Below are 230686 nucleotides of genomic sequence, written 5' to 3'. Positions count from 1 at the left end.
ACGGCTGGAGATGCCAGCCGTGGCGATGACCGACCACGGCAACATGTTCGGGGCCTACGAGTTCTACCAGCAGTCCAAGGGGTCGGGCGTCAAGCCCATCATCGGCATCGAGGCCTATGTCGCACCCGAGTCGCGCTTCCACAAGAAGCGGGTCTTCTGGGGCCGTTCCAACACCTCCGACGACGCCTCCGCCGAGGGCGGCAAGGACATCTCGGGCGGTGGCCGCTACCTGCACATGACGATGCTCGCCCAGAACGAGCAGGGGCTGCGCAACCTGTTCCGGATGTCCTCCCTGGCCTCCGCCGAGGGCTACTACATGAAGCCCCGGATGGACCTGGAGCTGATGGCCCAGTACAACGAGGGCATCATCGTCTCCACCGGCTGCCCCTCCGGCGGTGTGCAGACCCGCCTGCGGCTGGGGCAGGAGAAGGAGGCGATCGAGTACGCCGCCGGTCTCCAGGACATCTTCGGCAGGGAGAACGTCTTCCTGGAGCTGATGGACCACGGTGTGCCCATCGAGAAGGAGGTCCGCGACGGTCTGCTCAGGGTGGGTCGTGAGCTGAACATCCCGCCGCTGGTCACCAACGACTCCCACTACGTCTACGAGTCCCAGGCCTCGGCGCACGACGCCCTGCTGGCTGTGGGCGTGGGCAAGAACCTGGACGACCCCACCCGGTTCCGGTTCAACGGCTCGGGCTACTACCTCAAGACCGCGGACGAGATGCGCGGGCTGCTCAACTTCGACGAGTGGGCCCAGGGCTGCAAGAACACCCTGCTCATCGCGGAGCGGATCGACGCCAACGCCTACGACAACGTCTTCGCCCACCGTGACCTGATGCCGGAGTTCCCCATCCCGGAGGGGGAGACCCAGGCCTCCTGGTTGGCCAAGGAGGTCGAGCGGCTCCTTCCGACCCGCTACCCGAACGGTGTGGGCGACGACGTCCGCCGGAGGGTGGAGTTCGAGCTCGGCATCATCAACGAGATGGGCTTTCCCGCCTACTTCCTCGTGGTCTCCGACATCTGCCAGTACGCGCGCAAGGTGGGCATCGCGCTGGGCCCGGGGCGTGGCTCGGCGGCGGGTTCGATGATCGCCTACGTCCTGGGCATCACCGACCTGGACCCGCTGGAGCACGGTCTGCTCTTCGAGCGGTTCCTCAACCCCGAACGCGTGACCATGCCCGATGTCGACCTCGACTTCGACGAGCGTAGGCGCGGCGAGATGATCGACTACGTCACCCGCCTGTACGGCGAGGAGCGGGTGGCGCAGATCCTCACCTTCGGCACCATCAAGGCCAAGGCCGCCGTGAAGGACTCCACCCGCATCCTGGGCATGCCCTACTCGGTGGGCGACCAGATCACCAAGGCCTTCCCCGCGGCGGTCGGCGGTAAGGAGATCCCGCTCGACGCGGTGTTCAACACCGAGAACGAGCGTTACACGGAGACCGCGGAGCTGCGCAACCTGGTCGACAACGACCCCCAGGTCTCCAAGGTCATGGAGACCGCTCGCGGTATCGAGGGCCTGACGCGTGGCACCGGTGTGCACGCGGCCGGTGTCATCTTGTCGAAGGAGCCCCTGCTCGACGTCATCCCGCTGCACAAGCGAGACACCGACGGCGCCATCATCACCGGCTTTCCCTACCCTCAGTGCGAGGACATGGGTCTGCTCAAGATGGACTTCCTGGGCCTGCGCAACCTGACGATCATGGACGACGCGGTCAAGAGCATCAAGGAGTCCGAGGGGGTCGACATCGACCTCATCAAACTTCCGCTGGACGACAGGAAGACCTACCAGCTCCTCTCCCGCGGTGACACCCTGGGCGTGTTCCAGCTGGACGGCGGCGCGATGCGCAACCTGCTCAAGCGGATGGAGCCGAAGAAGTTCGGTGACATCGCGGCCGTCCTGTCGCTGTACCGGCCCGGTCCGATGGCGGCCAACGCGCACAACGACTACGCCGACCGTTCGAACGGCCGCCAGGAGATCACACCGATCCACCCCGAGCTCAAGGACGCTCTGGAACCGATCCTGGGGGAGACCTTCCACCTGCTCGTGTACCAGGAGCAGATCATGGCCATCGCCCAGCAGTTGGCCGGGTACACGCTGGGCGGCGCAGACCTGATGCGGCGCGCCATGGGTAAGAAGAAGAAGGAAGCCCTGGAGGAGGAGGAGGCCAAGTTCTTCCCCGGGGCGATGGAGCGCGGCTTCTCCCGGGAGGCCGTCCAGGCCCTGTGGGACGTCATGCTCCCGTTCGCGGGCTACGCGTTCAACAAGTCGCACGCCGCCGGGTACGCCCTGGTCTCCTACTGGACCGCCTACCTCAAGGCCAACTACCCGGCCGCGTACATGGCCGCGCTGCTGACCTCGGTCAGCGACGACAAGGACAAGATGGCGGTCTACCTGGCCGAGTGCCGGACCCAGGGCATCAAGGTGCTGCCGCCGGACGTCAACGAGTCGGGTCTGCGCTTCACCCCGGTGGGCAGGGACATCCGTTTCGGTATGGGCGCGGTGCGCAACGTGGGCGCCAACGTCGTGAACTCGATCGTCAAGACCCGTACGGAGAAGGGCAAGTACTCCTCCTTCACCGACTTCCTCGCCAAGATCGAACTCGCCGCCTGCAACAAGCGCGTGGTCGAGTCGCTGATCAAGGCGGGCGGGTTCGACTCGCTCGGCCACCCCCGCCGCGAGCTCTACCGCCACCACGAGACCGCGGTCGAGGGCATGATCAGCTCCAAGAAACAGGAGGCCCACGGCCAGTTCGACCTGTTCGGTGGCGGGGACGACGACGGCGACTCCACCCCCATCGGCCTCAACATCCAGTGGGGTGAGGAGGAGTGGGACCGCAAGACCAAGCTGGCCTTCGAACGGGAGATGCTGGGACTGTACGTGTCCAGTCACCCGCTCGCGGGTGCCGAGCGGGTCCTGGCCCGGTCCCGGGACACCTCGATCGCGCAGATCGTCGCGGGTGAGATGGCCCGTGAACGCGGTGAGGTGCGGATTGCCGGGCTGATCTCCAAGGTCGACAAGCGCACCAACAAGGCGGGCAACCAGTGGGCGATCGCCACGGTCGAGGACCTGGACGCCAGCATGGAGGTCCTGTTCTTCCCCAAGACCTACCCGCTGTACGTGGAAGCCCTGCTGGAGGACACGGCGGTCACGGTCAAGGGGCGGCTCAACGACCGGGACGGCACCTGGTCGATGTTCGCCTCGGAGATGTCGATCCTGGACATCTCGCACGTCACCGAGGGTGAGCCGCCGGTGCTGCTGACGGTCGCGGAGGAGCGCCTGAACCCGGAGTTCATCGACGACCTGCGCCAGGTGTTGGACACCCACAAGGGCGAAACCCCCGTGCGCATCCGGGTGGACAACCCGGTGCGCTCCCGGATCTACGCGGTGGACCGCTACTCGGTGCGGATCTCACCGGAGTTCAACGGTGAGATGAAGAGCCTGTTGGGGGCGTACGCGGTCGACTACTGACCCGGTGGGGCCGTCGTCGGCCTGCCCCGGCCCCCGTGTGCGGTGATGCACACGGGGGCCTTTTCTGTGTTTGAACTCTTGCTCGGCGATAGTTAAAGATATATCTTTGATCTATCTAGACAGTGAATGACTGTCGCAGAATGTCTACAGAGAAGAGAACAACCATGACTGCCATGGCACTTCCCGGCCCCTGGTCCTGGGGCGGGCGGCGCACCGGGCGCCCTCGGCTGCCCTGGGCCCGGCGGCCCACCGACGCCCCCCGGACGCACCTCGGGCACGGTGACCCCCACGGCTCCCGGCGGGACGGGTTCGGACACCCTCCGCCCCCGCAGGGGCCATCGGGACCCCCGCGCCCGCCGGGGCCGCCGTGGGAGGGGGTCGCCGGCCCCTTCGGCCCCGGTGGACCGATGGGCCCCGGTGGCCCCTTCGGGCCCGGCGGCCCGTTCGGGCACGGGGGCGGACCCGGCGGCGGCCGGGGCGGGCGGCGCCGCGGCGGCCCCAGGGCCAAACGCGGCGACGTGCGCACCGGAATCCTCATGCTCCTGGCGGAGGAGGAACGCAGCGGCTACGAGATCATCCGTGAGGGTCGCGAACGCAGCGGAGGGAGCTGGCGTCCCAGCCCCGGCTCCGTCTACCCCATGCTCCAGCAGTTGGAGGACGAGGGCCTGGTCGAACAGGCCGAGGGGCAGGGCCGCCGACGCCCCTACAAGCTCACCGAGGAGGGCGTGGCCCACCTCGAGGAGCGGGGCGCCGAACTCACCCCGCCGTGGGCGGCGGGCGCCGACGCCTACGCGGACACCCGGTCCCACTACGAGGAGGTCGGCAACCTGGCCTACCAGCTCGCGGCCGCGGCCTCCCAGGTCGCCCAGGCCGGCACCGCCGATCAGCTCGAACGTGCCAAACGGCTCCTGTCCGAGACCCGGCGCGGCCTCTACCTGATCCTGGCCGAGGAGGACGTTCCCGTCGGCCCGGCGGACGCCGAGGAGCCCGGTGGAGGGCGGCCCGATGCGGCCGGGGGCGCCCGACGGGGCTGAACCCCGGCCGGTACACAACGGCACCGGGGCCCGGGAGGCGCGCACACCCGTCCCGGGCCCCGGTACCGTCGCCCCTACTCCCCGGTGACGCCGTCGGCGAGCTCCCGCAGGACGTCCAGGTGCCCGTTGTGGCGGGCGGTCTCCTCGATCATGTGCATGAGCACCCAGCGCAGGGTCGTCCGCCCCCTGCGGTCCGGTACCCGGCGGGAGGAGTTGCCCAGCTCCAGGCGGGAGGTGATCTCCCGGGAGCGCTCGCACTGCGCGGCGTACTCGGCGAGGAGCTCGTCCAGGGGGCGCTGCGCCCCGGCCCTGAACTCCCCGTCGGGGTCCTGGGCCGAATAGGGCGCCGTGTCGGGTTGGTTGAGCATCACCACCTCGAACCAGAACGCCTCCACCCAGCGCAGATGGGACACGATCCCGCCGATGGTGGACATCGGTGACGCCGGCAGCGGAGCAGCGGCGGAGAGCCCGTCGGCCAGACCGGCGCATTTGCTGTGTACCGTGGCCCGGTGCCAGTCCAGCCAGGCGAGGAGCATCGTGCGCTCGTCGGCTGCCATGGGAGGATCGACACGCTCGGGCAGGGTCAGGGGACTGCTCTTGTCGCTCATGGCGGTATTGTCCTTCGGGTCATGTCCGGTATCCACTGTTTTTCGGCAGGTCCGGGCGGCGACGGCGAGGAGCGGGTGATGGCGGAACAGAGCGGTACGGGAGCGTCGGGGCCCGGGCGCGGACTGGCTGTGGGAGCGGTCTTCCTCGGGGTCTCGGTCCTCCTGGGAGCACTCCTGGGCCCGCTGTGGTGGTGGCTCGCGCCCCGCCCCGAGGTGGTGGTCCTGGACGGGGGCGGTGTCTTCACCGGTGCTTCCGAGGACGTCTTCGCCGGTGAGGGCTACTTCGTCCTGATCACCGCGGCGGCCGGGCTCGCCACCGGCTACGGCGCCTACATGGCCCAGTTCTCCCTGGCCCGAAAGCGCTTCCAGGACCTGCGCCTGACCGTTCTGATCACGGGTTTCCTCGGCTCCGCCGCGGCGTCCCTGCTGGTCTGGCGGATCGGGACTGCCCTGGACGCCCCCGCCCGTGAGGCGGTCCTGGCGGCCGACCCCGGGGACACGGTCACCGCGGCCCTCCAACTCCAGGCCACGGCCTTCCTGGTGGTGTGGCCCTTCGTGTACGTCCTCCAGTACGGGCTCCTGGACGCCCTCAGCCTGCTGCGCAGCGACCAGCCCGGCGTCCCCGAACCCGTCCGCTCCCAGGACGAGGACGGGATCGGTGGGACCGGGGGGCGGACCGGTGCCGACGTCGCCGGACCCGACCGCGGGCCGGACGCCTCCGGCCCGCGCACACAGGACCCGCACCCGCAGGGCCCGCCCGGGACGACGTCGGCCCCATCCGCCGGGGCCGAGGAGCCGCCGGTCGCAGCGGAGGGGGACGCCCCCGGCCCCGAGGGGCAACGGGGTTGAGACCGGCCCTCACAGGGACTGGACGGAGCCCTCGTACATCCCGTCGAGCAGGTCGCGGTACCTCTCCTCCACCGCTCTCCGACGCATCTTCAGGCTCGGCGTGATCTCCCCCTGCTCCACCGTCAGCTCACTCGGCAGGATGGCGAAGTCCTTGATGGTCTCGTGCCGGGGCAGGTCCTCGTTGAGTTCGTCGATGGCCTCCTGCACCATCGCCCGGACCTTGGGGTCCCTGGTCAGGCCCGGGTACTTCAGCGTGCCCAGACCGTTGGCCTCGGCCCAGGTCCCGATCGCCTCGGGATCCAGGGTGACCAGGGCCACGCAGTAGGGGCGGCGGTCGCCGTGCACGACCAGGTTGCCGACGTAGGGGCACAGCGACTTGAACCGGCTCTCGATGCTCTGGGGCGCCACGTACTTGCCGCCGGCGGTCTTGATCAGTTCCTTCTTCCGGTCGGTGATGCGCAGCCGGCCGTTCTCCAGCACCCCGATGTCACCGGTGGCGAACCAGCCCTCCTCGTCGAGCACGGCCTCGGTGGCCCCGGACAGGTTGTGGTAGCCGCGCATGACGCTGCCGCCGCGCAGCAGGACCTCGCCGTCCTCGGCGATCCTGACCTCGGTTCCCGGCAGGGGCATGCCCACGGTGCCGAAGCGCACCTGGCCGGGCCGGTTGAGGAAGGCGCCGGCGGAGGTCTCGGTCAGTCCGTAGCCCTCCAGGATGGTGATCCCGGCACCGTAGAAGAACCGGCCGATCTCCGGGGCCAGGGGCGCACTGCCGGACACGAAGAACTTCAGGCGCTCTCCGAAGCGGGCGCGCAGCTTGGCGAACACCAACCGGTCGGCGATCCGGTGCTGGGCGGCCAGCAGCCCGGTGGGCTCCTTGCCGTCCTCCCTCAGCCGGGCCACGCGGTCGCCCACGCCGACGGCCCACCGGAAGATCCGGTACTTGGTCGGGCCGCCCTCCTTGGCCTGCATGACCACCCTGTTGAACACCTTCTCGAAGATGCGCGGGGCGGCCGCCATGAAGGTCGGCCGTACGACGGCCAGGTTGTCCACGATCCTGTCGACCCGGCCGTCCACGGCGGTCTTGTAGCCGATGCGCAACTGGCTGACCTGCATGACCTTGCCGAAGCTATGGGCCAGGGGCAGCCACAGGTACTGCACGTCGTCCGGGGTCAGCATCTCCCAGCCCCGGGCGCGTATCTCCTCGTCCATGATCCTGAGCGCCTCGGCCTCGTACAGCCAGTTGGAGTGGTCCAGACGTACCCCCTTGGGACGGCCGGTGGTCCCGGAGGTGTAGATCAGTGTGGCCAGGTGGTCCGGTTTGACCGAGGCGACCAGTTCGCCGAACAGCTCCGGCTTCTCCGCGTGCAGCTCGGCGCCCCTGGCCTCCAGTTCGGCCAGGCTCATGACCCAGTCGTCGTCGCCCCCGGCGTCGCCCTCGAAGGCGATGACCCGGGAGAGACCGGGCATGGCACCGCGCTGCCCCATCAGTTTGGCGACCTGCTCGTCGTTCTCGGCGAAGGCCACCATGCTGCCGGAGTCGGAGACGATGTAGGCGCAGTCGGGCGGGGGCGAGGAGGGGTAGATGGTGGTGGACGCCCCTCCCGCGCACAGGATCGCCAGGTCGGCCAGGATCCACTCGACACGCGTGTCAGCGGCGATCGCACAGCGGGCCTGTGAGGTCACACCCAGCGAGTGCAGGCCCAGGGCCATGTCGCGCACGCGGTCACGGGTCTGGGTCCAGGTGAGGGTCTCCCACTTCTCGCCGGATCCGGTGGGCGAGGGGACCGGGTAGCTGAACGCCTCCCGGTCGCCGGATTCGGCGACGCGGGAAGCGAACATGTCGGGGACGGACCGAAAGGGGGATGGGGTGTTGTCCATGTCACAAAACTACCCCTGGGTAGGAAGGGCGGCAATACTCGGTGGCCGCGTCCGCGGAGGTCCGCCGCCCCTGTGTCCCAGGGGATTCCGTCAAGGGAGCGGAGGCACCGACAGGCATCCGGACCGGCCCGGTGCGCCGGTCAGGCCGCGCCGATCGGGGCGGTGACCGCCTCGGTCAGCGCGATCAGGTCCTTGGGGGTCAGCTCCATCTGTAGCCCCCGGCGTCCGGCGGAGACGTAGACCGCGCGCAGCCCGGTGACGGAGGAGTCGATCACCGTACGCAGCCGCTTGCGCTGCCCCAGCGGGCTGATCCCGCCGCGTACGTACCCGGTGATCTTCTCGGCCCGGGCCGGTTCGGCCATGGTCGCCCGCCTGCCGCCGACCGCCGCGGCCAAAGCCTTGAGGTCGAGCGACGTACTGACCGGGACGACGCCCACCGTGAACACGCCGTCCACCTCGGCCACCAGCGTCTTGAACACCTGTTCGCGGGGCACACCGATCGCGTCGGCGGCGTCAGCCCCGTAGGAGTGGCCGTCACCGCCCGGCACCTCGTAGGGGTGCAGGGTGTAGGTGGTCTTGGTCCTGCCGGCGGCCACGGTCGCGGGCGTGGCTTTTCCACTCATGGGGTACCTGGGCCTTCCACTTCTCGGTACGTCGAACCCTTCGGGCAGGTTACCGCTCTAGTTGAAGGAGACGCCGTTGTTGAGGAAGGGACCCGCGGGGAGATTGGGGAGAGTGGGGGTGGCCACGATGCGGTTCTCCCTGCGCAGGAAGCGGGCGGCCACGGCCAGCCGGGTCGCCGCGTCCTCGGCCTCCAGCAGACGCTGCTTCTCCGCCTGGTCCAGCACGATCGAGGCCGACACCGCGTGGGACAGGGCGATCGCGTCGCGGGGCAGCTCACGTGAGGTCTCGGGGGCCATCCCGATGGAGGAGAGCCGCTGGCAGTACACCTCGTACATGTCCCGCACCTGCTCCGCGTGTTCCTCGGCGTCGGGGCCCAGCAGTTCGGGCAGCAGCGCCACCGAGGCGGTGGAGTAGTCGTCGGGGGAGGAGGCGTCGACCTCGGACAGGCCGGTGACGGTGAACCGGGTTCCGCCCTCGATCACCAGGTCGTAGCGGCCGTCCTCGTAGGTGCGCACGTCCCGTACCACGGCCGTGCATCCGGTCGCGCTGACCAGGGGGAGCGCGGGATGGGTGCTGGAACCGGCGGTGCTGGGCACCCCGGTGTCCGCGCCGCCCGCACCCTGCCCGGACTCGCTGGCGACCTCGTGCCCCAGTTCGATCCACACGACGCCGAACCGGGCCGGGCCGTGCTCACGGCCGCCCGGCTCGCCCCCGGCCAGGGTGGGGCCGAGCAGTTCCGAGACCAGCCGACGGTACCTCTGCTCGAAGACGTGGAGAGGGATCGTCATACCGGGGAACAACACGGTGTTCAGCGGGAAGATCGGCATTGCCTCTGGCATGGTCCCAGTATGGCCCCTCAGGACGGGCGCGCGCGGATCCGGGCGCGCGGTGCGGCGAGTCCGGTTTCGCGAGCCCGGGCGGGCGCACACCGACGGGCGGCTCGTCCGGGCCCTCGGGGCCGGTCCGGGCCGCCCGCGAACGCTGTGTGTGGAACCGGCGGGTGGCGGGTCAGGAGACCGTGGGGCCGGCGGTGCCGGGCGCGCCCTGGCTGCCGTGGTCCTCGCTGGGCATGTCGCGGGCGACGAAGGTCTCCACGTCGAACAGGTTGCCGTTGGCCCGGTCGACCACGTTGAGAAGGGTCGACATCTTGGCGACCTCCTCGACCTGCTCCTGGATGAACCACTGGAGGAACTGTTCGCCGGTGTAGTCGTCCTCGTCACGGGCGACCCTGGCCAGGCGCTGGAACTGGTCGCTCACCTCGCGCTCCTGCCGCAGAGCCAGGGCGACCAGGTCCCGGGCGACGGCGAAATCGGTCTCGATCTCGTCCACGCCGGGAAGGGCGAACGTCACGTCGCTGTCGAGGAGGTACCGAACGATCATCATCGCGTGGTCCCGCTCCTCCAGGGACTGCTCGTAGAAGACCCTGGCCAGCTGGGGCAGGTCCTGGTCGTCGAACCAGGCCGCGATCGCCACGTACTGGTGCGAGGCCGTGAACTCGTGCCGCACCTGGTCAACCAGGAGGCGGTGGAACTTGGAAAGGCTGCTATCGCTGGTCTTGTTCGAAGTCATGCCGCCACGATAACTCATTCAAAGTCATTTTGCGAAACGCCCGAAAAGGGACTGAGAATGGTTAGGCAAGCCTTTCTTGTGCTTGATTAGGTTAGGTGTTCCAAACTTAGGTGAAGCTTATTTGATTTGTTTGCGGGGGAGTGCGTGCGGATGTCTCCGAAGCAGGGATTCGCGCCGGTCGTGCGGGTGTGGTGTCCATCATCCGGACGCCGTCACCCACGGGTCGGGCGAAGCCCCCTAGACTGGGGACGTGATCAGTCGAATCGACCTCCGAGGCTCCCAGGGCGACCCGCGCGAAGCGCTTCCGCGCGCCGAAATCGATGTGGCGGACGCCACCGAACGCGTCCGACCCCTCTGCGAGGACGTGCGCCATCGCGGAACCGAGGCCCTGATCGAACTCACCGAGCGCTTCGACGGCGTGCGACTCACCGACATCCGGGTCCCCGGCGCCGCCCTCGAGACCGCACTCGCCGAACTGGACCCCGCCGTGCGCGCGGCGCTGGAGGAGTCCATCCACCGCGCCCGCAAGGTCCACCACGAACAGCGGCGCCGGACCCACACCACCCAGGTCGTGCCCGGCGGCACCGTCACCGAGAAGTGGATCCCGGTCAACCGCGTCGGCCTCTACGTGCCGGGCGGCCGCGCCGTCTACCCGTCCAGCGTCATCATGAACGTCGTCCCCGCCCAGGAGGCGGGCGTGTCCTCCCTGGCGGTCACCTCACCGCCCCAGAAGGAGTTCGGCGGCCTGCCCCACCCGACGATCCTCGCCGCCTGCGCGCTCCTCGGCGTCGAAGAGGTGTACGCGGTCGGCGGCGCCCAGGCCGTGGCGATGTTCGCCCACGGCACGGCTGACTGCGAACGCGTGGACATGGTCACCGGCCCCGGCAACATCTGGGTCGCGGCCGCCAAGCGACTGCTCAAGGGCGTCATCGGCATCGACGCGGAGGCCGGCCCCACCGAGATCGCGATCCTCGCCGACTCCACCGCCAACCCCGACTACGTCGCGGCCGACCTCATCAGCCAGGCCGAACACGACGTCGTCGCGGCCTCGGTCCTGGTCACCCCGGACGAGGCACTCGCCGAAGCGGTCACCGAACGACTCGCCGTGCGCGTCGCCGCCACCAAGCACAGCGACCGCGTCCGCGAGGCCCTGTCCGGCCCGCAGTCCGGCATCGTCCTGGTCGACGACCTCGAACAGGGCCTGGCCGTGGTCGACGCCTACGCGGCCGAACACCTGGAGATCATGACCGCCGACGCCCCGGCGTGGGCCGCGCGCGTGCGCAACGCCGGAGCGGTCTTCGTCGGCGACCACTCGCCGGTCTCCCTCGGCGACTACGCCGCGGGCTCCAACCACGTGCTGCCCACCGGCGGCTGCGCCTGCCACACCGGCGGCCTGAGCGTGCAGACCTTCCTGCGCGGGGTGCACATCGTCGAGTACGACCGTGACGCGCTGGCCGACGTCGCCCACCACGTCATCACCCTGGCCGAGGCCGAGGACCTGCCCGCACACGGCGAGGCCGTCGCCGCCCGCACCGGCCGTGCCGGGGGAGGGGCCACACCTTAGCCAGGGAGCGCCGTCCGGGCACCGAGGGCCCCGCCCCTCCAGACACCCGGACACCGGCCGAAGCGAAGCGGAGGCCACAGATCAACACAGCCGAAGGCCGCCCGGCGGAGCGGACCGGCCACGGGGCACACCGTGACCACGGCGGTCACGGAAGCCCCGTGCGTCCGCGCCGCCACAACCCACCATGAGTGTGAAACCAGTGAGCTTCACCCTGAACGACCTGCCCCTGCGCGACGACCTGCGCGGGCGCTCGCCCTACGGCGCACCCCAGCTGGACGTGCCGGTGGTCCTCAACACCAACGAGAACCCGCACGCGCCCTCCCCGCGTCTGGCCAAGGCCCTGGCCGAGGCCGTCGCCGACACCGCCCTGGGGCTCAACCGCTACCCGGACCGCGACGCGGTCAGCCTGCGCGAGGGCCTGGCCGCCTACCTCGGCCACGACCTGACCGCGGCCAACATCTGGGCGGCCAACGGATCCAACGAGATCCTCCAGCAACTCCTCCAGGCCTTCGGCGGCCCGGGCCGCACAGCGATGGGTTTCGAACCCTCCTACTCCATGCACCCGATCATCGCCCGGGGCACCGGGACGGGCTGGGTGTCGGTGCCCCGCGACGCCGATTTCCGCATCGACGTGGAGGCCGCACTCAGGGCCGTCGCCGAGCACCGGCCCAGCGTCATCTTCCTGACCTCGCCCAACAACCCGACCGGTACCGCCCTGGAGATCGCTGACATCGAGCGCATCGCCCGGGCGGCCCCCGGCGTGGTGGTGGTCGACGAGGCCTATGCCGAGTTCCGCCGCGAGGGCACCCCCAGCGCCCTGACCGTGCTCGCCGACCACCCGCGGACCATCGTCTCGCGCACCATGTCGAAGGCCTTCGCCATGGCCGGCGCCCGGGTGGGCTACCTGGCCGCACACCCCGCCGTGGTCGACGCCCTCCAACTGGTCCGGCTGCCCTACCACCTGTCCGCCGTCACCCAGGCGGTCGCCACCACGGCCCTGGACCACGCCGACGAACTCCTCGGAGCCGTGGCCGACCTGCGCGCCGAACGCGACTCCCTCGTCGGATGGCTGCGCGCACAGGGTTTCTCCGTCGCCGACTCCGACGCCAACTTCGTCATGTTCGGTGAGTTCGAGGACCGCACCCGGGTCTGGCAGAGCATGCTGGACCAGCAGGTCCTCATCCGCGAGGCCGGCCCGCCCGGCTGGCTGCGCGTCACCGTCGGCACCCCCGACGAGATGGCCGCCTTCCGTACGGCCCTGCTGACGGCCACCGGCCGGTAACCACCACAGCCCACAACCGCACTACCGAGGATCTGGCACCATGAGCCGCACCGGGCGCGTCGAACGCGCAACCAAGGAAACCAAGGTCCTGGTCGAGGTCGACCTGGACGGCACCGGGGTCGCCGACGTCTCCACCGGCGTCGGCTTCTTCGACCACATGCTCGACCAGCTCGCCAAGCACGGCCTGTTCGACCTGACCGTGCGCACCAAGGGCGACCTGCACATCGACTCGCACCACACCATGGAGGACACCGCCCTCGCCCTGGGCGCCGCCTTCCGCGAGGCGCTCGGCGACCGGGCCGGCATCCGCCGCTTCGCCGACGCCAAGGTGCCCCTGGACGAGGCCCTCGCCGAGGTCACCGTCGACGTCTCCGGCCGCCCCTACCTGGTGCACACCGAACCCGAGGGCATGGCCCCGGTCATCGGCCGCGACTACGACACCACCATGACCCGGCACATCTTCGAGTCCTTCGTGGCCCAGGCCCGCGTGGCCCTGCACGTCCGCGTGCCCTACGGCCGCAACGCCCACCACATCGTCGAGGCGCAGTTCAAGGCCTTCGCGCGCGCCCTGCGCCTGGCCACCGAGGACGACCCGCGGGTCACCGGCGTGCCGTCCACCAAGGGCGTCCTGTAGATGGACACCGACCTCTGGGGTCTCGCCCTGCTCGTGCTCGCGGGGTTCCTCGCCGGGGGCGTGTACGCGATGTGGGGCGTCAACCGTGTCCTCGCTCTCGCCCTGGCCGGCTGCGTGGCGCTCGCCGCCGCCTCCGGTGTCCTCCGGCTCGGCTACCTCTAACGGAAGGGACGGACCTGATGCCGTCACGAGTGGTCGTCTTCGACTACGGGTCGGGCAACCTCCGCTCGGCCCAACGCGCCATGGAACGCACCGGCGCCGACGTCACCGTCACCTCGGACCCGCACGCCGCACTGGACGCCGACGGGCTCGTCGTCCCGGGCGTGGGTGCCTTCAGCGCCTGCATGGCCAGCCTCAGGGCCGCGGGCGGCGACCGGATCATCGGCCGCCGTGTGGCCGGGGGGCGCCCCGTCCTGGGGATCTGCGTGGGTATGCAGGTCCTCTTCGAACGCGGGATCGAGCAGGCCGACGTGCAGGCCGAGGACCGCGCCACCGAGGGCTGCGGCGAGTGGCCCGGCACGGTCGAGCGCCTGCACGCGCCGGTCGTGCCGCACATGGGCTGGAACACCGTGGCCCCGCCCGAGGGCTCTCGCCTGTTCTCGGGCGTCGACCCCGAGGAGCGCTTCTACTTCGTGCACTCCTACGCGGTCCGCCACTGGGATTTCACCTCCGGCAGCGAGCGCATCCGCTCGCCCCGGGTGACCTGGTCCGAGCACGGTGAGCCGTTCGTGGCCGCCGTGGAGAACGGGCCGCTCAGCGCCACCCAGTTCCACCCGGAGAAGTCCGGGGACGCCGGGGCGCGCGTCCTGGCCAACTGGGTCGCCACCCTGTAGCCACACCCATCCTGTACCGAACCGAGCACGAGAAGGCTTTATGACCGGCGAGCCCACCCCGTCGACCCCCGCACTCGAACTGCTGCCCGCCGTGGACGTGGCGGGCGGGCAGGCCGTCCAGCTCGTCCAGGGCAAGGCCGGGTCCGGCGGACAGTACGGAGACCCCTACGAGGCAGCCGCGGCCTGGCAGAGCGCCGGGGCCGAGTGGATCCACCTGGTGGACCTGGACGCTGCCTTCGGCCGGGGTCACAACCGCGACCTGCTGCGCGACATCGTCGGCCGCCTCGACGTGAGGGTCGAGATGTCCGGCGGCATCCGCGACGACGAGTCTCTGGCCGCGGCCCTGTCCACCGGGTGCACGCGCGTCAACATCGGCACCGCTGCCCTGGAGAACCCGGAGTGGTGCGCGAAGATCATCGCCGAGCACGGCGACCGGATCGCGATCGGCCTCGACGTGCGGGGCACCACCCTGGCCGCCCGGGGCTGGACCCGGGACGGCGGCGACCTCCTCCAGACCCTCGCCCGCCTGGAGGCCGAGGGCTGCGCACGCTACGTGGTCACCGACGTCAACAAGGACGGCACCCTCAAGGGCCCCAACCTGGACCTGCTGCGCACCGTGTGCGAGCGCACCGACAAGCCGGTGGTCGCCAGCGGCGGCGTGTCCAGCCTCGCCGACCTGGAGGCCATCGCAGGACTGGTCCCGCTGGGCGTGGAGGGGGCCATCATGGGCACCGCCCTGTACGAGGGCGCCTTCACCCTGGAGGACGCCCTCGCCACGGTGGGGGGAGCGGCCCGGTGAGCCTGTCCATCCGCGTCATCCCCTGCCTGGACGTCGACGCCGGACGCGTCGTCAAGGGCGTCAACTTCGAGAACCTGCGCGACGCGGGCGACCCCGTCGAGCTGGCGGGCACCTACGACGGCGGCGGAGCCGACGAGCTCACCTTCCTCGACGTCACCGCCTCCAGCGGCAACCGCGAGACCACCTACGACGTGGTGCGCCGCACCGCCGACCAGGTGTTCATCCCGCTGACCGTCGGGGGAGGGGTCCGCACCACCGACGACGTGGACCGGCTTCTGCGCGCGGGCGCCGACAAGGTCGGGGTGAACACCGCCGCGATCGCCCGCCCCGAACTGATCGGTGAGATCGCCGAGCGGTTCGGCCGCCAGGTCCTGGTGCTCTCCGCCGACGTGCGCCGCGTGCGGGAGGGCGGCGAGCCCACCCCGAGCGGCTTCGAGGTGACCACTCACGGCGGGCGCCGGGGCACCGGTACCGACGCGCTGGAGTGGTGCGCCCGCGCCGCGGAGCTGGGCGCCGGGGAGATCCTGCTCAACTCCATGGACGCCGACGGCACCAAGGCCGGGTTCGACCTGGAGCTCATCAGGGCCGTGCGGTCGCGGGTCGACGTGCCGCTGATCGCCTCGGGCGGCGCGGGCGCGGTGGAGCACTTCGTCCCCGCGGTCGAGGCGGGCGCCGACGCGGTGCTGGCCGCGACGGTCTTCCACTTCGGCGAGTTCACCATCGCCGACGTGAAGAGGAGCCTCAGGCAGGCGGGGTACCCGGTGCGCTAGCGGCACCCGTCTCCCGACGCGTCGGCCCCGGACCGGTCCCGGTCCGGGGCCGACGCTTAACCAGGAAGAACACAGAGCGTTGCCATGGAGTGGCTTTGCGTTAACGCAATCGTGATCCGTGTGAGCATGGTGCCGTCTTGCAAGCCCTACAGGGGAGCCAGTAGCCATGCATGCCATCTCACCAGCGGATTCGCCCGACGGATCGCCTCCCTCGCCACGGCCGGAGCCATCGCCCTGTGCGGCGTGGCCCTCACGGCCCCGGCCGCCTCCGCGGACGACTTCGAGCGCACCCCGGCGGCGACCATCGAGCGGATCGAGGCACGGACCTGGCCGGTCTACCCGGTCGACAGCCCCGGCCCGAGCGTCGACGTCGAGTCCGCGCAGCACTTCATGAGCCACCTCGGATACTTGACTTCCTCCTCCTCGTGAACGGGGAGGATTCCGACCAGACCCGCCGAGCCCGGTCGGTGCTGGTGCCTTACGGCCCCAGCCGGTTCCTGCTTCGTCGACATGGTCACCCAGAGGTCTCCGCAGGCTGGCACGGCTCACCCGTCGGGGCTGGTCCATCCGCGCTGTTTGGTGTTCTGGGCCGCGTTTCCACCGCCTGACGGCTTGGCGGCGCTGGTCCAGGGCGGTGTTCCACACCGCACGGCACACATCGCCGAACTCCACACACTGCTCCGCCTGCTGCTCGGTGAGCGCGAGCCGGTACCGGAATCCTGTCAGCACAGTGAGAACACCTCCCCTCCGCAGCCTGCGGCAAGGACAGTGGCGCGAGCCTGCGACATTCCAGGGGAGGGCGGCTGACCCCGACCCGAAGGACGGGGGTTGTTCCACCAACACACCGGATCAAGATCCGGAACATGCACTTCCCGGCCCGGAGTGACGCCTACCGGCTCGGCGACCGCGGCCACGCGGTCCTCGGCATCAAGGCGGTGCTCAACGAGAAGTTCAACGCCGACCTCGACACGGGCAGCGCGCTGTACGACCAGGCCACGGTCGACGCGGTGAAGATGGCCCAGAAGGAGCTCGGGATCGGGGCGGACGGCGCGTTCGGCCGCCTGACCTACAAGGGGTCCGTCACCTACGAGGCCGGCGAGGCGCGCTCCGGAGCCGCCCAGGCCCCCGCGGAGCAGGCCCCGGCCGAGAACACGCAGGACACCGGGGAACCGGAGGCGGTCAGTGGCTGCTAGCCGGTGCGCCGCTCCGACCCCGGGGGCCCGGGACGCCGACCGCGGCGCCCCGGGCCCGTGCGCGTGCACACCCCGGCTCCCCGACGAAGTTCGGGTTGTACGGAACAAGATCTCGGATTGCGGTGTGCGATAGCCCTCTGACCTGCGAAAACGCCATCTTACCACCATGCGCTGTGCGACGAATAACGCTAACGCAAAACCCCGGGCAGGATCGGGCCACGTGTGGGTGTCGGGCGCCGAGGGGGCCCAGCGGCGACCTGTGACGGGCTCCTCTGAGGCTGCGGGCGACGGTTCCTGCTGTAACGCCACCAGATCCCGGAGGGGCCGCCCCGCGCAGGCGATGACAGTCAAGGCGAACTAGGCGGAGCAGACCACCTTCCTCCAGAGTTGTCGGGCTGAACCGCTACTACGACAACTTCCGTCTTCTCTTCAATCATGTTGTCGTCGATCTCCCTTAGGCGTCCGACGACTTCCGCGCCACCTTCGACGGCATGCGGTTCCCGGAGAACACGAAGCGCTAGGCCAGCAAGGAACCCCGGGGCCCCAGTTGCGGGGGCCCCGGGGTTTTCGTGTGCCCGCAGACCCCCGAATAGATACCCCCAGGGGTAAACGAAGGGGGTTGCGAGTCACCGCACGCCGCCAGAATTAGGAGCACCCAACCAAGGGAGCTTCGCAATGGCCCGATACGAACTCAGCGACAACGAGAAAAGTGTCCGCGCTTCCATCGCAGCGAACGAAAGGTGGGCACGGACCGCCGACCGTACCGCCAACGGAGAACGCGGACAGGCCGGGCTACAAGCCCGATTCGAGAAGCAGGTAGACCCCGACGGAACTCTCGACCCCGAGATCCGCGCCCGGATGGCGGAGAACGCCAAAGCCGCGCACTTCAAACGCATGCAGCTCGCGTCCGCGAAGGCCCGCAGCCGGAACAAGCGGATTCGCGACGGCGAGGAAGCCGAGTAGACCGCACCTGCTCACCCGAATTGCCCAACCCTCACATGCACAGGAGGACGCGAGGAACACGACGTGCCGAACATGAAAAAGCCCGACCCCAGCACCACCCGGGGTCGGGCCACACACCAGACCACACCAAGATCTGTTACCCCCGATTATACCAGGCAGGATGACACCGGTGCCTCGTTCGTGGCGCTCGCTTCTGCCTTTGCCCCGTCCGCTGGCCGGAGTCTGTGGGCGATGACGTACCGCTGTCCCCGGTGCGCTGGTTCGCATATCGGAAGGTCCGCGACCCATGAGGGATTGGCCGGACCTCGGCGTGCCCGGTGCGGCCGGAAGGTCGTCATCATCTTGGCGCGAACCTATCCGGCTGGGGCTGATCTCCCGTGAGGATTCACCGCTCTAAGCACACGGAAAACTTCATGATCCTGCCGAACGCGGTTATCCGGGATGAGCGTCTCAGCTACACGGCGCGGGGCGTTCTTGCTGAACTCCTTTCCCGACCGGATGGTTGGGACACGAACGCCGACGACATGTGGCGGAATGCCCGTAAGAACCGTGGGGAGTCTGCGGAGGGCCGACGTGCATTCCGGTCCGCGTTCGCGGAGTTGGAGGAGTGCGGATACCTGCTGCGCACTCGTGAGCGTGGACAGGACGGGCGAATGGTGACGTCTTTGGCTGTCTATGACACTCCCGATCACCGAGATGCCGGAACCGGCATGTCGGACCGAGGTGCCGAAAGTGGCACGTCGGTACCACCTGCGAAAACGGAAGTTTTGCCAGGTCACACCGACGTACCGCCTACCGGCATGTCGGTAAGCGGTACGTCTCTAAGAAGTACAGAAGAAGAAGTACTAGAAGAAACTCCTCTTCCTCCCGAGTTGGTCACCATCCTCACGCGCGCAGGCGCGAGAGCCGAGGAGATGAAGACCATCATCGACCACATTCACAAACACCACCCGCACAAGGTGGCCACTCACCGTTATCTCGCCGGGTGGGATGCCGCCCAGCTCGCCGAACTCATCCGAACTGTCCGCGCCCAGACCACCAAGGCGGACGTGGCCGCACGACTCGCCGAACTCAAGCAGGGGCCCAAGTGCACCCACTGGGTGTCGGGCGGAGCATCACCCCACCCGGCCAGCGGCAAGCCGATATGCCCGCAGTGCCGAGCGGAAACGGAAGGAGCCGAAGCCGCATGAACTCGAACGCTGACCTCGCCGCCCACCTGCGGGAACGCGCCAACGTCCACCCTGACGGATCGTTTTGGAGGCGCGCCTGTTTGTGCGCGGCAACCGCCCTGGACACGACACGGACCGCCTCGGCCGCCCACGCGGCCCTTGACAGCCACCCGCTCCCCGGAGCACTCCGAGCAGCCGCCCACGCGCTCGTCGACGGCAATGACCACCACACACCGGGGGACCACGGGTGAGCCGCCGCAATCCCCGCCGCCACGACCACCACCGCCGCACCCCCGGCGGGCACCCACGCGGCCTACAGCTCGGCTTCGACGAGGTGCCTTGCTGGTGCTGCGAGCGGCCGGTGCACATCAACCGGGCCGTACCCATCCATCACGGGGACGTCTGCCCCCGGTGCCTCGGTCGTGACCCGTGGCTGTGCGACCTCATCGAACCCGACCACTGTCGACCCACTCAGGGCGACACAGAAGCGACAGAACACCCAGACCCGCACTGAACCCCACAGAACACCCACAAAGCTGTCAGAGCGCCACAGAAGCCACCGGAAGAGGCATCCATGACCCAGCGACCCACCCCCGGCGACTACGTAACCGCCCGCGTCGACCGCGCCACCGATGCCGAACTCAAAACCCTGATTCTCGCGATCGAAGCGATGACCCAACGGCTGCCCGACGACACCCCGAAGTGGGTAAAGGAATTCTGGGCAGACCTCGCAACATCCGGGCGAGGAGTTCTCACCGGCCGGGTATTCGCATGGTCGGAGATCCTCGCCGACCCCGCCGTCCCCCCGGACTGGGTAACCGCCATAGCCGCCCTCGACCTCGAATAGGTACAATGGGAGAACGGTGCGCGCCGGACACACTTCCACCCGCACCCCACTCCGAAGCTCGGAGCGCGGGAATGCCCGCCAGCGGCCAATGGGTCGCCGCGACGCTCGGACTCTCTTTTTCGTGCCCTATAAAAGGAGTTCGCCATGTCACGGCGCGATGAAATCACCCAGAGAATGCACGAAATCACTGCCCGCACCGGGGAAATCGGTTCCTACAAGAACCCCACCCGCGCCCAAGGGCGCGAGGCTGACGCCCTTCTCGCCGAGTTCGCCGACCTCGCCCAGGAGCGCCGCGAACTCGATCTGGAAAGAGTTCGCTCACTGAACGCGAAGGGCTCCTCCGAATCGGGGGTCAGCCACTACGACCCCGACCACGCCAGCTCCCGACGCACCCGCACGCCCGGCGACACCCTGCGTGACCAGGCCCGCCGTGAACTCGAACGGTCTCACGACAGCGGGCACATGCCCGACCACGCCGCGACCACCGTCGACCGCCTCATCGCCCGCGATGGGTCCGCGCACTCCCAGACGCACACCGCGCGTTGGCTGCTCGCCACCGGTAGCGACTCCTATGCGCGGGCCTTCGCGAAGAAGTGCGCCGACCCGCTGCACGGACACCTGCTGTGGGAAGCAGACGAGGCCGAAGCGTGGCGTACCGCCGAACTGTTCCGGACCGAGCAGCGCGCCATGTCGCTGACCGACTCGGCTGGTGGCCACCTGATCCCAGCCCACTTGGACCCAGCCATCACCCTGACCTCGGACGGGTCCATCAACCCGCTCAGGGCGATCAGCCGGAACGTCACCGTCGCCGGGGACACGTGGAACGGCGTCACCTCGGCTGGCGTCACCGCCGAATGGAAGGCCGAAGCAGCCGAAGCCGCTGACGCATCTCCGACGCTCACGCAGCCGTCCATTCCCGTGCACCTCGGCGACGCCTTCGTGCCGTTCTCATTCGAGGTCGGCATGGACGCGCCCGGGTTCATGGACGAACTCGGGAAACTACTCGCCGACGGACTCGACCAACTGCACGCAACCGCATTCACCACCGGCACCGGCACCGGACAGCCCACGGGCATCATCACCGCGCTCGTCGGCACTGCGAGCGAACTGAGCCCAGAAACCGCCGAGACGTTCGCGTCCGACGACGTGTACGCGGTGCAGAACGCGCTACCGCCGCGATTCTCTGCCAATGCGCAATGGTGCGCCGAGATCAGCACGATCAACAGCGCAGCGCAGTTCGAGACCGGCAACGGGGCTCGCCTGTTCCCCGAGATCAATGACGGGCGGCTGTTGCGCAAGCCACTCGATGAGTTGTCGAACATGGATGCCGTCGCGAACATCGACACGGGGGCGACCGCCGACAACCGGATTCTGCTCTACGGCGACTTCTCGAACTACGTGATCGTGACCCGTATCGGTTCGACAATGGAGCTGATCCCGAACCTGGTGGGTGCCAATCAGCGCCCAACGGGGCAGCGGGGGGCGCTACTGTGGGCACGCACCGGAGCTGACTCCGTGAATGACAACGCATTCCGGATGCTGAACGTCGCCACCACGGCATAAGACCGAGACGGGCGGGTCAAACCTATATCCTCGATGGGGGCAAGGTCGGAGATTCCTTGGGTCCTCGCCGACCTGCCCGCCCGTCTTCGGAACCCCCCGGATACCTCGCGGTGTCCGGGGGTTTTCCACGTGTGGGGAACCCAAGACAGAGGCGGGCGTATTCAGAGTGTGGATGGGGCTGCACACAACTGGGCTCCCTTGCACAAACACCCGGCCCCTTCCATAAACCCAGGGTCCTTCACACAACCCGGCCCCCTCTCAACGGCGGGCCCTCGAAAGTGTCGGGGCCTGTTCGTACCGAGGGGCTGAGCGAGGGAAGGGCGGGCACAAAGGCACCGGGCCAACCACCCCCACCACCCGCACCCCCAACGCCGTGCCAGCACCACCAGCACATGAACACAGGTCAACTGCCCTGAAGTTCTGGTGCTGCGCTACACCACCGACCCGACAGCCAACGGGCTGACAAACAGGCAGGCACACCCCACCCCCCCCACCAGCCCATGCCCTACCCCAACCACCCACACCCCCCACCAGGTGCACAGCCACCACACACCCCACCACCGCACACCCAAGGCACCGCACACCCGCCGCCCCCGCCACCCCTACCCCCACCAGGCACCCACCCCTACCCCTCCACCCCCCCTGCCCCTACCCCCTCACCCCATGCCACCCCCACACCCCCACCCCACCCACCACCCAAGGCACACCATGACCAGCCACCGACCCCGCACCTCCACCGCACGAGACGGAACCACCTACCGACAAGCAGTCGCCCAACTAAAACGCGAAGGCACAAACATCTGTTGGCTTTGCGCACAACCAATCGACATGCAACTAACCGAAGACAACCCTCAGCACCCAATGGCCTGGACCGCCGACCACCAAACCCCACTCAGCCAAGGCGGACCACCCACCATCGACAACCTCCGCGAAGCACACCGCACCTGCAACAGCCGCCGAGGAAACCGCGCACCACAACACCCGCCGAACAACAGCCGACGTTGGTGAATGGTCAACGACCACCGACCACCACCCGGCGGACAACACACCTCAACCCCGGCGGACTCCAAACACAAACCCGACCGGACCACAAACACAAACCTCACACACAAAAACCAAAACCCCACCACCCCGAAGGGGAGGGGGGCTGGTAACGATCGAGAAAAACGCGGAACCACCGACCCCGCCGACCCTGGGCCGTTTCCCTCCCTCGTTCATTGACACCCACTTGGTACATGACTTAATACAAATCACCCCCGGTTGATCCCCGGAGGTAGGCAGGCCCGAGTCTCCCGGCTTGGGCCTGTCGCTGGTGATGGCTGAGGTCATGACAAACCCCCGACCAGTGGTGGCCGGGGGTCTCCCTAGAGCAAGGGGGGTCTAGGAACAGAGATCAGGTCAGACGGAGCCGTTGCACCAACCGGCCGACTCGCCGCAGCCGCAACCGCACTTGCCGATGACGTTGGTGGTGTTGTCCTCGGACTCGTCCTTCTCGTGCGTACCGGTGTACGCCGTTTCGAGCTTCATGATTCTCCTTCGGGGGGTGAAAGGTCAGTGCTACGTTCCCTCTCGGACGGAACCCCCCAGGGAGGACCACGCGCATGAGGATGACTCAGGACCACGGACACCATGCCCTCGGGGTACTGCGGGCCGACCTGGCAGGGCCCTGGCGCCTCGGGCTCCTGGACGCCACCGTCTCCGCCGTCGCCACCCGCGACGGCGTCCGGTACTGGCTGCGGGTCGCCCCCGTCCCCCAACCCCCGGTGTGGGTGCGCCCCAACGCCATCGACGAATCCCAAGCCCTTGCCGACCAGGTACCGATGCCGCGTGTGGTCGACACCGCCGAGTGGACGGAATCCGACCCCGAAGACGGGCAGGTCACCGTCCGCGCCTACCTGTTCGAGCACGTTGACCAGCAAGCCATCTCGCCGACCCCCACACTCGCCACCGACCCCGGGGTGGATGAGGAATGGTGGGCGGACCTCCGTGCCACCCACGACACCATCAGGGCCACGTCGGCTGCTGGGCGTTCCCGCTCGCCCAAGCACGTTGCCCGGTGGGTGCACAAGGTCGCGCCCGCCCTGGACACGTCCGGGATCGTCTGGGAATCCGCTCATGGTGACTGGCACTGGGCGAACCTCCTTGCACCGCGGCTGGTCGTGTTGGACTGGGAAGGGTTCGGGTTGGCGCCTGCCGGGTTCGACGCCGCTTGCCTGCTCACCTACTCGCTGACGCATCCCCCGACCGCAGACCGGGTCCGAGTCGACTTCGCCGACGAGTTGGCCGGTGACAGTGGGCTGCTGGCCCAGGTGTACGCGGCTTCATGGATCTCCTCGGCGATTGAGGAGGGGTTCCATCCGGAGTTGCGGGAGCCGTTGAAGCGCCACATCGAAGCTCTTCTGTCTTAGGTGTCTTTGCGGGGGCCGGGCGGGTTCATCCGGTAGGAGGCGCCCGGGGTGCGTTTGGGGAGTGGGCCGGTCGCGAACGTCTTGCGCACGGAGGGGGGTCGGCGTGGGGCGGTTTGGGCGAGCAGCCGCCGCCAGGCGTCCGCCGCCGGGTCGTTGGTGTTCACGCGCTCTGTGGGGAGGGCACGAGCCCGGCGCGCTCCCTGACGAGTCGGTTGACGCACTCGGCCGGTTCGGTGACGGGCACCCGAACGCGGGACTCCGTCACGCCGAGGAACGTGAACTGGTCGTCTTCGACACGGACGGCCGCCTGCCCCAGGTAGGGGTCGCAGCACAGGGTGGGGGTGAGGTTGCCCCGGTGCATGGTGGTGGCGAGCTTGCTGCCCAGTTGGCGGGAGCTGAGGACCGTTTGGAGGTCGCGGAGGTAGGTCACGCGAGGGTCGATGTCTTCCATGTATCCGAGGGTCCGGTCTCCCGCCGGTTTCCCATAGTGTTCTGCACGATTCCCAGCCTCTCCCGGGGCCGCTGCCGGTAGCGTTCCCGTATGCCCCCCAACGTGTTCGCGAACGAACTCACCCGATCCCGGGAAGCCTGCCAACTCACACAATCCCAACTCGCCGCGACATCCGGCATGTCGTTGTCGTCGTTGAACCGGTGGGAGAGGGGCGGCAGTCTCCCGAAACGGGAGAACGCCGAACGGCTCGACCGGCTGTTGAACGCGGACGGGCGTCTCCTCGCGCGGTTCAACGAGGCGAAAGACGGGTTCACCCTTCCGCCATGGGCGCGCGATCTGTCGACGATCGAAGCCGAAGCCCGGACGGTGGACGTCGTGGCCCCGGTGCTGGTTCCCGGGTATCTCCAATCGGAGTCCTATGCCCGGGAGGTGTTCCGGGCGTCGCGCCCGTGGGCGCCGGACGCTGACGTGGACCGCCTGGTACGGCTGAGGTGCCAACGGTTGGAGCAGCTCCCCGAGCTGCGGATGACGGCGGTGTTCCCGGTGTCGGCGCTGGATGCGTTCTCGGCGCAGGTGCGGACGGAGCAGGTGGAGACGTTACGGGGGTGGGCGGGTTCGGGCCGGGTGAGTGTGCACCTGGTTCCCAAGGGGCCGGTGTTGGTTGTTCCTGTCGCCCCGGTGATGGTGTTCCGGTTCGCGTCGGGGGAACTCGCGGTGTCCAGTGACCATGCGACCGGTACGGTATTGGCAGATGCGTCGATGCATCCTCGGTTGACGTCGATGGTGTCCACCGCGTTGGCGTCGGCGCTGCCCGCTGCTCTGTCCCTGGAAGCCCTGGAAGGTCCCCGATGAGCCCCGAATGGCGTACAAGCTCCCACAGCCCCAATGGGAGTGACTGCGTGGCGTGCCGGGGTGTGGCGGGGCGTGCTGAGGTGCGGGACTCGAAACACCCCGAGAGGGCGACGCTCGCCGTGCCCGCTGGCCAGTGGGTGGCGCTACTCGCTGGGGTACGGCAGGCCGGGTAGCTCCACGCACACGGGGCGCGCCCTCCCCGAGCAGCAAAACCCCCGAGCATGTGCCCGGGGGTTCGTCATGTGTGCCTACCGGCCGGTGGCCTGGTCGATGGCGTCGCGGATGTTGTTCCGCTCCCGTTCGGACGCTTCCAGGTAGGTTCGGGCGAACTCGGCGAGGTAGTCCAGGTGGGATGCGAGGTCGCCGGGCACGTCCACACGGGTGACCGCGCCGTTGGCGGTGGTGACAGTGTTCACGGGCAGGTCGTGCCCGGTGCTCATCACCATGAGCATGCGGTGTCCGGTATCGGTGGTGGTCATGTTGTCCCCCTGTGGTGCGGGTTGGCGAGGGTGGTCAGAGTTGCAGGTTGCGGAGTTCGTTCCATGCCCGTCGCTGTCGCGACTCTGAGGCATACGTGGCAACCATGCTTAGGTCGGACCAGCCGAGGAGTTCGGCGACGGTTTCGGCGGAAGCCCCGGCGTCCAAAAGTTGGGTGGCGCGTGTGCGGCGCCAGCGGTGGGTGTGTACGCGCACACCTTCCAGCCCCGCCTGGTGGGCGCGTTTTTTGAGCATCTTCGCTACCCCGGGGCCGCTGATAGCGCCTGTGCGTCCGATCCACAGTGCGGGGTTGGCCGCTTTGGGGTGACTGGCCCGTGCCCTCAGATAACGGTCGACTGCGCCGACGGTGGCAGCGGACACGGGTACCAGGTGCGGCTTGCCGCCTTTGAGCCGGAACCGCACCAGAGGCGGGTTGGTGTCCAGGCTGACGTCCGTGGCGGGGTTTTCGAGGTTGTGGCCCGCGTCCGGGGTATACCGCATGCCCACGAGCCCGCTGATGCGTACACCGGTATCAGCGAACACGCGGATGATCGCGGTGTCTCTCCGGTCGTCGAAGGTAGAGCCTCGGCATGCCCGCAGGAACGCAGCCACCTGGTCGCCGGTGAAGGTGGGGCGGGCGACAGGTTTGGGTTTGGGGCAGCGGACCCCGGTGGCCGAGTTGGCATCCCGAGGCAGGATGCGTTCCTCATCGGAGCACAGCCACCCAAAGAACGGTCGCAGGTTGCCGAGATGGAATCGGGCAGTGGCGGCGCTGGTGTTGTCAGCAGTGTCGAGTACGAAGTCTTGGAGCTGGTGCCGGGTGATCTGCTCGACTTCCTTGGGGAGTCCGTTGGTGTCCAACCAGGCGACCAGGGCACGCAGCGATCTCAGGTAGTTGTCCGTGGTGGCGTCTGAGAGTCCGCGTGCGCGTAGCTGCCTGCGGTAGGAGGTCTCTAGGGCGGTGAGGGTGGTCATGTTGCCTCTGTCCTGTGCCTGATCCGGTGTCGGTAACGTCGCACTTCATGCGTTGTGCGATGGGCTGACAGCAGGTAAAACCTGTGTTTTTGCAGGTCAGAGGATCGATGTGAGTTTTGGGCTAGTTTGAGTTGTACGGAATAGCACGGATGCGCCCCGCGCTGAAACAATCCGGTGGAAGCTGTCGGTACCGCTGGATAGGTTGGCCGACGCGCGCTCCGTGTCCTTCGGTATGCCCGGAGCCGGCCGGAGCGCGGCTCGACCGGGCCGGAGCGACCGGCCGCGGAACGGAAGCGGGGGCGTATGGCGCAGGGCACCACGACGGCGGACCAGGGAACCCGAGGGGAGGCCCCGCCCTCCGGAAACGGAACCGAGGACACCGCCGACCGACCCGCGACCCCCCAGCACAGGGGCGTCTTCACCAGGGGCGTGCGCGTCCTGGTGGTCGCCGCCCGCACCGAACCGTGGATCTTCCTCGCGGCCGTCGCCGGAGCCATGCTGCACGCCGCCGTCACCGTCGGCTCCGCCTCCGTGCTCGGCTACCTCACCGACCACACCATCCTTCCGGCCTTCGCCTCCGGCGAGACCACCGCGGCCGCCCTGCTCGCCGCGGCGGCCCTGCTGATGGCGGTCGGACTCGGCAAGGCCGTGGGCCTGGCCGTCAGACGCCTCCTCGCCGGACTCATGCAGTTCCGCATGCAGGCCCGCTACCGTCGCTCCGTCGCCCGCAAGTACCTCGAACTGCCCCTGTCCTGGCACCACCGGCACCCCACCGGCCAACTGCTCTCCAACGCCAACGCCGACGTCGAAGCCGCCTGGCAGCCCCTCGCCCCGCTGCCCATGGTCGTCGGCAGCGTGTTCATGCTGATCATCGCCTCCGTCGCCATGATCGTCACCGACCCGGTCCTCGCCCTGGTCGCCTTCGTCGTCTTCCCCGTCCTGGCCGCCGCCAACGTCTCCTTCCAACGCCGGGTCTCCCCGATGGCCTCCCGCGCCCAGGCCCTGCGGGCCGAGGTCAGCGGGGTCGCCCACGAATCCTTCGACGGCGCCCTCGTCGTCAAGACCCTGGGACGGGAGGACACCGAGACCGAACGCTTCACCCAGGCCGCCCACCGCCTGCGCGACGCCCTCATCCAGGTCGGCCGCATGCGCTCCCTGTTCGACCCCTTCATGGAGGCCCTGCCCAACCTCGGCGTCCTCGCCGTCCTCCTCCTGGGCATGTGGCGCCTGTCCACCGGAGCCGTCGAACCCGGCGAACTCGTCCAGATCGCCTTCCTCTTCACCCTCCTGACCATGCCCATCCGCTCCTTCGGATGGCTCCTGGGCGACCTGCCCCGCAGCGTCGTCGGCTGGGACCGCGTCCAGTCCGTCCTCCGCTCCGGCGGAACCATGGAGTACGGCGACCGGACCCTCGAACCCTCCCCCCGCGGCCTCGCCCTCAGCGCGCACGGCGTCATCTTCTCCTACGCCGACGCCTACGACGCCGACGCCGACGGCGGCGGCCGCGACCTGATGGACGACACCACCACCGGAGCCCGCACCACCGTCCTCAACGGCGTCGACCTCGACATCGCCCCCGGACGCACCGTCGCCCTCGTCGGCCCCACCGGTGCGGGCAAGTCCACCCTCACCACCGTCCTGATGCGGCTGGTCGACCCCGACACCGGCACCGTCTCCTACGACGGCGTGGACCTGCGCGACCTCGCCCGCGACCAGGTACCCGAGCACGCGGCGCTCGTACCCCAGACGACCTTCGTCTTCGAGGACTCCGTCCGGGACAACATCACCCTCGGCAGGGCCGGGACCGACGACGACCAGGTGTGGGCCGCCCTGCGCCTGGCCCGGGCCGACGGCTTCATCGCCGAACTCGACGGCGGGCTCGACGCCCGGCTGGGCGAGAAGGGCACCACCCTCTCCGGCGGCCAGCGCCAGCGCCTGGCCCTGGCCCGCGCCATCGTCCGCCGCCCCAGACTCCTGATCATGGACGACGCCACCTCGGCCGTCGACCCGCAGATCGAGGCCCAGATCCTCGCCGGGCTCAGCGAGCGCGACGAGGCCGCCACCGTGGTCGTGGTCGCCTACCGCCGCGCCACCATCGAACTGGCGGACGAGGTCCTCTACATGGAGGGCGGGCGCGTCCTGGCCCGCGGCACCCACACCGAACTCCTGGCCTCCTCGCCCGGCTACACCAAGCTCGTCACCGCCTACGAACGCGCCTCGGCCGAGAGCGAGGCCGAGCGCGCCCCGATCCCCGAGGAGCCAGGGCCCGCGGAACCGCACCGCCCCACCGGAGGACACGCCACCGACGCCACCGAGGAGACCAGCCGATGAGCGCACCAACTCAGGCCCGTACCGACGACAGGTCGGAACGGGTGGCCGGTCGGAGCCCCGAACGGGACCCCCTGCTCTCCCTGCACCGCAACGAGGACTCCGCGCTCGACACGATCAAGCGCGGCCTCCAGCTGTCCCCCGAGTTCGCCAGGGGCCTCTGGCTCACCCTGGCCTTCGCCGCCGTCGCCACAGCGGGCAAGGTCATCGTCCCCATCGCGGTCCAACAGATCATCGACAACGGACTCACCGGGAGCAGCGGCCCCGACCTGGGCTTCGTCACCCGCATGGTGACGGTCTGCGCCGGCCTCCTGGTGATCACCATGGTCTGCTCGTACCTGATGAACCTGCGGCTCTACCGGGCCACCGAGTCCGGGCTGGCGACCCTGCGCCGCAAGGCCTTCCGGCACGTGCACGACCTGTCCGTGCTCACCCAGAACAGCGAGCGCAAGGGCGCCCTGGTCTCCCGCGTCACCGGCGACGTCGACCAGATCAGCACCTTCATGCAGTGGGGCGGCCTGCTCCTGATCGTCAGCACCGGCCAGCTCCTGGTCGCCACCATCCTCATGGCGGTCTACTCCTGGCAGCTCACCCTCGTGGTCTGGCTCTGCTTCCTGCCGCTGCTCTTCGGCGTCCGCTGGTTGCAGAAGCTCCTCTCCAGGGCCTACCTGAAGGTCCGCGAGCGCACCGGTGAAATGCTCGGCGCCATCGGCGAGACCGTCATGGGCGCCTCAGTCATCCGCGCCCACGGAACCGAGGAGCGGACCGCCGACCGGATCGACACCACCGTCCTGGCCACCCGCGGGGCCCAGGTCCGCGCCCAGCGCCTGTCCATGGCCGTCTCACCCTTCGCCGAGATCGTCGCCGCGGTCGGCAACACCGCGGTCGTCCTGGTGGGCGTGTGGCTGGGTATCGGCGGCGACCTCACAGCGGGCCAGCTCATCGCCTTCCTGTTCCTGATGACCCTCTTCATCCAACCGATGATGATGGCCACCGAGATCTTCAACGAGGCACAGAACGCCATCGCGGGCTGGCGACGGGTCCTCGGCGTCCTGGACACCGTCCCCGACATCGCCGACCCCGGAGAGGCCGGGCGGGTACTGCCGCGCGGACCGGTCCGGGTCGGGTTCGACGGCGTCACCTACTCCTACCCGGAGGGCCCCGTCGTCCTGGACGGCGTGGACGTCGAGATCACCCCGGGTACCAGGGTCGCCGTCGTCGGCGAGACCGGATCGGGCAAGACCACCTTCGTCAAGCTCCTCACCCGGCTGATGGACCCCGCGTCCGGAACCGTCCGCCTGGACGGAGTCGACCTCCGGGAGGTCGCCTTCTCCTCACTGCGCAGCCGCGTCGTCATGGTCCCCCAGGAGGGGTTCCTCTTCGACAGCTCCCTGGGTGACAACATCCGCTTCGCCCGCCCGGAGAGCACCGACGCCGAACTGGAGGCGGCCGTCACCGAGCTCGGCCTGTCCGACTGGCTGGGCAGCCTGGCCCACGGCCTCGACACCCCGGTCGGCCAGCGGGGGGAGTCCCTCTCCGCGGGGGAGCGGCAGCTCGTCGCCCTCGTCCGCGCCTACACCGCCGACCCGGACCTGCTCGTCCTGGACGAGGCCACCTCGGCCGTCGACCCGCACACCGAGGTCCGTATCCAGCGGGCCCTGGACCGGCTGACCCGCGGCCGAACCTCGGTCGCGATCGCGCACCGCCTGTCCACCGCCGAAGCCGCCGACCGGGTCCTGGTCTTCGACGACGGCAGGATCGTGCAGAGCGGTTCGCACAGCGAACTCGTGGCCCGGCCCGGCGTGTACGCGAACCTGTACGCCTCCTGGGTGCGCTCCTCCGCCTGACCCGCGGCCCGACCGACCACGGGGCGTCCCTGCCCGCCCGTACCCCAGGGGGCGCCCCCGCCCGCCCACCTGCGCCCCTACCGCCCTGAACGGGACCACCAGTGGGCCGCCAGCAGCTCCGCCACCAGCGGTTCGGTCAGCAGGCTCACGTCGGGGTCGCCGTCACCCGGGTAACGCACCGTCAGCGCCGCCCCCGGTACCCGCTCCCGGCCCGGGGTGGGGCCCACCGCCACGAACGCGCCGCGGAGTTGGCCCAGGTGCTCGGCGAAGCGCTGGTCGTAGGAGGAGCCGGCGAACAGCAGCGCCCGGTAGTCCGTCACCGCGGCCAGGTGCCGGCCCGTGTGCGACCATTCACCGGTCTCGGCGGCGTGCGCGGACCGGATCGGCCCCCGGCGCAGCACCTGGACCCCCTGCTCGGCCGAGGCGATGCGTTCGGCCGGTGCGACCAGGTGCACCCCGTCCGGGGAGTCCAGCACCTCCGCGGCTTCGGGCACCCATTCGGGTGCGCTCTCCAACAGCACCCGGGAGGCGTTGGCGGCCCGCCGGAGCAGCCCGGGGAAGTTGGCGCTGCCCCCCACCGAGGGCGCCCCCAACCGGTGCCCCAGCAACAGCAGCAGCGCCAGGGCGTGCTGGTAGGCGCGGCACCCCAGGCCGCCGCGCTCCGTGCCTGCACGCAGGGGCACCAGTAGATCCGCGTGCCGTGCCACCACCGCGTCCTGGTCGGGGGCGAGCACGATCACCGGGCAGCGCCCCACGTAGCGGTCCAGGACCGCGTGCAGTTCCCGCTGGCCCTCACCCAGGCTCACCGCCACCACGAGCGTTTCCGGCCCAGCCGGCGGCTCCTCGGTGGAGGTGGAGAAGTCGGTGTGGGCCGCGATCCCCCCGCGCCGCAGCCGGGCCGCCGCCACACCGCAGGCGTGCCGTGCCGCACCCAGACCGAGGAAGCGCACCGAGGCGGGTTCGTCCTCCAGCAGCGCTGGCAGTGCGGCGTAGGGGTCCCAGCGCGGAAAGCGCTGGGCGAGCTCGGTCAACGCGGCGGGTTTCCCCGTCAGGTCGGCGGCCAGGTACTCGGCGGTCAATTCAAGCTCCCGGGCTGGCAGAACCGTTGGAACGGCGATGTCAGGGACGCACGAACTCTAGTCCGCCCCGACGGGCGCCGACGGCAACCAGTACCCGGTGAACACCGCTCGGGCGGCGGCCATAACCTGGAGGGCATGAGCGTCACCAACCTCGACCCGGACATCGCCGCACGTCTGAAGCGCAACGCGGACGGCCTCGTCCCCGCCGTCGTGCAGCAGCACGACACCGGCCAGGTCCTCATGCTGGCCTGGATGGACGACGAGGCACTGCACCGCACCCTCACCACGCGTGACGCCACCTACTGGTCCCGCAGCCGGGGCGAGTACTGGGTCAAGGGCGCCACCTCCGGGCACACCCAGCGTGTGGTTTCCGTCGCACTGGACTGCGACGGCGACACGCTCCTGGTCGGCGTCGACCAGACCGGTGCTGCCTGTCACACCGGCGACCACACGTGTTTCGATGCCGGGCGGCTGCTGTGACCTCCACACGGCCCTCCGGCGCGCGCCGTGAGTACGGCCTCAGCATGCTCGCCATGGCTGCGGGCGCCGGACTCATGCTGGCCTCGTCCGGCCGGGTGTGGGTGACCGGGACGCTCACCTCACCCGGCCCGGTCGCGCCGGTCCCGGTCGAACTCACCGGCGGAGACCTCACCGGGGCCCTCAGCGGCCTCGGCTGGGCCGGGCTCGCGGGGATCGTGGGCCTGTACGCCGCCCGCTCCTGGGCACGCCGCGTCGTGGGCGCGCTCGTGGCGGCCTGCGGTGTGTTCGCGTCTACCGCCCTGTGGTCGGCCACCCGCCCGGACACCCTGGCCGGTGCCGTCACCGAGTTCGCCACCGACACGGCCGGAACCGGGGAGATGACGGGTGCCCCCGACATCCTCCCCCTGGGCCCGGCCATGGGCGCGGTCGGTGCCGTTCTGTTGGCCCTGAGCGGCATGGCCGCGGTCATACGTGCCCCTGCCTGGCCCGGCATGGGAAACCGGTACGATCGGGACGCCGCACCGCGTCCGTACCAGGCGCACACACCTGCCGACCTGTGGAAATCGCTGGATGCCGGTGACGACCCCACACTTACCGCCCCGGGTGGCGGAACGCCCGCCGGAACCGAACCGGCGGTCCGTGCCGAACCCGGTGACGACACCGAACCCGCACCGCCGGCCGACCGGCGGGCCGAACCGAAGGAGAACCACTGATGGCCGACGAGCACCACGAAGAACACGACGACCACGGCAACACCGTCTCCGCCTGGTTCCTCACCGTCAGCTGGATCGTGGCGTGGACCGTGGCGGCCGTCGCCATCATGATCGGTGGAAACCTCGTGACGTGGACCGTCATCGGTCTGGTCGCCAGCGTCGCGCTCGCCGTCGTCGCCGGTGTGATGAAGAAGGCCGGTCTGGGCCGTAAGGAGCCGCGCCCGGTGCCCCCCACCCGCGAGGAGTGGGAGGCGGGCCGCAAGGCCACGACCGCGGGCGGTCAGTAGCCGACCGCGCCGCCCCTGAGCATCCGCGGCTCATCACGGGCAGGTGGCGCGGAACAGACGAGAATCCCGCGGGGCAGGTACGTTCACCTCACCGAGCCGTCCACCACGCCGTGGCCACGGTCCGTCGGAAACCGGTGTTCCGTGCCTGCCCCTGTCGGACCCGTGCGCGGCCGGGACCGGTCGCGCCGCCCCCGTCCTCCTCCGGAAAGACACACTCATGAGTTACGGTCCCCCGCCCCCGGGCAACCACGGAGGCCCGCCGCCCGGTGGGGGCCACGGCCGGCCCGACGCGCTCCACGGTGCGCCCGCCGACGGCCACGGTCAGCCCACCGGCGGCTACGGCCCTCCGAACGGGGGATACGGTCAGCACGCCCCGCACCACGGCTGGCCCGCCGGTCCGTACGGGCCGCCCGGCGCCTTCGGTATGCAGCCGCCCATGGGCGAGCCCCCCAAGAACTACCTGGTGTTCAACATCCTGGGGATCCTCGGCTGCATGAGCGTCGTCGGCATCATCGGCCTGATCTTCTCCCTCCAGGTCAACAACAGGTGGCAGACGGGCGACTACGCGGGCGCCGAGTCCGCGGCCGGCACCGCCAGGATCCTCGGCGTCATCGGCCTGGTCGGCTTCGTGATCATCGCCGCGATCTGCGTCGTCTACCTGCTCATGTTCCTCGGCATGGGCATCATGATGCTCACCGCGTAGGACCCCCCGGCACCGGACCCGCGCACGGTTCCTCCACCGAGCCGCAGGCCCGCCGCACCAGCGGGCAGGGCCTTCCGGCTCCACCCCCGCACGAGGCGGAACCGGACCCGTTTCCCGGCCCTCGCGTACGCCGCCGCCCCCGAAGGTAGGCTCGGCACCGTGCAGCACGACAAGACCCCCACCCCCGCAGAGGCGGGCACGCCCGCGGCACCCACCCTGGCCGACCGGATCGGGGCGGTCGGCGCGCGAATGCACCCGGTCACCTGGCCGCTCTCCCTCGGCGCCCTGGGACTGGCCGCGGCGGTCCTCCTCCACCTCGTGGACCCCAACGAGCCGGGAAACTACCCCACCTGCCCCTGGCTGCTGCTCACCGGCACCTTCTGCCCCGGCTGCGGCACCATGCGGGCCGTCGCCCTCCTCACCCGCCTGGACGTCCCCGGGGCCCTCGGTATGAACCCGCTGCTGCTCCTGCTGCTGCCCTACCTGGCCTACTCCTACCTCGCCTGGCTGATCGGAACGCTGCGTCCGCGCACACGGCCGGGCAACCCCACCCCCACCTGGTTCCTCTGGGCGGTCCTGGGCGCCTTCGTCGTCTTCTGGATCGCCCGTAACCTGCCCTGGTTCGCCTTCCTCGCCCCCGGAACCCCGCTCCTTCCGCAGTGGTGACGGGTTCACCGGCGTGGTGACACGGGGTCGGCGGCCCCCCGGTGCCCGAGGGTGGATACGATGACCAGCACACGGTGTGACAGCTGAGCGACCCGAGTCCGCTCAGCCCACTGCGTCCGAACCCGGACCATCCACCGTCAACCGAACCCATGGACGAGGGAGCTAGAACTGGTGAGCGTGCTCGACGAGATCCTCGACGGAGTACGCGCTGACCTGGCGCAGCGGCAGGCGGCCCTCCCGCTGGACCGTCTCAAGGCCCAAGCCGAGTCGGTGCCCGTCCCCAAGGACGCCGAAGCCGCCCTGCGCCGCCCCGGCGTCCACGTGATCGCCGAGGTCAAGCGGGCCAGCCCCTCCAAGGGGCCGCTCGCCTCCATCACCGACCCCGCGGCCCTGGCCCGTGACTACGAGGCCGGCGGCGCCACCCTGATCAGCGTGCTCACCGAGCAGCGCCGGTTCAACGGCAGCCTCGAGGACCTGCGCACGGTCCACGAGGCCGTCGACACCCCGCTGCTGCGCAAGGACTTCGTCGTCAGCTCCTACCAGCTGTGGGAAGCCCGCGTCTTCGGCGCCTCCGCGATCCTGCTCATCGTCGCGGCCCTGTCCCAGGAGGCCCTGGTCTCCCTGGTCGAACGGGCCCGCTCGCTGGACCTGACCCCGCTGGTCGAGGTGCACGACGAGGAGGAGGTCGCCCGCGCCCTCGACGCCGGGGCCACCGTCATCGGCGTCAACGCGCGCAACCTCAAGACCCTCGAAGTCGACCGGGACACCTTCGCCCGGCTCGCCCCCCTCATCCCGGCGGACCGCGTCAGAATCGCGGAGTCCGGTATCCGCGGCCCGCACGACCTGCTGGCCTACGCCGGAGCCGGAGCCGGAGCCGTCCTGGTCGGTGAGAGCCTCGTCCGCGGACGCAACCCGCGCGAGGCCGTAGCCGACCTGGTGACCGCCGGTGCACACCCCGCACTGCGCGACCGGAACTGACGGGGAACCACGATGGGAACGACGACGGCACCCGCGGAGCCCCGCGGCACGCACACGCTCCGCGGCCGATGGCTCTAGGGAGCCCGTAGGCGCACAGCCCGCGGGTTCCCCTCGCCGCGTTCACCCGAACCAACCGCGCCGCCGGAGCCAGGCGGCGCACATCCGGTCGGCGCGCGGCCCCACGGCGCGACGCCCCGGGGACCCCGCGGTCGACCTCCTCTTTCCCAGGAGAACTTCCCATGAGCCACGCCCAACCGGTGCCCGACGCCCACGGGCACTACGGCCGCTTCGGCGGCCGGTTCGCACCCGAAGCCCTCATCGCCGCCCTCGACGAGGTCGAGGCCGAGTGGGACAAGGCCAAGGACGACCCCGCCTTCCGCGCCGAGTTCGACGAGCTCCTCAAGGGCTACGCCGGCCGGCCCAGCCTCCTGACCGAGGCCCACAACCTCTCCGAGCACGCGGGCGGCGCGCGCATCCTCCTCAAGCGCGAGGACCTCAACCACACCGGTTCGCACAAGATCAACAACGTCCTGGGCCAGGCGCTGCTCGCCAAGCGCATGGGCAAGACCCGTGTCATCGCCGAGACCGGGGCCGGGCAGCACGGCGTGGCCACCGCCACCGCCTGCGCCCTGATGGGCCTGGACTGCGTCATCTACATGGGTGAGGAGGACACCCAGCGCCAGGCGCTCAACGTCGCCCGGATGCAGATGCTCGGCGCCGAGGTCGTCCCGGTCACCATCGGCAGCCGGACCCTCAAGGACGCCATCAACGAGACCTTCCGCGACTGGGTGGCCAACGTCGACCACACCCACTACCTGTTCGGGACCGCGGCCGGACCGCACCCCTTCCCCAAGCTCGTACGCGACCTGCACTTCACCGTGGGCGCGGAGGCCCGCGAACAGGTACTCGAACTCACCGGGAAGCTCCCCGACGCGGTCACGGCCTGCGTCGGCGGCGGCTCCAATGCCATCGCGATCTTCGCCGCCTTCATCCCCGACGAGAGCGTCGCCCTGTACGGCTTCGAGGCCGGGGGAGAGGGCGCCGACACCGGCCGCACCGCCGCCTCCATCACCGCCGGCAGCCACGGCGTCTTCCACGGGGCCCGGACCTTCGTCCTCCAGGACGAGTACGGCCAGACCCTGCCCAGCCACTCCATCTCCGCCGGACTCGACTACCCCGCGGTCGGCCCCGAACACGCCCACCTCGCCGACACCGGCCGGGCGACCTACGAGCCCGTCACCGACGCCGAGGCCATGGACGCCTTCCGGCTGCTCTGCCGCACCGAGGGCATCATCCCCGCCATCGAGAGCGCCCACGCGCTGGCCGGAGCCCTCAGGCTCGGCAAGCGGCTCGGGCCCGGGGCCGTCATCCTGGTGAACCTCTCCGGGCGCGGCGACAAGGACGTCAACACCGCGGCCGCCTACTTCGGCCTCATCGACTCGGAGGGACAGGCGTGATGGCCGCGACCACACTGCAGACCAAGCTGGCCCGGGCCCGTGAGGCCGACCGCGCCGCACTCGTCGGCTACCTGCCCGCGGGGTTCCCCGACGTGGAGTCCTCGATCAGGGTCATCGAGGCCATGGTCGAGGGCGGCTGCGACGTCATCGAGGTCGGGCTGCCCTACTCCGACCCCATGATGGACGGCCCCACCATCCAGCGCGCCGCAGACCGGGCGCTGGCCTCGGGCACCACCACCGATGACGTCTTCCGGGTCGTGGAGGCCACCGCCGCCACCGGAGCGGCCGCCCTCGTCATGTCCTACTGGAACCCGATCGAGCGGTACGGCGTCGAGCGCTTCGCCACCGAGCTGGCCAAGGCCGGCGGCGCCGGGGTCATCACCCCGGACCTCATCCCGGAGGAGGCCCAGGACTGGTACGCCGCCTCCGACCGGGCCGGCCTGGACCGGATCTTCCTCGTCGCGCCCTCCTCCACGGACCGGCGGCTGGAGCTCACCACCGGTGCGTGCAGCGGGTTCGTGTACGCGGCCTCGCTCATGGGCGTCACCGGCACCCGGGCCCAGGTCGCCGACACCGCGGAGACCCTGGTGCGCCGCACCCGCGAGGTCACCCGCGACTCGGGTCTGCCGATCTGCGTGGGCCTGGGGATCTCGACCGCCGCGCAGGCGGCCGAGGTCGCCGCCTACGCCGACGGTGTCATCGTGGGCGCCGGGTTCTGCCAGCGGATCCTGGACGCCCCGGACCTGGAGACCGGGCTCATCGCGGTCCGCTCCTTCGCCGAGGAACTGGCCGCGGGGGTCCGCTCCCGGTAACGCGGACCGGCCCCGGCCACAGGCCCCGGCCCCGTTCCCGGGGGCCGGGGCCTGTGCGCTCCGGGACCTTCGACACCCCGATCACCGGGCCCGGCGGTGGGCCGCCCTGGAAGGGCGACCCACCGCCCGTGTGTTCGCGGACAGGTGCAGGGGGACCGGTCAAGCACAAGGTTAAGAGCGTGAGAATCGGGTGAGATCCACCCCCGAAAACGGCCGAACCTGCTGCGGGGGAGGTGATTCGGTGGTGTGATGGCAAGGCCCCGACCCGTCGGGGCGCTGCCCGGCCCGTCCCGGGAACCCGGGCCCAGTGTCACAGGTGCACTACACACAGTAGGCTTTGTTTCGACACCCAGGGCGACGGCGCGTGCACCCGAAGCCATGTCCCCGGGCGACCGATCCCCTCTCCCGAAGGCTCTCAGATGACGGACACCTCCGACGACACACCCACCGGCGCCACCCCCGCCTCCCAGCCCCCCTCCCGCTGGGAGGGGGTCCAGCCCTGGCTCACCCTCGCCTGCAGGGTCGGACTCGCCGCCGTTCTCGTCACCGCCGCCGTCACCAAGTTCCCGCCCGCCCTCTCCGTCCAGGCCGTCGAGGCCTACGACCTCTTCCCCGAGGACCTCGCCCAACTCATCGGGTACACCCTCCCCCTCTTCGAACTCGCCCTCGCCCTGCTCCTCCTCGCCGGCCTGGCCACCCGGTACGTCGGCGCCGTCAGCACCCTCCTCATGATCGTCTTCATCGCCGGGATCGTCTCCGCGATGGCCCGCGGCCTGAACATCGACTGCGGCTGCTTCGGCGGCGGAGGCCAGGTCGACCCCGGGGAGACCAGCTACGGGCTCTCCATCGCACGGGACATCGCCTTCGGAGCCATGGGCGCCTTCATCGCCCTCTGGCCCCGGTCCCCCTTCGCCCTCGACCGCGTCCTCGGGCTCTTCCGGTGACACCGACCAGGACGACGGCCGACCACCTCCAGAAGTCAGGAACAGAGGAAAACCATGGGGAGTGAAGCGCGCAAGCGCTCCCGCGAGAAACTCAGGCAGCAGCGGGAGAAGGAGAAGAAGGCCGCCAAACGCAATCGGACCCTCATCGTCGTCGGCGCCGCCGCGGCCGTGGTCCTGCTCATCGTCGGTATCGGCTACGCGATCCTCAACGCCGACCGGAGCGACGGCTACGACGGCCCGCTCGCCGACCGGACCCTGCAGGAGGACGGCAGCGTGGTGATGGCCGACGAGGGCGTCTCCGCGCCCGTCGTGGAGGTCTACGCCGACTACCAGTGCCCCGCCTGCCGCCAGTTCGAACTCCTCAACGGCGACGTGCTCAAGGAACAGGCCGCCGAGGGCAACGCCATCGTCCACTACCGGCCGGTCAGCATCTTCGCCCAGCGGCCCGCCCCGATCAGCTCCAACTCGCTCCGCGGGGGCGCCGCCGCCCGCGCCGCGGCCGACCACGGCGTCTTCGTCGAGTTCAACGACAAGCTCTTCGAGCACCAGCCCACCGAAGGCAACGAGGGCTTCACGGTCGACGAACTCAAGGAGTGGTTCCGCGAGACCGGAGCCGACGAGGAACAGGCCGCCGAGTTCGACGCGCGCGTCGAGGCCGAGGCCGCCGTCGTCACCCGGTTCGTCGAGGAGTTCCTGCCCGAACTCACCGCCGACGCCACCGAACAGATCGGCGAGGAGACCCTCGGCACCATGGTCCTGTCCGACCTCATCAACTGGGGCGAGGGCAACGGGCACGACCCCGGGTTCCTGGACGGGACCTACACGGGCGAGATCATCGAGGCCACCGGAAACGCCTACACTCGCTACAGCGGAGACAACATGTTCCGCGGTACCCCTTCCGTCTACATCAATGGCGAGTTGCTCGACAACAACAGCGCCATGACCACCAGGGGCCTGACCGAGGCCATCGCCTCCGCGGACGAGGGCGAGGTCGACACCCAGCCCATGGGTGAAGGCGACGGGGGTGACCCCGAGTAGATCCCCTGAACAGACCCCCCGCACGCGGGGCGAACCCGAGAGCAGAGCAGTGACATTGTCGTCGACAGCTTCCGAGGGCGCGGCCGGGCTCGGCCGCGCCCTCGCGGCCATTCCCAGCCCCCAGGTCAACTCGATCCCCGTCGGACCGCTGGAGATCCACTTCTACGCCCTGTGCATCCTCGCCGGGGTCGTCGTCGCGGTCTTCTGGAGCGAGCGCCGCTGGAAGGCGATGGGGGGTGAGCCCGGAACCATCATGGACATGGCCGTGTGGGCCGTGATCCTGGGTCTGGTCGGCGGCCGCCTCTACCACGTCATCAGTGACGCGCAACTGTACTTCGGCGAGGGCAAGGAACCCATCCAGGCCCTCTACATCTGGAACGGCGGCCTGGGCATCTGGGGCGCCGTCCCCCTGGGCGCCGTCGGCGTGTGGCTGGTCGCCCGCAAGCGCGGACTGTCGATGTCCAAGCTCTCCTTCGCGATCGCGCCCACCATCCCCCTCGCCCAGGCCATCGGCCGCTGGGGCAACTACTTCAACCAGGAACTGTTCGGCCGCCCCACCGACCTGCCGTGGGCCGTGGAGATCACCCCCACCCCCGAGGGCCACATGCGCGCGGGCATGGAGGTCGGTGTCACCACCTACCACCCGACCTTCCTGTACGAGTCCCTGTGGTGCCTGGGCCTGGCCGTCCTCCTGGCCTACCTCGGGCGCCGCTTCGAGAACTCCCTGCAGGGCGGCCGCCTCTTCGCCCTCTACGTCATGGGCTACTGCGTCGGCCGGTTCTGGATCGAGTACCTGCGCGTCGACCCGGCCAACGACTTCTTCGGCCTGCGCCTGAACAACTGGACCTCCATCGCCGTCTTCCTCGGCGCCCTCGCCTACTTCGTCTGGGCCGGCCGCCGACTCGACTCCTTCTCCACCGCCGTCGTCCCCCACGGACACGACGCCGGAACCCAGGTGTTCGGAGACACAACTGACGGCGGCGGCAGCGACGAAGGCACCGTGTACAGCGCGGTCGACACCGACGACTCGGTGTTCGACCAGGCCACAGGCTCCTCCGAGGAAGTCGGCACGGAATACCACCCGAGCCCTGAGCGATCTAGTAGCGAGGGCTCGACGGAGGACGGTGCCGACGGTACCGGAGACGACTCCCGGTCGAAGCCCGAGTAGCGCGGGGACACCGAACCGTGGCGCACCGGCCCGTGGCCGACGGCGCCGTACGGCGTTCCCCGCACCTGTCGAGCAGACCACGGGTTGACGATTGAGAAAGACCGTGAGCAGAGCCGAGTCCGGTTACGGCCGCAGACGCCGGCGCGGCGGATCCCGCCGCGCCGAGAGCGTCCACACCGAGGAGCACGTCGACGACCGCGGCCCCGAGGACGGGTACGGAGACCAGTACGACCCGGAGGAGGACTTCTCCGCCGACTACGGTCACACCCACACCCGGACCGGGGACGGTCACGACGACTACGACGACATCTCCGGCGCCGGGTACGAAGAGGCCCGGGACGAGGAGGAGGGCAGGGCCCAGGAGGCCGGCCGTACCGCGGGCCGTCAGGGGCGGCGCAGGGACAGGAAGGGCGTGGGACGTGTCTCCGCCTTCTCCGCGTCCGCGATCAAGAGGGTGTCGGTCCTGGGGGACCGGCCCAACCAGATCGTCTACACCCTGGCCGAACAGAGCAAGCGCAAGCGCGGCACCGCCGTGCTCGCCGTGCTGCTGGGCGCCTTCAGCATCGCCCTGGTCGCCCTCCTGGGACTGCTGATCCACCAGCTCCTCACCGGGTCCGGTAGCAGCGAGGCCGGGGGCGAGGAGACCATCACGGCCCCGCCCGAGGGGCACAGCACCATCACACCCGAGCTGTACCTGTTCGAGCCCGACGACCCCGAGGTGTTCGGTCCGATCGCCGAACGCCCCGAGGACGTCGAACCCATGACGGAGGAGTCCGTCTTCGGGCCGGTCGAGGAACTCGACATGGCCGGTATGCAACTCGAACTGCGTGAATCCGAGGTCAGCGACTCCTGCACCTCCCTGGTGTGGGGCGAGGAACTCGGGCAGAGCCTCCTGGACGCCAACTGCCTCAACGCGGCCTCCGGTGTCTACACCGACGCCGACGAGGACTACATCGCCCAGGTGACCCTGTTCGACCTCTCCGACAGCGAGGGCGCCACCGACGTGGCGGCCTCCCTGGACCCGACCAACCCCGAGTCCGAGCCCGGCTTCCTGCTGGCCCGGGACATGGAGGGCGTCGACGGACTGCAGGAGGGCTACAGCCAGGCCACCACCCAGGTCATGGGTCACTACCTGGCGGTTTACTGGGTCGCGAGCACCGATGGTTCCCCGCCCGGGGACGACAGCGGTATCGCCACCGCGAGCGTGGTGTCCCAGAGCGCGTTCGGTTTCGTCTACGACGAGGTGGTCGCGCACAAGCCCGCGGAGGAAGAGGAGTAACGGGGCTGTCCACCCCTGTCGGACGCCCCGATAGGATCTCGGACAGATCGGCCCGCCCGCCAGGGTCGTGAGAGGCGGGCGAGGTCCCCCTCGATTCCCGAGCGCAACCGGGCCGGTCACCTCGTGTGACCGGCCCGAATCCACGGAAAGGTCCTTTGGGTGTCCCCTTCTGAACCGTCGACGCCTGGCAGGCCGGGCCGCCGGAGGAAAAGCAGTGAGCCCGACCAACTCGTGCCCCAGGCCGGTGAGGGCCGGGCGGGTGGTCGCCGCCGGGGCGGAGGTCGGCGCAAGAAGGAGCCCAAGCGCTTCGGCCGGATGCTGCCCCTCCTGGTCGGCGCCCTCGTCGTGGCGCTGATCGCCCTGGGCACGGTCCTGTACTTCCAGCTCTCCGGAGAGGACGCCGAGGAACAGGTGGCCCAGGAGACCAGGCCCGCCCTGTACCGGGTCCAGGACTCCGGGGACACCAGCAACGTGAACGAGGTCCTCGCCTCCCGCGAGGCCGACAGCCGCCCCCTGAACGAGGGCGAGCTGTTCGAGCGCCACAACGCCGAGATCTCCGGCCAGAGCATCGACTTCACCCTGCGCGACTCGGACCTGACCGAGGACTGCTCCGCCGCGGTCTGGGGGGCTCTGGCCCGGCAGGCCCTGGCCGACGCGGACTGCAGTCAGGCGGGTCGCGCCACCTACCTCTCGGACGGCTACTTCGGTGTGGTGGGTGTGTTCAACCTGGCCGACATCGAGGGCAGCCGGGCCGTGGCCGACGCCCTGAACCTGCCCGAGGCCGAGGAGGGCGCCGAGGAGGAGGAAGCCGCGGAGCCCGTCGAGGACCCCGGATTCGTTCTGCCGCCCTCCGGCGAGTCCCCCTTCGACCGCCTCGGTGCGGGTTACAGCTCCGCCGACGCGATCGTCACCGGCCACTACCTCGTCGTGGTCTGGGTCCAGCCCACCGACTCGGAGTCGGTCGAGGAGCGTGTCAGCCTGGCCACCCCCCTGGTGACCCTGGCGAACTTCCGTGACCCCTTCTTCCGCCGGATCGGAGAGCTCGGCGGCGGTTCACAGACCGACGAAGGCACCGACGGGACCGACACCGAGGGAACCACCGGCACCGACGGGACCGGCACGGAGGGAACCACCGGTACCGACGGGACCGGCACCGAGGGAACGGCCGGGGACCCGCCGGGCGAGGCGCCCGGGACGGAAGGCGAGCAGAGCGTCCCCGGAGAGTAGGACACCGCACACGGACCGAACGGCGCAGCCACAGGTACGCACCCGGGGCCGGGGGAGAGACGAGTCTCCTCCGGCCCCGCGCTCGTCCCCGCCCCCGGCCCCACGGTCTCAGCGGTGCTCCTGGAGCTCCTCCACCCGCGCCATCAGCTCCGAGGCCAGAGCCCGGAGCTCGGAGAACCGGTGCTCGGGCAGGTCCAGCAGACTGTGCCCGGCCAACCAGGCCGGTGCCGAAGCCACCGCGTGCCGCGCCGTGCGCTTGTTCGTCGGCCGCCCGCGCCAGGCCGCCGCCTCCACCAGTCCCGTCCGCAACGTCGTCGTCAGCGTTCCGTGCGCCCGCCCCTGCACGTGGGCCAGCAGCCGGCCGGTGCTCCCGCCCGGCTCCGGGTTGCGCGTCAACCGGATCGCGGTCAGGTCCGGTGCCCCCAGCCCCCGCAGGAAGCGCACCCGCGTCCCCGGCTCCACCATGGCGCGCAGCTCCCGCTGGCCCGTCTCGTCCCGCACCCACCGCGAGGAGGAGGGAACCAGCACGTAGGTCTCGTCGGTGGTCGACGCCAAAGCCGCCCGGGCCGCCAGCCGCTCCCACCCGCCTGTGAGGTTGACCACGGAGCAGGCTCCGACGGCCGTGGGGGAGTCCATCCACGTCGACAGGCGCACCCGGACCTCCTTCGAGACCTCCCGCGGCCACTCACCGACCAGGGCGGGGGCACCGTCCGCCCCGGGGCCCCGGTCCTCGGCGACCCGGTCCAGTACCGCGCTGGCCCGCTCCGCGTCCAGGGCGCCCCGCGCCTCCTTGGCGTTCACCCCCTGGCTGTACACCCGGGCGGCGTCGCCGCCGGGGGAGGGCAGGGTCCTGGCGAGCGGCCGCAGCACGTACAGGTCACTGGCGGCGCCGATCGACTCCGCCCCCAGGTACCGGTTGAAGTCCGGCCACACCGCCTCGACGAGCAGCCCCGACCGGACCAGCCGGGTCTGGGTCGCGGCCGCCAGCTTCGGGGTGGTCTCACTGGCCCCGTAGGCCACCAGCACCCGCCCCCGCCGGGGGTCGGTCAACCCCTCGACGCCGCGCCGCACGAACAGCTCCACCCCGTCCGGGGTGTAGGGCGGGTCCGTGAACACCAGGTCGGCGCCCTCGCGCAGTGTCGCGGGCAGCCCGAGCCGGAGATCGGCGCTGTGCGTGCGCACCGGCAGTCCCAGCCTCTGGGCCACCGCGTCGATGTGGGCCAGCACCCGCTCGTCCAGGTCCACGACCTCCACCCGCGCCTCCGGCTGCACCAGGGCCAGCGCCAGGGAGGTCAGGTCGTGGTCGCCCACACACAACAGGGTGCGCTGGCGAAGGTCGAACCGGGTGGCCAGGAACAGGGCCCGGCGCAGGGCGGTCTCGGCGGTCGCGGACACGTGGTCCAGGTCCAGGTCCGAGGCGGGTCCCTCGGCGACCGCTCGCGCCAGCTCCGCGGCGGCCCGCGGGTGCTCGGAGAGCAGGTGGGTCACCGGGTCGGCGAGCACCGGGGTGTGCGCGCCGGTGTAGTGGTCGGGGCGCACCAGGCGGCACCGCTCGCCCCCGGGTTCGCGTACCAGCTCCCCGGCGGCCTCCAACGCCTTGAGCAGTGACGAGACCACGGCGTAGGCGACACCGCTGGCCCGCACCAGGTCGTTGGCGCTCCACCAGCGGCCGTCGGAGAGCAGCGCCAGCACGAACCTGGGCCGCGGCGCGTCGGCCCCGTACCCGCGGAGGAAATCCTCCGCCGAGCCGGGGAGGGGCGGGTGTTCGTCGGGGCGAGGTGCCGAGGGGGTGCCCGGAACCGGGGTACCGGGGGTACGGGATGCTTCGTCAGGGGAGGGGGCTCCGGTGTCGTCCGGGCCGCGGGAAGTCGGGTGTCCTGCCATTCCGCGATCCTCCCATGCCGCGGGTCGATGCCGGTGTCGCAGGTCAGAGCGGTTGATTCGGGATGAGGGGGATATCACGCCCGGTGTCCCTTCCTCCCCCCTTGGGTGCGGCGTTAACACCGGGGTAATGTGGGATCGCGGCGCGCCGAATCCCTGTGCCTGTGATGAAGAACCGGCCATCGGTTGGTCTTTTATCCACTTTGGGAGGTTTAGCGAGGTTTCTCCGTGGAAAAACCGGCTAGGCCAGCCCTCATCGGATACATGAATCCGAGAGGGACACGTGTCACCTTCCACGGAACGGGCACACAGCGACCGAAGGCGCACCGCGGCGCCACCTGGTCTAGACCTACGATTCGCATCGGGGCTGGACCAGCATGTATAAGAGAACCTGCCCGCAGCGGGCAGCCCGCCCACCACCGGCGACACGAAGACGTGAACGCGACACGGTGACCGGACGAGCACCCGCACAGCCGGGAACCCCGCCCCCCAGGGCGGACACAACCACATCACGCACGCAGCAGGGCCAATGTCGTCCCGGATGCGCTTTTCACGAAGCCGACCAAAGACGACAGGAGGGTAGATGCCTGCTGGACAGGTGCGGCGTTCGTCCGTCCGAACGAACGCAGAAGCCACGCCCCAGGGCCTGTACGACCCCACTTTCGAGCACGACGCCTGCGGTGTGGGCTTCGTCGCCGACCTCACTGGACGTCGTAGTCACGACATCGTGCAGAAGGCGCTGACCGTACTGCGCAACCTGGACCACCGCGGCGCCTCCGGCGCCGACCCCGACGACGGTGACGGTGCGGGCATCCTCACCCAGGTCCCGCACGAGCTCTACACCGAGGTCTGCGACTTCCCGCTCCCCGACGCCGGCGCCTATGCCACCGGCATCGGCTTCCTGCCCTCGGACGCCGCCGAGCGCACCGCCGCGGTCGAGAAGATCAACGCCATCGTCGAGGACGAGGGCCTGACCCTCCTCGGCTGGCGCGAGGTCCCCTTCGAGCCCCAGTACAGCGGCCCCGCCGCCCGCGAGGTCATGCCCTACTTCGGGCAGATCTTCATCACCGGCCGCCAGGGCACCGCCACCGAAGGCCTCACCGGAATCGACCTCGAGCGCCACGCCTACTGCGTCCGCAAGCGCGCCGAGCACGAGACCGACGTCTACTTCCCGAGCCTGTCCCCGCGCACCATCGCCTACAAGGGCATGCTCACCACCCCGCAGCTCGAACCGTTCTTCCCGGACCTGTCCGACCGCCGCTACGCCTCCGGCCTGGCCCTGGTCCACTCCCGGTTCTCCACCAACACCTTCCCCTCCTGGCCCCTGGCCCACCCGTTCCGCTTCGTGGCGCACAACGGCGAGATCAACACGGTCAAGGGCAACCGGAACATGATGCGGTCCCGCGAGGCCAAACTCGCCACCGACCTCATCCCCGGCGACCTCGACCGCATCTTCCCCATCGTCGACCCCGACGACTCCGACACCGCGTCCTTCGACGACGCCCTGGAGCTCCTGCACCTGGGGGGCCGCTCCCTGCCGCACGCGGTCCTGATGATGATCCCGGAGCCCTGGGAGAACCACACCGAGATGGACCCGGCCGTCCGGGCCTTCTACGAGTACCACTCCACCCTCATGGAGCCCTGGGACGGCCCCGCCTCGGTGTCCTTCACCGACGGCACCCTCGTCGGCTCCGTCCTGGACCGCAACGGCCTGCGCCCCGGGCGCTACTGGGTCACCGAGGACGGCCTCGTCGTCCTCGCCTCCGAGGCCGGCGTCCTCGACATCGACCCCGCCACCGTCGTCCGCAAGGGACGCCTGCAGCCCGGCCGCATCTTCGTCGTCGACACCGCCCAGGGGCGGATCATCGAGGACGAGGAGCTCAAGGCCGACCTCGCCGCCGAACACCCCTACCAGGAGTGGATCGACTCCGGCGTCCTGCGCCTGAACGACCTCCCCGACGCCGAACCCGCGCCGGTCACCGAACTCAACCTCGCCCAGCAGGCCTTCGGCTACACCGAGGAAGAACTCCGCGTCATCCTCACCCCGATGGCCCGCACCGGCGCCGAACCCATCGGCTCCATGGGCACCGACACCCCGGTCGCGGCGCTCTCGGACCGCTCACGCCAGCTCTTCGACTACTTCTCGCAGAACTTCGCGCAGGTCACCAACCCGCCGCTGGACGCCATCCGCGAGGAGATGGTCACCAGCCTGTCCACCCTCCTGGGCGCCGAACACAACATCCTCGACGCCGCACCCGGGGACACCCAGCGCCTCGTCCTGCCCACCCCGGTCGTCGACCAGGCCCAACTCGCCGCCATCGTCGCCGCGGGGCGGACCAACCCGGCGCTCAAGACCTACACCGTCGACGGCACCTACCCCGTCAACGGAGGCGGCGACGCCCTGTCCGCCCGCCTGGACGAGATCAACACCGAGGTCACCCGGGCCATCGCCGACGGCGCCCACATCCTCGTCCTCAGTGACCGCCGCACCGACGCCGACCGCGCTCCCGTCCCGTCGCTGCTGCTCACCGGGTCCGTCCACCACCACCTCGTACGCGAGAAGACCCGCACCGAGGTCGGCCTGCTCATCGAGGCCGGCGACGTACGCGAAGCCCACCACGTGGCCCTCCTCCTCGGCTACGGCGCCTCCGCGGTCAACCCGTACCTGGCCCTGGAAACCGTCCGCGACCTCGTCGAGCGCGGCGTCATCGGCGGCATCGAAGCCGACCAGGCCGTCGCCAACATCGTCAAGGCGTTCGGCAAGAGCGTCCTGAAGATCATGTCCAAGATCGGCGTGTCCACGGTCAGCTCCTACACCGGCGCCCAGATCTTCGAAGCCCTGGGCCTGGGCCAGGACGTCATCGACCGCTGCTTCACCGGCACCACCTCCCGCCTGGGCGGCGTCGGCTTCGACGTCCTCGCCGAAGAGGTGGCCATCCGCCACCGCCGTGCCCACACCGCCAACCCCAGCGCCCACCGGCGCCTGGAAGTCGGCGGCGAGTACCAGTGGCGCCGCGAGGGCGAACCCCACCTGTTCAACCCCGAGACGGTCTTCAAGCTCCAGCACTCCACCCGGAGCCGCAAGTACGAGATCTTCAAGGAGTACACGCACAAGGTCGACGACCAGGCCGAGAAGCTCATGACCCTGCGCGGTCTCTTCCAGCTCAAGGAGGGCGTGCGCGAACCGGTCCCGATCGACGAGGTCGAGCCCGTCTCCGCCATCGTCAAGCGCTTCTCCACCGGCGCCATGTCCTACGGCTCCATCTCCGCCGAGGCCCACGAGACCCTCGCCATCGCGATGAACCGCCTCGGCGGCAAGTCCAACACCGGCGAGGGCGGCGAGGACCCCGCCCGCTTCACCCCCGACGCCAACGGCGACCTGCGCCGCAGCGCCATCAAGCAGGTCGCCTCCGGCCGCTTCGGCGTCACCTCGCACTACCTCAGCAACGCCGACGACATCCAGATCAAGATGGCCCAGGGCGCCAAGCCGGGCGAAGGCGGTCAGCTGCCCGGCCACAAGGTCTACCCGTGGGTGGCCAACACCCGCCACTCCACCCCCGGCGTCGGGCTCATCTCCCCGCCGCCCCACCACGACATCTACTCCATCGAGGACCTCGCCCAACTCATCCACGACCTCAAGAACGCGAACCCGTCCGCACGGGTCCACGTCAAGCTGGTCTCCGAGGCGGGCGTGGGCACCGTCGCCACCGGCGTGTCCAAGGCACACGCCGACGTCGTCCTCATCTCCGGCCACGACGGAGGCACCGGCGCCTCACCGCTCAACTCCCTCAAGCACGCGGGCACCCCCTGGGAACTCGGCCTCGCCGAAACCCAGCAGACCCTGCTGCTCAACGGGCTGCGCGACCGCATCGTCGTCCAGGCCGACGGTCAGATGAAGACCGGCCGCGACGTCGTCGTCGCCGCACTGCTCGGTGCCGAGGAGTACGGCTTCGCCACCGCACCCCTCGTCGTCTCCGGCTGCGTCATGATGCGCGTCTGCCACCTCGACACCTGCCCCGTCGGCGTCGCCACCCAGAACCCCGAACTGCGCGAGCGGTTCTCCGGCAAGGCCGAGTACGTGGTGAACTTCTTCGAGTTCATCGCCCAGGAGGTCCGCGAGTACCTCGCCCAGCTCGGCTTCCGCAGCCTCGACGAGGCCATCGGCGCCGTCGACCTGCTCGACACCAACGACGCCGTCGACCACTGGAAGGCCCAGGGCCTGGACCTGTCGCCGATCCTGCACGAGGTCGAGCCCATCGCCGGCGACCACCGGTCCCGGCAGCGCGGACAGGACCACGGCCTCGAAAAGGCCCTGGACAACACCCTCATCCAGCTCAGCGAGGGTGCCCTCGACTTCGGCCAGCCGGTCAGGCTCGAACTCCCCGTCCGCAACGTCAACCGCACCGTCGGCACCATGCTCGGCCACGAGGTCACCAAGCGCTACGGCGCCACCGGCCTCCCCGACGACACCATCGACGTGTCCTTCACCGGATCCGCGGGACAGTCCTTCGGCGCCTTCGTGCCCAAGGGCATCACCCTGCGCCTGTCCGGCGACGCCAACGACTACGTCGGCAAGGGCCTGTCCGGCGGTCGCGTCATCGTCCACCCCGCCACCAGCTCCACACTGGTCGCCGAGGACCACATCATCGCCGGCAACGTCATCGGCTACGGTGCCACCTCCGGCGAGATCCTCCTCCGCGGCATCGTCGGCGAACGCTTCTGCGTCCGCAACTCCGGCGCCCTCGCCGTCGTCGAGGGCATCGGCGACCACGGCTGCGAGTACATGACCGGTGGCCGCGCCGTCATCCTCGGCCGCACCGGGCGCAACTTCGCGGCGGGCATGTCCGGCGGCATCGCCTACGTCCTCGACCTGGACAGCGAACGCGTCAACGGCGAGATGGTCGAGATCGAGGCGCTCACCGGCGAGGACCGCGAGTTCCTCACCGGCGTCCTCACCCGCCACCAAGCCGAAACCGGCTCCACCGTCGCCGAACGCCTCCTGGCCGAGGGCGACAAGGGACTCGACCGCATCGCCAAGGTCATGCCGCGCGACTTCAAGCGCGTCCTGCTCGCCCAGGCCGAGGCCGAACGCGAGGGCCGCGACGTCGACGAGGCCGTGATGGCCTCCGCGCAGTCCTGAAGTCAGTACACGAGAGGAGGAAGAACCATGGCTGACCCCAAGGGTTTCCTGAAGATCACCGAGCGCGAGCTCCCCAAGCACCGCCCCGTCGACGTACGCATCCAGGACTGGCGCGAGGTCCACGAGGACTTCGACCGGGGAACCGTCACCAAGCAGGCCTCACGCTGCATGGACTGCGGTATCCCCTTCTGCCACAACGGCTGCCCCCTCGGCAACCTCATCCCCGAGTGGAACAACCTCGTCTACACCCACGACTGGGCCGAGGCGATCGAACGGCTGCACGCCACCAACAACTTCCCCGAGTTCACCGGACGCCTCTGCCCCGCCCCGTGCGAGTCGGCGTGCGTCCTGGGCATCAACCAGCCCGCCGTCACCATCAAGAACGTCGAGGTCTCCATCATCGACCGCGCGTGGGAGGAAGGCTGGGTCAAGCCCCTGCCCCCCACCCACCGCACCGGCAAGAAGGTCGCCGTCGTCGGCTCCGGACCCGCGGGGCTCGCCGCCGCACAGCAGCTCACCCGCGCCGGACACGACGTCACCGTCTTCGAGCGCGCCGACCGCGTCGGAGGCCTCCTCCGCTACGGCATCCCCGAGTTCAAGATGGAGAAGCGGCACATCGACCGCCGCCTCGCCCAGATGACCGCCGAAGGCACCACCTTCCGCACCAGCGTCAACGTCGGCGTCGACATCACCGTCGACCAGCTCAAGGCCGACAACGACGCCGTCGTCCTCACCGGCGGCGCCACCCAGTGGCGCGACCTGCCCGCCAAGGGCCGCGAACTCAAGGGCATCTACCAGGCCATGGAGTACCTGCCCCTGGCCAACAGGGTCCAGGAGGGCGACCTGGACCGCGCACCCATCCACGCCGAGGGCAAGCACGTCGTCGTCATCGGCGGCGGCGACACCGGCGCCGACTGCGTCGGTACCGCCCACCGGCAGGGCGCCGCCTCGGTCACCCAGCTCGAGATCATGCCCAAGCCCCCCACCACGCGCCCCGACCACCAGCCCTGGCCCACCATGCCGATGCTGTACAAGGTCACCAGCGCACACGAGGAGGGCGGCAAGCGGATCTACTCCGTCAACACCGTCGAGTTCCTCGGCGACGACCAGGGCAACGTCCGCGCCCTCAAGCTCGTCGAGGTCAAGCGCGGCCAGAACGGCTTCGAACCCGTCGAGGGCACCGAACGCGAGATCCCCGCCGACCTCGTCACCCTCGCCATGGGCTTCGTCGGCCCCGAGAAGGCGGGCATGATCGACCAGCTCGGCGTCGAACTCGACGGCCGCGGCAACGTCGTCCGCGACAACGACTACCGCACCACCGTCGACGGCGTCTTCTGCGCCGGCGACATGGGCCGCGGCCAGTCACTCATCGTCTGGGCCATCGCCGAGGGCCGTTCCGCGGCCGCCGGCGTCGACCGCTACCTCGGCGCCGACACCACCCTGCCGGTCGCCATTCCGCCCACCGAGCGCCCGCTCGTGTAGGCGGGACACGGGCCGAGGCGTCAGCGCAGGCCCAAGCCGAACACCGTCGGGGCGGGGCGTTCGGCGTCCGGAGGGTTCTGCAAGACGAGTCAAGCCGCCAGCGAGGAACGAGCCAGGCGCGGACGAGGATGAAGAATCCCTCCGCCTAAAGACGCCGGACACGGGCCGAAGCGCCAGCGGAGGCCCAAAGCAAACACCGTCGGGCGCGGGGGACGACCCCGCGCCCGACACGCGTTCCGGGCGACCCTCCCCACCCCCACCACAGCGGGCCCCGCGCCCGACGCGACGTTGCCCACCCGTGACCCCGCCGTGTCGGCGGACCGATCTCCAACCGGCAGGATCGACACCAGACACGGGCCGTGGAACGGCAGCGGCCCGCACCGACCACCCCCCGCCCCTGGGCCCTCCCACCCCCACCCCGGGACAGGCGAATGATCTACCGCATCATCGGCGACACCGCCATGATCATCCACGCGGCCTTCATCCTCTACGTGGCCATCGGCGGCCTTCTCGCCTGGAGATGGCCACGCACCTTCCGGATCCACCTCGGCTGCGCGCTCTACGGCCTCAGTATCAGCGTCGTCGGCTGGATCTGCCCCCTCACCCATGTCGAGAACTGGGGGAGGGAACGCGCCGGACAGGCCGGACTCTCCAACGAGGGTTTCATCGACCACTACCTCACCGGCGTCATCTACCCAGCCGACCACCTCGTGACAGTCCAGCTCGGCGTCGGCGCGGTCGTCGTCCTCTCCTGGGCAGGACTGGCCCTGCTCACCCTCCGCCGACGCCGCGCCAAGCACCCCGACCCCGCCTGAGACACCACACCCGGCACGGCCGGGCCCTCCCCGGGCCCGACACCGCCCCTCGCCCCGCGCGACCTATCCTGGGGGTATGGGCTACCAGGTGCTCGGGGAGACCGCGATGCTCCTGCACTTCGCGTTCCTCGTCTACGTCACGCTCGGCGGCTTCCTCGCCTGGCGATGGCCCCGAGCCCTGTGGCCCCACGCCGCCACCGCCCTCTACGCCCTCGGCATCACCCTCATCGGCTGGCAGTGCCCCCTCACCCATCTGGAGAACTGGGGGAGGGAACGCGCCGGACAGGCCGGGCTCCCCGATGAGGGCTTCATCGAGCACTACCTCACCGGCGTCATCTATCCGACCGAACACCTCCTCACCGCCCAACTCCTCGTCGCCCTCAGCGTCACCCTCTCCTGGGCCGGGGCCCTCCTCCACCTCCGACGCAGGCACCAACGCAACTGCCCCGAGAACCGCGCGTAAAGATCGCGAATGGATCACGGCCGCACTGTTCACCCCACCCACCCACACCCGTACCGTCGAAGCATGACCGTTGTGACCTGGGACTCCTACCGCGCAGCCGAACACTTCACCATGCGCAGCGCCCGGCTCCTCGACCGGCACCGCTTCGCCTACCTCTTCCAGAGCGGACCGGCCCAACCCGTCCACACCACACTCACCGCCTACCGCAACCTCGACGGCGGATACGGCAACGGGATCGACCCCGACCTCCGCGGTCACGCCAGCCAACCCGCATCCACCGAGGTCGCCCTGCGCTACCTCGACGAACTCGGCGCCCTTCCCGAGCACCTCGGCAACGGCATCTGCCGGTACCTCACCACCGCCAGCAACGACGACGGCGGACTCCCCGCCGTGCTGCCCAACGTCCGCTACACCCAGGCCGCGCCCTGGTACCAGCACACCGACGACTTCAGCAGCCGGCTCGACACCACCGCCATGATCACCGGGCTCCTCCACAAGAGGAACATCACCCACCCCTGGCGCGACCACGCCACCGCCTACTGCTGGAAACGGATCGACGCGCTCCACTGGACCAACGCACACGAAGCCGTCAGCATCTGCAGCTTCCTCCAACACGTCCCCGACCGCGCCCGCGCCGTCTCCGCCATGAACCACCTGGCCCACAGGATCCGCGCGGTCATCGACGTACACCCCCGCGCCACCGGCCACGTCCACACACCACTCGACCTCGCCTGCCACCCCCACCACATCGCCCGACCGCTCTTCACCGACAACGAGATCGAACGCAACCTCGACGCCTTCGAGGAACAACAACGCCCCGACGGGGGCTGGGACGCCACCTGGGACCACTGGGACACCGCGGCCACCATCGAACGCGAAGGCATGCGCACCATCCAGCGCCTGCGCATCCTCCGCGCCTACGGCCGGCTCCAACCCGACCTGCCCCGGCCCCGCCGCTCCGTGTAACCGCCCGCAGAACCGACGACCACCGACCCGACACGGCCCTAACCCAACGCCAGGAACCGCACCCCGGCAGCCTCCAACGCACCCCGGTCCACCGCGGAGGCCGACCGGCCCGTCACCGCGCGTACCGCCGCCAACGAGGCACCACCGGCCCCCGCCGTCGGCAGCACCCGCGCGAACACCGCCGGATCCACCCCGCCGAACAACACCTCGTGCACCAGCCCCAGCCCTGCCGACGAGGTCCACGGCTCCCGCCCCAGCGCGTCCGCCAGATCCAACCCGTGCACGACCAACTCCACCACCCGGGTCACCAGGTAGTCCGTCAACAGCATCGGATCACCGTGCCGCGTCACCACCACCCGTTCCACCGGCTCGCGGCCCACACGCGACTCCAGCGCCCCCCACAGCCCCCGCAGCACCCTCCCCGGCTCCGCGGCGTCCGCGCGCCGCGCCGCACCCTCCAACGCATCGCCCACCCGGGCCGCGTTCACCTCCGGCGAGAACCGCACGTCCGGCGCGTAATACCCCGCCGCCGACACCAACCCGCGCGACACACCCGGAGCCTCCCCCTCCAACGCCACCGTCACCTGGTGCAACGCACCCACCGTGTGCACCGCCAACGCCGCCACGTCCCAGGGCTCACACCGGGTCGGCAGGACGGCCTGCACCTCCGACAACCCCGCCAGCACCGCCTCCAACGCCGCCACCTCGTCCGCCAGGGCCGACACCACGACACCGCGCTCGAACACAGGACACACCCTCCACCCGAAGAACGCCCACAGGCTAACGATCGCCCCACCACACCGGAACCCCGGCCCGGCCCCGCACCGCCCGACGCCTCCGAAACCACCCCCCGAACCGTCACCCGCGGTGACCAGGTTCGCTCCCACTCCACCTCGCATACGTCCAATCGCAACCTGGTTTAGACCACTCCATCCCCCAGACGCTCTAAAGTGATACTCGTGACACGTCGAGCAAAAATCGTAGCGACCCTCGGACCAGCCACCTCGAGCCCGGAAATCCTCCGGCGCCTCGTCGAGGCAGGCCTTGACGTCGCCCGACTCAACCTCAGCCACGGAACCCACGACGACCACAGCGCCAGCCTGACCAACCTCAGGAAGGCCACGGAGGACACCAACCGGGCGGTCGGCGTCCTCGCCGACCTCCAAGGACCCAAGATCCGCGTCGGGACCTTCCCCGACGGCCCCGTCGAACTCGCCGCAGGCGACGAGTTCACCATCACCACCGAAGACGTCCCCGGAGACAGCACCCGCGTCTCCACCACCTACAAGGGACTCCCCGGAGACGTCCGCCCCGGCGACCGCGTCCTCATCGACGACGGCCGCGTCGTGCTGGAATGCACCAAGACCACCAGCACCGAGGTACACACCCGCGCCATCTTCGGCGGCACCGTCTCCAACCACAAGGGACTCAACCTCCCCGGCGTCTCCGTCAGCGTCCCCGCCCTCACCGAAAAGGACGAGGACGACCTGCGCTGGGCCCTGCGACACCGCGTCGACATGGTCGCCCTCTCCTTCGTCCGCAGCCCGGCCGACGCAGAGGAATGCCACCGCATCATGGACGAGGAGGGCATCACCGTCCCCCTCATCGCCAAGATCGAGAAACCCCAGGCCGTGGAACGCCTCCAGGACATCATCGAGGTCTTCGACGGAGTCATGGTCGCCCGCGGCGACCTCGGCGTCGAACTCCCCCTCGAGAACGTCCCCATGGTGCAGAAGCGCGCCGTCGAACGCTGCCGCGACAAGGCCAAACCGGTCATCGTCGCCACGCAGATGCTCGAATCCATGATCAGCGCGCCCCGGCCCACCCGCGCCGAAGCCTCCGACGTCGCCAACGCCGTCCTCGACGGCGCCGACGCCGTCATGCTCTCCGGCGAGACCAGCGTCGGCCAGTACCCCATCGAGACCGTCGAGACCATGGCGCGCATCGTCAGCGCCGCCGAGCAGGAGTCCCTGCGCGCCTCGCACATCCTCAACCGGGTACCCGAGACCACCGGCGGAGCCATCGCCCGCGCCGCCGCCGAGATCGGAGCCACCGTCGGCGCCAAGGCACTGGTCGCCTTCACCATGTCCGGTGAGACCGCCCGGCGCCTGGCCCGCTACCGCTCACCCATCCCGCTCCTGGCCTTCACCACCGAGGACATCACCCGGGGCAGGCTCTCCCTGACCTGGGGAACCGAGAGCAACCTGGTCCCGTGGGTCGACAACACCGACGACATGGTCCGCCAGGTGGAGAGCGAACTCCTCCGACTCGGCGACTACCACAAGGGCGACAAGGTCGTCATCGTCGCGGGAAGCCCGCCCGGAACCACCGGTTCCACCAACTCCCTGCGCGTCCACCGACTCGGCGACGCCGTCGCGCTCGGCACCAACTGACGCGTGACCCGGCGCCCTGACCGGCGCCGCTGACGGGCCGCATCAGGTCCGGCCCGGGGGAAGGCGTATGAGCCGCGCCGACCTCTCCGGGCCGACCGGTGCGGCCGGAGTCGTTCGGGCACCGAACCCCCACTCGCGGCAGCACCGGCACCCGCGGTCTCACTCCTGGTGGGAGGAGACCCCGCCCTCGAAGGTCACCCGGTCCAACGGCATGTCCCACGGCAACAGGTTCCACGGGCTCCTCGGGTCCTCGTCCAGCAGCCCCAGGGCCACCCACACCCGGTCCGCGTCGGGGCCCTCGCCCACCACCTGGTCGCCCTCCACACCCTTGTCCGGCCACAGCAGGTAACCGGCGTGGAAGGCCGTCGACAACTGCCCCCAGGACGAGTAACGGCGCTGCAGATCCGACGCCACCCGCCTGAGCAGCGTCTGCGTCTCTACCGGGCTCAGCCAGTCCAGGGTCGCCCCACCGCACACCAACCGGATGGCGTGCACGGACTTCCACCACTGGTACGCACCGATGATCACGGTCTCGTCGCCCTCGGACACACCCGTCACCGCCCGCAGCCGGGCCACCTGCTCCGCCGACAGCTCCACCGTCTCACCGGTGTCCCGGCCGCCCTGCTCCGAAGGCAACCGCGACCGGGCCGTCCCCGCCCGCAGGTCCACCGCCAGGTCCAGGCTCGGCCCGCCGTGCAACCCCTCCAGCAGGCTGTCCACCGCCGCCAGCAAGGACTCCCGGTCCACCACGGACCACTGGTGCTCCAGCATCCGCCGGTACCGGCGCCGCAGGCTCGGACGGGCCACCACGTCCCACGGCTCGGCCAACGCCACCCGGAACGGGGCCGCCACCGCGGCGGCCCACCGCTCGGTGCTCAACGGGGCCTCGGGGTCCTTGGTCCTGATCGTGGGCGCCTCACGCGATCCCACCACCAACTCGGCGAAGGACCCCGTGGCCAGGGCCAGCAACGGCAGGAACGACCACCCGGGAAGATCCAACGCGACGAGCACGACCGCGAGCAGGGCCAACGGGGTCAACAGCCACGGCTGACGCCGACGGGAACCCCAGGCCACCACGACCCAGGCCCCGATCACCAGCGCGCCGATCACCCCGGCCACCGCGGTCAACAACCCTCGCCCCTCTCCTCGCCGAGCCCGTTCCGTCAGGGCTTCGTGCCATCAAGGATCAGGGACGCGGAGCCTCCCGGGCGACCGAACTCACGGGTTGTACTCAGGTTGTGGCCGTGATGTGACCGGTTCAGCCTGCTTGCGCCTACATAAAGTGACAAAAGACCCATTTGGGGTCGAAAAGGTCGGGTAGTTACAGAGGTTCTGGCCAGCCTGCCCAGACCGACCAGAACCCCGCCCACCAGCCCTAGTCCAGAGCCTCCACCACCACCTCGGTGGCCTCCGCGATCAACGCGTCGTCGTACTCGGCCCCCTCCTCGTTACGACCCGACAACACGGCCATGACGATCGGCTCGCCCTCCTCCGGCCACACCACGGCGATGTCGTTCCGCATCCCGTACCCGCCACCGGTCTTGTCACCCACGACCCAGCCCTCGGGCACACCCGCCCGGATCAGAGCGTCCCCCGTCACGTTCCGCACCATCAGATCCACCAACACCTCACGACGCTCCTCCGGCAACACGTCCCCCAACGTGAACGCCTCCAGACTCCCCACCAGGGCCTCCGGAGTACTCGTGTCCCTCTCATCGCCCGGACCCACCTCGTTCAACTCGGGCTCCGAGCGCACCGGGTTGGTCACCTCGTCGCCCGTCAGCTCCGCCAAGGCCTCACCGAAACCCTCCGGACCCCCGACCTCAGCCAACAACAGGTTCGCCGCCGTGTTGTCGCTGTACCGCACCGCCGCATCACTCAGCTCCAACAACGACATCCCCGAATCCACGTTCTCCTCCGTCACCGGGGCGTACTCCAGCAGATCCTCCTCCCCGTACGTCACCACCCGCTCCATCTCCTCCAACGAGTTCTCCGACAGCACCACCCCCGCCAGCAGGGCCTTGAACGTCGACATGTAGGCGAACCGCTCGTCCGCCCTGAACGCGACCTCGTCCCCCGAACCCGTGTCCAACGCATAGACCCCCAGCCGGGCGTCGAACTCCTCCTCCAAAGCCCCGAACTCCGCCGCGAAATCCACCCCGGCGGGCGACTCCGACGGCACACCCGCCGAAGACGCACCCCCACCGGCCTCCGCCGCACCACACCCCACCAACGGCACCAACGCCACCGACGCCACGAACCCGCGCCACACCGAACTACGCACAACAACCCCCACGGAACAAAGAGAGAACGAACCACAACCGGCCCGCCCCCCGCAGTCTCACCACCCACGACCCATGCTGTCCAAGACAGAAACAGCCACACCCATGCACTACTGACATAACCTCAGCCCATGGACCTCGTAGGAGCCTGCACAGCCTTCGTCCACGTCAGCGACAGAGGCAGCTTCACCCACGGAGCCGCAGCAGCCCGCATCCCCCAACCCGTCGCCAGCCGCCGCATCGCCGCCCTCGAAAAACACCTCGGCGCACCCCTCTTCGACCGCACCACCCGACGCCCCACCCTCACCCAGTTCGGCCACGCCGTCCTGCCCACCGCACGACGCCTCGTCCACCTCGCCCACACCCTCGAACACGACGCCGCCACCGCCCGCCTCACCCCCCTCCGCATCGCCGTCCCCACCACCTGCACCACCCACGACCTCGCCCACCTCACCGCACAGGCCCGCCGACACGACCTCCACCTCGACCCCCACCCCGCACACCCCGCCCAACGCACCGAACTCCTCCACACCAACCAGGTCCGCACCGCCATCACCGCAGTCCCACCCGACCAGGCCCACTGGACCGTCCCCCTCGGCCTCGCCACCCACCAACCACCCCACCTCAACACCCACTACCTCGAAACCCTCCGCCCCCACCGAGGCGACACCACCCCACCCCGCCGCGTCTGGATCCAACCCGAAGACGACACACCCCACATCCGCGACCCCCTCACCCACACCGGCGACACCGTCGGCCTCCACCCCACCCAGATCACCCACGCCACCACCCTCACCAACGCCACCGCCGAAGTCCTCACCACCCACGACCTCCTCCTCTGCTCACCCCGCCAAGCAGAAGACCTCAACCTCCACTGGCGCCCCCTCGGCGAAACCCACCCCACCCGCACCTACACCGCCACCGGAGAAAAAGCCGAAACCCTCCGCACCCGCCTCCACCCCCACATCGCCCACTGCCTCGGAGCACCCACCCCGTGATCACCCAACGACTCCAGACCGAACTCGACCAGGCCAAACTCCACGCCTCCCTGCTCGTCCGCGACCTCAACACCGGACACGAGATCGGCATCCAACCCGACACCGAGTACGCCACCTCCTCCCTCGTCAAAGTCCCCCTCGCCCTCGCCACCCTCCAACGCCTCCACCACGGCGAACTCGACGGCGCCACCCCCATCCGCATCGAACCCGGCGGCCCCACCACCGGCCCCCTCGGCCTCAGCCGGTTCCGCCACCCCACCACCGTCGCCATCGACGACCTCCTCTACCTCGCCATGTGCGTCAGCGACAACGTCGCCGCCGACGCCCTCTTCGACCTCACCCCGCCCGCCCACGTCACCCGCACCCTCCACGAACACCACATCCACGGCATCACCGTCCGACACCGGGTCCGCGACCTCAACGAAACACCCGCCGAACGCCTCGCCCCCGACGAGACCCACCTCGCCCACACCCTCGCCATCCAGGCCCAAACCGCCGGACGCGGCCACCGCATCCCCCAACTCGACGTCACCCTCGCCAACTCGGGCTCCGCCCGAGCCCACGTCGACCTCCTCCAGGCCCTCTGGAAACCCACCACCATCCACCCCGACGTCGCCGCCCGCCTACGAGCCCTCATGGCCGACAACGTCGTCCGTCACCGCCTCGCCCCCGAATTCAGCACCGACGCCAGCACCTGGTCCTCCAAAACCGGAAGCGTCCTCAACCACCGCCACGAGATCGGCGTCGTCGAACACAGGAACGGCGAGGCCTACGCCATCGCCGCCCTCACCGCATCCCACGTCCCCGCCCGCCAACAACCCGCCACCGAAGCCCTCATCGGCCGAGCCGCCCGCATCCTCAGAGACCACCTCCGCGCCAACTGACCCGCCACGCCACCCGCGACCCCGGAAACCACCCCGCGATGACCAGGAACACCCACCGCGAGAACCAGAACCTCCGCCTCCTACGCGCCCGCGACACCATGGACCGCGACTACGCACACCCCCTCGACGTCCCCGCCCTCGCCCGCATCGCCCACCTGTCCCCCTCCCACTTCAACCGCCGCTTCCGCGACACCTTCGGAGAGACGCCCCACCGGTACCTCAGACGCCGCCGCATCGAACGCGCCTGCGCCCTCCTCCGCGACACCGACACCCCCGTCACCGAGATCGCCCACCGCGTCGGCTTCGACAGCCTCGGCACCTTCAGCCGCACCTTCACCGCCGTCATCGGCCGCCCGCCCACCCGCTTCCGGGCCGAGAGCACGCCCCTCAGAGCCCCGGTGTGCTTCGTCAAGAGCTGGACCGGACACAGCGGTTTCGGATAAGCACACCGGCCGCCCCCGGCCCTAGCGTTGGACCATGTTCACGCAGATCAGCATCCACGCCGTCAACGTCCTCGACCAGGACCAGGCCCTCGACTTCTACGTCGGCAAACTCGGCTTCGAGATCACCAACGACGTCGACCTCGGCTTCATGCGCTGGCTCACCGTCGCCCTACCGACCGACCCGGACCGCCACATCCTCCTCGAAGTCCCCGGCCCGCCCTCACTCAGCGCGGAGACCGCCGCACAGGTCCGCGACCTCGTCACCAGGGGAGCACTCGGCGCCGCCGCCATCCTCAACACCGACGACTGCCGCAGGACCTACGAGACCCTCCGTTCCCGCGGGGTCGAGTTCACCCAGGAGCCCGTCGAACAGCCCTACGGCGTCGACTGCGCCCTACGTGACCCCTTCGGCAACCACATCCGCATCACCCAGCCCGCCCCGATGCGGGACATCACCGGTGAGGACCTGAACCGCTGGAAGGGCACCTCCCGCACCGACCAGTAGTCCGCGGGCGGGTCCCGGGTGGCCTGCGGTCTGAGGCCACCCGGTCACGGGGACAGGGTCAGTACTTGGGTCCCACGAACGAGTCCATCCGAGCCACCGCCTCCTTGCGGGAGATGGACACGACGTGCTTGTCCTGATGGGTTCCCTTCCCCTTGCTGGTGTGGACCTTCCAGGGGATGTCCAGCTGGTCCAGCGCTTCGGTGCACAGCCCGATGACGTCGGTGGAAACGTTGGTGAAGTGGTAGCGCGGGTACTCGTAGTACCGCTCGCAACCGTCCGGGTGCTTCCTCTTGACCCGGTTGAGGACCCGGCTTCCGTCGGAGTGAATGAGTCCGCGAACGAAATTCTTCGGATGCTCTTCGACGATGACCTGCTGCCAGGGCTCCAGCGCGATGGTCCGATCGTGCTTCCTACCCGGCCCGTGCTGGGGGAACAGACAGGGCCAGTGCTTCCAGTTGCTGTGCACCTCAGTGCAACCGGTGGAGGGAACCCTGGACACCTTGTGGTCGGGGCGGATCGCTGCCATGGCTCCCGCGCAGAGCTCGATGAGCCCGGGCCAGGTGTCCGAACACATCACCCGCAGACGCCAGACCCTCTTCGCAGGATCTCCCGCCGGGGTGAGGCTCCCGTCGCCGAAGTAGAGGCCCAGCAGGTAGCTGTAGGCGTCCAACGGCTTGGGCGTGCCCGGTATGGGTTCACAACGAGGACAGAGGTCGGTACCCAGGTACTTGTCCACGAGTGAGCGGTCACGCATCCAACTCTGGAGCGTGGACCGGTTGATCCCCATCCGGCGGCCTACCTCGGTGTAGGAAACTCCGGAGTCGATGAGAGAAGTGGCTTCACGCCTGACATGCGGTGAGTACATAGAGTGCATGATTGCTCACGCTTCGGACGTTTTCGGAGGAGAGGGACCCTGAACAGCAAAAAGCCACCCAGAAGGGTGGCTGTCGTACCCTGGGTGGGATTCGAACCCACACTGGCATCGCTTTTGAGGCGATGTGCTCTACCTGTTGGCATACCAGGGCATTTTTACTTTATTCGGGCATACTAGCCGCCTAGCAGACGGTGTGCTCCGGCGGCGGTCCGCCAACAGTGCAGTCACGATTGACCGGCATTGCCGGGGCCGACGCACAGCATACTAGCGGATCTCGGTAACCTCGTATACGTGACGAGGACGCAGAGCCGTGTGGTGATCGCGGAAGACGAGGCCCTGATCCGCCTGGATCTCAAGGAGATGCTCGAGGAGGACGGCTACGCCGTCGTCGGGGAGGCCGGCGACGGGGAGGCCGCTATCCGGCTTGCCCAGGAGCTGAGGCCGGACCTGGTGATCACCGACATCAAGATGCCGGTGCTCGACGGCCTTTCCGCCGCCGAACGCATCGCCGGGGACCGCATCGCCCCGGTCGTGATCCTGACGGCCTTCTCCCAGCGGGAGCTGGTCGAACGGGCTCGCGAGGCGGGGGCGATGGCCTACCTGGTCAAGCCCTTCAGCAAGTCGGACCTGGTTCCGGCGATCGAGATGGCCACCTCCCGCTACGCCGAACTGGCGGCGCTGGAGGCGGAGGTCAGCAGCCTCCAGGACCGGCTCGAGACGCGCAAGCTCGTCGAGCAGGCCAAGGGGCTGCTGCAGAGCCGCCACGGGATGAGTGAACCCGAGGCGTTCAGGTGGATCCAGAAGAACTCCATGGACCGTCGGTTGACCATGCGCAAGGTCGCCGAGACAGTCGTCGAGACGCTCGGGGGACAGCAGGCCTAACCAGCCGACCCCCGCAGTACTGAACAGGGGCCGCACCCGGTCGGGTGCGGCCCCTTCGTGCTTCCTCGGGGTCAAGGTTCGGCACAAACCTACAGATTGGCTGCTTGCAGCGGCGAAAGCTAGACGAACGTCCAGGGTCAACGCGGATCTCGTACCAGTTTGATCTCGGTTGCACACAATGGGGTGACGGTTGGATCACGTGGCTTAAGTGATGCTGAATGACCAGCCTAAATCGGGCTAAACTCACCGCACCGAACAGCTAAAGGACAGCGGTACCCGAATGCTCGCATTCGGAGTCCGCCAACCTCAGATGCGCAAGGAGCGCGCGTGCGCACACGCCTCGTGACCGTGTTGCTCGCCCTGATCACCGCATTCCTGGTGATTCCCGGGGCAGTGGCGACGGCAGACGAACAGGGCGGTGAGTCGCTGCACGGTCAGATCGGTCAGCCGGACGACCGGGACCAGGGTGTCGAAGGCATCCTGATCACGGTCTTCCAGGGTGACGACGAGATCGATGCGGTGGAGACCGGCCCTGATGGAAATTGGGAAGTGGGGTTGCCCGGACCGGGCGACTACCGCCTAGTGGTGGACCAGGAGTCCGTCCCCAGCGAGTTCGCCGTACGTGAGACGGCGCTTGTCGTCGACGGAGAGGCCGAGGTCGAGGTCGAGGCCGACAAGGACCGGCTCGTCCTCATCGTGCTGGAACACCCGGGTGAATCCGCCGAGCAGGACGAGGCGGCCCCCTCACCGGAAGAGGACGCGGCCGGGGGCGAGGAGGCGCCCGCCGACGACGAGTCCGTCGAGGTCGAGGGCGTCAGCGGCGGCTTCGGGGAGCGCTTCGTGCAGCTCACCGCGGCCGGTCTCCTGTTCGGCCTGGTCATCGCGATCTCCGCGATCGGCCTCTCACTGATCTTCGGTACGACGCAGGTCATCAACTTCTCGCACGGTGACATGGTCACCTTCGGTGCGATGATGGCCCTGTTGTTCAGTACCGGCGCCGCGGGGCTGGGCAACTCCCTGCTGGCGATCTTCGCCGGTCTGGGAGTCGCGGTCCTGTTGGGGGCGTTCGCCGAGGACAGGCTCAACCGGACCACGCTGGTCGTCCTCCAGTGGTCCTCGGTCTTCGGCGGTATCGCGCTGGCGACGCTGGTGGGCGTGCTCGGTGACGACCTGGGCTGGCAGGTGCCGCTGTGGGCGGCCGCCGGCATCGCGGTGGTCATGGGTGCCGTCCTGGGCGGTTCGATGGAGCGTTACCTGTGGCGTCCGCTGCGCAGGCGCAACGTCGCGCTGATCCAGATGTTCATCGTCTCGATCGGTCTGGCCCTGGTGGTGCGGCACGTGCTGCTGGTGCTCTTCGGGGCGAACCGGGAGCGTTACGCCGGTTACCAGGTGCAGGAGCTGGTGGACTTCGGTCCGATCTCGATGCCGCCGCGCGACCTGGTGATCATGGCCATCTCGGTCGTGGTCCTGGTGCTGGTGGCGTGTCTGCTGCAGTTCACCCGGATCGGCAAGGCGATGCGTGCGGTCTCGGACAACCGCGACCTGGCGGAGTCCTCGGGTATCGACGTGGACCGGGTGACGCTGTACGTGTGGTTCCTGGGCGGTGGCCTGGCGTCGCTGGGCGGTGTGCTCTTCGGTCTGAACCAGGTCGTGGACTACGAGATGGGCTTCCGTCTGCTGCTGCTCATGTTCGCCGCGGTGATCCTGGGCGGTCTGGGAACGGCCTACGGCGCGATGGTCGGCGGTATCACCGTCGGTCTGGTGGCGATGCTGTCCACCCTGTGGTTCCCCACACAGCTCATGCAGGCGTGGGCTCTGGCCCTGATGATCCTCATGCTGCTGATCAGGCCCCAGGGTCTGCTCGGTCGGCGCGAGCGGGTCGGCTAGGAGAGGTAGACAATGGATATTTTCTTGATCCTCGCCGAGTCCGCCCGATCCGCGGTGGGTCCGGTGGCCGCGATCTACGCGTTGGCCGCGATCGGCCTGAACATGCACTTCGGTTACACGGGGTTGCTGAACTTCGGCCAGGTCGGGTTCATGCTGGTGGGCGCCTACGGCGTGGGTATCAGTGTCGCGGTGTTCGAGTTGCCGCTGCTGGTCGGGTTCCTGGTGGGTCTGGCCTGTGCCGTGGTGTTGGCGCTGTTGTTGGGTATCCCGACGCTGCGGTTGCGGGCGGACTATCTGGCGATCACGACGATCGCGGCGGCCGAGGTGTTGCGCCTGGTGTACCGGGCGGGGTTCGCGGAGCCGTTGACCAAGGGTGTGTACGGCCTGCAGAACCTGTCCGGTGAGTTCCGTACCTGGAACGTGTTCTTCGATCCGGGTGAGCGGTACGGGTTCGGTGCGTTCTCGTTCAGCGGCAACCACATGTGGTTGATGGCGGTGACGTGGGGTCTGGTGGCGCTGACGGCGTTGCTGACCTGGTTGCTGATCCACAGCCCTTGGGGTCGTGTCGTCCGGGGTATCCGGGAGGACGAGGAGGCTGTGCGCAGCCTCGGTAAGAACGCGTTCGCCTACAAGATGCAGGCCCTGGTCCTGGGTGGTCTGATCGGTGCGCTGGCGGGTTCCATGATGGCGGTGCACCAGGGTGCGATCCAGCCGGACCAGTTCAAGCCTCAGGTGACGTTCTTCCTGTGGGTGATCCTGTTGTTGGGCGGGGCTGGGCGCGTGCTCGGGCCGATCGTGGGTTCGATGGCGTTCTGGTTCCTGATGAGCTTCACGGACGGCTTCCTGCGGGGGCTGGGCCGTGAGGGGTACCTGCCGTTCCTGTCGGGCCCGGACTACGGTGCGATCCAGTTGGCGTTCGTCGGCGTGATGCTGGTGCTGTTGATCGTCTTCCGGCCGCAGGGTCTGATCGGTGACCGCAAGGAGATGTTGGTCAATGTCAAGTGACGAGATGGACGCCTCCGGGGCGGGTGCCGTGGTCGATCGGATGGCCGGGGCGGTTCCGGAGCCGGGTTCGGCGAAGTCGGATCCGATCCTGGTGGCTGACGGTGTGCGGCGTTCGTTCGGCGGTCTGACCGCTGTGGACGTGGGGCACCTCGAGGTGCAGCGGGGGACGATCACGGCGCTGATCGGTCCGAACGGTGCGGGTAAGTCGACGCTGTTCAACCTGTTGACCGGTTTCGACCGGGTGGACGGCGGCCGGTGGTCGTTCGAGGGGCGGTCGGTCAACGGCCGTCCGGGCCACCGGGTGGCCCGGGCCGGGATGGTGCGGACCTTCCAGCTGACCAAGGCGCTGACCCGGATGACGGTGCTCGACAACATGTTGTTGGGCGCTCAGGGCCAGGTGGGCGAGCGGATGGCCGGGGCGTTCCTCCGGCCGGTGTGGGGCCGTCAGGAGAAGGCGAACACGGTCCGGGCGATGGAGCTGCTGGAGCGGTTCAAGCTGGTCGACAAGCGTCAGGACATGGCGGGTTCGTTGTCGGGTGGTCAGCGCAAGCTGTTGGAGATGGCTCGTGCGCTGATGACCGATCCGAGCATGATCATGCTGGACGAGCCGATGGCGGGTGTGAACCCGGCGTTGGTGCAGTCGTTGCTGCACCACATCACGTCGTTGCGTGACGAGGGCAAGACGGTGCTGTTCGTCGAGCACGACATGGACGTGATCATGGGGATCAGCGACTGGATCGTGGTGTTGGCGCAGGGGCAGGTGATCGCGGAGGGTTCTCCTTCGGACATCCGGTCCAACCAGCAGGTGATCGATGCCTACCTGGGTGTCCAGGAGGTCGGGGACGAGGTCCGTGGGAGTGGCGATGAGTGAGGAGAGCGGGGGGCCGCGTCCGGGCCCGGAGGAGGTTCCGGAGGCCGAGGTCTTCCAGGAGCACCGTGAGGAGTTCCTGGAGCACGCGGTGGCCGAGACCGCCGAGGTGGGGGGTCCGGAGGACTACCTGCTGTTGGCCAAGGACATCGTGGCCGGTTACGTGCCGGGGGTGAACATCCTGAACGGGTGCACCCTGACTCTCACCGAGGGTGAGGTCGTGGCGATCATCGGGCCCAACGGTGCGGGGAAGTCGACTCTGATCAAGACGATCTTCGGGTTGATTCCGGTGCGCGGGGGCGGTCTGACGCTGCGGGGTTCGAGTATCTCGGGGCTGGCGGCGCACTCGTTGGTGGAGCGGGGCGTGGGTTACGTTCCGCAGACGCGGAACGTGTTCCCGTCGTTGACGATCGAGGAGAACCTCCAGATGGGGGCTTTCCTGCGGCCGCGGACGTTCGCTGAGCGGTTCGCCGTGGTCTCGGAGCTGTTCCCGTTGTTGGGGAAGCGCCGTAGGGCGAAGGCCGGTTCGCTGTCGGGCGGTGAGCGTCAGATGGTGGCCATGGGCCGGGCTCTGATGATGGATCCGTCGGTGCTGCTTCTGGACGAGCCCACGGCGGGGCTGTCGCCGATCTACCAGGAGGAGGTCTTCCAGCGGGTGAAGGAGGTCAACTCCACGGGTGTTTCGGTGGTCATGGTGGAGCAGAACGCGCGTCGTTGTCTGCAGATCTGTGATCGCGGTTACGTGTTGGACCAGGGCCGGAACGCGTACACGGGTACGGGTGCGGACCTGCTGAACGATCCCAACGTGATCGAGTTGTACCTGGGGACGCTCGCGAAGGGTTGATCCGGGTGTGTGTCGGGGGCGGGGCCCGTGGGGCCTCGCCCCCTTCGTCGTGTTCTGGTCCCGGGCCGGGGGGTCAGCCGGTGGTGTACTCGACGTAGTCGAGGATTTCGTAGCCGTCGGGGCCGAAGTGGAAGATCTCGAAGGTGGCGGAGGTGGGGTCGCCGTTGTCGTCGAAGTCGATGTTGCCGCTGGTGCCCTGGTAGTCGATGCTCTGGTTCTGGTCGAGGAGGTCGCGGCACTCCTCGAAGGTGGAGCATTCGGTGCCTTCGGGGCGGCTGATCTCGGGCAGGTGTTCGACGTAGTCGGCGGGGGTGGTGGATCCGGCGGATTCCGCGGCGAGGGCGACGGCGGTGACGCAGTCGAAGACCTGCGGGGCGAACTGGAAGACCTCGAGTTCGGGGTCGAACTGGCGCAGGCCGTCGTTGAACTCGGGGTTGTCGGCGCTGGGGGCGACTCCGGTGGTGCCGTTGATGGCGTCGGAGGAGGCGGCGCCGAGGGTGGTGCCGAGTTCGGGGTCGTTGAGGCCGTCGGTGAGGTAGAACTGGCTTTCGAGTCCGCTTTCGAGGAGGGCGGCCATGAGTTGGGTGCCCTCCTGGAAGGAGATGAGGGTGACGGCGTCGGGGTTGACGGTGGCGACGGAGCTGATGACGGCGCCGAAGTTGGTGGCGTCGGGGTCGTAGGTCTCGGTGATGGTGACGTTGGCGCCCATGGCGGTGAGTTCGGCCTGGACGGCGTTGAGGTAGCCGGTTCCGTAGTCGTCGGCACGGGCGATGACGGCGATGTCGTTGTGGCCGTCGCCGATGATCTGTCGGGCGAGGACGGGGCCGGCGAGCAGGTCGCTGGGTGCGGTGCGGAAGTAGTAGCCGCCGTCGTCGATGTTGCTCAGTTCGGGTGAGGTGTTGGTCCCGGAGCACTGGACGGTTCGGCTGCTGGTGATGGTGTCGTAGCTGGCCTGGGTCATGGCGGAGGCGGCGGCGCCGATGACGGCGTTGACGCCGGAGGAGACGAGGGTGTTGGCGGCCTCGTTGGCCCGGGCGCTGTCGCCGGCCTCGTCGGCTTCGCGGGGCGGGGGGACCTCGGTGCCGAGGATGCCGCCGGCGGCGTTGATCTCGGAGATCGCGTATTCGACCGCTGCTATCTGGGGCGGGGCGAGGAAGGCGAGGGAGCCGCTCTGGGGGTAGAGGAGGCCGTAGGTGAAGGTGTTGTCGTCGGGGTCGGTGCCGTTGCCCTCTCCGCAGGCGGTGAGGGTGAGTGTGAGTGTGAGGGCGGCCGCGGTCAGGGTCAGGGCCTTGTGGGTTGGCATGGTTGTGGCGGGTCCGTTCGGGAGGTGCCCGGTGCAGGGGGCGGTGGACGGGTGTCGGGGGAGGGGGTGCACGGGTGGCGGCCGGGGCCGGTTCGGGGCCGTGGTGTGTTGTTCGGTGTGTATATGACGAGGCACGGCGCGCGGGGTGCGGCCGTGCCGGGGCGGTGGGCCCGCCGTGGTGTGGTGCGCACAGAGCCGGGGGTGCGGGGCGTGTGCCCCGCACCCCCGGACGGTGTGTGCGGTGTGTGCCGCTGACGGTGTCTCCTACCGGGGAACGTGGTGTTCTCTGGTGGTGACGGTGTTACTCGTTGACGGAGTACTCCTCGAAGCCGAGGGTTTCGTGGCCCTCCTCGCCGAAGTGGAAGACCTGGAAGGTGGCGGAGGTGGGGTCGCCGTTGTCGTCGAAGTCGATGTTTCCGCTGGTGCCCTGGAAGTCGATGGCCTCGTCCTGCTCCAGGAGGTCGCGGCACTCCTCGAAGCTGGAGCACTCGGTGCCTTCGGGGCGGCTGATCTCGGGCAGGTGCTCGACGTAGTCGGAGGCTTCGACGGAGCCGGCGGACTCGGCCGCCAGGGCGATGGCGGTGACGCAGTCGAAGACCTGCGGGGAGAACTGGAAGACCTCGAGCTCGGGGTCGAACTCGCGCAGGCCCTCGTTGAACTCGGGGTTGTCCGCGCCGGGGGCGACTCCGGTGACGCCGTTGATGACGTCGGGGTCGTCCTCGTTGACGGTTTTGCCGAGTTCGGGGTCGTTGAGGCCGTCGGTGATGTAGAGCTGGTCGCCCTCGACACCGGCTTCGATGAGTTCGGCGATGACCTGGGCGCCCTCCTGGAAGGAGATGAGGGCGATCGCGTCGGGGTCCTCGCTGGTGACGGAGTTGATCACCGAGTCGAAGTTGGTGGAGTCGGGGTCGTAGGTCTCGGTGGTGGTGACGCTGGCACCGAGGGCTTCGACCTCGGCCTCGACGGCGCCGAGGTAGCCGTCGCCGTAGTCGTCGGCTCGGGCGATGATGGCGATGTCGACGTGGCCGTCCTCCTCGACCATCTGTCGGGCGAGGACGGGGCCGGAGAGGAGGTCGCTGGGTGCGGTGCGGAAGTAGTAGCCGCCGTCGTCGATGTTGGTCAGGTCGGGTGCGGTGTTGGACCCGGAGCACTGGACGGTCTCGGCGGAGGTGATGGTGTCGTAGCTCGCCTGGGTCATGCCGGAGGCGGCGGCGCCGATGACGGCGTTGACGCCGGAGGAGACGAGGCTGTTGGCGGCCTCGTTGGCCTGGGCGCTGTCGCCGGCCTCGTCGCCTTCGGTGATGGCGGGGACCTCGGTGCCGAGGATGCCGCCGGCGGCGTTGATCTCGTCGATCGCGTACTTGGCCGCGCTGATCTGGGGCGGGCCGAGGAAGGCGAGGGCGCCGGTCTGCGGGTAGAGGATGCCGAAGTTGAACTCCTCGGCTGCCCCGTTGTCGCCGCCGTCGCCGCCGTTGTCGCCACCGCCGTTGCCACACGCGGTCAGTCCCATTACGAGGGCCGCGGTTGCGGCAGTGAGTCCTAGGACCTTCTTGCTTGCCATGATCGTGGTCACTCCGTTCAACCGGCGTTGCACGCTGTGCGGTGCAGCCGTGTCGTTGGTGCTGGTGCTTCCCTGATGCCCGTGATGTGTGGCATGACTTAATCAGGAGCGTTAGCGGAGCTTAATCACGGAAGTTCCGTTCCGGGAAGTGGTAGAGGGGCGTTGGTGCCAACTCGCCTCTGTGCTGTTATGAAGCTGTGGTCATGGCGAGGCTTTTCGGCCGGTTGTTTGGACGAATGAGTGCTGCTAGTGCACGGTCGGCAGCAATCTGTCGCAGGAGGCGGGCACAGCGGGGCCCGGCCGTCGAGCTCCCGGGCGTGCTGGTGGGCTTCGGTGCTGGTCGGCCGGGCTGAGCGTAGCTGTGGTGCGTTTGGTGTTGTAGTGGCGCTTGTGTTTCGCGGCGCGGTCCGGGGTCAGCTCTGGGGCGCGTCGCGCAGCATGCAGGTGAGCCTGGAGGTGCACACCTTCCTGCCGTTGTCGTCGGTGATGGTGATGTCCCAGGTGGCGAGGGTGCGGCCCAGGTGGACGGGTGTGGCGACCCCGGTGACGTGGCCTTCGGTGGCGGACCGGTGGTGGGTCGCGTTGATCTCGATGCCCACGGCGATGCGGCCGAACTGTTGGGCGTGGACGGTGGAGCCGATGGAGCCCAGGGACTCGGCGAGAACGCAGGAGGCGCCGCCGTGGAGGAGTCCGAAGGGTTGGCGGTTGCCTTCGACCGGCATGCGGCCCACGACGCGTTCGGGGGAGGCCTCGGTGATCTCGATGCCCATGTGCTTGCCCAGTCCGCCGACGAGTGCTCCGGAGTCGAGGAGTTCGCGCAGCGTGTCGGCGTCTGTGGTCATGATGTGCCTTCCGATCCGGTCAGGTGGGCCCGTATCCGGTCGAACCGGGCAGGGCAGGGCGGTGTTCCCGTGGTGGTGGCCGCGGGCTGTCCGTAGCGCATCCTAGGATTCGTTCTGTGGTGACCAAGCGAGAGACCCCCGAACAGACATCCCAGGCCGGCGGCGGGCGCCCCCGCCTACTCCTCCTGGACGGCCATTCGATGGCCTTCCGCGCGTTCTTCGCGCTGCCGGTGGAGAAGTTCGGTACCAGTACCGGGCAGTCCACCAACGCCGTCTACGGCTTCGCGTCGATGCTGGTGAAGTTGTTGCGTGAGGAGGAGCCGACGCATGTGGCGGTGGCGTGGGACCTGTCGGGCCCCACGTTCCGGCACGAGGAGTACGACGAGTACAAGGGGGGCCGTTCGGAGACCCCGCCCGAGTTCCCCTCGCAGGTGCCGCTGACCCAGGACCTGATGCGGTTGATCGGGGTCACGAATCTCTCGGCGCCCGGTTTCGAGGCCGATGACGTGATCGCCACGCTCGCGCACCAGGGCGGTCAGGCGGGTATGGAGGTGTTGATCGCCTCCGGTGACCGGGACGCCTTCCAGTTGGTGACCGAGGACTGCACGGTGCTCTACCCCGGTAAGAGCCTGTCGGACCTGCGCCGGATGGACCCGGCCGCGGTCCAGGACAAGTACGGCGTCACCCCGGAGCGGTACCGCGATCTGGCGGCGTTGGTGGGGGAGAAGGCCGACAACCTTCCGGGGGTGCCGGGTGTGGGCCCCAAGACCGCGGCCAAGTGGATCACGAAGTTCGGGTCGTTGGACGAGCTGGTGGCCCGGGCGGACGAGGTTCCGGGCAAGGCCGGGCAGAGTTTCCGCGACCACCTGGACGACGTGCTGCGCAACCAGCGGCTGAACCGGTTGGCCACCGACGTGGAACTGGACGCCGCTGTGGCCGAGCTGGGGTTGGGTGAGGCGGACCGGGCGGGTATCGACGCGCTCTTCGACAACCTGGAGTTCGCCTCCAACCTGCGTGAGCGCCTGTACGCGGCGATCCGCGCGGGCGAGGGCGGCGCGGCGGAGGAGTCGGCGGGCGGGGCCGCCGAGGGCTTCGCGGTGGAGGTGACGGTCGCCCGAACGGGTCAGGTTGCCGCCTGGCTCACCGAGCACGCCGCCGCCGAGGGGCTCACGGAGGAGGCCCCGGCCGGGGTGGCCGTCGACGGCACCTGGGGCCGGGGCACCGGGCGGGTGGACGCGCTGGCGGTCACCGTGCCGGGCGGAAACGCCCTGTTCGTCGACCCCGTCCTGTTGGACGCGGCCGACACCGAGGCGCTGGCGGCCTTCCTGGCCGACCCGGAACGGCCCAAGGCGGTGCACGAGTACAAGGGTGTGCTGTTGGCTCTGGGCGCGCACGGTTGGACGCTGGGCGGGGTGGTCAGCGACACCGCTCTGGCGGCGTACCTGGTGCAGCCGGGGCAGCGAAGGTTCGACCTGGCGGACCTGTGCCGCAAGTACCTGGGGCGGGAGCTGGAGGAGGACACCGACGGCGCCCAGATGGCCCTGGACCTGGGCGGGGAGGGTGAGAGCGGGCGCGGCCGCGGGCTGGCGGTGCGGGCCGCGGCCACCCGGGACCTGGCCGGGGTGCTGGCCGCCGAGCTGGACAAGCGGGGCGGTACCCATCTGCTGCACGGGGTGGAACTGCCGTTGGTGGACGTGCTGGCCAGGATGGAGCGGGCCGGGATCGCCGCGGACCGCGGGTACCTGGAGGGTCTGCAGGGGGAGTTCGCCGCTGCTGCGCGCGGTGCGGTGGAGCGTGCGCACGAGGTCGTGGGGCGGGAGTTCAACCTGGGCTCGCCCAAGCAGCTGCAGCAGGTGCTGTTCGAGGATCTTCAGCTGCCGAGGACGAAGAAGATCAAGACGGGGTACACGACCGACGCGGACGCGTTGGCGTGGCTGGCCACGCAGACCGACAACGAGCTGCCGGGTGTGCTGTTGCACCACCGGGACCAGACGAAGCTGCGCACCACGGTCGAGGGTCTGATCAAGACGGTCGCGGACGACGAACGCATCCACACCACGTTCAACCAGACGGTGGCGGCGACGGGGCGGCTCAGTTCCACCGAGCCGAACCTGCAGAACATCCCGGTGCGTACGGACGTGGGGCGGCGGATCCGGCGGGCTTTCGTGGTGGGTGAGGGCTTCGAGGAGCTGTTGACGGCGGACTACAGCCAGATCGAGCTGCGCATCATGGCCCACCTGTCGGGGGAGCAGGCGCTGATCGACGCGTTCAACAGCGGGTACGACTTCCACGCGCAGATGGCGGCCCAGGTGTTCGGCGTCGCGGTGGACGAGGTCGACGGTGAGGCGCGCTCCCGGATCAAGGCGATGAGCTACGGGTTGGCGTACGGGTTGAGCGCCTACGGGCTGTCCCAGCAGCTGGGGGTGGCCCCGGACGAGGCGAAGAAGCTGATGGAGGACTACTTCGCGAGTTTCGGCGGGGTGCGTGACTACCTGAACGCGGTCGTGGACGAGGCCCGGAAGGTGGGGTACACGGAGACGATCCTGGGGCGGCGCCGGTACCTGCCGGACCTGACGAGTGACAACCGTCAGCGTCGGGAGATGGCGGAGCGGATGGCGCTCAACGCTCCGATCCAGGGGTCGGCGGCTGACATCATCAAGGTGGCGATGCTCCAGGTGGACGCGGCGCTCACCGAGGGCGGGTACGGCTCCCGGGTACTGCTGCAGGTGCACGACGAGCTCGTGGTGGAGGTCGCGCCGGGTGAGCGCGAGGCGGTGGAAAACCTCGTGACGCACGAGATGGGCTCGGCCTATGCTCTGCGTGTTCCGCTGGGCGTCTCGGTCGGCAGCGGACAGAACTGGCACGACGCCGCGCACTAGGCGACGGCGACGAAAACGGAGGTGGGAACGGTGACGGGGCAGGAAGAGACCGCGGGTGGTTTGGCCGTGGGGCCCGTGACCGTTCCCGCTGACGCGTTGACGTGGCGGTTCTCACGGTCCTCGGGGCCGGGCGGGCAGCACGTCAACACCTCGGACACCCGGGTGTCGCTGTCGTTGGACGTGGCCTCCTGCAGGGCTTTGGGGGCGACGCGGCGTGCGCGTGCCCTGGAGCGTCTGGCGGGTCGCCTGGTGGGCGGGGTGTTGACGGTGTCGGTGCAGACGCACCGTTCCCAGGTCCGCAACCGGGTGGAGGCGCGTGAGCGCCTGGCCCGGGTGTTGGCGGAGGCGATCGAGCCCCCGCCGCCGGAGCGCCGCAGGACGAGGCCGAGCCGGTCGGCGAAGCGGCGCCGCTTGGAGGCCAAGCGTCGTCGGAGTGACGTCAAGAAGACCCGTGCGCGCCCTCCGACGGACTGACGCGGGGCCTTCCGGGGGCTGTCGGGTGGCGGTCGGGCCGCCTCCGGCCGACTTTTTTCCGGACGTCCCCGACCGGCCCCGCCGGGGAGGGGTGTGCGGGGCGGTAGGCCCTGTCGGACATGGGCGGGGACCTAGTTGATCTTCCCTGGCATGCTCGGGTAAATTGCGGCCATTACGGCCTTCGTCGGGTTGGCGGCCCTGGGTTCCGATTGACCAGGACGCCCTTGTCTCATATTCTGACGTTAGCGTTGTGGGTTCGTGCGGGCGTCTGCTGTCTCCGTGTAGGAGGCAGGAGGGTTGCACCGCTTCGGTCTCCACTCTGGACCCGGCGGCTGGCGGTCACGGACGGCTCGTTCCGTTATGTGACTCTCGCTTCTTACTTCTGGACGGCGGATCGACGGGCTCGAACCTGCGGCGTGCCCATTTCCTGAACCTGTCCGTATCCGGAGTCCACCCACAAATGACGAGCAGCACCGAGGCCACCTCGACACCCCAGGTAGCGGTCAACGACATCGGGTCCGAGGAAGCCTTCCTCGCGGCGATCGACGAGACCATCAAGTACTTCAACGACGGTGACATTGTCGAGGGCACCATCGTGAAGGTCGATCGAGACGAGGTCTTGCTCGACATCGGCTACAAGACCGAGGGTGTGATCCCCTCCCGGGAACTGTCGATCAAGCACGACGTCGACCCCGGTGAGGTCGTTGCTGTCGGCGACCAGGTCGAAGCCCTCGTTCTCCAGAAGGAGGACAAGGAAGGCCGTCTGATCCTGTCCAAGAAGCGCGCTCAGTACGAGCGTGCCTGGGGCACGATCGAGAAGATCAAGGAAGAGGACGGCGTCGTCACCGGCACCGTCATCGAGGTCGTCAAGGGCGGCCTCATCCTCGACATCGGCCTGCGCGGCTTCCTGCCCGCATCGCTGGTCGAGATGCGCCGTGTGCGCGACCTGCAGCCCTACGTCGGCCGCGAGCTCGAAGCGAAGATCATCGAGCTGGACAAGAACCGCAACAACGTGGTCCTGTCCCGTCGCGCCTGGCTGGAGCAGACCCAGTCCGAGGTTCGCCAGACGTTCCTCAACACCCTCCAGAAGGGTCAGATCCGCAAGGGCGTCGTCTCCTCGATCGTCAACTTCGGTGCCTTCGTGGACCTGGGCGGCGTCGACGGCCTGGTGCACGTCTCCGAGCTCTCCTGGAAGCACATCGACCACCCGAGCGAGGTTGTCGAGGTCGGCCAGGAGGTCACCGTCGAGGTTCTCGACGTGGACATGGAGCGCGAGCGCGTCTCCCTGTCGCTCAAGGCGACCCAGGAAGACCCGTGGCAGCAGTTCGCCCGGACCCACCAGATCGGCCAGGTCGTTCCCGGCAAGGTCACCAAGCTGGTTCCGTTCGGTGCGTTCGTGCGTGTCGAGGAGGGCATCGAGGGCCTGGTCCACATCTCCGAGCTGGCCGAGCGCCACGTCGAGGTGCCCGAGCAGGTCGTCCAGGTCGGCACCGAGATCTTCGTCAAGATCATCGACATCGACCTCGACCGCCGTCGTATCAGCCTCTCGCTGAAGCAGGCCAACGAGAGCGTCTCGCCCGACCAGGTGGACTTCGACCCCACCCTGTACGGCATGGCCGCGGACTACGACGAGCAGGGCAACTACAAGTACCCCGAGGGCTTCGACCCCGAGAGCGGCGAGTGGCTCGAGGGCTTCGAGGCTCAGCGGGACGAGTGGGAGCGCAGCTACGCCGAGGCGCAGGCTCGTTTCGAGGCTCACCGCAAGCAGGTCGAGGAGGCGCTGGCGGCCGAGGCCGACGCCGCCAACGCGCCTGCTCCGGAGGAGGAAGAGGACGACCAGACCGGTGGCGGTCAGAGCACCGGCGGTTCGTCGGCCAGCTCCGAGTCCACCAGCGGTGCGCTCGCCTCTGACGAGGCGCTGGCCGCTCTCCGCGAGAAGCTCGCGGGCGGCGAGGCCTAAGGCCTCCTCGCCGGGCTCCGGCCCGCGTGACGGTTGTTCGAGGGGCCGTTCCCACCACCGGTGGGGGCGGCCCCTCGCCGTGTCCGGGGCTCGCCGGGGCGGGTGTCCGCCGGACATGCCCTAGGGTGCTGCTGAGTCCCCTGAGGGCGGGGACCCGTCGAGGAGGCGAAGTGTTCGACATCCACCCGGCTGTTCCGGGCGACGCCGGTGAGCTCCTCACCCTGCAGCGCGCCGCCTACGTGGACGAGGCCCAGGCGTACGGGGACCCGTTCATCCTCCCGCTCACCGAGGGGTTGCCCCGGATCGAGAGGCTCCTGGCCGACGAGGACACCCTGGTGCTCAAGGCCCTGGCGGGGCACCGCCTGGTCGGGGCGGTGCGGGCGGGGACCACCGACACCACCGGGGTGGTGGGTCGCCTCGTGGTCGCCCCCGACCTGCGCGGCCGCGGGATCGCGCGGGCGCTGCTGAGCCGGGTGGAGGAGGACCTGCGGGCGCACAGGCCGGACCTGAGGGCGCTGACCCTGTTCACCGGGGCGCAGAGCGCGCAGAACCAGCGCCTGTACCGGGCGCTGGGCTACGCCGAGACGCATCGGGAACGGATGGCCGACCACCTGGTGCTCGTGCACATGCGTAAGGAGTTGGACGAGGTGAGCGTGGGGTCGGCGTGACGGTGGGCTTGTCCGGCCTCTAGGGTTTGGCCATGCTGAAAGTGGGACTCACCGGTGGGATCGGTTCGGGTAAGAGCGCGGTGTCGTCCGCGCTGTCCGACTACGGCGCGGTGGTGATCGACGCCGACGCCATCGCTCGGGAGGTCGTCGAACCGGGGACCCCGGGGCTGGCGGAGGTGGTCGCCGAGTTCGGTGAGGGGGTGCTCACCCCCGAGGGGCGGTTGGACCGGCCCAAGCTGGGTGAGGTCGTCTTCGCTGACGAGAACAGGCTGGCCAGGCTCAACGAGATCGTCCACCCCCGGGTGGCGGAGCGCAGCGGTCAGCTGATGGAGCAGGCCCTGGCCTCCGACGCAAGGGTCGTGGTCTACGACGTGCCCCTGTTGGTGGAGAACGGCCTGGAGTCGTTGTACGACGTGGTGGTCGTGGTGGACACCCCGGACCGGACGCGGATCGAGCGGGTCTCCCGGGACCGGGGGATGCCGCGCGACCAGGTGCGGTCCCGGATCGCCGCCCAGGCCGACCGGGAGACCCGGTTGGCCGCCGCCGACTTCGTGGTGGACAACTCCGGGACCCGTGAGGAGCTCCGGGAACGGGTCGCCGAGCTGTGGCGCCGGCTCCTGGAACGCGCCGGTTAGCCGGTGGTGGCGCCGTGGGTGGCGGGTGTCATTGCCAGAGCGCGGCGACCAGCACGTTCACGGTCGCCAGCCCGCCTGCGGTGTGGAACATGGGCTTGACCCTGCCCCCGCGGTGCTGGGCGCGCGCGGCGAGGACGGCCGTGACGAGCACGGTGGCTCCGATGCCGAGCTTCACGGCGATCTTGGCGTAGTTGACCTCGAGGTCCGACGCGTGGTGGGTGGCGGTCAGCGCGATGCCGGTGGCGACCTGGACGATCGCCCCACCGAGCATGAGGCCGGTGGCGAAGCCGCTCTGCTGGCGCATCTGCACGAAGAACGTGCCGACGATCGCGGCCATACCGAACAGGTGGGCGGTCAGGAGGCACAACCGGATGACGTCGAGCATGGCTACGGGTTCCGTTCGGTTGGTGGCGGGGCCGGGAACGGCGGCTGGTGCGTTCCGCGTGCTGTGGGCACGGCGGGGGGCGGCGTGTTTTCCGCCGTCGACCTTCAGGCAGGCTGAAGCATAGCAGTGGTCCCTTTCCCGCGAGGGCCGCCAGGGTTTCCGTCGGTGGAGAATGGCGACATGGTGGATGAGGAAGCGCGACCGGGTGTCCCCGTGATCAGCACGTCGGTGCTGCTGCTCACGCTGGCCAGGAAGATCGAGTCGGAGCTGGGCGAGGCCCTCTCGGGGCTCGGGCTGACCGTGGGCCGGCTCGGGCTGCTCGGGCACATCGCGGGTGTCCCGGGTGTCTCGTTCAGCGACCTGGCCCGGATGTCGGGCATCACGGTCCAGAGCGTGCACACCGCGGTGAAGGCGCTCAAAACCGCTGGGCTGGTACAGGACGACACGGCGCGTGCCGGAGCCGCCTCCACCATCACGCTCACCGACGAGGGTCACCGGACACTGCGGGAGGCGATGGGGGCGGTCGGTACCGTCGACGAACTGCTGTTCGGCGCGGATGCCGACCCGGTCCAACGACGGATCGGCGAGGCCGTCCGGGAGGCCTTCACCACCACGCGGTAGCGGACCCGCGGTGGACCGTCCCCCGGGCCACCGCTCACGGGTGGTCCGGTGCGCTCGGCGGAGAGGGGGCGGTCCTTCGGTGCGTCCGGCCCGGGGTTCCGGCGGCCTCACACGGTGGGAGCCGGGTTCTCCGATGGGCGGCGGACCGCACCCCGTCCGCCGGGTACGGGCCTTCGGGCGCTCCGGGATGTCGTGGATGGTCTGTAGCGTTGGGTGGAGGGGCACACGTGGGGGCGGGCCCGACGTTCGATGGGAGAAGAGGGCAAGTGCGACCGGTCAGCGACATCAAACGCAGTGAGGCACCCTTCGAGGTCATCTCGGAGATGACGCCGGCGGGGGACCAGCCGAAAGCGATCGCGGAGATCTCCAGGCGGGTGCGGGAGGGCGACGAGCACACCGTGCTGCTGGGCGCCACCGGTACCGGTAAGACGGCGACGGTGGCGTGGACGGTGGAGCAGCTGCAGCGGCCCACCCTGGTCATGCAGCCCAACAAGACCCTGGCCGCGCAGTTCGCCAACGAGCTGCGGCAGATGCTGCCGAACAACGCGGTCGAGTACTTCGTCTCCTACTACGACTACTACCAGCCCGAGGCGTACGTCCCGCAGAGTGACACCTACATCGAGAAGGACTCGTCGATCAACGACGAGGTGGAGCGGTTGCGGCACTCGGCGACCAACTCGCTGCTGACCCGGCGGGACACGATCGTGGTGGCGTCCGTGTCGTGCATCTACGGCCTGGGCACCCCCCAGGAGTACGTGGACCGGATGGCCCAGCTGGCCGTCGGCATGGAGGTGGACCGGGACGAGCTGCTGCGCCGCCTGGTGGAGATGCAGTACACGCGCAACGACATGGCGTTCACCCGTGGGACGTTCCGGGTGCGGGGGGACACGGTCGAGATCATCCCGGTGTACGAGGAGCTGGCGATCCGCATCGAGATGTTCGGTGACGAGATCGAGCGGCTGCTGACGCTGCACCCGCTGACCGGGGAGGTGCTGGGGGAGAGCCAGGAGATGTTCATCTTCCCCGCCTCGCACTACGTGGCCGGCGAGGAGCGGACCGAGCGGGCGATCGGCACGATCGAGGCGGAGCTGGGTGAGCGCCTGGCCGAGCTGGAGGGCCAGGGCAAGCTGTTGGAGGCGCAGCGGCTGCGAATGCGCACCACCCACGACCTGGAGATGATGCGCCAGCTCGGGACGTGTTCGGGGATCGAGAACTACTCGCGGCACTTCGACGGCCGTGACCCGGGCAGCGCGCCCAACACCCTGCTGGACTACTTCCCCGAGGACTTCCTGCTGGTCCTGGACGAGTCGCACGTGACGGTGCCGCAGATCGGTGCGATGTACGAGGGCGACGCGGCGCGCAAGCGAACCCTGGTGGACCACGGCTTCCGGCTGCCGTCGGCGATGGACAACCGGCCGCTGAAGTGGGAGGAGTTCACGGAGCGGATCGGGCAGTCGGTCTACCTGTCGGCGACGCCGGGCAAGTACGAGCTCCGGCAGAGCGGCGGGGACGTGGTGGAGCAGGTCATCCGGCCGACCGGGCTGGTCGACCCGGAGGTGCTGGTCAAGCAGACCGAGGGGCAGATCGACGACCTGGTGCACGAGATCCGGGAGCGGGCCGAACGCTCCGAGCGGGTCCTGGTCACCACGCTGACGAAGAAGATGGCGGAGGACCTCACCGACTACTTCGCTGAGCTGGGGATCCGGGTGCGGTACCTGCACAGCGAGGTGGACACCCTGCGCCGGGTGGAGTTGCTGCGTGAACTGCGCGTGGGCGAGTTCGACGTGCTGGTGGGCATCAACCTGCTGCGTGAGGGGCTGGACCTGCCGGAGGTGTCGCTGGTGGCGATCCTGGACGCGGACAAGGAGGGTTTCCTGCGTTCGGAGACCTCGCTGATCCAGACGATCGGGCGGGCGGCGCGTAACGTGGCCGGCCAGGTGCACATGTACGCGGACAACGTCACCGACTCGATGAGCGCCGCGATCGAGGAGACCAACAGGCGCCGGGACAAGCAGTTGGCGTACAACGCCGAGCACGGGATCGACCCGACGCCGCTGCGCAAGCAGATCGCGGACATCCTGGACACCCTTAACCGGGAGGACGTGGACACCGAGGAGCTCATGTCGACGGGGTACCGCCAGGGCGGCGGTAGGTCCGCGAAGGCGCCGGTACCCGCGCTGGGTGATCGCGCGGACGTGTCGGGCATGCCGCGGGCCGAGCTGGCCGGACTCATCGAGCAGTTGAGTGAGCAGATGCACCAGGCCGCGACCGACCTGCAGTTCGAGCTGGCGGCCCGGCTGCGGGACGAGATCGGTGAGTTGAAGCGGGAGCTGCGGGGGATGGACGCCGCCGGGGTGAAGTGACGCCAGGGCCTGTCGGTGCGGGATTCCGGGTGTGGGAGGCCCTCGTGGCCCACTCTCGGACGGTATCGGAACAGGAACGATCAAAGAACGTTTGTGTCGCGTAGTTACCTTCGCGTGACATACTCTTGTGCTCTGCGTAAGACGTATGTCGCTTTTGCCTTTTTTGAGGTGTGGGGGAGTCCATGGTCGGTCGGCTGCTGGGTGCTGCCGGGGGAGCGGTGCTGGTCGGGTTCCTGGGGGCCGGGTGCGGATTCGGCCCGGACCGCGACGAACCGGTGGAGGTCGTGCACACCCCTGGCCCGGATCAGGGGCGGGATGAGCGGGATCCCGAGGTCAGCGTCACCAACGACGAGGTCATAGTGATAGTGGAGGACGGCGCGGACGTCCACGACGAGTGCGCGAACCGGGAGGTCGTGGTCTCCGCCGACGACGCCACGGTGGTCCTGGACGGGGAGTGCGGGCTGGTGCGCGCCACCGGGCGCGGCTCCGTCGTCGAGGTGGGCGCCGCGGAGAAGATCGTCCTCGTGGGCGTGGACAACCAGGTCTCCTTCGCCTCCGGCGACCCCGAGGTGGTCAACCAGGGCCGCAACACCACCGTCAGCGAGGGCGGCACCGCCCTGCGCTGAACCGGTGTGCCGGGCGCCCGCGGTACGGACCGCGTCGGCGGATCTGCCGCCCCGCCACCTGAGAGCGGCCTCCGATCCGTTACCGTGGTGCGCGTCCATCCGCTTCCGCACGGATTGTGCGGAAGGGACGGGCCACGTTGCCTGGGTCCTCCTTTTGCCGCTTCCGTTCACCTGTACCGCTGTGAGGCGGTACGGTCGATTTCGCCGCCACACCGTGCGTTCGGAGACGGCACCAGACCGTGAGGGGCACACCGCGACGCAACCGCGTCCGCCGGTCGGCCCGGTCCGGGTGGGACCGAGGGCGTGCGCTTGACGAAGGACCCGCTAGGGGAGGGGTGGATGAGCGGTTATGTCGCGCGGGTGCGACACGACGAGTCGCCCGGAGGCGACGTCGGACTCGACCCGTTGGTGCGTTCCGCCGCCCAGCGTTGGGCGGAGTCGGACCCCCTGCTGCCCGAACCCGTGGGGTTCGCCCCCAACTCCTACCCGCTCCTGACCGTCAGCGACGAGGACGGCCGTACCGTCGCGGCGGGCAGTATGCACTACACCTGGTACCAGCCGGGCGAGGTCGGTCGGATCTGGGGCGTGCCCGACCAGCACTGGCTCACCCCCATCGTCGGCGGCCCCGAGCCCGCCCGCGCCCTGGACTCGCTGCTGACCAGTTGGCGCGACCAGCTGGAGGACCTGCCCACCGGTACCGGTTCGGAGTCGGCGGCACTGGTGAGCTGGCCCGCACGGGACGTCGAGGGCATCATTCCGTTGCAGCGCCACGGGCTGCAGCCCTACACCGTGCTCGCCGCCCGGCAGCGCCGCCGCGGGGTGCCGCCGTCGCTGCCGCCGCGCGACGTGGCGATCCGGCTGGCCGACATCGGTGACCTGACCCAGGTGGTGGGGCTGCTGATGGAGGAGCACCGCTACGAACAGCACTTCGGCGGTGTGTTCCTGCAGCCCGACACCGCCGAGCAGACCCGCAAGGTCGCCGCTCGGGCGCTCAACCGTTCGCGCTCGTGGATCTGGCTGGCCGAGCGCCGGGGCCGGGCCGTGGGCCTGCTGTGGGTGTCGCCGCCCGAACGCTCCCGCTGGGCGAAGTCCCTGGTCAGGGCGCGCCCGATCGCGCACATCGGTTATGGCGTGGTGTCGGCGGCCGAGCGCGGCCACGGGATCGGTACCGCCCTGGTCAGCCAGGCGCACCAGGCCCTGGACAGCCACGGGGTGGGGGTGTCCGTGCTCAACTACGCGGCGATGAACCCGCTCTCCGGGCCGTTCTGGCACCGTATGGGCTATCGGCCGGTCTGGACGACCTGGGAGGTCCGTCCCGCCCTGGCGCTGCGCTGACGTCCGTCTGAGCCCCGCTGAAGGGTCCTGTGCGCGGGTCGCCGGCGTCCGACGACGGCGACTGGTGGCGGCTCACCCGGTGACCGGGGTCACCCCGGGCTCCGTTAGCCTGGGCGCGCAGACGCGACGGGGCGTGGAGAGGTGGAGCCGATGACTGCGGACGACCGTGGGCCCGAGGGCGCCGAGCAGGTGGAGATCGTGGAGGTGGGGCCGCGGGACGGCCTCCAGAACGAGGCCACCGTGCTGTCGGTCGGGGAACGGGTCGAGCTGATCGGGCGTGCGGTGGCCGCCGGGGTGCGCAGGATCGAGGCGGTCAGTTTCGTCAACCCCAGGCGGGTGCCGCAGATGACGGGGGCCGAGGACGTCATGTCCGAGGTCCGGGGTGAGCCCGGGGTGTCCTTCATCGGGTTGGCTCTCAACCGGCGCGGCCTGGACCGGGCGTTGGCAGCCGGGGTGTCCGAGGTCAACGTGGCGGTGCCGGCCACCGACGGGTTCTGCACCCGGAACCAGGGCTGCACGGTCGACGAGATGCTGGACTCGGTGGCCGAGATGGACCGGGAACTGGCCGGGACCGGCGTTCCGCTGAGCGTCACCGTCTCCACGGCCTTCGGGTGCCCGTTCGACGGTGAGGTCGCGCCGGAGCGGGTCGTGGAGGTCGTGCGCCGGATCGCGGACACGGGCGCGGTGGAGGTCGCGCTGGCCGACACGATCGGGGTCGGGGTGCCCGCTCAGGTGCGGGACCTGTTGCGCCGCACGGCGGAGGTGGCGGGCGGGCGGACCCTGCGCTGTCACTTCCACAACACCCGTAACACCGGTTACGCGAACGCGCTCGCCGCCGTGGAGGAGGGGGTCCGGGTACTGGACTCCAGCCTGGGCGGTTTCGGCGGCTGCCCCTTCGCCCCGGCCGCCACCGGCAACATCGCCACCGAGGACCTGTTGTACATGTTGCACCGCAGCGGGCTGCGTACCGGGGTGAGCCTGGCCGACGCCGCCGCCCTGGGCGACTGGATGGGTGAGCGCCTGGGCAAGCAGCCGCCCGCCTACCTGGGCCGGGCGGGGGCCTTCCCCGCCTGAGCGCGGGCGGGCTCCGAGGGGGTCGGTCGTCCTCTCGGCGGGAGGCACAGGGGGCTGTCGTTCATCACACCCGGGTCCTCGTCGCCGGTGTCCGGCGGCGTCGGAGGATGCTGTTGCCTTCGCCACGCGGACCCGGTGCCGCGGGGCCCGGATCGGCCCGGTAGCAGGGCTTTGCGGCAACCGTGCAGGTGGGGGCCGGGAACAGCGGGCCGGGAAAAGGCGTTCCCGGGTGTGGGCGAACGGGGGGCCTGTTATCCTGGTGCCCCGTGGAGTCCGACGTACCGGAACGGCACAGCCGCCGCCGGAACCGGACCGCCGCACGGCCGCTCAGCTCGCCCGAGCCCGCCGTAGCCACTCAAACCACGGGAGCAACACTTTGGCATCCGCCGCGAGTACCAAGCACCTTTTCGTTACTGGCGGCGTCGCCTCCAGTCTTGGTAAGGGCCTGACCGCCTCCAGCCTGGGCCGACTCCTGAAGTCGCGGGGCCTGCGGGTCACCATGCAGAAGCTGGACCCCTACCTCAACGTGGACCCGGGGACGATGAACCCCTTCCAGCACGGCGAGGTCTTCGTGACCGACGACGGTGCCGAGACCGACCTGGACGTGGGCCACTACGAGCGCTTCCTCGACGTCGAGCTGTCCGCCTCGGCCAACGTCACCACCGGGCAGATCTACTCCAGTGTGATCGCCAAGGAGCGCCAGGGCGCCTACCTCGGTGACACCGTGCAGGTCATCCCGCACATCACCAACGAGATCAAGTCGCGCATCTACGCGATGGACTCCCCCGACGTCGACATCGTCATCACCGAGATCGGCGGTACGGTCGGCGACATCGAGTCGCAGCCCTTCCTCGAGGCGGTCCGTCAGATCCGGCACGAGATCGGCCGGGAGAACTGCTTCTTCCTGCACGTCTCCCTCATCCCGTTCCTCGGCCCGGCCGGGGAGATGAAGACCAAGCCGACCCAGCACTCGGTCGCCGCCCTGCGCAGCATCGGTATCCAGCCCGACGCCATCGTGTGCCGTTCGGACCGCCCCATCACGCAGAGCCTGAAGGCCAAGATCAGTCTCATGTGCGATGTCGACGAGGCGGGCGTGGTCTCCACCCCCGACGCCCCCTCCATCTACGACATCCCCAAGGTCCTGCACCGCGAGGGCCTGGACGCCTACGTCGTCCGCCGTCTGGGCATGCCCTTCCGGGACGTGGACTGGACCGAGTGGGACGAGCTGCTGCGTCGCGTGCACCAGCCCGACCACGAGGTCACCATCGCCATGGTCGGTAAGTACATCGACCTGCCCGACGCCTACCTGTCGGTCAGCGAGGCCCTGCGCGCGGGCGGTTTCGCCACCGACACCCGGGTGAACATCCGCTGGGTGGCCAGTGACAACTGCGCCAGCCCCTCGGGTGCGGCCTCCGAGCTCGACGGCGCCGACGGCATCCTCATTCCGGGCGGCTTCGGCGTGCGCGGTATCGAGGGCAAGCTCGGCGCGATCCGCTACGCCCGCGAGAACGGGGTGCCGCTGCTGGGCATCTGCCTGGGCCTGCAGGGTCTGGTCATCGAGTACGCGCGCAACGTGCTCGGTCTGGAGGGCGCCAACAGCACCGAGTTCGACGACAAGGCCGTCGACCCGGTCATCGCGACCATGGCCGACCAGGCCGACGTGGTCTCCGGCGACCGTGACATGGGCGGCACCATGCGACTGGGCATGTACCCGGCGTCCCTGGGCGAGGGCACCCTGGTGCGGGACCTGTACGACGGCGCCGCGCAGGTGTCCGAGCGCCACCGGCACCGGTTCGAGGTCAACAACGCCTACCGGCCCAAGCTGGAGGAGGCGGGTCTGGTGTTCTCCGGCCTCTCCCCTGATGGCAAGCTGGTGGAGTACGTGGAACTGCCCCGGGAAGCGCACCCGTTCTTCGTTGCGACGCAGGCGCACCCGGAGCTGCGCTCCCGTCCGACCAACGCGAACCCGCTCTTCCGCGGTCTGATCTCCGCCTCGCTGGAGCACAGGCTCTCCTGACGGGGACGGGACCGGGCGGGCGGGGCCCGAGCCTGAGAGGGGCCGCATGGCCAACCACACCCGCCCGGTCACCGCCGAAACGACGGGGGCGTACGCGAAGGTCGCGGACGCCCCCGCGTCGTGGCCGGTGGAGCGCACCGAGGAGCGGTTCGCGGGCGCCAAGTGCGGAATGCGCACGGACTGGGTCCAGATGCCCGGGGCCAACGGTGAGGGCCGGAGTCTGGCCGCCCGCGACTACATGGACCATCCCGGGGCGGCGGCGGTCGTGGCCCTGGACTCGGCCGGGCGCGTGTTGCTGCAGCGCCAGTACCGGCACCCCACCCAGCACACCCTGTGGGAGCTGCCCGCCGGGCTCATCGACGGTGCGGGCGAGGGGCCCCTGGCCACCGCCCGGCGCGAACTGCTGGAGGAGTCCACGCTGCGCGCCGAGACCTGGCACGAACTGCCCGACTTCTTCCCCAGCCCCGGTTTCTCCGACGAGCGCATCCACATCTTCCTCGCCCGGGACCTGACCGAGGTACCCGAGGAGGAGGTCGGCTTCGTGCGCGAACACGAGGAGACCGACCTCGCCGCCGAGTGGCTGCCGCTGGCGGAGGCCGTACGCGCGGTCCTGGAGGGGCGCCTGCACAACGGGGCGACGATCATCGGGATCCTGGCCGCGCACACGGCGGCCCAGGACGGGTTCACCTCCCTGCCCGTGGCTGCGGATGCCTGACCCGATGGAGCGGACCGGACCCGGGGCGGTCCCGCTGCGGCGTGTACGGGCCGCGTTCCTGGACCATCTGGGCGCCGAGCGGGCCCTGGCCGACAACACCCTGCTGGCCTACCGTCGTGACCTTTGCCGCTATGTCGGCTACCTGGAGGACCAGGGGCTCACCGAGCTGGCACAGGTCTGTCCGGGGCACGTCGGGGCGTACCTGGGGGCGCTGCGCGAGGGCGACGAGGAGCACGCCCCGTTGGGTGCGGCCTCGGCCGGCCGGGCCCTGGCGGCGGTGCGCGGGCTGCACCGGTTCGCGGTGCGGGAGGGGTGGGCGGCCGTCGACCCGGCCGTGGACGTGACGCCTCCGGTGCCGCCGATGCGGTTGCCCAAGGCGGCTCCCCTGGAGGTGGTGGAGCGGTTGTTGGAGGCGTCGGGCCCGGCGGACGCTCCGGCCTCGGCCGCGCGGGCCGATCTGTTGGCCCAGCGTGACCGCGCCCTGTTGGAGGTGCTCTACGGCACCGGGGCGCGTGTCTCGGAGGCGGTGGGGCTGGACGTGGACGACGTCGCGGAGGCGGTGGACGCGGCGGACACCGGCGGCGCGGTCGGGTTGGTGCGGTTCCGCGGCAAGGGCGGGAAGGAACGCCTGGTCCCGCTGGGCTCCTACGCGCGGCGGGCCCTGGGCGGGTACCTGACCCTGGTGCGGCCGACCCTGGTCGCCTCGGGCCGGGGCGGCCCCGCCCTGTTCGTGAACGCGCGCGGTGGTCGGCTGACCCGTCAGGGCGGGTGGGCGCTGCTTTCGGCGGCGGCCGAACGGGCGGGGGTCGAGGGCGTCTCCCCGCACACCCTGCGGCACTCCTTCGCCACCCACCTGTTGGACGGCGGCGCCGACATCCGGGTCGTGCAGGAGCTGCTGGGGCACAGTTCGGTCACCACGACCCAGGTCTACACGCTGGTGACGGTCGAGCGGTTGCGCGAGGTGTACGCCTCCAGCCACCCCAGGGCGCGATGGGCCGGGGGCGGCTCGCGGTGACGGCAGGGCCCTGGTGGCAGGGGAAGCGGTGGAGCGTTCGGGGTGAGTCCGACGTGCGCCGTGTGTACCCTTCTCCTACGAGAAGGGAGGGTACGTGCGAGCGGTTCCTCCCGGTTGCGCAGGCGGGGGAATCCTCGTCTGATCATGTTGAAGTGCGCCGTGTCGTCGTTCTAGAGTCGCCGCACAGAGGTACGTTGCTGTCGACATATTGAGTTTCCGACGGCGGCCAGTCGTGGGAGGCGTCAGCAGTCCCATCGGGCCGTGGCCGGTCCGTGGGGGAGGTCAAGGGTTGTGAACTGGTCGGAGTACGACGAGGCGGCGAACACCGCACCCGTCGGTGAGGGGGACCTCGCCGATCCGGTGAGCAACCCCTGGGGGACGACACGCAACACGGGGGCGGATCTGCACACCAAGAGACCCGAGCGGACATATCCGGAGCCAGCACCGCTCGACGAACACGGCCCGGCACGGATTGTAGCACTCTGTAATCAGAAGGGTGGGGTCGGTAAGACCACCACCACCATCAACCTCGGTGCGGCCATCGCCGAGTACGGCAGACGGGTGCTGCTGGTCGACTTCGACCCGCAGGGCGCGCTGTCGGTGGGTCTGGGGCGGCTGGACCCGCGCGAGCTGGACCTGACCGTCTACAACCTGCTCATGCAGCGCGACGTGACGGTCGAGGACGTCCTGCTCAAGACGGACATCGACGGACTGGACCTCATCCCGAGCAACATCGACCTGTCCGCGGCCGAGGTGCAGCTGGTCGGGGAGGTGGCACGTGAGCAGATGCTGGGGCGCGCGCTGCGTCCGGTCATCAACGACTACGACGTCATCCTCATCGACTGCCAGCCGTCGCTGGGCCTGCTCACCGTCAACGCGCTGACCGCGGCGGACGGGGTCATCGTGCCGTTGGAGTGCGAGTTCTTCGCACTGCGCGGTGTCGCCCTGCTGATGGACACCATCCAGAAGGTGCAGGAGCGGCTCAACGAGGACCTGGTGATCGACGGTTTCCTCGGCACCATGTACGACCCGCGCACCCTGCACGCCCGCGAGGTGTTGTCCACGATCGTGGACGGGTTCGGGGACAAGGTCTACGGCACGGTGATCAACCGCACCGTGCGTTTTCCGGACGCCACTGTGGCGGGTGAACCGATCACCAGGTTCGACTCGTCCTCGGCCGGGGCCAACGCCTACCGGTCCCTGGCCAAGGAGGTGCTGGCGAGGTGGCCTCTCAGCGGTCACGGCGCGTGACGCTACCCGGGGCGGACGAGCTGTTCTTCCGCCCCTCCGGCTCCGAGGAGGAGCTGGTCGAGACCGAACGCCAGTACCAGGTACCGGAACAGGACCGACAGGGGGCGGCCGAGACTCCGTCGGAGTGGCCCGCGCGCAAGCCGAACGGTCGCGGCAGGACCAAGGTGCGCCGCGCGCCGAAGCCGAGCGGGCGCCAGCGCCACGACGAGAAGATCACCGTCTACGTTTCGGGGCCCGAACTGCTGGCCCTGGAACAGACCAGGCTCTCGCTCCGCGCGGAGCACGGGCTGTCGGCCGACCGCGGCCGCCTCGTACGCGAGGCCGTCGCCGTGCTGCTCGCCGACTTCGAGGAGCACGGTTCGAGCAGCATGCTGGTGCGTCGGCTGAGTGAGGAATGAGTACCCCGGTCCGACCGCTGGGGGAGCGGACACGGACCGGGGCGGTAGACAGAGGGTGTCACCGGCTGGTCCGAGCCGGTGACACCCTTGTGTCATGAGCAAGAAGACGCGGGCCGGTCATGATGACTGACCGGGAGGGGCCGCCCCCGCAGGAGGAGGGCGCCGACGAGGCCGACGAGAACGCCTTCCAGGTGCACCTGGACAACTTCGAGGGGCCCTTCGACCTGCTCCTCGGGCTGATCTCCAAGCACAAGCTGGACATCACCGAGGTGGCGCTGTCGAAGGTCACCGACGAGTTCATCGCGCACATCCGCGCGTTCGGCGATGACTGGGACCTGGACCAGGCCAGTAACTTCCTGCTGGTCGCGGCCACCCTGCTCGACCTCAAGGCCGCCCGTCTGCTGCCGCGGGGCGAGATCGAGGACGAGGGCGACCTGGCCCTGCTGGAGGCACGGGACCTGCTGTTCGCCCGACTGCTCCAGTACCGGGCGTACAAGGAGGTCGCCTCCTTCATGCGGGAGCGGTTGGCCACCCAGGGCCGCCGGTACGCGAGGGCGGTGCCGTTGGAGGAGCGGTTCGCCGGGATGCGCCCGGACGTGCTGTTCAAGCTCGGGCCCCAGGAGTTCGCGGCCCTGGCCGGCATGGTGTTCACCCCGAAGGAACCGCCGAGCGTCTCGGTCACCCACATCCACCTCACCAAGACCTCCGTGAAGGAGCAGGGTGAGCTGATGGTGGCCGAGTTGCGCGAACACGGCCGACTGACGTTCGCGCAGCTGACGGTCGAGTGCACCGGTACCTTCGAGGTCGTCGCCAGGTTCCTGGCCCTGCTGGAGCTGTACCGGGCCTCGAACGTGGGCTTCGACCAGCCCGAACCGCTGGGCGAACTGACCGTCACCTGGACCGGTGGCGACGGGGACGTCGAGCTGGAGTCCGACTACGACGAGGCGGCACCGACCGCCGACACGACGCCGGGGGAGCAGCCATGACCGCAGAGCAGACCGCGGACGTGGGCGGGGCTCCCGCGCCGCCGACCCTGCGCCGTGACCTGGAGGCCGTGCTGATGGTGGTCGACCAGCCGGTGTCCGAGTACGACCTGGCCCGCGCCATGGACGTACCGGTGGAAACCGTCACCCGGACCCTGGAGGAGATCTCCCGGGAATACACCGAGCAGGGCCGTGGTTTCGACCTACGGGCGGTGGCCGACGGGTGGCGTGTGTACACGCGGCCCGAGTGCGCCGACATCGTCGAGCACTTCCTACGGGAAGGGCAGGAGGTGCGGCTCACCCAGGCCGCACTCGAGACGATGGCCGTCGTCGCCTACCGCCAACCGGTCTCACGTGGCAGGGTCTCCGCCGTACGCGGGGTCAACTGCGACGGGGTTATGCGTACCCTCGTACTGAGGGGCCTGATCGAAGAGGCCGGACACGACTCCGAGTCCGGTGCTCTGCTGTATCGGACCACTTCCTATTTCCTGGAACGGCTGGGCCTGCGCGGCCTTGACGAGCTGCCTGATCTGGCGCCGTTCCTCCCCGACGACATCGAAGGTCTTGACGACACCGGTGAGCACACCTAACAACGAACGTTCCCGTGGTGAGCGGGACGACGCACCGCGCGGTGAGCGCGGCGACTACAACAACCGCGGAGGCCGAGGCCACCGCGACGACCGAGGCAGGGACGACCGGCGCCCCCACGGGCGCGGTGACGGTCCCCGCCGTGACGACCGGGGCCGGGGCGGCTACCAGGGGCGTGACGACCGGAGCCGTGGTGGTTACCAGGGCCAGGGGCGTGACGACCGCCGTGGTGGTGGCCGTTTCGACCGCGACGACCGCGACCGGCGTCCGCAGGCCCGTGACGACCGTGGCGGCCGTTCCTTCGAGCGCCGTGACGACCGTGACCGCCGTCCGCAGGGCCGGGACGACCGTGGCCGTGGCGGCTACCAGGGCCAGGGCCGTGACGACAGCCGTGGCGGGTACCGGGGCGACCGTGACCGCAGGGACGACCGTGGCCGTGGCGGCTACCAGGGCCGGGACGACCGTGGCGGTCGCTCCTTCGAGCGCCGTGACGACAGCCGTGGCGGTTACCGCGACGACCGTCCCCGCCGTGACGACCGCGACCGCCGCCCGCAGGGCCGTGACGACAACCGCGGCGGTGGCTACCAGAGCGGGGACGGCCGTCCGCGCCGTGACGCCCAGGGCCGTCGTATGCAGGGCCGTGACGACAACCGCGGTGGCGGCTACCAGAGCCGTGGCGGCCGCCCCCAGGATCGGAACGACCGGCCGCGCCGCGACCAGCGTCACGACCAGCGCCCCGAGCGTCGCGACCAGACGCCCACCGCCGGAGGCAAGAGCGAGAACCAGCTCTCCAAGGCGGCCCGCGAGCGGCTCAGTGCCCTGCGCGCCGACTACGACCCGCGCGACGAAGACCGGCACACAGGTGAGCCCCGCGACACCTACACCGACGTGCCGGACGGCATCCGGCTCCAGAAGGCGCTGGCCGCGGCCGGTGTCGCCAGCCGCCGGGCCAGCGAGGAGATGATCGCGGCCGGCCGGGTGAGCGTGGACGGCCAGATCGTGCGGCGCTTCGGCGCCCGTGTCGACCCGGAGGTCTCCGAGATCCGTGTCGACGACATGCGTGTGGTCACCGCCCCGGACAAGCTGTACTTCGCGCTGAACAAGCCGCGCGGTGTGGTCAGCACCATGTGGGACCCGCAGGGACGCCCGACCCTGGCCGACTACGCCGGTCAGACCGAGGAGCGCATCTTCCACGTGGGCCGGCTGGACACCGAGACCGAGGGTCTCATCCTGCTGACCAACGACGGTGACCTCGCCAACCGGCTCACGCACCCGCGCTACAAGGTCGTCAAGACCTACGTCGCGAAGGTTCCGGGTCCAGTGCCGCACCGCGTGGTGCGCCGGATCCAGAAGGGCGTGGAGCTGGAGGACGGCCCGGTGAAGGTCGACTCCTTCCGCGTGGTCGACAACGACGAGGCCCAGGCCATGGTGGAGATCCGCCTGCACGAGGGGCGCAAGCACATCGTGCGTCGCCTCATGGAGGAGGTGGGCCACCCGGTCACGGACCTGGCGCGCACCCAGGTCGGCCCGATCGACCTCAACACCCTGCGGCTGGGCACGATGCGCGCGCTCAGCTCGCGTGAGATCGGCGAGCTGTACAAGGTGGCGGGCCTGTAACCACGCAGGGCTGTGGATACAGTTGACGGCGGTCGCACCCCGAACGGGGGAGCGGCCGCCGTTTCCTCTTCTCCGGGTGCGGCAGGGTTGACGACGACAAGGCGGGATCGAACGTGGCGGTACGGGCCATCCGCGGTGCGGTGCAGGTCGACGCGGACGAACGCGAGCAGGTGCTGGAGGCCACGGCCGAACTGGTTCGGGAGGTGATGCGGCGCAACGAACTCACCACGGACGACGTGATCAGTGTGGTGTTCACCGCCACCCCCGACCTGACCAGTGAGTTCCCCGCGCTGGCCGCGCGCAAGGTCGGTTTCGCCGACGTTCCGCTGATGTGCGCGACCGAGATCGCCGTCCCGCACGCCCTGCCGCGTGTGGTGCGGCTCATGGCGCACGTGGAAACCGACCGTGCGCGCGCCGACATCCAGCACGTCTACCTGCGCGGGGCGCAGGCGCTGCGCCTGGACATCGCCCAGTAGGTGCGGCGTTGCGGCAGGCGGCGGCTCCGGGGCCGCCGGGCCGTGGGGGCCGTAGTCTGGAAGACAGGCACACGGCAGGGTCGGGGGAGCAGTGAGTGGTAGCGGTGGCGCGGACGGCGCCGGAGTGAGGCGGACGGACCTGCGTCGGGTCACGGTGGTCGGCAGCGGTCTGATCGGGACGTCGATCGCTCTGGCCCTGCGTGCCCGTGGCGTAGACGTCACCCTCACCGACCCGGATCCGGCCTCCCTGCGGTTGGCCTGCGACCTCGGTGCCGGGCGCCCCCTGGACGGGGCCGCTGAGAGCTCTCCCGCGGACATCGCGGTGATCGCCGCGCCCCCCGCCGTCATCCCGGCGGTGCTGCGCGACGCCCAGGACCGGAAGCTGGCCCAGGTGTACACCGACGCGGCCAGTGTCAAGGCGAGCGTGGTAGCGGGTGCCGAGCGGCTCGGCTGCGACATGGCGACCTTCGTGGCCGGGCACCCCATGGGTGGCCGCGAGAAGCACGGCCCGGGAGCCGCCCGCGCCGACCTGTTCCTGGGCCGCTCCTGGGCGCTGTGCCCCACCGACGAGGCCGACGCCGGTTCCGTGGCCGCGGTGACCGAACTGGCCCGCCTGTGCGGGGCCGATCCGTTGGTGCTGGAGGCGCGCGCGCACGACCGCGCGGTGGCCCTGGTCTCACACGCCCCGCACGTGGCCTCCTCCGCGGTGGCCGCCCGGCTGCTGGCCGGGGACGGGGCCGCGCTCACCCTGGCCGGTCAGGGGGTGCGCGACGTCACCCGTATCGCCGGGGGGGACCCGGCCATGTGGACGGAGATCCTCACCCACAACGCGGGGCCGGTGGCCGAGGTGCTGCGCGAGACGGCTGCCGACCTGGCGGCCACCGCCGAGGCGTTGCGCACCTGGTCCGCCCGAACCCCCGCCGATCCGCCCGGCCGGGCTCCGGCCGGGACCGAAACCCCCTCCCGGGACGGCGCCGGTGGCGGGGACGACGACGGCCTGGAGCCGGTCCGCGACCTGTTGGCCCGGGGGCGTTCCGGCCACGGCCGCATCCCCGGCAAGCACGGTGCGGTCCGCCGCCCCGTGTACACGGTGATCCCGGTCGTCATCCCGGACGAGCCCGGCGCGCTGGGCCGCCTGTTCGCCGCGGCCGCCACGGCCGGCGTCAACATCGAGGACGTGCGGATCGAGCACTCCCCGGGTCTGCCGTTGGGCGTGGCCGAGCTGTACGTGCTCCCGGAGGCCGTGGACACTCTCGCCGCGGCCCTGTCGGCCGACGGCTGGTCGGTGCACCCGGGCGCCTGAGCGCGCCCCCCGGTGCGGTGCGGCCCGTCGCGCGGACGGGCGCGCGGCGCGACGGCCCCGCGCGCGAAGGTAGGCTGAGGCGTCGGCAGTGACGGTGTCATCCGTCCGTAGTGAGGGAGTCAGCAGTAGTGAGCGCGCAGGGCAAGGGAATCGTCATCGCCATCGACGGTCCCTCCGGGTCGGGCAAGTCGAGCACGGCCAAGGGTGTCGCCAAGGCGCGGGAACTGCGCTACCTCGACACCGGGGCCATGTACCGGGCCCTCACCTGGTGGATGCTGGACAACGGTGTGGACGTCGACGACGCCGCCGCGGTGGCCGCCAACGTCGAGCGCCCCGTCATCACCATGGGCACCGACCCCTCCGCCCCCACGGTGGCGGTGGACGGCCGTGACGTGGCCGCCGAGATCCGCGGCAAGGACGTCACCACCAACGTGAGCGCCGTTTCGGCGGTGCCCGAGGCGCGCGCTCTGCTGGTTCGGACCCAGCGCGAGATCATCGAGGCCGCCCGGAACGAGTCCGCGGGTATCGTCGTGGAAGGCCGTGACATCACGACCGTGGTCGCCCCCCAGGCCCCGGTCAAGCTGTTCCTGACCGCCAGCGCCGAGGCGCGCGCCCAGCGCCGCAGCAAGGAGGTCCGGACCGGGGACATCGCCGCGACCCAGGCCGACCTGGCCCGTCGCGACATGCTGGACTCCAGCCGGTCCCACTCGCCGCTGACGCAGACCGCCGACGCCACCGAGCTCGACACCACCGGCCTGAACCTGGACGAGGTCGTCGCTCTGGTCGTCAAGCTGGCCGACGAGGCCGGGAACGGGTAGGTCCTCCGCAGGGAGGGACCGGCCACACCCACCCCTTCGGGGGAACACACGAACATCCACGGGGGTTGCCCTCCGTGGCAGGACGCGGGCGCCCTCAGCGGCGCCCGTGGTGATTCACGTGGCGATCGCGTCGAATCCTTTCGCATCCCCGCGGTACGCATCCTGGGCGCGTGGGGACCCAGAACCGGGAGTACGAGTACATGAGTGAGTTCGACGTGGTCGACACGGGCCCCGAGGGCGAGGAGGCGGCTTTGCCCGTCGTCGCCGTCGTCGGTCGCCCCAACGTCGGTAAGTCCAGTCTGGTCAACCGGATCCTCGGCCGCCGCGAGGCCGTGGTCGAGGACGTGCCGGGGGTGACCCGTGACCGGGTGGCCTACGACGCCGAGTGGCAGAACCACCGCTTCACGCTGGTGGACACCGGTGGTTGGGAGACCAGCGTCAGCGGCCTGGCCGCGATGGTCGCCCGGCAGGCCGAGTACGCCGCGCAGACCGCCGACGTCATCCTGTTCGTGGTCGACGCGACCGTCGGCATCGCCGACGCCGACGCCGCCGTCACCCGGGTGCTGCGCTCCACCAAACGGCCCGTGGTACTGGCGGCCAACAAGGTCGACGGCGAGGGCCAGGAGGCCGACGCGCTCGACCTGTGGAACCTCGGCATGGGGCAGCCCTACCCGATCAGCGCCCTGCACGGTCGCGGCACCGGCGACATGCTGGACGCCATCGTGGACTCCTTCCCCGAGACGCCCGTGGGCGACGCGGAGGAGGACGAGGAGGACGGCCCGTCCCGGATCGCCCTGCTGGGCCGTCCGAACGTGGGCAAGTCCAGCCTGCTGAACCGGCTCGCCGGTGAGGACCGGGTGGTCGTGGACTCGGTCGCGGGCACCACCCGTGACGCCGTCGACGAGCTCATCGAGCTGGGCGGCAAGACCTGGAAGTTCATCGACACCGCCGGTATCCGCCGCCGGTTCCGCGCGCTCCAGGGCGCCGACTACTACGCGACCATGCGTACCGGCACCGCCCTGGAGCGGGCCGAGGTGGCTGTGGTGCTGATGGACGTCAGCGAGCCGCTCGCCGAGCAGGACATCCGGGTCGTGGAGCAGGTCGTCGAGTCCGGCCGCGGTCTGGTCCTGGCGTTCAACAAGTGGGACATCCTCGACGACGAGCGCCGGATCTACCTGGAGAAGGAGATCGACCGCCAGCTGGGGCGGGTCTCCTGGGCGCCGCGGGTGAACATCTCCGCGGCCACCGGCCGCCACATGGAGCGGCTCGTCCCGGCGATCGAGACCAGCCTTTCCGGTTGGAACCAGCGCATCTCGACGGGGCAGCTCAACAACTGGCTCAAGGAGCTGGTGGCGGCCACCCCGCCGCCGGTGCGCGGCGGCAAGCAGCCCAAGATCCTGTTCGCGACCCAGGCCGGTGCGCGTCCGCCGCACTTCATCCTGTTCACGACCGGGTTCCTCGAGGAGAACTACCGCCGCTTCATCGAGCGGCGCCTGCGTGAGGACTTCGGTTTCGAGGGGACCCCGGTGCACATCAGCATGCGTATCCGCGAGAAGAAGAACGCGGGCGTGGGCCGCGCCTCGAAGGGCAGTGTGCGTCCGGACCGCAAGCCGCGCGGCGGCGGTGGCCGCCGGAAGTAGGCACGGGTTCCGGAACCGAAGGGGCGTCCCGGGCGGGGCGCCCCTTCGGCGTGCGCAGGGTCCGCGGGTCGCGGGGCCCCGTCAGGGGTCGGAGGGCAGGCGGTGGACGTTGCTGCCGCGGATACTCCGGCCCGAGCCGTCGCCCCTGCGGGGATGGGGCAGACTTCCCACGGCTGCGGGGGCGCGTTCGGGAACCGGGATGGCCGGTGCGCCCGGCAGCGGTTTCCCGGCACTCTCCCGCATCCGCCAGACCACCAGGACACCGACGGCTCCGGCGGCCATCACCAGCCAGGCGGGCGAGTACAGGTTGCCGGTGGACTGCACCAGCGACTCGGCGACCAGCAGCAGGACCGGTGCCGCGTTGCCGATCGCGGCGGCCGTGACGGCCTTGCGGGTGGCCCGGTGCTCGGTTCGCGGGACCCGCTGGCCCCCTGGTTGGTTGTCGCTCACGTCTCTCCCTCGGTGTTCCCACCTGGTGCACATGGACAAGGACTCCGGGTGCTGAACCCGTGGGATGCGGCCGCGGCGTCCGGCGGTAGCGTGGCCGTATGCGAAAAGTGCTGGTCAGTGCCTGCCTGATGGGGCGCAGGGTCCGTTACGACGGCCAGGCGAAACCGGTGGGGGACGACACGGTCACCCGCTGGCGGGAGGAGGGGCGCCTCGTCGTGCACTGCCCCGAGATCGCCGGCGGTCTGCCGGTGCCCCGGCCGCCTGCGGAGATCGAACCGGGCGCCGACGCCGCCGACGTGCTCGCCGGTCGGGCCCGCATCCTCACCCCCGAGGGCGCGGACGTGACCGGTCCCTTCGTGTCCGGTGCGCGTTCGGCGCTGGCCACCGCCCGCTCCCAGGGGGTGGTGATGGCGCTGCTCAAGGAGTCCAGCCCCTCCTGCGGGCTGCACGAGGTGTACGACGGGACCTTCGAGGGGCGCAAGGTGCCGGGGGAGGGTGTGACCGCGCACCTGCTCCGTGAGCACGGGGTGGCCGTGTTCAACGAGAACGAGGTCGCGCAGGCCGCGGAGCGGATGAGGGTTCTGGAAGCGGGCTGAGCCGGGCGAAGGACACGCCCCGGGACGCCGCTGCGGCGTCCCGGGCACGGTTCGGGGCGTCAGTCCCTGACGACCGCGTAGCGCAGGCAGGCGAAGGGCCCCGCGAGTTTGGCCTCCAGCGGCTTCAACCGGACCCGCCCGTCGAGCAGGGGAGCGCCGCCGCCCAGGCTGACCGGTGCGACGGAGACCGACACCTCGTCCAGCAGTCCCAGCCGGGCCAGGTTCGCGGCGATCCGTCCGCCGCCGACCACCCAGATGTCGCGGCCGTCGGCGGCCCTGACCATGTCCGCGTGCAGGTCCTGCAGTTCCTGGTCGGTGTCGGCGCTGGTGAAGCGGAGGTCGCCCGCCACCCGGGGCAGGTTCCGGTGGGTGAGCACCCACGTGGGGACCTGGTACGGCCAGGGCTTGCCGCCCTCGTGCCTGTGGATCCACTCGTAGGTGGTCGCACCCATCACGATCGCGCCCGCGCCCCTGATGAACTCCTCGGTCCTGTCGAGTGCCTCGCCGTGTCCCTCGTCCTCCGGCTCGCTCTCCACGGTGAACAGCCACTCCAGTGAGTTGTCCTGGTCGGCGATGAAGCCGTCCAGGCTGGTGGCGGTCTCGTAGACGGTCCTGCTCATGTCGTGTCTCCCCGTTCGTTCGGTGTCCGGTGCCGGTTCGGTGCCCCGTGCCGTTCCTGCAACCACTCCAGCGGGTCGCCGTGGCCCACCTCGACCCCCGCCGCGCGCAGCATGTGGCGGACGCTCTGCCTGCGGTGCGCGGAGTAGGTGAGCACGTGCGCGACCACCCCGCCGAGCAGGAAGCTCTCCGGCGGGTCGCACAGGGCGTCGATGAGCCGGTCGCCCCAGGCGTTCCGCCGCCCGATGTCGTCGACGGCGGCGATCCAGCGCGCCCCCGCCGCCTCGTGCCTGGCCCGGATCGAGGCCGGGTCGTCGGGCCCCTGCCCGGGGAAGTCCTCGCCGCCGATGGAGGCCAGCCAGACCTCCCTGGACCGCACCAGCCGGTCCAGGGCGGCCGCGATCGACCCCTCCGGGCCGTCCCAGGCCAGAACGGTCCGGCCGGGTTCCCAGACCCTCCGGTAGTCCTGCTCCGGCAGGTCCGCGGCCAGGGCGATGAGCCGGTCCGTGTCGTCGACGTCGTGGTGGGTCTGGAGCGCGGTCAGGTCCATGCCGGGTCGTCCCCTCGGGTTCTCCTCCACCCACAGGTGGATCGGCGGGTGGAAGTGGACGCCGTTGGGTGCGGGCAGCCATCTGCCGCTGCCCGACGTGGTGGCGCTGGGCGGGTGACCGAAGGCGCGCGCGAAGGCCCGCGTGAACCCCTCCACCGAGCCGTATCCGGCCGTGAACGCCGCGTCGGTGACGCTGGTGCCCTGGCCGATCTGCCAGGCCGCGCGTTCCAGCAGGACCCGGCGGCGCAGCGCCACCGGGGACTCGCCGGTGTCCCGGGCGAAGAGGCGGCTGAAGTGGAAGGGCGAGGCGTGGGCCTGCCCCGCCATCTCGCTCAGTCGGGCGTTGTCCTCGTCCAGGACCGCGTCGAGCAGTTCACGCAGGCGGTCGCGCCCGGAGGAGGGCTCGGTGGTGGAGTCGGTCATGGGACCAGTATGTTCTCGGGCCCCTCGCCGCCGCTTGACCGTTCTTGCGCAGTGTCGGCGGCCTCCTGGCCGACCCGGGCCGCCCTGAGCGCGGGCGGGACCATCGCCGGGTTCAGGGTGATGCCGACCAGGCCGATGCCCGTCATCGACAGCAGAGCGACCGCCGGGACGTGGGCGGACAGGGCGACGCCGAGGAAGGCTCCGGCGGCGGTGCCGGTGACGACGCGGGCGAGCACCATCGCCCCGTAGGAGGGGGCGAGGCCGGTCGAGGCGGTGCCCGCCAGCGTCTTCGGTCCGGCGCCGGACTGGGCCGCGATCCGCATCCCGTAGAGCAGGGAGGTCACGTACCAGGCCAGGTCCTCGGGGGCGCGGTCGGCGGTGACGGACCCGTCGAGTTGGCCGTCCCTGAGGGTCAGCCGCAGTCCGGAGAGGCGCCGTTGCAGGTCCGCCTCGACGAGCCGGGCGATGTCCGGGTTGCGGGAGGCGACCGCCGTGATGGTGTTGACGGTGAAGCAGCCTGCTCCGTGCCCGTCCGCCCGGTTGGCGGTCTCGTCCTCGGTGATCGCGGTCAGCAGCGCGCGGACGCGTTCCAGCACGGTGGCCCCCGCGGTGTCCAGGAGGGTGGCCTGGCGCGCGGTCATGGTGGTGACGTAGTACGAGAGCGCCCGTCGGAACAGGTGCTCCTTGGAGTGGAAGGTGTTGTAGAGGCTGCTCCGGGTCAGCCCGGTCGCCCGGCACAGGTCAGCGGTGGACGTCCCGTCGAAGCCCTTGCTCCGGAACTCGCCTTAGGCGGCCCGGACCACACGCTCCTCGTCGAACTGGCGCGGTCTTCCCATGGGGTGACGGTAGCAAGGTCCGTACCGATCAAGACAGAACCCTGCGTTCGGCCCGGGAGCCCCCGGAGTACACCCCGCGACCACCGCCGGGGACCGGAGCCCGGCGGTCCCCGAGGGGCCCGCGGACCGTGTGCGAAAGGCCCGCCAGATGCGATAGAGTCGTCCCCGTTGGCGGGGCCGGAGGCGGCTTCCGCTCAGCGGCCGGGACGTAGCGCAGTTTGGTAGCGCACTTGACTGGGGGTCAAGGGGTCGTGGGTTCAAATCCCGCCGTCCCGACAGAGGAATAGCAGTTCAGTGAGGGGCTCGTCGTCAGACGGGCCCTTTTCTGCGTCTGCGGTGGGGTGCGGGTGGGGTTGAACCGGGGCCGGGTGGGCCGTCAGTCCACGTCGGGCAGGATTCCGTCCGTGCTGTTGTCGCGGTTGGGACGGGACACGCTTCCCGACGCCGTCCGGCGGGTGTCGGAGGAGGCTTTCAGCCGTCCGCTCGACGTGATCGTTCTTCGCTGACCGACGTGGATATCACCGCTCATCGGGAATGAGACAGCCCTGCGGGGCAATCACCTCACTCACGTGCTGGTCTTGCTGAAGGTTATGGAGACCATGACCGTTTCGTCCCCACCGTGACCCGCGCTCAGGAGCACCCGATGGTCCTCCTGCCGGTGGGCCCGCAGCACGATCGGAACCCCGGGGGCCAACAGTGTGTCGGCCTGGAGCAGTTCGACCCGGAACGGTGGACCGGTGTTCTCGGGGGCCTCCATCAGGCGCTCGGCCAGATCGACCAGAGCCGTCAGCAGGTAGGCGAGCGGAACAGCGGGAAACCCGGCGAAATGGCCCGCGCACTGTTCGGCCCGCAGGTTCACTTCCGCCTGTGCCTGCGTTCCGGACACCGACACATCGTCCAACCGCAAAGGCGAACGGTAGGGAGAGGAGGCCGTCTGTTGGGTTGAGGGGTCGGCCAGGTGCTCGAAGGTGCGCGCGAAGCTCTTCTCATCGAGGACCACGTAGTCGCAGTGCAGATCGAACAGGGCCGTGTGGTCGGAGTCGTAGAGGAAGGCGGCGGCCGAGGCCGAGCCCGGCCGGTTGATGCCCCCCAGAGCCGTCGTGTGCAGAAGCTGCTGCGGCGCTCCCGGCGCGGGCGGGGTCAGGCGACGCAGCCTGGCCCTGCGCGCCAGGTAGTAGCGACGGCCCGGGCCAGCTGTCGTGGCGGCCGCGCACAGCCCGATGATGGGCAGATGCCGAGCCGCCTCGATGATCGAGACCGGCTCTTCGGCCGCGGAAGGGAACTCCGGGGAGAACGATGCCGTGGCGCACCCAGGCGCCGGGGAGGAGATCCCGTTCAGCGTTCGGTACGGAGGGGAGACACAGATTCGTGAGGAAATGTCCATGGTATAACCCTTTCTGTCAATGAGAAGACGACAAAACGCGATGAACGGAGTTCTCCTGCCAATTCCAGAGGGGTGGTCGGTGGGTGTGGCGCATCGGGTTGGCCGTGGCAGGTCGGTGTGGCGTCATGCCGTCGTGGCGATATCGCATTTCACAGAAGCTGCTCATGGGAATGCGAAGGATGCGGTCGCTCAGCACGAACCAGAGCGGTGGGCGGTCGGCGCTGTTCAGCAGCGTCCACCGGCCCTTGCGGAATCCGAGTGTCCGCTCGCATGGGGGCTCTCCCAGGACCGTTCCCGTTTGCAGGGAGCGGCTGCGTAGGCCTCCGCCTTGGGTGGTCCGGGTGTGACCAGGGGCCGGTGTGCTCACTGATCCCGGGCGCGGCCTGCTCGATCTCCGATGTCCGGGAGGACCGGGCGGGTATCTGATCCGGGTCCGTCAGGAGCGATCAGGGTTCGAACCGGCGGCCGTCGGATCTGCAAGCTCGGGTTGGTCGGTCAGGAGTCGCTCTCGGAGTCATCAGCGGAGCGAGCCGCCGCGTACCAGTAGGCGGCGATCGCCTCCTCCATCCTTCGTGCAGCGATCACGGCCTCGTCCACGGGCTCACCTCGCGCAAGGCCCTCCTCGGCGGCCAGCAGGGCCTGAAGTTCGAGTTCGTCGGACTGGCCTCCCCCGTAGTACCAGGCGACCTCCTCGATCACCTCCAGAGACGACTCCTCGAGCAACCGGAGCATCTCGTCGCTGTCGGGGAAGTAGTTCACCATGTCCCAGTACAGGGCCAGTGCCGTTTGCGACTGGTTTCCCAACAGTGCGGCTCTTTCCCAGAACCCCGGAACCTCGTATGCGAGGTGGTCCGGGGGCCAGTTCCGGACATCCTCCTCAGTCATTCCTGACGCTTCGATCAAGCGGCGGAGTTTGGGGCGCGCACGATTGACCAAACGCACCATGTCACAGAGGAAGGCGACGTTTTGCTCGCTGGGAAACCGGGACATCACGGTGGCGAACCCGGTGATCTCAGCGGGATGGCACTTGTGGGTGACGCCCACCAGCCTGCGGAAGTTCTCCGTGGTGGCGCGGTTCTCCCTCAGCGACTCCAGGAACCGGTTGCCCACGGGATCGCTCCTGGCAAGCTTCTGGAGTTTGGCGACCGCCTCGCCGGCGAGCGGAGTCTGTGAGAGATCAGTGAACACAGTACCTCCATGCCTCTCCTCGGGAGCTTTCTCAGGCTACTTTCGCGTACTCGGCTTATATGGCGCTGACGTCCTCCTGATGTATTCCTTGCGTCGCTGGCAGCGGGGCGCTGGTGCCTGTTGCTTTTTGGTTCGAGGGTCGAATTGCTCCGGAAAAGTTTTCCTGACCAAGGAGTGCTTCCGTGGGGATGGACAGATTCCTGGAATATCCCACTGGGACGCCGTCGTGCGCGGACTCGGAGAGGATGCGGAGAGGGCCGTCCCTCTGTCTTCCCGCGACGGGGAGCGGGACGTTCTCCCGCGTGCACTGGTGCTGGGCTTCGCCGCACTGCTCCCATGGTGCGGTGAGGCGGAGAGGACACACGCATCAGTGCTCGCGTGTATCCGTCCGTCTCCACCGGGAGGAACCGTTCTGCCGGGGGCCCGGGGTACGACCCCCGGCACGTCGCCTGGAGAACCTCGCTCCGGCACGGCTGACGGCCCTGGCATCCTCGGGTACTGGCGTGCTGGGAGAGGCGGATCCGCTCGGAGCGGAGGGGCGAGCGGCAAGTATCTCGCGTTGGAACTCCGAACTCATCTCGCGGTCTCGTGTCACCGTGGTGGAGGCGCGTAATCACCTGCGTGAAGACGGAGCCCTGTGCGGTGCGGCTCCGTCACCTCCTCCTGGACACATGGGTGTCCGTGAGGAGGCCGGTGTGCGTACATCTCTTTCCCGAGGTATCCGTCGGTGTAAAGCTCGGCGCACGTTGTTGTTCATACGTGATTACCCCGCGTTTTGCCGGGTATGGCTCATCTGCCGGTAACAGGCACCGTGAATGTCCGATTGCGCCCATGCGACCGAGCAAGGAGCTGGAGGACCAACAAGCCTCTAGCTGGGGGTCCTGCTTCGATGGAGTAATTTTGGTCACGTTTTCCGTGCTCGGTGACATGCTTATACAAGGTCCGAACCGTAGTTCCTTGCTTGCCGGTCCGCGCCAACGGAGCCTTCTCTGCGCTCTCCTCGTCAATCGAGGGCAGACGGTTCCCAGCAGTGTGCTCTTCCAGGAACTCTGGCAGGATGTGCCGCCAGCCAGCGGACCGAATGCCCTGTACGCGCAAGTGTCACGCCTCAGGAGAACCATAGAGTTGTTCTCCGCGGGCAGTACGCCATCGGTGCGCGTTAACTCGCATTATCCTGGATATCGGCTGGAAGCACCGCAGGGGGCCGTAGACACGGACCGCTTCCGCTCTTTGTGCAACCAGGCCCAACGGGCTCGGAACCGGGATCTGGACAAGGCCGCGACCTGCTATCAGGAAGCCTTGCGGTGTTGGCGGGGGCGCGCCTTGCAGGACGTTCCCCCAGGGGTGATCCGCGACGCAGAGGCCCGTCGCCTCGAGCATGAGCGAACGCTGGCGTTGACCCGTCTGGTCGAGATCGACCTCGAACGCGGTCGGTACGCGGACCTCGTCCCCCTACTGGAGCAACTCGTCGAGGAGCGCCCCTTGGACGAGCGGCTCTGTACGCAACTCATGATCGCGCTGGACCGACTGGGTAGGGCACAGGACGCCCTGGACGCCTATCAGCGGATACGGGAGCGTATGGCCGCGGAATTGGGCATGGACCCGTCTCCAGTGCTCGAACGCGAGATGCGCAGGATCCTGGAACGCACCGAGTAGAGGGCGTCCGAAGGGTCAGATCGATGTCCTTGCCGGGTAGTGCGGCAGACACGACGAGGACCGCACACGAGCGTGGTTCCTCCCTGCCCCTTCGTTGCGCGATCGTTTGTGCGGATCCGTCGCACCGGTGATCGGGCCCGCTGCGCCGAAGAGGGTGTACTCGAGTTTCCGGGGGCGGGGGCCGGTGGGTCAAGATCCGTGGATACCGCGTGGAGCCGGACGAGATCGAGGGTCTCCTCTCCCCGCACCCACAGTTCGCCGACGCCGCGGTCGACCTGGTGGGAGAGAGCCGGGCAGAGGGCCGCAGCCGGTGAGTGCGCGAAGGGCTGGTAAGCGGAACCCCTGTCGGTGATCAGCAACAGGTCTCTGGGGGGCGGCTATCCGACCGACGTGCCCTCCAGCACCGAGGCCAGGACCTCCGAACCCCTTCTTCGGTCACCTGGGGAACCGGCCCTCAGGAATTTCACCGTGATCGTTTTCCTCTGCCGAAAAGGTGGTGGAAGGCATCGGCCGGAGCACGTATCAGCCCCATATCAGCCTGGGGTGACGCCTGTGTCATGCGGTGTGTGTACCAAGGAAAGGGTGAAAAGGCGTTGTACTTCACCGGTGGCTATTCCGGTGCCTGTGGGGGAGTCGGGTGCGTGCAGGAATTCCGTTTTCCCGCTGGCCCGGAAGCCGACCGCTGCCGCGATAGGGGTGTGGGCGTCCTTCTGCGCGGTTGCGGTGCCCTGCGAGACGCCGTAGCGGATGCGTGTGGACAGAGGTGAACAGTGAGCAGAGGAAAGGAGCGGACGGGAATGGATGAGTCGAGCATGGACGCTCTCCGGCACGAGAGGGGGAGCCTGACCGGCATGGCCGCGCTGGTGGTCTCGGGCAGTCGGGGGATCGGACTGTCGGTGGCGCACGCGCTCTCTGCCCGAGGAGCCGACGTGGCCATCACCGGTAGGAACGGGGACTCTCTTCGGGAGGCGTGCGAACGGATCCGGGAGAAAACGGGCGGCAGGGTAGTGGGGCTGCAGGCCCACAGCCGCAAGGAGCAGGACCGGGAGGCGGCGGTGGAGGAGACCCTGGACCGCTTCTCCCGTCTGGACATGCTGGTCTACAACACCGGCATCAACCCGGCCGGTCATGCGCCAGCAATGGAACTGGACCCGGACGTGGTCGGCCACATGTTCGAGACCAACGTCCTCGGGGCCCTGGGCTACCTGAAGCTGGCGCGGCAGCGCTGGATGGGAGAGAACGGCGGATCCGCCGTGGTCGTCTCCAGTGTGGCGGCGTCCGGGGCAGTCCGGCTCCCCGCCTACTCCGCGACCAAGGCCGCGCTCAACCGGTTGACGGGGGACCTGGCCGAGCAGCTCGCTCCCCGGATACGCGTGAACGCGGTCGCACCGGGGTTCATCAGGACGGAGTTCGCGGACTCGATCATCCGCATCCCCGTCGAACAGGTGGGGGAGAGCTACCCCATGCGGAGAATGGGGGAGCCGCGGGACGTGGCCGAGGCGGTGGCCTTCCTCCTGTCGCCCCAGGCGTCCTGGATCACCGGGGTCACGCTGCCGGTGGACGGAGGGATGTCCGTGCGTCCGATCCAGCACAACGTCGCCCACCCCGGCCTGGGGGAGCACATCCACTGACGCGCGGTGTCCAAGGAAGGCCGCAGACAGGCCAGGTTGCACCCCTTCCCTCCCGTGCCCGCCGCCTCATGCGTACCGCGGCCGGTCTGGCCCCGTCTGAACCGGCGGGACCGGGGCCGTCCTTTCGGCAGCGCTCGGCTCCCCGGCAGGGAAACAGCGGGCCGGTGCGGTCGGTCCCCTTCCGAGTCCTCGCCGACCGGTAGCTACCGGTCGGCCCGTTTCCGGTCCGGTCCCCCGCGCACGACGCGGGAGGCCACGAACGGGAAGAGCAGGACCGTGAGGGCGCCGGCGGTGACCATGACGGAGGCGATCGTGTCCTCGATGACCCCCGAGGACACCGCGACCTGGGTCACGGCCACGATGATGGGCAGACCCGTCGCGGCGTACAGGCCGAGTGCCACCTGGTCGCCCGTCCTCGTCAGCCCGGAATGCGTTGTGGTCCAGTGTTCACGGACGAACACCGGCAGTCCGCGCACCAGCAGGATCACGGCCACGAAACCGAACAGCAGGGGCCACCGGGCGGCGACGGCGGAAAGGTCGATGCCCATACCGCTGGTCACGAAGAACACCGGGATCAGCAGGCTGAATCCGACGATCTCGACCTTGTGCATGACCTCGGCCGCGTGCTCGGGCGCCGTGGCGCCGAGGGCGGCGTTCAGCAACAGGCCCGCCGCGAAAGCGCCCAGGGCGACGTCGAGTTCGAGCACGGCGGTCAGCAGCATCAGCGTGACCAGGACCAGCACGGTGACCCGCAGGGTGGTCTGCATGGTCGTGTTGGACGCGTCCGCGAAGGCCCGCCTCAGCAGGGGGAGACGGCTGAAGAAGCGTCCCGGGACCGCGACGACGGCCACCGCGGCCGCGGAGAACAGGAGCAGGATCGCCGCGGACTGCCAGGTGCCCCGGGTGGACAGCAGCAGCGACATCGCCACGATCGGCAGGAGTTCGCCGTAGGCGCCGTGGACCATGGCGGCCCGCCCCAGCGGCGTTCCCGTCGCACCGGAGTCCTTGAGGATGGGCAACAGGGTGCCCAGAGCCGTCGACGTCGAGGCGATCGCCAGTACGACCGCCACGTGCGTGTCCCCCCGCACCAGGAGCATCCCCGCCCCGAAGCCGAGCAGGGCGCACAACCCCCAGGTCAGGGCGGCGTTCCTGCCCTGCCTGCCGCGCATGTCGGTGGTGTCGACCTCGAAGCCGGCCAACAGGAACAGGAACCCCAGACCGAGTTCACGCAGGAACTGGACCGATTCGGTCTCCTCGGCCAGGCCCAGGGCGTGCGGGCCGATGATCGTGCCGAACACCAGCAGCCAGACCACGTCCGGTACCTTGCGGCGCGTGCCCAGCGCCAGTACCGGAGCGAGAACCGCGGCCAGGGCGATCCACCACATCGAGAGCAGGTTGTCCACGAGCATGTGTCCCTCGGCCATGCGGGAATGTTAACGAAGGCGGCGGTGACCTGCGCGTTGGCAGATCCGTCCTTGACCGAATACCTGCCTTGCCGGATCGGGTGCGGCCGTGGGGAAGACGTCCGTCCTGCGACGGTGTTCCGACCAGGGGAAGGCGACGGCGGGAGAGGCGATGTCGGACACCGTGGAGTTCGTCGAAGAGACCGGCGTGGTCGTCGTCGGCGCGGGGCAGGCCGGGCTCTCGGTCGCCTGGCACCTGCGGCGGCTGGGGCTTGGGCCCGGTACCGGTTTCCTCGTCCTGGACCGGGGACCCGACACCGGTGGGGCCTGGCAGTTCCGCTGGGAGTCGCTGCGCCTGGACGACGCGCACCGGGTCCACGACCTGCCCGGGATGCGGGAGCTGGGGTTGAGCTTCGCCACCGCCGACCCGGAGCGGGCCGCCCGGGACGTGGTGCGTGACTACTACGAACGCTACGAGCGGTGGTTCGGGCTGAACGTGGTACGGCCGGTCGAGGTCACCGCCGTACGCCGGGAGCGCGACGGTTTCCTCGTCACCACCGACAGGGGGGACGTCGCGGCGCGGGTCGTGGTCAACGCCAGCGGCACCTGGGCGCGGCCCTTCCGCCCCTACTTCGCCGGGGCCGCGGACTTCCGCGGTGTGCAGATCTCCACCCCGGAGTACCGTTCGGCCCGGGACTTCGCCGGAAAGCGGGTGCTGGTGGTGGGCGGAGGGACCTCCGGGGTCGGGTTCCTGCGCGAACTGGAGGGTGTGGCCGCGGGCACGGTCTGGGTCACCCGCCGACCGGTCGAGTTCGTCGACGACCCCCGGGGCGGAGTCAGAGCGGTACGCGCGGCGGACGAGGCGGCCAGGGCGGGACGGCCCCTGCCCAGCATCATCAGCGGCACCGGGCTGCCCGCCACGCCGGAGAACCTCGCGGCGCGGGACCGGGGGCTCCTGGTGGCCCGACCCGTGTTCAGCGCGATCGAACCCGACGGCGTCCGCTGGGCCGACGGTTCCTTCGAGCCGGTCGACGCCATCATCTGGGCCACCGGGTTCCGTGCCGAACTCACCCACCTGGCGCCGCTGCGGCTGCGCGAACCGGGCGGCGGCGTCCGCGTCGAGGACGGACGCTCGGCCCGCGAGCCGCGCCTGTTCCTCGCCGGGTTCGGTCCGCAGGCCAGCACCATCGGCGCCAACCGGGCAGGCCGGACCGTGGCCCGCCAGGTCGTCGCCGAACTGCGTTCCGCTCCGCCGGCCGGGGCCGGCTGACCCTTGGGGCCCCAGAGGGTCCAGGAGTAGAATGTCCGCTCAGTCACGTTGGCCGGAAACGGTCCCGAAAACATCGGGGCCCGGACACGGACCCCCCCTGAACCCCCGGTGCCACGGCCGGTCCGACGGCCCGCCGTCGTGCGGGAGAAGCACCTTTCGGGGAAGGAGCCCGTGATGAGTACCCAGACCACCACACAGGATCTGGACCGGGGCAGGGTGGAGGAGTTCGCCGGCCGGATGGTCGGTGTCCTGGAATCCGGCAGCACCGCCCTCATCTGCAGCCTGGGCCACCGGCTGGGCCTGTTCGACACGATGGCCGACCGCGGCGCGATGACCAGCCGGGAGATCAGCGACGCCGCCCACCTGAACGAGCGCTACGTGCGCGAGTGGCTGGGCGGGGCGACGACCTCCCGACTGGTCGAGTACGACCAGCACGCCGACACCTACTCCCTGCCCGCGGAGCACGCGGCCTGCCTGACCCGCGCGGCCGGGCCCGACAACATGGCCCGCCTGACGGCGATGCTGCCCATGCTGGCCCAGGTCGACGAGCGGGTGGAGGACGCCTTCCGCCACGGCGGCGGGGTGCCCTACAGCGCCTACGAGCGGTTCCACCAGGTCATGGCCGAGGAGAGCGGCGAGGTGGTGGACGCCTCCCTCATCGACACGACCCTGCCCCTGGTGGAGGGCATGCCCGAACGGCTCGCCCTGGGCATCGACGTGGCGGACGTCGGCTGCGGGCGCGGCCACGCCGTCAACGTGATGGGGCGCACCTACCCGCGGAGCCGGTTCGTCGGTTACGACTTCTCCGAGGAGGCCCTCGCGTTCGCTCGGGGAGAGGCCGACGCCATGGGGCTCTCCAACGTCCGGTTCGAGCTGCGCGACGTCGCCGAGATGGCCGCCGAGGGGGAGTTCGACCTGATGACGGCCTTCGACGCCATCCACGACCAGGCCCACCCCGCCCGGGTGCTCGCCGGGATCCACCGGGCCCTGCGGCCCGGCGGGAAGTTCCTGATGGTGGACATCAAGGCCTCCAGCCGTCTGCGGGAGAACCTGGACCTCCCCTGGGCGACCTTCGTCTACACGGTCTCCCTGATGCACTGCATGACGGTCTCCCTGGCCCTGGACGGCGACGGTCTGGGAACGGCGTGGGGTGAGCAGAAGGCCCGAGCCATGCTGGCCGAGGCCGGTTTCGGCGAGGTGGAGGTCAAGGAGATCGACACCGATCCGTTCAACAGCTACTACGTCTGTACCAGGACCTGACCCGGCCGGGCGCGGGTACGGTCCCCGCGCCGGGCCGGGCGGCGGACGACCCCGCGCGCGGGCGGGACAGGCCTGTGGACAACCGGCTGCGCTGCTCTTCCGGGACCTAGGATCGGGGGCGGAACCAGTTCCCAGAGCGTCGGAGGTAGCCGGTATGCGGGCCAACAAGCTTCCCACCGAGGAGATCAGGCGGGAGCCGGCGGCCTTCGCCGACCGGATCACCGCGGACGGCCGGTTCGGGCGCACCGCTGAACCGGGCCGCTACCGACTGGTCATCAGCCGGGCCTGTCCCTGGGCGCACCGGGTGGTGATGACCCGGCGGCTCATGGGCCTGGAGGGGGCCGTCTCGCTGGCGGTCACCGACCCGGTCCAGGAGATCATCGAGGATGACCCGCACTGGGTGTTCACAGAACGGACCGGCAGCCCGGACGGCAGGGACCCGGTACTGGGCATCCACGCCCTGCGCGAGGCCTACCTGGCCCGAGACCCCGGGTACGACGGCGGCGTGAGCGTACCCGGAATGGTCGACGTCCCCAGCGGACACCTGGTGTCCAACGACTACGACCAGCTCAGCGTGGACATGGCCACCGAGTGGGGGCCGCTGGCCCGGGAGGGCGCCCCGGACCTGTATCCGGTGGCTCTGCGCGAGGAGATCGACACCGTGAGCGCGCGGGTGTACCAGGACCTCAACAACGGCGTCTACCGTTCCGGTTTCGCCCCCGACCAGGACCGCTACGACAGGGCGGTCGCCGCCGTCTTCGCCCGGCTGGACGCCCTGGAGGAACGCCTCACCGACCGCCGCTACCTGGTGGGGGAGCACATCACCCTGGCCGACCTGCGGCTCTGGGCCACCCTGGTCCGGTTCGACGCGGTCTACCACGGTCACTTCAAGTGCAACCGCCGCAAGCTCGTCGAGTACCCGGCGCTGTGGGCCTACGCGAGAGACCTCTTCCAGACACCCGGTTTCGGCGACACCACCGAGTTCGAGCACATCAGAGTGCACTACTACCGGGTGCACACGGCGATCAACCCGACCGGGGTGGTCGCGGTCGGCCCCGACCCCCGCGGCTGGCTCACCGAGCACGGCCGGGAGTCGCTCGGCGGCAGCCCCTTCGGGGAGGGCAGCCCGCCCGGACCCGCCCCGGAGGACGAGCGCGTCCCGCCCCTGGCGGAGCAGGGCTGACCGTCGGAACGGGTGGTGGTTCACCGGTGACCGGGCAGGCCCGGCACACGTTCTGGAGGGCAGAGGCGGGCGGCGTGCTCGCGTAGCAGACGCACCGCCTCGGTGACGGCGGGGCGGCGGGAGGTCCCCTCGCGCCAGAGCGCGGAGACACCGCGTACCGGGGTGGGGTCCAGGGGCTTGACCACCACCGAGTCGGGGACGCTCCCCCGGCCCAGGCGGGGGACCAGGGCGATGCCCAGACCGACCTCGACCATGGCGATCTGGGTCTGGTACTCGGCCACGAAGTGGGCGATGTCCGGTTCGGGCAGGACCGGGCGCAGAGTCCGCATCAGCCAGTCGTGGCAGACCGTGCCGGGCGGTTGGCAGATCCAGCGGGCTGCGGCCACGTCCCGGCGGCTGAGCACCGCGAGCCCGGAGAGGGGGTGCGCGCGGGGGAGGAGGACGTCGCAGCGGTCCTCGCCGAGCACGGTGCGAACCACCCCGTCGGGGACGGTCATCGGTGCGATGTCCCAGTCGTGGACGACGGCGAGGTCCACCGTCCCCTGGGCGACCATGTGCGGGGTGGCGTGTGGGTCCTCCTCGACCACCCGCAGGTCCAGGTCGGGGTGCTCCCGGGTGAGTTCGGCGAGGGGGAGGGGGAGCAGGCCGCGGGCCGCGGTGGAGAAGGCGGCCACGGTCAGGCGCCCCGAGGGTCTGCCGCGCCGCTCCTCCAGAGCCACCTCGGCCGTCTCCATGATGGTGAGCATCCGGGCCGCTGTGCCCACGAGCATCTCGGCGGCGTCGGTGAGTACGACCCCGCGTCCCTGGCGCTCCAGGAGGGTGGTCCCGGTCTCGCGTTCGAGTTTGGTGACCTGCTGGGAGACGGCCGAGGGGGTGTAGCCGAGCGCCTTGGCCGCGGAACTGACCGAACCGTGGACGTGTACCGCGTGCAGGGCCCGCAGCCGGGAGAGGTCGAGCACGGGGGCTCCTTCCGAGGAGGCCCGCCCATCTTTAAGCAGGTCTGAAACCAACCTAGTAGAAGGTTTCGCTGGTGCTAAAGCCGGGGTGGAGCCATGATCGGTTCCATGCGTCCCTCCCATTCCCTTCTCGCCGTGTTGGTCGCGGCCGTGTGGGGGGTCAACTTCGTCGTCATCGAGGTCGGCCTCGACCACTTCCCACCGCTGCTGTTCTCCGCTCTGCGGTTCCTGGTGGCCGCCCTGCCCGCGGTCTTCCTCGTGCGCCGCCCCGGCGTCGCGTTCGGTTGGATCCTCCTGGTGGGGCTGGTGCTGGGCGTGGCCAAGTTCGGCCTGGTCTTCACCGGCATGCACCTGGGCATGCCTGCCGGGCTGACCTCGCTGGTCCTGCAGGTGCAGGCGGTGTTCACCGCCTTCTTCGCGGTGCTCTTCCTGCGGGAGAGGCTGCGTCCGGTCCGCTACCTGGGGATGGCCGTCGCCCTGTGCGGGATCGCGGTCGCCGCCCACGACCACGGCGGATCGGGGCCGTTGACCGCGTTCATACTGGTCGTGGCGGCCGCCGCGTTCTGGGGGCTGTCCAACGTGTTCACCCGCAGAGCCGCCCCGCCGGACGCCCTGAGCTGGATGGTCTGGGTCAGTGTGGTGCCGCCGCTGCCGCTGTTCGCCCTGTCCCTGCTGGTCGAGGGCCCCGAGGCGGGACTGGCCGCGATACGGGGGCTGGACCTGGCCGGGGCGGGTGCGATCGCCTTCGTCGCCTGGGCCGCCACGGTGTTCGGCTTCGGGGCCTGGGGCCACCTGCTCCGCCGGTACGAGGCCTCCGCCGTGGCGCCCTACTCGCTGCTGGTACCGGTCTTCGGCATGGCCTCGGCGTTCCTGTTCCTCGGTGAGCGGATCAGTGTGCTGAGCCTGGCGGCGGCGGTGCTCCTCGTGGGCGGTGTGGCACTGACCGCCCTGGGCGGTCGGGCCGGGAAGCCGGCGGAGGAGGGCACCGCCGCCGGGGGCGGGGCGGTCCCGGCCGGCGGACACTCCTCCCGGTAGTCCTGCGGGCGTCCCGGGGAGCGGGTGCGTCCCCGGGAGACCCGCCGAGGCCGCTCCCGACCTCCCGTCCGCGCCTACCGCGCCGGGTGCCGCGCGGCGACGAGGAGTTCCACGTTGCGGTCCTCCGGCTGACCGTAGTTGGCGGGGTCGGCGTACAGGTCGTTGACGGACAGCTCCCGGTAGAGCGAGGCCAGGCCGTCGGCGGAGTAGTCGCCGTGGTCGACCTGGTAGGGGCTGTCGGCCTCCAACAGGGTGGTGAACAGCGACACGGTGCCGTCCGCGTTGTCCACGATCTCGATGCTGCGGGCCATCTGCGGGTGGTCGATGTGCGAGGCGGTGTTGATCTCCCAGAAACCCCGCTCCGGGGCGCTGGAGGTGTGCGCCCGCACCTTGTTGTGGTGGGTGTGGCCGTTCACCCAGGCCAGCACGTTGGGATAGCGCTTGAGCATGGCCACCAGGATCTCGCCGACGTAGCGGATCTCCGTCGGGCGGCGCCGGTCCGGCAGCGGATTGTTCATGGTGTCGCTGGTGTGGTGGCTGAACAGCACGAACAGCTCGTCGGTCACCCGCTGGGTGCGCCGCCGCCCGAACAGGTCGTAGTAGACCGAGCTCGACGCGCGCAGGGTGCGCTCCAGCCACCGGTACTGGGTCCTGCCGATGGAACCGTTGGCCAGCCCAGCCAGGGTGGTCGTGTCCATGCTGACCCCCGTGACGCCCTCGGCGACCGGGAAGGTGTAGAAGCAGTCCACCCCGTCCGCGTTCTCCTCGGTGAAGCCGTGGCCGACCGGACCGGGGCCGGTGTTGGCCTCCGCGAGGTGAGCGCCGACGAAGCCGGCGGTGTCGAAGGGGGCGCGCCGCTCGTCGGGGGTGACGGTGGAGGTCAGTGCGGCGGTCGACACGGTGCCGGGCGCGGCGGGGCTCTCGACCTCGTCGGGTACCTCGCCGAGCCGGTCCTCCTCGGTCATGGCCTCGGCCGTCCGCTCGGTGACGTCGTCGTCGGCGAACATGAGCTTGCGGTCGCCGACGTAGAGCTCGTCCATGGTGCCCGCGGGCAGCGTGCCCGCCGGTGTGTTGTCGTGGTTGCCCACGGTGCAGTACCAGGGGACGTCCAGGCCGGGGCTGTGGAACTCGGCCCTGGCGGCGTCCAGGAACCCGGGCAGGTGGGGGAACCCGCCCTGGGCCTTGTACCGGTCCCGCAGTTCGCTCTCGGGCTGCCAGTACAGTTCCGACCCGCAGTTCTGCACCCCCTCGAACCGGGAGGGGTCGCCGGTGTCGGGGGTGAGGGGGCCGCCGTTGAGGACCGCCATGAGCCAGTCGAGTTCGATCCGCTCGTGGTTGTCGGTGTTGTCGCCTGTGGTCATCATGAAGTCGAAGGGTCGCCCGGTGACCGGCCCCGCACGGAGCGAGTTGACCCTGCGGACCAGCGCGGACGCGCCGATCGCGGCGAGTGGTTCCTGGGGCCGGTGGGCGCTGGAGCCGAGGATCGGGTGGGTGTACTCGAAGCGCACCGGGCTCTGCACGTCCAGGATGTGCAGGTCGGTGAACTGGACGAACGCCGCAAGCGGGGTGCGCCGCTCGTCGCGGCCCGACTGCGCGGCCACCAGGTCCTCGCGTACCTTCAGCGGCCAGCCCGGCCCGGCGGTGAGGAGTCGGTAGCCGTCGCCGACGGGGGAGGCGACCTCGGCGAAGGTGGTGCCCTCGGGGTTGGCGACCCGGTCCAGGGTCTGCCGGATGAGTCTGTCGTGGGTCGCGGCGGAGACGGGGAGGGCGGGGAGGCCGAGGGCGAAGCCCAGGCCTGCGCTGGCGGTGATGAATCCGCGCCGGTTGAGGGGTGGCATGGGGGGAGTCCTTTCGGCCCGGCCGGGGGCGGCCTGCGGGGGTGGGGCGCCGTCATTAAAGGCCGGGAGGAGGGCGCGGGGCAACGGGGGTTCGCCGCCCGGGGCGGACCCGGATCGGGCGGGCCCGGACACGGGGTGGGTACGATCACCGGTTCGCCTGTTTCCGGGATCGCGGGCCCGTGGTTCGGACGTTCCGCGGCGCTGTCCCGGCGTCCACCTGCGGGTCGGCTCCGGGCCCCGGGGAGTTCGCCGCGGCCCCGATGAACCGTCATAAAGGTGAGGGGTTCTCATGTTTGGCCGGATGCGGCCAATGAGCGGCCCTCGCCCTCCCGACAGTCGGTCCGGGACGCCCTGCTAGGTTCTCCGGCGGCAGGTCGGACATCGCACGGTGGGGAGCGGTCCCGTGACGGACGAGAAGAAGCCCGGACGGATGGGGGACGCCCTGGCCTGGACCGGTGCGGGACTGCTGGTCGGCGCCCTGCTGTGGATCGGCGCCGTCGCCGTGGCGGACGACGGCGGCCTGCCAGGGAGGGACGGGTGGTGGATCGTCTCCGCCCTGGCCGCGCTCCTCGCCCTCACACTCGTGCTGGGCCGGCGGAGCGGCGGTGCGGAGCGGTACCTGTTCTGGCTGTGGCCGGCGGCCGGGCTCGGGCTGTTGGCGGCCTGGCTCGCCTTCCCGGGGGACGCCTTCGAGGCCACCGCCCGCGACCCCCGGGCCTTCGAGCCCGCACCGGTCGCCGTGCACCTGTGGCTGGCGGCCTGTGCCGTCGCGCTGGGCTGCGGGCTCATGCTCATGGCCCGGCGAAGGCCCGGACCGGGACCGCTCCGCCGGGCCGTTCCCCTTGTCTGCGCGGGGGCGCTGGTCGTGGCCCTGGTCGCGGTTCTGACCGCCCGGTTCCTCGTTCCCCGGGTGCCGCACCACGTCGCCGACGGACTCGCCGAGCCCGCCCCGGTCCCGGCCGAGGTCTCGGAGGCGGGCTGGGAGTGGCGGCCGCCGGTGGGCACCGGGATCGAGGAGGTACACGCGGGGAGCCACGGGCCGCTGGTCCTCCTCGGGGACGGTGCCGTGGCCCTGGACGGTACGACCGGAGCCGAGCTCTGGTCCTACCGGCGCCCCCACGACCAGGTTCGGGACGTGTGGGCGCAGGACGGGCGCGTACACGTGCGACACCGGGTCGGTGAGGACACCGGGGGCGGCGAGGACCGGTTCGAGACGGTGGTGCTGGACGCCGGGACGGGCGGGATCGTCGAGGAGGGGGCGGACACCGAGGTGCCCTCGACCGGCTGGATGAACGAGCACGGCCGCGAACTGGTGGCTGACGCGTTGGACCTGCCCGAGGACTGCGTGGTCTCGCACACCGGGAACTACGGCCACCGTCTGGTGGGTGTGTTCGGCTGTCTGGAGGACGCGGACGCCGAGACGGTCCGGCGGTCCGTCGAGACCGGCAACCCCTTCCGCTGGGAGGGCGTTCGGACGCGGGCCGTCGTCGTGGCCGTCGACCCGCTGACGGAGGCCGAACTGTGGCGCACGGAGCTGTGGGAAGCGCCGCCCCCGGTCCCGGAGCCCCGGCTGGAGGAGGCCCCGACGGGAGCGGCCGGAACGCCGGTGGTCGTGCGGAACGGGCCCGAGGCGCGGACCGTGGTCCTGGACCCGGGCACCGGTGAGGAGCTCGCCGCGCTCCCCGGGGACCTTGCCGCCAGCGACGACCTCATCGGGGTGGCGCACGCCGACGCGGACGGAACGGTCCTCGCCGTGGACAGCGGCGACCTGGAGACGATGTTCCACCGGGTGGACGCCTCCGGGCGGATCATCGGGACGGCCGTGGTCGAGGAGGCCTTCCTCGTCCACACCGTCGGCTCCTCCCGGATCGCGGTGCTCGACGATGCCCTGGTGATCGTGCGGAAGACGGACGCGGAAGGCGTGGCCACGGCGGTGGTGGTCCGCCCCCTTCGGGGAGACCACCCGGTGGGAGGACGGGATCGTGCTCCGGGCCGAGTACCCGGGCGCCGCCGATGTGGTGGCGGTTCCGGGGGCGGTCGTCCTCGTCACGGAGGACGAGCGGTCCCCGCTGCTGCGCGGCCTGTACCCCTGACCTCACGTGGTGAGGGGCCAGCCCGGGCCCGGCACCGGGATGCCGCGACCCGGCGGAGCACTGTGGGAGGCGGTCGTGCGGGGCCGGCCGGTGAGAGCTGGCCTGGTTCGAGCGCCCCCGCGAATACGGTAGGGTTTCACCTGTTGGCGGGGCCGGAGACGGCTTCCGCTCAGCGGCCGGGACGTAGCGCAGTTTGGTAGCGCACTTGACTGGGGGTCAAGGGGTCGTGGGTTCAAATCCCGCCGTCCCGACAGAGGAAAAGCAGGTTATGGAGAGGTCCACCGTCCGGTGGGCCTCTTTCTGTTTGCGCCGTGTCCGCCGGGGTGATCACCGCGGTCGTCGCGGGCTCCGGGATCCTCGCCCTGTCGGTCGTGGTACCGCCCATCTCCAGCACCACCGCGCGCCGTGCACGCAGGTCGATTCCCCGTCTGGCGGCGGGCGCCGCCAACGCGGTCCGGTCGTTGCGCGCTCCGATCACTCAAGGTCGGCCAGGGCGTTGCCGACCTTGTGCCCGGAGCCCGATCTCCGGTGGGCCGCCACCGCCTCCGTCAGGCGATCGGCTCCTGCCAGCGGCCCGGATTCCTAGTCGGTGGAGAGCGCGGCCCGGTAGTACTCGACGAGTTCCTCGTCGGGGAGCGGGCCGGACTCGGGCGCGCGCCCGTCCAGTACCGCGGCGAGGTCGGTCAGACAGGTGTCCCAGCCGGCGGCCGTGTTCGCGGTCCACTCGGGGTCGTCGATGGTGTTGGAGAGCCGGAGCACACAGCCCCGGCCGTCCTCCTCCAGGGTCCAGCGCAGGTCCTCGCCCGACCAGTGGAAGGCCAGCAGCCGCGGCGGGTCGAACCCGGTGATGGGTACGACCTCCGGTTCCCCGCCGGGGAACGCCAGGGTGAGCGTGCCGCCCTCGCGGGCGTCGACCCGCGCGTCGGCCGGAAACCACCGGGAGAGCATGTCGTCTTCGGTCAGGGCGTTCCAGACCGCGGAGCGCGGGTGCGGGTAGCGGCGGGTGAAGAGCAGGGCGGGCGCCCCCTGCGGGTCGGTGCCGAGGCGGACTTCGGTGCTCATGGTCGCGGCCCTCCGGTGCGCGGATGGAGTCGGGGCGACTGCCCAGGTCACCCCCGGTCGCCCAGGTGTCCAGCATGCGGTCTCGGGCCGGTCCCGGTCCAGCATCCAGGCGGTGAACGGGCCGAGTGGCGGACCGTCCGGGCCGCGGTTCGGACCGAGTGCCGGAACCGGGGCCCGGGGCTGCTCCCCGCACGGCCGCTCAGTACCTCGCGACGCGCGGTTTCCACAGGGTGGCCCGTTCGACCACGTACACCTCCAGGTTGGCGACGCTCGCACCGCAGGCACCCTTGCGTTCCGTGGCGACCAGGGCGGAGGCGATCAGTTCGGCCCGGTGCCTGGCCTCGGCCTCGGTGTCGCCCACCGGGATCACCTGCCGCACGTGGTGGCACCGGGCCCGGCCCTCGGTGTGGACCAGGCCGACCACGTACGTGCGCCGCCAGCGCCGCAGGGCGGCCTGGCGCGGAATCATGTAGCGGTAACGGCAGCGCATCCGGCTGCCGTCGGCCAGCACGGCCTCGGCCTGGTAGGTGATCGACCACCAGTTCTCGGCCACCGGAACGATCGTCGCGCGCATGGCCCGTGCCCAGGCCTCCAGCGCCGACCGGTTCTGCGCCTCGATGGTGGCGGCGTCGCCCACGGCGCCCCCCGAACTGTTGAACGGGTCCCGGGCTCCCCCTGAAGCACCCGGGACTCTGACGGTTGGTAACTCTAGGTGTCGACGATGATTCGAGGGGTACGGAATGTGTCCCCGGAGGGATTCCCGGCCAGCTCAGGACAGTAAACCGATCCGTTCGGCCAGTGAGCCCGCCCGGTCCCGGTGGTGCCCCCCGCGTGACTCCAGTTCCTCCAGCACCATCCGGCGGGCGAAACCGTTGTACCGGACCGTCTCCGGTGCCGCCTCGTGTGCGGCCTCCAGTACACGCAGCGCCTCGTCCCGCTGGCCCGCCAGACGGTGGGCACGGGCCTGTTCGATCCGGTGCCGGGCCCGGCGCGGCCGTGAGGGGATCGTCTCCGCCGGGGCCCGCCCGGACTGGCGCACCGCCTCGTGGCCGCTGCGCAGCTCCACCGCCACGGTCACCGCGTGCGCGCCCATCACCGGGCGGGAGAAGGAGGTCATCGGGTGGTAGTAGGAGGCGGGCAGTCGTTCGGCCGCCCGGCGTGCGGTGTCCCAGTGCCGCCACGCCGAACCGGCCTCCCCGCGCCGTGCCGCCGTGTACCCCGCCTCGAACCGCAGGGCGCCCCAGACCGCGAGCACGTCCCTGCCGCCGTCCGGCAGGTGCCGGGCGAGATGGCGGCTGGCGTCCTCGGTGACCGCGTCCGCGGCCTCCCAGTCACCCGCGTCCCGGTGCGCCTGGGCCAGCAGCCAGGCGGCCACCCCCAGGGCGTGCGGGTCGTCCGACTCCTGGGCCGCGGCCATACCGCGTTCGGCCACCCGCCACAGCAGGCCCTGCGCGGGTTGGTAGGCGATGAAGAACTGCGCCAGCGAACACACCTGCGACAGCACCGACCGTGCGCGGGCCCGTGCCGACGCCCCCTCGGCCTGGTGCACCGCCCGCTGTGCGTCCTCCAACAATCCGGGAAGCAGTCGGCCGACCACCTCGCGGTGGTTGGGCGCCGAGTGCCTGGCCCGCCAGGCCCCGGCCAGTCGGGCGCGCAGGTGCTCCGGCGGGGGAGCGGGCCGGGGGTCGCCGACCGGAAGGGCGTTGACCGCCTCGCGCACCCTCGGCAGCAGGGCGTGCCCCGGGCCGGTGAACAGCTCCACCGGAACGGACTGCTCGCCGGTGAGCTCGGCGAGGTCGCGGATGCGCAGCGCCTCCACCAGGCGGAGCAGGATCGAGAGTTTGGGGGTGCCCAGACGCCCGGTCTCCACGGCCTTGACCCATGAGGCGGAGCGCCCCACCAGGCCGCCCAGCACCTCCCGGGTCATACCGCGTCTGGTGCGGTTCAGCTTGAGGCGTGTGCCGAACGGGATCTCGACCTCGTGCGGGTCCGGGGTGCCGTCCACGGGCATCGCATCGTCCTTCCCTGGGGTGCCGCGGAGTCCAGGCTACGAGGGCCCCTCCGGCCCCGTGGCGGAAACGGCCCGACCTCCTCCGACCGGGCCCCTTCCGTCCCGGCCCGGCTCCTTCGGACCCCCTGCGCGCCCCGGGGCGGGTCCGTCCGAGAGGTCACTCGGGTCCGCCGGGGAAGGCCGCTCGGCTTCGCTCGGGAGATCGCTCAGGACCCTGCGGGGGAGGAGGAACGCCGAAGCGAGTCCCCGGCACGGCCAGACCCGCCTGTGCGCGGATCGCCATCGCGCTGACGTGGTGGGCGACGATCTCGCGACCGGAACCCCAACGCAGCAGGGAGTACGGCAGGAGCAGGAAGGCCACCGCGGTGTAGAGCTCCGCTGCCTGTCCGCCCGTCAGCAGCCGCAGCACCGCCGAGACGCCGAAGACGAGCAGGAGCACCGGCAAGCGGGTGCGTGCGACGCCACTGCAGGGCGGGTGCCAGCGCGACGACGGCCGCCACCCCCGCGGGGGCGGCGGCCGTCCGGTGTCAGGCGCGGTACTCGGATGCTCGGTCCTCGGCCATCGCCACCATCTGTTCCTGGCGGGCGCGGACGGCGGGCCGCTCCGGGCGCGCCACCCGGCCCAGCTCCGCGCGGCGCCCGTGCCGGGTGGCCAGGGCCACCGCCGAGGAGCGGCGGACGCCCAGTTCCTCACCCTCCTCGGCCAGGGCCCGGCGGACCCTGCCGCGGTAGGCGTGCCGCGCCGCGAAGTAGACGGCCATCGCGATGACGAACACCGTCAGGGTCTTGATCAGGACTCCGGCCAGGTTCTCCAGCAGCGGCGAGTCGAAGAACCAGTGCACCCCCATCGCCAACAGCAGCAGCAACGCGGCCCCGGCGGCCCGGCGCGCGTCGGGCCGCCAGGCCACGGCGGCCAGCACACCGACCGCGGTGCCCGCCACCGCCGACATCGCCCAGTGCGACCCCAGCCCGGTGAGGCCGATCCGCAGGAAGAAGGTCTGGAGGACGGAGAGCATGCCGTCGGTGGCGCCCTGCATCGAGATCGCGTTCAACGCGTAGGTGAAGTTCTCCACCAGCTGGAAGCCCAGCCCCACCAGTGCACCGATCACGAAGCCGTCGATCGGGCCGCGGACCGCGCGCGGGGCCATGACCGCGATCAGGACGACCCCGGTCACCTTGAGCAGCTCCTCGTTGACGGGTGCGGTCAGCGCGGCGCCCCAGGTGGTCCCGAACTCCAGTCCGCCCGCCCTGGACCAGGCCGACATCAGGTTGGAGTTGGTGAAGAGCGCGAGGCCGATCGCCCCGGTCGCCCCCCAGAGCAGGGCCGCGAGCGAGGACGCCAGGCCCGGGGCCCGGACCGGCCGGATACGGCGAAGCACCCAGAACCCGAGCACGCCCACCGCCGTGAGCAGGAGCGCCGATACCACCGCCTCGACGGTGAAGACCCGGATCGCCCCGGCGAAGTTCAACAGGGTGAAACCGAAGCCGACCAGGCAGAGGACAGCGAGGATCACCGCCGCGGTCAGCCCGGGCAGGCGCTGGGCGCGGGGCCGGTCCTGCCGGGGGTCGGGGAGGCGCTCGCCCCCCTCCTGGCCCTGTCCGGAGTCGCGGGGGAAGGGCACCCGGCCGCTGTGGGTGGACGGAACGTCTGGTTCGGGGCGTGCGTGGCTCATGAGGTGCCTCCCGTGGACCGGCTGAACCGGATCGACTGGACCAGCTCCTCCGCCTCGGCCAGTTCCGCCTGACCGGCCTCGGTGCCGACGGTGCGCGCCTCGACCGCGAAGCCCCCGTTCGGTGAGGGGAAGACGGTCGCGGTGCCGGTGTGCTGCCCGAGGTGCAGGTCGCCCCGCAGGCCCTCGTTGCCGCTGTCCGAGGTGACCTTCTCCGGTTCGCCCAGGGCCGCCGAGGCGTCACTGACCCGCACGATGTCGCGCAGGCCCTCCCACAGTTCGGTGCCCGTGGCCTCCTGAGGCGGGGTGACCACGCTCATCTGCAGGTTCACCGGGCCCTTCGTGAACAGGTACTGCCGGCCCTGGGAGCTGGCGCCGGTGTCGAGCTGCCAGTCCTCGTCGAAGGTCACCGAAGCCTCGTACCCCTCTCCGGAGCCGAGCGTCATGCCGTGACCCGAGGGGAGGGCCTCGGTGGCGGGCAGGGCGGCGTTCACCATCGCCCAACCGAGGGTCAGGACCGCCACCACCGCCGCGGCGACGCCCAGCGGGACCCAGTTGCTCCGCGGCCCCCGTGGCCTGGCGTGGCGCAGTTGCGCGCTCTCCTCTGCCATCGTGCCCCCGTCTCTGCGTTCTCGGACCTGAGTGCTCACCACCAGCGAAACATCCCGGGGAGGGCTCGTTGACGAAACAGTGGGTACTTGGCACATGTTTGTGGTGATTTCACCGGAAGCGGGGGTGGTGAGACCGGCGCTTTGCCATCCGAACGCCCTCGTTCCGGTTCACCGGTCGAAGGGGAGGACGGCTTCGGCCGACCGAAGGCGGCCTGCCCCGAGAGGCCCCTTGGCGTGGTGGCCCGCCTGTGATGTGATGCCAATCCCAGCGTTACCGATACCGACGGAGGGCACGGGCGACCGATGCCGAAGCAGACCATCGACCCCCTCAACGCAGACCGCTCCTCACTGGTGCACCGGATCCGCTACGCGTTGCGCAACCCCGGCCGGATCGGACCGTACCTGCTTCGGTCCGCCCGTGACCTCCGCCTGCGCCTCACCCACCGGGACCACGTCTCCTACTACCGCGCGGTGATGGCCTCCGACGCGGCCCGCGACCCCAGGGCGGCGGTCGGCAGCCGCAACGAGGAGCGCTGGCTCGCGCTCGGACAGATGCAGTTCGACTACCTGCTCGGACACGGGCTGAAGCCGGAGCACCGGATGCTCGACATCGGCTGCGGCAACCTCCGGGCGGGATGGCGGTTCATCGACTACCTGGACACGGGCGGCTACTACGGCATCGACATCTCCCCGGACATCCTGATCGCGGGTAAGAAGGTCCTCTCCCAGCGCGGCCTCCAGCACAAGCTGCCCCACCTGACCCTCACCCACGACCTCACCTTCGACTTCCTGCCCGAAGGCTCCTTCGACGTGGTCCACGCGCACAGCGTCTTCTCGCACTCGCCGTTGGAGGTGATCGACGAGTGCCTCGCCCACGTGGGCCGGGTACTCGCCCCCGGAGGCTTCTTCGACTTCACCTTCGACCGCACAGAGGGAACCGAACACCACGTGCTGCGGGAGGACTTCTACTACCGCACCGAGACCCTCGTAGCGCTCGCTGAGAAGCACGGCCTCCGTGCGCGGTTCATGCAGGACTGGGAGGAACTCCCCCACGGCCAGTCGAAGATCAGGGTCACGGCACCGGAGTGAGCGGTCGGCGGGGAACGAGCCGCCGACACTTGCGTCACTCCCGGTCGAGAACACGACCGTTCCGTGTCACCAAACGGCCTGAATGGTTGCGGTTCAGTCGCAGGTCGGTCTTTGTTCGGACTCTTGTCACCGAAGCTGTCATCCGTGTGGGCGGCTCGCGGGTCTGAGGAGTGTGGTCCCGCCACCATCCCCAGTCACCACCCCGGGGCGGCAGCGGTCGGACGCTGCGCGCCCCACCGAAAGGCTGTCCATGTCCCTGACGGCGCGTGCCAAGCGCACCACCGAACGCCTGCTTCCCCCCTCCGTGAGAGCCCGGAGGGAGGAGCGGCGCCAGGCCGAAGCGGCCCTCAGGGCGCAGGAGAAACGCCTGGCGAAGATCGCCGCCCGCAGGCGCGCACTCCTGGCCGAGGACCCCCGGCTGCGGACCTTCACCGTGCCGGAGGAGCAGGACACCTCGTCGGAGGAGCAGGGGAGCGGTACCGCGGGCGCGGCCGGACGGCCCGGGGGCACCGAGATGCTGGGCCGGGTCGTGGAGCACTTCACCGCCGCAGGAGCCTCCGACCGCAACCTGGGCCTGGTCACCGAGGCACTCCGGTCCGCCGGGGTCGACTACTTCCTGGTACCGGGTCGCTCACCGCTGCGCCACGTCGTGGGCGTGCACCGTTCCGGCAAGAAGGCCTTCCTGGAGGCCATGCGCGAGCTGTACGCGCACAGCGCCGTCTACGCCGCCAAACCCGGCTCGCGGGGCCGGATCACGAACCACTCCGCCTACGTCGACGGTGCCCTGGCCGAGAACGTCAAGTCCGGCCTGGTCATCCGCTTCGCCGAACAGCTGCTCTCCGCCGGGGGCGACCTGTTCGCCGGGTTCGAGTACGGCTGCGACGTGGAGTTCTGGCGGGACGGGAGTTCCGTGCTGGAGAGCGAGCGCGCCGAGCGGGCCCTGGACCGGCTCAGGGTCAAGGTCCCCGCCGACGCCATGGCCGAAGCACTGCTCGCCCCGCGGCCCAACCGGATCGCCGACGTCCTGCCCGCCTCCGAGCGCGTCACCGCCGCCCTCACCGTCAGGGGCCGTGAGCTGCCCACCTACCGGCCCTTCTCCCACCGCCACGCGGAACAGGTCGACTTCCCCGTCGACGTGGTCTACACGTGGGTGGACGGCTCCGACCCGGAGCACGCCGACAAGCGCGCCCGCCACCGCGGCCAGCAGCCGGACCTGGCCTCGCACGCCGCCAACGCCTCCCGCTTCACCGACCACGAGGAACTGCGCTACTCGCTGCGCTCCCTCCAGATGTACGCGCCGTTCGTCCGGAACATCTACGTGGTGACCGACAACCAGGTCCCGCACTGGCTGGACACGGGCGAGCCCGGCCTCACGGTGGTCGACCACCGCGACATCTTCACCGACCCGGGCGTGCTGCCGGTCTTCAGCTCGCGTGCGATCGAGACCCAGCTCCACCACATCGAGGGCCTCTCCGAGCGCTACCTCTACCTCAACGACGACGTGTTCTTCGCCAACCCGGTCGGCGCCGAGCACTTCTTCCACGCCAACGGGATCGCACTGCTGCCGTTCTCCCCGCACCAGATCGGCGTGGGCCCGCCCGTCCCGGAGGAGGCGGCGCCCAACTGGGCCGGGAAGAACGCCCGCAGACTCTTCCTGGACTCCTTCGGGGCGAACATCGCCCAGAAGATCCGGCACGCCCCCTACCCGCAGATCCGCCAGGTGCACCGGGAACTGGAGGAGCGGTACCGGGAGGACGTGGAGCGCACCGCCGCCTCCCGCTTCCGGCACCCGGACGACATCGCCATGGCCACCACGCTGCACCAGTACTACGCCCTGCTCAACGGGTACGGGGTGCGCGGTGAGTACCGGACCAGGTACGTCGACATCGGCACCGACACGGCGGCGGAGAAGCTCGCCTCCCTGGTGCCGGGGGAGTACGACTTCCTCTGCCTCAACGACTTCGACACCCCGCCGGAGCAGCAGGAGGCGGTGAGCCGCATGGTCCGCGACTTCCTGGAGCGCCGTTTCCCGTTCCCGTCGCGGTTCGAGAAGCAGACGGAACCGGCCGGGAACCGGGGGTCGCGGGTCTCCGCCGCCGTCTGACCGGGGAACGCACTCGGGGCCCGTGCCCGCTCGGGCCCCGAGTGCGGGTGGGACGGCTCGCGGACGGTCAGCCCAGGCGCCGGATGTCGCCTCGGACGCGGTAGAAACCGCCGCCGCTGGACGTGAGGACCTCGCCCACGACGTAGCGGGCGCCCGGACGCCGGATGTCCTTGGGGAACTGCACCCTCAGGGACGGGTCGAAGCCCTCGGACACCACGCGCACGCGCAGCCGCCCGCCCTCGTCCACGCACTCCACGACGACCCCGTCGGCGACCTCGCCCGCGCGGACGGTCTCCAACTCGGTGGCGGGGGTGACCGCGTCCCAGGCCGGAGCCTTCACGCTCACCGGATCGGGGACACTGCCCCGCTCCGCGGAGACGATCGCGGACTCAGTGGCGTCGATGCAGGCCAGGGAACCGTCAGTGGTGACGATGTAGAGCCGGTCCTCGTGGAACTGCATCGAGTAGGCCGATCCGCACCCCGTCGCCAGCTTCCACAGGCGGCGTCCGTCCCGGGCGAAGCAGTAGACCGAGGAGTGGCTGTCACCGGCGAAGACGTACCGCCCGTCCGGTGAGGCCGCGCAGGAGAAGACCGCTCCGTCACAGCGGTACGTCGACCGGTGCTCTCCGCCCTTGCTGATGCGGTCGACGGAGTTGCGGGAGGTGGCGGCGAAGACCTCGTCGCCCTCCTGCCAGCCGAACAGCACCGCGCCGCTGGTCGGGACCGACCAGCGCTCGTCTCCGGTGTGCGCGTCGTACATGGTCACGCCCCGGGAGTGGCCGTGGTAGACACCGGCCTCGTCGTGGCGGACCATCCACGCGGAACTGCCCGCGCTGCGCCGTGACCACTGGAACTCGTCCTCGTGGTCGATCACGGTGACCCTGCCGGCGACGTCGGAGACCCCCAGGACACCGTCGTGGATGTCCAGCCAGTAGATGTCGACGTCCTCGGCGATCTCGTACGCCACGTGCGGGATCTTGGCACCCAGGTCGTAGACCTTGCCGTCGTCGCAGCCCGCGTAGATCCAGAAGTCGTCGGCCACGATGCACTTGACGCCGTCCGGCAGACCGTAACGGGCGGTGACGGTGCCCTCGTGCGACAGGGTGTACACGTTCCCCTGCTCGTTTCCGACCCAGCAGCGCTCGCCGTCGACGAAGATGCCGAAGGCGGGGCTGCCCGAACGGAACCGCCACAGCACCGGTGCCTGGCGGGCGGTCGAGCGCTGGCTGACGATCGTCCGCCTGGTCACGGCACGCCGTTGGCGGGCCCCGGCCACCGCGGGGGCGTACCCCTTGCGCATCTTCTCGGCGATCTTCTTCGCCGCCGTCGCCTCGGCCCTGGCGACCGTGGCGTGGCTCGCGGTGCGCGACTGGCCGCTCTCCCCGATACGCCCGTACCGGATGGTGACGTCGGTGCCGTCGATCCTGACCTCGTAGAACTTGTGTGCGCCGCCGCCCTCCTCCGACAGTTCCAGGTAGGTGTGGGGGCTGGTTGTGCTGGGGGCCATGGAGCTTACCCTTCGGTGATCGTGTGTCTGGCGCACGCCGGGGAAACGGACGCCGGACAGGGGAGACGGGGGACGTCACCGGCCCGGAGGCCGTGTCGACTGGTTCCGAAACTATCGATGGGCACCGACAGTCGGGTGCTCCGGAGCCCCGCCCAGCCGCCGCGGTGCCCGCGTCCCCACCCCGGTCACAGGCTCGTGGACATCGGCCCGCCGTTCCACCGCACCGCGTCCGACAGGGCCCGCGCCGGGTCCAACGGCTCCCCGACGAGGTCGGCCCGGGCACGGTGGAGGTTCATGACGATCCGCTCGGCGTCCGCCCAGCCGCCGAACTCGCCCAGGTCGGCGGTGAGCGCGCACTCCAGGGGCGGGCGCCCCTCGCGCACGGCCCCCTCCGCTGCCTCGAGGACGAACCGGTAGTACCGCTCGTGCGCGGCCAGGACCTCGTCCAGTTCGGCACCGGTGAGAAGCGGTCCGTGACCGGGCACCACGTGCTCGGGGCCGAAGGAGCGCACCCACTCCAGGGAGCGCAGCGCCCCGTCGACCGACCCCGTCAGCACCAGCGGGGTCAGCCCGTGGAAGAGCAGGTCGCCGGTGAACAGCACACGTTCCTCGGGCAGCCAGGCGACCACGTCGCCGGGGGTGTGCGCGGTGTAGCCGGGATGGCGCAGGTCGACGCGGCGCCCGCCCAGGTGGAGCGTGAGTGCGCGGTCGAGGGTGATGGAGGGGAGCCTGCGGGTGACGTCGCCCCACTCGGGGACGGGTTCCCAGACCGCAGGCGGGTTCTCGAGGAGGGGGTCCTCGCTGAGCGCCCCGCGCATGGCGGTGTGGCCGATCAGCGCGGTGGAGCCGGGGAGCAGGCTGTTGCCGTAGGTGTGGTCGCCGTGCTGATGGGTGTTGACCGCCCACCTGAGGGGCGCCCCGGCCGTGGCGGCGGCGAGCGCGTCCAGGAAACGCCGGGTACGGGTCGCGGTGGCGCAGGTGTCCACCACGAGCAGCCCGTCGTCCCCTGCGACGGCGCCCGCGTTGTTGACCCACCAGGTGCCGTCGGGCTGCACCCAGGCGTACACGCCCTCGACGATCTCGCTCAGCTCCCCGGCGTCCGGCCCGGTCAGCGCGGTCTGTCCCATGCGAGGTCCCTTCGGCTGGTGCTCGTTGCGCCCGGAGGCGGCAGCAGCGTATCCCGCGGTTCCGCCGGGTCGGGGCGCTTCGCCCGAACCCGCCGGGGCGTGCGGCACCGGGCTGTGGATAACCGGGTCCGCGCCGGTACGAGGTGCTAACGTCCCGAACATGGACGCCCTCCGATACCTCACCGTTCTCCGCGAGAGCGGGACGCTGTTAGCCGACGCGGCCCAGGACAGGCCGCACGCCCACGTACCCACCTGCCCCGAGTGGAACGTCAACGACCTGGTCTGGCACGTCGGCGAGACCCACCACTTCTGGCGGACCATCGCCTCCGGCGCGGTCAGGGACCCCGACGACGGATACGTGCGCCCGGAACGGCCCGAGGACGAGGACCTGCTGAGCTGGTACCGGGACGGCCTGGCCGAGACGCTCACCGTGCTCACCGCGGTCGATCCGGCCGAACCGCGCTGGACCTGGGCGCCCCAGAAGGACGCCGCGTTCATCCAAAGACGCATGGCACAGGAGACCGCCGTGCACGCCTGGGACCTGCTCAACGCGGTCGGCAGGGCCGGGCCCCTGCCCGCTGACGCGGCCGCGGACGGGGTGGACGAGTTCCTCGGCTTCTTCCTGGGGCTGCGGGAGGCCCTGGGGCTGCCGACGGAACCGGTGAGGTCGGTGGGTTCCATCCTGCTGAGCGCCACCGACACCGGCCACGCGTGGACGATCGACCACACCGGGGAGCACTGGCGGGTCCGCCGCGAGGCTTACCGGGCCAGTTGCGCAGTCCAGGCCAGCGCCTCGGAACTACTGCTCGCCCTGTGGCGGCGGACCGGTACCGAGACCCTCGAGATCACCGGGAGCGCGTCCTCCTTCGACCGCCTCCTCTCCGCGGCCGAAACCGGGTAACCGTGGGAGCCTCGGGGGTCGGGCGTGATGGGTCCGAAACGCTCCGCGGGCCGGATTCCGGGGCCCCAGGGGCCCGGAGACGGTCTTCATCTGTTGAGGAAGTCCCCGACGGTTCGGGAGCGGCAAGTGCTTTTGTCCGCCGCGGTCCGGCCCGCCGAGGACGGCTCCACAGGCAAGGGCCCTCCGGTGCCGAACCCGGTCAGCCCACGACCAGTTCCCGGCCCAGGGCACCCCGCCACACCTCGGGAACCCTGCCCGGGAAGCGCACCCGCTCGGCCCCGGCGAAGCCCGCCAGGTCCGTCAGCGCCGCGGCCACCGCCGGGACGGCCTCGGCCAGATCCTCCGTGCTCTGCGTGCCCTCCTCCGCGAACACGTCCTCCGCGTTCAGCGTGCCCGTCCGGCGGTCCATCCGGAGCGCGGCCCGGCCCACCAGGCGGTCGCCGTGCAGGACGGGCAGCACGTAGTAGCCGTACTCGCGCCTGGCCCTGGGCACGTACATCTCGTTGCGGAAGGCGAAGCCCCACAGCAGTTCCGTGCGCTCCCGGTCACACAGCAGGTTGTCGAAGGGCGACAGCAGGGCCGTGCGCGGCCCCCACTCCCCGGACTCCACCCGCTCCAGGTCGGGCAGGGCGTCGCGGTGCACGTACCAGGGGTCGTCCGGCCGGGTGCCCGCCACCCGCACCCGCAGGACCCGGCCCCGCTCCACCAGCTCGGCGAGCACCCCGCCCAGCCCCGGGTAGCGGTCGCGCAGGAAGTGCCGTTCGATGTCCCGGGCCCGGCCCGCCCCCAGGGCCAGCAGCGCCAGCTCGGCGGCACGGGCCACCACCTCGGCCTCGGGGAGCTCGATGTGCTCCATCCCCTCCGGCAGACACCGTTCGGCCAGGTCCCAGTGGCGGCGGCGCCCCTCACGCCCGGCCACCATCACCCGCCCCTGGGTCCACAGGACGTCGAGCATCCGCTCCACGTTGCGCCCGGCGGTCCACCCGGACGACTCCCAGGGCACCGCGGCCAGGTCCTCGAACCCGTCGGTGGGCTGTGGCCCCCTCTCGGCGAGCCGCTGGAGGATGTGTTCGCGCAGCACACCGTTGGCCTCGATCCAGGCCGTCAGGCGTCTGCCGTGGTCCGAGGTCCCGCGCGGGTAGCGCCGCATCATGAGGTGGTGCAGCGCGTGGTCCTCGGTCAGGACGACGGAGGCCGCGTGCGCCCAGTAGTCGAAGAGCCACCGCTCCTCCCACCGGAGCCGGTCCAGGTCGGCCCGGTCGAAGGCCCCGACCCGGCTCCACAGGACCAGTTCGTGGCTGGGGGCGACCACGCCCACGGGGTCGAGCTGGAGGCAGCGCAGCGCCCGCAGAACCTCGCGCAGGCCGTCCGCTGCGGGGGACGGCGGCGGCCCGGCGAGCCGCTGGCGGACCAGGGCCAGACGGCGCACGGCCCGCCGGTCGAGTTCGGCCGCAGGGGAGGCGGCGGGCCCCGGGCCCGGGAGGGGGGAGGTCAAAGGGGCTCCTCACAGGTCGTGGGCGGGGGCGTCCGGCACCGCGCCGGAGACGACAAAGCGCGAAGATACCCTGCCGTACCGACAGAACGGGTGCTAGCGTCACAGCCATGTGGGACAGGCCTGTTGACCTCGACGAACACTCGATCCAGGACGCGCTGACGGAATGGGGCATCCACACGGCGGCCCTGGCGCACGTCCCGCTGGGGTTCGGCGACCACCACTGGAGCACCACCGACACCTCCGGCCGGCGCTGGTTCCTCACCCTCGCCGACCTGGAGCACAAGCCGTTCCTCGGCGCCGACCCGGACACGGTCCTGCGTAGCCTGGGCCTGGCCATGGACACCGCGGCCCGCCTGCATGACGAGGGCGGACTCGGGTTCGTGGTGGCTCCGCTGCGCTCAGTCCGCGGCGCCACCGCCCGACGGGTCGGCGACCGCTACGCGCTCAGCGTCTTCCCGTACACACGGGGCACGCCCGGCCACTTCGGTCAGACCCTCGAACCCGAGCAGCGCGCCCGGGTCCTGGACGCTCTCGCCCGCCTGCACGGGCGCACCCCGCCGGACACCGCCCGGGCCGTACCCCCGGACCTGGCCGGGGCCGACCGCTTGGCCGAGCTGGCCGCGGCCCCGGAGAAGATCGGCGACCAGGGCCCCTTCGCGGAGCTCACCGCCGAACTGCTCACCGAGCACGGCGCCGTCCTCCTGGGCCGTCTGGAGGAGTTCGGCCGCCGTGCCGCCGAGGTCGACGGGTCCCGCCTCGTCACCACCCACGGCGAACCGCACCCCGGGAACCTGCTGTGGCGCGAGGCGGGGCCGCTGTTCGTGGACTGGGACACCGTGGGGCTCGCCGTCCCCGAACGCGACCTGTGGCTGGTCGGTGACGACCCCGAGGACCTCGCCCGTTACACAGAGGCCGCCGGACACACACCCGACCCCGCCCTGCTCGCCCTGTACCGGCTGCGCTGGGACCTGCAGGACGTGGTGGAGTTCGTCGACTGGTTCGCCGCTCCGCACCGGCGCGGAGCCGACACCGAGCAGGCGTGGCGGGACCTCGGCGCGATCCTCGCCGGGCTGGGCCGCTGACCACGGCCGCGGGGCCCGCACCGGGCGCCCCCGGCCGCCGCACGCGGGCCGTCGCACCCCTGCCGCGGTTCAGCCGTTGGCCGCCACGGGAACGAACACCTTCAGCGCGGCCGGACGTTTGCGGAACACCACCGTCGGCGCCCCCTCCATGACCTCGCCGTCCACCGCCAGCAACCGGGGCTCGTCCGGGATGGCCAGGGTCAGCGACTCGGTGAGCCGCTCGGTGTAGCCCGCGCCGGACAGCGCCCGGCCCAACAGCACGTCCGCCAGTGCCCGCAGCCGGGGGAACGGCGTTCGTGCGCACAGCACCCGCACGTCCAACCGCCCGTCGTCCAGGTTCTCCCGCAGCCCCGGCATCCGCGCGTGCGTCCGGTACCGGCAGTTGCCCACGAACGCCCACCACACCTTGGCCGGGCGTCCGTCCACCAACGCCGGGGTCGGTTGGACCTCGCGCAGGTCCCGCCAGAGGGCCAGGGCGAAGGCGGGCCACTTACCGATCCGGTCGGCCCACCGGTCGCGCCGTTCCACCATGCGCGGGTACGAACCGAAGGAGGACGTGTTGAGGAAGACGTGTCCGTCCACCTCGCCCACGTCCACCCGGGCCAGGCGGCGTCCGGCGAAGGCGCGCAACGAGGTCTCCACCGAGGTCAGCCCGAGTGTGCGGGCGAAGTTGTTCAGGGTGCCGTCCGGCAGCACCAGCAGCGGCCGGTCGTGGGCCAGCGCGGCCGTGGCCCCGGCGTTGACGGTCCCGTCGCCGCCGGCCACCGCGAGCACCTCGCAGTCGCGTGCGGCCTTGTCCATCACCTCGGCGACGTCGTCGTCGGCGGACATCGGCACGATCCTCGCCCGGGGCAGCCGGCGGGCCACCCGGGCGGTCGTGTCGGCGGTGCTCAGGGCGGGCACCGTGTTGTCACCTCCGCGGGGGTTGACCACCACCGTCACCCCGACGCCCTCGGGGTCCTCCGGGGCCTCGCCCGCGGGGACGGTGTTCGCCCCGAAGACGAGTTCGGGACGGGGCGGGACGAGGGCGCGGGCCAGCAGGGCCGACCCGACCCCCAGGGCCGCTCCGCCGAGTATGTCGCCCGGGTAGTGGACACCGCTGTGCACGCGGGAGAAGCCCACCATGCCCGCGATCGCCGACACCAGGACGGACAGCGGGAGCGGTGCGTCCGCCATGACGCCGCCCGCGTAGCCGGTCGCGGCGGCGGTGTGCCCGGAGGGGAAGGAGGAGCTGGGGTAGGTGCGGTAGGGGGAGCGGGCCTCGGGCACCGAAGAACTGTCCGGTCGGGACCGCTGCGCCAGGTACTTGACCGCAGCGGAACCGAGGTTGGCGGCCCCGGCGGCGACGATCGCCCGCAGCGCGGTGCGGCGCAGCCGCGGACCGCCGGTGACCGCGAGCGTGGCCGAGACCAGTACCCACGGCGCCATGTTGTCGGTGCCCTGGACGAACTTCGGTGTGAAACCGTCCAGGACGGGTGTGCCCACCCGGGTGATCCGGTCGTAGACACGTTTGTCGATCCGCTGGAGTCGCTGGAGCAGTCGCATGGGGCTCAGCCTGGTACCCGGGGGTCGGATTGTCCATAGGCGGGCTTCGTCGCCCGGGCCACACCGGACCGCCCCACTCCGCCCCGGGCGTTGGCAGCCGCGTCTTGGGCGGCCCGGGGGTCCGACAGGGCCGCGGCTCCGCGCGCAGCTCGTGAGGGGCCGGTCATCGGGGGCACGGGTCGGGGGCGACGACTGGGGAAGAGCCGTCGCCCCCGCACCGCGTTCCGGCTGTGTCCCGTACGCGCCTCGGGACACCCACCGATTCCTTTTAGGTTAGCCTGCCCTTGTTTCGCTTGCGGTGGTTTTCCCGTCTTTCCTCCAGTCCGGGAGGGCCCCTGCACGGACCGCGGTCCGGGAGCCGGTCGACACCGCCTTCCCCGGCCGCCCGTCCTGCCCGGGCCGTCGGGGGACCGACGGCGAACCCGGCCCGGCACCCGGAGGCGGGCCGCCCGGCGGCGCCCTCTGACCGGGGGCGCCGTACCCCCCGCGGCCCCGGATCGCGGTCTGGTGGCCGGTTTCGGCCCTGGAGGCGAGGTTTCGGAGGAGCCCCGGAAGAGTAGGTTTCGGGCGTTCCCCTAGGAAAGGCACCCATGGCCACCACCGAGACCCCCGACCCCATCCACGTCGTGGTCCTGCACTCCGAGCAGCCGCTCACCGCCGACCCCGCCGAGGCCCACCCCGGCTGCCGGGTCACCGTGCTCACCGACGGCGCCCCCACCGCGGTCAGCGAGGAGGTGGAGCTCCCGGACGTGGTGTCCATGCCGCGCTCGGAGTGGGCCGACCAGCTCGCCCGGTGGGCTCGGGGCGGGCGGATCGACGTGGTGACCGGGGACCGGGCCTGTCGGCAGGTGTGCGCCGAGCTCCGTTCCGGGCTCGGTCTGGCCCCGGGCTCCACCGCCCTCGCTGACCTCTGACCCACCGGTACCCGGGCGGCGGCCCCGGCTGGTCCCCCGCTCCCTTCGCGCACCGCGGCCGACCGAGTACGGCACGGACCGCGAGGAGGACTCCGACAGGCCATGTCGGCATCCCCCTCGCATTCCGTGAATCTTTTCTGCCAGCCACCAATCCGCGCCGCCGCCTGCTCCGAATCCCTCGCGTCACCCACACACCGGTTTCGCGAGAGGACGCATGAGCACACACATCCCCGGGCGTCGCAGGGTCGCGGTCATCGGCGGCGGCGTCTCCGGGCTGACCGCGGCGCACGTCCTGCACCGCCACGACGACGTGACCCTGTTCGAGGCCGACGACCGCCCCGGCGGGCACGCCCACACCCACTCCCTGACCGGCCCCGACGGCGGGGAACTCGGTGTGGACAGCGGCTTCATCGTGCACAACCGCCGCACGTACCCGAACCTCCTCCGGCTCTTCGACGAGCTGGGCGTGACCACCCGGCCCACCGAGATGAGCCTGTCGGTGAGCTGCGCGGACTGCGGCCTGGAGTACGCGGGCGCGCGCGGGCTCCGGGCCCTGTGGCCGGGCCGCGCCCGGCACGGCACCGCCTACCTGCGCATGCTCGCCGACGTCCCCCGCTTCCACCGGGCCGCCCGCCGCCTGCTCGGCACCGCCCGGGCCGTGGACCCCCACGGGACCGTGGTCGGCCCCACCCTCGGGGCCTTCGTCGAGCGGCACGGGTTCTCCCCCTACTTCACCGCCCACTTCCTCCAGCCCCTGGTCTCCGCGGTGTGGTCCTGCCCGGCGGGCACCGCCCTGGACTACCCCGCCCGCCACCTGTTCACCTTCCTGGAGCACCACGGCATGCTCGGGATCTGGGGGTCGCCGCGCTGGCGCACCGTGGAGGGCGGATCGCGCGCCTACGTCGAGCGCGTGGTCAAGAACCTGCACTCGGTTCGCCTGGGCACCCCAGTGCTGGGCCTCTCCCGCACCGGAGACGGGGTACGGCTGCGCACCGCCACCGAGGACCTGGAGTTCGACGCCGCCGTGGTCGCCACCCACGCCGACCAGGCCCTCGCCCTCCTCGACGCGCCCACCCCGGAGGAGGCCGAGGTCCTGGGCGCCTTCACCTACTCCCTCAACCGCACCCTGCTGCACACCGACACCTCGGTCCTCCCCGCCGACCGCGACACCTGGGCCTCCTGGAACCACCGCCTGTCCTCCTGCGACCCGGGCCGTGCCCCGGTCCGGGTCAGCTACCACATGAACCGCCTCCAGGGCCTGCCCGGGGGCACCGACTACGTGGTCACCCTCAACGCCGACGACCACGTGGACCCCGACCGGGTGATCGTCGCCATGGACTACACCCATCCCGTCTTCACCCCGGAGTCGGTCGCCGCGCAGCGCCGCCTGCGCGACCTCGACGGGCCCACCCTCGCCTTCGCCGGGGCCCACCACGGCTGGGGCTTCCACGAGGACGGCTGCCGGGCCGGCGTCGAGGCGGCCGCGGCCCTGGGGAGGCAGTGGTGACCACCGCACGGGAACGGGGCACGGCCGCCCGAGCGGCGCCGTCGGTACCGGTGACACCCGCGCTGTACGAGGCGACCGTGCGGCACGTGCGCGTCGAACCCCTGCGCCACGCCTTCGCGCACCGCACCCACTACTGGCTGATCGACCTCGACCACCCGCCCCGGCTCCCGTGGCCGCTGCGGTTCCTGGCCGGGTTCCACCCCGCCGACCACGGCGACGGCCGGGCCGCGACCCTGCGCTCCGACCTCGACGCCTACCTGCGCGCACACGGCGTCACCCCGCACGGCGGCCGGATCCTGATGCTCGCCCACCCGCGGGTACTCGGATACGTCTTCAACCCGCTCACCGTCTACTGGTGCCACCACCCCGACGGGTCCCCGCTCGCGGTGGTCGCCGAGGTGCACAACACCTACGGCGGCCGACACCGTTACCTCCTCCACCCGGACGAGCGGGGCCGCGCCGCCGTGGCCAAGGCCCTGTACGTGTCCCCCTTCAACGCGGTCGACGGCCACTACCGGCTCAGCCTGCCCGAACCGGGGGAACGGCTGGCCCTGACCGTCGCCCTCCACCGCGGCGGGCGGCCGCCCTTCACCGCCTCCGTGCACGGCCGCCGCCGACCCGCCACGGCCGCCCGGCTGCTGGGCCTGTCCCTGCGCCAACCGCTGGCCCCCCTCGTGAACGCGGTCCGCATCCGCGTCCACGGGGTCTGGTTGTACCTGCGCGGCCTCCCCGTCCGGGCACGGCCCGGGCCGTCCCCGTGCCCCGGCGGGCCGCCCGCACGATCCGGACCATCCACCGACGGCTCCTGAGGACACGCACCGGGTGCGGCCGCACCCGGGAGAGCCCCGACCCCTTCCGAACCACGAGGAACACGACCATGACGACCACCAACCCGAACCCGCCCGGGACCGTCGACCCGCACCGCTGGCCCGACGTGGCCCGGATCCCCTCCGGGAGACTGCGCACCGCCGTGGCCCGCGGCCTCGTCGCCCGCGCCCTCCCAGCGGTCGGCATCCGCCTGCACACGGGCCCCCAGTCCCCGCCCGCCGGGCCCGCCGAGGACGGAGCCCCGGTCCTGTGGCTGCGCGACCCCGACGCCTTCCACGCCCGCCTCGCACACGACGGCCTCATCGGGTTCGGGGAGTCGTACATGGCGGGGGAGTGGGACTCACCCGACCCGGTGGCCGCGCTCACCCGTTTCGCCGAGCACTACGAGGAGCTCGTCCCCAGGCCGCTGCAGCCCCTGCGCCACCTCACGCTGCCGCGCAGACCCCCCTCCGACCGCAACACCCGTGCCGGGGCCCGCCGCCACATCAGCCACCACTACGACCTCTCCAACGACCTCTTCGCGCTCTTCCTGGACCGCACCATGACCTACTCGTCAGCGCTGTTCACCGACGGGGACCCGCGCGACCCGCAGGGGCTGGCCCGCGCCCAGGAGCGCAAGGTCGACCGGCTCCTGGACGCCGCCGCGGTCACCGACGGCACCCGCCTGCTGGAGATCGGTACCGGCTGGGGGGAGCTGGCCGTGCGCGCCGCCCGGCGCGGCGCCCGCGTCACCTCCATCACCCTGTCCACCGAGCAGCGCGACCTCGCCCGCGAACGGGTGGCGGCCGAGGGGTTGTCCGAACTGGTCACCGTGGACCTGTGCGACTACCGGGACGCCACCGGCTCCTACGACTCCGTGGTGAGCTGCGAGATGATCGAGGCGGTCGGAGAGCGCTACTGGCCCGCCTACTTCACCGCCCTGGACAGGCTGGTCCGCCCCGGCGGCAGGGTCGCCCTGCAGAGCATCACCATGGAGCACCGGATGATGCGGGCCTCCCGCACCTCCCACACCTGGATGCACAAGTACGTGTTCCCCGGCGGGCTCATCCCCTCGGTCACCGCAGTTCGCGAACAGCTCGCCGCCCGCACCGGCCTGCGGATCACCGACCGCCTCGCCTTCGGCCACGACTACGCCGACACCCTGCGCGTGTGGCGGGACAGCTTCACCGGCGCCGCGGACCGGGTCCGGGCCCTGGGCTTCGACGACACCTTCCGCCGGATGTGGAACTTCTACCTGTCCTACTGCGAGGCCGGTTTCCGGTCCGGGATCATCGACGTCGAGCAGATCACCATGGAGCGTGCCGCATGAGCACCACGACCCGCCCCCGGGGCGCCGCCCACCTCATCGGCCCCCTGGCCGCCGCCTTCCTCAACGGTGTGCTGCCGGTCCGCCTGCGCGCCTGGGACGGCAGCGAGACCGGCCCCGAAAACGCCCCGCGCGTGACCGTCCGCGACCGCGACGCCCTCCGCCACATCCTGGCCAGGCCCGGGGAGCTGGGCCTGTCCCGCGCCTACGTCACCGGCGGGATCGAGGTCGAGGGCGACCTCACCGAGGCGCTGCGCCGGGTGTGGGCGTCGGTCCGCGAACACGGCACGTCCCTGCCCGGGCCGCGCACCTGGGCGCGGATCGCCCACGTCGCCCTGGTCCTGGGCGTGGTCGGTCCGCCGCCGCCCCCGCCGGCGGCCGAGGCCCGCACCGGCGGACGGCTGCACTCCAGGCAGCGCGACGCCGCCGCGATCTCGCACCACTACGACGCGGGCAACGACCTCTACGAACTCCTCCTCGACGAGACCATGGCCTACTCCTGCGCCCTGTGGGACGAGGACGAACCCGAACAGAGCCTGGCCGGGGCCCAGCGCGCCAAACTCGACCTGGTCTGCGACAAGCTCGGGCTGACCAAGGGCGACCGGCTCCTCGACGTGGGCTGCGGCTGGGGTTCGCTCACCCTGCACGCCGCCCGGTGGTACGGGGCGCGGGTCGCCGCGGTGACCCTGTCCGAACGCCAACGCGACCACGTGCACCGGCGCGCGGAGGAGGAGGGGCTCGACCAGCTCGTGGACGTGCGCCTGCTGCACCACCGCGACATCGAACCCGACACCTTCGGGCCCGGGCCCTTCGACGCCGTCGCCGCCGTGGAGATGGGCGAGCACGTGGGCCGGGACACCTACGCGCCCTTCGCCCGCCAGCTCCACGACCTGCTGGCCCCCGGCGGGTCCCTGCTGGTCCAGCAGATGTCCCGGCGCGGCGCCCACCCCGGCGGCGGCCCGTTCATCGAACGCTACGTCGCCCCGGACATGCACATGCGCCCGCTCGGCGAGACCGTCGGCCTGCTGGAGGAGGCGGGCTTGGAGGTGCGCGGCGTGCAGGCCCTGCGCGAGCACTACGTGCGCACCGCCCGCGCCTGGTCGGACACGCTGGAGCGCCGTTTCGACGAGCTGGTCTCCCTGGCCGGGCCGCAGGCGGCCCGGATGTGGCGGCTCTACCTCGCCGGGGGAGCACTCGCCTTCGAGGAGGGCCGCATGGGCGTGGACCAGATCCTCGCCCGCCGCCCGGGCTCGGACCCGGCGGAGGCGGACGCGTGAGCACCACCACCGCCCTCCTGCTCAACCTCGGCCTCACCGCCGCCGTGCTGGGGGCCCTCATGCTCGCCACCTTCGCCGTCGGGGTGCGCCTGGGCAGGCACAGCGTCGTGGACGTCGCCTGGGGACCGGCCTTCGCCGCGGTCGCGGTGACCACCGCGACCGTCGCCACCGCCACCGGGTTCGGCGACCCCGTCCGGAACTGGCTGCTGTGCGTCCTCACCGCGGTGTGGGGGCTGCGTCTGGCCACCCACATCGGTCTGCGCAGCCGGGGCAAGGGGGAGGACCCCCGCTACGAGCGGTTCCTCGCCGACGCCCCCGGCAACCCGAACCTGTACGCGCTGCGCGTGGTCTACCTGCTCCAGGGCGCCCTGGTCCTGCTGGTCTCACTCCCGATCCAGGTGGCCGCCTTCACCGCCGGTCCCCTGGGCTGGGCGGCCTTCCTCGGCGCATCGCTCTGGCTGGTCGGGATGGTCTTCGAGAGCGTCGGTGACGCCCAGCTCGCCCGGTTCAAGGCCGACCCCGCCAACAAGGGGAGGATCATGGACCGGGGCCTGTGGGCCTGGACCCGGCACCCGAACTACTTCGGTGACGCCTGTGTCTGGTGGGGGCTCTTCCTCGTCGCGGCCGGTTCCTGGTGGGTGCTGCTCACCCTGCCCGCGCCCCTGGTGATGACCTACCTGCTCACCAGGGGCTCAGGGCAGCGGCTGCTCGACGAGCACATGTCGGGGCGTCCCGGCTGGGCGGAGTACGCGGCCAGGACCAGCGCCTTCCTCCCCCTGCCGCCGAAGAGGTCCGCCCCGGGGGCGTAGGGGTTTCCGGGGGACGGGGGACGGGGGACGGCCCGGGCCGGGGGAGGGAGACGACCCTTTCCCGGCCCGGGCGGCCGCGGTCCCACCGGGGGAGCAGCCTCACACCGAGGGGATCTGGCCGCCGTCGACCCTGACCACCGAGCCGTTCACGTAGGCGGCCTGTTGGCTGGCCAGGAACGCGGCCACCGCGCCGTACTCCTCGGGGTCGCCGTAGCGGCCCGCAGGGATGGATCCGCGGGCCTGCTCCCGGACCTGTTCCAGGGGCAGCCCCGAACGCTCGGCGCGGGCCCGGTCCAGTGAGTCCACCCGCGGGGTGGCGATCCGGCCCGGCACGATCACGTTGGCCGTCACCCCGTCGGCGGCCACCTCGTTGGCCACCGTCTTGGACCAGGAGTGCAGCGAGGCGCGCAGCGTGTTGGACACCCCCAGGTTCGGGACGGGCGCGATCGGGCCCGACGAGGTGCTCGTGATGATCCGGCCCCAGCCGCGTTCGCGCATCCCGCCGACCACGGCGTCGGTCAGCCCGATCACCGGCAGCACCATCGCCGCGTACATGTCCTGCCACAGTCCGGGGCGCTGGCCCAGCGCTGTGGTGGGCGGCGGCCCGCCGGTGTTGTTGACCAGGATGTCCACCGGTCCCAGCTCGTCGACGACCCGGGAGACGACCTCGCCCGCGCGGCCGTGCTCGGCCAGGTCCCAGGAGACGCCGACGGCGTCCGCGCCGTGCGCACGGCAGGCCGCCACGGCCGCGTCCAGACGCTCCTCGTCGCGCCCGGTCACCGCCACCCGAACGCCCTCCGCGGCCAGCGCGACCGCCACCGCCCGGCCCAGTCCGGAGGTGGCCGCGGTCACCAGGGCGACCTTGCCCGCGATTCCCAGATCCATGTCACTCCTCAGGCTTTCCAGCAGTGCTCACGGCATCCTGGCAGGCCCCCGGGGATCAGGCCAGCCGGGTCGGGCTCAGGGGGCGCCCCGGGAACGGTCGGCCCCGTCCTGCTGCCGTCTGCTGTGGCGGGCGACCCGGACCCGGTTGCCGCAGCCCTTGGAACACCATTCCCGCCGGGGGTGGGTGCGCAGGTAGAAGAGGACGCAGCCGGGTGCGGGGCAGGCACGGAGCTGTTCCAGTTGCGGTCCGGTGAGCAGGTCCACGGCGGTGCGGGCGACCCGGGCCAGCACGGCGGAGGGGGTGTCCGGGGCGTCGGTGCGCCGCACTGCGGGTCCGTGTCCGGCGGGCGGGAGTTCGACGGTGTCCCGGTGGGCCCGGGACGCGGCGTTGACGGCGGCCGTGTCCGCGGGGTCCGCCTCCCTCCCGGCCGCCGCGGCGGCGACCACCCGGTGCAGGGACCCGCGCAGGTCGGTGAATGCGGTGAGCGCCTCAGGACGGGGTTGGGGCACGGGGTCGAGCGGGCCCAGAACCTCGGCCTGCGCGGCGATCCAGTCGGCCAGGTCGGCGGGGGTGGTGAGTGCGTCCACCAGCTGTCCGCGTAGCCCGCCGCGGATGAACACGGTGTTCACCAGGTCCAGCGCCGGATGCTCGCCGAGCACCGGCATGTCCCGGACTCTCCCTGAGATCGCCATCACCTAATGGTACGGGGCTTGTCTGTCGTTGGTTCTCCTGGAATGCTTCCCTTGTTGCTAATGAAAGCAATGCTTGCCATCCATTAGCTCAACGGACACAGGTAGGAACATGACCACGCAGACCTCCGAAACCCGGACCCCCGCCCCGACCTCACGAATCCGCTCCTTCCTGGCCGGGAAGGCTCCGGCCCCCGCCTCCGCCCGCACGGTCGCCCTCGGTACCGCCACCAGCGTGGCCGCACTCCTCGTCCTGGCCGCCGGAGCCGTGGCGCTCGACATGCCGCTGCTCATACCACCGCTCGCCGCCAGCATGGCCCTGGTCGCGGGGGCCCCGGCCCTGCCGCTGGCCCAGCCGCGCAGTGTGGTGGGTGGGCAGCTGCTGTCCGCACTGACCGGTTTCGCCGTCCTGCTCGTGGCCGAACCCGGAATCTGGGCTGCCGCAGTCGCCGGCGGACTGGCCCTGGGGGCGATGGCCCTGGCCCGTACCCCGCACTCGCCGGCCGCGGCCACCGCTCTCATCGTCGCCCTGCAGGCGCCTCCGTTCTGGTCCTTCACGGGCCTCCTCGCGGTGGCAGCCTCGGTGCTGGTCCTGGTCGGCCTGGTCGGCAACCGGGTCTCCGCCCGCCCCTACCCCGTCTACTGGTGGTGACCGGGCTACCCCGTCACCGCACGTCCCTGCGCCGTCACACGGGGATGGTCCGCTGGTGCCACTCCTGCTTGATCCGCTCCCGGTGGGCGGCCAGACGCGAGGTGCGGTTCACCGTCAGCGCCCCCACGATCCGCGGTCCCCGGTGGTAGGCCACCTCCATCCGTGAGCGGACCGGGTCGTGTTCGCGGACCTCGGTCCGGTCGGCGAGCTGGGGCAGTCCCACCGAGCGGATCCGCAGACCGAACTGGTCGGACCAGAAGGAGGGGACTGTCTCGTGTGCCGGGCACTCCTGCCCGAGCAGCGCGGCGGCGACCGAGTCGGCCCGGTCGACCGCCTCGCTCCAGTGGCCGATGCCCAGATGCGCGGGGGACCCGTCGCCGGGCAGGGGGTGCGGCGGGGCCGCGGCGTCACCCAGCACCACGGTGTCCGGTGCCGGGCGGCCGTCGGCCCCCAGGGCCCTGCCGCGGCGGTCGCAGGAGACTCCGCCGGAGGTCCCCTCGTTCAGGCGCAGCCCCGAATCCCGGAGCCATTCGGTGTTCGGACGTGCGCCCAGGGCCAGCAGCACCGTTCGGGCCGCCACCCGGGTCCCGTCGGAAAGCAGCGCCCCCTCCAGTGCCTGTCGGCCGAGGAGACCCGTCACTGTCGTGCCGAGCCTCAGGTCGACTCCGGCGGCCTTCTGAACATCCGCGAGCACCGATCCCACCACGGAGCCGACCGCACGTTCCATGGGCCGGCGTGCCGCGTCCACCAGGGTCACGGGCAGCTCCAGGGCCCGGGCGGCGGAGGCGACCTCGGAGCCGAGGAAACCGGCGCCGACCACCAGGAGCGGTCCGCCCTTTGTCAGCGCCCGGCGCAGGGCCAGTGCGTCCTCCCGTCCGCGCAGTGTGTGGACACCCGAGCCGGGCGGTGCCCCGGGGCCGGGCCAGGGGCGGGCAGCGGCCCCGGTGGCGATCACCAGGCCGTCGTAGCCCAGAACGGTGCCGTCATCCAGGAGCAGACGGCGTCCGACCCGGTCCAGGGCGACCGCCCGGCGGCCCAGTCGCCACCGGGCGTCCAGACCCGCCGGTATCGGCAGGTCCGTGTCGGCGGCGGTGCGTCGGCCGGTCAGCACGTCCTTGGACAGACCGGGCCGGTCGTAGGGGCCGTGGGGCTCGTCGCCCACCACGGTGAGGCCTCCGGTGAACCCGCGCTCGCGCAGGGCGGTCGAGGCGCGGAGCCCGGCCAGCCCGGCCCCCACCACGACCACCGATCCCGGGCCGTTCATCCGGCGCCCCCGTCCAGTGCGACGGCGCGGACCGGGCAGCTGAGGACGGCCTGTTCGACCGCCGCACGTCGGCCGGGGCCGGGGGAGGGTTCGTACACCAGCTCCTCCTCCTCCTCGTCGTCGAAGGCGAAGACGTCGGGCGCGGCGAAGACACACTGGCCGTGGCTTTCGCACAGCGCCATGTCCACGTGGACCTTCATCGGGGGACTCCTCCCGGTGTGACCGGCGTGACCGGCGGGTTGAACTTCGAGTAGTGGGGCCCTTCGAGGGCGAGCAGGCCCCCGGAGGGCACCGAGACCACGCGGCCGACGGAGAACTCGACCGTTCGCTCCTCGGGTTCCTCCCCCCAGAGCACACGGGCGGTGCCGGTGATCTGGAGCAGGCCGCCGCTCTCCCAGTCCGGGATCAGAAGGCCCGCACGCGGGTTCAGCCACAGGTTGCCCAGGGTGGTGAACATGGCGTTGCCCGTGTAGTCGGGCCAGCTGAGCAGGGTGGGGGAGTGCGCTCGCAGGAACCCCGGGTGCCCGCCCCGGTGGTTGGCGTCGGCCTCGCCGGAGTCGTCGGCGGTGGCGAAGAAGAAGGTGTCGGAGCGGTCGACCAGGTCCGCGTGGGCGTCGGTGAGCCGGTCGCCCCAGACGGCGGGGCGGTCCCCGGCCGGGGCCGGGGCCGGCGTCCGCTTCTGGATGTACTTGGGGCAGTTGGCGAAGACCTGGGCGGTCCTGAGGCGCAGTCCGCCCTTGCCCGGGGCCGGGTGCGGTGTGGTCGTTCCGTTGATCCGCATGCGCCGTCGGGTGCCCGGTTCGATCGCCAGGGCGCCGCTCCGCGCGGGACCGCCGCCGAGTACGCCGGCCAGGGGGTCGTCGGGGCGGGGCAGGGCGGCGATGTCGAGTGTGCGCGCGTCGTGGGCGCGCAGGAAGCCGGTCGGTCCGGTGAGCAGGGAGCACCACACGTCGCCCCGGGCGTCGGCCGCTCCCAGGACGAACCACCGCTGGGTGGCGAGGAAGTCCGCCGCGATGCCGGGGATCCCCTCGTGGATGGCCCTCTCGGAAGAGGCGGCCTGGTCGGCGAGGGAGGCTCTGCGCTGAACCGCGATCTCCCCCGGGTGGTAGCTGGCCATTCCGTTCTCCCTCCCGGAAACGGTGCGGCGCCCGCGCAGGGCACCGGGCCCGTCCGGAGCGGTTCGGTCGGTGGGAACTGTCCGTTGGATCCGGAAGCAGTCGGGTTCTAGAAGAATCCGCAGGTGGGGGCGGCGGTCGGGGCCTTGGTGCCTTCGGCGCCCGAGGGCGCGTAGATCTCCAGCCGGACCCCGTCCGGGTCGTGGAAGAAGATCCCGCCGGAGGCGGCCCCCTCGCCGTGCGGGACCACGCCGTCGTGGGCGAACTCCACGGCGGCCTCCAACAGCGCGGCCTCGGCCCGGCGGACCTCCTCTACCGTGTCGACCTGGAAGGACAGGTGGTGGAGTCCGGCGGTGTCGGGGCGGAAACCGGTGACACTCTGCTGCCACAGGGTGAGCAGGAGTGTTCCGTCGCGGCCGAGGAAGGCGTACTCGCGGCCCTGTTCCCGGCTCTGGCCCATGACCTCGAAGCCGAGGACGCGTGAGTAGAAGTCGAGTGAGCGTTCGAGGTCGGTGACGTTGAGGCCGATGTGGCCGGTGGTCAGTCGGGAAGGCGTCATGGCATGCCTTGTCTCTCGGAGGTGGCCACCCGTGCGGTGGTAACCTTTCAAAATGACTTTAAGGGTTAGGAAAGAGAAGAGTCAACTACTCAAGTACATTTGAAGGGTTAGGATTCGGGTTCTTGGTAGGCTCCCCGGCACCCGGGCGATCCGGCCCGGGGGAACGAGCAGCCAGGACGACCTGCGGGGGAGGGCCGATGACGGCGAGGGAAGAGGTTCGGCCACGACCGCTCACAGGGGAACCGGTCGCCGTGGACCTGCTCAACACCCGCTGGGTCGACGGCGGCGAGTCCTTCGACCTGCTCGACTCCACCGACGGACTGCGGCAGTGGTTGGACGAGGCCGGGCTGGCCGAACGCTTCACCGCCGACCCCGAGACCCTCGCCCACCTGCTGGACGTCCGCGACACGCTCGACCGGCTCTTTCGAGACCCCCGGGACCCCGCGGCGACGGCCGAACTCAACGCCGCCCTCGCCCACGGCAGCGTGCGCCGCCTCCTGCGCGACGCGGCCCCCGACTCCACCGTGGAGTTCGACCAGTCGGCCCGGGGTCCGGCCTGGCTCGCCGCCGCGAACCTCCTCGACCTGTTCGAACGCCCCGACCGCCTCCGAGGCTGCGCCAACCCCGAGTGCGTCCTGCACTTCTTCGACACGTCCAAGAACGGCACCCGCCGCTGGTGCTCCATGGCGGGCTGCGGCAACCGAGCGAAGGCCGCCCGGCACCACGCCCGGGAGCGGGCGGGCCGGACGGCCTGAGACGAACAGGGAAACCAGAGGACCGGGCGGGCCTCAGCTCTCGTTGGGCACCACGACCGCGCGGCCGTTGATCTCGCCCGCTTCCAGCTTCCGGTACGCCTCCAGGGCGTCGTCCATGGCGAAGCGCTCGATCTCCGGGCGGATCTGCCCCGCCCTGTACATGTCCACCACCTCCCACAGTTCGCCCACCGAACCCCAGTAGGTGTTGGTCAGGTACGACTCGTACGGGTTGGTGAAGAACGAGAACTCGTGCGTTCCGCCCGCGATACCGACGACGTTCACCCGGCCGCCCTGGGCCACGCTGGCAGCCGCCGCCGACACGGTCGGATCCGCACCCACGAAGTCGAAGACCGCGTCCGCGCCCCGACCCCCGGTGAGCTCCCGGATGTCCTCGACCTGCCGGTCCCCGGCAGCCACCGTGACGGCCCCGTCGGCCTCCGCCCGGGCCCGGGCCTCCTCCTTGACGTCGGTGGCGATCACCGTCGCCCCGCTCAGCGCCCGCAGGACCTGCACCCCGATCTGGCCGAGCCCGCCCAGGCCGATCACCAGCGCGTACCGGCCGCCCCCGTTCAGGTACGGCAGGGACTGCTTGACCGCGTGGTAGGGGGTCAGCCCCGCGTCGGCCAACGGCGCCGCGGCCACCGGGTCGGCGTCGCCCAGCGGGATGAGGTGCCGTTCGGGCACGGTCATGTACTCGGCCATGCCGCCGTCCCGGCCCAGCCCCACCGCCAGGTACGGCATGGTCGCGGCGTTCTCGCAGTAGGTCTCCCGGCCCTGGGCGCACTTGCGGCAGTGCTGGCAGCCGATCGGCCCGTACACCATGTAGGCGGCGCCCACCGTGACCCGCTCGCTGACCCCGCTGCCGACCGACTCCACCCAGCCCGCGTTCTCGTGCCCCAGGACGAACGGCGGCTTCTGCGCCCCCGGCTGCCCCTCCTCGAACACCCGGTAGACGCTGATGTCGGAGTGGCAGGCCCCCGCCCCGGCCACCCGGAGCAGGACCTCTCCGGGGCCCGGCTCGGGTTTGGGGAACTCGGTCAGGGAGGGGAACTCCCCGTAGTTCTCGAACACGACTGCGCGCATGTGCTGCTCTCCCCCCGCGTGAGGCGCGGTGCCCCGACCGGGGCACCGCGGTGCGGACACGTTTCGTGCCCTGGTGCCCACGCGAAGTTAACACCGGTCGGAACCGGGTGTCGCCCAAGGGGCGTGCACGGATTCGTCCGCATCGTTTGACCCTCTCGCATGGTTTCTCCCGACGCGGCCCCGATGAGTTTCGGGGCGGGTCGGTACGGGGTGAGAACGGCGCACCGTCCAGGGAGGACGTCATGTTCGACAGCACCAGGGCCTTCGGATCCTTCGTGGCTCCCGACACCGAGACCGCCCGCACCTTCTACTGCGACACCCTTGGCCTGAACGTCGAGGACGTGCCAGGCATGGAGGAGGGGATCGCCCGTGAGGGCAAGCCGTTCGTCGCCTAGTTCACGGACCCGGCCGGGAACGTCGTCGGCGTCCTCCAGGAACTGCCACTACCGGGTGCGGGACGGCCTCTGCTATTCATTCAGCATGCCCCTCGACCACAGACTCGTACAGACGGCGGTCCTCGGCGCGAGCCGATCGCACGAACCGGTCTACATCCCGATGGAACGCGGGGCTGCCCTGGAGTTCCGGCGCCGCCATGAGGGCAGGACCTTTTGGTGCGGCGTCTACCTGGGCGGCTGCGGAGGCAGACTGGCCCCCAGGGTCTACCGGGACAAAGTCAGTCACTTCGCGCACCACGCCAACGGCAACGCCTGCACTCGCCGCCACGGGGGTATCGAGAGTGCTGATCACCTGTACGCCAGCAGACAGGTTAACCAGTGGCTGACCGGGCAGGGGATGGCTACCCGGGAGCCGCACTTCTCGGGTGACTTCGAGTCAGGAGGAACCTGTGACCGGCTCGTTCTTCCAGCGACGGATGGGCAGCCGTCCCTGCTGTTTGAGTTCACCACGGAGGTCACCGAGGAACTCGAACGCCTCTACTCGCACCTGCGAGGCGGGGCGCCTGCCTGGCTGGTCAAACAGAACCCCGAACTGGTCCGGAGGCTGACCCGCGACCACGGCCGCGCCCTGCGGTTCCGGATGGGCACCGCAGACCTGAAGCGGGTGCTGGAGGTGGGCGTCACGGCCCCGGACGGTCAGACCAGGTGGTTCCCCTTCGAAGCCTGCACTCTTACCTCGAAGGGGATCACCGTGCCAAAGGGGCGAGGTTCCCTCGCCCGGGACACCCCCAAGGGCGATGGCCGCCACCCCGCGGTCGCCGACCTGGAATCGGCTCTGGAACTGGATGACGAGGAGGGGATTCGCGTCGCCGGCAGGAGGCTCCGGTCCGAGATCATGAGTTCCTCCGACCCCAGGATCACCAGGAAACTCTCCGCCCTCCAGAGCCTCCTGAGTAGAGCCACTGAGAAACTCAGGGTCCGTGACGGAGGGGTTCCTCGGAAAGCGGGGCAGGGAAGCTCGCCCCGGAGAGGCAAGCCTGAGGAGCGGCCCGGGCCGCCCGGTTCCGGGGCGGTGGCCGGAGTGCACCCGACCAGCATGTACAGGCTTCCGTACAAGGAGCGCGTCGACGCCCTCCTCTACTGCGTCAGGACGGATCCCTCCAAGGACCGGCGCAGGGAGGCCAGACAGATACTCCGCCGTATGCAGAAGGTGGCCACGCGGTCCGACTGGCAGAAGATCCAGGACGCCCTGCGCAAACCGAATCAGAAGCTCGCCCCCCGACCCGGGACCAAACGCAAGCGCGGTTGAGAGCCTGACCTGCCACGAAAGGGAAGGAATCCCGCTCGGGAGAAAGCCGGTCGCCACCCGATGAGTTCTCCGTGCCGCCCTGGTCCGTACACGTGAACGAACCGGACCAGGCGACAAGGAACGACACGGATGAACACGACACCATCCCGGCCGCACGGGGCCGGGGCACGAGCGAGCGGGCGCGAGTGGCTGGGGCTCGCGGTGCTGGCCCTGCCCACACTGCTGCTCTCCCTGGACATGAGCGTGCTCTACCTGGCGCTCCCGCACCTGGCCGCTGACCTGCGGCCCACCGGGGCCCAGACCCTGTGGATCATGGACGTCTACGGCTTCATGATCGCCGGGTTCCTCATCACCATGGGTACGCTCGGCGACCGGGTCGGCCGCCGCAGGCTCCTGATGACCGGCGCCGCCGCGTTCGGACTGGCCTCGGTGGCCGCGGCCTTCTCCACCAGCGCCGAGCTGCTCATCGCCACCCGGGCCCTCATGGGCGTGGCCGGGGCCACCCTCATGCCCTCCACCCTGGCGCTGATCAGCAACATGTTCCGCGACCCGGGCCAGCGCGCGGTCGCGATCTCGGTGTGGACGAGCTGCTTCATGGGCGGCACCGCCATCGGCCCCGTGGTGGGCGGCGCGCTCCTGCAGTGGTTCTGGTGGGGGTCGGTGTTCCTCCTCGGTGTCCCGGTGATGCTCCTGCTCCTGGTCTGCGCGCCCCTGCTCCTGCCCGAGTACCGCGACCCAGGCGCGGGCCGCCTCGACCTGTTCAGCGTCGCCCTGTCGCTGGCCGCGATCCTGCCGGTGGTGTACGGGCTCAAAACCGCCGCCGAAGGGGGTTCGGGGGCCACCGCGCTCACTGCGGTGCTGCTCGGCGCGGCGGTGGGGGCGTGGTTCGTGCGCAGGCAACTGCGCCTGCCCGACCCGCTCCTGGACCTGCGCCTGTTCCGGGCGCCCTCCTTCGGAGCGGCCCTCGCCGTCATGATGGCCGGGGCGGTCGCCATGGGCGGCACCTTCCTGTTGCTCAGCCAGTACCTTCAGCTGGTCGCGGGCAACTCCCCGCTGGCCGCCGGGCTGTGGTTGGTGCCGCCGGCGCTGGCGATGATCGCCAGCACCATGTTCTGTGCGCCCCTGGCCCAACGGGTCGGCCGGGCCAACGTGATCGGCGGCGGCATGTTCGTCAGCGCCCTCGGCTTCCTGGTGCTGGTCTTCGTCCCCGCCGACGGCGGGACGGGCGCGGTGGTACTGGGGCTGCTGCTCACCTCGGTCGGCCTGGGGCCGGGCGCCGCACTGATCGCCGACATCGTGGTGGGCTCCGCGCCCCGGGAGAAGGCCGGATCGGCCGCGTCCATGTCCGAGACCAGCGGCGAGTTCGGCATCGCCATCGGGGTCGCGCTGCTCGGCAGCCTGGCCGCCGCCGTCTACCGCACCCGGGTGGAGGTCCCCGAGGGGGTCGCGGAGCAGGCCGCGGGCCAGACCCTGGCCGGGGCCGTCGCCGCCGCCGAGGGGCTGCCCCCGGCCCAGGCGGCCGTACTGGTGGAGTCGGCCCGGGAGGCGTTCACCGCGGGGCTCAACGTGACCGCGGGCATCGGGATCGTCGGGATGGCAGTCTTCGGCGGCATGGCCCTGTGGCTGCTGCGCGGCTCGGCGGAGACCGCCGCGGAAGAGGCAGCGGAGGAGGCGGCGGAGGGGCCGCGGGAACCCGGCCGTGTCGGTGTCCGGGGCGGGGACGGGCCCGGGGGGACCGATGAGTTCCCGCTCCCGGACGGGTCAGTACAGGCAGCGGAAACCGACATCGAACCCACCGGGAGGACCTGATGAAGCGCCCCCAACTGGACAGCATGCTGCTCGCCAGCACCGACCCCGACCGCCTGCGCGACTGGTACGCCGCCGTGCTGGACCCCGCCGACAGCAACACCGTGGACCACTACCGGGTGCTCCGCTTCGGCGGCTTCCACCTGCTGATCGACCGGCGCGACGACGTCGGGCCCGAGGCCGCCGACCCCGCCCGGGTGATCCTCAACTTCGACGTGGCCGACGCCCGCGCCGTCGCCGGGCGCATGGACGAGCGGGGCACCGAGTGGGTGGCGCCGCTGGAGGAGCGGGACGGGAACTTCTTCGCCACGGCCAAGGACCCCGACGGCAACTACGTGCAGGTCATCCAGCTGAGCGAGGAGCACCTCGCCGCCATGGAGGGTGCACAGGCGGGCACGTAGGCGGGTCGGCCCCGCGGACGGCCCGCACGGCCGCCCGCGGGGCCGGAGCCCGCGGCGGAGAAGGGGGACCGGCGGGGTGGCGGGGACCTGCGGACCCGCGTGTCCTGTCGTAGGGGAGGCGTAACGTGACGGCCGTGGTGGAACACGTGACGGGGACGAGGAACCAGGACTTCGAGCGGCTCGCCGCTCCCTACCGGGGGGAGCTGTACGCGCACTGCTACCGCATGCTCGGCTCGGCGCACGACGCCGAGGACCTGGTCCAGGAGACCTACCTGCGCGCCTGGAAGGGCTACGACCGCTTCGAGGGCCGATCCAGCCTGCGCACCTGGCTGCACCGGATCGCCACCACGGCCTGCCTGACCGCCCTGGACCGGCGCAGCCGCCGCCCCCTGCCCACCGGGCTCGGCGGTCCCACCGACTCCCCGGAGGGCGCCCTCGCCGAACGCCCCGAGCTGCCCTGGCTCGAACCGCTGCCGGACACCCTGGTCGGCCTCGGCGGTTCCGACGGCGGCACCAACGACCCCGGGGCGGTGGTGACCGCCCGCGAGAGCGTCCGGCTCGCCCTGGTCGCCGCCCTCCAGTACCTCCAGCCCCGCCAGAGGGCCGTGCTCCTCCTGCGCGACGTACTCCGCTTCAGCGCCGCCGAGACCGCCCGCATCCTGGACACCTCGGTCCCGGCGGTGAACAGCCTCCTGCAACGCGCCCGCGCCCAGCTCGGCCGGGCCGCCCCCGACCGGGAGAGCCTCCCCGAACCCCGCTCCGACCAGCGCGAGATCCTCGACCGCTACGTCGCCGCCTTCGAGTCCTACGACATCGGCGCGCTCACCGAGCTGTTCACCGCCGAGGCCGCCTTCGAGATGCCCCCGTTCGCCACCTGGGTGCGCGGAGCCGAACACATCGGACGGCTCGTCGCCGCCCACTGCCCGGCCGGGGCCCCCGGCGACCTGGCGATGGTGCCGACCTCCGCCAACGGCCAGCCCGCCTTCGGCATGTACCTGCGCGCGGCGGACGGAACGCACCGGGCCTTCGGCATCCATGTCCTGGATCTGTCCCACGGGGGCGTCAGCCGCTGCTCGGTCTTCTTCGACACCGCGCTGTTCCGCCTCTTCGCACTGCCCGAGGCCCTGACCCGCCCCTGACGGGTCAGTCAGGGGCGGCTCAGGTCCCGGTGAGTACCCGGCGCAGGGCGGCGGCGAAACCCTCCGGGTCGCCCTCGTAGCCCAGGTGGTCCCCGGGGAAGGCGACCGGGTCGACGTCCAGGGCCCGGGCCAGCGCGGAGCCGATGTCGTGGATGTCCTCCCCCGCCGAGCCCTCGCCCAGGGCCACGACCACCCGGGTGCCGTCGCGCCGCAGGGTTTCCACCTCCGGCCGGTACAGGGAGAGCGGCAGCAGGCCGTGCGCGAGGAAGTACCCGAAGTTCCCGCTGACCCGCTCGAAGGTCGCGGCCTCCTCCCCGTCCATGGCCGGTGCCCCGTCCACGGGCGGGGTGTCCTCCGACCCTGCCGGGCCGGGCTCGGCGTCCAGGCCGTTGAGCCCCAGGAACAGGGCCATCCCGGCCTCGACCCCCTCCTTCAGGTAGGTCCGGTGGACCTCGTGGTCCCGCGCGAGCACCGGTTCGGGGTCGTCGAGCAACGGCACGCACGGGGGCTCGTGGGCCACGAGCGTGCGCACCAGTTCCGGGTGCCGGGCGGCCAGGGCCAGCCCGATCTGGGCGCCGCCGCTGGTGCCGAACACGTGCGCGGGCCCGTCGCCGAACTCCCGGATCAGCCGTGCGGCGTCCTCGGCGTGCACGTCGAGCCGCTGGTCCTCCTCCCACGCGCCGGGGCCGCCGTCCAGGGTGCTGCGCGAGTTGCCCCGGGGGTCGTAGGCCACGGTCGTGTACCCCTCGGCCAGGCGCCTGGCCTGGTCGGCGAGGACCCCGGCGTCCTGCGGCCCGCCCGGGACCATGAGCAGCAGCGGGCCCGAGCCGCGCACCTCGGCGTGGAGGCGGGCCCCGGGCACCCGCAGGGTGCGCACCTCGGGGGAGCGGCGGTCGTTCACGGCGTCTCCCTGATCCTGCCGCTGACGACCATTCGGTTGCCCTCGCTGTCGCGGAACTCCGCGACCGTGACCCCCGGCATGTAGGCGGCCTCCTCCGGCTCGGTGACGATCTCCACGCCCTTGGCGCGCAGCGCCTCCACGGTGCCCTTGACGTCGTCCTCGACCAGCACCAGCACGGGGCCCGGCGAGGGCTCCTCGTCGGGCCGGGGGACCAGGTGCAGTGCGGTGTCCGCTCCGGGGAACCCGAGCTCGATCCACCGCCAGCCGTCCTCGCCCATGGGGACGTCCGCGAGTACGCGGCAGCCGAGCCTGTCGGTGTAGAAGTCCTTGGCCCGGTCCTGGTCGAACACGGGCAACTCAGCGAACTGGATGTGCATGACGGGCGCCTCGATCCTCCCAGAGTGAAACTGGACGGTCCAGTACTCTGGATGTATGCAAAACTAGACTGTCCAGTACCCACGGGTCAACAGAACACGGGGAGAATCAGGTGCGGCAACCTGCCGAGGGGCGTTCGGAACGCAAACGGCGCGCGATCCTGGAGGCGGCCGAGGAGGTCTTCCTCGGCGGCGGCTACCTGGGCACCAACATGGACGAGATCGCGGCGCGCTCCGAGGTGTCCAAGCAGACCGTGTACAAGCACTTCGGCAGCAAGGAGAACCTGTTCGTCGAGATCGTCAGCCACATGACGACCGGAGCGGGCGACCTCGTCCACGAGGACGTGCCCGACCCCGCCGAGGACGAGGACCTCGCCGACTACCTGCGCGACTACGCGCTCCGCCAGCTCACCGTGGTGCTGACCCCGCGCCTGATGCGGCTGCGCCGCCTGGTCATCGGTGAGGTCGCGCGCTTTCCCGAGCTCGCCGGGGCCCTGTACGAGCACGGTCCGCGGCGGGCGGTGGGCGCGCTCGGGGAGATCTTCGAGCGCCTGGCCGTGCGGGGGCGCCTGTCCGTCGAGGACCCGCACGCCGCCGCGTCCCGGTTCAACTGGCTGGTGATGTCCGAACCCGTCAACCGGGCCATGCTCCTCGGTGACGAGGGCATCCCCGCGCGGGAGGAGCTCCGCGCGCACGCCGCGGAGAGCGTCCGGGTCTTCCTCGCCGCCTACGGAGGGCCCCGGAAGTAGCGGGGCGGGGTGTGTGACCAGGACCCCGGCGTATTTCCTGCCGCTTCGCCCCCTCCACTGGCCCGAACAACCCCCGCGCACGGCTACCGTGCTGGTGGGCCGTGACCGCGAGAAGCCCCGACGCCCGCGTCCCGGCCCCGACCTGACCACTCCTCCCGCCCGCCGGTTCACCCACGGGCAGCCAGATGGGAAACGCGTGAACAGCACCAACGACCGCCCGCCCCGGGACCTGCGCCTGATCGTCACCGGAGGTGGAACGGGCGGCCACACCTACCCCGCGCTGACCGCCGTCAACGCGCTGCGCGCACGCCTGGAGAAGACCGGCAACACCCTGGAGGTGCTGTGGGTGGGCGCGGCCAACAGTCTCGAGTCCCGGGTGTCCGAGGCCAACGGGATCGACTTCGCCGACGTCGCCACCGGCAAGATCCGCCGCTCCAGGAACCCGATCAAGCTCGTCTCCCGGGCCAACGTCAAGGACATGGCCAACGTCCCCCGCGGGGTCATGCAGGCGCGCAGGCTGGTCTCCGAGTTCGTCCCGGACGTCGTCCTGGCCACCGGCGGCTACGTGGCGGTGCCCGTGGGCCTGGCGGCCCGTATGTGCCGCCGCCCGCTGGTCGTGCACGAGCAGACGGTGCGCCTGGGCCTGGCCAACAAGGTCCTGGCCCGCGCCGGAGCGCAGATCGCGGTGTCCGCCGAGTCCTCCCTCGGGCTGCTGCCCGACTCCTCCCAGGACGACGCGGTGGTCACCGGGAACCCGGTGCGCCCCGAGGTCCTCACCGGCCAGGCGGACCTGGGCGCCAAGGGGCTGGGCTTCGACGGGCACAACCCCGACCTGCCCACCGTGTACGTGACCGGCGGGGCGCAGGGTTCGGCGCAGATCAACACGAACGTCCGCGAGATCCTCCCGTGGCTGCTGGCCCGCGCCAACGTCGTCCACCAGTGCGGCGCCAACAACGTCGAGAGTCTTCGGGAGAGTGCCCGGAGCCTGCCGCCGGGGCTTGCGGAGAGGTACCACCTCACCGCCTTCGTGGGCCCGGAGCTCCCCGACGTGCTGGCGCTCGCGGACGTGGTGATCTCCCGCAGCGGTGCCGGGACGATCGCCGAACTCACCGCCCTGGGCAAGGCCGCGGTCTTCATCCCCCTGGCGACCTCCGCCGGTAACGAGCAGGCGCACAACGCACGCCACCTCCAGGAGACGGGCGCTGCCGTCGCCCTCCTCGACGAGGTCAGCCCGGCCAACCTGCAGGCGGCGGTCGAACCCCTGCTGGTCGATCCCGCCAAGCGCGAGGCCATCGCCGAGAACGCCCGCTCCCACGGAAGGCCGGACGCCGCCGAGCGCCTGGTGGACGTGGTGCTCAGGGCCGCCAGCTAACCCGGAGGGGCCACCCCTTCCCCAGAGGGGTGGCCCACTCACATATCGGTGAATAGGATCTCTCTGCACCCAAGAGTTCGATCTTGGCCCTTTTGTGAAGGGAATCACCAGTGTCCAACTTTCAAGAAGTTGGAAGAACGACCCCTTGTCGCTGGTAAGTTCGCAGGTCAAAAAGTCTGCTCCCTGCGCACGCGGGGATGGACCCTTCACGTAGGGGGCGTCGGCCCCTCCCTCCTCCTGCCTCCCCGCGCACGCTGGGATGGGCCTACCTACGTGTACCGCCCGCTCTGCCTGATGTTGCTTCGGGTTACTTGGAAGACTTTGAACATGGATTGCCCCGTTCCCCGCCGCGTGAGTGTGGCCGTCTTTCGCTTCGCGCGTCAAGGTCGTACGTCCTCGCTTCGCTCCGGGCGCTCCACCCTGACCCGCTTCGCCACGACGGCGGATGGGCGGCTATCGGGAAACGGGGGGCGTGTGGTCGGGGCAGCAGACGCCCCCGGGGCTTCGCCCGGCCCCGGCCAGCGGTCCGGCCGTGGCCGACCGGATTCCCGTCCTTCTGCCTGGCTTCATCGGCAGGCGCGTCCCCATCCAGTGACCGGGCAGTGACGAAGGGCCCGAACAGGTCGGCTCTGGGGCCGAGCGCGCCCCACCCGCCTGACCGGCTCGGGCGCGAGGGGACGGGTTCCCGTCCCTCCGTGCCGGGTTTGGGCCCCTTTTCGGCGTGATCTTGCTACCAGGAGCAATCTCGGCGCCCAAGTTGCCCCTGGTAGCAAGATCACCGCGGATTAGTGGGTTTCGGAAGCAGCGGACCTTCAGAGGGCCGGGTTTCGGACCCCACAAGCTCCGGCTCCCATCCCCGCATCCCCGCTGTCTGCCACCGCCACCGCCCCTGTCGCCCCGCCGTCGTCGCTGTCGCGCGGGAACCGGTGACCGGCCGCGGCACGGGTGGGTCGCCACCCCCAGGCCCCGGGTGCCAGCCAAACCGAATCAACTGCTGTCGTACGCGATTCCCCTGGCCTGCGGAAAAGGGGAGCCGTCAGCTGTGACCGCCCCCCGATGCGCGGTCAGGGCATCGATGAGATGACGTTCGCTGCTTCGTCCAACCAGACGGTCTGCTGGTCCACGGACACGGTCATCCCGAACCGGTCCACGGCGGGGCGGCCGGAGTCGAGCCACCACTGGTAGGCCGTCTCGAACTCCGTGAACAGCTGCCGGGACCCGTACTGGCGAACCTCGTGTGAGGCCGCGCCCGGATCGACGTGCCAGGACGCCCAGGACCCGCTGTCGGGATCGACCAGGTACATGACGAACCGCTGGTCGTCCTCGTCCTCGTGGAACTCGATCACGTTGATCACGGTCGGCATGTGCAGCCCGATCGCGAAGTTCGCGTCGAACGCCAGCGGGCCGTTCGGCTGCATACCGGTGCGTCTGACTCTGAACTCGTGCTCGTCGCTGACGTAGGTCGCCACCACCTGGCCGGGGGTGCGCTGGTGGCGCACCCACATGAAGGCGACGTTGCCGCAGAACCGCCCACTTGCGGTGCCGCGCGAGCCGACCCGTAGGTCGGCCAGGACCCCGTTGTGGAAGGCGTTGCCCCACGGGGTGAGGATCTTCCCGCCCGGCTGGCTCTGGGCGATCCAGTGGTAGGGCACCCGCTTCACGGCCGCGGTGCTGATCACCCGGTCGAACGGGGCGCGTGCGGGCCAGCCCTGGGTCCCGTCCCCGGTGACGACCAGCGGCACGAACCCGGTGCCCATCAGGTTGACGCGGGCCTGCTCGGCGAGGGTCGGGTCGACCTCGACGGTGGTGACCGCTTCGTCGCCCAGGAGGTGGGCGAGAAGGGCCGTGTTGTACCCGGTGCCCGTGCCGATCTCCAGGACCCGCATACCGGGGTGGACCTCGAGCCGGCGCAACATGTCGGCGACGATGGAGGGCATGGACGCCGAACTGGTCGGATATCCGGTGCCGTCCTCGGCCCCGTCGTCCACCTGGGTGACGAGCGGGATGTCGTCGTAGGCGACCCCGAGCCACTGTTCCGGGGCGCTGAGCCGGTCCACGGTGGTGCCGTCGGGCAGGGTGACCTGGTCGGGCAGGAACCTGTGGCGCTCCACGAACTCGAACGCGCGTCGCCAGTGCGGTGGGAGCCCGACCGCCTGGAGCAGGTGGGCGACCAGCTTTTCGTGTGAGGGGGTCACGGCTTGTCCTACCTCTCGTGTTTGCCGCAGCCGGAGCCGCTGGGGTTGGAGGCGGGTGCGGGGAGCGGCCGGGCGGTCCGGCGCCCGTCGCCGTCGGCGGAGTCCTGGTGCTTGTACGCGGTGGTGTGCGGGGTCGGGATCTTCAAGGCTGTCCTCTCAATGGGGGTGCCGCGGCCGTGGGCCGGGCGGCGTGTTGGGAGGCAGGCGAGCTGTCCGGGCCATGGTGTCCGGCTCGCGCGACTGGTCGGTCAACCCGGTGTGGCGGCCCTCTGCCGTGAGGTCGAGCGTCTGGTGGACTTCGTCCTCCCAGACGTCGTTCCTATCGGCTGCGTGCTCCTCGTGTGGGTGAAATGGGGAGGTTTACAGCAGGTTTGAGAAGACGTGCTGGATCAGGGCGCCCGCTGCGGTGGCCAAAGCATAGATGGTCACGAACCAACCGAATTTACGCCGGGGCTTGCGGTGGCTGCGGGGGCGCAGGGGAAGCGGGGGCAGTCCGGGCCCGGGCCGGGTAGGAGCGTCGTCGGGGGCCGGGCGCGGGCGCGGCACCGGGGCGGGGGTTCGGCGTCGCTGAGCGGCCACGTGCATCCAGGCGGGCAGTTCCCCGTGCGCCAGCCGGTGCTCCACCACGGGCTGTTGCGCGGGCTGCTTCGTGAGAGCTCGCGCCGGTGTTGAGCAGATGCGGGAGGCGAGTTCGACCAGTCGGTTCCGGGACTCCTCCACCGGCAGTGCGGCCCCCTGGAGCGTGGCGAACAGGTCCGTGTAGCTCTTGACCTGTGACACCTCGCTGATGACCTGGCCCGGTCCGCGCGGGTGGGGGATGTAGACCAGGGTGTGGCTGGGGGAGAAGGACAGGGTCCAGAACGCCCCGCCCAGGCCGGGGTGGAAACCGGTCCCGTCCGGGAGAAGGTGCACGCTGATCCCGTCGGCCTGGGCCAGGTGGTGCAGATGGGTCAGTTGGGCGCGCGTCACTTCGGGTTCGGCGGGGGCCGGGTGAGGGCGGTTTCATCCACGACCAGGCAGCGGAAGGGCGCCCCGCCCCTGCAGGCTGTCTACGTTGAGGCACACACCAGGAACCTGTTGTTGGAGCACCCGCGCGAGGTCACGGCGCACCGAGGCATGCTGGACCACTTGCGTGCTGCGGCGGCGAACAATCCTGAGACCCATCGGCTTCTGTCGCGGCTCCTGCGGCAGTACGAATCACCAGAAGGATGAACATGCGATCCAACAGGTCCGAAGAGCACGCACCGCTGGGAATCTGGTTCAAGAGCAGCTACAGCGGGTCGCATGGTGAATGCGTTGAGGTCGCCAACCTGGCCAACGGTTCAGCGATGCGTGACACCAAGCGTCGTGAACTGGGTATGTTGACCTTCCCCGGCCTTGAATGGCAAGCCTTCCTGGCTGGCGCCCGAGAGGTGAATCATCCAGATTGAACAGTCTTTTTGAGCTTCCTGAAGTAAGATGCTCTCTGTCTGATTCTCAACAACTTGCAGATTTCGGCACCCCTGACGCCTAAACCTGCAGGTCATTGAGACTGCTCCCCGTGCACGCGGGGATGGACCCTGGTAGGGCAGACGGAGGTCGCTGGCCGCGAGTTGCTCCCCGCGAACGCGGGGATAGAGCCCTCACACGGGCCCCACTCACCCCACCAGAGCGATCGGAGCTACCCGGACGACGACGAAGTGCCACCGCCCTGCGGGGAGGCCTCCTCGCCACCGCTCTCCTGCTTCCCGGACTCCGCTGCGGCCTGCGCTTCCACCGGGGCCTGTGCTCCCTCGGCGGAGTTCTCATCGTTCAGGCTCGCGTTCTTGACGAACCAGGACGCCACGGCCGCCGTGAGCACACCGACGAGGGCGATGCCGACGACCATCAGCGCCACCGCCACCAGCCTGCCCTCGGTCGTGACGGGGTAGTAGTCGCCGTAACCGACCGTCGTCACCGTCACGCAAGCCCACCACAGGGCGTCCCCGAACTCGGTGATGTTGGCTCCGGGCGCATCCTGTTCCGCGTCGAGCACGGTGATGGCTCCCAGGAACACGATCAGAGCCGACGTGGTGCCCACGTAGAGGGACATGCGTCCGGCCAGGGTTCCGGCCATCGCACGGTTCAGCATGCGCAGGAGGGTGAGCATGCGCAGCACCCGGAGCGCACGGAACATGGGAACCAGGATCAGCACGACGTCGTACCACCGCCGTGCCGCGTAGAGGAGGCGGTTCTCGGCCAGCCAGAGCCGGATCAGGAAGTCGATCGCGAACGCGCCCCACACCGTCCACGACAGGATCTGGAGGCGGGTCCGCATGACCTGCCCCATGTCCTCTTCGATGACCGGCCAGGCGTAGGCGAGCAGGAACGCACCTGCGAGGAGCAGCATCGGAACCTCGAGACGCCGTTCCCAGCGCGTGACGCGTTCGCCGTGTTCGATCTCTTCTTTGGTTGCCATGAGTGGGGGAGGCTCCAATCCTCGGCGCGCCCCGGAACCCGGGACGGCGCCGCTTCCTGGTCCGGGTGGCCGACCGTGGGGATTCGGTCGGATGCGGTGCGTTCGTGTCGAAGGTTGACACAGGTCAGGGGCACTATACGGAATCCTGCGGACTGCTCCGGCATCGACCTGTACCGGCACGGGCACCGCAGCTTACGACGAGGCGTCCTGTGCTGTGGTTCCACCGTTTCGCCAGCGCTTTCCCGGTCGGACCCTCGCGGGTTCCCTGCCCCGTGCCGACGCGGAGGTGCGAGCGGTGTCACCGTGGTGCTCGGCGTACTGCTTGACTGGGCGTCCGAAGCGATGACCGGAACGCGCCACGAGGCCCGTTCTCCCCTGCGCCTGCTCTGCGCTTCCTCTGTGCTGTGAGATCCGCTCTGTCGGTAGGGAACTGGGAGGCCGCCGTGAGTCCTCGAACCGGAAGTGTCGCCGGGGGCGTGCTGGTGTTGACGGCACTCCTCTCCGGTTGCACGGGCCCCACCGGGCCGTCGGAAGGGCTCCTGCCCGAGGGCGGTTTCGACTACCAGCTGGGCGGCGCGTACCCGCCGCCCGAAGGCGTCACCACCGTGGTGCGCGACTCCTCCGCCGAGCCCGCCCCGGGGCTCTACTCGGTCTGTTACGTCAACGGTTTCCAGACCCAGCCCGGCGACCTCGACCGTTGGCTGGCACAGGACCCGGACCTGCTGCTGCGCGACGAGAGCGGGGAGCCGGTCGCGGACCCCGGGTGGCCCGACGAAGTACTGCTGGACACCTCCACCCGTGCGGGACGGGAGCGGATCGCCGTGCTCCTCACCGCGACCGTCGACCGGTGTGCCGACGCGGGGTTCGACGCGGTGGAGTTCGACAACCTCGACTCGTACCTGCGTTCCGGCGGGCGGCTGACCGCCGACGACAACCTGGCCCTGGCCGGTGGGCTCACCGTCCTCGCCCACGACCGGGGGCTCGCCGCCGCCCAGAAGAACGGGGCGGAGCAGGCCGGGCGGGGCAGGGACGAAGCCGGTTTCGACTTCGCCGTGACCGAGTCCTGCGCGGCGTGGGCGGAGTGCGAGGTCTACACCGAGGTCTACGGCCCCGACAACGTGCTCGCCGTGGAGTACCCGGAGGAACTGGAGGACTCCGGTCTCACCTTCGACGAGGTGTGCGGCGACTCCTCCGCCCCGGCCAGGACCGTCCTGCGCGACCACGACCTGGTGGCCGCCGCCGAGCCGGGACACCTGTACGTCACCTGTTGACGGTCCTTCCCCGGGCCGCGGGCACTGGCTAGTCTGGCGTCGCTGGGAGACGTCTTCTGGGAAGCGGGCACATGGCACCCAACATCGCCACCAACACCGAGGTCGGCCTCGACGGGCTTCTGGAGTTCGTGCGGCCCCGGCATCGGGCCCTCCTGCTCACCCGGAGGGCGGACGGCGGCCCCCAGGCCTCGCCGGTGGTGTGCGGGGTCGACACCGCCGGGCGGATCGTGGTCTCCACCTACCCCGAACGGGCCAAGGCGCGCAACGCCCGCAGGGACACCCGGGTGAGCGTCGTCGTCCTCTCGGACGACTTCGACGGCCCCTGGGTGCAGGTGGACGGGGAAGCCGAGGTCATCGAGGGGGAGGACGCCGTCGAACCACTCGTGGAGTACTTCCGGGTGATCTCCGGTGAGCACCCCGACTGGGACGAGTACCGGGAGGCGATGCGCCGCCAGGGCAAGGCCCTGGTGCGTGTCACCCCCCGACGGTGGGGGCCGGTGGCGACCGGCGGGTTCCCCGCGGACCGGGTCTGAGCGGCCCGGTCCCGGCTCCGAGGGTTTCGAGGACGGCCCGGACGGCATCGCGGTGCCTCTCTCCGGCGGCGGCCCCGGCCCGCGGAGCCCGCCCGGAACCCGTCTTCCCAACGCGGACACCCGGTTTTCCCATCTCTTCCCAGCTCCCGTTTTCGGTCCCCGCGCGCCGGGTACCGGAGCACCCACATCCCCCTGAAAACACATCCGACGACTGACGAACAGGGGAGCACATGCCGCAGGCCCGCCACACGCCCGCCGCCCGCACCGGCACGGGACGGGGTGTCCGGTGACCGGCTGGAAGGCACCCCTGGCGATGGCCGGGGCCCGCTGGGCCTGGACCCGGGTCCGCCGCAGGTACGCGCCGGCCCCCGAACCCGTGCCCGCCTACAGGCGCAACCTCGAACTCCTCGCCTGGGGCGCGGCCGGAGCCGCCCTCGGTGTGGGCGCCTCGGCGCTGTCCGAACGCCGCCGCTCGGGGCTCATGTCCGGCAAGGTCGTCCTGATCACCGGCGGCTCCCGCGGGCTCGGTCTCCAGCTGGCCCGCGAGTTCGGCTCCTGCGGGGCCTCGGTGGTGGTCTGCGCCCGGGGGCGGCAGGACCTTGACCGGGCGGTCGCCGAGCTCACCGGCAGGGGCGTGGACGCGCACGGTGTGGCCTGCGACGTCACCGACCCGGAGAGCGTCGAGTCGCTGCTCGACGAGGCCGTGGAGCGCTTCGGCCGCCTCGACGCGGTGGTCAACAGCGCCGGGAACATGCGGGTCGGCCCCCAGGAGACCATGTCCGACGAGCACTTCGTCCAGGCCATGGACGTCATGTTCTGGGGCCCCTTCCACCTCTCCCGGGCCGCGGTCGACCGGCTGCGCGAACACCGGGGAAGCATCGTCAACATCACCTCCGTCGGCGCCTACCTGTCGGTGCCGCACCTGCTGCCGTACTCCGCCGCCAAACACGCCTGGGCCGCGCTGTCCGAGGGCATGGCCGCCGAGACGGCGGGGACCGGGGTGCGGGTCACCACCGTGGTGCCCGGCCTGATGCGCACCGGTTCGCCCCGAGGTGTGGTCTTCACCGGCGACCCCGAACGCGAGTACGCGTGGTTCGCCCTGCTGGCAGGGCTGCCGCTGCTCAGCGTGAGCGCCGAACACGCCGCCCGCCGCATCGTGCGCGCCACCGCCCGGCGGCGCGGGTTCCTCGTCATCTCCCCGGCGGCCCGGGTCGGCCTGGCCGTGCACGGGCTCGCGCCGGGGCTCACCCAGGAGGCGATGCGGCTGGTCGGCCGGCTGCTGCCCGACGCGCCCCGCCAGGCGGAGGAACGCCTCGGAGCGGAGGCGGCCCGCAGCAGGGTGGGGCGCCTGGTGAGCGCAGCCGCCGTCCTCAACGAACGGGCGGGCCGACGGATGAACCAGCGCTCCCGGGCGGGGGAGGAGCGAGCCGGGTAGGTCACGTGGAGAGCAGACACCTCGACGTACCGGGAGGTCCGGTACCGAACCGGCCGAGCGCCGCACAGCCCGTGGCCGCCTGCAGGGTGCCAGGGCGGAGAGGACCCCGAGGATGACGTGTCCGGGATGACCGTCGGACCCGTCACGGGCCCGGTGCCCGCCACCGGCCCCGGGCCCACCGGCAAGCGACACCGTCGAGAGGAGGAAATCCGCATGAGTGCGCCAAGTACGGACCGGACCCTGCGCCACCCCGACCCCATGCCGCCGGACCCGTTCCCGCCCGCGCCGATGCCGCCCGGGCCGGTACCTCCGGAGCCGGGCCCCGAACCGGATCCGGAACCCGGGCCGCCCGGCCCGATACCCGACCCGCCGGGCCCCGAACCCGAACCGGAGCCCGCCTGACGGAGGAGGGGCCGTCCCGGGGCACGCCCGGCCGGTGTGCCCTGCGGGGGTGGCCGGGCCGATGTGATCACCCTGGGTATCCACCCTTGACGTTTGAGCGACGGGAACCTAGCTTCGTCGGTAAACAATCCTTCCGGATCCGGGCCGCGCGAACCCCAGACCCCCGCCGCACGGCCGGTCCGCTCCCCGCCGGAGGTTCCCTTGGCGCGTCACCGCACCGCCCCCGTCCGAAGAAATCCCCTCCGCACGCTCAGCCTCGCCGCTTTGGGAGCGCTCCTACTCGGGGCGTCCCTGCTCACCCAGGAGCCGACCGGCCGGGCCGAGGCGGCCCCCGTCGCCGACGGTGCCGCCACGGGGCCTGCCGGGGAGCACGGCCAGCTCCGGGTGTGCGGGCTCAAGCTCTGCGACGAGAACGGCCGACCGGTCCAGCTCACCGGGATGAGCTCGCACGGACTCCAGTGGTTCGACCACTGCCTCACCGACGCCTCACTCGACGCCCTCGCCCACGACTGGGACGCCGACGTCCTGCGGGTGTCCACGTACGTCCAGGAGGGCGGCTACGAAACCGACCCGCGGGGCTTCACCGACCGGGTGCACGAGCTCATCGGGGAGGCCACCGAACGCGGCCTCTACGTGATCGTGGACTGGCACATGCTGACGCCCGGCGACCCCAACCACAACACCGGCCTCGCACGGGACTTCTTCACGGAGATCGCCTCGGTCCACGCCGACAAGGACAACGTCCTGTACGAGATCGCCAACGAGCCCAACGGGGTCTCCTGGGGCGCGATCAAGGGCTACGCCGAGGAGGTCGTCCCGGTGATCCGCGCCCGGGACCCCGAGGCGGTCGTCCTGGTCGGCACGCGGGCGTGGTCGTCGCTGGGCGTCTCGGAGGGCTCGGACCACACCGAGATCACCGCCGACCCGGTGGCCGCCGACAACATCATGTACGTCTACCACTTCTACGCCGCCTCACACGGTGGGGTGCACTTCGACGCCTTCCGGCGGGCCGCCCGGGAACTGCCGCTGTTCGTGACCGAGTTCGGCACCCAGGAGTACACCGGCGACGGCCCCGACGACTTCGGGTCCGCGCAGGCCTACCTCGACTTCATGGCCGAGGAGCAGATCAGCTGGGTCAACTGGAACTTCTCGGACGACTTCCGCTCCGGCGCCGCCTTCGAACCCGGAACCTGCCACTCCGGCGGGCCCTTCGCCGGGACCGGCGCGCTCAAACCCGCGGGGGAGTGGATCCGCGACAGGATCCGCACCAGCGGCACCGGAGCCTGACCCCGGTACGGCGGACCCGGGACCGGCACCTCGGCGCCGGCCCCGGGTCCGCGCCCGCGGGCGACCCCTCCGGAGGAGTCGCCCGCCCCGGGAGGGTCAGAAGGACGGCACGGTGGCGATGGTGAGCTGGTCGTCCCCGTCCACGTCCACCACCACGTGGTCGCCGGGGACCACCTGGTCGTCCAGCACCATCCTCGACATCCGGTTCCCCACGTTGCGCTGGATGGTCCGGGCGAGGGGACGGGCGCCGAACTCGGGCTGGTAGCCGCGCTGGGACAGCCACCTGACCGCCTCGTCGGTGAAGCGGATCCGGATGTCCTGGGCCTTCAGCCGCTCCTCGGTCCGCTCCAGCATGAGACGGGTGATCTGCGCGAGCTCCTGCTCACCCAACTGCTGGAAGACGATGACCTCGTCGATGCGGTTGACGAACTCCGGCCGGAACTCCTCCTTCAGACGGCGCATGACACGGCGCTCGGTGTCGGGGTCCATCTGGCCGTCGGCGCTGAAACCCATCGGGGCGCCGCCGGTGATGACCTCCGACCCCAGGTTGCTCGTCATGATCACCACCGTGTTCCGGAAGTCCACGGTCCGGCCCTGCCCGTCGGTGAGCCGACCGTCGTCCAACAGCTGCAGCAGCAGGTTGAACACGTCCGGGTGGGCCTTCTCGACCTCGTCGAGCAGCAGCACCGAGTACGGGTGCCGCCGCACCGCCTCGGTGAGCTGCCCGGCCTCCTCGTAACCCACGAAACCGGGGGGCGCCCCGGTCAGCCGACTCGTGGTGTGCCGTTCCTGGAACTCGCTCATGTCGATCCGGACCATGGCCTCCTCGGAACCGAACAGCGCCTCGGCGAGCGCCCGCGCGAGTTCGGTCTTGCCGACACCGGTCGGCCCCAGGAACAGGAAGCTCCCCACCGGCCGGTCGGGGTCGCCCAGGCCGGCCCGGTTGCGGCGGATCGCCTCGGAGACCGCGGTGACCGCCTCCTCCTGGCCGATCACCCGGTCGTGCAGCACCTCCTCCAGGTTCACCAGCCGGTCCCGTTCCTCCTGGGTCAGCTGGGTCACCGGGATCCCGGTGCTGCGGGAGACCACCTCGGCGATGTCGCCCGGACCCACCTCGGGCACGGACGAACCGGTGCCGCGCGCCTGGTGCATGCTGCCCTTGGCCGCGTTGATCTCGTCGCGCAGCCGGGAGGCCTTCTCGTAGTCCTCCTCCTGGACGGCCCGTTCCTTCTGCTCCTCCAGTTCCTTGAGCTTCTTCTCCAGGTCCCGCAGCGTGGAGCTGGAGCTGCTGAGCCGCAGACGGACCCGCGCCCCGGCCTGGTCGACGAGGTCGATGGCCTTGTCCGGCAGGAACCTGTCGGTGACGTAGCGGTCGGACAGCTCGGCCGCCGCGACCAGGCTGTCGTCGCCGAACCGCACCTGGTGGTGGGCCTCGTAGCGGTCCCGCAGTCCGCGCAGGATCTCGACGGTGTCCTCCACCGAGGGCTCGGGCACCTGGATGGGCTGGAACCGCCGCTCCAGCGCGGCGTCCTTCTCGATGTTCTTGCGGTACTCGTCGACGGTCGTCGCGCCGATGATGTGCAGTTCCCCGCGGGCCAGCGCGGGTTTGAGCATGTTCCCGGCGCTGGTCGCCCCCTCGGCGGCACCCGCCCCGACCAGGGTGTGGACCTCGTCGATGAAGATGAGCAGCCGGTCCGACTGGGCGCGGATCTCGTCCACGATCGCGTTGAGCCGCTCCTCGAAGTCACCCCGGTACCGGGTGCCCGCGACGATGCCCGACAGGTCCAGCTGGACGAGTCGCCGTCCTCGCAGGGTCTGGGGGACGTCGTCGTCGAAGATGCGCTGGGCGATTCCCTCCACGATCGCGGTCTTGCCCACGCCCGGGTCGCCGATGAGGACGGGGTTGTTCTTGCGCCGCCTGGCCAGCACCTCGATGCACTGTTCGACCTCGGCCTCCCGGCCGACCACCGGGTCCAGCCGCCCCTCGGCGGCCAGAGCGGTCATGTCGGTGCCGAACTCGTCCAGTTGCGGGGTGCTGGACGGTTCCGCCTCGGGCTGCTCCCCGGCGGACGCCGGACCGGCCGACTTCTGCAGGGCCTTCGGGGTGATGCCGGTGTCGCGCAGGAGCTGGCCGACCGGGGCGTCGGTGTTGACCGCCAGCGCGAACATCAGGTGCTCGGGCGTGATGCTGGTGCTGCCGGTGGCGCGGGCGATCTGGAGGGAGTCGAGGAAGGCGCGCTTGGCCGCGGGGGTGAGTCGGGCCGAACCGCCGCGCACCGAGCGCGGGGTCTGGGCGACGGCCTGGTCGACGACGTCCTCCAGCGGTGTGAGGTCGGCGTCGGTGCGTCCCAGGAGTTCGCGGACGGGCGGGTAGCGCAGCAGCGACCACAGCAGGTGGACCGAGTCGACGTCGGTCCCTCCGGCCTCCAGGGTGCGCCGGACCGCGGCGTCGGCGACCTGTCGCGCCTCGGGGCTCATCAGCTTGGACAGGTCGACGCGGCGGACGGGCCCACGGGACCCGCCGAGGAACCGTGCCAGGAACTCGTCGAAGGAGCCGGGGTCGCCGCCCGGGCCGTCGGGAAAGTCGGTGCTCATGTCGTGTCGTCCCCCGTGGTGTTGACAAGCCGGTGCGATGACAGGCTGGAGTAGTCGTTCAATTACCCTACGTTGATTCCGGTATGTCGGTCGGTAACGACCTCGGGTGCGGGAGGACCCGCTCCCCTCTTCGGCCTTCCTCCCCGGCCGCCCTCTCACACGCGCGGCGCCCCGCGCGGGCCCCGCTCCGGCAGGCGCCCCGACCGGGGCGCCTCCGGCGGGCCCGGTCAGGCGGAGGCCTCGTCCAGACGGGCGGTCTCCTCGGCCGTCAGACGGAGGTCGTTCAAAGCCAGCAGCCCCCGCAGCTGGTCCAGGTTCCGGGCACTGGAGAGCACCGAGGCCACGCCGGGGCGCTCCACCAGCCAGGCCAGCGCGACCGTGGACAGCTCCGCGGAGCGCTCGGCCGCGATCGCGTCCAGCGCGGCCAGCACCCGCTCGCCCCGCGGGTCGTCCAGGTAGGCGCGGGCCTTGGCGGCGCGGGGGCTCCCGTCCTCGGCGCGACCCGGCCGGTACTTGCCGGTGAGGAAGCCCCGGGCCAGCCCGAAGTAGGGCAGCAGCGCCAGGTCCTCCGCCAGGGCCAGCGGCACCAGGTCCCGCTCGATGCCGCGCTCGACCAGGTTGTACTGCGGCTGCACGCACACGGGGCGGTGCCAGCCGTTCTCGTCGCACAGCGCCAGCCACTCGCGGATGCGCTCCGGGCTGTGGTTGGACAGGCCCACGTACCGGACCCTGCCCTGGTCGACCAGGGCGGAGAAGGCCTCGGCGCTCTCGGCCAGCGGGGTCTCGGGGTCGTCGAAGTGGGCGTAGTACAGGTCGACGGCCTCCACCCCGAGCCGTCCGAGCGAGGCCTCGTTGGCGGCCTTGATGTTGCCGGCGGACAGGCCCGGGAAGTCCGGGTGCTGGCTGACCTTCGTGGCGATCACCATGTCGTCGTGCCCGCGCGCGGCCAGCCAGGCGCCGATGACCCGCTCGGACTCGCCGCCGGTGTGCCCCGGCGCCCAGGCCGAGTACGCGTCCGCGGTGTCGACGAAGTTGCCGCCGCTCTCCCGGTAGGCGTCCAGGACCGCGAAGGAGGTGGCCTCGTCCGCGGTCCACCCGAAGACGTTGCCGCCCAGGTTCAACGGGGATACCCGCAGATCGGATCCGCCGAGTCGGCGCAGGTGGGTGTCGTTCATGCTCACCGTTCCGTGTGTTCCCGATGGGGGAGCCGTTGATTCGGCTCCCAAGCTAGAGGAATCCGGCCCGGGGGTCACGAACGCTTCCGGGGCGGACGCCGCGCCGGGAGCCTGCCGGGCGGGCTTCCGGCTTCCCCGGCAGCGCCGGAGACCGTGCCGGCCGGCAGCGCCGGGCCCGGGTCAGACGCCGTGTGTGGCGCGGCGGTACTCGGCGTAGCGTTCACGGACCCGCGCGCCGACCTCGGGGGTGTGGGCGGATTCCTCCTCGGGTGCGCCCAGGGTCCAGGTGGGCGGCTCCGTGGTTCCGGCGAGGGCCCAGGCCGCCTGGCGGGCGGCGCCCAGGGCCACGTATTCGGCGGCGGGCGGGACGACCACGGGCGCGGCCAGGACCAGGGGGGCGATGGCGCGCACGGCGGCGGAGCGGGCGCCCCCGCCCACCAGCAGCACGCGTTCGGTCGGTACGCCCTGGTCGGCGAGCGCGGACAGGCCGTCGGCCAGACCGCACAGCATGCCCTCCACGGCGGCGCGGGCGATGTTGGCGGGGGCCATGTTGTCCCGGCGCAGCCCGTGCAGTGAGCCGGCGGCGTCGGGGAGTTCGGGGGTGCGTTCCCCGTCGAGGTAGGGCAGCAGGACGACGCCCTCCGCTCCCGGGCGCGCTCCCAGGGCGAGGTGGTCGAGCCCTGCCAGGTCCGTGCCGAGCATCGCGGCGGCGGATCCGAGCACCCGGGCGGCGTTGAGGGTGCACACCAGGGGCAGATGGCCGCCGGTGGCGTCGGCGAACCCGCAGACCGCCCCGCTGGGGTCGTGTACGGCCCGGTCGTGCGCCGCGAACACGGTGCCGCTGGTGCCGAGGGAGACGACGACGTCCCCGGGGCGCAGGCCCAGGCCGAGCGCCGCACCCATGTTGTCCCCGGTGCCGGGGGCGATCACCGCGCCCTCGGGGGTGTGGCCCACGGTTTCGGCCGGTGCGGCCACGCGCGGTACGTCGAGCTCGCGGCCGAAGGCGCGGACGAGCAGGTCGGGGCGGTAGGTGTTGTCGGCGGGCGACCAGTAGCCGGTTCCGGAGGCGTCGCCCCGGTCGGTGGTGGGCTCGGTGCGGGAGCCGTTGAGCCGCCAGGTGAGCCAGTCGTGGGGCAGCATGACGCCGTGCGCGCGGGCCGCGAGCTCGGGCTCGTACTCGGCGAACCAGCGGAGTTTGCTGACGGTGAAGCTGGCCACGGGCACGTTGCCGACGGCGTCCGTCCACGCCTTGGGGCCGCCCAGTTCGGTGACGAGGTCGTGTGCGGCCCCGGCGGAGCGGGAGTCGTTCCACAGCAGGGCCGGCCGGACGACCTCGCCGTCCTCGTCGACCACGACCATGCCGTGCTGCTGCCCCGCGACGGAGACGGCGGAGACGTCGTCGAGCAGGCCGGAGGAGGCGGTGGTCAGCGCCGACCACCAGTGGGCGGGGTCGGTTTCGGTGCCGTCGGGGTGCGGTGCGCGGCCTTCGCGCAGCACCTTCCCGGTGGTGCTGTCACAGACCACGATCTTGCAGGACTGGGTCGAACTGTCGATTCCGGCAACCAATGCCATGTTCGCTCCGTGTGGGGTGAGGGTCCGAAGCCGTGGGGGCGGCGCCGCTCATTCTCGCATTCTCGTGACCCCCGTCACTGTGCCGGGTGCTGCAGTGGGCCGCTCTTGCCCCCGCGTTGACGCATCAATAAACTTGAGTCCAGACAACTCAAGTCGATGGGAGTGCTTCGATGCGCGTGACGGATGTCTTCGACCGGGCCGAGGAGGCCCTGTGGGCACAGCTCGCCGCCGAGCCCGTGGTGCGGATCGACAGCGGCCGCCGCGGCGGCGACCTGGTGGTCGGCGTCGAGCTCGGGCCCGTGGTCGACCCCCGCGAGGTCCTGGTCCTCAGGGAGGCGGACGCCCTCGTGTTCGTGCGCGGTGCGGACCGCTCGGTTCTGTGCCGCGTGGCCCTGGAGGCTCCCGTCGGGCGCCCCTCCCTGCGCCGCACCCCGAGCGGTCTCACCGTCGTGGCGCCGCTCGTGGACCCGGCCCCGGTGGCGGTCCGCCCCGGCCTGCGCCGCACCTCCCGGGCGGGTCGCCTGCGCTCCGCGCTCGCCCGTTTCGCCGGGCGGCTCCGGAGCCTGGTCGCCCCCGCGGGCTGAGTGGTCGCCGGGTCGGTCGGCGGGGTCCGGCGTTGTGGGAAAAGCCACGTATGACGCGACCGCAAAAGGGACATTTCCTACCAAGAAGGTCGAGTAGTCTCTGGTCAGCTCGCCCGCGTCCCACCAGGGCGCCCGAGCCCCCGTGCCGGATCTTCCTCCGGCGCAGGCCTCCCCCCGCGATCCTCCATCCCACGATCACGAAGGAGTGCACCATGCGCACGACCTCGACCGTCATCGGCGCGGCCGCCCTCACCCTGGCCCTCGCCGCCTGCGGTGCCCCCAGTGAGCAGGCCTCCGAATCCGCCGAGGGCGGGGGAGACGTGCTCCGGGTCGGGGTCAGCCCGGTGCCGCACGGCGACATCCTCGCCTTCATCGACGAGAACCTCGCCGAGGAGGCCGGCCTGGAGCTGGAGATCGAGGAGATCTCCGACTACAACACGCCCAACGCGGCGCTGGTCGAGGGGGAGCTGGACGCCAACTACTTCCAGCACCGTGCGTTCATGAACGAGTGGCTGGAGAACGGCCCCGACGCTGAACTAACCTACGTCACCGACGTCCACATCGAGCGGCTGGGGCTGTACTCCGAGAGCGTCGAGAGCACCGGCGACCTGCCCGAAGGGGCCGAGATCGCGGTGCCGAACGATCCCGCCAACCTCAACCGGGCTCTGTCCATCCTGGAGGCCGAGGGGCTGATCACCGTCGACCCCGAGGCGGGCGAGAACGCCACCGAGAACGACATCACCGACAACCCGAACGACCTGGTGGTCACCCCGCTGGAAGCGGCCCAGCTCCCGCGTTCGATCGCCGACGTCGACGCGGCGGTCGTCAACGGCAACTACGCCATCGAGGCCGACCTGCCCGAGGAGTCCAACGTCCTGGCCTGGGAGCCCGAGGGCGAGGACTACGTCCAGAACTACGCCAACGGCCTGGTCGCCCTGAACGAGAACGCCGACGACGAGCGCGTCCAGCTGCTGGCCGAGCTGCTCCACGACGAGCGGGTCCTGGAGTACGTCCAGGAGACCTGGCGCGGTGTGGTCCTGGCGGTCGACGCCGACGGCGTCATCACGGAGTAGCCTCCCGCTGCCCTCCCGCACCCGCGGCGCCTGACCCGGCGCCCCCACCTCCGTCAAGGGCGGTGGAGCCCTCTCCGGCTCCGCCGCCCTTTTCGCGTGTTCGCCCGCCGCCCGTGCGTCCGCCCCCGTGCCAGCTGTCCGTGCCCGCCGGTCGCGCCCGTCCCGGTGCCGTCCGGGGCCGAGGGGCCCGGCCCCGCAGCCTGTGATCTCCCTCGCACCCGGGGTGCGGTCCCGGTCCGGGAGCGGGAGCCGGGCACTGCGCAGGGTGACGGCATCTCCTCCCGGGGGTTCCGGAAGGTGGCGCCCTGAGCTGCGGCTTCCCGCTGGCTGGGACTCACCCCGGGTGACGGGTGCGAGTTCGGGCAGGTCATCGCGGTCGGAATCGCCGGGGCGGTGCTTCCACAAAACCTACTTATTAAGTAGAGTTTCTCCCGTACCTCCGTCGACACCCCGAAAAGGACCCCCGAGATGCGTGTTCGCCCGCTCCCGCTGAGAGCCGCCGCGGCTGCCCTGGCCCTGGGCCTGGCCGCGGCCGGGTGCGCGGGCGAGGGGGAGGCCGCCGGCTCCGTCCTCACCCTCGGGTACTCCCCGAACATCACCCACGCGCCCGCCCTGGTCGGCGTGGAGAACGGGATCCTCGACGGGGCCCTGGGCAGCGTGGAGCTGGCCGCCCAGACGTTCAACGCGGGCCCGGACACCATCAACGCCCTGTTCTCCGGTGAGATCGACGCGGCCTTCGTCGGCCCCAACCCCGCCGTCAACGGCTGGACGCAGTCCGAGGGCGAGGCCCTGCACATCATCGCCGGAGCCGCCACCCAGGGGACCGGGCTCGTGGTCCGGGACCACATCGAGGCCGTCGACGAACTGCCCGGCACCACCCTCGCCACCCCGATGCTGGGCGGCACCCAGGACGTGGCGCTGCGCTGGTTCGCCCGGGAACAGGGCTGGGAGGTCGACACGGCCGGGGGAGGGGACCTCTCGATCCTCCCCCAGGACAACCCCGACACCGTCAACGCCTTCGCGGCCGGCGAGATCGACGGCGCGTGGCTCCCCGAGCCCCACCTGAGCCGTGTCCTGGCCGAGGACGACGCCCGCCTGCTCGTCGACGAGCCGGACCTGTGGGCGCAGACCGACGGCCAGTACGTCACCACGCTCCTCATCGTCAACGCCGACTTCCTGGAACACCACCCGGAGGTCGTCGACGACCTGCTGCGCGGCCACATCGAGACCGTCGACTGGATCGGTGCCAACCCCGACGAGGCCGCAGAAGTGTCCCGCACCCACCTGGAGGACCTCACCGGCGGCGAACTCGACCCCGAGCTCACCGCCGCCGCCTTCGACAACGTCACGTTCACCGTCGACCCCGTGGCACCGTCGCTGCTCGCCCAGGCCGGACAAGCCGAGGCCGTCGGTCTGCTGGACCCCGTCGACCTCAACGGAATCTACGCCCTCGACCCGCTCAACGACGTCCTGGCCGAGGCCGGGCACGAGCTGGTCGCCGGGTTGGAAGGGTAAGGGCCCCATGACCACCATCACCGAGACCCGTACCGGCACGAACGCCCTGGAGATCGACGACATCTCCAAGGTCTTCGGTCACGGCGGGGGCGCCGTGACCGCGATCGACGGCATGACCGTCACCGTCGGCACCGGCGAGTTCCTGGCCATCGTCGGCGCCTCCGGCTGCGGCAAGAGCACCCTGCTCTCCCTCGTCGCCGGCCTGGAGGAGCCCACCACCGGGGCCGTGGACGTCGGCGGCCACCGCGTGGCCATGATGTTCCAGGAGGCCGCGCTCTTCCCGTGGCTGACCGTGGGCGCCAACATCGAGATCCCGATGAAGGTCAACAGGGTCCCCAAGGCAGAGCGCAGGAAACGCGTGATCGAACTCCTGGACCTGGTCCGCCTGAGCGGTTTCGAGCGCAAGCGCCCGCACGAGCTCTCCGGCGGCATGCGCCAGCGCGTGGCCCTGGCCCGCGCCCTGGCCCAGGACGCCGACGTCCTGCTCATGGACGAGCCCTTCGGCGCCCTGGACGCCATGACCCGCGACATCCTGCACGACGAACTGGAGCGGATCTGGCGGGAGCGGTCGCTGACCATCCTCTTCGTCACCCACAACGTACGGGAGGCGGTGCGCCTGGGCGACCGGGTCGTCCTGCTGTCCAGCCGCCCGGGACGGGTCATCAAGGAGTTCCCGGTGGAGGGTGAGCGCCCCCGACGGATCGACTCCGCGCTGATCGCCGGGCAGGCCGCCGCCATCACCGACCGACTGCGTGAGGAGGTCTCGCGCCATGCCTGAGACCGACGCCCGAAACCGCCAGGTCCAGGGGCTCGACGCGCTTGAGCTCCAGCCCGGGAAGAGCGTCGGCGACCGCGGCGCCGCCGGGATCGCCGGCAGGATCTGGGCCGCGACCTGGCCCAAGGCGGTCGCCGTGGTCATCGTCCTGGCCGCCTGGCAGGCACTCGTGTGGTCCGGATGGCGCACGGAGTACGTCTTCCCGGGGCCGGACCGGGTGCTGCCCGCCCTGCTGAACGAGGTCACCGACCCCGCGTTCTGGTCGGCGGTCCAGGTCACCATGCGCCGGGCCTTCGTCGGCTTCGCCCTGGCCCTGGCCGTGGGGGTGGTGGTCGGCCTCGCGGTGTCGCAGTTCAGGCCGCTGAGATCCGCGATCGGATCGTTGGTCACCGGGCTCCAGACCATGCCGTCGATCGTGTGGTTCCCGTTCGCGATGCTGCTGTACGGCATCAGCGAGTCGGCGATCATGTTCGTGATCATCCTGGGCGCAGCGCCCTCCATCGCGGGCGGCCTGACCTCGGGCATCGACTACGTGTCGCCGTCACTGCTGCGGGCGGGCCAGGTCATGGGCCTGCGCGGAGTCCAGCGGTACTCGCTGCTGATCGTCCCGGCGGCGCTGCCGATGTTCGTCACCGGGCTCAAACAGGGCTGGGCCTTCGCCTGGCGTTCCCTGATGGCCGGAGAGCTGCTGGTCATCATCAACCAGGAGAACTCGATCGGGTGGGCGCTGAGCCAGGCCCGCCAGCTCAACGACGCCGACCGGCTGCTCAGCTACATCATCATCGTGCTGGTCATCGGCATCATGATCGACGTGTTCTTCAACTGGGCGGACCGCTCCCTGCGCCGCCGGTGGGGGATCGCCCCGTCCTGACCGGGGCCCTGCGGTCAGGACCGGGCGGGGGAGCACCCCCTCCGGGCGCGGGCGGGGCTCAGCCGTACACGGCGTGGTAGAGCTCCACGGCCTCCTCCACCGTGGGCATCCGCGGACCGTCGGCGGCCTCCTCGGAGGCCAGGGCCTGCTCCGCCATCAGCGGTGCCAGCCCCCACCAGCGCTCGGCGCTGATCCCGTGCCCGCGCGGGGTCGGCACCTCCAGGTCCTGGTTGAGCAGGCGCAGCTCCCACACCAGCGCACCGGTGGCCTCCCCGTCGGTGCTGTTCGGACCGGCCAGGCCCATCGCGCGGGCGCATTCGGCGTAACGGTCGGGGGCCGAGGGCACGGAGAACTCCGTGAGCGTCGGCAGGAGCATGGCGTTGGACAGCCCGTGCGCCACCCCGAAGTGCGTGCCGACCGGGCGGCTCATCCCGTGCACCAGGGCGGCACCGGAGTTGGAGAACGCCATCCCGGCCTGGGCGGCGCCCACCATGAGGGCCTCGCGTGCCGGCCGATCGCCCGGTTCGGCGTACGCGGCCCGCAGGTGGGTGAAGACCGTGCGCATCGCCTCCCGGGCCAGACCGTCGGACACCGGGTTGGCCCGCGCGCTCACGTACGCCTCGATCGCGCGGGTCAGGGCGTCCAACCCCGTGTCGGCCGTCAACCGCGGCGGCACGTCCAGGGTGAGTTCGAAGTCCACCAGTGCGGCCCGGGGCAGCATGGCCAGTCCGGCGCAGAGCATCCTCTCGCCGGTCTCCGCGTCGGTGATGACGCTGTAGCGGGTGCACTCCGACCCGCTTCCCGCGGTGGTCGGCACCGCCACCACCGGCAGGGCGAGCGCGTCGGTGACCACCGGTGTCCGGTAGTCGCGCATCCGCCCGCCGTGCGTGCTCAGCAGGGCGACGGCCTTGGCCGTGTCGATGGGGCTGCCGCCGCCCACCCCGACCACGGAGTCGAAGCCGCCCTCCCGGAGGGCCCGGACCCCCTCCTCCACCACCGTGCTGGTGGGGTCGGGCACGGTCTCGGCGAACACTCCGGGGGAGAGGCCGGCCTCCTTCAGGTCGGCCAGGAGTGCCTGGAAGAAGGGGCGCTCGACGACGAACGGGTCGCTCACCAGCAACGGGCGGGACAGTTTGAGGGAGTCCAGGACCCCGGCCAGTTCGGCCGAGGCCCCCGCGCCCACACGCAGGATGCGGGGCAGGGCGATGGAAGCGGTCACGTCGGTACCTCCGGGGGTCGGGAGTACGGGTGTCGGGGCCTGCCCCGGGAAACCGGGGGCACGGCTCAACGCCCGGGTACCTACCCGCGTCTCCGATTCGACTCCCCCCGCGGGCCCCTGTTTGTCGGACCGGGGCGCCGCGAGCACAGCGGGGGCCGGGCGCTCGGCCCGGCCCCCGTGGCGCGCGTTCGGTCAGGTGTGCACCAGCGGGGTGTCCACCAGGTGTTCGGCCACGAACCAGGCCTGGAGTTCGTTGGTGCGGATCACGTCCGAGACCAGCACGTCGTTGGTGCCGTCGTCGCCCAGTTCCTGTACGCGGGCGGCCGCGTCGTGGGCCTCCTCCAGGACGGTCTCGTGCGCCTCCAGCAGTCGGGAGAGCATCGCGGGGACCTCCTCCACGCCGTTCGGCGGGCGCGGGATGTTGGTGATCTCCGCGACGTGCCTCGGGTCGCCGACCGCCACACCGCCCAGGGTCTGGACCCGCTCCGCGACGGTGTCGATGAGCGAGGTCTGCTCCTCGGCGTGCTTGTCCATCAGCAGGTGCAGCTGGTAGAAGGTCTGCCCGCGCATCAGCCAGTGGTGCTTCTTGTACATGTCGTGCAGGATCCGCAGGTCGCACAGCACCTGGTTGAGCCGCTGGCACGAGTACATCCGGGCGTCGTAGGACAGGCCCACGGGGAGTTGGCGGACCGTCCCGAACTGCTGGACCTCCTCGCCCCTCTGGTGGAGCCACGGCTGGCTGCTCCGGGGCCTGGGTGTCTGGCTCGAACGCTGGTCAGCGGTCGTCACGGTTGGTTCCCCCTCCGGTTCGGTGTGTCGCGCGGAGCCGTCAGGCTCCGTCAGCCAGTCTTGGCCACCGACCGTTGTCGGAAGAGAAAACGCACGCCATGTCCGGGCAAGGCTTTATCTCTTTCGCCGGTCGAACTCGACCGGCAGCGCGAACAGCCCGTGCATGATCATGCTCGGCCACCACCGCAGTTCGGCCTCCTCCACCGCCAGGCGCAGCCCCGGCAGCCGGTCCAGTACCGCGCCGACCGCCACGCGGGCCTCCATCCGGGCGAGCTGGGCGCCCACACAGAAGTGCGCCCCCTGGCCGAAGGACAGGTGCGCGGCGCCGCGGCCGGGGTCGAACCCGTCCGGGTCCTCGTACCGCTCGGGGTCGCGTCCTGCGGCCAGCAGCGATACCAGTACCGGCTCTCCCGCCTCCAGGTGCGTCCCGCCCACGGTGGTCGGCTCCGCGGGGAACCGCCAGGTCGCGTTCTGCAGGGGGCTCTCCAACCGCAGGGACTCCTCGATCGCGGGGTCCAGGAGGGAGCGGTCGTCCCTGATCCGCCGCATGGCCCCGGGGTTGCGCAGCAGCGTCAGCAGCATGTTGCCGATCAGCGCCAGCGTGGTCTCCTGTCCCGCCACCAACAGCAGGAACGCCGTGGAGGTCACCTCGTCCCGGGACAGCTCCCCCGCACGGTGGGACTCCACCAGGTCGCCCAGCAGGTCGTCCGAGGGCCGCGCCAGCCGTGCGTCCACCAGGTCGCCCAGGTAGGAGTCGAACCAGTCCGTGGCCCCGGCGATCGCCCGGACCTCGTCATAGGAGGCGGAGTCGATCACCGATGCCTGCCGCCGGAACTCCGGCCGGTCCGCCTCGGGCACCCCGAGGACCTCGCAGATGACCGTGATGGGCAGCGGGTAGGCGAGGTCGCGCACCAGGTCGGGTTCCTCGGACTCCTCGATCACGGTCAGGAGTTCGTCGGTGATCCGTTCCGCGCGCTCCCGGAGCGTCCGGACCCGCCTGGGGCTGAAGGCGCCGCTCACCACCCTCCGCAGCCGGACGTGGTCGGGGCCGTCCGCGTTCACCATGCTCCGCACCAGGCTGGGGCGGTGGTCGTACGGCAGGCCCAGCCCGGCCCTGTACCAGGTCTCGTGGCCCCGTGCGGGGTCCTTGAGCATGTTCGGGTCGGTGAGCACCCGCAGCGCGTCCTCGTGCCGGGTCACCACCCACGCCCACGCTCCACCGGGCAGGTCCACCCGGTGCACCGGATCGTTCTCCCGCAGCCACCGGTAGGCGGGGTGGGGGTCGGCCTCGAACTCGGGTCCGTGCAGGGCGGGGGGCTCGGTGGTCATCGTCGGCCTTCTCTCCGTGTGGTTGGGTCCGCGTCGTTCCTACCCGCACGGCCGGTCGGCCCCCTGCCGACGGCGCCCGGCCCCTGGCCGGATGCGGCCACCCCGGCCCCGGGCGCCGCGACCGTCCCCGGGAGGCGGCCGGGGCGCCGCCGAACCGCCTTCCGGGCCGCGGCGGCGCGGCTCCTAGGCCGCGATGGCGCACGCCGTCTCCAGGACGAACCGGTGCCACGGGCGGTGCGGGTCCTGGCCGGTCAGCTCCCGCACCCGCCGCAGCCGGTAACGCAGGGTCTGGGCGTGCACGTGCAGTACCTCCGCGGCCGTGGTCGCCGCGCCCTCCCGGAAGTAGGCGCACAACGTCTCCAACAGGTGCCGGTTGTCGTGCGCCAGCAAGGGCCCCAGCACCACCCCGCGCACCGTCGCCGGGGCGATCGCGCCTCCGTTGAGCAGCGCGAGTACACAGGCGTCGGGGTCCCGCAGCAGGCCGTCCGCACCGAAGGCGTGCGCGGGCGCGGTCTCCAGGGCCCCGTCGGCCAGCCGGTAGGCGGCGGACATGTCGGACAGTCCGCGCGGTTCCAGGACGCACCCGCGCCACCCCCGCCTGACCAGCTCCCCCGTGACCCCCTCGGCGTCCTCGGCTGAGCCGAGCACCACCACCCGGCCCGAGCGGGTGGTCACCAGCGGGTCGGTCCCGGAGGGCGCGGCCGCGGCCAACAGCTCCAACCCCGCCGACACGGTGACGTTCTCCGACGGGGTCCGCTCCCGACCGGCGGACTCCCGCCCCGGTTCGGCGACCACCAGTACCGCGGGGTCGGGCGGGGCGATGCCCAGGGTCCGCGCCCGGTCCCGGATCGCGCCCCGGGAGGCCTGGCGGCCGATGAGCAGGTCGTCGAGCAGGGCGCGCCGGGCGCGTTCGCGGTCCGCGTCCAGTTGTTCGGCGGCCTCGGCGTGGCCCCTCGTCAGGCTCTCGGAGATCTGGTCGATGGAGGCCAGCCAGAGTTCGCTCAGAGCGAACACGTCCCGGGCGTCGAGCCGTCCGCCCGCCTGCTCGCGCAGAATCCGTACCGCGGCAGCCGAACCGACCCGGTGCGCACGCACCACGGCGCCGATCGAACGCCCGTCGGCGGCCCGTGCCCGCCCGATCCCGCGGAGCCGTTCCACGTCCTCGGGGGGCAGGCGGGCGGCGTCGCGCGCCCACAGTTCCATGGACCGGGTGACCAGCCACCCGGTGATCGCCCGGACCTCCTCCAGCTGGGAACCGTGCAGCGCGCGGTAGGCGGGGACCTCCGCGTAGACCTCGGCGACGATCCGATCCACCAGGCCCGTCCGGTCCCGTTGCAACTCGGCGCTGACCCGAACGCGCTCTTTCTGTCCCATTCGTTCCCTCTGTCCAGATCTGGCATGCTTCGCCCTGGGGCGGGCAGCCTAGCGCGCGACCGGATCGCCGGCCGGGACCGGTCATCCGGGTAAAAGCGTGCGCAACTGCGGCGCAGCATGGGGACTAGCCCCCCTCTGACATGGCAGTATGCGCACAGTGGCCCGGTAATCAGTAGGAACCGAACACGGAGACGACAGCGACGGCGGGCCGGTCGCGGTGGTCGAATCCGGTCGCGGCGGTCGTCCCGGCCGACCGGGAGCGAAGGGCCTGACGGGGGAGACAGGGGATGAGAACGATGACGGTTCCCGGCATCACACTGAACAACGGCGTGCGGATCCCGCAGTTGGGCTTCGGTGTGTGGCAGGTGCCAGACGACGCCGTGGTCGAGGCGGTCTCACACGCCCTGGCGGCGGGTTACCGCAGCATCGACACCGCTGCCGCCTACGGCAACGAGAAGGGTGTGGGGGAGGCGCTGCGCCGTTCGGAGCTCCAGCGGGAGGAGGTGTTCGTCACCACCAAGCTCGCCAACCCCGACCAGGGTTACGACTCCGCCCTGCGCGCCTTCGACGCCAGCATGGAACGCCTCGGTCTGGACGTGCTGGACCTTTACCTCATCCACTGGCCGCTGCCCCGGCGCGACCTCTACGTGCCGACCTGGAAGGCGATGGAACGCCTCTACGCGGAGGGCCGGGTGCGCGCCATCGGCGTGTCCAACTTCCAGCCCTCGCACCTGGAGCGGGTCATGGAGGAGGGCGGGATCGCCCCCATGGTCAACCAGATCGAGCTGCACCCGCTCCTCACCCAGGAGGAGCTGCGTGCCTTCGACGCCGAACACAACATCGCCACCGAGGCGTGGAGCCCCCTGGGCCGGGGTGAGTTCCTCGACCACCCGCTGATCACGGAGCTGGCGGAGGCGCACGGACGCACCCCCGCGCAGATCCTGCTGCGCTGGCACGTCCAACTGGGCAACGTGGTCATCCCCAAGTCGGTGACCCCCGAGCGCATCCGCTCCAACTTCGAGGTCTTCGACTTCGAGCTCCCGGACGAGGAGGTCGCCCGGATCAGCGCGCTCAACGAGGACCGCCGGTTCGGACCCGACCCGGACGGCTTCGACGGCTGAGCCGGACCGCAGGACGGCCCCCGGGGCCGGCGGACGGTCGGCCCTCAGCGGGCCGAACCCTCAGCGGTCCGGTCCACCGGTGGTCGGGATCAGCGCAGTTCGCGGTGCTTGCGGGCACCCGCCAGGACGGCGTCGATGCCGTCGTTGCGTACACGGTTGGCGTAGACGCCGCCGGCGACGAAGATCGCGAGGATGAGCCCGACCACGACGGTCAGGGCCAGGGCGGAGAGTACAAAAGAGATCATGCGCTCATCGTAGCCGCATGTCCGGAGAGGCGCTTCCAGGGGATCCGCCACTCCGGGAGGGGGCGGCTGGGCGCCGAGTGACACGGAGGGGCCGTCGATGGACCGGACACCGCACGAGATCATCAACCCGCTCACCCTGGCCGACCCGGTGGGCTACTCGCACGCCCTCGTGGTCACCCCGGGCCGCACCGTGTACGTGGGCGGGCAGGCCTCCCGGCGTCCCGACGGCGCGCTGACCGGGGACTCGGTGGTGCAGCAGTTCGACCAGGCCCTCGCCAACATGGTGGAGGCACTGCGCGCGGCAGGAGCCGAACCCGCGCACGTGGTGAACATGCGGGTCCACACCACCTCCGTCGGCGTCTACCGGGTCAACCTCAAGGCCCTGGGCTCGGTGTACCGACGCCACATGGGCCGCTACTACCCGCCGATGTCGGTCGTGGGCGTCACCGAACTTCTGGAGGCCGGCGCCCTGGTCGAACTGGAGTGCACGGCGGTGGTCCCGGAGGCGCACCGGCACGGGGGCCTTGAGGAGGGGGCGCCCAGGGAGCTGGTGGAGGAGGTCGACGAAGCCTTCACCGACCGTCCGCGCGGCTTCGGCGACCCCGCGGCGGGCCCAGAAGGGGCACGCGACTGAACCGTCACCGCCGCGTCGCCCCCCGGCTCCCGGAGTGCTCCCGGCCGCGGACCAGCCACACGGCCGCCGCACACACCCCCGTCCCGGCCAGGGCGCCCGGGCCCACCGGGTCGCCGAACATCAGCCAGGTCCACACCAGGGTGGTCGGCGGGGTCAGGTAGAGCAGCGCCGACACCCGGGCCACGCTGGTGCGGGCCAGGTTGGCCCAGTACAGCCCGTAACCGCCCAGGGTGGACAGTACGACCACCCACGCCACAGCTCCCCAGAAGCCGGGATCGGCGGGCGGAGCCAGCGTCCCGGTCGCGGCGGCCAGCCCGGTGAACAGGACCGCGCTCACCCCGCCCTGGACGGCGAGGGCCTCCAGCAGGTCCCCGCCGGGGCGGGTCCGCCGCTCCACCAGAGTGGCGGCCACCAGCGAGAGCATCGCGCCGAACGGAAGCGCGTACGCCCACCAGGGGGCGGCCCCCGGCCTGAGCAGATCCGAGCCGACCACCAGCCCCACACCCGCCAGTCCGACGGCCAGCCCGAGGATCTGGCGGCCCCGGAGCCGTTCCCCCAGGAGGGGCACGGCGATCGCTGCGGCCACCATCGGCTGGAGCGCGGCCACCAGCGCGCTCGTCCCCGCGGCCACCCCCGCCTCGGCGGCGGCGAAGACCCCGTACAGGTATCCGGCCTGGGCCAGGACCCCGAGCACCGCGTGCAGGGCCAGGTCACGGGCGCGCATCCGCGGCCCCCGGAACAGGAGCCAGACCGCCAGCAGCCCGCCCACCACCAGGAACCGCCAGGCCAGCAGGGTGGTCGCCGGCGCGTGCCGGGCGCCCAGTTCGGCCCCGACGAACCCGGAACTCCACATCACCACCAGGCCGGCTGCCAGCAGGAACGGAACCAGGGGCCGGTCCCCGCGGCGGGCCCGGGGCCGGGAACGGGCGGGAAGGGAACGCGTGGAGATGTCCATGGGCCTGAGGTAAACACACCGGTCGGTATACTCACAATGTAGTCGGAGACCGCGACCGAGAACCGTAGGAGCACACCATGGGCAGCGCCCCGCGCGGCACCACCGCCGAACGACCGCTCACCCCCGCCGCCCGCCGCGTCCTGGACGTGGCCACCGACCTCTTCTACACCCGGGGCATCAACACCGTGGGCATGGAGCTGGTCGCCGAACGGGCCGGGGTGACCAAGAAGACCGTCTACGACCGGTTCGGCTCCAAACAGCGACTGGTCGTCGCCTACCTACGGGCCCGCGACGCCCGCTGGCGGGACTTCCTCGACGCCCGCCTGGCTCCGGAGGCCGGGCCGCGGGCCCGGATCGGCGCGACCTTCGACGCCCTGGACGCCTGGATGGGCGCCGAGAACCCCCGCGGCTGCGCCATGGTCAACGCCTACGCCGAACTCTCCGACCCAGAGCACCCCGGCCGGGCCGTGGCCGAGGAACAGAAGAGGTGGCTGCGCGGCCTGTACACCGACCTCGCTCGGGAGACGGGGGCCACCGCCCCGGAGACTCTGGCCGACGCCCTCACCATGCTGCACGAGGGCGCCGTGGTGGCCCGCAACGTCACCGGCGTCACCGACGCCGCGCGTACCGCGCGCACCGCCGCGGACACCCTGCTCACCGCGCACGGAGTCCCCGAGGGGACGTAGCAGGGGCGGGGGCCGCGAACCCTACAGGTAGCCCAGGCGGGAGAGCTCGTTGCGGGCCACCCCGTGCACGTCACCGTGGTCCCCGCGGTCCAACCGCTCCCGCCACGAGCCCACGCCCCACGAGCGCTCCGTCAGCAGCGCGCTGGCCGAGACCCGGGCCCCGGTGAACTCCAGGAGCCGTTCGGCGGTCCCGACCTCCCCGCCGTGGACGTCCTCGTAGCGCAGGGTCAGCAGCTGCTCCGGCCCGATCTCCCGGCGCAGCCGCGCGGACATGCGCACCGCTCCCCGCCAGCGCATGGCGCACTTGGTCGCGGTGGAGCCCTCGGTGAAGTCGGTCAGGTCCGACTCCTCCTCCAGCCCGAAGAAGTGGTTGGGGAACTCGTGCTCCAGCTTCATGAAGCTGGGCTTGAGCCAGGCCAGCGACCGTTCGTCCTCCATCATGTCCGCGACCACGTCACGACCGTCCCGGATGATCTGGACGAACAGTGCGTCGGGGAAGGCCGCGTGCAGGGCGCTCGCGGAGTAGAGGAGGTCGGCGCTGGCGTCACCGTAGCGGCGCGCCTCGGCGCTGTGCTCGCACGGCTCGGCGGCGGTGTTGGCGGGAACGCGGGCACCGGGGCCCGGGCACCTCGGACAGGTCAGGGGGGTGAGCTGCCAGGCCTCGGCGTAGGCCTCGCGCAGCAGACTCGCGGTCCCCGAGACCTTCTCCAGGGCCAGGGAGGGGCGCCGGGCCACGGCGTAGACGGCGTTGAGCACCCCGGGCGAGCCCGCGCCCAGGTGGAAACCGGGGGCGCGGGACAGGGCGCGGGCGATCACCGGAACCCCGGAGTGGGGCGCGCCCAGGACGAAGACGGGGCGCTGGACCTTGGTCCCGTTGACCACGAGGATGTAGGACGGCTGCTTCATGATTGTGTCGATTTTTGCACCCTTTGCCCTTCTCGTGTGCATCGGCCGGGTCTTACACCCGGGTGCCCCACGCGTTCACCGAGGTTAAGGCCAAGAAGAGCCCGGAGACGGTCACGGCGGACCAAGCCCTGGGAAAGTCGCGCAAACTCGCTGTAAGAATGGGGTATGGCCTCGATGACCGACGACACCGCGCCGTTCGCCGACCCGGAGGGGTACGAACAGGCTGCCGAGCTGCTGGCGTCCGCCCGACGCATCACCGTCCTGACCGGAGCCGGGGTGTCCACCGACTCCGGAATCCCGGACTTCCGCGGCCCCCAGGGACTGTGGACCACCAACCCCAACGCCCAGGCGATGTCGGACATCGACACCTACATGGGCGACGTGGACGTGCGCCGCCAGACCTGGCTGGCCCGCCGCGCCCACCAGGTCTGGGAGGCCGAACCCAACGCCGCCCACCAGGCCCTGGCCGACCTGGCCTCCTCCGGGCGCCTGCACGCGCTCGTCACCCAGAACATCGACGGCCTGCACCAGCGCGCCGGAGTCCCCGAGGAGGAGGTCGTCGAGGTGCACGGCACCATGCTCCGGGTCATGTGCATGGCCTGCGGGCTGCGCACCCCCAGCGCCGCGGTGCTCGCCCGCCTCGACGACGAGTCCGACCCGCGCTGCGCGCAGTGCGGGGGGATCCAGAAGTCCGACACCATCTCCTTCGGCCAGCGCCTCGACCCCGAGGTCATCGAACGGGCCGCGCAGGCCGCCCGCGAGTGCGACGTCTTCATGGCGGTGGGCACCTCCCTGACCGTTCACCCGGTGGCCGGACTGTGCGACGTCGCCATGATGGCGCGGGCGTCGCTGCTCATCGTCAACGCCGAACCCACCCCCTACGACGACTACGCCAGCGCGGTCCTGCACGACCCCATCGGTGACGTCGTCCCAGCTCTGGTCAAAAGGGCTCTGACGGGTTAGACGGGTTCTCACGGATGGTGGACCAGGGGTCCTGGTGCGCTTCGTCCACGAAGGGCCTGAGATCCACCACGCTGTTCTCCGATCCCGTGAACGTGTCCGTGACGACGGACCCGTCGGGTGCGGACGCATCCCCCGGGCCCCTGAGCTCGCCCCGCACCTGATCGGCCAGTCCCGGGGACAGGTGGGCGGAGAGTTGGTCCAGGACCTCCTCCGTCTCGCCGCGGTGGGAGGAGATGCGCCCGTCGATGGCCACGACGTTCAGGTGTTCGTCCAGTAGGTGGCGTAGGTTCGACCGGTAGGCGTCGTCCGTTCGCGGGTTCCGCAGATCCTCGTCCGCCTGCTTGAGGGCCAACAGGCCGGACGCGTCGATCGCGTAGCCCAGAACTCTGCGGTAGGCGTGCAGTCTGCGGTGCGATGACTCGGCCGTGGCCGGGGACAGGCGCAGCAGGAGGAGCTCGTGTGCGAGCGACCAGGTCTCGTCGGTGTTCGAGTAGCCGTTCCACGCACCCAGGCTGTCCGTGTACAGATCGAGGTAGGGAAGCAGATCCAGGGTCGTTCGGGCCGCGGTGCCGTTGATCCGCAGCGCCGTGGAGCGCAGCATCTGGCCGATGGACCTGTTGTAGGCCACGGTGCGCGGGTAGGCGTCGTCCGCCGGAACGGGGCCGTGCGCGCTCGTGTGTGTGGGATCCGGCAGCTCGAACCTGATGCTTTCGCCGACGTTGACGGGGGAGCGGTCCTCCAACTCCAGACAGCTTTCCCCACTCCTGAGGTGACGCAACCTCAGGGTGTCCAGGACGGTGAACCAGTCGGCCGAGGGCAGGGCGCGCCACAGGGCGGCGACCGAGCGCCACCGGTGCAGGGCGGGCGGTTCTCCGTCGGGGTCGGCGAAGAGCTCACGGATGTCCACCGGCTCGCCCCGCGCGATCAGGAACAGGACCAGCAGGTTGGCCGTGTAGAGCGCCTGCCTGCTGGTCAGGGGGAGCCGCCGGGGCTGGTAGGCGGAGTGCAGGCGGTCGGGGGACGGGTAGGGAGCCTGCCGGAAGAGTTCGACCAGCAGTGCACAGTAGTGCGCACGCCGCCCCTCGTCCCCGCCGATGTCCTTCCCGATCCGCTCCCGGAGGAAGTCGACGATCCGCTCCCGGTCCGAGTAACAGGCGAAGGAGGAGGTGGCGTACAGGAGGCCGTCGTTCGGCGGTTCCCCCCAGGAATCCTCCTCCTCGTGGCGCACACGCTCGTTGACCAGGGCACGCAGCGCCCGGTGGACCATCCGTGCCGTCAGGTACTCGCCGAAGGTGGCGTGCAGGAACTCGTACGCGCTGAGGGGGGCCTCGTCGGGCCCGCTGGCGTTGGCTCGGGACACGTGTACGAAGAAGAACCGTCCCAGCAGCAGTTCGGCGGCCTTGATCGGGAGGCTGGTGCTGGTCTCCGCCTGTGGTCGGGGGTCGTCCAGCTTGAGAGCCCGCAGGTCCTCACCCAGCTCCGCCGAACCCACGCTCTGCCGCTGACGGGTGAACATCGCCAGCGCCGTCGCCTCCAGCCGGCGCAGCTCGCCCTGCACCTCCCGCCGCAGGTCCCTCTCCGCGAGGGCGTCACGGTGTTTTCGGACCTGTCGGCGGACGAAGGTGGTCAGCAGCCGCTCGTACAGCTCTCCCAGGGACAGTGAGTCCGGGGCCTGCTGCAGGTCGTTGTCCTGCGCGTCGTAGACCAGCAGCAGCAACAACAGCAGGGGCTGCCGGCTCAGCTCCGGATAGGCCATCAGCCGGCTCAGGTCCAGAGGCTGGAGCCCGGGGGAGCGGAACAGTTCCCGGTTCGCGTGGTTCCAGACCCGCCGCACCCGCTCGATCTGTTCCTCGCCGAACGGTTCCAACCGGATCACCGTGCTGCGCTCGGGGAAACGGACCCGGCTGGCGCTGAGCGTGCGGCTGGTGACGATCACCGCCACCGGCTGCCCCATGTCCTCCTGGTGGGCCTGGAAGTCCCGGATCTGCTCCAGGTAGTTGTACCGCTCCACCCCGGCCGCCTGGAGGAGCTCGTCGAAACCGTCCAGGATGATCACCGGCAGGGCGCCCCCGGCCTCGGCCAGCAGCTCGGTCCAGCGGACCCCGGTGAGCAGGTCGTGTTCGAGGCCCTCCTCGATCTGCGTGTGTACGGCGGCGTCCGCGCTGACCGAGCGCAACTCCACCCGGACCGCCAGGAAGTCCTCCTCCGGCAGTTGCGCGGCCAGAACCTCGGTGAGCTTGGACTTGCCCGCCCCCGGTTCGCCCAGGAGCACGGTCGGGTACCTGGTCATGTCCGGGTGCGTGAGCCGGGCGGCCAGGAACCGTTGCAGGTCGGGGAGGAGTTCGTGCTCCTGCCACCACTCCCTGGCGGAAGGGGCGTCACCCCGGGAGACCCGGGCCACACGGGCGCTCGGCGGCACGTAGCAGTCGCCCAGGGACGGGATGACCATCCCGGCGGGCAGGTCCTCGGGGAGCACGTCCTCCACCGGGAGCACCGGCTTGTTCAGCAGCGCCTGGTACTTGCGGGACAACTGGCCCCGCAGCTCGCCCACCGCTCTGCCCGAGCCGATCCGGGAGAGCCTCTCGTGCAGCCCGGCGAAGGCGTCCCCCACCTGCTGGATCTGCCTGCGGGTCTTCTCGTGCTCGCGCAACTGCGCCCACATACCGAACTCGGGGGCCTCGGTACACAGCTCCAGGTAGTGGTCGCGGTAGGCGGCCAGGGCCCGCCGGGGAAGGTCCTTCCCCAGCGCCGTGGCCAGCCTGCCGCCGTGCCCGGCGTCGATTCCGGTGCGCTCGGTCGCCGCCAGGCCCCGGACCAGTTGGAGCAGCATCTCGGAATCGGCCGTGAAAACCGCTTCGGCCCGGTCGAAGAGGTTCTCCCGGTCCCACACGAAGTCCTCCGCGGGGGCGTAGACGGACTCCGCCCGGAGCGCGCGCTCCAGGAGCCCTTCCTGTTCGTCCGCGGTCAGTTCGAGATCCTCGGAGCGCAGACGTACCCCGGCCTCGGACAGGCAGGCGTCCAACGGTTCGAAGAAGGAGACGACGAGCAGGAGTTTGTGGGCCGCCTCGATCCGCTGCATCCGGGAGAGCCTGCTGGTGCCCCGGAGTTTGTCCCCCAGGTTCTCCAGGCCCCTGCGTCCGTGACCGACCACGAACTCCCGGAGCCCGAAGAGACCGGGCACCCCGGCCGCGTCCATCCCCTCGTTGGTCAGTTTCTCCGCGAGGTCCAGCAACGGCCGGTCCTGCCCGCCGAGTCTCTTCAGCGCGTTCGCGTAGCTGAGCTGCTTCGCCATCGAGGGGGTGGCCCTTCCGTATGCGTTCGGTTCCGGGTGCTCTTCGGGCGGCGCTCCACCAGGGTCATGCGGGGGAGTCGGGTGGGCGGATGCGGGAGGTCGGGGAGGCGGATCGTGGCCGGAGGCTTGATCTCCCACCACACTAAATGTGACGGGAAAGGCACAGAAGGGGTTTTCGGGGACTGTGGACAACCCCGGCGATGAGTCAGATCAGGGGCCGGCGGAGCCGTGGGGGGACTCGGGCAGTCTTCCCGCCCGGAAAGGGACCGAGGGGTCGGTCTCCGGGACGTCTCCGCGGGCACGCCCCTCCGACTCCCACCTGCCGACGAGCTTCCACGCCGGGATGCCGGTGTGCGGTTCCAGCTCCTCCAGGAGGACGTGCAGCGTCTCGCGGCTGACCTGGGGGCCCTCGACGACCTCCCGACACCTGCGGAGGAAGGCGCCCACGAGTCGCTTCAAGGCGTCCTTTCCGCCCCCGTGCCCTGACCACAGCCTCAGGTCCTCCACCGCCTGCCGCAGGGTGAGCAGTTCGATCCTGCCCAGCGCGGCGGTGTCCAGCAGGCGCTCGTAGCTGCCGAGGCGCTGGAGCAGCTGTGCGTCGTCGAGCTGGTCGATCGGCTCCAGCCGCAGCCGGAGCACCTCGTGGGCCTCGACCCAGTTCCTGCCGTCGTCGGAACCCGAGTACCAGGTCCCCAGGTCGTCGGAGACGTACCGCAGGTAGGGGGTCAGGACCAGGGCCAGCCGGGAGGCGGTCCCGTTGGCGCGCATCGCGATGGACCTGAGCAGCCGTGAGGTCACCGTCCCCGAGGGGACGGTCACCTCGTAGGGGTTGAGGTTCGCGGTACTGCCCTCCACGTCCGCGCGCAGCTCGAACCCCACGCACTCGCCGAGGTTGAAGGGTCCGCCCCGCTCACGTTCCAGCACGGTGACCGGGTTCTCCGCCTCCCAGTACCCCACGTGGCGCAGGCGCACGGTGTCCATCAGCCCGAACCACTGGGAGGAGGGCAGGGCCCGCCACAGCGACACCGTCCGCCGCCACGCCTGCCAGGGGTCCGGCGTGTCGGCGGGGTAGAGCTCCTCCAGCGGAACGGGGTCCTCACTGAGCAGGACCAGAAGGATCACCAGGTTCGCGGTGTAGCGGCTCTCCCGCACGGTGATCGGGAGCCGAACCGGTTCGTACTCGGCGAAGGAGCGGTTGGGTGCCGGGAAGGGCGCCTCCTGGAAGAGCTCCAGCAGCAGCGCGCGCAGCTCATCGCGCAGGCCCGGGTCCCGCGCCAGGAGCCGGCCCAGGAGTTCGTCGAGGAAGGCCACCACCTTGTCGCGGCCCCCGTAGACGGCGAAGGAGGCCAGGGCGTACAGTTCGCCGTCGTCCAGGTGCGCGGCCCTGCTCCGGCGCCGGGAGGCCCGGGCGCGGTCCTCGGCCAGCTCCTCCAGAACCGCGACCACCATGCGGGCCACCAGGTACTCGCCGAAGGTGGCGTGCAGGAACTCGAAGGCGCTGTTGGTGCCGTCGGTGCTCCTGGACCGCGCCTCGTGCACGAAGAAGAACCGCCCCAGCACCTGGTGTGCCGGGGCGATCCGCCCGTGCAGGTCGGCGTCGTCCGGGACCCGGGCGGCCTCGGGCATCAGCACGGCCAGGTCCTGGTCCAGCTCCTCGGCGCGCACGCTCTGCCGGCCCCGGGCGAACATCGCCGTCGCGGCCACCTCCAGCCGGCGCAGCTCGTCCTCGACCGCCCGGTCCAGGGCCCCGCCGCCCAGGCCGGGGCGGTGTTTGTCCACCTCCCGCCTGGCGAACATCCGCAGCAGGCGCTCGTAGAGCTCTCCGTGGGAGAGCGCCTCCGACGCCCTGACCAGGGCGTTGTCGTGGGCGTCGTAGATGAGCAGCATGAGCAGGAGCAGGGGCTGTTCGGCCAGCTCGCGGTAGCGGAGGACGACGTCCGCGGTGAGCGGGCTCAGCCCGGAGGAACCGAAGGCACCGGTGTTGGCACCGTTCCACACCTGGAGCATCTGTTCGATCTGGCCGTCGTCGAAGGGCTCCAACCGGACGACCGTCGTGCCGTGGGGGAACCGGGTCCGGTCGGCCACCAGGGTCCGGCTGGTGAGGACCACCGCCACCGGCTGGCCCATGTGCTCCTGCTTCTCCTGGAACTCCTGGACCCGCTCCAGGTAGTCCGACCGGTCCACCCCGGTGGCCTGGAGGAGTTCGTCGAAACCGTCCAGGACGACCACCGGCAGGGCGCCGTCGGCGTCGTCGGACAGATCCCGCCAGGAGACCGAGGTGTGCAGGTCCGCGGCGAGGCCCTCCTCGATCTGGACGTGCAGGGGAGCGTTCGGGCTGACCGCACGCAGCTCCACCCGGACCGGCAGGAAGTCCTCCGGCGGCAGCTGGGCGGCGAGCATCTCGGTGAACTTGGACTTGCCCGCTCCGGGATGCCCGAGGATCACCACGGGCCTCTCGGTTGCCGAGGGGTGGGTGAGCAGGGCGGCCACGAACGGCTGGAGGTCGTCCTGGACCGTCCTCTGCTCCCACCACTCGTCGCGGGAGGGGGTGTCCCCGCTCTTCGTCACCTGGGCGATCCGGCCGCGCGGCGGGATGTAGGCGTCGCGCAGCGGCGGCAGGACGAGCCCTGCCGGGACGTCGTCCGAGCGCAGTACCGGGCGGCCCAGGACCGCCTGGTAGGCGGCGGTGAGCTCCTGCCTGCGGCGGGTGGCGCCACGGCCCGAGCCGAGGGCCGAGAGCTCCCTGTGCAGCCCGTTCAGCCCGGTGCCGATCTCCCGCCGGGTTCTGGCGTGTTCCTGCACGTGCAGCCACAGCCCGAACTCGGGCGCCTCCGCGGCGAGCCGTAGCAGGGCCTCGTCGAGCCCCTGGCGGGCGAGCAGGGGAACGGAGTCGTGGAGCTTGCCGAGGACCGTGTGCCTCTGCGGGGTCAGTCCGTGCCGCTCCGCTACCTCCAGCCCCAGGGTGAACTCCACGAAGGCGTCGGTCAGGGCGGAGAAGACGTCCTCGTCGTTCTTCCCCAGGGCCTTCGCGGAAGCGTTCACCCTGTCGGCGGGGGACATGTAGTCGACGACGTCCAACCGCTTCGCGAACACCGAGAACTGTTCCCCGGCGGTGATCTCCAGGTCCTTCAACTCGAAGGGCGCCCCCAGCTCCCGCAGAGCCTCCTCGACAGCCTCGAAGAAGGTCGTGACCACCAGGATCCTGTACGCGGCCTCGATCCTCTCCGTCCGGGACAGCCTGCTCTCGCCCCGCAGCCTGCCGCCGAGCCCCTCCAGTGCCCTGCGACCCTTGCTCACCAGGGCTCCGCGTGCCCCGAACAGGTCGGGTACGCCCACCAGCCCCAGACCGCCGTCGGCCACCTTCTCCGCGAGGTCCAGTACTTCCGAGTCGTTCCTGCCGAGCGTCTTCAACGCGTCGCTGTAGCTGAGCCGTTTCGCCATCGGGTCGGGGCCTCTTCCACGTCCGGGGGGCTGTCAGGGGCGGGAACGCGGTCGGACCCGGTACCGGGGAGGTACCGAGTCCGCACGTCAGAAGGGGTTTTGCGAATACGGGGGAGTTCTGCGGGAGGGGGTGGGGTGTGTGACGCCCTAGGACAACTGCCAGTTCACCGGTTCGGCGCCCTGTTCCCCCAGCAGTGCGTTTGTCCTGCTGAAGGGCCTGGAACCGAAGAAGCCGTTGCGGGCCGAGAGCGGGCTCGGGTGCGCGGACTCCACACACGGGACACCCGGCATCAGCGGCCGCAGGTTGCGGGCGTCGCGGCCCCACAGGATCGCGACGAGGGGCTTGTCCCGTTCGGCCAGTGCCCGGATGGCCTGCTCGGTGACGGTCTCCCAGCCCTTGCCCCGGTGCGAGCCGGAGCTGCCCGGCGCCACCGTCAGCACCCTGTTGAGCAGCAGGACGCCCTGCTTCGTCCACGGTGTGAGGTCGCCGTTGGGGGGCATCGGGACGCCCAGGTCGTCGACCATCTCCTTGTAGATGTTGCGCAGACTGGCGGGCAACCGCACGTCCGGCGCCACCGAGAAGCTCAGCCCGACCGCGTTGCCGGGGGTCGGATAGGGGTCCTGACCCACGATGAGCACACGCACCTCGTCGAAGGGCTGCTGGAAGGCGCGCAGCACGTTCTCGCCCGCGGGCAGATAGGTGCGCCCCTCGGCGACCTCCTTGCGGAGGAAGTCACCCATAGCGGCGATCTGCGGGGCGACCGGCTCCAACGCCTTCGCCCAGCCGCTGTCCATGATCTCGTTCAGGTCCCTGTTCGGCATGGCCAGAACACTAGCGCCAGACAGTGACAGCCACAGCCGTTTCGGACGGCCGTCCCCGTCACACACCCCGCCGCGCCAGGCCCCGGGCCCGGTCGCCCTGACCCTGCCGGACGGTCAGCGGCGGACGCGTTCCTGCCATTGGGCCAGGTGGGAGCGGACGGTGCGGGTCCGGGTGGCGTTCTCGCCGTGTAGGCGGGTGTGGTGGGCGACCAAAGCCTCGTAGTGGCGGACGGCCTCCTCCGGGCGGCCGGAGTGGCCCAGGTAGGCGGCCTGGTAGTGGCGGGCCCGCAGGGTGAGGGCATCGTCCCCGCCACGGAGCCGGGCCAGGTCCGGGACGAGGGAGGCCAGCGACTCCACCGCGCGCCCGGGCTCTCCGGACTCGCCCAGCTCGAAGGCCAGGTACAGGCGTGTGCTCAGCACCCTTTCCGCGTCCTCTCCGTGCACGGACACCAGGTCCGGCAGGAGGCCTGCGTGGGTGCGGGCGGCCAGGGCGTGGTCACCGGCCCGGCCCGCGTTGGTGGCCAGGTAGTAGCGGACCGCCAGGGTCTCCGGATGGCGCGGCCCGTACAGCCGGACCAGATCGGGCAGCAGTGCCTCGAAACCCCGCACCGCACGGGCGTGGTCGCCGCTCTTGCCCGTCGCGTACGCCTCTCTGCGCCGGGCCCGCAGGGTGTCCGGGTGGTCCTTGCCTAAGGCGGTGCTCAGCAGGGGCAGCAGGGCGCGCAGTTCCTCGGCGGCCGGGCCGTACTCGCCCGCGTCCACCCGGGCGCGCGCCGCCTCCACGAGTTCGCGCAGGCGACTCGGGTGCACGGCGGTTTCCGGCTCGGGGCGCCGCGGGGCCTCCTCGGTGTAGGGGCGCGTGGGGGCCAGCGCCGGGGCTGGAACAGGGGAGGGGGCCGGAGAGGGGCGCAGCGGCGGCAGGAACGGGGCCAACCGCTCCCGGACCTCCTCGGCGTGCGCGGGCCGGTCCTCGGGCCGCTTCGCCAGAAGCGCGGTGACCAGGTCCGACAGTTCCCGGGGGATCTCCGGGCGCACCGTGGCGGCCGATGGAGGGGCGTCGGTGAGGTGCATCCGCAGCACCGTCAACGGGTTGGGATCCCGGAACGGCGGCTTGCCGGTCAGTAGTTGGAACAGGATGGCGCCCAGCGAGTACAGGTCGCTCGGCCGGTCCACCTGGTCGCCACGGATCTGCTCCGGCGACATGTACAGCGGGGTGCCCACGACCTGGCCGGTCCGGGTGATGCGGTCGGTCCGGGTGGCGGCGGTCAACGCCGCGATGCCGAAGTCCAGGACCTTCAGGGTGCCCTCGGAACTGCCCCTCTCGATCACCATGAGGTTCCCGGGCTTGACGTCGCGGTGCACGATCCCCGCCGCGTGCGCGGCGCCCAGGCCGGAGGCCGCCTGTGAGGCCAGGGTGGCGGCCCGGGCAAGCGGCATGGGGCCGCTCTCCCGCAGCACCTCGGTCAGGGGGCGCCCCTGCACCAGTTCCATCACCGCGAAGACCGCACCCGCTGCACGCCCGTCATCAGCGTCATGGCCGAAGTCGTGCAGGATCACCACGTTGGGGTGTCCGGCCAACCGGGCGGTCAGCCGGACCTCGCGGCGGAACCGGGCCGCGGCCTCAGCCGAGTCCACTCTCTCGGGCTGGATCAGTTTCACCGCCACCGGGCGGTCCAGAAGTTCGTCGACCGCTTTCCAGACCTCGCCCATTCCGCCCGCGCCCAGGCGGGAGAGGAGGCGGTAACGGCCGCCCAGGACCTGTTCCTCCGGCACCCGTGCCCCTTACCGTCGGCCTGTTTCGGGATGTGGGCCCCGCCTGACCGCCATCGGCCACCTGGGGGTACAGGACGTAAGCGTACAACCGCTGCCGTTACTGTGTTCCCTGTGCCCTCGGCACACAGAACCCCCGTGAGCCCCCCTTGTGGAATGAGTGTCAGAGCCGTGAGCCTGAATCTCTACGTTGGTCCGGACTCCCAACCGGACAAGTACCGCCTGGTCCGGTCCGTGGGGCGTGGCGGAGAGGCCACGCTCTACCTGGCGGAGGTCGATCTTGCCGGGCAGACCGAACCCGTCGTGGTCAAGGTCCTCAACCCCGACGTGACCGTGAACGGGGAGCAGTTCGCCGAGCTCAGCGCCAAGTGGGGTGAGCAGGCCGAACTCCTCCGCTTCATCAACCGTCTCGGCGTGGTCGGTGTCCGCGAGCATTTCGAAGGCGCCCCCGAGCATGCCGCCGGCAGTGCCGACGAGTGCACCGACCGGGCTTTGTACCTGGTCATGAACTACGTGCAGGGCGTAGACCTGAGGGACTGGCGTGCTGAGCACGCCACGGAAGGGCCGCGTGGCCAGCGTGAGGTGCTGAGCTACCTCGAACAGGTCGCGCTGGTGTTGGACGTGCTGCACTCGGGGCGGGCCACCCCTTCCAGAAGGGTGGTGGTCCACGGCGATCTCTCACCCGGCAACATCATGATCAGCGACGAGGGCCAGGCCACGCTGGTCGACTTCGGCCTCAGCCGGATCGCCGCCCGGCACATGACGGCTCGCCCCTGGTTCACCCCCGGCTACGCGGCTCCGGAGATCTTCAACGGCGAGTACTCGCCCGCCACCGACCGCTACGCTTTCGGCGCCATCGCCTTCTTCGCCCTGACCGGTGAGGACCCGCCGCCCGCCCCCGAGCAGATGCGGGAGCGCTTTGGCGCGCTGCCCCTGGTCGCGGGTGCTGGTGAGCGGCAGCGGGCGCTGATCATGTCCATGTTCTCGGCCGAGTCCGGTGAGCGCCCGGAACCCTCGGAATGGGTGCGCGCGCTGCGCTCCCTGGCCACCTCCGTACCGTGGACGGGGCCGGTGGCCGAGCCCGACGGCCCGGGTGCGCTCTCGGGCCCGGCCGAGCCCTCCGGTCCGGGCGTGCCTTCCGGTCCGGGCGTGCCCGGCGGGGCACCGCGGGGCGGACGGGTCCCGGGGCCTCCGCCGGAGAGCCTCCCCGCGGTGTCGGCTGCCGAGCCCGCGCCCCCCGGGGGCGGGGGGTCTTCCGTGCCGCGGCCGCCGGAGGTGCCGCCGCGTCCGGTCCAGGGACACCAGAGCGCACCGCCTCCGCAAACGGCACCACCGGCACAGACGGTCGTGTCCGCTCCGGTGGCCCAGCCGGGCGGTCCCCCTCCGCACCGACCGCCCCACACGCACTCGGCCCCGGGCTACCAGGGCCTTCCCCACACCGGTTCCCAGCCTTCGTGGAATGGGGCCCCGAACTCCGGCGCGGCCTTCGCCGCTCCCGTGCCCGAGCAGAAGCGAAGGTCCCGCAAACCCCTCCTGGTCGGGTTCGCCGTGTTCGGTGTGCTGTGTCTGATCGCTGGCGGGGGACTCACCTACTACGTCATGGACCGTGTGGGGTCCGCCTCCGTCGAGGTCGCGGACCCGGCGGGGTCCGAGGCCACCGGCGAGCCGGCCGGGCCCGAGACCCAGAGCGCTGCCCCCGAACCCGAGAGGACCACCCCGCCTCCCGCGGAGGAGGGCAGCGGAGCCCCCGGGTCGGTACTGGGGGACGACGAGTCCCGGGAACCGGAGAACGATTCCACGCTGCTCACCCAGATGGAGATCGTCGACGAGTCGAGCACCACCTACTGGGAACCCGAGACCGGGCGCGCCGACATCGACGGCCAGTCCTACAACCGCGCCATCGTTTCCGGGTTCTGCAAGCAGTACAGCTCTTCGTGCACGGGTTGGGTGGACTACAACCTCGGCCGGAGCTGGACGACCTTCACCGCCACCATCGGTGTGGAGGACACCTCCAGCTCTGAGGCGACGACCACGTTCACCGTTCTCGTCGACGGTGAGCCGGAGGCCACCGAGACGCTGCGCCTGGGCGAGGTCAAGGAGATCGAGGTGGGGGTCGAGGACGCCCTGCGCCTGCGCATCGAGGTCGAGAGCGATGACACGGGCATCTACCCGGTCTGGGCCGACCCCACGTTGACCGCCTGATCCCGCGGCAGCGCCTCCGCACTGATCCCGCGGCAGCGCGCCCCGAGGCCGCCCGGGCGCGGGAGCCGCGGCTGTCGTCGCTGGCCCGGCGGCCTGCCCGGTCGCTTCGGGGCGGCCGCGTTCGGTCACCTCTCCGCCCGGTACCGGAACGGCGGACGCCCCCGCGCGGTGGCGCGGGGGCGTCCGTGTGTTCGCCGGGACGGGGCCGTGCTTCGAGGCGCCTACTCGGCGCGCCAGCCGCCCTGGCGCTGGGCCAGGTTGAGCGCGGTGGTCACCAGGGGCACGTGGCTGAACGCCTGGGGGAAGTTGCCGACCTGGCGGCCGATCCGGGGGTCCCACTCCTCGGCGAGCAGCCCGACGTCGTTGCGCAGCGCCAGTAGACGCTCGAACAGCTCCTGGGCCTCGTCGTGGCGGCCGATGGACAGCAGGGCGTTGGCCATCCAGAAGCTGCACGCCAGGAACGCGCCCTCGTCGCCGGGAAGCTGGTCGGCGGAGTTCTCCAGGTCCGTGCGGTAGCGCAGTACGAAACCGTCCACCATCAGCTCCTCACGGACCGCCTCGATGGTGCCGACCACACGCGGGTCGTCGTAGGGGAGGAAGCCGACCTCGGGGATGAGCAGTAGGGCGGCGTCCAGCTCCTTGCTGCCGTAGTACTGGGTGAAGGTGTTGCGCTGGGGGTCGTAACCGTACTCGCACACCTCGGCGTGGATGGTGTCCCGCAGGGACCGCCACCGTTCGATGGGTCCCTCCTTGCCGAACTCCTCGATGCTGCGCACGGCACGGTCGGCGGCCACCCACGCCATGACCTTCGAGTGGACGAAGTGCTGGCGGGGTCCGCGTACCTCCCACAGGCCCTCGTCGGGCTCGTCCCAGCACCACTCCAGGTAGTTGACCAGCGTCCGCTGGAGCCCCCACAGGTAGTCGCTGCCCCGCAGGCCCGAGCGCCGGGCCAGGTGCAGCACGTCCATGACCTCGCCGTACACGTCGAGCTGGTACTGGCCCACGGCGGCGTTACCGATCCGGACCGGGCTCGACCCCTCGTAGCCCGGAAGCCAGTCGGCCTCCCACTCGGTGAGGCGGCGCTCGCCCCGGATGCCGTACATGATCTGCATCAGCTGCGGTTCACCGGCGACGGAGCGCACCAGCCACTCACGCCAGGCCAGCGCCTCGTCCGTGTACCCGGAGCGGATCAGCGCCTCCAGGGTGATGGTGGCGTCCCGCAGCCAGCAGTACCGGTAGTCCCAGTTGCGGACCCCGCCGATCTCCTCGGGCAGGGAGGTGGTCGGGGCGGCCACGATCCCGCCGGTGGGCCGGTAGGTGAGGCTCTTCAGCGTGATGAGGGAGCGTACGACGGCCTCCCGGTAGGGGCCGTCGTAGCTGCACTGGTTCACCCACTTCTCCCAGAAGCGCTCGGTGCGGGAGAGGGCCTTCTCGGCGTCGAGGTGGTCGGACTCCTCCATCTGGGAGGGGTGCCAGGTCATCACGAAGGGCACTCGCTGGCCCGCGGTGACGGTGAAGGTGGCGTCGTGCGTGAAGTTGTGGCCCTGCAGGACCACGGGGGTGCTCAGCCAGACCGCGTCGGGCCCGGCGATGGCCACGAGTTCGGTCCCGGCGCGGTGCACCCAGGGGACCACGTGGCCGTAGTCGAACCGCAGGCGCACGGTGGTGCTCATCCGTACCGTGCCGCTCAGCCCCTCCACGATCCGCACGATGTGCGGGGCCCCGCCACGGGGCGGCATGAAGTCGATGACCCGTACGGTTCCGTCCCCGGTGTCCCACTCCTGCTCCAGGATGAGGGTCTCGCCCCGGTAGTGGCGCCGGGTGGCCCGGGGGTCGCCGTCGGCGGGACGCAGGGTCCAGCACCCGTTCTGCTCGTCGCCCAGGACGGCGGCGAAACAGGCGGAGGAGTCGAAGTCGGGCAGGCAGGCCCAGTCGATGGAACCGTCGCGTCCGACCAGCGCGGCGGTCTGCATGTCGCCGATCATTGCGTAGTCTTCAATCCAGCCGGGCACGCGGCTCACCCCCAACACGTCGTCATGGTCCTGCGCGGAGCGCGAGTCGCCCCGTTGGTACGGGTCGCGTCGCTTCCTTGCGAGCCGCCGCGCGCACGCCCGTGCGCACGTCCCGTTCGGGGTCCCCCACCCGACCCGCCTCCAGGTCGGGGCGCCGTTCGGGTCATGCCTCCCCCAGACCGCCCGCCACTGCCTTTGCCTGGTATGTGCCCAGGTGAGGGCAGCCGAAAAGGGCGGTGGTGGAAAGTGCCCGAACCCGGCCCTGTGCCGTTTACCGCGGTCCCCATCTTCCATGCTTCGCCGGGCTCTGGCTACCCGAAAGTGCACGTGCATCCGAACGTGCGGGGAGGTTTGTCAGGGAATAGGGGTCTTTTGTCGGGGAGAAGTTATGACGTGGTGATCAACCGACGATGTCAGGATGGCTGACGGCCCGACAGAGTAGGGCTTTCCGGTGCTTCCTCAGGCATACGCATCATCGGCAGGAACACCTGGGCCAGGGGTCCGATCACCACCATGAACACCAGCGTCCCCACCCCCACGGTCCCGCCGAGCAGGAATCCGGCCAGAGCCACGGTCACCTCTATGAGGGTGCGTGCCAGGCGGACCGAGAGCCCGCGCGCCGCCAGCCCGGTCATCAGCCCGTCCCGCGGTCCAGGACCCAGGCCCACGCCGATGTAGCACCCGGTCGCGACCGCGCACACCAGGACCCCCGACGCCAGCAGCAGCACCCGGACCGGCAGGGAGTCGGTCTCGGGTAGCAGCCACAGGGACAGGTCGACTGACACGCCGACCACGATGACGTTGCTCAGGGTGCCCAGCCCGGCCCTCTGGCGCAGCGGGATCCACAGCAGGATCAGCAGGGCGCCCACGATCACGCTCCAGGTGCCGATGGAGAGCCCGGTCTGCAGGGAGAGCCCCTGGTGCAGCACGTCCCAGGGCATCGCGCCGAGGTCGGACCGGATGAGCAGGGCGCCGCTGAGGCCGTACATGTACAGGCCGAGGTAGAGCTGGGCGAGGCGGCGCAGCCGGGGGCGGGGCAGGACCGGGGTGATCAGCAGCCTTCGGGCCAGGGCGGAGGCGAGACGCGGGGGGTGATCGGACAAGGACGACCTCTTCTTCCGGGTGCGCGGGTTCCGGGTGCGCGGGATCCGCGCCGGAACTGATTCATCGGGTGATCGGGTGACCGTCCATCGGTAGGGCCACATCGGTATGGTGGCTGAGTTGGTGCCGGTATTGAAGAGCCAATCCCAGCAACTGGCCCGTTTTCTCCCCCGACGAGGTGAAACCCCATGGCGAGGCAGCGCACCGACCGCCCCGGTACCGGTGGCGGCACCCGGCGGATCAACGGCCGTCTGCTCGCCCGGCTGATCGGCGAGGCGCCCGTCGAACGCCCCTACTACCTCGCGATCGCCCGGTCCGTGAGCGGACTCGTCCTGGACGGCAGGGTCCCCACGCACACCCGGCTCCCGGCCGAGCGCGACCTGGCCGCCGCCCTGGGTGTCAGCCGCAACACCGTCACCGCGGCCTACGCCTGGCTGCGCGACAACAGTTTCCTCGACAGCAGGCAGGGCGCGGGCAGCTGGACGGTCCTGCCCGACTCCGGCACCCGGGGCTCCGCGCCCTTCACCCCCGCCGCCGAGCAGATCGACCTGGGCGTGGCGGCGCCGCCGGCGGTCGACGGGCTCCGCGAGGCCGCCTTCCACGCCTCGGAGCAGCTCGCCGCGCACGTGGGCGGGATCGGCTACTACCCGTACGGCCTGCCCGAGCTCCGGCACGCCATCGCCCGGCGCTACGTCGAGCGCGGGCTGCCCACCGCGCCCGAGCAGATCTTCGTCACCAGCGGCGGGCAGCAGGGCATCACCCTGGCCATGGACCTGCTGGTCCAGCAGGGCGACGAGGTTCTGCTGGAGTCGCCCACCTACCCGCACGGCCTGGACGCCGCACGCCGCAACGGGGCGCGGATCCGCACCACCGGGGTGACCCCGCAGGGCTGGGACATGGAGTACCTGGTGGACTCCTTCCGCCAGCGCAGGCCCGCCGCGGCCTACATGATCCCGGACTTCCAGAACCCGACCGGAGCGCTGATGGACGACGAGGAGCGCCGGATCCTGGTCCGTGAGGCCCGCCGTGCCGGAACGCACCTGATCATCGACGAGTCCGGGGCGGAGCTGGCGATCGACTCCGGCGACCTGCCCAGCCCGGTGGCCGTGCACGACACCGACGGGCGGGTGCTGACCGTCGGTTCGGTGGCGAAGCTGCTCTGGGGCGGGCTGCGGGTGGGCTGGGTGCGTGCGACCCCGCCGATGGTGACCCGGCTCATGGCGGTCCGCCAGCGCTTCGACCTGGCGGGGTCGGTACACGACCAGCTCACCGCCACCCACCTGCTCTCCGACGTGCTGCGCGTCCGGGCGGAGCGCAGCCGTCAGCTCCGCCGTAACCGGGACGCGCTGCTCTCGGCCCTGCGCGAGCGGTTGCCGGCCTGGCGCCCCAGCGTGCCCGGCGGCGGTCTGGTGCTGTGGGCGTCCCTGCCCCAGCCGGTCGCCACCTCGTTGGCCGAGGCGGCGGTCCGGCACGGGGTGCACCCGGCCGCCGGGCCGGTCTTCGGCGTCGACGGCACCCTGGAGCGCTATCTCCGGTTGGCCTACACCCGGCCGCCGGACGTGCTGGCCGACGCGGTGGAGCGGCTGGCCGCGGCCTACGCCGAAACCCTGGCCCACCCCTCGCAGCCGCGCGGCCAGCTGTACCTGTGAACCCGGTCAGCGGGTGAGGCGCCCGGCGAAGCGGACGACCTCGGCGATCACCTCGTCCCGGTTGGTCTCGTTGAAGACCTCGTGCCGGGCGCCGGGGAAGATCCGCACGGTGACGTCCTCGCCCGCCACCGCCTCGATGCCGACCCTGGTGTCCGACACCGGGACGAGCCGGTCCTCGTGGCCGTGCACCCACAGCAGGGGCAGGGAACCGAGATCGCCCGCGGCGTTGCCCCGCTCCAGTTCGGTGGCCAGGGCGTTCACGGTGGCGCGCTTGAAGGGGCCGTGCCAGACCAGTTCGTCGGCCGCGTAGGCCTCGCCGACCGCCGGGTCGCGCGAGAGGGTGGCGGGGTCGACGGGGGCGTCGGGGATCTCCTCGGCCGCGGCGATCGCCTCCAGCGCCGTCCACCGGCCCAGGACCGGGCCGGACAGGGCCAGCGCCTGTACCGAGCCCGGGTGGACCTGGGCGTAGCGGGTGGCGATCAGGCCCCCCATGGAGTGGCCGATCATCACCAGGGGGAGGGAGCGGTAGGCGGTGCGGGCCTGGGTGAGGACGCGGTGCACGTCCTCGACGACCTCCGCGTAGTCCTCGATCAGGACCCGTTCCCCGGAGGAACGGCCGTGGCCCCGGTGGTCGGCGCCGTAGACCACGGCCCCGGCGGCGCACAGGTCCTCGGCGACCTGTTCGTAGCGGCCCAGATGTTCGCCGTAGCCGTGCACCAGCACGGCCAGCCAGGACGGTTCGCCCTCGGTGGGCGCCCAGGCCCGCGCGGCCAGTTTCCCGGACCCGTCCGGGCCTCCAGCCAGCCCCCACTCACGTGTGCTGATCACCGTGTCCTGCCTCCTCGTTGCCGTGTCCGTCTGCGACGATCGGACGGCCGCCGCCGGAGTGGTCACCCTAGGGCACGGACCGGGACCGGCCGCAGGCGTCGGCCGGGTAACGATTGGTGCCCCTGACTTGGGTCAAAAGCCATGCACGGCCCTGTTCTCTCGTGTCTGTTGACGAAATGTACCAAAAGGTGTGATGCAGGCTACTCATCGTGAAAGTGGATCTTCTACGCTTGAGAGTGGGTATCCCTCGGGTGGGTGCAATTTGGCGTACTGCCTGCTCGGCAATTCATACTGGAGAGGGTGACGCCCGTGCTGGCCGACTCCTATGGCCGCGTGGCAACAGACCTGCGCGTGTCGCTCACCGACCGATGCAACCTCAGATGCACGTACTGCATGCCGCCGGAGGGTCTGGAGTGGCTCCCCAAACCGGAGCTGCTCACCGACGACGAACTCCTCCGCCTGATCCGGATCGGAACCACCCGCCTCGGCATCACCGAGGTCCGCTTCACCGGCGGCGAGCCCCTGCTGCGGCGGGGCCTGACCGGCATCATCGCCGGAAGCACCGCCCTCAACCCCCGACCGCACACCGCCCTGACCACCAACGGGATCGGACTCGCCCGAACGGCACCCGCCCTGGCCGAGGCCGGGCTGGACCGGGTCAACGTCTCCCTCGACACCCTCGACCCCGTCGTGTTCGAGAAACTCGCCCGGCGCCGCCGCCTCGACGACGTCCTGGAGGGGATGGCGGCCGCCGCGAGCGCCGGACTCACTCCGGTCAAGGTCAACGCCGTGCTCATGCGCGACGTCAACGACCACGAGGCCGCCGACCTCCTCCGCTTCTGCGTGGAACACGGATACGAACTCCGCTTCATCGAACAGATGCCGCTCGACGCCCAGCACGGTTGGCGCCGCGACACCATGATCACCGCGGACGAGATCCTCGGCCGCCTCGAAACCGAGTTCACGCTCGACGCCGCCGACACCGGGACCCGCGGCAGCGCACCCGCCGAACTCTTCCACGTCCGGGGCCTGCGCTTCCCCGACGGCGAACCCGCCACCGTCGGGGTCATCGGTTCGGTCACCCGACCGTTCTGCGGGGCCTGCGACCGGGTCCGGCTCACCGCCGACGGGCAGATCCGCAACTGCCTCTTCGCCCGCGAGGAGTCCGACCTGCGCACGCCCCTGCGCGAGGGCGCCACCGACGACGAGATCGCCGAGCGCTGGAAGAAGGCCGTCATGGCCAAACTCCCCGGCCACGGCATCAACGACCCCAGCTTCCTCCAACCCGCACGCCCCATGTCCGCCATCGGCGGCTGAGGCCGGCCGGTCCGGGAAACCGCACCCGCCCCGGACCGGCGGCCCCGCCCGGACAGAGAAACCCGGTTGCCGCCTCCCCGCTCCCTCTGGCTTGATGTTCCGGGGCACACACCACTGCCCCGGGGCCCGACAGAAACGGGAGGTGGCCCCCATGTCCCACACCGAAGTCCCCGGCGACCGCGTACCGATCCGTATGTGGGCCGACCCCGCACAGGTCGAGTCCGCTGCCATGGACCAGCTCCGCAACGTCACCCGGATGCCGTGGACGCACGGGCTGGCCGTCATGCCCGACGTCCACTACGGCAAGGGCGCCACGGTCGGCTCCGTGATCGCGATGCGTGACGCCGTCAGCCCGGCCGCGGTCGGCGTCGACATCGGCTGCGGCATGACCGCGGTCCGCACCGGCCTGACCGCCGACCGGCTGCCGGACGACCTCGGCCCCCTGCGCTCGGCACTGGAGGCGGCCGTCCCGGTCGGCTTCCACGCCCACGACGAACCCGTCGACCCCGCCCGCGTCCCCGGCCTGCGCAGCACCGGCTGGGACGGCTTCTGGGACGGGTTCGGCGAACTCGCCTCCGCCGTGCACCCCCGGCACACCCGCGCCCAGCGCCAGATGGGCACCCTCGGCGGCGGAAACCACTTCCTGGAGGTGTGCCTGGACGACGCCGGAACCGTCTGGCTGGTCCTGCACTCCGGGTCCCGCAACATCGGCAAGGAGCTCGCCGACCACCACATCGGCCGGGCGCAGTCCCTGCCGCACAACCAGGACCTGCCCGACCGCGACCTCGCCGTCTTCCTGACCGGCACCCCGGAGATGGACGCCTACCGCCGGGACCTGTTCTGGGCCCAGGACTACGCCCGCCGCAACCGCGACGTCATGATGGCCCTGGCCTGCCAGGTCCTGGCCGAGCGGATCCCCGGCGCCACGGTCGAACAGCGCATCTCCTGCCACCACAACTACGTGGCCGAGGAGACCTACGACGGCGTGGACGTGCTCGTCACCCGCAAGGGCGCCATCCGCGCCGGTTCCGGGGAGTTCGGCGTGATCCCGGGCAGCATGGCCACGGGTACCTACATCGTCAAGGGCCTGGGCAACCCCGCCTCCTTCAACTCCGCCTCGCACGGCGCAGGCCGCCGGATGAGCCGGAACAAGGCGCGCCGGACCTTCACCGAGGCCGACCTGGTCGAGCAGACCAAGGGCGTGGAGTGCCGCAAGGACCGCGGGGTGGTGGACGAGATCCCCGCCGCCTACAAGGACCTGGAGTCGGTGATCCGGGCCCAGGCCGACCTGGTCGAGGTGGTCGCCCACCTGCGCCAGGTGGTGTGCGTCAAGGGCTGAACGGTCCGGAGGCGGGGCCGCCGCCCGGGGCGTTCACCCGGGAGCGGCCGCGTACGGCATGCTGGGAGCGTGATCGAGAACCTGGACGCGGTGGTCCTGGCCGGGGGTGCGGCGGCCCGTATGGGCGGCGCCGACAAACCCGGCCTGGCCGTCGCCGGACGCACCCTGCTGGAACGCGTGGTGGACGCCGTGCGCGACCACCACCCGGGCGCGCACGTGACGGTGGTCGGCCCCGAACGCGACCGCCCGCGTGCCCGCTACGTGCGCGAGGACCCGCCCGGCGGCGGCCCCGTACCGGCCCTGCGCGCAGGGCTGCCCCACGTGGGCGCCCCCTGGTTCGCCCTGCTCGCCGCCGACCTGCCGTACCTGGCCCCCGAGCACCTCGCCGCCCTGGGCGCCGCGGCGCCGGGGCACGACGGCGCGGTGCTCGTGGACGCCGCCGGCCGTGCGCAGTGGCTCACCGGGGTGTGGCGCACCGAGGCCCTGCGCACCGCGCTCGCGAACTACGGAGGGCGTTCCCTGTACGGGTTGCTGGAACCCCTCGACCCGGCCCGCGTCCCGCTCGCCGGCGACCCCGGGGACTTCGACGTGGACACCCCCGAGGCACTGGAGCGCGTACGCGCCGAACTCGGCCCGCCCGACCGCCCCGGACACCCGGGGCCCTGACAATCCGCTTGCCCGCGGTACCGGGACACCGCAAGGGTGAGCGGCATGCCGAAGAACACCCCCGACCACGGACCGGCCCGGCGCCTGCTCGCCGAGACCGCGCCCCTCACCGGACCCGCCCGCATGCGGCACCTGGCCCGGTACGCCCGCGAACACCGCGCGGGCCCGCTGCTGGCCGAGACCACAGCCGGGCTCGACGCGCTGGGCCAGGCGGACCTGGGCGCACACATGGCCCTGGCCGCACGCGACACCGGCCTCGTGGCCGGCTACCTCAACGGCCCCGACGAGGACCTGCGCCGATCCGTGCTGCGCCGCACCCCCGGGCTGGCTCTGCCGGACCGTGTCTTCGAGGAGCTCCTGGACGACGCGCCCCACCGGTTGCGCCGCACGCTCTACACCGCCCTGTACCGGGACCACCGCACGGAGGCCGCGGACCGGCTCCTGCCCCTCGTACGTGAACGCCACGGCGAGCACGAGGCGGCCGTCCTGCTGCCCGCCTGCTCCACTCCGGCCGTGGACGAACACCTGGACGGACTGGCCCACCGGGTCGATGGCTGGAACCGGCTGGCCCGCCGCCACCCGGGCCCGCTGCTGACACGCCTGGAACGGGAACTGGACACGGCCCCGGACCCGGAACTGATCTGGGACCGCCCGTGGTACGCCGCGGCGCTGGCCCTGGAGGACCGCGCACCCGAACTGCTCCTGCCGTTCCTGCGCGGCCGCCCCGAGCCCCAGGTCCCCCGCCCGTCCTTCGCCGGAGCCCGCAGGCTCCTGTACGCGCAGGGGGACGGACTGCACTACCCGGCCCGGTACCCGGCGTACGCGCACGGCCGCCGCGACGTGCGCGGTCTGCTCGGGGCCATGGCCCGCGCCGAACCCCGGGCCCTCGTCGTCCTGCGGGTCATGCGCCGTGCGGACCGCGGCCCGGTCATCGACCGGTTCCTCGCCGAGGGCGGCGGGACGGGGACCGCACTGCTGCCCTACCTGGGGCTGCTGTCCCCGGACCGGGCGGCGACCGAGGCGAGACGGATCCTGGACCACCTCGAACGGGCCCGCGCCGTCAACCCCGACCACACCCACCAGGACACCGAGGCCCTGGCCCACCTGCCCTTCGGCGAGGCCGAACCCCTCCTCACCGAGGCCGCGGGCGACCCCGACCCGGGCCGCAGGGAACACGCCCTGTACTGGCTGACGGTGGCGGCCGGGCGCGGCGGGGCCGCCGACCTGGCCCGGGTGCTCTCCGACCGGTTGGCGCGCTCCGCCGCGGACCGCGACCACGTCCGCCGCTCCCCGCCCCTGGCCCTGGGTGTCCTCAGCCCCGGCCTGCTCGGCCCCGAAGCCCTGCCCGCCCTGCACCGCATGCTCGACGACAACCTCGCCGCCCCCGACACCACCGCCGAGACGAGGCAGGCCCTGGGCGGCCTCGCGGTGCACGTCCTGCACCACCCGGCCGGGCGGGGGCGCGCCGACCTCGCCGAGTGGGCGCTGACCGCCCTCACCAGGCTGATCGAACGGCACCCGGGGAGCGGGATCTCCTCCCACGGTCACTTCACCGGCGGATACGCGCGTTGGCACCGCCGCCCCACCACGGGCCGGTCCCGGACGCTGGCAGAGGTACTCACCCCCGCACAGGCACGGGAGCTGTACACCCGTCTCGCCCCCGCCCTGGCCCGCCACCGCTCCCGGGGCGCGCACCGCTCCACCGTCCTCCTGGCCCAGGCCCTGGGCCGGCACCTGTACGGCATCCCCGACCTGTTCGACCGCGACCTGAGCGAGGTCGTCGCCGCGGACCCGGCCGCCTCCACGGCCTTCGAGGCCGCCCGGGCGCACCTGCGCGGCCCCCGCCCCGGTGAGCGCGCCGAACGCCTGTTCCGCGCCACACCGGCCGCGGTGCTGATCACCCCGGTCTGGGAGTGCCTGGCCCGCCTTCGGCCCGCCCTGACGGGTGAGGCCCTGGACACGGCCACCCGGCTGCGGGCCCGGGGCGGGCGGCTGGCCAGCCGGTCCGTGCGGGTCCGCCGGGGCCTGACCGGGACCTGGTTGGCTGCGGAGCGGAGCCGCGCCGCGGAGTACCTGTGGGACACCGCCGCCGACCCGGCCGAGGAGTACTTCGCGCGTGCCGAGGCGCTCCGGGGGCTGAGCGTTCTGCCCGGTGCCGTGGACCTGCTGTCGCCCTGGCTCGACGAGGGCGACCCCCGGCTCCGTGAGGCCGCCCTGGTTCGGATCGCCCGGGCCGGTGAGCCGGAGCGCGCGCTCGGGGTGCTGTTGGACCGCGTCGACGAGGGCGCCTTCTCCAGGGCGGTCGTGGCAGTGCTCGGCTCCTGCGCCCGCCGTGTGCGGCCCTCCGCCCTGCTGGAGAAGCTGGGCGCGGTCCTGGCGGCGCCGGGCAGGGTGAGTGTGCGCAAGACCGCGGCCCGTGTCCTGGGCCAGGTACGGCCGCCCGGCGCGGTCGGGGTCCTGGTCGGCCTGCTCGACCAGGACAGGCCGCACCGGGACGTGCGGGCGGCCGCGCTCGGGGCCCTCATGGCCCAAGGCGACCAGCCGGAGGTCCTGGCCGCGCTGGAGGAACGGCGCCTGGCCTTCACCGACCCCGCCGCCAGGTCCGCCCTGCTGTCCCATCCGCCGTCGGACCTGCCGCCCCGGCTGCGGCCCCGGGCCGCCCGGCTCATGCTGTCCCTGCCGGCGAGCGGGGACCCCGCGGCCGACGAGCACGCCCACGTGCGCCGTCAGGTCGCGGGTTGGGCGCTGTGCGACGAGGAACTGGCGGACGGTCTGGTCGAGGACCTGTTCGACCTCGCGCTGCCCGACGAACGGGTGCTGCGCACCTTCGAGGGGCTGCTCTGGGAGCGGCGTTACGCGGACCGGCTCCCCGACGTGGTGGCCGACCTGGTGGACCTGTGCCCCGGCCCCGGGGAGGGGGTGCCCCCGCGGGTGCCCGAGCCGGACCGGGGCCCCGACCCGTCCCGCAGGGTCTCGCGTACCGTACGGATGCTCGCCCAGCGGCTACGCGGGCGCCACGACCCGGAGCGGGAGGTGCCGGGGCTGGACCGGGCGGTGCGGCGGCTGGCGGCCCACCCGGGCCTGTGCGCGGAGGCGCTGCCCCTGCTCCTGGCCGACCTGCCCGTGCTCACCCGGCCGGGCCATCGCGGTTTTCCCGCTGACCTGTTCGGCGCCAGAGTCGCGGCCTGGGCGGTGCTGGCCGCCCGGTTGCCCGGGCTCGAACCGGCCGCGCCGCGTACGGCGGCCGAGACCGTCCTTCAGGGCTGGGGCTCCGACCCGGACCCCGGCCACCTGGCCGCGCTGGTACGCCGCCTCGCCGATCTGGCCGCCCGGGACACCACCCCGGCGGGTTGCATGGTCGGCCTGGTCGCCGTCGCCCTCGCCGCCCGCCGGGGCGAACAGCGGGACTGGACCGGCCCCTGGGGCGGCCTCGTCGCCGAGCTGGGCCGTTCACCGCACGGGGAGGTCCGCGTCGCCGCCTGGCGTGCGGCGGTCCTGTAGCCCCTCGCCGGATCCGGCCCCACTCGGCCCCGGATCCGTACGGACCCGGGGCCGGAGCGTGTTCGGTGGGTGCTGCCCACCGGACACGCCCTAACCCTCGAACTCGGCCATGGGGACCGTCTCCCGGAGAAAACCGCGCATGTCCAGGAAGTTGGCGAGGTATTCGCGGTGCTCGTCGCAGGCCACCCAGACCTTCCGCCGGTCGGGGGTGTGGATCTTGGGGTTGTTCCAGACGAGCGCCCAGTCGGCGGTGGCCCGGCAGTCCCTGCGTGAGCAGTGCGTGTCCGGTGCGGTATTACCCAATGCTGGTCCCCAGGCGACAAAGCGGATTCGGTGGTCAAGCCCCGGCCACGGACGGGTATTCACGCCGACCGGCGGGGACAAAAGGCGACGCCGGGTGGTTACGGGGGCAAACCACCCGGCGTCGCACGCGATGTTCCGACGGGGGCTCGAAACATCGTCCGCGCTTCGACGGGGGACCGAAGCGCTACAACCCAATGTACACCGCAGCCCCCCGGGGTACGTCAAGAGTCAGTTACGACGTTGTCTCGGGAGAGTCCCGCCACCGGAGGGCTCTTAGGCCCAGGTCAGGACTAATCTGGCGCCTCTCTCGTCTTTCCTTCGCGCCTTTTCCCCGGAGGAGCGCCCGATTCCACGGTCAAGCAGGTCCCAACCGGGACCAAGGTCCCCAGAAAGAAACGGCAAAGTGCCCCGACCCCTTCCGTGGGAAAGGTTCCGGAGGAAAACGGCATGTCCGTGTGGCTGGCGGGGATCGGGGGGAGGCAGGGAAGCGGGGCCCGTGTTCGCGCGGCCCGCACCACCGACTACGCAGGGGGTACCCATGGCCGACCACACCTACCGCGTCACGGAGATCGTCGGGACCTCACCGGACGGTATCGACCAGGCCGTCCGCAACGGAATCCAACGGGCCTCGGCCACGCTGCGCGGCCTCGACTGGTTCGAGGTCACCCAGGTCCGCGGCCACATCGAGGACGGCGACGTCGCCCACTTCCAGGTGGGGATCAAGGTCGGCTTCCGGCTGGAGGAGTGACCGGAGCGCACATGGTGTGCGAGGGGCCCGGACCGGTGCACGGCCCGGGCCCCTCGCTGTTCGGGAGTTCCGGCCGCCGACGGCCGCGGCGGATGCCTCCGGCCGCCCTCCCCGGCGCCGCCCGGCGCAGATCAGGCGTCGTCACCGGGTTCGGGCCCGCGCAGCACGTCCACGTGAACGTGGTCCAGGTGGCGAAGGATCTCGTTGTCGGGGTCGGCCTCGTAGTGGCGCCACCCCATCGACGGGTACCGGGTGCTCCAGATCTTGTCGTCGAAGATGATCACGTCGATCTGGTAGTCGGGGGCGTGCGCGATCAGCCAGTGCGCCAGCAGCCACCCCTCGCGGCGGTTGTCCTCGTTGACCGGGCGGTAGAAGACGTCCAGGGCCCGGCCCTCGTAGTGCGCGGAGTCCTCACCGTGCCCGGTGTCGTAGCCGCCGGGCACGTACCCGCCGATGCTGGTGTCGGCGAAGTCGTTCTCGATACCCGCCTTGAGGTCGGTGGCGCGCGGGGTCAGGCCCGAGGGCTCCTCCTCCTCGAACTCGACCTCCTCGCCGGTGTAACGGCAGCTCATAGAGGGGCCCGCGTCCTCTTCGGGGCCCTCGACGAGGATGTCCATCACCTCGTCGGGGATGTCGTCCACGTTCGGTTGTTCGATCGGGGCGCTGTCTCCCTGGGAGATCACCGCCGCCGCGGTGCTGGCCCGTTTGGCCTGGTCGCGCTCGAGCCGCACCTGTTCGTCCCCGGTCCACACCGAGCAGTCCGGCCCCCACGGTGTGGAGATCGGGAAGATCCGGTCCTGGTGCTGGGCCACCCAGCGGGCGGTCAGCGCGCCCAGGACGGCCAGGACGGCCAGGATCGCCACGGACAGGACCAGTCCGTGCCATCGTCGGTGAACCACGCCGGTGGATCTGTGTGCCATTGGCTCTGCCCCTCCACGCCGGGTACGGGCGGCTGCGCCGACGTCCCGGGCGCCATGTCTGTACGGCTCCCTCGAAGAGTGCTCCGTCTATTGGACATAACGGGCCTTCTTCTCATTCCCGACTGTGGTCGAGGTCAAGCCGAACGGGGGCGCGGGGGTTTCGCGCAGGACGCCCTCACAGGACCGACCAGAGGACGAAGAGGCCGCCCAGGATCAGGGTCAGCGCCCAGATCCGGTCCATCGTCACGCCCTTCCAACGCAGTGCGTGCACACCGAGGAAGTCGTAGGCGACCAGTGCAGCCACCCCGGCGGCCGCGAGCATCGCCAGGGTGTGCACCCCGGTGGCGGCGAGCCCGAGCAGGGTGGCGTCCCACAGGCTCCACGCCCCCTGGGCCGCCTCCGCCGCACCCGGTCCCGCAGCGGGCCCGTCCCCCGCTCCGGCAGCGGTCGTCCCCGCGGCGCCGGTCCCCGCCCCGTGCCCCTGGTGGCCGCCGTCCGCGTGTGTGTGGTTGAGCTGTCCGGCCAGAACCGGCATGAGCATCAGACCGGCCCCGTGCGCCGAGGACATCAGGAAGGACCAGGCGGTCAGCTGCCACAGGGGCAGGCGGACCCCGCGCCAGTGGAAGTGCCTGCGGGACAGCAGCATCACCAGCCCCGCCAGGACGACCGCCCCGCCGCCCAACACGGGGAAGAGGACCGAGGCGGTGGCCGAACCGGTGACGGTGATCGCCACCGCGGCCACCGCGACACTGGCCGAGTGCCCCGCGGCGATCGCGGGGAGGGAGCGCAGGACCTGGGTCCGGCCGCCCTCCTGCAACCCCCTGCCGACGGCGAGCAACCACCCCATCCCGGGGTGTAGCCCGTGGAAGGCGCCCAAGGCGACGAGAGTCCAGAGCTGCGCTGCGGTCACGGCGCCAGCGTCACACGCCCCGTAGGGGGTGGCAACGCCCGGTGACGGTTTGACCGACACCGGTCACCCGGGGCCGCCGGGGTTTGCCGGAGTCGCCGCAGGGCAGCGGACCCGGTCGGGACGGGCGCCTCAGCCCCGACCGGGGACGGTCACGGGCACAGGGCGTCGAGGTCGCTGGCCTCGGAGCCGACCTGGCGGCCCGGGTCGGCGGGGGAGGGCTCGTCCAGACCGGTGTACTCCTGCCACTCGGTCCGCTGGTTCTCGTCCCACTCCGCCCACTCCTCCTCGGTCGGGTCCTCGGGACGGTCGGAGGCGTCGTCACCGGAGGGGGAGGCGGAAGGGGTGCCGGAGGGGCCGCCGCCCTGGTCGGAGCCTCCCCGGATCGCTTCCTCGACCAGTTCCCGCACCTTGTCCCAGTCCGGGTTCCCGGTGAACACCTGGGGCGGGGACAGCTGGAGCGCGCTCATGTCCCCGGTGTCGGTGACCCGGTCCGCCAGGTCGATGAACGCGGGCACCTTCGACTGGGGAATGTCGGTGCTCAGCGTCCTCTTGGTGGCTCCGGCCAGCTTCCGGTAGCTGGTCAGTACGGTGGTCGGTTCCACCTGTTCCGCCACGTACTTGATCAGGCAGCCCTGGCGGCCCATCCGACCGTAGTCGTCGGAGCCCACGCGGGAGCGGCCGTACCAGAGCGCCTCGTGCCCGTCCAGACGGCGCAGACCGGGTTCCAGCACCCCGCCGTGCACCCCGTACGGGATGGGTTCCTCGATACGCACCTGCACTCCGCCCACGGCATCGATCAGGTCCCGGAAGCCCATCATGTCGACCATCGCGTAGTACTCCACGTCCAGGCCGACGTTGTGCCCGATCACCTTCCTCAGGGTGTCGGCGGCGGGGTCGGCGGCCTCCGGGTCGAGCGCCAGCTCCTCGGGCTCCTCGGCGACCGTCTGGTAGACGTCGTTGAGCAGCAGGTCGAAGCCGTAGGGCTCGGGGTAGCGTTCGGCCAGTGTGCTGTCCTCGGGGAAGCGCACGTTCTCCAGGTTGCGCGGCAGGCCCACCAGGACCGCGTCCCCGGTCTCCGTGTCCAGGCTCGCCACCATCATGGAGTCGGTGCGCGTCCCGTAGCGGTTGTCCGCCGAGTCCGACCCGATGAGCAGCACGTTGACCCGGTCGGCGCCGTTCCAGGGGTCCCTGGCGTCGTGCGGGGGCAGGTCCGCGCGCTCAGGGGCGTTGAAGACCTCGCCCAGCGTGTCGTAGGCCGTGTAACCGCCGTGCAGTACCCACGCCGCCGGGGCGCCCACGGTCAGGCACAGCAGCAGGACGACGCAACCGCCGAGGAACCGCTGGCCGAACTTCGCCCCCTCGGGCCGGGTGATCGTCCAGGAGTGCACGATGACGGCCAGCCACAGCACCGTGACCACGAACACGGCGCCCATGCCGCCCAGCAGCCAGCGGTTCTGCACGGCCATCCCGGCCAGGACCGTCAGGGACCCCGACTCGTGGGCGTCCAGCAGGTACAGCCACAGGGCCAGGGCGGCGATACCCAGCAGGTAGGCACCGAGGGCCACGGCTCCGGCGACCCTGCGCCCCATGCGCAGGTGTGCCACACCGGGGAGGGGAAGCGACGCGGCTGTCCACAGCAGCGCCCTTCCCGTGCTCAGGCGCGTGGGTGCCTCGTCCCGCCGCTCGTCCTCCGCAGCCACCAGTGATTCCTCTCAAGCCGCGGGGCGGTCGCGGCCGCCCCGTCCTCTGGTCCTGTAACCCTCGCCACGATCGCTGGGTGGCGGTCACTTTCCGGTTGTACACCCCTTCCCGGTCATACGCCCGCGAGGGAGCGTCCGGTTCCGGGGGTGTCACACGAACCCGTGAGATCAGTGTGGCGCTTTGTCGGTGTTGTGTGCACGGCGACCACCTCACAAGGGATGTTCTATACAAGTCTGTTATGTGGTCGGGAGGCGGTCGATGGGGCATTGGCTGAGGCTTCCGGGCCGGTCAAAGGGGTGAATCAACCGATTTCTTTGGCGATCGGTAGTGGACCGGCGTCACAACTGCGATGATCTGGCCGGAGGAGGGGGCGCCGTCCGGGGGTAAGGGCGGCGTCATGGGAACGAAAGGCAACCATCGTGCTCGATGCGGTTGACGCTGCGCTCATGCGGGCGTTGCAGGGGGACGGCAGAGCGACGTTCCAGGCCCTGGCCGACGGGGTGGGCCTGTCCCGGACTGCGGTACGCGCCAGAGTGCGCCAGCTCGTGCAGTCGGGGGCGATCAGAATCGTCGGTGTGCTGCACGCCGGCGTGGTGGGCATGGAGGTCCTCGGCCACGTGTCCTTCCGTGTCAGCGGACCGACCGGCCCGCTGCTCGAAGCGCTGGGTGAACGCGAGGCCGTGACCTTCGCGGCGCAGTCGGCAGGGAGGTTCCCGGCCGTCGCGCAGGTCCGGGTGGCCGATGACGCCGCACTCACCAAGGAGCTGGCCGACCTGCGCTCGCTGCCCGGTGTGGACGGCGCGGAGGTCTTCCGGGCCAACGCCGTGTACAAGGACGCCCACAGCAGCGTGCGCGAACTGCGCGAGATCGAGCTGGACGCCCTGGACTGGCGCCTGGTTCGCAGGCTGCTCAAGGACGGACGCGCCTCGTACGCCGACCTGGCCCGGCAGGTGGGCCTGTCGCAGGCGGCGGCCCGCTCCCGGGTGGTGCGCCTGCTCGGCTCGGGCGTGGTCCACGTGACCGCGCTCGTGGAACCGTCGGCGGTGGGCGCCAACGAGCAGCTCGGCTTCGGCCTGCGCTGCCGGGGCGACGCCGACGCGCTGGGAGCCGCCATGGCCAACATGTCCCGGATCTCGTTCCTGGCCAGCGGCTTCGGCCGGTACGACGTGATCGGGACCCTGACCGCGCCGGACCGCCACCAGCTGGTCGAGGCGCTGGAGGTGATCAGGGCCACCGGGGGCGTCGGCCACGTGGAGACCTGGGACCACCTCCGGGTCCGCAAGGAGCGCCGGGGCGGTGAACGCGCCGGGAACTCGGGCTCCGGCTGATCCGGGGAACGGGGGGCGGGTGGCCGCCCGCCCCCCGCCTGCCCCAGGATGGGACCCATGGTGACGGAGGGCCCGGCGGTGCCGGAGGGGACAGGGACACTGCGGTTGCGCGGGAGGACGTTCGCGGGCCGCCGCTACGCGGTGATGGGGGTGATCAACCGGACCCCCGACTCCTTCTACGACCGGGGGGCCACCTACGCCCTGGACGCCGCGCTGGCCTCCGCCGACCACGCCGTGGCGGCGGGCGTCGACATCATCGACGTCGGCGGGGTGAAGGCCGGGTACGGCGCGCACGTGGACGAGACGGAGGAGATCCGCCGGACGGTGCCGTTCGTGCGTGAACTGCGCGACCGCCACCGCGAGGTGGTGATCTCGGTGGACACCTGGCGGGCCGGGGTGGGGCGCGCCTGCGCCGAGGCGGGGGCGGACATGATCAACGACACCTGGGCCGGGGCCGACCCGGATCTGGCCCGGGTGGCGGCCGAGTACGGGACCGGGCTGGTGTGCAGCCACAGCGGCGGGCTGGCTCCGCGTACCGACCCCCACCGGGTCCGCTACGACGACGTGGTCGCCGACGTGGTGGCCGGGGTGTGCGCCCTGGCCGAACGCGCGGTGTCGGTGGGGGTGCGCCCCGACGGGGTGATGATCGACCCCACGCACGACTTCGGCAAGAACACCTACCACTCGCTCGAACTCACCCGTCGCCTCGGGGAGCTGGCCGCCACCGGCTGGCCGGTGCTCGTGGCGGTCTCCAACAAGGACTTCGTGGGCGAGACCCTGGCGGTGGGGCTGACCGAACGCGGTGACGGGACCCTGGCGACCCTGGCGATGTCCGCCCGGGAGGGCGCCCGGGTCTTCCGGGTGCATGACGTCGCGGCCGCCCGCGCAGCCCTGGACGCGGTCGCCGCGGTCGGCTGACACGGCCTCCGGGCCGGCTGTCCGCGGGACGCGGGGGATCCGGCGGGGACGCCGTCGGGGCGCCACGGCGGGTAGCTGTTCGGATACGGATGAGCCTCGCATGTAACCGCCGGTAGCATTTTTGCGTGTTTCGGGCCCGTATGCCTTGCGTCACGCTTAAGTTACCCGTGAGTATGGAGGAGGTCGGTCCGAACCGGCCGCACCGGGCGCGGGTGTAATGGAGGCTGACGTGGCGCTTGCGAAGACGTTGACGGCTGTGGGAACGGTGGCACTGGCTCGCTGCGGAGGGCGGCCCTTCGGCACGCACCTCTTCTCCGTCTGGCCGGGGGCCGCGTTCGCCGCGACCGCCTTCCCGGTCCGCTGCGCGCCGGGGGACAACCTCGCGCTGCACGTCGCGATCGCCCAGGCGCCCCCCGGCGCCGCACTGGTGGTGGACGTCGCGGGCGAGTCCGAGTACGGCTACGTCGACGAGATCCTCGCCGTGGCCGCGCGGACCCGCGGCGTGGCCGGGATCGTCCTGGACGGCTGCGTGCGCGACATCGCCGCCATCGCCCGCTGCGAGCTCCCGGTCTTCAGCGCCGGGGTCGCGGTCCGTGAGGCCGGGCACGACGCGGGCGGCTCCGTCGGCCAGCAGATCAACATGGACGCGAGCGGCCCCGCGCCGCTACCGGTGCGCCGGGGCGACTGGATCGTGGCCGACGACGACGGCGTGGTCTGCCTGCCGCGCGGCCAGGTGAGCACGATCATCGCCGAGACCATGGACAGCATCACCCGGGAGCGGGAGATCATCGACGCGGTCTGCGCGGGGGAGAGCACCCTCGACCTGCTCGGCTTGGACCCGTCCAGGGTGAACGGTTGGGAAGGCGCCCCCGACCACGGGGTGCGGCGCGGCCGTCCGCGTTCGCTGAACGCCCGGCGCGAGGGCCGGGCGGCGGAGGGGCACCTCCGTCCGCGGTTCGGATCGTGGTCGGCCGTGGGCGACGTCTACGGCGGCGACTGACCGTAGGTACGCCATGCCGCTTCCCGGGCGGCCGGCCTCTGCCGTGGGAGCGCCGACGGGCCCGGGGGCGCGAGCTCGCGCCCCCGGGCCCGTCGTTCGTACTGCCCTCCTCCGCGCTCCTCCGTACGGCCCGGGGCCGGTCCGGGAGCGCGGGGGAGCGGTCCCCGCCTCGGGGCCGGGCCGCTCCCGTGGGCGTCAGTCCTCGGTGAGGGAGAGCAGTTCGTCGATGTAGCAGGTGGCCTCACGGGCGGCGCGGCTCGCGTCCGCCTCCCGGATCGCCTCGGTCAGGCCGCTGTGGTCGATTCCCTCGGTGGCCGAGGAGGGCCGGTCGGAGGCCTCGTCGCTCTGCTCGTACGCCGTGTGCGCGATGCTGGCGTAGACCACCTGGGCGATGTCGTCGTAGAGGTCCATCAGCAGGGTGTTGTGGGTGGCGTTGACCACGGACCGGTGGAAGGTGAAGTCGGCCTCCACGAACGCGCCCATGTCCCTGGTCCGCCAGGCCTCCTCGCGCAGGCCCATGGCGCGGTCGATGACGGCCATGTCCTCCTCGCTGTGGCGCAGGGCGGCCAGGCGCGCGGCCTCGACCTCCAGGGCTCGGCGGACCTCCAGGTTCTCCCGCAGCCGGGAGCGTTCCAGGCGGCGGCGAAGGGCCCCGCCGAGCTCGCTGGAGGCGCGGACGAAGGTGCCGGCGCCCTGGCGGATCTCCAGCAGGCCCGCGTGGGCGAGGGCCCGGACGGCCTCGCGTACGGTGTTGCGGCCGACCTCGAGCTGGTCGGACAGTTCCGACTCGGTGGGGATGCGATCTCCCACGCCCCATTCACCCGAGTCGATCTGGGCTCTTAACTGACTGATGACCTGGTCGACGAGACCGGTCCGGCGTGTCGAGGCGAGGGGCACGCTTTTTACCTCCTAGGGGCGGGTCGCCGGATGACAGGGCCAGCGCACAGGTACGGAACGGATCGGGGCCGGAGCCGCACAGGTACGGAACGGTTAAGGCCGGAGCTTAGACCAGTTGCGCGTCGGAATAGGCCCCGAACGGCAATGCGTTATCCTCATGAAGTACATAGGGTCATCCTACGAATTTGTGAGCCACCTCCCATGAGCGCCGCCCCCACACGAAAGCAGACCGTGCAGGACCCCTCTCCGACCGGGGCCGACCCGGCTCCGGGGCTCCCGCGCGGGGCACTCCTGCTGATCGGCGTGGCCATCGCCCTGGCCGCGCTCAACCTGCGCACCGCCATCACCAGTGTGGGCCCCGTCCTCGACGAGGTCACGCAGGGCCTGGGGATGACCGCGGTGGGCGCCGGGACACTCACGACCCTGCCCGTACTGTGCTTCGCGCTCTTCGGCGGACTCACCCCGATGCTCGCCCGCCGGCTCGGCTCGCACCACCTGCTCGTCTACGCTCTGGTCGCCGTCACCCTCGGGCTGACCACCCGGGCCCTGGCCCCCGAACCCTGGCTGTTCCTCACCCTGAGCGCGGTGGCACTGTCCGGTGGCGCGATCGGTAATGTCATCCTCCCGGCCCTCGTGAAGCAGCACTTCCCCCACCGGGTCGGTCTGATGACCACCGTCTACACCACCGGGCTGGCCGTGGGCACCGCCATCGCGGCCGCCGCCACGGTCCCCGTCGAACAGGCCACCGGTGAATGGCGGATCGCCCTGGGCTCCTACGCCCTCTTCGGCCTGGCCGCCGCCCTGCCGTGGCTGCTGGCACTGCGCCACGAACCCGCCCCGGGCGACGCACGCGAGGCGCTCGGCGTCCGCCAGGTGCTGAGCACCGGGATCGGGTGGCAGGGCGTCCTGTACTTCGGCACCCAGTCCTCCATCGCCTACATCATGTTCGGCTGGTACGCCCAGATGCTCCGCGACCAGGGCATGGACGCCCAGACGGCCGGGGTGATGCTGGCCTACCTCACCGCCCTGGGCATCCCCATGTCGCTGGTGCTGCCCTCGCTCGTCGTCCGCGTACGCGACCAGCGGCCCTTCGTCGGCCTGTTCGTCCTCGCCTACGTCGCCGGGTTCACCGGGCTGTGGATCTCCCCGCTGTCGGGCACCTGGGTGTGGACCACCCTCATCGGCATCGGCCTGGGCAGCTTCGTCCTGGCCCTGACGATCTTCGCCGTGCGTACCCGCACCGCCGAGGGCACCGCGGCCATGTCCGCGTCCAGCCAGAGCCTGGGCTATCTGCTGGGCGGAGCCGGGCCCTTCCTCTTCGGGTTCCTGCACGAGCTCACCGGCGGCTGGCACGCCCCCATGGCCATGGCCATGGGCATCGTCGCCCTCAACCTCGTCATGGGCATGCTGGTGGGCCAACCCCGCTACCTGGAGGACGCCCTCGCCGCCAAGGCCGCGGAACGCGCTTCCTGAGGCCTGGGAGCGCGCTCAGAGCCAGTCGTGCTCGTGCGCGTAGCGTGCCGCCTCGTGGCGGGTCCGGGTCTGCGTCTTGTGCATCGCGCTGGAGAGGTAGTTGCGCACCGTGCCCTGTGCCAGGTGCAGCTGCCCGGAGATCTCCGCCGCCGAGTACCCCTCCCGGGTCCCCCGGAGCACGTCGAGCTCCCTGTCGGTGAGCGGGCAGTCGTCGATGACCGCGAGCGCTGACACGTCCGGGTCGATCCACCGCCTGCCCCCGGCCAGGGTCCGGATGACCGAGGTGATGTGCTCGGGCTCCGCCGACTTGCTGACGAAACCCTGCACACCGAGCCTGAGCGCCCTGCGCAGCACCCCGGGGCGGGCGTGCCGGGTCAGCATCAGGACCACCTGGTCCGGCAGCTCGCGCCGGATACGCGTGACGGCGTCGAGCCCGTCGACCCCGGGCATCTCCAGGTCGATGACGAGCACGTCGGGCCGGTGCCGCAGAGTGGCCGCCACGGCCGACGCGCCCTCCTCCGCCTCGGCGAGCACGGTGACGTCCCCCACCAGCGGCAGCAGTGCCGCCAGCGCCGAACGCAGCAGGGCCTCGTCGTCGGCCAGGACCACGGTGGTCATCGGTCGTCCTTCCACGTCGTCATGGTGCGGTACCCGGTGCCGGGAACTCCGCCGAGGTGAGGAACCACCCCTGGGCGCGTTCCGCGGTCAGCTCCCCGCCCCGGTCGCCCACACGCTCCCGCAGGACCGAGAGCCCGCGCAGCTCGGCGAGTGGTTCGCGCCCGGCGCCGTCGTTGGTGATGGTGACGCCCCGCTCCGACAGGGTGACCCGCACCTGCTCGGCCTGGGCGTGTCGCAGGATGTTGGTCGTCGTCTCGCGCAGGACCTGGCCGAGCAGCTCGCCCACCCGTGGGTCGACCTCGCCCCGGCGGTCGACGGCCACCCGGATACCGGCGGCCTCGAAGAGGTTCCTGGCGTTCTCCAGCTCGGCGGACAGGTTCAGCCGCCGTTGCGCGTGGGCGAGCTCCCGGGTCCGCCCGATGGTGTCGCCGACCAGGTCGTACACCTCGTCCAGCTCCCGCTCCACCCGGTCCGGGTCGGCGCGCAGCAGCTTGCGGACCAGGGCGACCTTCAGCTTGACCACGTGCAGCGTGTGCCCCTGGATGTCGTGCAGATCGCTCGCGAAACGCACCCGCTCACGGGCCACGGCCAGTTCGGCCTCACGCCGCCTGGCCCGTTCCAGTTCCGTGACGAGGTCCGCCACCACCCGGACCAGGGACACCAGCACGATCCCGGTCACGGCCACGACGGCGGAGGCGAGGACGTGGTTCAGCAGGACGTCGGTCAGGGACAGGTCCCGGGACAGGGCCCTGGCGGCGATCACCGCGGCACCGAAGGCGACCAGGGCCAGCGTCGCGGCGCGTCGGCGACGGGGGAGCCGCTGCACGACCAGGGTGCCCACCACGGCGAGGCCGAAGGAGGCCGTCGAGGAACCGGCGACAAGAACCCCCAGCAGCCACACCACGGCGGTGACCGCCAGGCCCGGCAGCAGCACCCCGAGACCGGACCGGTCCGTCGACCGGTTGACGGTGAACAGGGCCGCGACCAGCCCCGCCGCCAGCAGCAGGCCCTGCCACCAGTTCTCGGAATCGGTGACCACCAGCAGCGTGCCGACGGAGGACAGCGACGCCGAAACCAGGCCGACGTTGAGCGCACGCAGCTGCCCCGGCGTCGCCTCGTCCTGTTCGCACACCATGAGTGACCTTCCGCCGATCGGGACCGAACCCAGTATTCACGCAGGCCCGCGGCGCCACCAGTGACGCCACGTCATGCTCGCGCCCCCGCGAAAGTCACGGCGCGGATCTGACGTGCGGGCACTGCCGCAAGGGCGCGCGAACGGCTGGAATGGGGGCATGCCAAACACACCGGTCATCGACGTCGAACGCCTGAACGTCAGGTACGGCGACTTCCACGCCGTCAGGGACCTGTCCTTCCAGGTCCGCGAAGGAGAGCTCTACGCCCTACTGGGAACGAACGGGGCGGGCAAGACCTCCGCCCTGGAGACCGTCGAGGGCCACCGGGCCGCCTCCTCGGGCACCGTGCGGGTGTTCGGACGCAGCCCGCGCGAACGCCGCACCGTGCGCCCCCGGACGGGCGTCATGCTGCAGGAGAGCGGGTTCTCCCCGGACCTGACCGTCCAGGAGTCGGTCCGGCTGATCGGGGCGCTCACCCGGCGCACGGACGACGTCGGGCGCGTGCTCGACCTCGTCGGCCTCACCCGCAAGGCCCGGACCAGGGTGGCCCAGCTCTCCGGCGGTGAGAAGCGGCGCCTGGACTTCGCCACCGCCGTGTACGGAACACCCGAACTGGTCTTCCTGGACGAGCCCACCACCGGCCTGGACATCAACTCCCGGGACGAGTTGTGGACCGCGGTGGACCGGATGCGCGAGGAGGGGACCACCGTCGTGCTCACCACGCACTACCTGGAGGAGGCCCAGCAGCGCGCCGACCGCATCGGACTGATGCACCGGGGCTCCCTCCGCCGGGAGGGAACCGTCGCCGAACTCACACGGACCCTGCCGGCCGTGATCCGCTTCTCCCTGCCGGACACCGCCCCGGAACTGCCGCTGCCGGTCGTGCGCGAGGGCGACGGGTCGTTCCTCGTCGAGACACCCGGCCTGCAGAGGGATCTGCACATCCTGCTCGGCTGGGCGCAGGACAACGCGGTGGAGCTGCGCGGGCTCGAAGCCGGACCGACCCGGCTGGACGACGTCTTCCGCGCCCTCGACACCGCCGACGCCTGAGCCCGCACCTCCAGTGAGCCCGCACTTCCAGAGAAGGATTCCCGCCATGCTCCCGATCGCTCAGAGCGAGCTGATCCAGATCTTCCGGAACCGCCTGGTCCTGGTCACCATGCTCGTCCTCCCCGCGGCGTTCAGCGCCTTCTACATCTACCTGTACGACCTCGTTCCGGCGCTGGACCTCGGGGCGACCGCCGCGATCCTCGTCTTCCTCGTGGTGGTTCTGGGGCTTTACAGCACCACGGTGACCACGCTCGCCTCCCGCCGACAGAACCTCTTCCTCAAGCGGCTGCGCTCCACCGCGGCGGGCGACGGTGAGATCATCTCCGGGCTGCTGCTTCCGGTCACCGTCATCACGCTGGTCCAGACGGCCGTGGTCCTGGGCGCGCTGACCGTGTTCGCCGAGGCTCCCGCCCACCCGCTCCTGCTGGCCGCGGCCGTGCTCTCGGTGGTAGCCATGATGGTCGGTCTGGGGCTGGCCACGGCCGGGGTGACCAACTCGCCCGACCACGCCCAGGTGACCACGCTGCCCGTGCTGGTGGGCGTCCTCGCCGTCTCCGGCTGGGTGGGGTTCACCGGGACCGGGGAACTCACCCTGCTCAAACGGCTGCTGCCCGGCGGCTCGGCCAGCGAGCTGGTCGTCAACGCCTGGAACGGCGGTACTGCGGTCGCCGACTCGCTGTGGCTCCTGGCTCCTACGCTGGCCTGGGTCGTCGTGGCCCTTGTGCTGGCCGCCCGGCTCTTCAGGTGGGAACCGCGTGTCTGACCGCCCGCCCGCTCCCGCCCGCGGGTCCTGGGACGCGGGCGGGAGCGGGCCGCGGCGTACGGAACGGGCACGGTGGCGCCGGCGTGGCGGGGCAGGGCTCAGACCGGCAGCCAGTCGATCCGGCCGATCAGGTACACCGCCCCCACGAACGCCACGACGTCGATCACCGTGTGCGCCACCACCAGCGGCATCACCCGGCCGTAACGCAGGTAGAACCAGCCGAACACCAACCCCATGACCAGGTTGCCGAAGAACATCCCGACCCCCTGGTACAGGTGGTAGAAGGCGCGCAGCACCGAACTGGCCAGCACCACCTTCCAGGGTGACCAGCCCGCCTGCCCCAGCCGGTGCAGCAGGTAGCCGACGACGATCACCTCCTCCAGGACGCCGTTCTTCAGCGCCTGGAGCACCAGGACCGTGGAGTCCCACCAGTTGCCGTCCAGCGTGCTCGGCACGATGGTGCGGGTCAGCCCCAGCTGCCAGGAGACCACGTACACGACCAGTCCGCCGGCGCCTACCAGCGCGGCCAGGGCGGCCCCGCTCCAGGCGTCGAAACCGGGCCTGCGCAGGTCGAAGCCGATCGTGCGCGCGGACTCCCCGCTCCGGTGCAGCAGGTACACCACCAGCGCGACCGGGGCGAACGCGAAGACCACCGCGTACAGCTGGAAGGACAGGTCGAGCCAGGGACGGTCCTCGGCGCGGGACCGGATGAGGCTGGCGGTCTGATCGGCCATCGACTCGGGTGCGGTGAGCACACCGAGGAAGGAGATGGTCGCCGACACCGCGGCGGCGCCCAGGGAGAGTGCGAGCACGCACAGCACCTCCCAGTGCAGCATGGAGCGGCCGGGGAGGAGAATCGGGACTGAGGTCGTCGCGCGCGTGCCCTCGGCGGGGGAGGGTTCCGATCCGCGCGGGTTCTGGTGGGCTCTGTCGGTCACCCGTCGAATCTACGCGCTGGCGGCAAGGGGGGCGGCCGGGGCGGTGACCACGCGTCATCGCCCCGGCCGCCCCGGAGCCGCGGACTAGTTGTCCTCGTCGCCGCCGAGGGCGTCGTCGACGCCTTCCTCGACGCCGTCCCTGACATCCTCTTCCAGGTCGTCGATGCCGTTCTCGATCTCCTCCTCGACGCCGTCCCTGACTTCCTGTTCGAGGTCGTCGGTGCCCTCACAGGCGGCGACGCCGAACACGGCGACCGCGGCGATCGCGCCCGAGGCCACTACGCGGCGGGTCGTGGCGAGGGTCGCCCTGCTGATGTCTTCGAGTTTCACGTCAGCTCCGTGTGGTCGGCGGGTGTACGCCCCGGGTCAGTCGGCCGGAGAGGCCTGGCGCGAGGCGGACTTGACTGTTTCGTTACCCGTTGCTGGAGACACCGTATACGCGCGTCGCACCGACATGGACGGGGAGGCCGGGAATCGGAGGAAAAGCACATGGAAAAGCCGCCGGCCATGCGCGTGTGACACGGATCGCGCATGGCCGACGGCTAGGGGGCGAGGTCGTCCCGCCCCGCCCCAGCCACGAAAGCGGGGAGGGACGACCTCTGGGGAACGAAGACCAGGGTCAGTGAGCCGCTGAGAACTGGTCTTCTTCGGTGGAGCCGGTGAGGGCGGTGGTGCTGCCCTCGGGGGAGATGGTCGTGCTGATCGCGTCGAAGTAGCCGGTGCCGACCTCGCGCTGGTGGCGGGTGGCGGTGTAGCCGTCGGCCTCGGACGCGAACTCGGCCTCCTGGAGCTCGACGTAGGACGTCATGCCGTTCTTGGCGTAGCCCTTGGCCAGGTCGAACATCGAGTGGTTGAGCGAGTGGAAGCCGGCCAGGGTGATGAACTGGAACTTGTAGCCCATGTGGCCCAGCTCGCGCTGGAACTTCGCGATGGTCGCGTCGTCGAGGTGACGCTTCCAGTTGAAGGACGGCGAGCAGTTGTAGGCCAGCATCTGGTCCGGGTACTCGGCCTTGATGCGCTCGGCGAAGCTGCGGGCGACCTCCAGGTCCGGGGTCGCGGTCTCCATCCAGAGCAGGTCGGAGTGCGGGGCGTAGGCCAGGCCGCGGGCGACGCAGGCGTCGACACCGTTGCGGAAGCGGTAGAAGCCCTCGGCGGTGCGCTCACCGGTGGTGAAGGCCTGGTCGCGCTCGTCGATGTCGCTGGTGATCAGGGTCGCGGCCTGGGCGTCGGTCCGCGCGATGACCAGGGAGGGGACACCGGCGACGTCCGCGGCGAGGCGGGCGGCGTTCAGGGTCTTGACGTGCTGGCTGGTCGGGATGAGGACCTTGCCGCCCAGGTGGCCGCACTTCTTCTCGGAGGCGAGCTGGTCCTCCCAGTGGACGCCCGCGGCGCCCGAGGCGATCATGCCCTTCATGAGCTCGTAGGCGTTCAGGACGCCACCGAAGCCGGCCTCGGCGTCGGCCACGATCGGGGCCAGCCACTCGGGGGCGGTGTCGTCACCCTCGGACCAGGTGATCTGGTCGGCGCGCATGAGCGCGTTGTTGATGCGGCGGACGACGGCCGGGACCGAGTTGGCCGGGTAGAGGCTCTGGTCCGGGTAGGTGCTGCCGGAGAGGTTGGCGTCGGCCGCGACCTGCCACCCGGAGAGGTAGATGGCCTTCAGGCCGGCGCGGACCTGCTGGACCGCCTGGTTACCGGTCAGCGCGCCGAGGCTGTTGACGTAGTCCTCGGTGTGGAGCAGGTCCCACAGACGCTCGGCGCCCCGGCGGGCCAGAGTGTGCTCCTCGGTGACCGAACCGCGCAGCTTGACGACGTCGTCAGCGGAGTAGGTGCGCTCGATACCGGCCCACCGCGGGTTGGTCTCCCAGTCGCGCTGGAGTTCGGCGCTGGCTTCCTGACGTCGAGCGCTGGTGCTCATGTTCGTTCCCGCCTTACGTGTAGTCCCCAAGGTGTTCGCACCGGTCGAGGGAGGCCTTCCAGGGTCAGGGGGTGATCCCTGAGCGGTAAGTTCCCCGCCGGTAACTATGATTCTTAGCGAAGATCCAAGAGTTTTCCACTCAAAATCGTGTGAAGATCGTCGATTCTTTCCGTAAGATGAAGCCATGGCGTACTTTGGTGCTGAAGAAATACCGTCTTTGACAGGTGACCTGGATCTCGTCACCTTTGGTCAGAGGCTCCGACACCTGCGCAAGACGCGTGGGATGACCCTGTCTGACCTGGGCGAACGTGTGGGCCGGGCGCCCTCACAGCTCTCGCTGCTGGAGAACGGAAAACGTGAACCCAAGCTCTCCCTGCTCACGTCCCTGGCCTCCGCCCTCGGGGTGTCGATCGAGGAACTTCTGTCGAAACAGCCCCCGAGCCGTCGCGCGCAGCTGGAGATCTCGGTCGAGGAGGCCCAGCGGGACTCCCTCTACCAGGGCCTCAACCTCCCGCACCTGAAGGTGGGCAAGCGGGTTCCCAACGACGTCCTCGAGCACATCGTGGGGCTGTACGACGAGCTCAAGCGGCGCCACGCCAAGCCCACCGCCACTCCGGAGGAGGCCCGCCGGGCCAACGCCGACCTGCGGCGGCAGATGCGCGAGCGCGGCAACTACTTCGAGAACATCGAGAGCGCGGCCGCCGAGACCCTGGCCGCGGTCAACTACACCGCCGGCCCCCTCTCCCAGGGGCAGATCCTCTCGATCGCCACCCACCACGGGTTCTCCCTGAAGTACGTACAGGACCTTCCCCGTTCGGTGCGCTCCCTGACCGACCACATCAACCGGCGCATCTACCTCAAGCGCGAGACCACGCTGGGCATGCACAGCCCGCGCACGATCCTGCTGCAGACCCTGGGCCACGTGATCCTCGGCCACGACCGGCCCCGCGACTTCGGCGACTTCCTGCGCCAGCGGGTGGAGGCCAACTACTTCGCGGCGGCCGTCCTCATCCCCGAGAGCACCGCCGTCACCTACCTCCAGGAGGCCAAGAAGGCCCGCGACCTGTCGGTGGAGGACCTGCGCGACGTCTACTCCGTCTCCTACGAGATGGCCGCGCACCGGTTCACCAACCTGGCCCACCGCCACCTGGACCTGGTCTGCCACTTCATCCGCAACGACGAGACCGGCATCATCTACAAGGCCTACGAGAACGACGGGCTGGTCTTCCCCACCGACGACACCGGCGCCATCGAGGGCCAGCGCATGTGCCGCCAGTGGTCGGGGCGCCAGGTCTTCCAGTCGCCGGACCGGTACTCGATCTACTACCAGTACACGGACAAGCCCAACGGGACCCACTGGTGCGTGGCGCACGTCGACCCCAGCCGGGAGCGCAACTTCGCCATCACCCTGGGCGTGCCCTACAAGGAGTCCCGCTGGTTCCGGGGGCGCGAGACCACCAACCGCACCAAGTCCAACTGCCCCAACGGGGAGTGCTGCGTGCGCCCGCCCGCGGAGCTGGCCACCCGCTGGGAGGGCAACGTGTGGCCCTCGGCCCGCGCCCACTCCCACGTGCTGTCGGCCCTGCCCTCCGGGACCTTCCCCGGCGTGGACGAGCACGACGTCTACACGTTCCTGGACAACCACAGCCAGGACGGGTACGGCCAGGACTGAGCCGGCGGGCACCGCCCGGCCCCGGCGGGAACGATGCACCCGCCGGGGCCGGGGCGTTCAGCCCTGCAGTTTCCTGAGCGCCCGCGGGGTCAGGTCGGACAGCGACGGGTAGCCGTCCACCGCCATCAGCAGGTCGGCCTCGGCCAGCATCGACCGCAGCACGTGCACCACTCCGTCCGCGCCGCCCAGCGCCAGTCCGTACACGTAGGGACGCCCCACGGCGACCGCGGTGGCCCCCAGCGCCAGTGCCTTGACCGCGTCCGAGCCCGACCGCACCCCGGAGTCGAAGACGACCGGCAGGTCCGTGGCGGCGGCCACGTCCGGCAGGCACTCCAGTGCCGGGATCCCGCCGTTGGCCTGCCTGCCCCCGTGGTTGGACACGTAGACGCCGTCCACGCCCCCGTCCGCGGCCCTACGCGCGTCATCGGGGTGGCAGATGCCCTTGACGAACAGGGGGAGGTCCGTCAGCGACCGCAACCACGGAAGGTCGTCCCAGGTCAGCGGGTTGCCGAAGATGCCGGTCCAGTGCGCGACCACCTCCTCGGGAGAGGCGTCCGCCCCCACCCGCTCGCGGAAGACCGGATCGGAGGTGTAGTTGGCCAGGCAGTGCCCGCGCAGTTGCGGGAAGTTCGCGGTGGCCAGGTCGCGCGGACGCCACCCGGTGATCCAGGTGTCCAGGGTGACGACGATCCCCCTGAACCCGGCCGCTTCGGCGCGCGAGACCAGGCTCGCCGCCAGTTCCCGGTCGGTGGGCGTGTACAGCTGGAAGAATCCGGGGGTGTCCCCGAACCGCGACGCCACCTCCTCCATCGGGTCCTGCGACAGGGTGGAGGCGATCATCGGGACCCCGGTCCTGCCCGCCGCCTCGGCCGTGGCCAGATCGCCGTGCCCGTCCTGCGCGCACAGCCCCACCACCCCCACCGGAGCCATCATCAGCGGTGAGGGCAGCCGGACGCCGCACAGGTCCACGGAGGTGTCGCGTTCGGCCGCCCCCACGAACATCCGCGGGTACAGGCCCCAACGCCGGAAGGCCGCGGCGTTGGCGTCCTGGGTGTGCTCGTCGCCCGCGCCTCCGGCCACGTAGGACCACACCCACGGCGGCAGTGTCCGGGCCGCCCGCCGCTCCAGCTCGGCGAAGGTCATCGGGTGGGAGGGAACGACGCCGGTGAGGCCGTTCAGGTAGATCTCCAGCTGGTAGTCGCCGTAGCGCGGTGCCATGCACGCCTCCGAGGAAGGGGGTCGGGATGTGAGCGGCATCATCCGAGCGGACGTGCCCGCGTGTCAATATCCGCGGGGTCCCGGCGCCGGGACGAGCGCCCCCGGCGCCTCGCGGCAGCTTCGAACCATGTGCCGGCCCCGTGTTCGCCGAGGCGTCGACGCCCCTTCCACCGTGAAGCCCAGAACTGTTACCGTTGGTAACACGCATAGGCCGCCCCTCCGCCCCCGGAGGGTTCGACAAAGGATGTAAGTGCATGAGTGAGGCCACCGCACCCGCCTTCAGCCTGGAACTGAGCGAGGACGTTCGCGACGTCCGGGACTGGGCCCACGGGTTCGCCGCCGACGTCATCCGCCCCGCCGGGGCCGAGTGGGACGAACGCGAGGAGACCCCCTGGCCGATCATCCAGGAAGCCGCCAAGATCGGGCTGTACTCCCTCGACTTCTTCGCCAACCAGTGGCTGGAGCCCACCGGCCTCGGCATCCCCGTCGCCTTCGAGGAGCTCTACTGGGGCGACCCGGGTATCGCCCTGTCCATCACCGGTACCGGCCTGGCCGCCGTCTCGGTCGCCTCCAACGGCACCCAGGAACAGCTCTTCGAGTGGGTGCCGCAGATGTTCGGCACCGCCGACGACATCAAGCTCGGCGCGTTCTGTT

At 70.9% G+C, this 230686-nt stretch carries 208 protein-coding genes, 3 tRNA genes and 3 pseudogenes (1 of these 214 cut by a window edge); 133 read left to right on the top strand and 81 right to left on the bottom strand.

Translation table 11 applies throughout. The features are described 5' to 3' along the window. Both dnaE and IE195_RS16275 read left to right on the top strand, forming a co-directional pair. Window positions 1-3472, top strand: the 3' portion of a protein-coding gene (gene dnaE / locus IE195_RS16280; protein ID WP_191272299.1) for a DNA polymerase III subunit alpha. Its footprint begins 92 nt before the window's first position; 3472 of the gene's 3564 nt are visible here — the last part of the coding sequence; its start codon lies beyond the left edge, outside the window; its stop codon occupies window positions 3470-3472. Between the two features lie 164 nt (window positions 3473-3636). Then, the gene (locus IE195_RS16275) at window positions 3637-4506 is read left to right on the top strand and encodes a PadR family transcriptional regulator (protein WP_191272298.1); all 870 of its coding nucleotides are present in this window, start codon (window positions 3637-3639) and stop codon (window positions 4504-4506) included. Window positions 4507-4580: 74 nt separating this feature from the next. On the opposite strand, the gene IE195_RS16270 is transcribed toward IE195_RS16275, so the two are convergent. Next, window positions 4581-5114: a DinB family protein gene (locus IE195_RS16270; RefSeq protein ID WP_191272297.1), complete on the bottom strand. Its 534-nt coding sequence runs from the start codon at window positions 5112-5114 to the stop codon at window positions 4581-4583. Between the two features lie 78 nt (window positions 5115-5192). Between IE195_RS16270 and IE195_RS16265 the strand changes: the two genes are divergently transcribed. Continuing rightward, entirely contained in the window at window positions 5193-5963 is a 771-nt protein-coding gene (locus tag IE195_RS16265) for a hypothetical protein (protein ID WP_191272296.1), read from the top strand. Window positions 5964-5972: 9 nt separating this feature from the next. On the opposite strand, the gene IE195_RS16260 is transcribed toward IE195_RS16265, so the two are convergent. The 4 genes from IE195_RS16260 to IE195_RS16245 form a co-directional block, all read right to left on the bottom strand. Beyond that, a complete protein-coding gene (locus IE195_RS16260) occupies window positions 5973-7841 on the bottom strand; it encodes an AMP-dependent synthetase/ligase (RefSeq protein WP_191272295.1) in 1869 nt (622 codons plus the stop codon). A 140-nt stretch (window positions 7842-7981) separates the two neighbouring features. Beyond that, entirely contained in the window at window positions 7982-8464 is a 483-nt protein-coding gene (gene ybaK, locus IE195_RS16255; RefSeq protein WP_225942484.1) for a Cys-tRNA(Pro) deacylase, read from the bottom strand. A 57-nt stretch (window positions 8465-8521) separates the two neighbouring features. Then, a complete protein-coding gene (locus tag IE195_RS16250; RefSeq protein ID WP_191272293.1) occupies window positions 8522-9304 on the bottom strand; it encodes an LON peptidase substrate-binding domain-containing protein in 783 nt (260 codons plus the stop codon). A gap of 169 nt (window positions 9305-9473) precedes the next feature. Beyond that, window positions 9474-10034, bottom strand: coding sequence for a ferritin (locus IE195_RS16245; protein WP_191272291.1), 561 nt, complete (start codon window positions 10032-10034; stop codon window positions 9474-9476). Window positions 10035-10284: 250 nt separating this feature from the next. Here IE195_RS16245 and hisD point away from each other — a divergent pair, with 250 nt between their 5' ends. The 8 genes from hisD (at window position 10285) to IE195_RS16205 (ending at window position 16345) form a co-directional block, all read left to right on the top strand. After that, window positions 10285-11598 carry a histidinol dehydrogenase gene (hisD, locus tag IE195_RS16240; protein WP_191272289.1) on the top strand — a complete coding sequence of 438 codons (1314 nt, stop codon included), beginning with the start codon at window positions 10285-10287 and terminating at the stop codon, window positions 11596-11598. A 184-nt stretch (window positions 11599-11782) separates the two neighbouring features. Further along, window positions 11783-12880 carry a histidinol-phosphate transaminase gene (locus IE195_RS16235; RefSeq protein ID WP_191272286.1) on the top strand — a complete coding sequence of 366 codons (1098 nt, stop codon included), beginning with the start codon at window positions 11783-11785 and terminating at the stop codon, window positions 12878-12880. Between the two features lie 40 nt (window positions 12881-12920). Next, on the top strand, window positions 12921-13514 hold the full coding sequence (gene hisB, locus IE195_RS16230) for an imidazoleglycerol-phosphate dehydratase HisB (RefSeq protein ID WP_191272284.1): 594 nt from the start codon (window positions 12921-12923) through the stop codon (window positions 13512-13514). Further along, window positions 13515-13676 carry a CG2302 family histidine operon protein gene (locus IE195_RS16225; protein ID WP_191272282.1) on the top strand — a complete coding sequence of 54 codons (162 nt, stop codon included), beginning with the start codon at window positions 13515-13517 and terminating at the stop codon, window positions 13674-13676. A 17-nt stretch (window positions 13677-13693) separates the two neighbouring features. Continuing rightward, window positions 13694-14347, top strand: coding sequence for an imidazole glycerol phosphate synthase subunit HisH (gene hisH, locus IE195_RS16220; protein ID WP_191272280.1), 654 nt, complete (start codon window positions 13694-13696; stop codon window positions 14345-14347). A 40-nt stretch (window positions 14348-14387) separates the two neighbouring features. Beyond that, window positions 14388-15146: a bifunctional 1-(5-phosphoribosyl)-5-((5-phosphoribosylamino)methylideneamino)imidazole-4-carboxamide isomerase/phosphoribosylanthranilate isomerase PriA gene (priA, locus tag IE195_RS16215; protein ID WP_191272278.1), complete on the top strand. Its 759-nt coding sequence runs from the start codon at window positions 14388-14390 to the stop codon at window positions 15144-15146. After that, on the top strand, window positions 15143-15916 hold the full coding sequence (hisF, locus tag IE195_RS16210; protein WP_191272276.1) for an imidazole glycerol phosphate synthase subunit HisF: 774 nt from the start codon (window positions 15143-15145) through the stop codon (window positions 15914-15916). Before priA ends, hisF begins: the two co-directional genes overlap by 4 nt. Before the next feature lie 120 nt (window positions 15917-16036). Beyond that, window positions 16037-16345, top strand: a complete 309-nt coding sequence (locus tag IE195_RS16205) for a hypothetical protein (protein WP_191272274.1) — start codon at window positions 16037-16039, stop codon at window positions 16343-16345. Between the two features lie 186 nt (window positions 16346-16531). Here IE195_RS16205 and IE195_RS26510 read toward each other — a convergent pair. Next, window positions 16532-16645, bottom strand: a pseudogene (locus tag IE195_RS26510) (helix-turn-helix domain-containing protein); the annotation flags it as partial. Window positions 16646-16779: 134 nt separating this feature from the next. Between IE195_RS26510 and IE195_RS16195 the strand changes: the two are divergent. From IE195_RS16195 to IE195_RS26710, 7 genes are all read left to right on the top strand, one after another. After that, window positions 16780-17109, top strand: coding sequence for a hypothetical protein (locus tag IE195_RS16195; RefSeq protein ID WP_191272272.1), 330 nt, complete (start codon window positions 16780-16782; stop codon window positions 17107-17109). A 675-nt stretch (window positions 17110-17784) separates the two neighbouring features. Continuing rightward, on the top strand, window positions 17785-18072 hold the full coding sequence (locus IE195_RS16190; protein ID WP_191272270.1) for a hypothetical protein: 288 nt from the start codon (window positions 17785-17787) through the stop codon (window positions 18070-18072). Window positions 18073-18485: 413 nt separating this feature from the next. Beyond that, entirely contained in the window at window positions 18486-19262 is a 777-nt protein-coding gene (locus IE195_RS16185) for a hypothetical protein (protein ID WP_191272268.1), read from the top strand. Next, the gene (locus tag IE195_RS16180; protein ID WP_191272266.1) at window positions 19259-19492 is read left to right on the top strand and encodes a hypothetical protein; all 234 of its coding nucleotides are present in this window, start codon (window positions 19259-19261) and stop codon (window positions 19490-19492) included. Before IE195_RS16185 ends, IE195_RS16180 begins: the two co-directional genes overlap by 4 nt. Window positions 19493-19815: 323 nt before the next feature. Next, window positions 19816-20088 (top strand): hypothetical protein, encoded by a 273-nt coding sequence (locus IE195_RS16175; protein ID WP_191272264.1) that lies wholly within the window; start codon window positions 19816-19818, stop codon window positions 20086-20088. Window positions 20089-20232: 144 nt separating this feature from the next. Continuing rightward, on the top strand, window positions 20233-21651 hold the full coding sequence (locus tag IE195_RS16170) for a phage major capsid protein (RefSeq protein WP_191272262.1): 1419 nt from the start codon (window positions 20233-20235) through the stop codon (window positions 21649-21651). Between the two features lie 663 nt (window positions 21652-22314). Then, window positions 22315-22659 (top strand): HNH endonuclease, encoded by a 345-nt coding sequence (locus tag IE195_RS26710; RefSeq protein ID WP_373295664.1) that lies wholly within the window; start codon window positions 22315-22317, stop codon window positions 22657-22659. Window positions 22660-23049: 390 nt separating this feature from the next. Here IE195_RS26710 and IE195_RS26505 read toward each other — a convergent pair whose 3' ends face one another. Next, window positions 23050-23178 (bottom strand): hypothetical protein, encoded by a 129-nt coding sequence (locus tag IE195_RS26505; RefSeq protein ID WP_264081835.1) that lies wholly within the window; start codon window positions 23176-23178, stop codon window positions 23050-23052. A gap of 74 nt (window positions 23179-23252) precedes the next feature. Here IE195_RS26505 and IE195_RS16160 point away from each other — a divergent pair, with 74 nt between their 5' ends. Further along, window positions 23253-24059 (top strand): phosphotransferase, encoded by an 807-nt coding sequence (locus tag IE195_RS16160; protein ID WP_225942483.1) that lies wholly within the window; start codon window positions 23253-23255, stop codon window positions 24057-24059. Window positions 24060-24219: 160 nt separating this feature from the next. On the opposite strand, the gene IE195_RS16155 is transcribed toward IE195_RS16160, so the two are convergent. After that, on the bottom strand, window positions 24220-24510 hold the full coding sequence (locus tag IE195_RS16155; RefSeq protein ID WP_191272257.1) for a hypothetical protein: 291 nt from the start codon (window positions 24508-24510) through the stop codon (window positions 24220-24222). 90 nt (window positions 24511-24600) lie between these two features. On the opposite strand from IE195_RS16155, the gene IE195_RS16150 reads away from it, so the two are divergent. Beyond that, entirely contained in the window at window positions 24601-25362 is a 762-nt protein-coding gene (locus tag IE195_RS16150) for a Scr1 family TA system antitoxin-like transcriptional regulator (protein WP_191272255.1), read from the top strand. Further along, window positions 25359-25535 carry a DUF397 domain-containing protein gene (locus tag IE195_RS16145; RefSeq protein WP_191272252.1) on the top strand — a complete coding sequence of 59 codons (177 nt, stop codon included), beginning with the start codon at window positions 25359-25361 and terminating at the stop codon, window positions 25533-25535. The genes IE195_RS16150 and IE195_RS16145 overlap by 4 nt, the downstream gene beginning before the upstream one ends. Window positions 25536-25610: 75 nt before the next feature. On the opposite strand, the gene IE195_RS16140 is transcribed toward IE195_RS16145, so the two are convergent. Further along, on the bottom strand, window positions 25611-25841 hold the full coding sequence (locus tag IE195_RS16140; protein ID WP_191272250.1) for a hypothetical protein: 231 nt from the start codon (window positions 25839-25841) through the stop codon (window positions 25611-25613). A 34-nt stretch (window positions 25842-25875) separates the two neighbouring features. After that, a complete protein-coding gene (locus IE195_RS16135; protein WP_191272248.1) occupies window positions 25876-26814 on the bottom strand; it encodes a tyrosine-type recombinase/integrase in 939 nt (312 codons plus the stop codon). Between the two features lie 303 nt (window positions 26815-27117). Here IE195_RS16135 and IE195_RS16130 point away from each other — a divergent pair, with 303 nt between their 5' ends. Then, a complete protein-coding gene (locus IE195_RS16130; RefSeq protein WP_191272246.1) occupies window positions 27118-29145 on the top strand; it encodes an ABC transporter ATP-binding protein in 2028 nt (675 codons plus the stop codon). Next, window positions 29142-30989: an ABC transporter ATP-binding protein gene (locus IE195_RS16125; RefSeq protein WP_191272244.1), complete on the top strand. Its 1848-nt coding sequence runs from the start codon at window positions 29142-29144 to the stop codon at window positions 30987-30989. The genes IE195_RS16130 and IE195_RS16125 overlap by 4 nt, the downstream gene beginning before the upstream one ends. Before the next feature lie 77 nt (window positions 30990-31066). Here the strand turns inward: IE195_RS16125 and IE195_RS16120 are convergent, their stop codons facing one another. After that, on the bottom strand, window positions 31067-32068 hold the full coding sequence (locus IE195_RS16120; protein ID WP_191272242.1) for a sugar isomerase: 1002 nt from the start codon (window positions 32066-32068) through the stop codon (window positions 31067-31069). Window positions 32069-32203: 135 nt separating this feature from the next. Here IE195_RS16120 and hisI point away from each other — a divergent pair, with 135 nt between their 5' ends. The 13 genes from hisI to IE195_RS16055 all read left to right on the top strand — a co-directional run bounded on the left by hisI (window position 32204) and on the right by IE195_RS16055 (window position 43820). Next, window positions 32204-32548, top strand: a complete 345-nt coding sequence (gene hisI / locus IE195_RS16115; RefSeq protein WP_191272241.1) for a phosphoribosyl-AMP cyclohydrolase — start codon at window positions 32204-32206, stop codon at window positions 32546-32548. Window positions 32549-32592: 44 nt separating this feature from the next. Continuing rightward, the gene (locus tag IE195_RS16110; protein ID WP_191272689.1) at window positions 32593-33261 is read left to right on the top strand and encodes a Trp biosynthesis-associated membrane protein; all 669 of its coding nucleotides are present in this window, start codon (window positions 32593-32595) and stop codon (window positions 33259-33261) included. Further along, window positions 33261-33548, top strand: a complete 288-nt coding sequence (locus IE195_RS16105) for an HGxxPAAW family protein (protein WP_191272239.1) — start codon at window positions 33261-33263, stop codon at window positions 33546-33548. The genes IE195_RS16110 and IE195_RS16105 overlap by 1 nt, the downstream gene beginning before the upstream one ends. Before the next feature lie 217 nt (window positions 33549-33765). Next, complete coding sequence (locus IE195_RS16100) at window positions 33766-34251, top strand: CD225/dispanin family protein (protein WP_191272237.1); 486 nt, start codon at window positions 33766-33768, stop codon at window positions 34249-34251. 159 nt (window positions 34252-34410) lie between these two features. Further along, window positions 34411-34917 (top strand): DUF2752 domain-containing protein, encoded by a 507-nt coding sequence (locus IE195_RS16095; RefSeq protein ID WP_229826246.1) that lies wholly within the window; start codon window positions 34411-34413, stop codon window positions 34915-34917. 171 nt (window positions 34918-35088) lie between these two features. After that, window positions 35089-35895, top strand: a complete 807-nt coding sequence (gene trpC / locus IE195_RS16090) for an indole-3-glycerol phosphate synthase TrpC (RefSeq protein ID WP_191272235.1) — start codon at window positions 35089-35091, stop codon at window positions 35893-35895. A gap of 239 nt (window positions 35896-36134) precedes the next feature. Next, window positions 36135-37352 (top strand): tryptophan synthase subunit beta, encoded by a 1218-nt coding sequence (gene trpB, locus IE195_RS16085; RefSeq protein ID WP_191272233.1) that lies wholly within the window; start codon window positions 36135-36137, stop codon window positions 37350-37352. Beyond that, complete coding sequence (gene trpA / locus IE195_RS16080; protein WP_191272231.1) at window positions 37352-38164, top strand: tryptophan synthase subunit alpha; 813 nt, start codon at window positions 37352-37354, stop codon at window positions 38162-38164. The genes trpB and trpA overlap by 1 nt, the downstream gene beginning before the upstream one ends. A gap of 419 nt (window positions 38165-38583) precedes the next feature. Then, the gene (locus IE195_RS16075; protein ID WP_191272228.1) at window positions 38584-39108 is read left to right on the top strand and encodes a MauE/DoxX family redox-associated membrane protein; all 525 of its coding nucleotides are present in this window, start codon (window positions 38584-38586) and stop codon (window positions 39106-39108) included. A 54-nt stretch (window positions 39109-39162) separates the two neighbouring features. Then, a complete protein-coding gene (locus IE195_RS16070; protein ID WP_191272226.1) occupies window positions 39163-40146 on the top strand; it encodes a DsbA family protein in 984 nt (327 codons plus the stop codon). 55 nt (window positions 40147-40201) lie between these two features. Then, the gene (gene lgt / locus IE195_RS16065; RefSeq protein WP_191272224.1) at window positions 40202-41314 is read left to right on the top strand and encodes a prolipoprotein diacylglyceryl transferase; all 1113 of its coding nucleotides are present in this window, start codon (window positions 40202-40204) and stop codon (window positions 41312-41314) included. Between the two features lie 103 nt (window positions 41315-41417). Further along, window positions 41418-42593 carry a hypothetical protein gene (locus tag IE195_RS16060; RefSeq protein ID WP_191272222.1) on the top strand — a complete coding sequence of 392 codons (1176 nt, stop codon included), beginning with the start codon at window positions 41418-41420 and terminating at the stop codon, window positions 42591-42593. Between the two features lie 315 nt (window positions 42594-42908). Continuing rightward, window positions 42909-43820: a hypothetical protein gene (locus IE195_RS16055; RefSeq protein WP_191272685.1), complete on the top strand. Its 912-nt coding sequence runs from the start codon at window positions 42909-42911 to the stop codon at window positions 43818-43820. Between the two features lie 108 nt (window positions 43821-43928). Here the strand turns inward: IE195_RS16055 and IE195_RS16050 are convergent, their stop codons facing one another. Further along, entirely contained in the window at window positions 43929-45704 is a 1776-nt protein-coding gene (locus IE195_RS16050) for a bis-aminopropyl spermidine synthase family protein (RefSeq protein WP_191272220.1), read from the bottom strand. 580 nt (window positions 45705-46284) lie between these two features. Here IE195_RS16050 and gltB point away from each other — a divergent pair. The 5 genes from gltB to IE195_RS16025 all read left to right on the top strand — a co-directional run bounded on the left by gltB (window position 46285) and on the right by IE195_RS16025 (window position 54567). Continuing rightward, entirely contained in the window at window positions 46285-50841 is a 4557-nt protein-coding gene (gene gltB / locus IE195_RS16045) for a glutamate synthase large subunit (RefSeq protein WP_191272218.1), read from the top strand. 27 nt (window positions 50842-50868) lie between these two features. Next, entirely contained in the window at window positions 50869-52323 is a 1455-nt protein-coding gene (locus tag IE195_RS16040; RefSeq protein ID WP_191272216.1) for a glutamate synthase subunit beta, read from the top strand. Window positions 52324-52754: 431 nt separating this feature from the next. Next, window positions 52755-53138 carry a DUF2784 domain-containing protein gene (locus IE195_RS16035; protein ID WP_191272214.1) on the top strand — a complete coding sequence of 128 codons (384 nt, stop codon included), beginning with the start codon at window positions 52755-52757 and terminating at the stop codon, window positions 53136-53138. 76 nt (window positions 53139-53214) lie between these two features. After that, on the top strand, window positions 53215-53601 hold the full coding sequence (locus IE195_RS16030; RefSeq protein ID WP_191272212.1) for a DUF2784 domain-containing protein: 387 nt from the start codon (window positions 53215-53217) through the stop codon (window positions 53599-53601). A gap of 72 nt (window positions 53602-53673) precedes the next feature. Next, window positions 53674-54567, top strand: coding sequence for a prenyltransferase (locus tag IE195_RS16025; RefSeq protein ID WP_191272683.1), 894 nt, complete (start codon window positions 53674-53676; stop codon window positions 54565-54567). 38 nt (window positions 54568-54605) lie between these two features. Here the strand turns inward: IE195_RS16025 and IE195_RS16020 are convergent, their stop codons facing one another. Beyond that, on the bottom strand, window positions 54606-55313 hold the full coding sequence (locus IE195_RS16020; protein ID WP_229826244.1) for a maleylpyruvate isomerase N-terminal domain-containing protein: 708 nt from the start codon (window positions 55311-55313) through the stop codon (window positions 54606-54608). A 213-nt stretch (window positions 55314-55526) separates the two neighbouring features. Here IE195_RS16020 and pyk point away from each other — a divergent pair, with 213 nt between their 5' ends. After that, window positions 55527-56960 (top strand): pyruvate kinase, encoded by a 1434-nt coding sequence (pyk, locus tag IE195_RS16015; RefSeq protein ID WP_191272208.1) that lies wholly within the window; start codon window positions 55527-55529, stop codon window positions 56958-56960. 159 nt (window positions 56961-57119) lie between these two features. On the opposite strand, the gene IE195_RS16010 is transcribed toward pyk, so the two are convergent. Further along, window positions 57120-58091, bottom strand: a complete 972-nt coding sequence (locus IE195_RS16010; protein ID WP_191272206.1) for a DUF1266 domain-containing protein — start codon at window positions 58089-58091, stop codon at window positions 57120-57122. 244 nt (window positions 58092-58335) lie between these two features. Beyond that, the gene (bla, locus tag IE195_RS16005; protein ID WP_373295663.1) at window positions 58336-59256 is read right to left on the bottom strand and encodes a class A beta-lactamase; all 921 of its coding nucleotides are present in this window, start codon (window positions 59254-59256) and stop codon (window positions 58336-58338) included. A gap of 117 nt (window positions 59257-59373) precedes the next feature. Here bla and IE195_RS16000 point away from each other — a divergent pair, with 117 nt between their 5' ends. Genes IE195_RS16000 through IE195_RS15985 form a run of 4 tightly spaced genes read left to right on the top strand, consistent with a single transcriptional unit; the run spans window position 59374 to window position 62072 of the window. Further along, entirely contained in the window at window positions 59374-60240 is an 867-nt protein-coding gene (locus tag IE195_RS16000; protein ID WP_191272204.1) for a LysR family transcriptional regulator, read from the top strand. Then, window positions 60237-61124 carry a serine hydrolase gene (locus IE195_RS15995; protein ID WP_191272202.1) on the top strand — a complete coding sequence of 296 codons (888 nt, stop codon included), beginning with the start codon at window positions 60237-60239 and terminating at the stop codon, window positions 61122-61124. Before IE195_RS16000 ends, IE195_RS15995 begins: the two co-directional genes overlap by 4 nt. 38 nt (window positions 61125-61162) lie before the next feature. Then, window positions 61163-61567, top strand: coding sequence for a helix-turn-helix domain-containing protein (locus tag IE195_RS15990; RefSeq protein ID WP_191272200.1), 405 nt, complete (start codon window positions 61163-61165; stop codon window positions 61565-61567). A 34-nt stretch (window positions 61568-61601) separates the two neighbouring features. Continuing rightward, on the top strand, window positions 61602-62072 hold the full coding sequence (locus IE195_RS15985; protein WP_191272198.1) for a VOC family protein: 471 nt from the start codon (window positions 61602-61604) through the stop codon (window positions 62070-62072). A gap of 58 nt (window positions 62073-62130) precedes the next feature. Here IE195_RS15985 and IE195_RS15980 read toward each other — a convergent pair whose 3' ends face one another. Both IE195_RS15980 and IE195_RS15975 read right to left on the bottom strand, forming a co-directional pair. Next, on the bottom strand, window positions 62131-62937 hold the full coding sequence (locus tag IE195_RS15980; RefSeq protein WP_191272196.1) for a helix-turn-helix domain-containing protein: 807 nt from the start codon (window positions 62935-62937) through the stop codon (window positions 62131-62133). An 85-nt stretch (window positions 62938-63022) separates the two neighbouring features. Then, window positions 63023-63097: transfer RNA gene (locus IE195_RS15975), tRNA-Leu, on the bottom strand. Between the two features lie 161 nt (window positions 63098-63258). Here IE195_RS15975 and IE195_RS15970 point away from each other — a divergent pair. The 5 genes from IE195_RS15970 to IE195_RS15950 all read left to right on the top strand — a co-directional run bounded on the left by IE195_RS15970 (window position 63259) and on the right by IE195_RS15950 (window position 68432). Beyond that, on the top strand, window positions 63259-63828 hold the full coding sequence (locus tag IE195_RS15970; RefSeq protein WP_191272679.1) for an ANTAR domain-containing response regulator: 570 nt from the start codon (window positions 63259-63261) through the stop codon (window positions 63826-63828). A 327-nt stretch (window positions 63829-64155) separates the two neighbouring features. Further along, window positions 64156-65715, top strand: a complete 1560-nt coding sequence (locus IE195_RS15965; RefSeq protein ID WP_191272194.1) for a branched-chain amino acid ABC transporter permease — start codon at window positions 64156-64158, stop codon at window positions 65713-65715. Between the two features lie 12 nt (window positions 65716-65727). After that, a complete protein-coding gene (locus IE195_RS15960) occupies window positions 65728-66720 on the top strand; it encodes a branched-chain amino acid ABC transporter permease (RefSeq protein ID WP_191272193.1) in 993 nt (330 codons plus the stop codon). After that, window positions 66710-67591, top strand: a complete 882-nt coding sequence (locus IE195_RS15955) for an ABC transporter ATP-binding protein (RefSeq protein WP_191272191.1) — start codon at window positions 66710-66712, stop codon at window positions 67589-67591. Before IE195_RS15960 ends, IE195_RS15955 begins: the two co-directional genes overlap by 11 nt. Further along, window positions 67584-68432, top strand: coding sequence for an ABC transporter ATP-binding protein (locus IE195_RS15950; RefSeq protein ID WP_191272189.1), 849 nt, complete (start codon window positions 67584-67586; stop codon window positions 68430-68432). Before IE195_RS15955 ends, IE195_RS15950 begins: the two co-directional genes overlap by 8 nt. A 73-nt stretch (window positions 68433-68505) precedes the next feature. On the opposite strand, the gene IE195_RS15945 is transcribed toward IE195_RS15950, so the two are convergent. From IE195_RS15945 to IE195_RS15935, 3 genes are all read right to left on the bottom strand, one after another. Further along, on the bottom strand, window positions 68506-69735 hold the full coding sequence (locus IE195_RS15945) for an ABC transporter substrate-binding protein (RefSeq protein WP_191272187.1): 1230 nt from the start codon (window positions 69733-69735) through the stop codon (window positions 68506-68508). Window positions 69736-70036: 301 nt separating this feature from the next. Next, window positions 70037-71296, bottom strand: a complete 1260-nt coding sequence (locus IE195_RS15940; RefSeq protein ID WP_191272185.1) for an ABC transporter substrate-binding protein — start codon at window positions 71294-71296, stop codon at window positions 70037-70039. Between the two features lie 413 nt (window positions 71297-71709). Then, the gene (locus IE195_RS15935; protein WP_191272183.1) at window positions 71710-72138 is read right to left on the bottom strand and encodes a PaaI family thioesterase; all 429 of its coding nucleotides are present in this window, start codon (window positions 72136-72138) and stop codon (window positions 71710-71712) included. Between the two features lie 116 nt (window positions 72139-72254). Between IE195_RS15935 and polA the strand changes: the two genes are divergently transcribed. The 5 genes from polA to coaE all read left to right on the top strand — a co-directional run bounded on the left by polA (window position 72255) and on the right by coaE (window position 78754). Then, the gene (gene polA / locus IE195_RS15930; RefSeq protein WP_191272181.1) at window positions 72255-75017 is read left to right on the top strand and encodes a DNA polymerase I; all 2763 of its coding nucleotides are present in this window, start codon (window positions 72255-72257) and stop codon (window positions 75015-75017) included. 30 nt (window positions 75018-75047) lie between these two features. Beyond that, window positions 75048-75491, top strand: a complete 444-nt coding sequence (arfB, locus tag IE195_RS15925; protein WP_191272179.1) for an alternative ribosome rescue aminoacyl-tRNA hydrolase ArfB — start codon at window positions 75048-75050, stop codon at window positions 75489-75491. Window positions 75492-75951: 460 nt separating this feature from the next. Then, window positions 75952-77451, top strand: coding sequence for a 30S ribosomal protein S1 (gene rpsA / locus IE195_RS15920; protein WP_191272177.1), 1500 nt, complete (start codon window positions 75952-75954; stop codon window positions 77449-77451). 170 nt (window positions 77452-77621) lie between these two features. After that, window positions 77622-78119 carry a GNAT family N-acetyltransferase gene (locus tag IE195_RS15915; RefSeq protein ID WP_191272175.1) on the top strand — a complete coding sequence of 166 codons (498 nt, stop codon included), beginning with the start codon at window positions 77622-77624 and terminating at the stop codon, window positions 78117-78119. Window positions 78120-78151: 32 nt separating this feature from the next. After that, a complete protein-coding gene (gene coaE, locus IE195_RS15910) occupies window positions 78152-78754 on the top strand; it encodes a dephospho-CoA kinase (protein WP_191272173.1) in 603 nt (200 codons plus the stop codon). A 28-nt stretch (window positions 78755-78782) separates the two neighbouring features. Here the strand turns inward: coaE and IE195_RS15905 are convergent, their stop codons facing one another. After that, the gene (locus tag IE195_RS15905; protein ID WP_191272171.1) at window positions 78783-79139 is read right to left on the bottom strand and encodes a hypothetical protein; all 357 of its coding nucleotides are present in this window, start codon (window positions 79137-79139) and stop codon (window positions 78783-78785) included. Between the two features lie 180 nt (window positions 79140-79319). On the opposite strand from IE195_RS15905, the gene IE195_RS15900 reads away from it, so the two are divergent. From IE195_RS15900 to der, 17 genes are all read left to right on the top strand, one after another. Further along, a complete protein-coding gene (locus IE195_RS15900) occupies window positions 79320-79760 on the top strand; it encodes a MarR family winged helix-turn-helix transcriptional regulator (protein WP_191272169.1) in 441 nt (146 codons plus the stop codon). A 266-nt stretch (window positions 79761-80026) separates the two neighbouring features. Continuing rightward, window positions 80027-82123, top strand: a complete 2097-nt coding sequence (gene uvrB / locus IE195_RS15895; protein ID WP_191272167.1) for an excinuclease ABC subunit UvrB — start codon at window positions 80027-80029, stop codon at window positions 82121-82123. A 182-nt stretch (window positions 82124-82305) separates the two neighbouring features. Continuing rightward, the gene (locus IE195_RS15890; protein ID WP_191272165.1) at window positions 82306-82749 is read left to right on the top strand and encodes a DUF3060 domain-containing protein; all 444 of its coding nucleotides are present in this window, start codon (window positions 82306-82308) and stop codon (window positions 82747-82749) included. A gap of 339 nt (window positions 82750-83088) precedes the next feature. Then, window positions 83089-84084 carry a GNAT family N-acetyltransferase gene (locus tag IE195_RS15885; RefSeq protein WP_191272163.1) on the top strand — a complete coding sequence of 332 codons (996 nt, stop codon included), beginning with the start codon at window positions 83089-83091 and terminating at the stop codon, window positions 84082-84084. 150 nt (window positions 84085-84234) lie between these two features. Then, window positions 84235-85158, top strand: coding sequence for a hydroxymethylglutaryl-CoA lyase (locus tag IE195_RS15880; RefSeq protein WP_191272161.1), 924 nt, complete (start codon window positions 84235-84237; stop codon window positions 85156-85158). 376 nt (window positions 85159-85534) lie between these two features. Continuing rightward, window positions 85535-87175 carry a CTP synthase gene (pyrG, locus tag IE195_RS15875; protein WP_191272159.1) on the top strand — a complete coding sequence of 547 codons (1641 nt, stop codon included), beginning with the start codon at window positions 85535-85537 and terminating at the stop codon, window positions 87173-87175. Between the two features lie 46 nt (window positions 87176-87221). Then, complete coding sequence (locus IE195_RS15870) at window positions 87222-87890, top strand: NUDIX domain-containing protein (RefSeq protein ID WP_191272156.1); 669 nt, start codon at window positions 87222-87224, stop codon at window positions 87888-87890. A 4-nt stretch (window positions 87891-87894) separates the two neighbouring features. Beyond that, window positions 87895-88905 carry a site-specific tyrosine recombinase XerD gene (locus IE195_RS15865; RefSeq protein WP_191272677.1) on the top strand — a complete coding sequence of 337 codons (1011 nt, stop codon included), beginning with the start codon at window positions 87895-87897 and terminating at the stop codon, window positions 88903-88905. A 291-nt stretch (window positions 88906-89196) separates the two neighbouring features. Beyond that, window positions 89197-90156, top strand: a complete 960-nt coding sequence (locus IE195_RS15860; RefSeq protein WP_191272154.1) for a ParA family protein — start codon at window positions 89197-89199, stop codon at window positions 90154-90156. After that, on the top strand, window positions 90153-90554 hold the full coding sequence (locus tag IE195_RS15855; protein ID WP_191272152.1) for a hypothetical protein: 402 nt from the start codon (window positions 90153-90155) through the stop codon (window positions 90552-90554). Before IE195_RS15860 ends, IE195_RS15855 begins: the two co-directional genes overlap by 4 nt. Window positions 90555-90673: 119 nt before the next feature. Next, window positions 90674-91540, top strand: a complete 867-nt coding sequence (locus IE195_RS15850) for a segregation and condensation protein A (protein WP_191272150.1) — start codon at window positions 90674-90676, stop codon at window positions 91538-91540. Further along, window positions 91537-92127, top strand: a complete 591-nt coding sequence (gene scpB, locus IE195_RS15845; RefSeq protein ID WP_191272148.1) for an SMC-Scp complex subunit ScpB — start codon at window positions 91537-91539, stop codon at window positions 92125-92127. The genes IE195_RS15850 and scpB overlap by 4 nt, the downstream gene beginning before the upstream one ends. Beyond that, the gene (locus IE195_RS15840; protein WP_191272146.1) at window positions 92114-93742 is read left to right on the top strand and encodes a pseudouridine synthase; all 1629 of its coding nucleotides are present in this window, start codon (window positions 92114-92116) and stop codon (window positions 93740-93742) included. Before scpB ends, IE195_RS15840 begins: the two co-directional genes overlap by 14 nt. Window positions 93743-93855: 113 nt before the next feature. Further along, window positions 93856-94218 (top strand): chorismate mutase, encoded by a 363-nt coding sequence (aroH, locus tag IE195_RS15835; RefSeq protein WP_191272144.1) that lies wholly within the window; start codon window positions 93856-93858, stop codon window positions 94216-94218. A 91-nt stretch (window positions 94219-94309) separates the two neighbouring features. After that, window positions 94310-95521 carry a prephenate dehydrogenase gene (locus IE195_RS15830; protein WP_191272142.1) on the top strand — a complete coding sequence of 404 codons (1212 nt, stop codon included), beginning with the start codon at window positions 94310-94312 and terminating at the stop codon, window positions 95519-95521. 128 nt (window positions 95522-95649) lie between these two features. Continuing rightward, on the top strand, window positions 95650-96339 hold the full coding sequence (cmk, locus tag IE195_RS15825; RefSeq protein WP_191272140.1) for a (d)CMP kinase: 690 nt from the start codon (window positions 95650-95652) through the stop codon (window positions 96337-96339). Between the two features lie 200 nt (window positions 96340-96539). Then, window positions 96540-97979 (top strand): ribosome biogenesis GTPase Der, encoded by a 1440-nt coding sequence (gene der / locus IE195_RS15820; protein WP_191272675.1) that lies wholly within the window; start codon window positions 96540-96542, stop codon window positions 97977-97979. Between the two features lie 81 nt (window positions 97980-98060). Here the strand turns inward: der and IE195_RS15815 are convergent. Next, window positions 98061-98321: pseudogene (locus tag IE195_RS15815) on the bottom strand (MFS transporter); the annotation flags it as partial. A gap of 206 nt (window positions 98322-98527) precedes the next feature. On the opposite strand from IE195_RS15815, the gene IE195_RS15810 reads away from it, so the two are divergent. After that, window positions 98528-99025, top strand: coding sequence for a 2-thiouracil desulfurase family protein (locus IE195_RS15810; protein ID WP_191272138.1), 498 nt, complete (start codon window positions 98528-98530; stop codon window positions 99023-99025). 59 nt (window positions 99026-99084) lie between these two features. On the opposite strand, the gene IE195_RS15805 is transcribed toward IE195_RS15810, so the two are convergent. The 3 genes and pseudogenes from IE195_RS15805 to IE195_RS15795 all read right to left on the bottom strand — a co-directional run. Beyond that, the gene (locus tag IE195_RS15805) at window positions 99085-99645 is read right to left on the bottom strand and encodes a dihydrofolate reductase family protein (protein WP_191272136.1); all 561 of its coding nucleotides are present in this window, start codon (window positions 99643-99645) and stop codon (window positions 99085-99087) included. Next, entirely contained in the window at window positions 99642-100616 is a 975-nt protein-coding gene (locus tag IE195_RS15800) for a helix-turn-helix transcriptional regulator (RefSeq protein ID WP_191272134.1), read from the bottom strand. Before IE195_RS15800 ends, IE195_RS15805 begins: the two co-directional genes overlap by 4 nt. Window positions 100617-100873: 257 nt before the next feature. Beyond that, window positions 100874-101452, bottom strand: a pseudogene (locus tag IE195_RS15795) (TetR/AcrR family transcriptional regulator); the annotation flags it as partial. Window positions 101453-101654: 202 nt separating this feature from the next. Here IE195_RS15795 and IE195_RS15790 point away from each other — a divergent pair. Continuing rightward, window positions 101655-101728, top strand: a tRNA-Pro gene (locus tag IE195_RS15790). Window positions 101729-102017: 289 nt separating this feature from the next. Here the strand turns inward: IE195_RS15790 and IE195_RS15785 are convergent. Continuing rightward, a complete protein-coding gene (locus IE195_RS15785; protein WP_191272132.1) occupies window positions 102018-102836 on the bottom strand; it encodes a hypothetical protein in 819 nt (272 codons plus the stop codon). A gap of 495 nt (window positions 102837-103331) precedes the next feature. Further along, window positions 103332-104024 carry a hypothetical protein gene (locus tag IE195_RS15780; protein WP_191272130.1) on the bottom strand — a complete coding sequence of 231 codons (693 nt, stop codon included), beginning with the start codon at window positions 104022-104024 and terminating at the stop codon, window positions 103332-103334. Between the two features lie 831 nt (window positions 104025-104855). On the opposite strand from IE195_RS15780, the gene IE195_RS15775 reads away from it, so the two are divergent. Next, window positions 104856-105680 carry an AfsR/SARP family transcriptional regulator gene (locus tag IE195_RS15775; RefSeq protein ID WP_191272128.1) on the top strand — a complete coding sequence of 275 codons (825 nt, stop codon included), beginning with the start codon at window positions 104856-104858 and terminating at the stop codon, window positions 105678-105680. A 797-nt stretch (window positions 105681-106477) separates the two neighbouring features. Further along, window positions 106478-107311 (top strand): SDR family oxidoreductase, encoded by an 834-nt coding sequence (locus tag IE195_RS15770; protein WP_225942478.1) that lies wholly within the window; start codon window positions 106478-106480, stop codon window positions 107309-107311. Window positions 107312-107514: 203 nt separating this feature from the next. Here IE195_RS15770 and IE195_RS15765 read toward each other — a convergent pair whose 3' ends face one another. Further along, window positions 107515-108735, bottom strand: coding sequence for a cation:proton antiporter (locus IE195_RS15765; RefSeq protein ID WP_191272125.1), 1221 nt, complete (start codon window positions 108733-108735; stop codon window positions 107515-107517). Window positions 108736-108886: 151 nt separating this feature from the next. On the opposite strand from IE195_RS15765, the gene IE195_RS15760 reads away from it, so the two are divergent. The 3 genes from IE195_RS15760 to IE195_RS15750 all read left to right on the top strand — a co-directional run bounded on the left by IE195_RS15760 (window position 108887) and on the right by IE195_RS15750 (window position 112427). After that, entirely contained in the window at window positions 108887-109984 is a 1098-nt protein-coding gene (locus IE195_RS15760) for an NAD(P)-binding domain-containing protein (RefSeq protein WP_191272123.1), read from the top strand. A gap of 174 nt (window positions 109985-110158) precedes the next feature. Next, a complete protein-coding gene (locus IE195_RS15755) occupies window positions 110159-111244 on the top strand; it encodes a class I SAM-dependent methyltransferase (RefSeq protein ID WP_191272121.1) in 1086 nt (361 codons plus the stop codon). Between the two features lie 154 nt (window positions 111245-111398). Then, the gene (locus IE195_RS15750) at window positions 111399-112427 is read left to right on the top strand and encodes a glutathione S-transferase family protein (RefSeq protein ID WP_191272119.1); all 1029 of its coding nucleotides are present in this window, start codon (window positions 111399-111401) and stop codon (window positions 112425-112427) included. Between the two features lie 20 nt (window positions 112428-112447). On the opposite strand, the gene IE195_RS15745 is transcribed toward IE195_RS15750, so the two are convergent. Continuing rightward, window positions 112448-113386, bottom strand: a complete 939-nt coding sequence (locus IE195_RS15745) for a LysR family transcriptional regulator (protein ID WP_191272117.1) — start codon at window positions 113384-113386, stop codon at window positions 112448-112450. 105 nt (window positions 113387-113491) lie between these two features. On the opposite strand from IE195_RS15745, the gene IE195_RS15740 reads away from it, so the two are divergent. Beyond that, window positions 113492-114418 (top strand): EamA family transporter, encoded by a 927-nt coding sequence (locus tag IE195_RS15740; protein ID WP_191272115.1) that lies wholly within the window; start codon window positions 113492-113494, stop codon window positions 114416-114418. Between the two features lie 74 nt (window positions 114419-114492). On the opposite strand, the gene IE195_RS15735 is transcribed toward IE195_RS15740, so the two are convergent. Beyond that, the gene (locus tag IE195_RS15735) at window positions 114493-116256 is read right to left on the bottom strand and encodes a TIGR03767 family metallophosphoesterase (protein ID WP_191272113.1); all 1764 of its coding nucleotides are present in this window, start codon (window positions 116254-116256) and stop codon (window positions 114493-114495) included. A 403-nt stretch (window positions 116257-116659) separates the two neighbouring features. Here IE195_RS15735 and IE195_RS15730 point away from each other — a divergent pair, with 403 nt between their 5' ends. Beyond that, window positions 116660-118549: a hypothetical protein gene (locus IE195_RS15730; RefSeq protein ID WP_225942477.1), complete on the top strand. Its 1890-nt coding sequence runs from the start codon at window positions 116660-116662 to the stop codon at window positions 118547-118549. Then, a tRNA-Pro gene (locus tag IE195_RS15725) sits at window positions 118527-118600 on the top strand. Before IE195_RS15730 ends, IE195_RS15725 begins: the two co-directional genes overlap by 23 nt. A 331-nt stretch (window positions 118601-118931) precedes the next feature. On the opposite strand, the gene IE195_RS15720 is transcribed toward IE195_RS15725, so the two are convergent. The 6 genes from IE195_RS15720 to IE195_RS15695 all read right to left on the bottom strand — a co-directional run bounded on the left by IE195_RS15720 (window position 118932) and on the right by IE195_RS15695 (window position 123703). After that, complete coding sequence (locus IE195_RS15720) at window positions 118932-119411, bottom strand: SRPBCC family protein (protein WP_191272111.1); 480 nt, start codon at window positions 119409-119411, stop codon at window positions 118932-118934. A gap of 199 nt (window positions 119412-119610) precedes the next feature. Next, the gene (locus IE195_RS15715; RefSeq protein WP_191272109.1) at window positions 119611-120048 is read right to left on the bottom strand and encodes a hypothetical protein; all 438 of its coding nucleotides are present in this window, start codon (window positions 120046-120048) and stop codon (window positions 119611-119613) included. Window positions 120049-120180: 132 nt separating this feature from the next. Next, entirely contained in the window at window positions 120181-121422 is a 1242-nt protein-coding gene (locus tag IE195_RS26500) for a helix-turn-helix domain-containing protein (RefSeq protein ID WP_191272107.1), read from the bottom strand. Window positions 121423-121579: 157 nt separating this feature from the next. After that, window positions 121580-121867, bottom strand: a complete 288-nt coding sequence (locus IE195_RS15705) for a hypothetical protein (protein WP_191272105.1) — start codon at window positions 121865-121867, stop codon at window positions 121580-121582. An 82-nt stretch (window positions 121868-121949) separates the two neighbouring features. Beyond that, the gene (locus tag IE195_RS15700) at window positions 121950-123095 is read right to left on the bottom strand and encodes a PrsW family intramembrane metalloprotease (protein ID WP_191272103.1); all 1146 of its coding nucleotides are present in this window, start codon (window positions 123093-123095) and stop codon (window positions 121950-121952) included. Then, window positions 123092-123703: a hypothetical protein gene (locus IE195_RS15695; RefSeq protein ID WP_225942476.1), complete on the bottom strand. Its 612-nt coding sequence runs from the start codon at window positions 123701-123703 to the stop codon at window positions 123092-123094. The genes IE195_RS15700 and IE195_RS15695 overlap by 4 nt, the downstream gene beginning before the upstream one ends. A 303-nt stretch (window positions 123704-124006) precedes the next feature. Here IE195_RS15695 and IE195_RS15690 point away from each other — a divergent pair, with 303 nt between their 5' ends. Beyond that, on the top strand, window positions 124007-124792 hold the full coding sequence (locus tag IE195_RS15690; RefSeq protein ID WP_191272101.1) for a class I SAM-dependent methyltransferase: 786 nt from the start codon (window positions 124007-124009) through the stop codon (window positions 124790-124792). Window positions 124793-125042: 250 nt separating this feature from the next. Beyond that, on the top strand, window positions 125043-126896 hold the full coding sequence (locus IE195_RS15685) for a stealth family protein (protein WP_191272099.1): 1854 nt from the start codon (window positions 125043-125045) through the stop codon (window positions 126894-126896). Between the two features lie 67 nt (window positions 126897-126963). Here IE195_RS15685 and IE195_RS15680 read toward each other — a convergent pair whose 3' ends face one another. Together IE195_RS15680 and IE195_RS15675 are read right to left on the bottom strand one after the other, a co-directional pair. Further along, window positions 126964-128403, bottom strand: a complete 1440-nt coding sequence (locus IE195_RS15680) for a WGR domain-containing protein (RefSeq protein ID WP_191272097.1) — start codon at window positions 128401-128403, stop codon at window positions 126964-126966. A gap of 185 nt (window positions 128404-128588) precedes the next feature. After that, window positions 128589-129530 (bottom strand): MBL fold metallo-hydrolase, encoded by a 942-nt coding sequence (locus tag IE195_RS15675; RefSeq protein WP_191272095.1) that lies wholly within the window; start codon window positions 129528-129530, stop codon window positions 128589-128591. Between the two features lie 160 nt (window positions 129531-129690). Here IE195_RS15675 and IE195_RS15670 point away from each other — a divergent pair, with 160 nt between their 5' ends. Continuing rightward, window positions 129691-130431: a maleylpyruvate isomerase family mycothiol-dependent enzyme gene (locus IE195_RS15670; RefSeq protein WP_191272093.1), complete on the top strand. Its 741-nt coding sequence runs from the start codon at window positions 129691-129693 to the stop codon at window positions 130429-130431. A 199-nt stretch (window positions 130432-130630) separates the two neighbouring features. Here IE195_RS15670 and IE195_RS15665 read toward each other — a convergent pair whose 3' ends face one another. Beyond that, window positions 130631-131926 carry a winged helix-turn-helix domain-containing protein gene (locus IE195_RS15665; protein ID WP_191272091.1) on the bottom strand — a complete coding sequence of 432 codons (1296 nt, stop codon included), beginning with the start codon at window positions 131924-131926 and terminating at the stop codon, window positions 130631-130633. A gap of 107 nt (window positions 131927-132033) precedes the next feature. On the opposite strand from IE195_RS15665, the gene IE195_RS15660 reads away from it, so the two are divergent. Continuing rightward, on the top strand, window positions 132034-133008 hold the full coding sequence (locus tag IE195_RS15660) for a phosphotransferase (protein WP_191272089.1): 975 nt from the start codon (window positions 132034-132036) through the stop codon (window positions 133006-133008). Between the two features lie 69 nt (window positions 133009-133077). On the opposite strand, the gene IE195_RS15655 is transcribed toward IE195_RS15660, so the two are convergent. Next, window positions 133078-134553 carry a bifunctional phosphatase PAP2/diacylglycerol kinase family protein gene (locus IE195_RS15655; protein WP_191272087.1) on the bottom strand — a complete coding sequence of 492 codons (1476 nt, stop codon included), beginning with the start codon at window positions 134551-134553 and terminating at the stop codon, window positions 133078-133080. Window positions 134554-135143: 590 nt separating this feature from the next. Here IE195_RS15655 and IE195_RS15650 point away from each other — a divergent pair. From IE195_RS15650 to IE195_RS15625, 6 genes are all read left to right on the top strand, one after another. Then, window positions 135144-135467, top strand: a complete 324-nt coding sequence (locus IE195_RS15650) for a hypothetical protein (protein WP_191272085.1) — start codon at window positions 135144-135146, stop codon at window positions 135465-135467. A gap of 214 nt (window positions 135468-135681) precedes the next feature. Next, the gene (locus IE195_RS15645; protein ID WP_191272083.1) at window positions 135682-136974 is read left to right on the top strand and encodes an NAD(P)/FAD-dependent oxidoreductase; all 1293 of its coding nucleotides are present in this window, start codon (window positions 135682-135684) and stop codon (window positions 136972-136974) included. Beyond that, window positions 136971-137783 carry a DUF1365 domain-containing protein gene (locus tag IE195_RS15640; RefSeq protein WP_229826242.1) on the top strand — a complete coding sequence of 271 codons (813 nt, stop codon included), beginning with the start codon at window positions 136971-136973 and terminating at the stop codon, window positions 137781-137783. The genes IE195_RS15645 and IE195_RS15640 overlap by 4 nt, the downstream gene beginning before the upstream one ends. Before the next feature lie 68 nt (window positions 137784-137851). Further along, the gene (locus IE195_RS15635) at window positions 137852-139111 is read left to right on the top strand and encodes an SAM-dependent methyltransferase (RefSeq protein ID WP_191272081.1); all 1260 of its coding nucleotides are present in this window, start codon (window positions 137852-137854) and stop codon (window positions 139109-139111) included. Then, window positions 139108-140385, top strand: a complete 1278-nt coding sequence (locus tag IE195_RS15630) for a class I SAM-dependent methyltransferase (RefSeq protein WP_191272079.1) — start codon at window positions 139108-139110, stop codon at window positions 140383-140385. The genes IE195_RS15635 and IE195_RS15630 overlap by 4 nt, the downstream gene beginning before the upstream one ends. A 59-nt stretch (window positions 140386-140444) precedes the next feature. After that, entirely contained in the window at window positions 140445-141194 is a 750-nt protein-coding gene (locus IE195_RS15625) for a DUF1295 domain-containing protein (RefSeq protein WP_225943331.1), read from the top strand. A gap of 99 nt (window positions 141195-141293) precedes the next feature. Here the strand turns inward: IE195_RS15625 and IE195_RS15620 are convergent, their stop codons facing one another. Further along, the gene (locus IE195_RS15620; RefSeq protein ID WP_191272075.1) at window positions 141294-142079 is read right to left on the bottom strand and encodes an SDR family oxidoreductase; all 786 of its coding nucleotides are present in this window, start codon (window positions 142077-142079) and stop codon (window positions 141294-141296) included. Between the two features lie 75 nt (window positions 142080-142154). Beyond that, window positions 142155-142772 carry a CGNR zinc finger domain-containing protein gene (locus IE195_RS15615; RefSeq protein WP_191272072.1) on the bottom strand — a complete coding sequence of 206 codons (618 nt, stop codon included), beginning with the start codon at window positions 142770-142772 and terminating at the stop codon, window positions 142155-142157. A gap of 109 nt (window positions 142773-142881) precedes the next feature. On the opposite strand from IE195_RS15615, the gene IE195_RS15610 reads away from it, so the two are divergent. Continuing rightward, complete coding sequence (locus IE195_RS15610) at window positions 142882-143421, top strand: HPP family protein (RefSeq protein WP_191272070.1); 540 nt, start codon at window positions 142882-142884, stop codon at window positions 143419-143421. Window positions 143422-143455: 34 nt separating this feature from the next. Here IE195_RS15610 and IE195_RS15605 read toward each other — a convergent pair whose 3' ends face one another. The 4 genes from IE195_RS15605 to IE195_RS15590 all read right to left on the bottom strand — a co-directional run bounded on the left by IE195_RS15605 (window position 143456) and on the right by IE195_RS15590 (window position 146359). Further along, window positions 143456-144685: an NAD(P)/FAD-dependent oxidoreductase gene (locus IE195_RS15605; RefSeq protein ID WP_191272068.1), complete on the bottom strand. Its 1230-nt coding sequence runs from the start codon at window positions 144683-144685 to the stop codon at window positions 143456-143458. Further along, window positions 144682-144885: a ferredoxin gene (locus tag IE195_RS15600; protein WP_191272066.1), complete on the bottom strand. Its 204-nt coding sequence runs from the start codon at window positions 144883-144885 to the stop codon at window positions 144682-144684. The genes IE195_RS15605 and IE195_RS15600 overlap by 4 nt, the downstream gene beginning before the upstream one ends. Then, window positions 144882-145802 (bottom strand): pyridoxamine 5'-phosphate oxidase family protein, encoded by a 921-nt coding sequence (locus IE195_RS15595; protein ID WP_191272064.1) that lies wholly within the window; start codon window positions 145800-145802, stop codon window positions 144882-144884. Before IE195_RS15595 ends, IE195_RS15600 begins: the two co-directional genes overlap by 4 nt. Window positions 145803-145909: 107 nt before the next feature. Further along, window positions 145910-146359: a VOC family protein gene (locus IE195_RS15590; RefSeq protein WP_191272062.1), complete on the bottom strand. Its 450-nt coding sequence runs from the start codon at window positions 146357-146359 to the stop codon at window positions 145910-145912. 197 nt (window positions 146360-146556) lie between these two features. Here IE195_RS15590 and IE195_RS15585 point away from each other — a divergent pair, with 197 nt between their 5' ends. Then, window positions 146557-147114: a CGNR zinc finger domain-containing protein gene (locus IE195_RS15585; RefSeq protein WP_191272060.1), complete on the top strand. Its 558-nt coding sequence runs from the start codon at window positions 146557-146559 to the stop codon at window positions 147112-147114. A 33-nt stretch (window positions 147115-147147) separates the two neighbouring features. On the opposite strand, the gene IE195_RS15580 is transcribed toward IE195_RS15585, so the two are convergent. Next, window positions 147148-148197, bottom strand: coding sequence for an NAD(P)-dependent alcohol dehydrogenase (locus IE195_RS15580; RefSeq protein ID WP_191272058.1), 1050 nt, complete (start codon window positions 148195-148197; stop codon window positions 147148-147150). A 242-nt stretch (window positions 148198-148439) separates the two neighbouring features. Between IE195_RS15580 and IE195_RS15575 the strand changes: the two genes are divergently transcribed. From IE195_RS15575 to IE195_RS15555, 5 genes are all read left to right on the top strand, one after another. Continuing rightward, a complete protein-coding gene (locus IE195_RS15575; protein WP_191272056.1) occupies window positions 148440-148592 on the top strand; it encodes a hypothetical protein in 153 nt (50 codons plus the stop codon). Between the two features lie 85 nt (window positions 148593-148677). Continuing rightward, entirely contained in the window at window positions 148678-149901 is a 1224-nt protein-coding gene (locus IE195_RS15570; RefSeq protein ID WP_191272054.1) for a competence protein CoiA family protein, read from the top strand. A 129-nt stretch (window positions 149902-150030) separates the two neighbouring features. Continuing rightward, window positions 150031-151710, top strand: a complete 1680-nt coding sequence (locus IE195_RS15565; RefSeq protein ID WP_191272052.1) for an MFS transporter — start codon at window positions 150031-150033, stop codon at window positions 151708-151710. Next, window positions 151710-152108, top strand: a complete 399-nt coding sequence (locus tag IE195_RS15560) for a VOC family protein (protein ID WP_191272050.1) — start codon at window positions 151710-151712, stop codon at window positions 152106-152108. The genes IE195_RS15565 and IE195_RS15560 overlap by 1 nt, the downstream gene beginning before the upstream one ends. Before the next feature lie 125 nt (window positions 152109-152233). Then, entirely contained in the window at window positions 152234-153247 is a 1014-nt protein-coding gene (locus tag IE195_RS15555; RefSeq protein WP_191272048.1) for a sigma-70 family RNA polymerase sigma factor, read from the top strand. A 19-nt stretch (window positions 153248-153266) separates the two neighbouring features. Here IE195_RS15555 and IE195_RS15550 read toward each other — a convergent pair whose 3' ends face one another. Both IE195_RS15550 and IE195_RS15545 read right to left on the bottom strand, forming a co-directional pair. Further along, entirely contained in the window at window positions 153267-154148 is an 882-nt protein-coding gene (locus IE195_RS15550; RefSeq protein ID WP_229826237.1) for an alpha/beta fold hydrolase, read from the bottom strand. Then, window positions 154145-154525, bottom strand: coding sequence for a VOC family protein (locus IE195_RS15545; RefSeq protein ID WP_191272046.1), 381 nt, complete (start codon window positions 154523-154525; stop codon window positions 154145-154147). The genes IE195_RS15550 and IE195_RS15545 overlap by 4 nt, the downstream gene beginning before the upstream one ends. Before the next feature lie 110 nt (window positions 154526-154635). Between IE195_RS15545 and IE195_RS15540 the strand changes: the two genes are divergently transcribed. Together IE195_RS15540 and IE195_RS15535 are read left to right on the top strand one after the other, a co-directional pair. Further along, window positions 154636-155271, top strand: a complete 636-nt coding sequence (locus tag IE195_RS15540) for a TetR/AcrR family transcriptional regulator (protein ID WP_191272044.1) — start codon at window positions 154636-154638, stop codon at window positions 155269-155271. A gap of 196 nt (window positions 155272-155467) precedes the next feature. Further along, complete coding sequence (locus tag IE195_RS15535; protein WP_191272042.1) at window positions 155468-156643, top strand: UDP-N-acetylglucosamine--N-acetylmuramyl-(pentapeptide) pyrophosphoryl-undecaprenol N-acetylglucosamine transferase; 1176 nt, start codon at window positions 155468-155470, stop codon at window positions 156641-156643. Between the two features lie 1064 nt (window positions 156644-157707). Here IE195_RS15535 and IE195_RS15530 read toward each other — a convergent pair. The 3 genes from IE195_RS15530 to IE195_RS15520 form a co-directional block, all read right to left on the bottom strand. After that, window positions 157708-158838: a methyltransferase domain-containing protein gene (locus IE195_RS15530; RefSeq protein WP_191272040.1), complete on the bottom strand. Its 1131-nt coding sequence runs from the start codon at window positions 158836-158838 to the stop codon at window positions 157708-157710. An 8-nt stretch (window positions 158839-158846) separates the two neighbouring features. After that, window positions 158847-158984: a hypothetical protein gene (locus tag IE195_RS15525; protein ID WP_191272740.1), complete on the bottom strand. Its 138-nt coding sequence runs from the start codon at window positions 158982-158984 to the stop codon at window positions 158847-158849. Window positions 158985-159198: 214 nt separating this feature from the next. Further along, window positions 159199-159807, bottom strand: coding sequence for a Scr1 family TA system antitoxin-like transcriptional regulator (locus tag IE195_RS15520; protein WP_191272038.1), 609 nt, complete (start codon window positions 159805-159807; stop codon window positions 159199-159201). Between IE195_RS15520 and IE195_RS26705 the strand changes: the two genes are divergently transcribed. Beyond that, entirely contained in the window at window positions 159784-160050 is a 267-nt protein-coding gene (locus tag IE195_RS26705; RefSeq protein ID WP_225942475.1) for a Scr1 family TA system antitoxin-like transcriptional regulator, read from the top strand. The genes IE195_RS15520 and IE195_RS26705 overlap by 24 nt on opposite strands. A 2-nt stretch (window positions 160051-160052) precedes the next feature. Next, window positions 160053-160268 (top strand): DUF397 domain-containing protein, encoded by a 216-nt coding sequence (locus IE195_RS15515; protein WP_191272036.1) that lies wholly within the window; start codon window positions 160053-160055, stop codon window positions 160266-160268. 230 nt (window positions 160269-160498) lie between these two features. Here IE195_RS15515 and IE195_RS15510 read toward each other — a convergent pair whose 3' ends face one another. Beyond that, the gene (locus IE195_RS15510; RefSeq protein WP_225942474.1) at window positions 160499-161275 is read right to left on the bottom strand and encodes a potassium channel family protein; all 777 of its coding nucleotides are present in this window, start codon (window positions 161273-161275) and stop codon (window positions 160499-160501) included. A 443-nt stretch (window positions 161276-161718) separates the two neighbouring features. On the opposite strand from IE195_RS15510, the gene IE195_RS15505 reads away from it, so the two are divergent. From IE195_RS15505 to IE195_RS15485, 5 genes are all read left to right on the top strand, one after another. Then, window positions 161719-162546, top strand: coding sequence for an endo alpha-1,4 polygalactosaminidase (locus IE195_RS15505; protein WP_373295662.1), 828 nt, complete (start codon window positions 161719-161721; stop codon window positions 162544-162546). A gap of 71 nt (window positions 162547-162617) precedes the next feature. Further along, window positions 162618-163079 (top strand): PPOX class F420-dependent oxidoreductase, encoded by a 462-nt coding sequence (locus IE195_RS15500; protein WP_191272034.1) that lies wholly within the window; start codon window positions 162618-162620, stop codon window positions 163077-163079. Between the two features lie 286 nt (window positions 163080-163365). After that, entirely contained in the window at window positions 163366-164514 is a 1149-nt protein-coding gene (locus IE195_RS15495) for an SDR family NAD(P)-dependent oxidoreductase (RefSeq protein ID WP_229826235.1), read from the top strand. Between the two features lie 213 nt (window positions 164515-164727). Further along, window positions 164728-164916: a hypothetical protein gene (locus IE195_RS15490; RefSeq protein ID WP_191272032.1), complete on the top strand. Its 189-nt coding sequence runs from the start codon at window positions 164728-164730 to the stop codon at window positions 164914-164916. Window positions 164917-165117: 201 nt separating this feature from the next. Beyond that, a complete protein-coding gene (locus IE195_RS15485; RefSeq protein WP_191272030.1) occupies window positions 165118-166203 on the top strand; it encodes a glycoside hydrolase family 5 protein in 1086 nt (361 codons plus the stop codon). Window positions 166204-166299: 96 nt separating this feature from the next. Here IE195_RS15485 and IE195_RS15480 read toward each other — a convergent pair whose 3' ends face one another. The 3 genes from IE195_RS15480 to xylB form a co-directional block, all read right to left on the bottom strand. Next, window positions 166300-168798, bottom strand: a complete 2499-nt coding sequence (locus tag IE195_RS15480) for an ATP-dependent Clp protease ATP-binding subunit (protein ID WP_191272028.1) — start codon at window positions 168796-168798, stop codon at window positions 166300-166302. A gap of 227 nt (window positions 168799-169025) precedes the next feature. Next, window positions 169026-169973: an aldo/keto reductase gene (locus IE195_RS15475; protein ID WP_191272026.1), complete on the bottom strand. Its 948-nt coding sequence runs from the start codon at window positions 169971-169973 to the stop codon at window positions 169026-169028. Between the two features lie 180 nt (window positions 169974-170153). Beyond that, window positions 170154-171545, bottom strand: coding sequence for a xylulokinase (gene xylB / locus IE195_RS15470; RefSeq protein WP_191272024.1), 1392 nt, complete (start codon window positions 171543-171545; stop codon window positions 170154-170156). Between the two features lie 170 nt (window positions 171546-171715). Between xylB and IE195_RS15465 the strand changes: the two genes are divergently transcribed. The 5 genes from IE195_RS15465 to IE195_RS15445 all read left to right on the top strand — a co-directional run bounded on the left by IE195_RS15465 (window position 171716) and on the right by IE195_RS15445 (window position 176363). Then, a complete protein-coding gene (locus IE195_RS15465) occupies window positions 171716-172129 on the top strand; it encodes a hypothetical protein (RefSeq protein WP_191272022.1) in 414 nt (137 codons plus the stop codon). Between the two features lie 212 nt (window positions 172130-172341). Further along, window positions 172342-173202 carry a MetQ/NlpA family ABC transporter substrate-binding protein gene (locus IE195_RS15460; RefSeq protein ID WP_191272020.1) on the top strand — a complete coding sequence of 287 codons (861 nt, stop codon included), beginning with the start codon at window positions 172342-172344 and terminating at the stop codon, window positions 173200-173202. Between the two features lie 468 nt (window positions 173203-173670). Then, window positions 173671-174717 (top strand): ABC transporter substrate-binding protein, encoded by a 1047-nt coding sequence (locus tag IE195_RS15455; RefSeq protein WP_191272018.1) that lies wholly within the window; start codon window positions 173671-173673, stop codon window positions 174715-174717. A gap of 7 nt (window positions 174718-174724) precedes the next feature. Continuing rightward, window positions 174725-175495: an ABC transporter ATP-binding protein gene (locus tag IE195_RS15450; RefSeq protein WP_191272016.1), complete on the top strand. Its 771-nt coding sequence runs from the start codon at window positions 174725-174727 to the stop codon at window positions 175493-175495. Further along, window positions 175488-176363 carry an ABC transporter permease gene (locus IE195_RS15445; RefSeq protein WP_191272014.1) on the top strand — a complete coding sequence of 292 codons (876 nt, stop codon included), beginning with the start codon at window positions 175488-175490 and terminating at the stop codon, window positions 176361-176363. The genes IE195_RS15450 and IE195_RS15445 overlap by 8 nt, the downstream gene beginning before the upstream one ends. 58 nt (window positions 176364-176421) lie before the next feature. Here the strand turns inward: IE195_RS15445 and IE195_RS15440 are convergent, their stop codons facing one another. The 4 genes from IE195_RS15440 to IE195_RS15425 all read right to left on the bottom strand — a co-directional run bounded on the left by IE195_RS15440 (window position 176422) and on the right by IE195_RS15425 (window position 181074). Continuing rightward, window positions 176422-177582, bottom strand: a complete 1161-nt coding sequence (locus IE195_RS15440) for an iron-containing alcohol dehydrogenase (protein WP_191272012.1) — start codon at window positions 177580-177582, stop codon at window positions 176422-176424. Window positions 177583-177774: 192 nt separating this feature from the next. Then, a complete protein-coding gene (locus tag IE195_RS15435; protein WP_191272010.1) occupies window positions 177775-178371 on the bottom strand; it encodes a Dps family protein in 597 nt (198 codons plus the stop codon). A gap of 114 nt (window positions 178372-178485) precedes the next feature. After that, window positions 178486-179700, bottom strand: coding sequence for a cytochrome P450 family protein (locus IE195_RS15430; protein WP_191272008.1), 1215 nt, complete (start codon window positions 179698-179700; stop codon window positions 178486-178488). A gap of 183 nt (window positions 179701-179883) precedes the next feature. Then, a complete protein-coding gene (locus IE195_RS15425; protein ID WP_191272006.1) occupies window positions 179884-181074 on the bottom strand; it encodes a PucR family transcriptional regulator in 1191 nt (396 codons plus the stop codon). Window positions 181075-181370: 296 nt separating this feature from the next. Here IE195_RS15425 and IE195_RS15420 point away from each other — a divergent pair, with 296 nt between their 5' ends. Then, complete coding sequence (locus IE195_RS15420; protein WP_191272659.1) at window positions 181371-182195, top strand: aldo/keto reductase; 825 nt, start codon at window positions 181371-181373, stop codon at window positions 182193-182195. Between the two features lie 89 nt (window positions 182196-182284). Here IE195_RS15420 and IE195_RS15415 read toward each other — a convergent pair whose 3' ends face one another. Next, complete coding sequence (locus IE195_RS15415; protein ID WP_191272004.1) at window positions 182285-182440, bottom strand: hypothetical protein; 156 nt, start codon at window positions 182438-182440, stop codon at window positions 182285-182287. 97 nt (window positions 182441-182537) lie between these two features. Between IE195_RS15415 and IE195_RS15410 the strand changes: the two genes are divergently transcribed. Further along, window positions 182538-183074, top strand: a complete 537-nt coding sequence (locus tag IE195_RS15410) for a RidA family protein (protein WP_191272002.1) — start codon at window positions 182538-182540, stop codon at window positions 183072-183074. A gap of 4 nt (window positions 183075-183078) precedes the next feature. Here IE195_RS15410 and IE195_RS15405 read toward each other — a convergent pair whose 3' ends face one another. After that, a complete protein-coding gene (locus IE195_RS15405; protein ID WP_191272000.1) occupies window positions 183079-184029 on the bottom strand; it encodes a DMT family transporter in 951 nt (316 codons plus the stop codon). 77 nt (window positions 184030-184106) lie between these two features. Between IE195_RS15405 and IE195_RS15400 the strand changes: the two genes are divergently transcribed. Then, the gene (locus tag IE195_RS15400) at window positions 184107-184715 is read left to right on the top strand and encodes a TetR/AcrR family transcriptional regulator (RefSeq protein ID WP_191271998.1); all 609 of its coding nucleotides are present in this window, start codon (window positions 184107-184109) and stop codon (window positions 184713-184715) included. Between the two features lie 21 nt (window positions 184716-184736). On the opposite strand, the gene IE195_RS15395 is transcribed toward IE195_RS15400, so the two are convergent. Beyond that, on the bottom strand, window positions 184737-185621 hold the full coding sequence (locus tag IE195_RS15395) for a sulfotransferase family protein (protein WP_191271996.1): 885 nt from the start codon (window positions 185619-185621) through the stop codon (window positions 184737-184739). A gap of 165 nt (window positions 185622-185786) precedes the next feature. Here IE195_RS15395 and IE195_RS15390 point away from each other — a divergent pair, with 165 nt between their 5' ends. After that, window positions 185787-186584, top strand: a complete 798-nt coding sequence (locus IE195_RS15390; RefSeq protein WP_191271994.1) for an SIR2 family NAD-dependent protein deacylase — start codon at window positions 185787-185789, stop codon at window positions 186582-186584. Here the strand turns inward: IE195_RS15390 and IE195_RS15385 are convergent. The 4 genes from IE195_RS15385 to IE195_RS15370 all read right to left on the bottom strand — a co-directional run bounded on the left by IE195_RS15385 (window position 186562) and on the right by IE195_RS15370 (window position 195912). Further along, the gene (locus tag IE195_RS15385) at window positions 186562-189876 is read right to left on the bottom strand and encodes an NACHT domain-containing protein (protein ID WP_191271992.1); all 3315 of its coding nucleotides are present in this window, start codon (window positions 189874-189876) and stop codon (window positions 186562-186564) included. The two genes, IE195_RS15390 and IE195_RS15385, sit on opposite strands and share 23 nt — an antisense overlap. A 210-nt stretch (window positions 189877-190086) precedes the next feature. Beyond that, window positions 190087-193317, bottom strand: a complete 3231-nt coding sequence (locus IE195_RS15380) for an NACHT domain-containing protein (RefSeq protein WP_191271990.1) — start codon at window positions 193315-193317, stop codon at window positions 190087-190089. Window positions 193318-193464: 147 nt separating this feature from the next. Next, a complete protein-coding gene (locus IE195_RS15375; RefSeq protein WP_191271988.1) occupies window positions 193465-194139 on the bottom strand; it encodes a uracil-DNA glycosylase in 675 nt (224 codons plus the stop codon). 114 nt (window positions 194140-194253) lie between these two features. Continuing rightward, window positions 194254-195912: a serine/threonine-protein kinase gene (locus tag IE195_RS15370; protein WP_191271986.1), complete on the bottom strand. Its 1659-nt coding sequence runs from the start codon at window positions 195910-195912 to the stop codon at window positions 194254-194256. Window positions 195913-196080: 168 nt separating this feature from the next. On the opposite strand from IE195_RS15370, the gene IE195_RS15365 reads away from it, so the two are divergent. Then, on the top strand, window positions 196081-198111 hold the full coding sequence (locus IE195_RS15365) for a protein kinase domain-containing protein (protein WP_191271984.1): 2031 nt from the start codon (window positions 196081-196083) through the stop codon (window positions 198109-198111). Between the two features lie 221 nt (window positions 198112-198332). Here the strand turns inward: IE195_RS15365 and IE195_RS15360 are convergent, their stop codons facing one another. After that, window positions 198333-200138, bottom strand: coding sequence for a glycoside hydrolase family 15 protein (locus tag IE195_RS15360; protein ID WP_225943321.1), 1806 nt, complete (start codon window positions 200136-200138; stop codon window positions 198333-198335). Between the two features lie 398 nt (window positions 200139-200536). Then, the gene (yczE, locus tag IE195_RS15355) at window positions 200537-201226 is read right to left on the bottom strand and encodes a membrane protein YczE (RefSeq protein ID WP_191271982.1); all 690 of its coding nucleotides are present in this window, start codon (window positions 201224-201226) and stop codon (window positions 200537-200539) included. Between the two features lie 186 nt (window positions 201227-201412). Between yczE and yczR the strand changes: the two genes are divergently transcribed. Continuing rightward, window positions 201413-202873 (top strand): MocR-like transcription factor YczR, encoded by a 1461-nt coding sequence (gene yczR / locus IE195_RS15350; RefSeq protein ID WP_191271980.1) that lies wholly within the window; start codon window positions 201413-201415, stop codon window positions 202871-202873. Window positions 202874-202879: 6 nt separating this feature from the next. On the opposite strand, the gene IE195_RS15345 is transcribed toward yczR, so the two are convergent. Beyond that, window positions 202880-203701 (bottom strand): alpha/beta hydrolase, encoded by an 822-nt coding sequence (locus IE195_RS15345; RefSeq protein WP_191271978.1) that lies wholly within the window; start codon window positions 203699-203701, stop codon window positions 202880-202882. A gap of 309 nt (window positions 203702-204010) precedes the next feature. Here IE195_RS15345 and moaA point away from each other — a divergent pair, with 309 nt between their 5' ends. The 4 genes from moaA to IE195_RS15325 all read left to right on the top strand — a co-directional run bounded on the left by moaA (window position 204011) and on the right by IE195_RS15325 (window position 210524). Further along, entirely contained in the window at window positions 204011-205018 is a 1008-nt protein-coding gene (gene moaA, locus IE195_RS15340) for a GTP 3',8-cyclase MoaA (protein ID WP_191272655.1), read from the top strand. 151 nt (window positions 205019-205169) lie between these two features. After that, entirely contained in the window at window positions 205170-206357 is a 1188-nt protein-coding gene (locus IE195_RS15335) for an RtcB family protein (RefSeq protein WP_191271976.1), read from the top strand. 69 nt (window positions 206358-206426) lie between these two features. After that, window positions 206427-207023, top strand: coding sequence for a molybdenum cofactor guanylyltransferase (gene mobA / locus IE195_RS15330; RefSeq protein WP_191271974.1), 597 nt, complete (start codon window positions 206427-206429; stop codon window positions 207021-207023). 45 nt (window positions 207024-207068) lie between these two features. After that, window positions 207069-210524: a HEAT repeat domain-containing protein gene (locus IE195_RS15325; RefSeq protein ID WP_191271972.1), complete on the top strand. Its 3456-nt coding sequence runs from the start codon at window positions 207069-207071 to the stop codon at window positions 210522-210524. Between the two features lie 90 nt (window positions 210525-210614). Here the strand turns inward: IE195_RS15325 and IE195_RS15320 are convergent, their stop codons facing one another. Next, entirely contained in the window at window positions 210615-210827 is a 213-nt protein-coding gene (locus tag IE195_RS15320) for a hypothetical protein (protein ID WP_191271970.1), read from the bottom strand. A gap of 538 nt (window positions 210828-211365) precedes the next feature. On the opposite strand from IE195_RS15320, the gene IE195_RS15315 reads away from it, so the two are divergent. Next, the gene (locus IE195_RS15315; protein WP_191271968.1) at window positions 211366-211575 is read left to right on the top strand and encodes a dodecin; all 210 of its coding nucleotides are present in this window, start codon (window positions 211366-211368) and stop codon (window positions 211573-211575) included. A 131-nt stretch (window positions 211576-211706) separates the two neighbouring features. Here the strand turns inward: IE195_RS15315 and IE195_RS15310 are convergent, their stop codons facing one another. The 3 genes from IE195_RS15310 to IE195_RS15300 form a co-directional block, all read right to left on the bottom strand. After that, window positions 211707-212495, bottom strand: a complete 789-nt coding sequence (locus IE195_RS15310) for a VldE C-terminal domain-containing protein (protein WP_191271966.1) — start codon at window positions 212493-212495, stop codon at window positions 211707-211709. Window positions 212496-212670: 175 nt separating this feature from the next. Next, entirely contained in the window at window positions 212671-213405 is a 735-nt protein-coding gene (locus IE195_RS15305) for a cell wall anchor protein (protein WP_191271964.1), read from the bottom strand. A gap of 149 nt (window positions 213406-213554) precedes the next feature. Beyond that, window positions 213555-215105 (bottom strand): LCP family protein, encoded by a 1551-nt coding sequence (locus IE195_RS15300; RefSeq protein ID WP_191271962.1) that lies wholly within the window; start codon window positions 215103-215105, stop codon window positions 213555-213557. Between the two features lie 420 nt (window positions 215106-215525). Between IE195_RS15300 and IE195_RS15295 the strand changes: the two genes are divergently transcribed. From IE195_RS15295 to IE195_RS15285, 3 genes are all read left to right on the top strand, one after another. Continuing rightward, window positions 215526-216434, top strand: a complete 909-nt coding sequence (locus IE195_RS15295; protein ID WP_191271960.1) for an Lrp/AsnC family transcriptional regulator — start codon at window positions 215526-215528, stop codon at window positions 216432-216434. A gap of 57 nt (window positions 216435-216491) precedes the next feature. After that, complete coding sequence (gene folP, locus IE195_RS15290; RefSeq protein ID WP_191271957.1) at window positions 216492-217352, top strand: dihydropteroate synthase; 861 nt, start codon at window positions 216492-216494, stop codon at window positions 217350-217352. A 256-nt stretch (window positions 217353-217608) separates the two neighbouring features. Then, on the top strand, window positions 217609-218352 hold the full coding sequence (locus IE195_RS15285) for an RraA family protein (RefSeq protein ID WP_191272653.1): 744 nt from the start codon (window positions 217609-217611) through the stop codon (window positions 218350-218352). 195 nt (window positions 218353-218547) lie between these two features. Here IE195_RS15285 and IE195_RS15280 read toward each other — a convergent pair whose 3' ends face one another. After that, window positions 218548-219249, bottom strand: coding sequence for a FadR/GntR family transcriptional regulator (locus tag IE195_RS15280; protein WP_191271955.1), 702 nt, complete (start codon window positions 219247-219249; stop codon window positions 218548-218550). Window positions 219250-219450: 201 nt separating this feature from the next. On the opposite strand from IE195_RS15280, the gene IE195_RS15275 reads away from it, so the two are divergent. Beyond that, on the top strand, window positions 219451-220722 hold the full coding sequence (locus tag IE195_RS15275) for a CynX/NimT family MFS transporter (RefSeq protein ID WP_191271953.1): 1272 nt from the start codon (window positions 219451-219453) through the stop codon (window positions 220720-220722). A 15-nt stretch (window positions 220723-220737) separates the two neighbouring features. Here IE195_RS15275 and IE195_RS15270 read toward each other — a convergent pair whose 3' ends face one another. Both IE195_RS15270 and IE195_RS15265 read right to left on the bottom strand, forming a co-directional pair. After that, window positions 220738-221340, bottom strand: a complete 603-nt coding sequence (locus IE195_RS15270) for a response regulator transcription factor (protein WP_191271951.1) — start codon at window positions 221338-221340, stop codon at window positions 220738-220740. A 19-nt stretch (window positions 221341-221359) separates the two neighbouring features. Further along, window positions 221360-222475, bottom strand: coding sequence for a sensor histidine kinase (locus tag IE195_RS15265; protein WP_191271949.1), 1116 nt, complete (start codon window positions 222473-222475; stop codon window positions 221360-221362). 157 nt (window positions 222476-222632) lie between these two features. Between IE195_RS15265 and IE195_RS15260 the strand changes: the two genes are divergently transcribed. Continuing rightward, on the top strand, window positions 222633-223523 hold the full coding sequence (locus tag IE195_RS15260) for an ABC transporter ATP-binding protein (protein ID WP_191271948.1): 891 nt from the start codon (window positions 222633-222635) through the stop codon (window positions 223521-223523). 46 nt (window positions 223524-223569) lie between these two features. Then, a complete protein-coding gene (locus IE195_RS15255) occupies window positions 223570-224286 on the top strand; it encodes an ABC transporter permease (protein ID WP_191271946.1) in 717 nt (238 codons plus the stop codon). A 98-nt stretch (window positions 224287-224384) separates the two neighbouring features. Here IE195_RS15255 and IE195_RS15250 read toward each other — a convergent pair whose 3' ends face one another. From IE195_RS15250 to aceA, 3 genes are all read right to left on the bottom strand, one after another. After that, on the bottom strand, window positions 224385-225224 hold the full coding sequence (locus IE195_RS15250) for a CPBP family intramembrane glutamic endopeptidase (protein WP_191271945.1): 840 nt from the start codon (window positions 225222-225224) through the stop codon (window positions 224385-224387). A gap of 84 nt (window positions 225225-225308) precedes the next feature. Continuing rightward, complete coding sequence (locus tag IE195_RS15245; protein ID WP_191271942.1) at window positions 225309-225554, bottom strand: hypothetical protein; 246 nt, start codon at window positions 225552-225554, stop codon at window positions 225309-225311. A gap of 289 nt (window positions 225555-225843) precedes the next feature. Further along, window positions 225844-227142 carry an isocitrate lyase gene (gene aceA / locus IE195_RS15240; RefSeq protein ID WP_191271940.1) on the bottom strand — a complete coding sequence of 433 codons (1299 nt, stop codon included), beginning with the start codon at window positions 227140-227142 and terminating at the stop codon, window positions 225844-225846. Between the two features lie 217 nt (window positions 227143-227359). On the opposite strand from aceA, the gene IE195_RS15235 reads away from it, so the two are divergent. Beyond that, on the top strand, window positions 227360-228814 hold the full coding sequence (locus IE195_RS15235; RefSeq protein WP_191271937.1) for an XRE family transcriptional regulator: 1455 nt from the start codon (window positions 227360-227362) through the stop codon (window positions 228812-228814). A gap of 57 nt (window positions 228815-228871) precedes the next feature. Here IE195_RS15235 and IE195_RS15230 read toward each other — a convergent pair whose 3' ends face one another. After that, window positions 228872-230032, bottom strand: a complete 1161-nt coding sequence (locus IE195_RS15230) for an alpha-hydroxy-acid oxidizing protein (protein WP_191271935.1) — start codon at window positions 230030-230032, stop codon at window positions 228872-228874. A 254-nt stretch (window positions 230033-230286) separates the two neighbouring features. Here IE195_RS15230 and IE195_RS15225 point away from each other — a divergent pair. Next, window positions 230287-230686 (top strand): acyl-CoA dehydrogenase family protein (locus IE195_RS15225; RefSeq protein WP_191271933.1); only part of this gene is annotated, 400 nt, incomplete at its 3' end.

This window comes from Nocardiopsis terrae (assembly GCF_014651695.1).
GTDB classification, from domain to species: domain Bacteria; phylum Actinomycetota; class Actinomycetes; order Streptosporangiales; family Streptosporangiaceae; genus Nocardiopsis; species Nocardiopsis terrae.
This window is presented reverse-complemented; position numbering and strand designations above follow the sequence as displayed.

Coding starts and splice junctions, on each gene's coding strand:
- IE195_RS16275 (WP_191272298.1), top strand. CDS start 3,637: ATGACTGCCATGGCACTTCCCGGCCCCTGGTCCTGGGGCGGGCGGCGC.
- IE195_RS16270 (WP_191272297.1), bottom strand. CDS start 5,114: ATGAGCGACAAGAGCAGTCCCCTGACCCTGCCCGAGCGTGTCGATCCT.
- IE195_RS16265 (WP_191272296.1), top strand. CDS start 5,193: ATGGCGGAACAGAGCGGTACGGGAGCGTCGGGGCCCGGGCGCGGACTG.
- IE195_RS16260 (WP_191272295.1), bottom strand. CDS start 7,841: ATGGACAACACCCCATCCCCCTTTCGGTCCGTCCCCGACATGTTCGCT.
- ybaK (WP_225942484.1), bottom strand. CDS start 8,464: ATGAGTGGAAAAGCCACGCCCGCGACCGTGGCCGCCGGCAGGACCAAG.
- IE195_RS16250 (WP_191272293.1), bottom strand. CDS start 9,304: ATGCCAGAGGCAATGCCGATCTTCCCGCTGAACACCGTGTTGTTCCCC.
- IE195_RS16245 (WP_191272291.1), bottom strand. CDS start 10,034: ATGACTTCGAACAAGACCAGCGATAGCAGCCTTTCCAAGTTCCACCGC.
- IE195_RS16235 (WP_191272286.1), top strand. CDS start 11,783: ATGAGTGTGAAACCAGTGAGCTTCACCCTGAACGACCTGCCCCTGCGC.
- hisB (WP_191272284.1), top strand. CDS start 12,921: ATGAGCCGCACCGGGCGCGTCGAACGCGCAACCAAGGAAACCAAGGTC.
- IE195_RS16225 (WP_191272282.1), top strand. CDS start 13,515: ATGGACACCGACCTCTGGGGTCTCGCCCTGCTCGTGCTCGCGGGGTTC.
- hisH (WP_191272280.1), top strand. CDS start 13,694: ATGCCGTCACGAGTGGTCGTCTTCGACTACGGGTCGGGCAACCTCCGC.
- priA (WP_191272278.1), top strand. CDS start 14,388: ATGACCGGCGAGCCCACCCCGTCGACCCCCGCACTCGAACTGCTGCCC.
- IE195_RS16195 (WP_191272272.1), top strand. CDS start 16,780: ATGCACTTCCCGGCCCGGAGTGACGCCTACCGGCTCGGCGACCGCGGC.
- IE195_RS16190 (WP_191272270.1), top strand. CDS start 17,785: ATGGCCCGATACGAACTCAGCGACAACGAGAAAAGTGTCCGCGCTTCC.
- IE195_RS16185 (WP_191272268.1), top strand. CDS start 18,486: ATGATCCTGCCGAACGCGGTTATCCGGGATGAGCGTCTCAGCTACACG.
- IE195_RS16180 (WP_191272266.1), top strand. CDS start 19,259: ATGAACTCGAACGCTGACCTCGCCGCCCACCTGCGGGAACGCGCCAAC.
- IE195_RS16175 (WP_191272264.1), top strand. CDS start 19,816: ATGACCCAGCGACCCACCCCCGGCGACTACGTAACCGCCCGCGTCGAC.
- IE195_RS16170 (WP_191272262.1), top strand. CDS start 20,233: ATGTCACGGCGCGATGAAATCACCCAGAGAATGCACGAAATCACTGCC.
- IE195_RS26710 (WP_373295664.1), top strand. CDS start 22,315: ATGCCACCCCCACACCCCCACCCCACCCACCACCCAAGGCACACCATG.
- IE195_RS26505 (WP_264081835.1), bottom strand. CDS start 23,178: ATGAAGCTCGAAACGGCGTACACCGGTACGCACGAGAAGGACGAGTCC.
- IE195_RS16160 (WP_225942483.1), top strand. CDS start 23,253: ATGAGGATGACTCAGGACCACGGACACCATGCCCTCGGGGTACTGCGG.
- IE195_RS16155 (WP_191272257.1), bottom strand. CDS start 24,510: ATGGAAGACATCGACCCTCGCGTGACCTACCTCCGCGACCTCCAAACG.
- IE195_RS16150 (WP_191272255.1), top strand. CDS start 24,601: ATGCCCCCCAACGTGTTCGCGAACGAACTCACCCGATCCCGGGAAGCC.
- IE195_RS16145 (WP_191272252.1), top strand. CDS start 25,359: ATGAGCCCCGAATGGCGTACAAGCTCCCACAGCCCCAATGGGAGTGAC.
- IE195_RS16140 (WP_191272250.1), bottom strand. CDS start 25,841: ATGACCACCACCGATACCGGACACCGCATGCTCATGGTGATGAGCACC.
- IE195_RS16135 (WP_191272248.1), bottom strand. CDS start 26,814: ATGACCACCCTCACCGCCCTAGAGACCTCCTACCGCAGGCAGCTACGC.
- IE195_RS16130 (WP_191272246.1), top strand. CDS start 27,118: ATGGCGCAGGGCACCACGACGGCGGACCAGGGAACCCGAGGGGAGGCC.
- IE195_RS16125 (WP_191272244.1), top strand. CDS start 29,142: ATGAGCGCACCAACTCAGGCCCGTACCGACGACAGGTCGGAACGGGTG.
- hisI (WP_191272241.1), top strand. CDS start 32,204: ATGAGCGTCACCAACCTCGACCCGGACATCGCCGCACGTCTGAAGCGC.
- IE195_RS16110 (WP_191272689.1), top strand. CDS start 32,593: ATGCTCGCCATGGCTGCGGGCGCCGGACTCATGCTGGCCTCGTCCGGC.
- IE195_RS16105 (WP_191272239.1), top strand. CDS start 33,261: ATGGCCGACGAGCACCACGAAGAACACGACGACCACGGCAACACCGTC.
- IE195_RS16100 (WP_191272237.1), top strand. CDS start 33,766: ATGAGTTACGGTCCCCCGCCCCCGGGCAACCACGGAGGCCCGCCGCCC.
- trpB (WP_191272233.1), top strand. CDS start 36,135: ATGAGCCACGCCCAACCGGTGCCCGACGCCCACGGGCACTACGGCCGC.
- trpA (WP_191272231.1), top strand. CDS start 37,352: ATGGCCGCGACCACACTGCAGACCAAGCTGGCCCGGGCCCGTGAGGCC.
- IE195_RS16075 (WP_191272228.1), top strand. CDS start 38,584: ATGACGGACACCTCCGACGACACACCCACCGGCGCCACCCCCGCCTCC.
- IE195_RS16070 (WP_191272226.1), top strand. CDS start 39,163: ATGGGGAGTGAAGCGCGCAAGCGCTCCCGCGAGAAACTCAGGCAGCAG.
- IE195_RS16055 (WP_191272685.1), top strand. CDS start 42,909: ATGCTGCCCCTCCTGGTCGGCGCCCTCGTCGTGGCGCTGATCGCCCTG.
- IE195_RS16050 (WP_191272220.1), bottom strand. CDS start 45,704: ATGGCAGGACACCCGACTTCCCGCGGCCCGGACGACACCGGAGCCCCC.
- gltB (WP_191272218.1), top strand. CDS start 46,285: ATGCCTGCTGGACAGGTGCGGCGTTCGTCCGTCCGAACGAACGCAGAA.
- IE195_RS16040 (WP_191272216.1), top strand. CDS start 50,869: ATGGCTGACCCCAAGGGTTTCCTGAAGATCACCGAGCGCGAGCTCCCC.
- IE195_RS16035 (WP_191272214.1), top strand. CDS start 52,755: ATGATCTACCGCATCATCGGCGACACCGCCATGATCATCCACGCGGCC.
- IE195_RS16030 (WP_191272212.1), top strand. CDS start 53,215: ATGGGCTACCAGGTGCTCGGGGAGACCGCGATGCTCCTGCACTTCGCG.
- IE195_RS16000 (WP_191272204.1), top strand. CDS start 59,374: ATGGACCTCGTAGGAGCCTGCACAGCCTTCGTCCACGTCAGCGACAGA.
- IE195_RS15990 (WP_191272200.1), top strand. CDS start 61,163: ATGACCAGGAACACCCACCGCGAGAACCAGAACCTCCGCCTCCTACGC.
- IE195_RS15985 (WP_191272198.1), top strand. CDS start 61,602: ATGTTCACGCAGATCAGCATCCACGCCGTCAACGTCCTCGACCAGGAC.
- IE195_RS15980 (WP_191272196.1), bottom strand. CDS start 62,937: ATGTACTCACCGCATGTCAGGCGTGAAGCCACTTCTCTCATCGACTCC.
- IE195_RS15960 (WP_191272193.1), top strand. CDS start 65,728: ATGGATATTTTCTTGATCCTCGCCGAGTCCGCCCGATCCGCGGTGGGT.
- IE195_RS15955 (WP_191272191.1), top strand. CDS start 66,710: ATGTCAAGTGACGAGATGGACGCCTCCGGGGCGGGTGCCGTGGTCGAT.
- IE195_RS15950 (WP_191272189.1), top strand. CDS start 67,584: ATGAGTGAGGAGAGCGGGGGGCCGCGTCCGGGCCCGGAGGAGGTTCCG.
- IE195_RS15945 (WP_191272187.1), bottom strand. CDS start 69,735: ATGCCAACCCACAAGGCCCTGACCCTGACCGCGGCCGCCCTCACACTC.
- IE195_RS15940 (WP_191272185.1), bottom strand. CDS start 71,296: ATGGCAAGCAAGAAGGTCCTAGGACTCACTGCCGCAACCGCGGCCCTC.
- IE195_RS15935 (WP_191272183.1), bottom strand. CDS start 72,138: ATGACCACAGACGCCGACACGCTGCGCGAACTCCTCGACTCCGGAGCA.
- rpsA (WP_191272177.1), top strand. CDS start 75,952: ATGACGAGCAGCACCGAGGCCACCTCGACACCCCAGGTAGCGGTCAAC.
- coaE (WP_191272173.1), top strand. CDS start 78,152: ATGCTGAAAGTGGGACTCACCGGTGGGATCGGTTCGGGTAAGAGCGCG.
- IE195_RS15905 (WP_191272171.1), bottom strand. CDS start 79,139: ATGCTCGACGTCATCCGGTTGTGCCTCCTGACCGCCCACCTGTTCGGT.
- IE195_RS15900 (WP_191272169.1), top strand. CDS start 79,320: ATGGTGGATGAGGAAGCGCGACCGGGTGTCCCCGTGATCAGCACGTCG.
- IE195_RS15890 (WP_191272165.1), top strand. CDS start 82,306: ATGGTCGGTCGGCTGCTGGGTGCTGCCGGGGGAGCGGTGCTGGTCGGG.
- IE195_RS15885 (WP_191272163.1), top strand. CDS start 83,089: ATGAGCGGTTATGTCGCGCGGGTGCGACACGACGAGTCGCCCGGAGGC.
- IE195_RS15880 (WP_191272161.1), top strand. CDS start 84,235: ATGACTGCGGACGACCGTGGGCCCGAGGGCGCCGAGCAGGTGGAGATC.
- IE195_RS15870 (WP_191272156.1), top strand. CDS start 87,222: ATGGCCAACCACACCCGCCCGGTCACCGCCGAAACGACGGGGGCGTAC.
- IE195_RS15865 (WP_191272677.1), top strand. CDS start 87,895: ATGGAGCGGACCGGACCCGGGGCGGTCCCGCTGCGGCGTGTACGGGCC.
- IE195_RS15850 (WP_191272150.1), top strand. CDS start 90,674: ATGATGACTGACCGGGAGGGGCCGCCCCCGCAGGAGGAGGGCGCCGAC.
- scpB (WP_191272148.1), top strand. CDS start 91,537: ATGACCGCAGAGCAGACCGCGGACGTGGGCGGGGCTCCCGCGCCGCCG.
- der (WP_191272675.1), top strand. CDS start 96,540: ATGAGTGAGTTCGACGTGGTCGACACGGGCCCCGAGGGCGAGGAGGCG.
- IE195_RS15810 (WP_191272138.1), top strand. CDS start 98,528: ATGCGAAAAGTGCTGGTCAGTGCCTGCCTGATGGGGCGCAGGGTCCGT.
- IE195_RS15805 (WP_191272136.1), bottom strand. CDS start 99,645: ATGAGCAGGACCGTCTACGAGACCGCCACCAGCCTGGACGGCTTCATC.
- IE195_RS15800 (WP_191272134.1), bottom strand. CDS start 100,616: ATGACCGACTCCACCACCGAGCCCTCCTCCGGGCGCGACCGCCTGCGT.
- IE195_RS15785 (WP_191272132.1), bottom strand. CDS start 102,836: ATGGACATTTCCTCACGAATCTGTGTCTCCCCTCCGTACCGAACGCTG.
- IE195_RS15775 (WP_191272128.1), top strand. CDS start 104,856: ATGCGACCGAGCAAGGAGCTGGAGGACCAACAAGCCTCTAGCTGGGGG.
- IE195_RS15770 (WP_225942478.1), top strand. CDS start 106,478: ATGGATGAGTCGAGCATGGACGCTCTCCGGCACGAGAGGGGGAGCCTG.
- IE195_RS15765 (WP_191272125.1), bottom strand. CDS start 108,735: ATGGCCGAGGGACACATGCTCGTGGACAACCTGCTCTCGATGTGGTGG.
- IE195_RS15760 (WP_191272123.1), top strand. CDS start 108,887: ATGTCGGACACCGTGGAGTTCGTCGAAGAGACCGGCGTGGTCGTCGTC.
- IE195_RS15755 (WP_191272121.1), top strand. CDS start 110,159: ATGAGTACCCAGACCACCACACAGGATCTGGACCGGGGCAGGGTGGAG.
- IE195_RS15750 (WP_191272119.1), top strand. CDS start 111,399: ATGCGGGCCAACAAGCTTCCCACCGAGGAGATCAGGCGGGAGCCGGCG.
- IE195_RS15740 (WP_191272115.1), top strand. CDS start 113,492: ATGCGTCCCTCCCATTCCCTTCTCGCCGTGTTGGTCGCGGCCGTGTGG.
- IE195_RS15735 (WP_191272113.1), bottom strand. CDS start 116,256: ATGCCACCCCTCAACCGGCGCGGATTCATCACCGCCAGCGCAGGCCTG.
- IE195_RS15720 (WP_191272111.1), bottom strand. CDS start 119,411: ATGAGCACCGAAGTCCGCCTCGGCACCGACCCGCAGGGGGCGCCCGCC.
- IE195_RS26500 (WP_191272107.1), bottom strand. CDS start 121,422: ATGCCCGTGGACGGCACCCCGGACCCGCACGAGGTCGAGATCCCGTTC.
- IE195_RS15700 (WP_191272103.1), bottom strand. CDS start 123,095: ATGAGCCACGCACGCCCCGAACCAGACGTTCCGTCCACCCACAGCGGC.
- IE195_RS15695 (WP_225942476.1), bottom strand. CDS start 123,703: ATGGCAGAGGAGAGCGCGCAACTGCGCCACGCCAGGCCACGGGGGCCG.
- IE195_RS15690 (WP_191272101.1), top strand. CDS start 124,007: ATGCCGAAGCAGACCATCGACCCCCTCAACGCAGACCGCTCCTCACTG.
- IE195_RS15685 (WP_191272099.1), top strand. CDS start 125,043: ATGTCCCTGACGGCGCGTGCCAAGCGCACCACCGAACGCCTGCTTCCC.
- IE195_RS15680 (WP_191272097.1), bottom strand. CDS start 128,403: ATGGCCCCCAGCACAACCAGCCCCCACACCTACCTGGAACTGTCGGAG.
- IE195_RS15675 (WP_191272095.1), bottom strand. CDS start 129,530: ATGGGACAGACCGCGCTGACCGGGCCGGACGCCGGGGAGCTGAGCGAG.
- IE195_RS15670 (WP_191272093.1), top strand. CDS start 129,691: ATGGACGCCCTCCGATACCTCACCGTTCTCCGCGAGAGCGGGACGCTG.
- IE195_RS15660 (WP_191272089.1), top strand. CDS start 132,034: ATGTGGGACAGGCCTGTTGACCTCGACGAACACTCGATCCAGGACGCG.
- IE195_RS15655 (WP_191272087.1), bottom strand. CDS start 134,553: ATGCGACTGCTCCAGCGACTCCAGCGGATCGACAAACGTGTCTACGAC.
- IE195_RS15650 (WP_191272085.1), top strand. CDS start 135,144: ATGGCCACCACCGAGACCCCCGACCCCATCCACGTCGTGGTCCTGCAC.
- IE195_RS15645 (WP_191272083.1), top strand. CDS start 135,682: ATGAGCACACACATCCCCGGGCGTCGCAGGGTCGCGGTCATCGGCGGC.
- IE195_RS15635 (WP_191272081.1), top strand. CDS start 137,852: ATGACGACCACCAACCCGAACCCGCCCGGGACCGTCGACCCGCACCGC.
- IE195_RS15630 (WP_191272079.1), top strand. CDS start 139,108: ATGAGCACCACGACCCGCCCCCGGGGCGCCGCCCACCTCATCGGCCCC.
- IE195_RS15625 (WP_225943331.1), top strand. CDS start 140,445: ATGCTCGCCACCTTCGCCGTCGGGGTGCGCCTGGGCAGGCACAGCGTC.
- IE195_RS15620 (WP_191272075.1), bottom strand. CDS start 142,079: ATGGATCTGGGAATCGCGGGCAAGGTCGCCCTGGTGACCGCGGCCACC.
- IE195_RS15615 (WP_191272072.1), bottom strand. CDS start 142,772: ATGGCGATCTCAGGGAGAGTCCGGGACATGCCGGTGCTCGGCGAGCAT.
- IE195_RS15610 (WP_191272070.1), top strand. CDS start 142,882: ATGACCACGCAGACCTCCGAAACCCGGACCCCCGCCCCGACCTCACGA.
- IE195_RS15605 (WP_191272068.1), bottom strand. CDS start 144,685: ATGAACGGCCCGGGATCGGTGGTCGTGGTGGGGGCCGGGCTGGCCGGG.
- IE195_RS15600 (WP_191272066.1), bottom strand. CDS start 144,885: ATGAAGGTCCACGTGGACATGGCGCTGTGCGAAAGCCACGGCCAGTGT.
- IE195_RS15595 (WP_191272064.1), bottom strand. CDS start 145,802: ATGGCCAGCTACCACCCGGGGGAGATCGCGGTTCAGCGCAGAGCCTCC.
- IE195_RS15590 (WP_191272062.1), bottom strand. CDS start 146,359: ATGACGCCTTCCCGACTGACCACCGGCCACATCGGCCTCAACGTCACC.
- IE195_RS15585 (WP_191272060.1), top strand. CDS start 146,557: ATGACGGCGAGGGAAGAGGTTCGGCCACGACCGCTCACAGGGGAACCG.
- IE195_RS15580 (WP_191272058.1), bottom strand. CDS start 148,197: ATGCGCGCAGTCGTGTTCGAGAACTACGGGGAGTTCCCCTCCCTGACC.
- IE195_RS15575 (WP_191272056.1), top strand. CDS start 148,440: ATGTTCGACAGCACCAGGGCCTTCGGATCCTTCGTGGCTCCCGACACC.
- IE195_RS15570 (WP_191272054.1), top strand. CDS start 148,678: ATGCCCCTCGACCACAGACTCGTACAGACGGCGGTCCTCGGCGCGAGC.
- IE195_RS15565 (WP_191272052.1), top strand. CDS start 150,031: ATGAACACGACACCATCCCGGCCGCACGGGGCCGGGGCACGAGCGAGC.
- IE195_RS15560 (WP_191272050.1), top strand. CDS start 151,710: ATGAAGCGCCCCCAACTGGACAGCATGCTGCTCGCCAGCACCGACCCC.
- IE195_RS15545 (WP_191272046.1), bottom strand. CDS start 154,525: ATGCACATCCAGTTCGCTGAGTTGCCCGTGTTCGACCAGGACCGGGCC.
- IE195_RS26705 (WP_225942475.1), top strand. CDS start 159,784: ATGGGTCAGTTGGGCGCGCGTCACTTCGGGTTCGGCGGGGGCCGGGTG.
- IE195_RS15515 (WP_191272036.1), top strand. CDS start 160,053: ATGCGATCCAACAGGTCCGAAGAGCACGCACCGCTGGGAATCTGGTTC.
- IE195_RS15510 (WP_225942474.1), bottom strand. CDS start 161,275: ATGGCAACCAAAGAAGAGATCGAACACGGCGAACGCGTCACGCGCTGG.
- IE195_RS15500 (WP_191272034.1), top strand. CDS start 162,618: ATGGCACCCAACATCGCCACCAACACCGAGGTCGGCCTCGACGGGCTT.
- IE195_RS15490 (WP_191272032.1), top strand. CDS start 164,728: ATGAGTGCGCCAAGTACGGACCGGACCCTGCGCCACCCCGACCCCATG.
- IE195_RS15480 (WP_191272028.1), bottom strand. CDS start 168,798: ATGAGCACCGACTTTCCCGACGGCCCGGGCGGCGACCCCGGCTCCTTC.
- IE195_RS15475 (WP_191272026.1), bottom strand. CDS start 169,973: ATGAACGACACCCACCTGCGCCGACTCGGCGGATCCGATCTGCGGGTA.
- xylB (WP_191272024.1), bottom strand. CDS start 171,545: ATGGCATTGGTTGCCGGAATCGACAGTTCGACCCAGTCCTGCAAGATC.
- IE195_RS15465 (WP_191272022.1), top strand. CDS start 171,716: ATGCGCGTGACGGATGTCTTCGACCGGGCCGAGGAGGCCCTGTGGGCA.
- IE195_RS15460 (WP_191272020.1), top strand. CDS start 172,342: ATGCGCACGACCTCGACCGTCATCGGCGCGGCCGCCCTCACCCTGGCC.
- IE195_RS15455 (WP_191272018.1), top strand. CDS start 173,671: ATGCGTGTTCGCCCGCTCCCGCTGAGAGCCGCCGCGGCTGCCCTGGCC.
- IE195_RS15450 (WP_191272016.1), top strand. CDS start 174,725: ATGACCACCATCACCGAGACCCGTACCGGCACGAACGCCCTGGAGATC.
- IE195_RS15445 (WP_191272014.1), top strand. CDS start 175,488: ATGCCTGAGACCGACGCCCGAAACCGCCAGGTCCAGGGGCTCGACGCG.
- IE195_RS15430 (WP_191272008.1), bottom strand. CDS start 179,700: ATGACCACCGAGCCCCCCGCCCTGCACGGACCCGAGTTCGAGGCCGAC.
- IE195_RS15425 (WP_191272006.1), bottom strand. CDS start 181,074: ATGGGACAGAAAGAGCGCGTTCGGGTCAGCGCCGAGTTGCAACGGGAC.
- IE195_RS15420 (WP_191272659.1), top strand. CDS start 181,371: ATGACGGTTCCCGGCATCACACTGAACAACGGCGTGCGGATCCCGCAG.
- IE195_RS15415 (WP_191272004.1), bottom strand. CDS start 182,440: ATGATCTCTTTTGTACTCTCCGCCCTGGCCCTGACCGTCGTGGTCGGG.
- IE195_RS15410 (WP_191272002.1), top strand. CDS start 182,538: ATGGACCGGACACCGCACGAGATCATCAACCCGCTCACCCTGGCCGAC.
- IE195_RS15405 (WP_191272000.1), bottom strand. CDS start 184,029: ATGGACATCTCCACGCGTTCCCTTCCCGCCCGTTCCCGGCCCCGGGCC.
- IE195_RS15400 (WP_191271998.1), top strand. CDS start 184,107: ATGGGCAGCGCCCCGCGCGGCACCACCGCCGAACGACCGCTCACCCCC.
- IE195_RS15395 (WP_191271996.1), bottom strand. CDS start 185,621: ATGAAGCAGCCGTCCTACATCCTCGTGGTCAACGGGACCAAGGTCCAG.
- IE195_RS15390 (WP_191271994.1), top strand. CDS start 185,787: ATGGCCTCGATGACCGACGACACCGCGCCGTTCGCCGACCCGGAGGGG.
- IE195_RS15385 (WP_191271992.1), bottom strand. CDS start 189,876: ATGGCGAAGCAGCTCAGCTACGCGAACGCGCTGAAGAGACTCGGCGGG.
- IE195_RS15380 (WP_191271990.1), bottom strand. CDS start 193,317: ATGGCGAAACGGCTCAGCTACAGCGACGCGTTGAAGACGCTCGGCAGG.
- IE195_RS15375 (WP_191271988.1), bottom strand. CDS start 194,139: ATGCCGAACAGGGACCTGAACGAGATCATGGACAGCGGCTGGGCGAAG.
- yczR (WP_191271980.1), top strand. CDS start 201,413: ATGGCGAGGCAGCGCACCGACCGCCCCGGTACCGGTGGCGGCACCCGG.
- IE195_RS15335 (WP_191271976.1), top strand. CDS start 205,170: ATGTCCCACACCGAAGTCCCCGGCGACCGCGTACCGATCCGTATGTGG.
- IE195_RS15325 (WP_191271972.1), top strand. CDS start 207,069: ATGCCGAAGAACACCCCCGACCACGGACCGGCCCGGCGCCTGCTCGCC.
- IE195_RS15315 (WP_191271968.1), top strand. CDS start 211,366: ATGGCCGACCACACCTACCGCGTCACGGAGATCGTCGGGACCTCACCG.
- IE195_RS15310 (WP_191271966.1), bottom strand. CDS start 212,495: ATGGCACACAGATCCACCGGCGTGGTTCACCGACGATGGCACGGACTG.
- folP (WP_191271957.1), top strand. CDS start 216,492: ATGGTGACGGAGGGCCCGGCGGTGCCGGAGGGGACAGGGACACTGCGG.
- IE195_RS15275 (WP_191271953.1), top strand. CDS start 219,451: ATGAGCGCCGCCCCCACACGAAAGCAGACCGTGCAGGACCCCTCTCCG.
- IE195_RS15270 (WP_191271951.1), bottom strand. CDS start 221,340: ATGACCACCGTGGTCCTGGCCGACGACGAGGCCCTGCTGCGTTCGGCG.
- IE195_RS15265 (WP_191271949.1), bottom strand. CDS start 222,475: ATGGTGTGCGAACAGGACGAGGCGACGCCGGGGCAGCTGCGTGCGCTC.
- IE195_RS15260 (WP_191271948.1), top strand. CDS start 222,633: ATGCCAAACACACCGGTCATCGACGTCGAACGCCTGAACGTCAGGTAC.
- IE195_RS15255 (WP_191271946.1), top strand. CDS start 223,570: ATGCTCCCGATCGCTCAGAGCGAGCTGATCCAGATCTTCCGGAACCGC.
- aceA (WP_191271940.1), bottom strand. CDS start 227,142: ATGAGCACCAGCGCTCGACGTCAGGAAGCCAGCGCCGAACTCCAGCGC.
- IE195_RS15230 (WP_191271935.1), bottom strand. CDS start 230,032: ATGGCACCGCGCTACGGCGACTACCAGCTGGAGATCTACCTGAACGGC.